The 180922-nt window shown below is 72.1% G+C and carries 142 protein-coding genes, 8 pseudogenes and 2 riboswitches (1 of these 152 only partly in view); of the genes and pseudogenes, 69 read left to right on the forward strand and 81 right to left on the reverse strand.

Annotated elements, in window-relative coordinates; genetic code table 11:
* Positions 1 to 402: the 5' portion of a class I SAM-dependent methyltransferase gene (locus FQY79_RS10485; protein WP_146312873.1), read on the reverse strand. It extends 465 nt beyond the left edge of the window; only the first 402 of its 867 coding nucleotides appear in the window; it begins with the start codon at positions 400 to 402; its stop codon lies off the left edge, out of view.
* Between the two features lie 74 nt (positions 403 to 476).
* Positions 477 to 2699 carry an NADP-dependent isocitrate dehydrogenase gene (locus FQY79_RS10490; RefSeq protein WP_146312874.1) on the reverse strand — a complete coding sequence of 741 codons (2223 nt, stop codon included), beginning with the start codon at positions 2697 to 2699 and terminating at the stop codon, positions 477 to 479.
* A 227-nt stretch (positions 2700 to 2926) separates the two neighbouring features.
* Here FQY79_RS10490 and FQY79_RS10495 point away from each other — a divergent pair, with 227 nt between their 5' ends.
* Positions 2927 to 3367, forward strand: a complete 441-nt coding sequence (locus FQY79_RS10495; RefSeq protein ID WP_222434277.1) for a type II restriction endonuclease — start codon at positions 2927 to 2929, stop codon at positions 3365 to 3367.
* A gap of 320 nt (positions 3368 to 3687) precedes the next feature.
* Here FQY79_RS10495 and FQY79_RS10500 read toward each other — a convergent pair whose 3' ends face one another.
* Complete coding sequence (locus FQY79_RS10500) at positions 3688 to 4140, reverse strand: helix-turn-helix domain-containing protein (RefSeq protein WP_146312876.1); 453 nt, start codon at positions 4138 to 4140, stop codon at positions 3688 to 3690.
* A 668-nt stretch (positions 4141 to 4808) separates the two neighbouring features.
* Here FQY79_RS10500 and FQY79_RS10505 point away from each other — a divergent pair.
* The 4 genes and pseudogenes from FQY79_RS10505 to FQY79_RS10520 form a co-directional block, all read left to right on the forward strand.
* Positions 4809 to 9101, forward strand: a complete 4293-nt coding sequence (locus tag FQY79_RS10505) for an RHS repeat-associated core domain-containing protein (RefSeq protein WP_186759949.1) — start codon at positions 4809 to 4811, stop codon at positions 9099 to 9101.
* Positions 9102 to 9111: 10 nt separating this feature from the next.
* Complete coding sequence (locus tag FQY79_RS10510) at positions 9112 to 9516, forward strand: hypothetical protein (protein ID WP_146312878.1); 405 nt, start codon at positions 9112 to 9114, stop codon at positions 9514 to 9516.
* Positions 9513 to 9845, forward strand: a complete 333-nt coding sequence (locus FQY79_RS10515; protein ID WP_146312879.1) for a hypothetical protein — start codon at positions 9513 to 9515, stop codon at positions 9843 to 9845. Before FQY79_RS10510 ends, FQY79_RS10515 begins: the two co-directional genes overlap by 4 nt.
* A gap of 58 nt (positions 9846 to 9903) precedes the next feature.
* Positions 9904 to 10147: pseudogene (locus tag FQY79_RS10520) on the forward strand (IS5/IS1182 family transposase); the annotation flags it as partial.
* A gap of 103 nt (positions 10148 to 10250) precedes the next feature.
* Here the strand turns inward: FQY79_RS10520 and FQY79_RS15895 are convergent.
* From FQY79_RS15895 to FQY79_RS10540, 5 genes are all read right to left on the reverse strand, one after another.
* Positions 10251 to 10421: a FitA-like ribbon-helix-helix domain-containing protein gene (locus FQY79_RS15895; RefSeq protein ID WP_425463205.1), complete on the reverse strand. Its 171-nt coding sequence runs from the start codon at positions 10419 to 10421 to the stop codon at positions 10251 to 10253.
* A gap of 211 nt (positions 10422 to 10632) precedes the next feature.
* On the reverse strand, positions 10633 to 11106 hold the full coding sequence (locus FQY79_RS10525; RefSeq protein WP_146312880.1) for a hypothetical protein: 474 nt from the start codon (positions 11104 to 11106) through the stop codon (positions 10633 to 10635).
* A 31-nt stretch (positions 11107 to 11137) separates the two neighbouring features.
* The gene (locus tag FQY79_RS10530) at positions 11138 to 11512 is read right to left on the reverse strand and encodes a LysM peptidoglycan-binding domain-containing protein (RefSeq protein WP_146312881.1); all 375 of its coding nucleotides are present in this window, start codon (positions 11510 to 11512) and stop codon (positions 11138 to 11140) included.
* Positions 11513 to 11596: 84 nt separating this feature from the next.
* Positions 11597 to 12409 (reverse strand): NADPH-dependent 7-cyano-7-deazaguanine reductase QueF, encoded by an 813-nt coding sequence (queF, locus tag FQY79_RS10535; RefSeq protein WP_146312882.1) that lies wholly within the window; start codon positions 12407 to 12409, stop codon positions 11597 to 11599.
* A gap of 33 nt (positions 12410 to 12442) precedes the next feature.
* Complete coding sequence (locus FQY79_RS10540) at positions 12443 to 13762, reverse strand: amidohydrolase (protein ID WP_146312883.1); 1320 nt, start codon at positions 13760 to 13762, stop codon at positions 12443 to 12445.
* A 100-nt stretch (positions 13763 to 13862) separates the two neighbouring features.
* Here FQY79_RS10540 and FQY79_RS10545 point away from each other — a divergent pair, with 100 nt between their 5' ends.
* Positions 13863 to 14648, forward strand: a complete 786-nt coding sequence (locus FQY79_RS10545) for a TSUP family transporter (protein WP_146312884.1) — start codon at positions 13863 to 13865, stop codon at positions 14646 to 14648.
* A gap of 3 nt (positions 14649 to 14651) precedes the next feature.
* Here the strand turns inward: FQY79_RS10545 and FQY79_RS10550 are convergent, their stop codons facing one another.
* The gene (locus FQY79_RS10550; protein WP_146312885.1) at positions 14652 to 15947 is read right to left on the reverse strand and encodes an amidohydrolase; all 1296 of its coding nucleotides are present in this window, start codon (positions 15945 to 15947) and stop codon (positions 14652 to 14654) included.
* Positions 15948 to 16152: 205 nt separating this feature from the next.
* Positions 16153 to 16698: pseudogene (locus tag FQY79_RS10555) on the reverse strand (mechanosensitive ion channel domain-containing protein); the annotation flags it as partial.
* 216 nt (positions 16699 to 16914) lie between these two features.
* Between FQY79_RS10555 and FQY79_RS10560 the strand changes: the two are divergent.
* The 3 genes from FQY79_RS10560 to FQY79_RS10570 all read left to right on the forward strand — a co-directional run bounded on the left by FQY79_RS10560 (position 16915) and on the right by FQY79_RS10570 (position 21158).
* The gene (locus FQY79_RS10560; protein ID WP_246123090.1) at positions 16915 to 17790 is read left to right on the forward strand and encodes an HpcH/HpaI aldolase/citrate lyase family protein; all 876 of its coding nucleotides are present in this window, start codon (positions 16915 to 16917) and stop codon (positions 17788 to 17790) included.
* A 41-nt stretch (positions 17791 to 17831) separates the two neighbouring features.
* A complete protein-coding gene (locus FQY79_RS10565; protein ID WP_246123091.1) occupies positions 17832 to 20186 on the forward strand; it encodes a sodium:solute symporter family protein in 2355 nt (784 codons plus the stop codon).
* A gap of 96 nt (positions 20187 to 20282) precedes the next feature.
* Positions 20283 to 21158, forward strand: a complete 876-nt coding sequence (locus FQY79_RS10570) for a LysR family transcriptional regulator (RefSeq protein ID WP_146312887.1) — start codon at positions 20283 to 20285, stop codon at positions 21156 to 21158.
* Between the two features lie 13 nt (positions 21159 to 21171).
* Here the strand turns inward: FQY79_RS10570 and FQY79_RS10575 are convergent, their stop codons facing one another.
* Complete coding sequence (locus tag FQY79_RS10575; protein WP_146312888.1) at positions 21172 to 22857, reverse strand: alkaline phosphatase; 1686 nt, start codon at positions 22855 to 22857, stop codon at positions 21172 to 21174.
* Between the two features lie 222 nt (positions 22858 to 23079).
* On the opposite strand from FQY79_RS10575, the gene FQY79_RS10580 reads away from it, so the two are divergent.
* From FQY79_RS10580 to pncA, 8 genes are all read left to right on the forward strand, one after another.
* A complete protein-coding gene (locus tag FQY79_RS10580; RefSeq protein ID WP_146312889.1) occupies positions 23080 to 25236 on the forward strand; it encodes a TonB-dependent receptor in 2157 nt (718 codons plus the stop codon).
* 141 nt (positions 25237 to 25377) lie between these two features.
* Positions 25378 to 26592 carry a serine hydrolase domain-containing protein gene (locus FQY79_RS10585; RefSeq protein WP_146312890.1) on the forward strand — a complete coding sequence of 405 codons (1215 nt, stop codon included), beginning with the start codon at positions 25378 to 25380 and terminating at the stop codon, positions 26590 to 26592.
* Positions 26589 to 27512: a ribokinase gene (locus tag FQY79_RS10590; RefSeq protein WP_146312891.1), complete on the forward strand. Its 924-nt coding sequence runs from the start codon at positions 26589 to 26591 to the stop codon at positions 27510 to 27512. Before FQY79_RS10585 ends, FQY79_RS10590 begins: the two co-directional genes overlap by 4 nt.
* A gap of 177 nt (positions 27513 to 27689) precedes the next feature.
* A complete protein-coding gene (locus FQY79_RS10595; RefSeq protein ID WP_146312892.1) occupies positions 27690 to 29891 on the forward strand; it encodes a formylglycine-generating enzyme family protein in 2202 nt (733 codons plus the stop codon).
* A complete protein-coding gene (locus FQY79_RS10600) occupies positions 29884 to 31779 on the forward strand; it encodes a beta-L-arabinofuranosidase domain-containing protein (protein ID WP_246123092.1) in 1896 nt (631 codons plus the stop codon). The genes FQY79_RS10595 and FQY79_RS10600 overlap by 8 nt, the downstream gene beginning before the upstream one ends.
* Before the next feature lie 130 nt (positions 31780 to 31909).
* Positions 31910 to 33082 carry a CaiB/BaiF CoA transferase family protein gene (locus tag FQY79_RS10605; RefSeq protein ID WP_246123098.1) on the forward strand — a complete coding sequence of 391 codons (1173 nt, stop codon included), beginning with the start codon at positions 31910 to 31912 and terminating at the stop codon, positions 33080 to 33082.
* Positions 33083 to 33210: 128 nt separating this feature from the next.
* On the forward strand, positions 33211 to 34101 hold the full coding sequence (locus FQY79_RS10610; RefSeq protein ID WP_146312894.1) for a fructose bisphosphate aldolase: 891 nt from the start codon (positions 33211 to 33213) through the stop codon (positions 34099 to 34101).
* A 202-nt stretch (positions 34102 to 34303) separates the two neighbouring features.
* Positions 34304 to 34948: a bifunctional nicotinamidase/pyrazinamidase gene (gene pncA / locus FQY79_RS10615; RefSeq protein ID WP_146312895.1), complete on the forward strand. Its 645-nt coding sequence runs from the start codon at positions 34304 to 34306 to the stop codon at positions 34946 to 34948.
* A gap of 12 nt (positions 34949 to 34960) precedes the next feature.
* Here pncA and metE read toward each other — a convergent pair whose 3' ends face one another.
* The 13 genes and pseudogenes from metE to FQY79_RS10680 all read right to left on the reverse strand — a co-directional run bounded on the left by metE (position 34961) and on the right by FQY79_RS10680 (position 54133).
* Complete coding sequence (metE, locus tag FQY79_RS10620) at positions 34961 to 37249, reverse strand: 5-methyltetrahydropteroyltriglutamate--homocysteine S-methyltransferase (RefSeq protein ID WP_146312896.1); 2289 nt, start codon at positions 37247 to 37249, stop codon at positions 34961 to 34963.
* Positions 37250 to 37379: 130 nt separating this feature from the next.
* Positions 37380 to 37608: riboswitch (cobalamin riboswitch) on the reverse strand.
* Between the two features lie 210 nt (positions 37609 to 37818).
* Positions 37819 to 38670, reverse strand: coding sequence for a formyltetrahydrofolate deformylase (purU, locus tag FQY79_RS10625; protein WP_146312897.1), 852 nt, complete (start codon positions 38668 to 38670; stop codon positions 37819 to 37821).
* A 53-nt stretch (positions 38671 to 38723) separates the two neighbouring features.
* On the reverse strand, positions 38724 to 39833 hold the full coding sequence (locus FQY79_RS10630) for an NADH:flavin oxidoreductase/NADH oxidase (RefSeq protein ID WP_146312898.1): 1110 nt from the start codon (positions 39831 to 39833) through the stop codon (positions 38724 to 38726).
* Positions 39834 to 40020: 187 nt separating this feature from the next.
* A pseudogene (locus FQY79_RS15795) lies at positions 40021 to 42276 on the reverse strand (methyl-accepting chemotaxis protein).
* Between the two features lie 241 nt (positions 42277 to 42517).
* A complete protein-coding gene (locus FQY79_RS10640; RefSeq protein ID WP_146312899.1) occupies positions 42518 to 42898 on the reverse strand; it encodes a thioredoxin family protein in 381 nt (126 codons plus the stop codon).
* A complete protein-coding gene (locus FQY79_RS10645; protein ID WP_146312900.1) occupies positions 42870 to 43349 on the reverse strand; it encodes a flavodoxin in 480 nt (159 codons plus the stop codon). Before FQY79_RS10645 ends, FQY79_RS10640 begins: the two co-directional genes overlap by 29 nt.
* Before the next feature lie 196 nt (positions 43350 to 43545).
* Entirely contained in the window at positions 43546 to 44622 is a 1077-nt protein-coding gene (locus FQY79_RS10650) for a ribonucleotide-diphosphate reductase subunit beta (RefSeq protein WP_146312901.1), read from the reverse strand.
* 153 nt (positions 44623 to 44775) lie between these two features.
* A complete protein-coding gene (locus FQY79_RS10655; protein ID WP_146312902.1) occupies positions 44776 to 47292 on the reverse strand; it encodes a ribonucleoside-diphosphate reductase subunit alpha in 2517 nt (838 codons plus the stop codon).
* A gap of 166 nt (positions 47293 to 47458) precedes the next feature.
* Positions 47459 to 47682, reverse strand: a riboswitch (cobalamin riboswitch).
* Positions 47683 to 47785: 103 nt separating this feature from the next.
* Positions 47786 to 48931 carry a cell division protein ZapE gene (zapE, locus tag FQY79_RS10660; RefSeq protein WP_146312903.1) on the reverse strand — a complete coding sequence of 382 codons (1146 nt, stop codon included), beginning with the start codon at positions 48929 to 48931 and terminating at the stop codon, positions 47786 to 47788.
* Positions 48924 to 49595 (reverse strand): alpha/beta hydrolase, encoded by a 672-nt coding sequence (locus tag FQY79_RS10665; RefSeq protein WP_146312904.1) that lies wholly within the window; start codon positions 49593 to 49595, stop codon positions 48924 to 48926. The genes zapE and FQY79_RS10665 overlap by 8 nt, the downstream gene beginning before the upstream one ends.
* 55 nt (positions 49596 to 49650) lie before the next feature.
* A pseudogene (locus FQY79_RS10670) lies at positions 49651 to 51361 on the reverse strand (ExeM/NucH family extracellular endonuclease).
* Between the two features lie 129 nt (positions 51362 to 51490).
* A complete protein-coding gene (locus FQY79_RS10675; RefSeq protein ID WP_146312906.1) occupies positions 51491 to 52006 on the reverse strand; it encodes a c-type cytochrome in 516 nt (171 codons plus the stop codon).
* A 1011-nt stretch (positions 52007 to 53017) separates the two neighbouring features.
* A complete protein-coding gene (locus FQY79_RS10680; RefSeq protein ID WP_146312907.1) occupies positions 53018 to 54133 on the reverse strand; it encodes an HhH-GDP family DNA glycosylase in 1116 nt (371 codons plus the stop codon).
* A 245-nt stretch (positions 54134 to 54378) separates the two neighbouring features.
* Here FQY79_RS10680 and FQY79_RS10685 point away from each other — a divergent pair, with 245 nt between their 5' ends.
* The gene (locus FQY79_RS10685) at positions 54379 to 54966 is read left to right on the forward strand and encodes a hypothetical protein (RefSeq protein WP_146312908.1); all 588 of its coding nucleotides are present in this window, start codon (positions 54379 to 54381) and stop codon (positions 54964 to 54966) included.
* Entirely contained in the window at positions 54963 to 55265 is a 303-nt protein-coding gene (locus FQY79_RS10690) for a hypothetical protein (protein WP_146312909.1), read from the forward strand. Before FQY79_RS10685 ends, FQY79_RS10690 begins: the two co-directional genes overlap by 4 nt.
* A gap of 308 nt (positions 55266 to 55573) precedes the next feature.
* On the opposite strand, the gene FQY79_RS10695 is transcribed toward FQY79_RS10690, so the two are convergent.
* Positions 55574 to 56017, reverse strand: coding sequence for a hypothetical protein (locus FQY79_RS10695; RefSeq protein WP_186759952.1), 444 nt, complete (start codon positions 56015 to 56017; stop codon positions 55574 to 55576).
* A 347-nt stretch (positions 56018 to 56364) separates the two neighbouring features.
* Here FQY79_RS10695 and recC point away from each other — a divergent pair, with 347 nt between their 5' ends.
* Genes recC through recD form a run of 3 tightly spaced genes read left to right on the forward strand, consistent with a single transcriptional unit; the run spans position 56365 to position 65518 of the window.
* A complete protein-coding gene (recC, locus tag FQY79_RS10705; RefSeq protein ID WP_146312911.1) occupies positions 56365 to 59751 on the forward strand; it encodes an exodeoxyribonuclease V subunit gamma in 3387 nt (1128 codons plus the stop codon).
* Positions 59748 to 63551, forward strand: coding sequence for a UvrD-helicase domain-containing protein (locus FQY79_RS10710; protein WP_146312912.1), 3804 nt, complete (start codon positions 59748 to 59750; stop codon positions 63549 to 63551). Before recC ends, FQY79_RS10710 begins: the two co-directional genes overlap by 4 nt.
* Positions 63548 to 65518, forward strand: a complete 1971-nt coding sequence (gene recD / locus FQY79_RS10715) for an exodeoxyribonuclease V subunit alpha (RefSeq protein WP_146312913.1) — start codon at positions 63548 to 63550, stop codon at positions 65516 to 65518. Before FQY79_RS10710 ends, recD begins: the two co-directional genes overlap by 4 nt.
* A 260-nt stretch (positions 65519 to 65778) precedes the next feature.
* Here recD and FQY79_RS10720 read toward each other — a convergent pair whose 3' ends face one another.
* From FQY79_RS10720 to FQY79_RS10730, 3 genes are all read right to left on the reverse strand, one after another.
* A complete protein-coding gene (locus FQY79_RS10720) occupies positions 65779 to 67653 on the reverse strand; it encodes a DEAD/DEAH box helicase (protein WP_246123093.1) in 1875 nt (624 codons plus the stop codon).
* Positions 67598 to 68161 (reverse strand): hypothetical protein, encoded by a 564-nt coding sequence (locus tag FQY79_RS10725; protein ID WP_146312915.1) that lies wholly within the window; start codon positions 68159 to 68161, stop codon positions 67598 to 67600. The genes FQY79_RS10720 and FQY79_RS10725 overlap by 56 nt, the downstream gene beginning before the upstream one ends.
* Positions 68162 to 68909: 748 nt before the next feature.
* Complete coding sequence (locus tag FQY79_RS10730; protein WP_146312916.1) at positions 68910 to 69887, reverse strand: GlxA family transcriptional regulator; 978 nt, start codon at positions 69885 to 69887, stop codon at positions 68910 to 68912.
* Positions 69888 to 69994: 107 nt separating this feature from the next.
* On the opposite strand from FQY79_RS10730, the gene FQY79_RS10735 reads away from it, so the two are divergent.
* Entirely contained in the window at positions 69995 to 70879 is an 885-nt protein-coding gene (locus FQY79_RS10735; RefSeq protein ID WP_146312917.1) for an MBL fold metallo-hydrolase, read from the forward strand.
* A 137-nt stretch (positions 70880 to 71016) separates the two neighbouring features.
* Positions 71017 to 71934, forward strand: a complete 918-nt coding sequence (locus FQY79_RS10740; protein ID WP_146312918.1) for an AEC family transporter — start codon at positions 71017 to 71019, stop codon at positions 71932 to 71934.
* A 181-nt stretch (positions 71935 to 72115) separates the two neighbouring features.
* Here FQY79_RS10740 and FQY79_RS10745 read toward each other — a convergent pair whose 3' ends face one another.
* Complete coding sequence (locus tag FQY79_RS10745) at positions 72116 to 73453, reverse strand: OmpP1/FadL family transporter (protein ID WP_146312919.1); 1338 nt, start codon at positions 73451 to 73453, stop codon at positions 72116 to 72118.
* Positions 73454 to 73663: 210 nt separating this feature from the next.
* Between FQY79_RS10745 and FQY79_RS10750 the strand changes: the two genes are divergently transcribed.
* The 3 genes and pseudogenes from FQY79_RS10750 to FQY79_RS10760 form a co-directional block, all read left to right on the forward strand.
* Entirely contained in the window at positions 73664 to 74356 is a 693-nt protein-coding gene (locus FQY79_RS10750; RefSeq protein WP_146312920.1) for a rhomboid family intramembrane serine protease, read from the forward strand.
* A 77-nt stretch (positions 74357 to 74433) separates the two neighbouring features.
* The gene (locus FQY79_RS10755; protein WP_146312921.1) at positions 74434 to 74754 is read left to right on the forward strand and encodes a DUF1820 family protein; all 321 of its coding nucleotides are present in this window, start codon (positions 74434 to 74436) and stop codon (positions 74752 to 74754) included.
* 7 nt (positions 74755 to 74761) lie between these two features.
* A pseudogene (locus tag FQY79_RS10760) lies at positions 74762 to 75073 on the forward strand (fluoride efflux transporter FluC); the annotation flags it as partial.
* Here FQY79_RS10760 and FQY79_RS10765 read toward each other — a convergent pair.
* The 3 genes and pseudogenes from FQY79_RS10765 to gpmI form a co-directional block, all read right to left on the reverse strand.
* A pseudogene (locus FQY79_RS10765) lies at positions 75003 to 76538 on the reverse strand (S41 family peptidase). The pseudogenes FQY79_RS10760 and FQY79_RS10765 overlap by 71 nt on opposite strands.
* Positions 76539 to 76928: 390 nt before the next feature.
* Positions 76929 to 78137 (reverse strand): murein hydrolase activator EnvC family protein, encoded by a 1209-nt coding sequence (locus FQY79_RS10770; RefSeq protein ID WP_146312923.1) that lies wholly within the window; start codon positions 78135 to 78137, stop codon positions 76929 to 76931.
* The gene (gene gpmI, locus FQY79_RS10775) at positions 78134 to 79648 is read right to left on the reverse strand and encodes a 2,3-bisphosphoglycerate-independent phosphoglycerate mutase (RefSeq protein ID WP_281289317.1); all 1515 of its coding nucleotides are present in this window, start codon (positions 79646 to 79648) and stop codon (positions 78134 to 78136) included. The genes FQY79_RS10770 and gpmI overlap by 4 nt, the downstream gene beginning before the upstream one ends.
* Before the next feature lie 155 nt (positions 79649 to 79803).
* Between gpmI and FQY79_RS10780 the strand changes: the two genes are divergently transcribed.
* The 3 genes from FQY79_RS10780 (at position 79804) to FQY79_RS10790 (ending at position 82911) form a co-directional block, all read left to right on the forward strand.
* A complete protein-coding gene (locus FQY79_RS10780; RefSeq protein ID WP_146312925.1) occupies positions 79804 to 80475 on the forward strand; it encodes a DUF4097 family beta strand repeat-containing protein in 672 nt (223 codons plus the stop codon).
* 86 nt (positions 80476 to 80561) lie between these two features.
* Positions 80562 to 82244: a M28 family metallopeptidase gene (locus FQY79_RS10785; protein WP_146312926.1), complete on the forward strand. Its 1683-nt coding sequence runs from the start codon at positions 80562 to 80564 to the stop codon at positions 82242 to 82244.
* 268 nt (positions 82245 to 82512) lie between these two features.
* Positions 82513 to 82911, forward strand: a complete 399-nt coding sequence (locus FQY79_RS10790) for an MAPEG family protein (protein WP_146312927.1) — start codon at positions 82513 to 82515, stop codon at positions 82909 to 82911.
* Between the two features lie 7 nt (positions 82912 to 82918).
* Here FQY79_RS10790 and FQY79_RS10795 read toward each other — a convergent pair whose 3' ends face one another.
* Together FQY79_RS10795 and tyrS are read right to left on the reverse strand one after the other, a co-directional pair.
* Positions 82919 to 83410, reverse strand: coding sequence for an MgtC/SapB family protein (locus FQY79_RS10795; protein WP_246123094.1), 492 nt, complete (start codon positions 83408 to 83410; stop codon positions 82919 to 82921).
* Between the two features lie 27 nt (positions 83411 to 83437).
* Positions 83438 to 84655 (reverse strand): tyrosine--tRNA ligase, encoded by a 1218-nt coding sequence (tyrS, locus tag FQY79_RS10800; protein WP_146312928.1) that lies wholly within the window; start codon positions 84653 to 84655, stop codon positions 83438 to 83440.
* A 195-nt stretch (positions 84656 to 84850) separates the two neighbouring features.
* On the opposite strand from tyrS, the gene FQY79_RS10805 reads away from it, so the two are divergent.
* A complete protein-coding gene (locus FQY79_RS10805) occupies positions 84851 to 86311 on the forward strand; it encodes a peptidoglycan DD-metalloendopeptidase family protein (protein ID WP_146313004.1) in 1461 nt (486 codons plus the stop codon).
* A 94-nt stretch (positions 86312 to 86405) separates the two neighbouring features.
* Complete coding sequence (locus tag FQY79_RS10810; RefSeq protein WP_146312929.1) at positions 86406 to 87506, forward strand: anhydro-N-acetylmuramic acid kinase; 1101 nt, start codon at positions 86406 to 86408, stop codon at positions 87504 to 87506.
* Positions 87507 to 87509: 3 nt separating this feature from the next.
* Here the strand turns inward: FQY79_RS10810 and FQY79_RS10815 are convergent, their stop codons facing one another.
* From FQY79_RS10815 to FQY79_RS10840, 6 genes are all read right to left on the reverse strand, one after another.
* Entirely contained in the window at positions 87510 to 88607 is a 1098-nt protein-coding gene (locus FQY79_RS10815; protein WP_146312930.1) for an alpha/beta fold hydrolase, read from the reverse strand.
* Between the two features lie 283 nt (positions 88608 to 88890).
* On the reverse strand, positions 88891 to 89154 hold the full coding sequence (locus tag FQY79_RS10820) for a hypothetical protein (protein WP_146312931.1): 264 nt from the start codon (positions 89152 to 89154) through the stop codon (positions 88891 to 88893).
* Positions 89151 to 90461, reverse strand: coding sequence for an AmpG family muropeptide MFS transporter (locus FQY79_RS10825; protein WP_146312932.1), 1311 nt, complete (start codon positions 90459 to 90461; stop codon positions 89151 to 89153). Before FQY79_RS10825 ends, FQY79_RS10820 begins: the two co-directional genes overlap by 4 nt.
* Positions 90458 to 91258, reverse strand: a complete 801-nt coding sequence (locus FQY79_RS10830; RefSeq protein WP_146312933.1) for an exodeoxyribonuclease III — start codon at positions 91256 to 91258, stop codon at positions 90458 to 90460. The genes FQY79_RS10825 and FQY79_RS10830 overlap by 4 nt, the downstream gene beginning before the upstream one ends.
* Before the next feature lie 318 nt (positions 91259 to 91576).
* On the reverse strand, positions 91577 to 91927 hold the full coding sequence (locus tag FQY79_RS10835; protein WP_027070817.1) for a zinc ribbon domain-containing protein YjdM: 351 nt from the start codon (positions 91925 to 91927) through the stop codon (positions 91577 to 91579).
* Positions 91928 to 91993: 66 nt separating this feature from the next.
* Positions 91994 to 93169 (reverse strand): cytochrome-c peroxidase, encoded by a 1176-nt coding sequence (locus FQY79_RS10840; protein ID WP_084524507.1) that lies wholly within the window; start codon positions 93167 to 93169, stop codon positions 91994 to 91996.
* Positions 93170 to 93291: 122 nt separating this feature from the next.
* Between FQY79_RS10840 and pyrE the strand changes: the two genes are divergently transcribed.
* Together pyrE and FQY79_RS10850 are read left to right on the forward strand one after the other, a co-directional pair.
* The gene (gene pyrE, locus FQY79_RS10845) at positions 93292 to 93942 is read left to right on the forward strand and encodes an orotate phosphoribosyltransferase (protein WP_146312934.1); all 651 of its coding nucleotides are present in this window, start codon (positions 93292 to 93294) and stop codon (positions 93940 to 93942) included.
* 34 nt (positions 93943 to 93976) lie between these two features.
* Entirely contained in the window at positions 93977 to 94627 is a 651-nt protein-coding gene (locus FQY79_RS10850; RefSeq protein ID WP_146312935.1) for a hypothetical protein, read from the forward strand.
* A 72-nt stretch (positions 94628 to 94699) separates the two neighbouring features.
* Here FQY79_RS10850 and FQY79_RS10855 read toward each other — a convergent pair whose 3' ends face one another.
* Positions 94700 to 95947: a TIGR03862 family flavoprotein gene (locus tag FQY79_RS10855; protein ID WP_146312936.1), complete on the reverse strand. Its 1248-nt coding sequence runs from the start codon at positions 95945 to 95947 to the stop codon at positions 94700 to 94702.
* A gap of 182 nt (positions 95948 to 96129) precedes the next feature.
* Between FQY79_RS10855 and FQY79_RS10860 the strand changes: the two genes are divergently transcribed.
* The gene (locus FQY79_RS10860; protein ID WP_146312937.1) at positions 96130 to 97257 is read left to right on the forward strand and encodes a Gfo/Idh/MocA family protein; all 1128 of its coding nucleotides are present in this window, start codon (positions 96130 to 96132) and stop codon (positions 97255 to 97257) included.
* A 444-nt stretch (positions 97258 to 97701) separates the two neighbouring features.
* On the opposite strand, the gene FQY79_RS10865 is transcribed toward FQY79_RS10860, so the two are convergent.
* The 3 genes and pseudogenes from FQY79_RS10865 to coaBC form a co-directional block, all read right to left on the reverse strand.
* Positions 97702 to 100038: a phosphomannomutase/phosphoglucomutase gene (locus tag FQY79_RS10865; protein ID WP_146312938.1), complete on the reverse strand. Its 2337-nt coding sequence runs from the start codon at positions 100036 to 100038 to the stop codon at positions 97702 to 97704.
* Positions 100039 to 100057: 19 nt separating this feature from the next.
* Positions 100058 to 100513, reverse strand: coding sequence for a dUTP diphosphatase (gene dut, locus FQY79_RS10870; RefSeq protein WP_146313005.1), 456 nt, complete (start codon positions 100511 to 100513; stop codon positions 100058 to 100060).
* Positions 100514 to 100527: 14 nt separating this feature from the next.
* Positions 100528 to 101735: pseudogene (coaBC, locus tag FQY79_RS10875) on the reverse strand (bifunctional phosphopantothenoylcysteine decarboxylase/phosphopantothenate--cysteine ligase CoaBC).
* Between the two features lie 196 nt (positions 101736 to 101931).
* On the opposite strand from coaBC, the gene radC reads away from it, so the two are divergent.
* The 6 genes from radC to FQY79_RS10905 all read left to right on the forward strand — a co-directional run bounded on the left by radC (position 101932) and on the right by FQY79_RS10905 (position 106999).
* Entirely contained in the window at positions 101932 to 102606 is a 675-nt protein-coding gene (radC, locus tag FQY79_RS10880; protein WP_146312939.1) for a RadC family protein, read from the forward strand.
* A 108-nt stretch (positions 102607 to 102714) separates the two neighbouring features.
* On the forward strand, positions 102715 to 104403 hold the full coding sequence (gene argS, locus FQY79_RS10885; protein ID WP_146312940.1) for an arginine--tRNA ligase: 1689 nt from the start codon (positions 102715 to 102717) through the stop codon (positions 104401 to 104403).
* A 12-nt stretch (positions 104404 to 104415) separates the two neighbouring features.
* Positions 104416 to 105153, forward strand: coding sequence for an SPOR domain-containing protein (locus FQY79_RS10890; protein ID WP_146312941.1), 738 nt, complete (start codon positions 104416 to 104418; stop codon positions 105151 to 105153).
* Positions 105154 to 105302: 149 nt separating this feature from the next.
* A complete protein-coding gene (locus FQY79_RS10895; RefSeq protein WP_146312942.1) occupies positions 105303 to 105656 on the forward strand; it encodes a hypothetical protein in 354 nt (117 codons plus the stop codon).
* Between the two features lie 235 nt (positions 105657 to 105891).
* A complete protein-coding gene (locus FQY79_RS10900) occupies positions 105892 to 106647 on the forward strand; it encodes an SDR family NAD(P)-dependent oxidoreductase (RefSeq protein WP_146312943.1) in 756 nt (251 codons plus the stop codon).
* 79 nt (positions 106648 to 106726) lie between these two features.
* The gene (locus FQY79_RS10905) at positions 106727 to 106999 is read left to right on the forward strand and encodes a DUF4242 domain-containing protein (protein WP_146312944.1); all 273 of its coding nucleotides are present in this window, start codon (positions 106727 to 106729) and stop codon (positions 106997 to 106999) included.
* A gap of 120 nt (positions 107000 to 107119) precedes the next feature.
* Here the strand turns inward: FQY79_RS10905 and FQY79_RS10910 are convergent, their stop codons facing one another.
* The 3 genes from FQY79_RS10910 to FQY79_RS10920 form a co-directional block, all read right to left on the reverse strand.
* Entirely contained in the window at positions 107120 to 108073 is a 954-nt protein-coding gene (locus tag FQY79_RS10910) for an MBL fold metallo-hydrolase (protein ID WP_222434278.1), read from the reverse strand.
* Between the two features lie 165 nt (positions 108074 to 108238).
* Complete coding sequence (gene speA, locus FQY79_RS10915) at positions 108239 to 110128, reverse strand: arginine decarboxylase (RefSeq protein WP_146313007.1); 1890 nt, start codon at positions 110126 to 110128, stop codon at positions 108239 to 108241.
* A 68-nt stretch (positions 110129 to 110196) separates the two neighbouring features.
* The gene (locus FQY79_RS10920) at positions 110197 to 112029 is read right to left on the reverse strand and encodes a M48 family metalloprotease (protein ID WP_146312945.1); all 1833 of its coding nucleotides are present in this window, start codon (positions 112027 to 112029) and stop codon (positions 110197 to 110199) included.
* A gap of 147 nt (positions 112030 to 112176) precedes the next feature.
* Here FQY79_RS10920 and speE point away from each other — a divergent pair, with 147 nt between their 5' ends.
* Positions 112177 to 113028, forward strand: coding sequence for a polyamine aminopropyltransferase (speE, locus tag FQY79_RS10925; protein WP_146312946.1), 852 nt, complete (start codon positions 112177 to 112179; stop codon positions 113026 to 113028).
* A gap of 16 nt (positions 113029 to 113044) precedes the next feature.
* Here the strand turns inward: speE and FQY79_RS10930 are convergent, their stop codons facing one another.
* On the reverse strand, positions 113045 to 113272 hold the full coding sequence (locus tag FQY79_RS10930) for a KR domain-containing protein (RefSeq protein WP_146312947.1): 228 nt from the start codon (positions 113270 to 113272) through the stop codon (positions 113045 to 113047).
* 9 nt (positions 113273 to 113281) lie between these two features.
* Complete coding sequence (locus tag FQY79_RS10935; protein ID WP_146312948.1) at positions 113282 to 113620, reverse strand: P-II family nitrogen regulator; 339 nt, start codon at positions 113618 to 113620, stop codon at positions 113282 to 113284.
* Positions 113621 to 113785: 165 nt separating this feature from the next.
* Here FQY79_RS10935 and ubiK point away from each other — a divergent pair, with 165 nt between their 5' ends.
* The 3 genes from ubiK to FQY79_RS10950 all read left to right on the forward strand — a co-directional run bounded on the left by ubiK (position 113786) and on the right by FQY79_RS10950 (position 117736).
* Complete coding sequence (gene ubiK / locus FQY79_RS10940) at positions 113786 to 114064, forward strand: ubiquinone biosynthesis accessory factor UbiK (protein WP_146312949.1); 279 nt, start codon at positions 113786 to 113788, stop codon at positions 114062 to 114064.
* Positions 114065 to 114074: 10 nt separating this feature from the next.
* Positions 114075 to 115586: a YifB family Mg chelatase-like AAA ATPase gene (locus FQY79_RS10945; protein ID WP_146312950.1), complete on the forward strand. Its 1512-nt coding sequence runs from the start codon at positions 114075 to 114077 to the stop codon at positions 115584 to 115586.
* Between the two features lie 92 nt (positions 115587 to 115678).
* Positions 115679 to 117736, forward strand: a complete 2058-nt coding sequence (locus FQY79_RS10950) for a S9 family peptidase (RefSeq protein ID WP_146312951.1) — start codon at positions 115679 to 115681, stop codon at positions 117734 to 117736.
* Positions 117737 to 117921: 185 nt separating this feature from the next.
* Here FQY79_RS10950 and FQY79_RS10955 read toward each other — a convergent pair whose 3' ends face one another.
* Entirely contained in the window at positions 117922 to 119775 is a 1854-nt protein-coding gene (locus FQY79_RS10955) for a putative bifunctional diguanylate cyclase/phosphodiesterase (protein ID WP_146312952.1), read from the reverse strand.
* A 167-nt stretch (positions 119776 to 119942) separates the two neighbouring features.
* On the opposite strand from FQY79_RS10955, the gene FQY79_RS10960 reads away from it, so the two are divergent.
* Together FQY79_RS10960 and FQY79_RS10965 are read left to right on the forward strand one after the other, a co-directional pair.
* A complete protein-coding gene (locus FQY79_RS10960) occupies positions 119943 to 123650 on the forward strand; it encodes an indolepyruvate ferredoxin oxidoreductase family protein (protein ID WP_146312953.1) in 3708 nt (1235 codons plus the stop codon).
* A gap of 133 nt (positions 123651 to 123783) precedes the next feature.
* Positions 123784 to 124323, forward strand: a complete 540-nt coding sequence (locus tag FQY79_RS10965; RefSeq protein WP_146312954.1) for a hypothetical protein — start codon at positions 123784 to 123786, stop codon at positions 124321 to 124323.
* Positions 124324 to 124335: 12 nt separating this feature from the next.
* On the opposite strand, the gene FQY79_RS10970 is transcribed toward FQY79_RS10965, so the two are convergent.
* The gene (locus tag FQY79_RS10970) at positions 124336 to 126003 is read right to left on the reverse strand and encodes a serine hydrolase (RefSeq protein WP_146312955.1); all 1668 of its coding nucleotides are present in this window, start codon (positions 126001 to 126003) and stop codon (positions 124336 to 124338) included.
* 109 nt (positions 126004 to 126112) lie between these two features.
* Positions 126113 to 129958 carry a patatin-like phospholipase family protein gene (locus tag FQY79_RS15495; RefSeq protein ID WP_146312956.1) on the reverse strand — a complete coding sequence of 1282 codons (3846 nt, stop codon included), beginning with the start codon at positions 129956 to 129958 and terminating at the stop codon, positions 126113 to 126115.
* A 144-nt stretch (positions 129959 to 130102) separates the two neighbouring features.
* On the opposite strand from FQY79_RS15495, the gene FQY79_RS10980 reads away from it, so the two are divergent.
* Both FQY79_RS10980 and FQY79_RS10985 read left to right on the forward strand, forming a co-directional pair.
* Positions 130103 to 130993 carry a hypothetical protein gene (locus tag FQY79_RS10980; RefSeq protein ID WP_146312957.1) on the forward strand — a complete coding sequence of 297 codons (891 nt, stop codon included), beginning with the start codon at positions 130103 to 130105 and terminating at the stop codon, positions 130991 to 130993.
* An 88-nt stretch (positions 130994 to 131081) separates the two neighbouring features.
* Positions 131082 to 131576 (forward strand): I78 family peptidase inhibitor, encoded by a 495-nt coding sequence (locus tag FQY79_RS10985; protein WP_084524511.1) that lies wholly within the window; start codon positions 131082 to 131084, stop codon positions 131574 to 131576.
* A 56-nt stretch (positions 131577 to 131632) separates the two neighbouring features.
* On the opposite strand, the gene FQY79_RS10990 is transcribed toward FQY79_RS10985, so the two are convergent.
* The 11 genes from FQY79_RS10990 to FQY79_RS15405 form a co-directional block, all read right to left on the reverse strand.
* Positions 131633 to 131869: a hypothetical protein gene (locus tag FQY79_RS10990; RefSeq protein ID WP_027070841.1), complete on the reverse strand. Its 237-nt coding sequence runs from the start codon at positions 131867 to 131869 to the stop codon at positions 131633 to 131635.
* 82 nt (positions 131870 to 131951) lie between these two features.
* On the reverse strand, positions 131952 to 133196 hold the full coding sequence (locus FQY79_RS10995; protein WP_146312958.1) for a TCR/Tet family MFS transporter: 1245 nt from the start codon (positions 133194 to 133196) through the stop codon (positions 131952 to 131954).
* A gap of 245 nt (positions 133197 to 133441) precedes the next feature.
* The gene (locus tag FQY79_RS11000; RefSeq protein ID WP_425463206.1) at positions 133442 to 134704 is read right to left on the reverse strand and encodes a lytic murein transglycosylase; all 1263 of its coding nucleotides are present in this window, start codon (positions 134702 to 134704) and stop codon (positions 133442 to 133444) included.
* Between the two features lie 295 nt (positions 134705 to 134999).
* Positions 135000 to 135398 (reverse strand): YchJ family protein, encoded by a 399-nt coding sequence (locus tag FQY79_RS11005; RefSeq protein WP_146313009.1) that lies wholly within the window; start codon positions 135396 to 135398, stop codon positions 135000 to 135002.
* The gene (gene folE / locus FQY79_RS11010) at positions 135395 to 135982 is read right to left on the reverse strand and encodes a GTP cyclohydrolase I FolE (protein ID WP_146313010.1); all 588 of its coding nucleotides are present in this window, start codon (positions 135980 to 135982) and stop codon (positions 135395 to 135397) included. The genes FQY79_RS11005 and folE overlap by 4 nt, the downstream gene beginning before the upstream one ends.
* A 67-nt stretch (positions 135983 to 136049) precedes the next feature.
* Complete coding sequence (locus FQY79_RS11015; RefSeq protein WP_146312959.1) at positions 136050 to 137546, reverse strand: efflux transporter outer membrane subunit; 1497 nt, start codon at positions 137544 to 137546, stop codon at positions 136050 to 136052.
* Positions 137540 to 138271 (reverse strand): SDR family oxidoreductase, encoded by a 732-nt coding sequence (locus FQY79_RS11020; RefSeq protein WP_146312960.1) that lies wholly within the window; start codon positions 138269 to 138271, stop codon positions 137540 to 137542. The genes FQY79_RS11015 and FQY79_RS11020 overlap by 7 nt, the downstream gene beginning before the upstream one ends.
* A gap of 100 nt (positions 138272 to 138371) precedes the next feature.
* The gene (locus FQY79_RS11025; RefSeq protein ID WP_146312961.1) at positions 138372 to 141554 is read right to left on the reverse strand and encodes an efflux RND transporter permease subunit; all 3183 of its coding nucleotides are present in this window, start codon (positions 141552 to 141554) and stop codon (positions 138372 to 138374) included.
* A 259-nt stretch (positions 141555 to 141813) separates the two neighbouring features.
* Positions 141814 to 143016 (reverse strand): efflux RND transporter periplasmic adaptor subunit, encoded by a 1203-nt coding sequence (locus tag FQY79_RS11030; protein WP_146312962.1) that lies wholly within the window; start codon positions 143014 to 143016, stop codon positions 141814 to 141816.
* Positions 143006 to 143836, reverse strand: coding sequence for an SDR family oxidoreductase (locus tag FQY79_RS11035; RefSeq protein ID WP_186759958.1), 831 nt, complete (start codon positions 143834 to 143836; stop codon positions 143006 to 143008). Before FQY79_RS11035 ends, FQY79_RS11030 begins: the two co-directional genes overlap by 11 nt.
* A 23-nt stretch (positions 143837 to 143859) precedes the next feature.
* Positions 143860 to 144105 (reverse strand): hypothetical protein, encoded by a 246-nt coding sequence (locus tag FQY79_RS15405; protein WP_027070850.1) that lies wholly within the window; start codon positions 144103 to 144105, stop codon positions 143860 to 143862.
* Positions 144106 to 144230: 125 nt separating this feature from the next.
* Here FQY79_RS15405 and FQY79_RS11040 point away from each other — a divergent pair, with 125 nt between their 5' ends.
* Positions 144231 to 145271: a LysR family transcriptional regulator gene (locus FQY79_RS11040; protein WP_146312964.1), complete on the forward strand. Its 1041-nt coding sequence runs from the start codon at positions 144231 to 144233 to the stop codon at positions 145269 to 145271.
* Between the two features lie 22 nt (positions 145272 to 145293).
* Here FQY79_RS11040 and FQY79_RS11045 read toward each other — a convergent pair whose 3' ends face one another.
* Entirely contained in the window at positions 145294 to 146271 is a 978-nt protein-coding gene (locus FQY79_RS11045; RefSeq protein ID WP_146312965.1) for a zinc-binding dehydrogenase, read from the reverse strand.
* Positions 146272 to 146404: 133 nt separating this feature from the next.
* On the opposite strand from FQY79_RS11045, the gene FQY79_RS11050 reads away from it, so the two are divergent.
* Together FQY79_RS11050 and FQY79_RS11055 are read left to right on the forward strand one after the other, a co-directional pair.
* Positions 146405 to 147565: a mechanosensitive ion channel family protein gene (locus FQY79_RS11050; RefSeq protein WP_146312966.1), complete on the forward strand. Its 1161-nt coding sequence runs from the start codon at positions 146405 to 146407 to the stop codon at positions 147563 to 147565.
* Positions 147566 to 147661: 96 nt separating this feature from the next.
* Complete coding sequence (locus FQY79_RS11055) at positions 147662 to 148156, forward strand: lipocalin family protein (RefSeq protein WP_146312967.1); 495 nt, start codon at positions 147662 to 147664, stop codon at positions 148154 to 148156.
* 181 nt (positions 148157 to 148337) lie between these two features.
* Here FQY79_RS11055 and FQY79_RS11060 read toward each other — a convergent pair whose 3' ends face one another.
* The 3 genes from FQY79_RS11060 to FQY79_RS11070 are packed head-to-tail and all read right to left on the reverse strand — an operon-like array spanning position 148338 to position 151076.
* A complete protein-coding gene (locus FQY79_RS11060) occupies positions 148338 to 149750 on the reverse strand; it encodes an MFS transporter (protein WP_342779022.1) in 1413 nt (470 codons plus the stop codon).
* The gene (gene sigJ / locus FQY79_RS11065) at positions 149747 to 150634 is read right to left on the reverse strand and encodes an RNA polymerase sigma factor SigJ (RefSeq protein WP_027070856.1); all 888 of its coding nucleotides are present in this window, start codon (positions 150632 to 150634) and stop codon (positions 149747 to 149749) included. The genes FQY79_RS11060 and sigJ overlap by 4 nt, the downstream gene beginning before the upstream one ends.
* A 10-nt stretch (positions 150635 to 150644) precedes the next feature.
* Positions 150645 to 151076, reverse strand: coding sequence for a carboxymuconolactone decarboxylase family protein (locus tag FQY79_RS11070; protein ID WP_027070857.1), 432 nt, complete (start codon positions 151074 to 151076; stop codon positions 150645 to 150647).
* A gap of 369 nt (positions 151077 to 151445) precedes the next feature.
* On the opposite strand from FQY79_RS11070, the gene FQY79_RS11075 reads away from it, so the two are divergent.
* The 3 genes from FQY79_RS11075 (at position 151446) to FQY79_RS11085 (ending at position 156199) form a co-directional block, all read left to right on the forward strand.
* Positions 151446 to 152840: a hypothetical protein gene (locus tag FQY79_RS11075; RefSeq protein WP_146312969.1), complete on the forward strand. Its 1395-nt coding sequence runs from the start codon at positions 151446 to 151448 to the stop codon at positions 152838 to 152840.
* Positions 152841 to 152915: 75 nt separating this feature from the next.
* Entirely contained in the window at positions 152916 to 154811 is a 1896-nt protein-coding gene (gene htpG, locus FQY79_RS11080; protein WP_146312970.1) for a molecular chaperone HtpG, read from the forward strand.
* Positions 154812 to 155359: 548 nt separating this feature from the next.
* Entirely contained in the window at positions 155360 to 156199 is an 840-nt protein-coding gene (locus FQY79_RS11085; protein ID WP_146312971.1) for a type II toxin-antitoxin system RelE/ParE family toxin, read from the forward strand.
* Positions 156200 to 156202: 3 nt separating this feature from the next.
* Here the strand turns inward: FQY79_RS11085 and FQY79_RS11090 are convergent, their stop codons facing one another.
* Positions 156203 to 156466 (reverse strand): hypothetical protein, encoded by a 264-nt coding sequence (locus FQY79_RS11090; RefSeq protein WP_146312972.1) that lies wholly within the window; start codon positions 156464 to 156466, stop codon positions 156203 to 156205.
* Between the two features lie 80 nt (positions 156467 to 156546).
* Entirely contained in the window at positions 156547 to 159786 is a 3240-nt protein-coding gene (gene putA / locus FQY79_RS11095; RefSeq protein ID WP_146312973.1) for a bifunctional proline dehydrogenase/L-glutamate gamma-semialdehyde dehydrogenase PutA, read from the reverse strand.
* A 388-nt stretch (positions 159787 to 160174) separates the two neighbouring features.
* Here putA and coxB point away from each other — a divergent pair, with 388 nt between their 5' ends.
* Genes coxB through FQY79_RS11115 form a run of 5 tightly spaced genes read left to right on the forward strand, consistent with a single transcriptional unit; the run spans position 160175 to position 164424 of the window.
* The gene (gene coxB, locus FQY79_RS11100) at positions 160175 to 161152 is read left to right on the forward strand and encodes a cytochrome c oxidase subunit II (RefSeq protein ID WP_146312974.1); all 978 of its coding nucleotides are present in this window, start codon (positions 160175 to 160177) and stop codon (positions 161150 to 161152) included.
* Positions 161153 to 161175: 23 nt separating this feature from the next.
* A complete protein-coding gene (gene ctaD / locus FQY79_RS11105) occupies positions 161176 to 162792 on the forward strand; it encodes a cytochrome c oxidase subunit I (RefSeq protein ID WP_146312975.1) in 1617 nt (538 codons plus the stop codon).
* A gap of 6 nt (positions 162793 to 162798) precedes the next feature.
* Positions 162799 to 162942 carry a hypothetical protein gene (locus FQY79_RS15410; protein WP_186759970.1) on the forward strand — a complete coding sequence of 48 codons (144 nt, stop codon included), beginning with the start codon at positions 162799 to 162801 and terminating at the stop codon, positions 162940 to 162942.
* Positions 162939 to 163514, forward strand: coding sequence for a cytochrome c oxidase assembly protein (locus FQY79_RS11110; RefSeq protein ID WP_146312976.1), 576 nt, complete (start codon positions 162939 to 162941; stop codon positions 163512 to 163514). Before FQY79_RS15410 ends, FQY79_RS11110 begins: the two co-directional genes overlap by 4 nt.
* Before the next feature lie 25 nt (positions 163515 to 163539).
* Positions 163540 to 164424, forward strand: coding sequence for a cytochrome c oxidase subunit 3 (locus tag FQY79_RS11115; protein WP_146312977.1), 885 nt, complete (start codon positions 163540 to 163542; stop codon positions 164422 to 164424).
* Positions 164425 to 164574: 150 nt separating this feature from the next.
* Here FQY79_RS11115 and FQY79_RS11120 read toward each other — a convergent pair whose 3' ends face one another.
* On the reverse strand, positions 164575 to 164802 hold the full coding sequence (locus FQY79_RS11120; protein ID WP_146312978.1) for a twin transmembrane helix small protein: 228 nt from the start codon (positions 164800 to 164802) through the stop codon (positions 164575 to 164577).
* Positions 164803 to 164867: 65 nt separating this feature from the next.
* On the opposite strand from FQY79_RS11120, the gene FQY79_RS11125 reads away from it, so the two are divergent.
* From FQY79_RS11125 to cyoE, 4 genes are all read left to right on the forward strand, one after another.
* Complete coding sequence (locus FQY79_RS11125) at positions 164868 to 165587, forward strand: SURF1 family protein (RefSeq protein WP_146312979.1); 720 nt, start codon at positions 164868 to 164870, stop codon at positions 165585 to 165587.
* Complete coding sequence (locus FQY79_RS11130; protein WP_146312980.1) at positions 165584 to 166153, forward strand: hypothetical protein; 570 nt, start codon at positions 165584 to 165586, stop codon at positions 166151 to 166153. Before FQY79_RS11125 ends, FQY79_RS11130 begins: the two co-directional genes overlap by 4 nt.
* Positions 166153 to 167364 carry a COX15/CtaA family protein gene (locus tag FQY79_RS11135; protein ID WP_146313011.1) on the forward strand — a complete coding sequence of 404 codons (1212 nt, stop codon included), beginning with the start codon at positions 166153 to 166155 and terminating at the stop codon, positions 167362 to 167364. The genes FQY79_RS11130 and FQY79_RS11135 overlap by 1 nt, the downstream gene beginning before the upstream one ends.
* A 79-nt stretch (positions 167365 to 167443) precedes the next feature.
* Entirely contained in the window at positions 167444 to 168382 is a 939-nt protein-coding gene (cyoE, locus tag FQY79_RS11140; RefSeq protein WP_146312981.1) for a heme o synthase, read from the forward strand.
* A 4-nt stretch (positions 168383 to 168386) separates the two neighbouring features.
* Here cyoE and FQY79_RS11145 read toward each other — a convergent pair whose 3' ends face one another.
* From FQY79_RS11145 to rpsU, 10 genes are all read right to left on the reverse strand, one after another.
* Positions 168387 to 168815, reverse strand: a complete 429-nt coding sequence (locus FQY79_RS11145; RefSeq protein ID WP_146312982.1) for a hypothetical protein — start codon at positions 168813 to 168815, stop codon at positions 168387 to 168389.
* A gap of 40 nt (positions 168816 to 168855) precedes the next feature.
* Positions 168856 to 169461, reverse strand: a complete 606-nt coding sequence (locus tag FQY79_RS11150; RefSeq protein WP_146312983.1) for a GyrI-like domain-containing protein — start codon at positions 169459 to 169461, stop codon at positions 168856 to 168858.
* Positions 169458 to 169700, reverse strand: coding sequence for a DUF2200 family protein (locus FQY79_RS15900; protein ID WP_146313012.1), 243 nt, complete (start codon positions 169698 to 169700; stop codon positions 169458 to 169460). The genes FQY79_RS11150 and FQY79_RS15900 overlap by 4 nt, the downstream gene beginning before the upstream one ends.
* The gene (locus FQY79_RS15915) at positions 169697 to 170023 is read right to left on the reverse strand and encodes a GFA family protein (protein ID WP_484177363.1); all 327 of its coding nucleotides are present in this window, start codon (positions 170021 to 170023) and stop codon (positions 169697 to 169699) included. The genes FQY79_RS15900 and FQY79_RS15915 overlap by 4 nt, the downstream gene beginning before the upstream one ends.
* A 19-nt stretch (positions 170024 to 170042) precedes the next feature.
* Entirely contained in the window at positions 170043 to 171326 is a 1284-nt protein-coding gene (locus tag FQY79_RS11165) for a glycosyltransferase (RefSeq protein ID WP_146312984.1), read from the reverse strand.
* A 352-nt stretch (positions 171327 to 171678) separates the two neighbouring features.
* Complete coding sequence (dnaG, locus tag FQY79_RS11170) at positions 171679 to 173397, reverse strand: DNA primase (protein WP_146312985.1); 1719 nt, start codon at positions 173395 to 173397, stop codon at positions 171679 to 171681.
* A gap of 180 nt (positions 173398 to 173577) precedes the next feature.
* Entirely contained in the window at positions 173578 to 174468 is an 891-nt protein-coding gene (locus FQY79_RS11175; RefSeq protein ID WP_146312986.1) for a YihY/virulence factor BrkB family protein, read from the reverse strand.
* Positions 174469 to 174504: 36 nt separating this feature from the next.
* Complete coding sequence (locus tag FQY79_RS11180; RefSeq protein ID WP_146312987.1) at positions 174505 to 175023, reverse strand: GNAT family N-acetyltransferase; 519 nt, start codon at positions 175021 to 175023, stop codon at positions 174505 to 174507.
* Positions 175024 to 175425: 402 nt separating this feature from the next.
* A complete protein-coding gene (locus FQY79_RS11185; RefSeq protein WP_146312988.1) occupies positions 175426 to 175872 on the reverse strand; it encodes a GatB/YqeY domain-containing protein in 447 nt (148 codons plus the stop codon).
* Between the two features lie 105 nt (positions 175873 to 175977).
* Positions 175978 to 176193, reverse strand: coding sequence for a 30S ribosomal protein S21 (gene rpsU, locus FQY79_RS11190; protein ID WP_027070884.1), 216 nt, complete (start codon positions 176191 to 176193; stop codon positions 175978 to 175980).
* A 143-nt stretch (positions 176194 to 176336) separates the two neighbouring features.
* On the opposite strand from rpsU, the gene tsaD reads away from it, so the two are divergent.
* The 5 genes from tsaD (at position 176337) to FQY79_RS11215 (ending at position 180633) form a co-directional block, all read left to right on the forward strand.
* Positions 176337 to 177374, forward strand: a complete 1038-nt coding sequence (tsaD, locus tag FQY79_RS11195) for a tRNA (adenosine(37)-N6)-threonylcarbamoyltransferase complex transferase subunit TsaD (RefSeq protein ID WP_146312989.1) — start codon at positions 176337 to 176339, stop codon at positions 177372 to 177374.
* 77 nt (positions 177375 to 177451) lie between these two features.
* Positions 177452 to 177820, forward strand: a complete 369-nt coding sequence (folB, locus tag FQY79_RS11200; RefSeq protein WP_146312990.1) for a dihydroneopterin aldolase — start codon at positions 177452 to 177454, stop codon at positions 177818 to 177820.
* Entirely contained in the window at positions 177821 to 179101 is a 1281-nt protein-coding gene (locus FQY79_RS11205) for a mechanosensitive ion channel family protein (RefSeq protein ID WP_246123096.1), read from the forward strand.
* A 63-nt stretch (positions 179102 to 179164) separates the two neighbouring features.
* Entirely contained in the window at positions 179165 to 179677 is a 513-nt protein-coding gene (folK, locus tag FQY79_RS11210; RefSeq protein WP_146312991.1) for a 2-amino-4-hydroxy-6-hydroxymethyldihydropteridine diphosphokinase, read from the forward strand.
* A gap of 125 nt (positions 179678 to 179802) precedes the next feature.
* Positions 179803 to 180633, forward strand: coding sequence for a DUF6159 family protein (locus FQY79_RS11215; protein WP_146312992.1), 831 nt, complete (start codon positions 179803 to 179805; stop codon positions 180631 to 180633).
* A 65-nt stretch (positions 180634 to 180698) separates the two neighbouring features.
* Here FQY79_RS11215 and FQY79_RS15415 read toward each other — a convergent pair.
* Positions 180699 to 180922 (reverse strand): annotated as a pseudogene (locus tag FQY79_RS15415) (IS110 family transposase); the annotation flags it as partial.

Consider the following 180922-nt stretch of genomic DNA (forward strand, 5'->3'; position numbering starts at 1 on the left):
GGCGAACAGGGCCTCCAGTTCGGCCCTGGCCCGCTGCGGGTAGTCGCGGCGGTCCTCGGGCAGCGCCTGCGGGTCGACCACCGCGGCGACGTAGCGGCCGTGTTCGCGCAGGTACGGCGCGAGGATCTCGGCGTACCAGCCGCCGCCGGGGGTGATCTCGACCACGGTCTGGTCGGGCTTGAGGCCGAAGAACGCGAGCGTCTGGGCCGGATGGCGGTACCGGTCGCGGGCGCGGTTGGCCTCGCTGCGCCAGTCGCCGGCAAGCACCGCTTCGAGCGCCGGATCGACGGCGGACGCGGTGGCCTGCGCGGCGGCGGCCGGCTCGGCCGCCAGCGCAGTGGACAGGGCGGGCGCCAGGGCCAGGGCGAGCAGGCCGGCGCGGAAGAGCGGGTGTCGGATCATGGTCTCGGGCCGCATCATGAAGGTGCGGCCGAGCCTAGCACGCCGCTGCGCCGGCGCGCGCATGCCCAGGGCGGCTACAGCGCCGCCAGCGCCTCGTTGAACAGCCGGCTCGGGCGCATCGCCGCCGACACCTTTTCCATGTCCGGGCGGTAGTAGCCGCCGATGTCCACCGGCCGGCCCTGCACGCCGTTGAGCTCGGCCACGATCCGCTCCTCGTTCTCCGACAGCACCTTGGCCAGCGGCGCGAACTTCGCCTTCAGGCCCGCATGCTCGTCCTGGGCGGCCAGCGCCTGGGCCCAGTACAGGGCGAGGTAGAAATGGCTGCCGCGGTTGTCGAGCCCGCCGATCCGGCGCGCCGGCGAGCGGTTCTCGTCGAGGATCCGGCCGTTGGCCTGGTCCAGCGCCTGGGCCAGCACCGGCGCGGCCGAGTTCAGCCAGCGCTGGCTGATGTGCTCGAGCGAGGCGCCCAGGGCCAGGAACTCGCCCAGCGAATCCCAGCGCAGGTAGTTCTCCTCGAGGAACTGCTGCACGTGCTTGGGCGCGCTGCCGCCGGCGCCGGTCTCGAACAGGCCGCCGCCGGCCATCAGCGGCACGATCGACAGCATCTTGGCGCTGGTGCCCAGCTCCATGATCGGGAACAGGTCGGTGAGGTAGTCGCGCAGCACGTTGCCGGTGACCGAGATGGTGTCCAGGCCCTTGCGGATGCGCTCGAGCGAGAACTTCATCGCCTCCACCGGCGGCAGGATGCGGATGTCGAGCGCGTCGAGGGTGTGCTCCTTGAGGTAGGTCTCGACCTTGGCGATCACCTGCGCGTCGTGCGCGCGCGCCGGATCGAGCCAGAACACCGCTGGCGTCTTGCTGATGTGGGCGCGGTCGACCGCGAGCTTGACCCAGTCGCGGATCGGCGCGTCCTTGGTCTGGCAGGCGCGCCAGATGTCGCCGGCCTCGACCGCATGCTCGAACACGGTCTCGCCCCTGGAATTGGTCACCCGGATCACGCCGTCGCCCGGCGCCTGGAAGGTCTTGTCGTGGCTGCCGTATTCCTCGGCCTTCTGCGCCATCAGGCCGACGTTGGGCACGCTGCCCATGGTGGCCGGGTCGAACGCGCCATTGGTCTTGCAGTCCTCGATCACCGCCTGGTAGATGCCGGCGTAGCAGCGATCGGGGATCACCGCCTTGGCGTCCTGCAGCTTGCCTTGCGCGTTCCACATGCCGCCCGAGTCGCGGATCATCGCCGGCATCGAGGCGTCGACGATCACGTCGCTGGGCACGTGCAGGTTGGTGATGCCCTTGTCGGAGTTGACCATCGCCAGCGCCGGGCGCTGCGCGTACAGCGCGGCGATGTCGGCCTCGATCGCCTCGCGGGTGGCCGCGGGCAGCGACTGGATCCGCGCGTACAGGTCGCCGATGCCGTTGTTCGGATTGAAGCCGGCCTCGGCCAGCGCCGCGGCGTGCTTCTCCAGCACCGGGCGGTAGAACTCCTCAACCACCACGCCGAACATGATCGGGTCGGAGACCTTCATCATGGTTGCCTTCAGGTGCAGCGAGAACAGCACGCCCTGCGCCTTCGCGTCCTCGATCTGGCGCGCCACGAACGCCGCCAGCGCCTTGCGCGACATGCGCGCGCCGTCGACGATCTCGCCGGCCTGCACCTTCAGCGAGTCCTTCAGCACCTTCGTGCTGCCGTCGTTGCCGTGGAAGGTGATCGACAGGACGTCGCCGGCCGGCATCGTCGCCGACCGCTCGCTGCCGTAGAAGTCGCCCTCGTCCATGTGCGCGACGTGCGACTTCGAATCGGGCGACCACTTGCCCATCCGGTGCGGGTGCTTGCGCGCGTAGTTCTTCACCGCCGCCGGCGCGCGGCGGTCGGAGTTGCCCTCGCGCAGCACCGGGTTCACCGCACTGCCCAGCGCCTTGCCGTAGCGCGCCCTGATGTCACGCTCGGCCTCGTCCTTCGGCTCGTCGGGATACTCGGGCAGCGGGTAGCCCTGCGCCTGCAGCTCGCGGATCGCGGCCTTGAGCTGCGGCACCGAGGCGCTGATGTTGGGCAGCTTGATGATGTTGGCTTCCGGGGTCTTGGCCAGTTCGCCCAGTTCGGCCAGGTCGTCGCCCACCGCGCGCTCGCCCAGCAGGTCCGGGAACTGGGCCAGGATCCGCCCCGACAGCGAAATGTCGCGCGTCTCCACCGCGATCCCCGCGGCGCCCGCGAACGCCTGCACGATCGGCAGCAGCGAGGCCGTGGCCAGGAACGGCGCCTCGTCGGTGAGGGTGTAGATGATCTTGGGGGTGTCGGACATGAAGGCGGGTTCCTGCGTGTCGAAAGGGCGGGGGCGCTGCAGCGCGGTCCGGGGGAAGCGACCGGCGGGGGACAGATCCCGCGCATTGTCGCGCGTCAGGGCGGGGCGGGCAAAGCAGCGCCCGTATGAGATCCATCGGGATGCGGGACGGCGCCGATGGCGACGAGCAATCGATCCGGAATGCGGCAGGCTCCCGCCGTGCTCGGCCAACAGGCGGGGTCCGGCGCGTGAAGCTTGACGTGCATCCCGGCGTCCGCGTTGGCCTTGCATTGGAGAACCATTTGGCGCCCCTGTTCGGCGCCCTCGGCATCCGCTGCAGCCGCGCGGCGGTCACGGAGCGACGCTCGAAGCCCGACTTCTTGTTTCCGGGTGCCACCCAGTACCGCGATCCTGCATTCGACCCACTCCGGCTGACGATGCTAGGCGTAAAGAGCACGTGCAAGGACCGCTGGCGCCAGATCCTTCCGGAGGCAGACCGGATCGGCACCAAGCATCTTCTGACGCTCGAAACCGGGATCAGCGAACACCAGACCGGTGAAATGCAGAGCCAGAGCGTGCAGCTCGTGCTGCCCCGGGTGTTGCACGAAACCTACAGCGTCGCCCAGCGTGGATGGCTGTGGGATGTGCGCGGCTTCACGAACCTTGTCCTGTCGCGTCAACAACCCTGACCCCCACGATTCCGGCAAGGCAACCAGGTTGGTCTGCGCAGACGTGAGGCGGACTGGTGCCCCTGCTCTGAATACATGCCGAGTTGGCATCCGATTCCAAACGATCGGGCGTGAGCAGGCGCCTTCCCGAAGCGCGGATCATTTGCTTCCTGCGTAAGGCCGAGGCCAGGCTGCACCGTCGGGGCGCCGTGCCAAAAACGCGGCACCAGCGACGCGTCGTACTAGCTGCAGGTGAAAGTTCAACGACAAACTTGCCAAGAGCGGAAGTTAATACGCTGCAGGCGCGCCGAAAACTAACGCCGGACAGACCAGTTGACTGTTCAACCGGCGACCTCATCCTCTTCTGTGGCGGTGGGATGCGCAACCCTCAACGGCACCCCCAGCCCTCTTGCGGCGCCCGCCGCCATGTAGACGTGCGCGCTTCTCTTCCTCGTCACCGCTGCAAGCAGCTTTACAACTGCGCGCTTATCCGCCGCGCTGCACGCCCGGAATCTTTGCAGCAACAGCATCTCCTCGGGGTCATCCACCATCATTCCTTCGGCCGCCGGCGTCCACTGATCGCCCAATTCGGCTGATCCCCGGCCGGTGGCGAGCCATTCGAACGATACATCTGTCACCATCGCAATATGTTGCAAACGCAAGCTGCTTGGGATCTTGGCCCCACACTCCCAGTTGGCCACCGCGCTGCGACCGACATTGAGCAGCGACGCCAGCTCCAGCTGGGAGTACTGCTTGCGCGTTCTAGCCCTGCGAATCCGTATCGCCAGCTCCATAAGCCCCCATCCTTATGTCACCGCCCTAGGCTGCCACCAATAGTGGCACAAGTTGTCTACTTTCGGTGGCGTGCGTTCCCAACTGCCTGAGCGCAACTGGGGTTCTTCCTGCTAAGCGCCACGGGAGGGCTCGTCCAAACGCCCCGACGGCTTGTCACCGCCGAACATCGGCAGTACATAGCCGATGGGGAACGACTGACCTCGACTCACGGCTGTTGCATCGCTCTGGGGCGGAGCGAGCGCAGCACGCAAGCCCCGACTTTCAACTTGCGACTCATTGAATGGACGGCCAGCCGGCGGGCTGACCACAGCGGAAGGACGAGATGAAGATCAGGCTGCTTTTCTTCGTGGTGACATGGTCCGTGGCTATGCTACTTCCACTTCCTGCTGACGCTGGCTATTTCGTGTGCCGAGCAGGCTCGTATGGCGCGGGGACGGTCGACGTGGGGGACCCGGAGCCAATCAGGGCAGGAGACACGGGTACATCGCGAGAAGGCGGCTCTTCACGACGAGCACCACCGCCTCTAACCTGTGAATTCGTTCGATACAGAGACGATCCCGGTTTGTCTGATCCTCGGATCATTCAGAACCATGGCGTTGCGATCGGAAACACAAATGCCGGATCAGCGAGCTGCGATGGATCTGGCCCGCTGGGTGCACCCAAAACCATGGGGAACCCGGTTGTACTGGCGACGGGCAACAAGGTCGAATCCGAGCTCGACTTTGCAACAAGCGGCCAAGCGTCGCTTCGCCTTGAGCGCACATACAACCACCTTTGGAAAGGCGCAGGACTCTTCGGCAAGCACTGGATCAGCAACTTCGACTACAAGTTGACGTTCGGCACCACGAATCTCGATGCATGTTATCCACGGCCCGGAAGCGGCACCTGTGCGATTGGCACAAGCCAGATCATCTACGCGTGGCGTCCGGACGGCAGGACAATCAAGTTTGTCCGCAACAGTACCGACGGAATCTTCTATGAGGACAAGCCGGCTCCGATTGCCACGATACAGAGGAGGGCCGACGGGACATTCATGCACGTGGCCGAGGACAGTACCGTCGAGATCTACACGGCGTCGGGCCATATCACCAGCGTCAAGAAGTACAACGTGGGCTGGGAGTACACCTACAGCGGAACCTGGCCCCAGCGCGTGACGCATACGTCCGGCCGGTACGTCCAGTTCACGTGGACGAATGGGCAGCTGACTGCCGTGCGCGATCCGGCCGGGAATCAGTACGGCTTCTCGTACCACGCAAACCAGTTCGGCACAGGGTTGCATCGGCTGGCGGCCAGTTCGCAGCCCGGATCACCGGCAACCACGATCACTTACCATTACGAGGATGCGCGACACCCAGGCGCCCTCACCGGCAAGTCATTCAACGGTGTCCGTTACTCCAAGTTCACCTACAGTGCGAATGGCTTGGCCACCAGTTCCGAGCACATGGGAGCTGAGAAGCACACTTTCGCATACACGCCTGGCCCGAACGGCCTGTCGCACACCCATGTTATTAATCCGCTCGGAAAGGCGACTACGTACACCTTCCGGCATGGGAAGCTGGAAGCCGTCACCGGAAACCCGACCACCTACTGCCCTGGAACCATGAGAAGCCTGGTCGAGTACGATGCCAACGGCTATCCGGCAATGGAGTCGGACTTCAACGGGAACCGGACATACTTCCGCTACAACGCCAAAGGCCAACTGCTTGAAAGGATCGACGGTGAAGGCACGGCGGATGCGCGGACGGTCAGGTACGAGTGGTGGGGCTTCGGCAAGATCATGACCGAGGAAGTGGTCGGAGTCTCCAAGACCACCTACCACTACGACGCCCTGCGACGCCCCTCACGTACAACCGTCCAGAACCTGTCAGGCAATGGCACCGTCAACCAGGTGCTTGAAACCTGGCATCACGTCACGGGCTACGACGTGGTACAGCCGAACGGCTCCCGCCTCGCGGGCCCACTGAGATCAGTGTCGAGCTACGGTCCCAGTACCACTTCCGCGCACGCGCGGACCGTCAACTACGATCAGCTCGGGAACCTGACGTCCATCCAGGAGTCGTCCGGAGCCGTCACAACCTACAGCAACCACAACGGCTTGGGCCAACCAGGGAAGATCACGGGGCCAAACGGCGAAGTTACGGAGTACACATATGACGCGCGCGGCCGGGTGATACGTGTGCGAACGCGCTTCAACGGCGTCGCCGCTGACACTCACTATGCGTACAACGGGCTTGGCCTGCCGAGTCGGGTGACTGCTCCCGACGGGCAGTCGGTTGCTTACCAGTACGACAGCGCGCACAGGGTAGTCGTTCAGTCAGAACGCGTCGGCACGCGACGGTATGCAATCAAGAGCTACGATTACGATGCGGCATCGAATGTGACTGCGGCATACACCGCAGAGAACGCTTACGTCCCGGGAACCGCGATTCGCGGCTACATCGATGGCGTGGTGGACGACGGTTCCGGAGGAAAATCTCTTCGTGGCTGGGCTTGCTCTTCATACATGGATGAATCGGTCAGCGTGCACCTGTATGCGGGTAACAGGGCAGGTAGTGGAGGAACCTACGTCGGAGCGTACACTGCGAATGTCGCCAGCGAGAGTGCGGTGGGCACGGCCTGTGATTCCAGAGGCAGTGCACACCGCTTCATGATTCCTTTGACCAATGCAGTTCAACAGCAGCATGGTGGAAAGGCAATCTATGTGCACGGGATCTCTCCCGTCGGCACCGGGAGCATGAACCTTCTGCTGACCAGGTCTGGAGTGTTCACCATCCCTGGCGGGTCGTCCGCCAACTCGGCCGCCGTGTCCTGCTTTGGACAGGCGTGCGCCGACGACGTAGACCTCGGGTTCGAAACGATGCACGACGTCGGAATCATGGCGGCGCCGCCGGGGACAATGACGCACCGGGCATTTGCCGATTACGATGAGTTGAATCGTGTCCGCGCACGTCGGGGCAACAACGGCCAGCTCGAAACCTACGTCTATGACCACAACAGCAACCTGACCAGCTTCAGTCGGGGCAGCTCAGGCGGGGTGCGGACGACGACATTCAGTTACGACGCATTGGACAGACTGGTCAGGAGCACCGCACCGGGGAATCGCGTCACCAGTTTCGTCTACGACAAAGCGGATCGAATCGTTCGCGTCACCGATCCAAGGGGCAGACAAACCAACTACACCTACGACGGATTCGGCCAGCTGTGGCGCCTTGTCAGTCCAGACACCGGCACCACCAACTTCCAGTATGACGCGCGTGGCCTGCGCACCCGAATGACTCGCCAGAATGGTGTCGCCACGAGCTACAGCTATGATGGCCTGGGGCGCATGACCAGTGCGACTGCCGGGGGACAAACACAGACCTTTGTCTATGACAGCTGCAGCAATGGGATAGGCCGCCTTTGTCGTGTGAATGATCCGACCGGCAGCGTAAGCTACACCTATACGCCACACGGGCAGCTCGCCAGCCAGGCCAGCACCTTGCCGGCGGGTGGTTCGGCCAGCTATGCGTACACGTACGATAACCTGGGCCGCCTGTCCGGCATTGGCTATCCGGGAGGCGTGGGAGTCGGCTACGGCTACGCCAGCGGCAGGCTCTCTGCAATGACGGTAACGATCGGCGGGGTTGCCCGTAACGTGGCCACCGGCATGCAGTACGAGCCATTCGGTTCGGTGAAGAGTTGGACGTGGGGTAATGGCTTGAGCCACGGGGCGATCTACGATCTGGACGGGCGGCTGACCGAACTCCACACGAAGAACGGCAGCGCCTTCCTGCAGAAGCTCAACTACACCTATACGCCGCACGACGAGATTGCCGCAATCAGCAACCACGCTAATCCGGCGTTGAACCAGACCTATAGTTACGATCCACAGTCGCGGTTGGTGTCGGTAATCGCGAGCGGAGCAAACCAGAGCTTCGCCTGGGATCCTAACGGCAACCGGACCAGTCACACCTGGGACGGTGCGATCGACAGCTACGTCACGCCGTCGGCCAGTAACCGGTTGAGCGCCATCACCGGTTCACGGGCAACCAGCTACACCTACGACGCAAACGGCAACACCCTGACGGGTGAAGGCTCGAGTTACACCTACAACTCGTTCAACCGGATGGCCACCGCGACCAAAGGGGGCGCCACCACGACCTACGCGATCAACGCACTCGGCCAGCGGGTGCACAAACGCACCGGAACCGGGCCCGATCACTGGTTCACCTACGGCCCAAGTGCCCAGATGCTGGGCGAGTATCGTGGTAGCTGGACGCACTACGTGTGGATGGGCGGGGTCCCCGTGGCGCGCGTGAAGGGCAACGAGCTTCTGATGATCCATAGCGATCATTTGGGGAGGCCCGAGATCGTGACCAACAGCGCGAAGGCCGTCGTCTGGCGCGCGAGCAACTATGCATTCGACCGGAAGGTGACTCTGGACGGCGTTGGGGGATTGAACCTCGGCTTTCCTGGACAATACTGGGATCAAGAGACTGGCCTCTGGTATAACCTCAACCGGACCTATAACCCGCGAACTGGACGGTACTTGGAAAGCGATCCGATCGGTTTGGCTGGCGGCCTGAATACATATGCCTATGTTGGAGGAAACCCAGTTAACTTCATCGATCCGCTGGGCCTGCTAGGGGGGCGCCCTGGTAGGCCTAGAAGTCAATGGAATAGATTCCAACAGCAGAATGGCGGAACCGGTTTGACCCAAGCTCAGATGCGGTGGATCTACAGGCAGCTGCAGCTTCAAGAAATCGGGAGAAATCGTGATCTCCTTGAAGCAGGTGAGAACGCACCGGAGCCGTGGGGCGGGGTGACAGTGCAAAGTTGTGACGCATATTTTTGTAACGTGGAGGTTATGCAGTGCGCCTGCCCTGAGTCGAATTATTGTCCAAATCCGTCAAATCCGCCGCGGCAGGAGAGCTGTCCCTGCAGCCCAGTACAAGTTCGAGTGATTTCACCTCCCAGCTAAGGTGATCTGCGTGAAACTAGATATCGCTTACCGAGCATGCGTTGTCGCTCTCCTGATCGGCCAGTTGCTCTGGTTTCTCTTTCCGTGGGCGAGCCTGTACGGTGAACAGTCTGTAGCTGCATTGCTCTTCTATGGAGCGGATTCCATACTGGGGGAGCAGGCATTGAATGTAGCCAGCCATTTCATCTTTGCGCTGTACTTAGTGACTTATGCTGGCATGTACTTTTTCATGCGGTGGGCGCGTAACTTCCTTCTAGTTTTGTTGCTGTTGGGAGGGCTCTGGATTCCCGTGAATGGGATTGCCGTTCAATCCGGATATGAGGCAATGCTCGGCTATTTTCTGACTCTCGGGGACGGCTTTCTTATTGGCATTTCCTTTTTCTCAAGGGTAAGCCAGGGATTCTCTAGATCATGAACCAGGTGATGCTCATATTGCTTGCTCTTGGTTGGGTGGTCAGTCTGATCCTTATGGTCAGGCTTTTACGAAGCGGCAAGGGGGTTGCCGAAAAAATTGGAGGATGTGCGCTGCTTCTTGTGCCATTTTTTGGCCCCCTTCTGTATCAGTTCGTAGTTGATCCCCCGCCCGCGAAACATCCGTTGCTGCAAGCTCGTGGTCCCAGAGGGGAATACGCGCACAAGTGGATCGCCGTTCGGCCTGTTCTGGAAGACGGCCTGAAGCAAAAAGGCGAGCCTGAGGAAGCGGCCAAAGGCGAGCTTGATGGCGGCGGCTCACGGGGATCGTAGGTCCTGGGTATATGCCTATGTTTGCGGAAATCCGATTAGCTTGATTGATCTGTAATCCCAGACGTGTCTGCCGTGACGCCCCAAGCTCTCACGCGTTGGCGCCAGCGGCTGGGTGAGGCGGGGAAGAGCTGCTGACGCAAACCATTGCGGCGGCGCGGGTGATGAAGGCAGTCGATGCGCGGGAGCTGTCGAGGGTGGCCGTGGACACGACGGTGCAGGAGAAGGCGGTTTCCCACCAGACCGACAGCCGGCTGCTGGAAGTGGCACGCAGGAAGCTGGTACTGCTGAGCCGTCGTAAGGGATGATGAGCCGACTGCTTGAAGACTGCACCATGGCGGCGCGTCGTATGCCGTGCATGCGGGGATGAGCCGGACTGACCATGACCGGAATGAGCCGCCTTGCCGCCTAGGATGCGCAGGCTAGGGATGTGTTCCGCGCGCATGCGAGGAAGAGCTGGCACCGGTCGGTTCTTGCAGCGTCGATTGAAGTGTGTGCGGCAGCCCGCGCGCGCAGCCGTGCCATCACTTCGTCGTCAAGATGCTGGATGGTCAACGTGGACATGGAGCCCTCCGGCATGGCACCTCGAACGATCGTATTCCAATCCCTGTGCAGCGTCCGGGGCCGCCGACGCGATGCCTATTGCGGTTTGCCGGGGGAAAGGCCACGTGCAACGACGGAACCAAGGTCGAAGCTGGTCCGCAGCATGAGTGCGAAGGAATGGCCGGCGCGCGCAGTAGGAAAAAGCGCGGCTTTCGCCGCGCCTTCCGGATGCGCGATGCGATCCGCGTCACCGCACCTCGAACTCGCTGCTGCTGATCACGTTGCCATCCTGGCTGATCTCGACCTGGTAGCGGCCGGTCGGCCAGCCGTCGGGGTTGCTGACGTGGAAGTGGGTGACCTGGGCGCCGGCGGCGACGTCCTTGTGTTCTTCGGTCACCACCTGGTCGCTGTCCAGGTGGGTCCAGCGCGCGGTCAGGCGGCGGGCCTCGCCGTCGGTTTCCACCGAGGCATGGATGGTGTCGCCGCTGGAGAAGGCGTTGACCGGGGTGGCGATGCGGTTGTCGGCGCCGATCGCGTTGCCCAGGGTGAGGGGCGCGGTGCTGGAGGCCGGCGCCAGCACCGGTGCCGGCACGGTGGTGGCGGGCTGGGTGGCGGTGGGCGGCGGCACGACGGGGTCGGGCTCTTCCCTGCGGCAGCCGGCAAGCGCGGCGACGGCGACGACGGTAACCAGCAGGGCCTGGACGGAACGGTTCTGGCGCATGGGATGTCCTCTTCGATGGGCGTGGGCGCGGTCAGGCCGCGGAGGGCGGCGGACCCTGGCCTTCGCCGTCTTCCTCGATCTCCGGCAGGGTGATCACCTGGCCGGGAAAGATGCGGTCGGGGTTGTCGAGCGTGGCGCGGTTGGCTTTGAAGATCTGCTGCCAGTAGCTGGCCTTGCCGTAGACGCGCCTGGCGATCGCCGAGAGCGTGTCGCCCTTTTCGATGGTGTAGCTGCGCGCGCCGATGCTGCCGGCGCCGCCCTGGCCGGCGGGCACGCTGTCGGCGCCGCTGACCACGTTGGAAAAATCCGGGCGCCCGCCCTGCAGCGGTGCCTTGCCGTCATCCGCGGGCTGGCTGCTGGCGCCGCTCTGGACCCGCGAGAAATCGGGTTTTCGTTCGTTGTTCATCGCGCTGCGCTCCCGTGGCAGGTGCGGCACGACGTTGGCATGGGCGACGTTAAGGGCGCATCGCGATGGCGGCGGCCGGTCCGGCTATTGCCGGTGTTCGCGTCGCGGCGCCGGCGGGGTGGAGCCCGGCGTGGCGCGCCAGGGGTTGATGTCCAGCCCGCCGCGCCGGGTGTAGCGCGCTTCCACCGACAGCCATCGCGGCGCGCACCGCGCCATCAGGTCGATGAACACCTGTTCCACGCACTGTTCGTGGAAGCCGGCGTGTTCGCGGTAGGACACCAGGTAGCGCAGCAGCGCGGCGCGGTCGATGCGCGGGCCGCGGTAGGCGATGTCGATCGTGGCCCAGTCGGGCTGGCCGGTGACCGGGCAGTTGGACTTGAGCAGGTGGCTGCGCAGCACCTCGTCGGCCTGGTCGCCGGGATCGGCGCGGAGCAGGCCGGGGTCGGGCGGGCCGTAGCGGTCGATGTCCACCTCCAGCGCGTCGATGCAGGCCGCGCCGTCGTCGCCGCCCATCGGCGGCAGGCCGAAGTCCACCGCCACCGGGCCGCCGGTCGCGCGCGACAGGTCGTCGGCGATGCGCCGGCGCACGGCTTCCGGCGCCTCGAACCGCTCGGCGTTGAGCGAGTTCAGGTAGAGCTTGAGCGACTTCGACTCCACCAGGTGCGGGGTAGAGGCGGGGACGCGCAGGGTGGCGGTGGCGACCTGCGGCTTGCCGCGCGCGTCCAGCCACGACAGCTCGTAGGCATGCCAGCGGTCGTGGCCGGCGAACGGCAGCGCGTCGCCGAGGCCCAGCGCCGCGCGCGCCGGGGCGCGCGCGATCGGGAACAGCAGCGCCGGATCGTAACGGCGCGGATAGGCGACCTCGCGGCCGAGCAGCGAATCTTCCGGCGTGGACATCGCGCCATTCTAGGCGCGCGCGGCCGCGCCTGCTCAGCCGCCGGTCGCCCCATGCAGGTAGTCCAGCGACACCTGCAGCATCGCCCGCAGGCCCACGTCCAGCGCTTCCTCGTCGAGGAAGAACTCCGGCGAATGGTTGCTCGGCGCGGTGGCCGGGTCGACGCCGCGCGGGGTGGCACCGACGAAGAAGAACAGACCGGGCACCTCGCGGGCGAAGAACGAGAAGTCCTCCGCGCCGGTGATCAGGCCCGGGTCGAGGACGTTGCCCTCGCCGACCGCCTGCGCGAGGCTGGGTCGCATCCGCGCCGCCAGCGCCGGGTCGTTCACGGTCACCGGGTAGTTGTGGTCGATCGGGATCCGCGCTTCCACCGTCGCCCCGTGCGCGGCGGCCACGTGTTCGGCGACGTTGCGCAGGTCGGCGAAGACCGCCTCGCGCATGCCGTCGTCGAAGGTGCGGATGGTGCCGATCAGCTCCACCTGGTCGGGGATGATGTTGTGGCGGATGCCGCCCTTGACCGCGCCGAAGGTCACCACTGCCGGCAGCCGGGTGATGTCGGTGCGGCGGCTGACGATGGTCTGCGCGGTCGACACCAGGTCGGCGGCGGCGACGACCGGATCGACGCCGTTCCACGGCCGCGAGCCGTGCGTCTGCCGGCCCTTGACCGTGATCTCGAACGCGTCGGACGCGGCCATCAGCGGGCCCGGGCGCACCGCGATGCGGCCGACGTTGTAGCCGGAGCTCACGTGCAGCCCGAACACGGCGTCGGGCCGGAAGCCGTCGAATACGCCCTGGGCCAGCATCTCCTGCGCGCCGCCCACTTCGCCTTCCGGCGCGCCTTCCTCCGCCGGCTGGAAGATGAAGAGCACCTCGCCCGGAAGCTCGTCCCGCATCGCCGCCAGCGCCTCGGCCACCCCCATCAGGATCGCCACGTGCGCGTCGTGGCCGCAGGCGTGCATCACGCCCACGGTCTGGCCGCGGAAGGTGGCGGTGGCCTTGGAGGCGAACGGCAGGTCCACGCGCTCGGTGACCGGCAGCGCGTCCATGTCGGCGCGCAGCGCGATCCGGGGGCCGGGCCGCCCGCCCTTGAGCACCGCGGTGACGCCGGTGGTGGCGATGCCGGTCCTGGGCTCGAGCCCGAGCGATCGCAGGTGCGCGGCGACCAGCGCGGCGGTGCGCGTCTCGCGGTTGCCCAGCTCCGGGTGCTGGTGGATGTCGCGGCGCCATTCCACCACCCTGGCCTGCAGCGCCTGCGCCGCCTGCGCCACTTCCGGGCGCTGCTGCGCGGCGGCGGCCGACGGCAGGCAGGCGGCGATCAGGCAGGCGAGGGCGGTCGGCAGCAGGCGCGGATGCATCGGCGGTCTCCGGACAAGGACGTCCCGGGATGCTAACCGACCGCACGATGCGTAGACTCCGCGACTCCCGCGCGCCTTGCGCCCCCCACACCCTCTCCCGATGCACGAACTTGCCCTGCAGCTGCTGGCGTGGCTGTTCCTGGCCGCGCTGCTGGCCGGCTTCATCGACGCGATCGCCGGCGGCGGCGGCATGGTCACGATCCCGGCGATGCTGCTGGCCGGGATCCCGCCGCTGCAGGTGCTGGGCACCAACAAGCTGCAGGCGGTGTTCGGTTCGGGCGCGGCCAGCTGGAGCTACGCCCGCGCCGGCCACGTCGACCTGCGCGGGCAATGGCCGATGGCGCTGGGCGCGGCGCTCGGGGCGGTGGGCGGCGCGCTGCTGGCCACCGCGATGCCCACCGACTGGCTGCGCGCGGTGCTGCCACTGCTGCTGGTGGCGATCGCGCTGTACTTCGGCGTCAAGCGCGACGTGGGCGAACTCGAACGCCACCGCCGGATCAGCCCGCTGCTGTTCGGGCTGCTGTTCGTGCCGGCGATCGGCTTCTACGACGGCGTGTTCGGCCCCGGCACCGGCTCGTTCCTGATGCTGGGCTTCGTCAGCCTGGCCGGCTTCGGCATCCTCAAGGCCACCGCCCACACCAAGTTCCTCAACTTCGGCTCCAACGTCGGCGCGCTGCTGGTGTTCGTGGCCGCCGGCGCGGTGTTGTGGAAGGTCGGCCTGGTGATGGGCGCGGGCCAGTGGATCGGCGCGCGGCTGGGGGCGCGCTTCGCGATGCGCCGCGGCGCGCGGGTGATCCGGCCGCTGCTGGTGGTGGTGTCGATCGCGCTGGCGCTGCGCCTGCTCGCCGACCCGGCGCATCCGCTGCGCCAGTGGGCGGGCGGGTAGGCCTCAGCCGCCCTCGAGGAAATCCACGGTCGCCTGCAGCAGCGCGCGCACGCCGAGCGCGAGCGCCGATTCGTCCGGCGCGTACAGCGGCGAGTGGTTCATCGGGGCCTCCTCCAGCGGCGTGCCGCGCGGCGTGGTGCCGACGAAGAAGTAGAAGCCCGGCACCTCGTTGGCGAACACCGAGAAGTCCTCGGCGATGGTGTAGCGCGGCACCTCGACCACGTTGCCGGCGCCGGCGGCCTTCGCCAGCGAGGGGCGCAGGCGCTCGAACAGGGCCGGATCGTTGCGGGTCGACGGTGCGTTGCCGGCGACCTCGAGCTGCGCGGTCGCGCCGCTGGCCGCGGCGAAGTGGGTGGCGGTGGCGCGGAAACGTTCGATCACGTCCTCGCGCACCTGCGGGTCGAAGGTGCGCAGGGTGCCGACCATCGTGGCCTGGTCGGGGATGATGTTGAAGCGCGTGCCGCCCTGGATCTGGCCGGCGGTGAGCACCACCGGATGCGCGGTGATGTCGACCTGGCGGGCGATGATCGCCTGCGTGCCCAGCAGCACCTGCGCCGCCACCGTGAGCGGATCGACCCCCGCCCAGGGCTGCGAGCCGTGGGTCTGGCGGCCGCTGATGGTCAGGGTCCACTCGTCGGCGCTGGCCATGAACGGGCCGCTGCGCACGCCCAGCTGGCCGGCGTGCAGCCGCGACCACACGTGCAGGCCCAGCACCGCGTCGGGCCGGAAGTCGTCCCAGATCCCTTCGTCCAGCATGCGCTGCGCGCCGGCCACCTCGCCGGCCACCGGCGGCCCTTCCTCGGCGGGCTGGAAGATGAACATCACCTCGCCCGGCAGTTCCTCGCGCATGCCGGCCAGGGCCTGCGCCACGCCCATCAGGATCGCCACGTGCATGTCGTGGCCGCAGGCGTGCATCACCCCGACCGGCTGCCCGCGGTATTCGCCGCGCACGGTCGAGGCATACGGCAGGCCGGTGGCCTCGGTGACCGGCAGCGCGTCCATGTCGGCGCGCAGGGCGATGCGCGGTCCCGGCCGGCCGCCCTTGAGCACCGCCACCACCCCGGTCGGGCCGATCCTGGTGCGTGGCTCCAGCCCCAGCGCGCGCAGGTGGTCGGCGACGACCTGCGCGGTGCGCGTCTCCCGGTTGCCCAGTTCCGGATGCCGGTGCAGGTCGCGACGCCACTCCACGACTTGCGCCTGCACCCCGCGCGCGGCCGCATCGAGATCCGGCAAGCCGTCGGCCAGGCCGGGAACCGGCAGCAGGGCGAGCGCGAGCAGGGCGATGGCGGGACGACGCATGGCGGACTCCTCCGGACGGATCCCGCATCGTATGCGACCCGGGAGGCCGGGGCGCCGCGTCCGAGGCCACGCCCCCGCGGCGGCAGCGCGCCCGCTAGGGAAAGTTGCTCGCCGCCGAACCGCCGCCGCCTCCGATGGGCAGCCGCGCCCCGCCGCCGTCGCCATCGCCCGACGGCTCCGGGAGCGGCGTGGGTGGCGGCTCGCCGCGCCAGCGCCGGGTGGCGCGCTGGAAGAACAGGCTGTTGGGCACCCGCAGCAGGCTCTCCCCGCCCCCCGCGTGGGTCTCGGCCAGGGTCACGTAGACCAGGTTCATGTCCACCACCCGCCCGCGCAGGCCCGGCTTGTCGCCACTGTCCACCAGCTCGATGTGGTCGAGCAGCCGGAACGGCCGCGTCACCAGGATCAGCAGCGCGCAGAACACGTTGGTCAGCACGCTCCACAGCGCGAAGAACGCGACCGCCGCCACCGTCGCGAACCCGGTGAACGCCCCCCACAGCACCCCGCCCGAGACCCCCAGCGCGCGCAGCACCAGCAGCAGCGCCGCGAAACTCACCACGAAGCTCAGCGTGCGCCGGGCGACGATCACGATCTGCGCCGGCAGGTCGTAGCGCCCGGCCAGGCGCCGGACCAGATGCAGCAGCAGCCAGCGCAGCAGCAAGGCCCCGAGCGCCACCACGACCACCTGCAACAGCACGGTGATCCCGCCCAGCCACTCCTGCAGCGACGGCGGCAGCAGCCGGCTCAGCGCCATGCCACCCACCTCGGGCCGCGGCGGTGCTCGCCTCGCTGGGAATGCGCGCTCATGGAGGTCCACGCCCGGGCGGAGGGCCGGGTCGAAGCGGCGCCAGCTTGCACCAGCCCGGCGCGGGCGGGCAAGCGCAAACACAAGCAAAATTATCTTCTGAACATCGCCACGCCGCCTTTGATCGCGGGGGGGATCACGCACACTGGCCCGATTGCGGGAGGCATGATGCGCAGCAAGCTGTTCGTACCCGGCGCCCGTCCGGACCTGTTCGCCAAGGCCTGGTCCAGCGGCGCCGACGCGGTGTCCTTCGACCTGGAGGATTCGGTGGCCCAGGAGCGCAAGGCGCGCGCCCGCGCCGACGTGGCCGCGTTCCTCGCCTCGCGCCCGGACGCCGGCCCGCTGGCGATCGTGCGCATCAACGCCCCCGGCAGCGCGCACTTCGCCGCCGACCTGGCTGCGATCGTGCCCGCCCGCCCCGGCCTGCTCAACGTGCCCAAGCTCGAATCGGCCGCGCAGGTGCGCGAGGTGGTCGCGCACGTCGAAAGCGCGGTCGCACGCGCACCCGGCGCCGCCATGCCGCGCCTGCTGGTCAACATCGAAACCCCGCGCGGGCTGCGCCACGCCGCCGAGATCGCCGCCGCGCACCCGTGCGTGGCCGGCCTCCAGCTCGGCCTGGGCGACCTGTTCGAACCGCAGGGCATCCGCCGCGACGACCCGGCCAACCTGCACGCGGTGATGTTCCGCCTGGCGCTGGCCGCCGCCGAGGCCGGCGTGTTCGCCTGCGATGGCGCCCATCCCGACTTCCGCGACCCGGCCGGGTTCGAGCGCGAGGCGCGGATCGCCCAGGGCCTGGGCTTCATCGGCAAGAGCTGCATCCACCCGCGGCAGGTGGAATGGGCGCACGCGGTGTTCACCCCCGACCCCGAGGCCCTGGACTGGGCGCGGCGGGTGGTGGCCGCGGCCGCCGAGGCCCGCGCGCAGTCGCTGGCCGCGTTCGCGGTGGACGGCCGCATGGTCGATCCCCCCTACCTGCGCCGCGCCGAACGCCTGCTCGCGCAGGCCGGCGCGCCGGGCGCGGCGGATACCCCGGCATCGTGAGCAGGACGCGACCGGCGTCCCGGCCGCGCCGCCGGGGGATCGTGGCCTGGCTGCTCCTGCTCAGCCTGGCCCTGGCCCTGGCCCTGGCGCCGGCCGCCCACGCCGAACAGGCCGAGGGCGTGGTGCTGACCAGCGACACCGGGCGCGCCCCGTTGCCGCCGGGCAGCGATCCGGCCTCGCTGCGCCTGGTCGCGGAGCGGGCAGTGGTCGAGGCCGGCGATGCCCTCTGGGCGCTGGACCCCGACGGCGACCGGTGGCGCCCGGCGCAGGACCCGGCGGCCGCCGGCCTGCAGGTGCTGGACACCGCCCGCCTGGGTGCGCGCGACTACCGCCTGCTGGGCCAGGGCCGGCGCCTGGAGCGGATCGAACAGGTGTCCTGGTCGGGCGACCGGCTGCAGGCGCAGGCGCTGCCGGCGCTGCCCGAGGCGCTGCAGGCGCCGCGGGCGGCCGTGCTCGGCGGGCGGCTGTACGTCGCCGGCCTGGCGGCCGACGGCCGGGCCCGGCTGTGGTCGCTGGACCCGGCTGGCACCGCGCCCTGGCGCGCGCACGACGGCTGGCCCGGCGACGCCGCGCCGGCGGCGCTCGCCGCGCAGCGCCTGGCGCTGTACCTGGCGACCGGGGACGGCGCGCTGTGGCGCTGGACCGCCGACGATGGCTGGGCCGCCCGCGCCGCGCTCCCGGCACCGGTGGTCCGTGGCCAGGTCGTGGCGGTGGGCCAGGCGCACCTGCTGTGGCTGCTGGACGCCGGCGACGGCGAACGGCCGCGCCTGTACCACGTCATCACCGACGCCTGGTCGGACTGGCCCGGCGCCACGCCGGCCGGCGCGACCGGCCTGGCGCGCGGCAACGGCGTGCTCTGGGCCGCGCCCGGTGGCGGCCTGCGCGAGGTGCGGCTGGAAACCGGCAAGCACCTGCTGGGCGTGGCCGACTGGCTGGTGATCGCGCTGTACATGGCCGCGGTGCTGGGCATGGGCTTCTGGTTCTACCTGCGCGACCAGACCGCGAGCGCCTCCGACTACTTCGTCGGCGGCCGCAGCATCCCGTTCTGGGCGGCGGGCATCAGCCTGTACGCCACCAACACCAGTTCGATCAGCTTCATCGCCATCCCGGCCAAGGCGTTCGACACCAACTGGCAGTACATGACCAACAACCTGATGGCGGTCATCGGGCTGGTGTTCGTGGCGGTGTGGATCGTGCCGCTGCTGCGGCGGCTGGACCTGATGAGCGTGTTCTCCTACCTGGAGACGCGTTTCCACCCGGCCATCCGCATGCTCTCGAGCGCGCTGTGCATCGTGATGCAGATCGGCGCGCGGATGAGCGTGATCCTGTTCCTGCCGGCGCTGGCGATCTCCACCATCACCGGCCTGGACGTGGTCTGGTCGATCCTGATGATGGGCGTGTTCACCATCATCTACGCCACCGTGGGCGGCTCGCGCGCGGTGATCTGGACCGACGTGGTCCAGGTGCTGGTGATGTTCGGCGGCGCGCTGTTCGCGGTCGGCTTCGTGTTCTGGCAGTCCGGCGCCGAGCTGCCGCAGCTGATGGCCGCGGCCGCGGCCGAGGACAAGACCCGGCTGCTGGACTTCAGCTTCGACCTGACCAAGGCCACCGTCTGGGGCTTCGTGTTCCTGGTCGTGTTCGACGTGGTGCTGACCTTCCCCAAGGACCAGGTGCTGATGCAGCGCGCGCTGTCGACCACCGACGACAAGGCCGCGGGCCGCTCGATCTGGGCCTTCGCCGCGATCATGATCCCGGGCGGGTTCGTGTTCTACGGCATCGGCACCGCGCTGTGGATGTACTACCGGGACAACCCCGAGCGGCTCAACCCGCTGCTGCCGGTGGACGCCACCTTCCCGCTGTTCATCGCTGCCGAGCTGCCGGTGGGCGTCACCGGGCTGATCATCGCCGGCATCTTCGCCGCGGCCATGTCCACGCTGTCGAGCATCATCAACTCGGTCGGCACCCTGGTTTCGGTGGATTTCTACCAGAAGCTGGCCAGGTCGCCGGACGAGAAGACCGCGGTGCGCATCGCCGAATGGTCCGGGGTGATGGTGGGCGTGGTCGGGATCGCGATCGCGCTGCTGATGAGCCGCTACGACATCCAGTCGCTGTTCGACGTCTCGATCGAGCTGGCCGGCCTGCTCGGCGGCGGGTTCGCCGGCGCCTACACCCTGGGCATGTTCACCCGCCGCGCCAACTCGCCCGGGGTGGCGATCGGGGTGGCCGGTTCGATCGTCATCACCCTGGCCTGCTGGTGGATGGACCTGGTGCATCCGTACTTCTACCTGGCGATCTCGATCGCGCTGTGCATCGTGATCGGCTACGTGGCCAGCCTGTTCTTCCCGCCGCCCTCGCGTTCGCTGGCGGGGCTGACGATCCACACCCCCGCGCGCTGACCGGCCCGCCCGGCCGGCTGCGGCCCGGCCCCCGCGATGTCATCATGGCGGGGCACGACCGGCACGTGCGCAGGTTGCCGGAACGGGTCGTACCAGTTGGACACGCAGTTTCTCTACACCTTCGTCAACGTGGTCGACCGCGGCTCGATGGCCGCGGCGGCGCGTTTCCTCAACATCACCCCGGCCGCGGTGGCGCAGCAGATCCGTACCCTGGAGCGCGAACTGGGGGTGCCGCTGGTCACCCGCGCCGGGCGCACGGTGACGGTCACCGAGGAGGGCGCGCGGATCCTCGACCGGGTGCGCGCGGTGCTGCGCGACGTCTCCGACCTGCGCAGCATCGCCAACGACTGCTCGGTGGCCGGCGAGCTGCGGCTGGGCGCCTGCCCCACGGTGCTGGTGGGCATGCTCCCGGACGTGCTGGCGCGGATGGTCGCGCGGCTGCCGCAGATCAACGTGTTCATCAAGCCCGGGCACTCGGCCGAGCTGTACGCCGACGTCGAGCGCGGCGAGCTCGACGCCGCGCTGGTGCTGCAGGCCCCGTTCGAGCTGCCCAAGGTGTGCCGCTGGGAGCTGCTGCGTGAGGAGCCGCTGGTGGTGCTGGTGCCGGAGAAGTTCGCCCACCGCGACCCGCACGAGGTGCTGGCCAGCGAGCCGCTGATCCGCTACGACCGCCACCAGTGGGGCGGGCGCCTGGCCGACGAATATCTGCGCCGGGTGGGGATCGTGCCGCGCGAGCGCTTCGAGCTCAATGCGCTCAACTCGATCGCGGTGATGGTCGACCGCGGCCTGGGGGTGTCGCTGGTGCCGGACTGGCTGCCGCCCTGGCCCGAGGGCCTGCGCCTGGCCTGGCTGCGCCTGCCCGAGGCCAGCGAGACGCGCAGGATCGGCCTGGTGTGGTCGAACAGCAGCGTACGCGCGCGCGCGGTGGCTGCGCTGCGCGAGGAGTGCCTGCAGGTGTGCGCCGCGCGCTGAGGCGGCGCGGCGTTCAGTCGCGGAAGTCGGCCGGGTCGGGCAGGTGCACCGGCACTCCGTCGGCGTCGCAGGTGCCGGCGGCGCACAGGCGTTCGCGCAGCCGCGGGGTGGCTTGCACGATCAGGTGGTAGAGCACGTTCTGCTCCAGGGTGCCGCGGAACGCGGCGCTGCCCGGGCCCCGCGCCCAGACGCCCACGTCCTCGCCGCCGTGGGTCTCGTCGTGCAGCGGCACCAGCGCCTCCTGCAGGTAGTCGGGGTGGGTGGTGTCCACGCCGCGCAGGTCCGGCCGCCCGGTGGCCGGCGCATAGCGGCCGGGCGTGTGCGGCAGGCGCTTGGGGCCGGCCGGCTGGGTGGCGCTCTCGCCCACGTAGCCGGCGCCGTTGGCGTAGCTCAGGGTGGTGTAGGGCAGGCCGAGCTTGTCGAGCATCTGGGCATCCTCGTGGCCGGCCGCCGAGAGCCGTCCGCGCACCGTGCCCAGGATCGGGTTCCCGCGCGCGGGGTAGCCGGCGAAGCTGAGCGTGTGCGAGTGGTCGGCGGTGACCACGATCAGCGTGTCCCGGGCCGAGGTCGCCTCCAGCGCCGCCTCCACCGCGCGCGACAGGGCGATGGTCTCGTCCAGCGCGCGGTAGGCGTTGCCGGCGTGGTGGGCGTGGTCGATGCGCGCGCTTTCGACCAGCAGCACGTAGCCGCCGGGCTCGCGCGCGAGCCGCTCGATCGCCAGCCGCGTCATCTCGGCCAGGTCCGGGGTGCCCTGGTCGCCGCGGTCGCGGTCGTGGTGGTAGGGCAGGTGCCCGCTCGCGAACAGGCCCAGGATCGCTTCGGCGCCGGCGGCCGCGCGCAGCTGCGCGGTGTTGCGCACCACCACCCCGCCCGGGTTGCGCGCGAGCCACTCGCGGGTCAGGTCGCGGCCGTCGCGCCGCTGTCCCGGCGTCGCGCCGGCCCCGTCGCCGGCGGGCAGGAAGCGGCCCAGGCCGCCCCCCAGGGCCACGCGCGGCCCGCGCCCGGGGGCGAAATCGAGCAATTGCTGGGCGATGTCGCGGCAGCCGGCCGCGATCGCCTCGGCCGGCATGTCGCCGTCGCCCTCCCACTCGCGGTTGGGCGAATGCGCGTACGTGGCCGCGGGCGTGGCGTGGCTCAGGCGGGAGGTGGTCACGATGCCGGTGGCCATGCCGGCGCTCGCCGCCAGCCGCAGCCACGACAGCAGCCGGCGCGACTGGCTGCCGGCGCAGTCGTCCACCCGTCCGGCGGCCACGCCGATCGCCCCCATGTGGGTCTTCACCCCGGTGGCGATCGCGGTCATGGTGCCGGCCGAGTCGGGGGTCTGGTGGTCGGTGTTGTAGGTCTTGCTGAACGCGGTGTAGGGGAAGTCCTCCCAGGCCAGCAGGTGCTCCTCGCCCTTGAGGCCGCGACGCTGCCCGTCGAGGATCCGCGCGGCGGCGACCGTGGTCGGGCCCATGCCGTCGCCGAGGAACACGATCACGTTGCGCGCGGTGCCCGCGCCCGCGCCAAGCCGGTGCGCGTGCAACGCACCGTTGCGATACCACCACGCCGCACTCTCGGGTTCGGGTGCCGGAACCGCGCCGCCGGCGACCGGCGGCGGCGCTGCCGCCGGCGCCGCCGCGGGGACCGGGCGGGCGGCGCAGGCCGCGAGCGTGGCGGCCAGGAACGCGACGCAGGCCGCGCGCAGGCGAAGGTTCATCGGGCACTCCTGGGGACGGGTCGGCCGGCGGCGGCAGCGCGCGCGCCGCCGTCCAGTGTTGCTGCATCGCCGCAAAGATTGCCTGACATCAAAGACAACAAAAACTGTCGATTGAACGTAGTGTTTCGCGCCCCGTGGCGCGCCCGCGCCCACCTAACATCCTTTTCACACGTTCCTCACGGGGCCCGCGGCCCCGCAATCCCGAACCCACCGGAGCACCTCATGGTCAAACCGCTTTCCCTCGCTGTCGCGGCGGCTCTTGCCCTCGGCACGTACCAGTCCGCACACGCGGCGGCCGCCACCGCCGAGAACGACGAGGCGACCAACGACGCGTCCACGCAGGCCGCCGAGGACGCGACGACCCTGGACCACGTGATCGTCACCGGTTCGCGCCTGCCACGCGCGGCCGACCGCATCCCCGGCGCGGTGAGCGTGATCACCAAGCAGGAGATCACCAACTCGCTCACCCTGACCGAGGACGCCACCGCGGTGCTGTCGCGGATGCTCCCGGGTTACTCCGAATCGACCCAGGCCCTGACCAACTCGGGCGAGACGCTGCGCGGCCGCATCGCGCTGCGCCTGTTCGACGGCGTACCGCAGACCTCGCCGCTGCGCGAGACCAACCGCGCCGGCAGCTTCACCGACCTGGGCATCGTCGACCGCATCGAGGTCATCAACGGCCCGTCGGCCGCCGAGGGCATCGGCGCCGCGGGCGGCATCATCAACTACATCTCCAAGCGCCCGGTGCGCGGCACCGAAGCCACGCTGACCACGCGCTGGACCACCCAGGGCTACGACGACAGCGACGGCTGGAAGGTCGGCATGACCTTCGGCCACGGCGAGGACGACTACGACGTGCTGGTGTCGGCCTCGTTCGTCGACCGCGGCATGGCCTACGACGGCAACGGGCGCGCGATCGGCATGCGCGGCTCGGGCACGATCAACGACTCCGAGGCCAACAACCTGTTCCTGAAGCTCGGCCTGAACTTCGGCGAGGACAACCTGCAGCGGCTGCAGGCCACCGTCGCCCGCTTCCACCTCGAGGGCAAGGGCAACTACACCGGCGTGGACGGCGACCGCGCCAACAACATCACCAACACCGTGGTGCGCGGCACCCCGCTCGGCGCCCGCCCGGAGTTCAACGACTTCGACCAGATCCACCTGCAGTACCGCCACGACGACCTGTTCGGCGGCAGCCTGCTGCTCGACGCCTACCGCGCCGACCAGGCCATGCGTTACCCGGCCGAGAACGGCAGCGACCGCCAGGATCCGGAGATCGCCCCGATCGGCGAGCTCTGGGACCAGTCCGAGGTCAACTCGGCCAAGCGCGGCGTGCGCGCGTCCTACGCCCGGCCCGATGCGTTCGGCATCGAGGGCCTGGAGGTGCGCGGCGGCGTCGACCGCGTCGAGGACACCACCGACCAGCGCCTGGCGCTGACCCGGCGCGTGTGGGTGCCGCCGATGGAGTACAACAGCACCGCGCCCTACGTGCAGATGTCCTACGACCGCGACAAGCTGACCCTGAGCGCGGGCGTGCGCCGCGAGCGCGGCGAGCTGTCGGTCGACGGCTACACCACCACCTACTACAACAACCGCGTGTACGTGGACGGCGGCACCCTCGACTACCGCGCCACCCTGCCGAACTTCGGCCTGGTGTGGCGGTTCACCGACCAGCTGTCGGCCTACGCCTCGTACAGCGAGGGCTTCAGCCTGCCGAACGTCGGCATCCCGCTGCGCAACATCAACACCCCGGGGCAGAGCGTCGACGGCATCCTCGACCTGCAGGCGATCATCGTCGAGAACAAGGAGATCGGCTTCAACTACCGCGGCGACCGCCTGGTCGCGGGGATGTCGCTCTACCGCAGCTTCTCCGAGTTCGGCGTGTCGCTGAGCACCGATCCGGTCACCGGCGACTTCGTGATGAACCGCGGCCCGGTCGAGATCGACGGCATCGAGCTGCTCGGCAGCTACGCTTTCAGCAACGCGCTGAAGGTCAACGCGATGTATTCGCGCATCCTCGGCCGCACCTGGTGGACCGCGGGCGGCCCGCTGACCAAGCACATGGGCGCCGGCGACATCAGCCCCGACAAGTTCGGCCTGAACGTGCAGTGGGGCTTCGCGCCCAGGGCCGAAGCGGTGCTCTCGTCCACCACCTACCGCGGGCGCACTCTCAACACCGGCGAGCACACCTCCGGGCGCATGCTGCTGGACCTGACCGTGGGCTACGACACCGGCCGCTACGGGCGCCTGGCGCTCGGCATCGAGAACCTGCTTGACAGGCAGTACATCCTGTTCGGTTCCGAGTCGAGCACCAGCAACCGCGACTGGATGGCCGGCCGCGGGCGCATGTACTCGCTGACGCACACGATCACGTTCTGATCGTCCCCGGCGCGGCGGTCCTCTCCCCGCCGCGCACCCGCCGGGCCCCGTGCCCGGCGGCCCTCTCCCCGGCGGGGCCGCACCGCATCGCTTCGCCCTCCCCTCGAGCAGCGGTGCGGCTCCTGCCTTTTGCATGCGATCGTGCTGACACTGCTTCGTCTCCTGCTGTTGCTCGTGGCGTGGCCGGCCGCCATGTCCGTCGCGGCCGCGACCCCGCCCGCGCCGGACGCCTGGGTGCAGGCGGCCGTGCTCGACGCCGGCTACCCCGGCGCGCGGCTGCTGGTGGCGACCGCCGACGAAGTGTTGGTGGACGTGGCCGCGGGGCACGCCGACGTGGCCCGCACCCGGCCGCTGCGCGCGGACGCGATCTACCGCATCCGCTCGATGACCAAGCCGATCGTCTCGGCCGCGGTGCTGCGACTGGTCGGCGAAGGCCACGGCGCGCTCGACGATCCGGTCGCCAGGCACCTGCCCGAACTGGACGGGCTGCAGGTGCTGGAGGACGGGCGGCTGCGGCCGCCGGCGCGGCCGGTCACCGTGCGCCACCTGCTCACCCACACCGCCGGGTTCGCGGTGCTTGAACCCGGGCCCCTGCGCCTGCGCGAGGCGCAGCGCCTGGAGGACAGCGCCGACCTGGCCGACCTGGTGGCGCGCGCCGCGCGCGTGCCGCTCGAGCGCGACCCCGGGACGCGCTTCGTCTACGACGGCCTGGCCACCGACGTGCTGGGCCGGCTGGTGGAGGTCTGGAGCGGACGTCCGCTCGAGGCCTACCTGCAGCAGGCCTTCTTCGAACCGCTGGGCATGCGCGACACCGGCTTCTCGGTGCCGCCGGACCAGCGCCACCGCCTGGTGGAGCCGAGCGAGGTCGATGCCCAGGGCCGGCTGGTGCCGGCCGCGCTGCCGGCCGGCCACGTGCCGGGCATGCCGCTGCGGCCGTATGCCAGTGCCGCGGGCGGGCTGTACTCCACCGCCCGCGACTACCTCGCCTTCGCGCGCATGCTGCTGGCGCGCGGCCGCCACGGCGAACGGCAGCTGGTGCCGGCCGGGCTGGTGGACGCGATGTTCCGCGACCAGCTGGCGCCGATGGGCCTGGCCCATCCCTGGATCGAGGCCGGGCGCGGCCGTGGCTTCGGGCTCGGACTCTCGGTCCTGCTCGACCCGGCGGCGATCGGCCGAGACGGCGCGCCGGGACAGGTGGGCTGGACCGGCGCCTCGTCCACCTACTTCGTCATCGACCCCGCCGCCGGCGGCATCGGCCTGCTGCTGCTGCAGCACCGGCCCCGCGACGGCGGCCACGATCTGCCGCGGGTCGCGCTGCCTTTCTACAACCACGTGCAGCAGGTGCTGGCGCGATGAGCACGAACGCGTCCCCCCGGGTGTTGGTGGCCGGGTCGGCCAACCTCGATTTCGTGGTGCGCGCGCCGCGCGTGCCGGCACCGGGCGAAACCGTGCTCGGCGGTGGCCTGCAGACCTTCCCCGGCGGCAAGGGCGCCAACCAGGCGGTGGCCTGCGCGCGCGCCGGCGGCGCGCCGACCACGATGCTGGTGGCACTGGGCGCCGATGCCCAGGGCGAACGCCTGCGCCGGTCGCTGCGCGAGGCCGGGGTCGAGCTGGTGGAGAAGCCGGTGGAGGACGCCAGCGGGGTGGCCTTCATCTGCATCGCCGATTCCGGCGAAAACGCGATCGTGGTCGCGCCCGGGGCCAACGAACGGCTGCGCCCGGACGACCTGCCGCCGCTCGATGGCGTCAGCCACCTGCTGCTGCAGCTGGAAACGTCGCTCGACAGCGTGACCGCCTGGGCCGCGCGCGCGCGCGCGGCCGGGGTGGCCGTGGTGCTCAACGCGGCGCCCGCGCAGGCGCTGCCGCCGGCGCTGCTGGAGGCGGTGGACCTGCTGGTGGTCAACGAGGGCGAGCTGGCGATGCTCGCCGGCGATGCCGGCGACCTGGAGGCGGCGCTGCGCCGGCTGCCGGTGCCGCGCGCGATCGTGACCCTCGGCGGCGAGGGCTGCGTGGCGCGCGACGGCGACGCGATCCTGCGCCAGCCCGCGTTCGCGGTCGAGGTGGTCGATACCACCGCCGCCGGCGACACGTTCTGCGGCGCCCTGGTGGCCGCGCTCGCACGCGGCGACGCGCTGGCGCAGGCGATGCGCGAGGCCAGCGCCGCTTCGGCCCTGGCCTGCACGGTCGCCGGCGCGCAGGCGAGCATTCCCGACCGCGCGTCGGTGCTCGCATTGCTCGACGGCGCGCCCGCGCCCGGCCGTGGGGGCGCGCGGTGAGCGCCCTCGCCATGGCCCCAGGCCGGCGCGACCGCGGCCCGCTGCCGCGGGCCGGCCTGGTTCCCGGCTGAGCGCCGGGCGGCGCGCGCGCGTGGCGTGCGCCGCGACACGACGAGCGCGCCGCGAGCGGCGCGATGCCTGCGGCCCGGTCCGCATTCCCCTACGATGCCCAAGTCCATGACTTCACGCTACGACATCCCCGACCACGACCCCGCGACCGCCGACTACGGTCCGGCCCCGGTGCGCACCGAGTACAAGTTCTCCCACGTCACCACCGGCCGCTACCTGCCCACTCCGGGCAAGGCGCCGCAGTGGCCGTTCGCCGACATCGGCCACTGGATGATCGACGCCAACGAGAGCTCGGCCGACTGGCTGGCCGAGCTGCGCGACTGGCGCCGCGAGCACCTGGTGCGCATCGGCTACGACGACGCCAACTACCGCCGCCCCGAGCTGCAGTGGGCGCAGCGCAACTTCGTCCACGCCCAGATGCTGGTCGAGGACCGCTATTTCTACGACGTCGAGACCGGCCAGTACACCGTCGACCGCTACCTCGACGACCTCGAGGAGCGCTTCGGCGGCCTGGACTCGGTGCTGATCTGGTACATCTACCCGAACATCGGCATCGACGACCGCAACCAGTTCGACCTCGCCCACGACCTGCCCGGCGGCCTGGAAGGCCTGAAGCAGGCCGTCGAGGCGTTCCACCGCCGCGGCGTGCGGGTGTTCCTGCCGGCCAAGCCCTGGGACCACGGCACCCGCGACCCCGGCTGCACCCACTGGGAAGGGCTGGCCGAGATCGTCAAGGCGGTCGGCGCCGACGGCATCAACGGCGACACCTTCAACGGCGTGCCGCGCGCGTTCTTCGACGCCTGCGACCGGATCGGCCACCCGGTGGTGGTGCAGCCCGAGTCCACGATCAGCGCCGAGGAACAGCTGATCTGGAACGTGCAGAGCTGGGGCAAGAAGGCGCCCGACGGCCCGGTGCCGCCGGTGTCCAAGTGGAAGTGGCTCGAGCCGCGCCACATGGTCAACTACGAGAACCGCTGGGGCCGCGACCGCACCCACGACCTGCAGTACTGCTTCCTCAACGGCATCGGCTACAACGCCTGGGAGAACATCTGGGGCATCTGGAACCAGTTCACCCCGCGCAACGCCGAGGCGCTGCGCCGCATCGCCACCATCTACCGGCAGTTCCCGTCGCTGGTGGTGAGCATGGACTGGGAGCCCTACCAGATCAGCGCCCAGCGCAACGTGTTCATCAGCCGCTTCCCCGGCGAGGGCCGGGTGCTGTGGACGATGGCCAACCGCAACGAGTACGACATCGACGGCGAGCAGTTCTCGGTCGAGCACGTGGACGGCACGCGCTACTACGACGTGTGGCACGGGCGCGAGCTGCAGCCGCGGGTGGTCGAGGGCCGCGCGCTGATCGAACTGCCGATGGAGGCGCGCGGCTTCGGCGCGGTGCTGGCGCTGGCCCCGGGCGTGGAGGAGCCGGGCCTGGATGCGTTCCTGGCCCGGATCGCGGCGATGGCCGCCACCCCGCTGAACGCGCACTCCGCGGCCTGGCGGCCGCTGCCGCAGACGATCGTCGACGTCGCCCCCACCCGGCCGTGCGCCGAGGCGCCCGAGGGCATGGTCACCATCCCGGCCGGCGAGTTCCTGTTCAAGGTCGGCGGGATCGAGATCGAGGGCTTCAACTGGGCCGGGGTGGACGTACAGTACCCGTGGGAGAACAGCCCGCGGCGCCACCACTTGCGGCGCATGACGCTGCCGGCGTTCCACATCGACAGGCACCCGGTCACCAACGCGCAGTTCCAGCGCTTCCTCCAGGACAGCGGCTACCGGCCGCGCGACGCGGCCAACTTCCTGCGCCACTGGGTGGACGGCGCGCCGCGCCCGGGCTGGGAGAACCGGCCCGTCACCTGGGTGTCGCTGGAGGACGCGCGCGCCTACGCGGCCTGGGCCGGCAAGCGCCTGCCGCGCGAATGGGAATGGCAGTACGCCGCGCAGGGCACCGACGGGCGCCTGTACCCGTGGGGCAACGAGTGGGACGAGAGCCGCGTGCCGAAGGTCAACCGCGGCCGCCGCCTGCTGCCGCCCGACGAGGTCGGCCGGCATCCGCAGGGCGCTTCGCCGTTCGGCGTCGAGGACCTGGTGGGCCACGTCTGGCAGTGGACCGACGAGTTCGTCGACGAACACACCCGCGCCGCGATCCTGCGCGGCGGCAGCAACTACCGGCCGCAGACTTCGCACTGGTACTTCCCCCAGGCCTACCGCCTGGACCAGCACGGAAAGTACCTGCTGATGGCCCCGTGCAAGGACCGCTCGGGCACGGTGGGCTTCCGCTGCGTGGTGGACGCGGAGCCGCCCCGTGGCTGAGCGGACCGGTTGCGCGCAGGCCCTGGCCCGGCCGGGCCAGGTGCGCCTGGACGGACTGCTCGGCGAGGCGCTGGAGGCCAACCGGCGCGGCCGGCTGTCCACGTTCATCACCGGGCCGGACAGCCCGGCGATCGCGATATTCGACCCCGCCCACCGCGAGCACAACGAGGAAGGCGACTGGTACGGCGAGCACGCCGGCAAGTGGCTGGCGGCCGCGGCCAAGGCCGCCGCGCGCAGCGACGACGCGGACCTGCGCGGGCGCGTGCTGGCGGTGGCCGACCACCTGCTGCAGGTGCAGGCGGCCGACGGCTACCTGGGCACCTATGCGCCGGCGCGCCGGTTCATGGTGCCGCAGCCGCCCAGGCCCGAGAGCTGGAACGGCGAGCCGGCGCTGCGCACCTGGGACATCTGGACCCATGCCTACCTGCTGCTGGGGCTGATGGAGGTGCACCGCTGCTTCGGGCAGATCCGCCACCTCGACGGCGCGCGCCGCATCGCCGACCTGTGCTGGCGGGTGTTCTGCGAACAGGGCCTGGACATCACCAGCGTCGGCAACCACCACGGCATGTCGGCCACGGTGCTGCTCGACCCCGCCGCCGCGCTGTACCTGGAGACCGGCGAACCACGCTACCTGGAACTGGCCGAACGCATCCTCGAGCAGGCCAACGCGCAGCCGCGCCTGGCCCTGCTCGACCGCGCGCTGGCCGGCGCCGACCCGTCGGAGATCGCCACCGGCAAGGCCTACCAGCTGTGCTGGAACCTGGTCGGGCTGGCGCGGCTGTACCGCGCCACCGGCCGCGAGGACCTGCGCCGGGCGCTCGACCTGCAGTGGCAGGCGATCCGCGACCACCACCTGAGCCTGGGCGGCGGTCCGTTCGGCGGCATCGGCCACCGTTCGCGCGAGGTGTTCAACCCGGCCGGCGTGTTCGATCCCGAGGCCTACATCGAGACCTGCTCGGTGCTGGCGTGGATCCAGCTCAACCGCGAGCTGCTGGCGATCACCGGCGACGTGCGCCACGCCGAGGAGATCGAGCGCAGCGCCTACAACGACCTGCTCGGCGCGCAGGCGCCGAACGGGGAGGACTGGGTCTACTACTCGTTCGCCAACGGCCGCCGCATCCACACCAACTACTGGCGCTGCTGCAAGTCCAGCGGCGCGATGGCGCTCGAGGAGCTGCCGGCGGTGGCCTGGGCGCACGACGAGCGCGGCGTGGTCGCCAACCTGCTCGGCCCCGGCCAGGCGCGGTTGCCGCTGCCCGGCGGCGGCCAGGCGCTGCTGCGCCAGCGCACCGGCTACCCGTTCGCCGGCAGCGTGCGCATCGAGGTCGAACCCGACGCGCCGGCGCGCTTCCGCCTGCGGGTGCGGGTGCCGGCCTGGGCCGACGGCGCGACCCTGGCGGTCGCCGGCGGCGCCCCGGCGCCGGTGGCGGCCGGCGCCTACGCCGACATCGAGCGCGAGTGGGCGCCGGGCGACGCGGTGGTGCTCGAGCTGCCGATGCGTCCCCGCGTGCACCGCCGGGTGCACCGCAACGTGCAGGAATCGCGCGCGCCCGACGGCTCGCCGGTGCGCCAGCAGGTGCTGCACAACGCCTGGCTCGCGCTCAGCCGCGGCCCGCTGGCCTACGCCACCGGACTGATCGACGGCTTCAAGCCGCGCGAGACCGTGCGCCTGCCCGGCGACGACGCGACGCTGCGGATCGAGGAACTGCCGCCTGCGGGCGAGGGCGCGGCCCCGGTGCTGCGCCTGCACTGCGAGGGCCGTGCGCCGCTCGACTTCGAGCCCTGGTACGCCGCCGGCGGCCGCCGCGACCGCTGCTGGCGGCTGACCTGGCTGCACCTGGCGCCGTCGCCCGACGGCCGCGCGCACGACGATTGCGGGGCGATGTGAACACGCGCCCTGCAAGCAAGTTTCCCTGTGCGTTGAAGATAGGCGCCGGCGCTGTCCCGGCGCCGGGCCGTGGGCGAGACTTGCCAGACCCCCGACCATGGACGAACCGCCGGAGGCCCCATTGAGCCCTGTGTTCCCCCAAGACCGCCGCGGCGACGCGGGCCCGCTCAGCGGCGTCCGCGTGCTCGACCTCAGTGCCTACATCGCCGGCCCCTACGGCTGCACGCTGCTGGCCGACCAGGGCGCGGACGTGATCAAGGTCGAACCCCCCGGCGGCGACAACCTGCGCAACTACCCGTCCACCCTGGAGGCCGAGAGCCGTGCCTTCCTCGGCGTGAACCGCAGCAAGCGGGGCGTGGTGCTGGACCTCAAGCGCGAGGACGAACGCGCGGTGCTCTACCGCATGCTGCGCGAGGCCGACGTGCTGGTGCACAACTTCCGCCCGGGCGTGCCCGAGCGGCTGGGCATCGGCTACGAGACCCTCTCGGCCCTGCATCCGCGGCTGGTCTACTGCGCCGTCACCGGCTACGGCGAGACCGGGCCGATGAAGGACAAGGCCGGCTACGACCAGGTGCTGCAGACCATGACCGGCATGTGCGCCATGCAGGGCAAGCGCGGCGGGCCGCCGGAGCTGATCTACGGATCGGTGGTCGACTACTACGCGGCGGCCCTGCTTGCCGCCGGCGTGGCCTCGGCGCTGTACGAGCGCGAGCGCAGCGGCCAGGGCCAGTACGTGGGCGTGTCGCTGCTGCGCGCGGCGTTGACCATGCAGTCGGCGCGCATGATCTGGGCCCGGGGCGAGGGCCACGACATCAGCCGCGACATGCGCTCGGGCGGGGTGACCGGGATCCATCCCACCCGCGAGGGCTACCTGTACCTGTCGGCCAACACGCCGCGCTTCTGGCGCGCGCTGTGCGAGAAGACCGGGCTGGCCGAGCTCGCCGACGATCCGCGCCTGGACACGGTGCGCAAGCGCGCCAGCCACGCCGACGAGATCGTGCCGCGGCTGCGCCAGGCGCTGCAGGCGCACACCGCGCTGGAGTGGGAGCAGATCTTCGGCGACGAGGTGCCGTGCGCGGCCGCGCGCCAGGTCGAGGACATGTTCGACCACCCGCAGGTCCTGGCCGAGGGCCTGATCGCCGAGCTGCCGCACCCGGTGCTCGGCAGCTACCGCGGCGTGGCCTGGCCGATCCGCTTCGGCCGCACCCCGGGCCCCGAGCCCTTCGCCGCGCCGACCCTGGGCCAGCACACCGGCGAGGTGCTGGCGGCGACCGCCGGCGACGATCCCGACCCCGCGGCCTGAGCCTGCACGCCGCGGCGCGGGCCGCCCGCGTCCCTCGTGCGCGGCGGCGCCGGCGCGGCCGGCGTTCGCCGGCGGCTGGCGCTATCATCCCGGTTCCCGTCCCGCCACCGCACAGGAGAACCGACACCGTGGCCATCCACCCGCAGCAACGCGAACGCATCGCTTCCGGCAAGGGCTTCATCGCCGCGCTCGACCAGAGTGGTGGCAGCACGCCCCGGGCGCTCAAGCTCTACGGCGTCGACGAGTCGGCGTACTCGAACGAGGAAGAGATGTTCGCGCAGGTGCACGCGATGCGCGCGCGGATCGTCGGCAGTCCCGCGTTCGACCAGCGCATCCTCGGCGCGATCCTGTTCGAGCGCACCATGGACGGCGAGTTCGCGGGCAAGAACGCGGTCGCCTACCTGTGGGAAGACAAGGGCGTGGTGCCGTTCCTCAAGATCGACAAGGGCCTGGCCGACGAGGCCGACGGCGTGCAGGTGATGAAGCCGATGCCCGGCCTGGCCGACCTGCTGGAGCGGGCCAGGGCGCGCGGCGTGTTCGGCACCAAGGAACGCTCGGTGATCAAGGCCAACAACGCCAGGGGCATCGCCGCGGTGCTGGACCAGCAGTTCGAGGTCGCCCGCCAGGTGGTCGCCGCCGGACTGGTGCCGATCATCGAGCCGGAGGTGGACATCAAGGCCGCCGACAAGGCGCAGATCGAGGTCGCGCTCAAGCAGGGCCTGCTCGAGCGCCTGGACGCGCTCGATCCGTCCGGCCCGGTGATGCTCAAGCTCACCCTTCCCGAGGTGGACGGCTTCTTCAAGGAGCTGGTGGAGCACCCGGTGGTGCTGCGCGTGGTCGCGCTCTCGGGTGGCTACAGCCGCGACGAGGCGAACGCCCGGCTCGCCCGCAACCCCGGCGTGATCGCCAGCTTCAGCCGCGCGCTGACCGAAGGCCTGACCGCGCAGCAGAGCGACGACGAGTTCAACAAGGCGCTCGACGCCTCGATCGAGTCGATCTACCAGGCCTCGATCACCTGAGTCCGCGCGCCGGCCCGCCCCGCCGCGCGCTGTCACCCTCCCGCGGCGGGCCCCGCCATCCCCCTCCCCCCGCGGAGCAGGGCCTGATTCATCCTCCCCCGCCTGCGGGGCAGGGCCGGATCCCCCTCCCCCGTCTGCGGGGGAGGGCCGGGGTGGGGGCCAGCCGCCCCCCGCCCCTCCCCCTCCCCGTCACGCCCCCACGATGCCCACGCCCCACCCCCCCACCACCGCCCTGCTGGTGATCGACCTCCAGCCCGACTTCATGCCCGGCGGCGCGCTCCCTTGCCACGAGGGCGACGCGATCGTGCCCGGCATCGCCGACCTGCTCGCCTCGCGCGCCTACCGCACCGTGGTCGCCACCCAGGACTGGCATCCGCGCGGCCACGCCTCCTTCGCCTCCAGCCACGCCGGGCGCCAGCCGTTCGAGACCATCGAACTGCACGGCCATCCGCAGGTGCTGTGGCCCGACCATTGCGTGCAGGGCACCCCGGGCGCGGCGCTCGACCCGCGCGTGGACTGGAGCCCGGTGGACCTGGTGCTGCGCAAGGGCACCCGCCCGCAGGTGGATTCCTACAGCGCCTTCCGCGAGAACGTCGGTCCGGACGGCCGCCGCCCGCCCACCGGCCTGGCCGGCTGGCTGCGCGAGCGCGGCATCGAGGAAGTGCACCTGTGCGGGCTGGCGCGCGACTACTGCGTGCTGTGGTCGGCGCAGGATGCGATCGAGGCGGGCTTGCGCGCGAGCGTCCTGTGGGAGCTCACGCGGCCGGTGACGCCGGAAGGCGATGCACCCACGCGCGCCGCACTCGGCGCGGCGGGTGCATCGGTGGAACAGGTCTCGCCCCCATGAGGGGCATGGACGCTAGGCGGCCGCCTGGTCCAGGCGCAACTCCTTGGCCGCCGCAACCATCGCCTCCAGGGCGGCCGTTGTCTCGGCCCAGCCGCGGGTCTTGAGTCCGCAGTCCGGGTTGACCCAGATCTGGTCGACCGCGAGCACCGACGTGGCCTTGCGGAGCAGGTCGCCCATCTCATCGCGATCGGGAATGCGCGGGGAATGGATGTCGTAGATGCCCGGGCCGATGGCGTTGGGATAGCGGAACTGCGCGAACGCATCCAGCAGCTCCATCCGCGACCGCGAGGTTTCGATCGAGATCACGTCCGCGTCCATCGCGGCGACCGCTTCGATGATGTCGTTGAACTCCGAGTAGCACATGTGGGTGTGGATTTGCGTCTCATCGTCCACCGGCGAAGTCGTGATGCGGAAGCACTCCACGGCCCATTCCAGATACGCGTCCCAGTCCTTGCGCAGCAGCGGCAGGCCCTCGCGCAGCGCGGGTTCGTCGACCTGGATGATGCCGATGCCGGCCGCCTCCAGGTCCGCCACCTCGTCGCGCAGCGCAATCGCGATCTGCCGGCATGTGTCCGCACGCGGCTGGTCGTCGCGCACGAACGACCACTGCAGCAAGGTCACCGGGCCGGTCAGCATGCCCTTCATCGGTCGTTGGGTCAGCGACTGGGCGTAGGTCGACCAGCGCACCGTCATCGGCGCGGGGCGCGACACGTCGCCATAGATGATCGGCGGCTTCACGCAGCGCGAGCCGTAGCTCTGGACCCAGCCGTTCCGGGTGAAGGCGAATCCTTCCAGCTGCTCGCCGAAATACTCGACCATGTCGTTGCGTTCGAACTCGCCATGCACCAGCACGTCGATGCCGATCTGCTCCTGTACCTGCACGCAGTGCGCGGTCTGCTGTTCGAGGAACTGGACGTACTGTGACTCGTCCAGCCGGCCGGCCCTGAACGCGGCGCGCGCCTTGCGCACCTCCGGGGTCTGCGGAAATGACCCGATCGTGGTGGTCGGGAACGCCGGCAAGCCATAGCGGCGCTGCTGGAGCGCGCTGCGCTGCGCATATGGGCTCTTGCGGCGCGCATCGTCCGGGGTGAGGGCCTCGACCCTCGCAGCGACCTCGGCCCGGTGGACGCGCCTGGACCGGCGGCGTTGCTGGAGACGCTCGCGTGCGAGCTCGAGGGTCGCGTTTGCCGATGCCAGGCCATTGAGCGCATCGGCCACCACCCGAAGCTCGCTGAGCTTCTCCTTGGCGAAGGCAAGCCAGCCGCGAAGCTCCGTCGCCAGTCCGGTTTCGAGGCTCGCGTCGATGGGCACGTGCAGCATCGAACACGAGGGCGCCACCTGCAGGCGCTCCTTGCCGAGGCGGTCGGCGGCGCTGCGCGCGAGCAGCACGGCCCGGTCGAGATCGGCGCGCCAGATGTTGCGACCGTCCACCAGCCCGAGCGAGAGCACGCAGTCCTCGCGCAGCGCACCGAGCACCGCATCCAGCTGTCCGGGCGCACGCACCAGGTCCACGTGCAGGCCCTGGGCCGGCAGGGATGCGGCCCACGGCAGGTTGTGCTCCAGCGTGCCGAAGTAGGTCGCCAGCAGCAGCTTCGGGCCGGCCGCATCGGCAAGCGTGTGATAGGCCTCCTCGTATGCGCGCCGCTCCGCATCGCCGAGATCCAGCACCAGGCAGGGCTCGTCCAGCTGGACCCACTGCGCGCCGGCATCCCGGAGCTGGGCAAGCAGTTGCGCGTACGCCGTAAGCAGCGCCGGCAACAGGTCCAGGGCCTGGCTGCCGTCCACGCACTTGGACAACAGCAGGAAGCTCACCGGGCCCAGCAGCACCGGGCGTGCCCTGGCGCCGGCGTCGCGCGCTTCGATGAACTCCGCAAGCGGCTTGTCGCCACGCAGGCGGAACGACTGCCCGCGCTCCAGCTCCGGCACCAGGTAGTGGTAGTTCGTGTCGAACCACTTGGTCATCTCCAGCGCAGGCAGGTCGAGGCCGTCGTCCTGCCAGCCACGCGCCATCGAGAAGTAGCCGCGCAAGGGGTCCGCATCGAACAGGGGCCTGTAGCGTGCGGGAATCGCGTCGAACAGCACGGCCGTGTCCAGCACGTGGTCGTACAGGGAAAAATCGTTGCAGGGCACGACATCGGCGCCTGCGGCGTGCTGCAGCTGCCAGTGCCGCAGCCGGAGCGCCCTGGCCTGGTCGTGCAGCTGTCCGGCGGTGGAGTCGCCGCGCCAGTAGGCCTCGACGGCCTTCTTCAGTTCGCGTCGCAGGCCGATGCGGGGAAAGCCCAGATTGCATACGGTGGTCATGTACGTGTACTCCTCGGTTCGTGGTCGCCCCCTCGGGCGATGCGGAGCCGTGCGGACACACGCGAAGGCACGCGCCTTGGTTCGAAAGGCGCGACCTTCCCGCGCCTCCCACGGGCGCCAGGTCGACGGAGATCGCTCTCCGGCCGAGGCAGGTCTTCGGGCTCGTGGACGCAGGACGGGGCGCGTCCTCCCTACTGTTCGCCGCTTCCCGGGCAATGCCCAGTGCTTATGGCGAAGGTCGTTTCCACATACCGCTGCGGGGCAGCGCCGGCTTCGACCCGTGGGTCCTACCGGCTTCCCTTTCAAACATATCGCTCTATCAAGATAAAGCGATACGTACCTTGGCGGGCGGGACATTACGCCGGTCCAGGGGCGGGGTCAAGCGTCGGCGAGGCGGCTTCGGGCATCCTCCCGACGTCGGCCTCGCGGCTGGCGGAAGGGCCGCGGGAGATGTCGCGCTACGGCGGGCGTACCGGGCCAGGTGCCGGGATGCCGAGGCGATCGGATCGATCCGGCTGCAGGCGGCGGGCGCGCACCTGCATCGCCCCAGGGCATCCGGGAATGGCGGCTCAGCGGAACACGACCGTGCGGTGGCCGTTGAGCAGGATCCGGTGTTCGACGTGCAGGCGCACCGCGCGCGCCAGCACCCGCGACTCGATGTCGCTGCCGATCCGCGCCAGTGCCGCCGGCGTCATCGAATGGTCCACGTGGACCACGTCCTGCTCGATGATCGGGCCCTCGTCGAGGTCCGGCGTCACGTAGTGCGCGGTCGCGCCGATGATCTTGACTCCGCGCGCATGCGCCTGGTGGTAGGGCTGGGCACCCTTGAAGCTGGGCAGGAAGCTGTGGTGGATGTTGATCACCCGCCCGGCCAGCGCCTCGCACAGCCCGGGCGAGAGGATCTGCATGTAGCGCGCCAGCACCACCAGGTCGACCTGCTCGCGCTCCACCAGGTCGAGGATCGCGCGCTCCTGCTCGGCGCGGTTCGCGGCATCGACCGGCAGGTGGTGGAACGGCACGTCGTAGGAGCCGGCGAGCTGGGCGTAGTCGGGATGGTTGGACACCACCGCGGCGATGTCGGCGCGCAGCTGGCGGCTGCGGGTGCGGTAGAGCAGGTCGTTGAGGCAGTGGCCCTGGCGGCTGACCAGCACCAGCAGCCGCGCGCGCCGCTGCACGTCGTGCATCGCCCACTCCATCCCGCAGGCCTCGGCCAGCGGCGCGAACGCCTCGCGCACCGCGTTGAAATCGCCGTCGGCCGGCACGTCGAAATGCACGCGCAGGAAGAACCGCCCCGATTCGCCGTCGCCGAACTGCTGCGCGTCGAGGATGTTGCAGCCGTGTTCGAACAGCAGCCCGGAGACGCGGTAGACGATGCCGGGGCGGTCCGGGCAGGAGAGGGCGAGGATGTAGTCGTGGCGCATAGGCGCGCCATGGTATGCGAGCGCGGGCCCCGCGCGGACGGCGGTTGCAGCTGTTACCGACCCCGGGGCGCGGCGAACACGCCCCGCGCCTGCGCCGGCTCGCAGCGCAGGTACTGCGGTGGCGCCTGCACCGAGGCGCCCAGCTCGGCAGCGGCATGCCAGGGCCAGCGCGGGTCGTAGAGGATGCCGCGGGCCAGGGCCACCGCATCGGCATGGCCCTCGGCGACCACCGCCTCGGCCTGGCGCGGCCGGGTGATCATCCCCACCGCGACCACTGGCATCCGCACTTGCGCGCGGATCGCCGCGGCGAACGGCACCTGGTAGCCGGGGCCGGGCTCGATCCGCTGGCGTGGATCCAGGCCGCCGCTGGAGACGTGGATGAAGTGGCAGCCGCGCGCGTCGAGCGCGCGCGCCAGGGCGATGCTCTGCTCCAGGTCCCAGCCGCCCTCGACCCAGTCGGTGGCCGAGATGCGCACGCCCAGCGCCATGCGCCCGGGCAGCGCTGCGCGCACCGCGTCGAACACCCGCAGCACCAGGCGCATGCGGTTCTCCAGGCTGCCGCCGTGGTCGTCGTCGCGCCGGTTGGACAGCGGCGACAGGAACTGGTGCAGCAGGTAGCCGTGCGCGGCGTGGAGTTCGACCAGGTCCAGGCCGATGCGCGCGGCGCGGCGGGCGGAGTCGACGAACGCATCCACCAGCGCATCGATGCCGGCCGCGTCCAGCGCCTGCGGCGCGGGATGCCGTTCGTCGTACGCCAGCGCGGAGGCGGACACGGTGGTCCAGCCGCCGGGCTCGCCGGCGGCGATCGGGCCGCCGCCCTCCCACGGCCGCGCGGTGGACGCCTTGCGCCCGGCATGCGCCAGCTGGATGCCCAGCGGCATCGGCGACCAGCGCCGCAGCGAGGCCAGCAGCGCGGCCAGCGCCGCCTCCTGGTCGTCGTTCCACAGGCCCAGGTCGGCATGGCTGATGCGGCCGTCGGCCTGCACCGCGGTCGCCTCCAGGATCAGGAGCCCGGCCCCGGACAGCGCCAGGTGGCCCAGGTGGATGTGGTGCCAGTCCGACGCCACGCCGTCGTGCGCCGAGTACTGGCACATGGGGGCGATGACGATGCGGTTGGGCAGTTCCAGGGGGCCGATGCGGAGCGGCGAGAACAGCTGGCTCATGGGCGGTCGCACGGGGGAAAGGCCCTGGCATTGCAACGCCGCCACCGTGTGGCTTCAACCCCGGTGGTGGATCGCAGCATCGCGCCGGCCTCCGGACCGCGACCACCGGCGACGAAGAACGGCGCCGGCCCCACGAGGGGCCGGCGCAGGTCGATCGCGTCGTGGCAGGCCCGGCCTGCGCGGCGTCCTAGAACTCGCGCCAGTCCTCGTCGCCGGCGATCGCCGCGTCCAGCACCGGCGCCGGGCGCGGGGCCGGGGCGGGTGCCCTGGGAGCCCGAGGGCGCGGGGGCGTGTCCGCCTGCGGGCGGACGGGGGCGGCCGGAACCGGGGCCGCGGGGGCCGGCGTCTGGCCGGCCAGGCGGAACACCGACACCAGTTCGACCAGCTCGCTGGCCTGCTCCTCCATGGAACGGGCCGCGGCGCTGGCTTCCTCCACCAGCGCGGCGTTCTGCTGGGTGGCCTCGTCCATCTGCACCACCGTCTGGCTCACCTGCTCGATGCCGGCGGACTGTTCCTGCGAGGCGGCCGAGATCTCGGCCATGATGCTGGTCACCCGCTCCACGCTGCCCACGATCTGGTGCATCGTGTCCCCGGCCTGGCGCACCAGCTCCGAGCCGTTGGCCACCTTCTCCACCGAGTCGTCGATCAGCTGCTTGATCTCCTTGGCGGCGCTGGCCGAACGCTGCGCCAGCGAGCGCACCTCCGAGGCCACCACCGCGAAGCCGCGGCCCTGCTCGCCGGCGCGCGCGGCTTCCACCGCCGCGTTCAGCGCCAGGATGTTGGTCTGGAAGGCGATGCCGTCGATCAGCGAGATGATCTCGGCGATCTTGCGCGAGGATTCCTCGATCCCGGCCATGGTCTCGACCACCCGCACGGCCAGCTGGCCGCCTTCGGAGGCCACGCCGGTCGCGCCGATCGCCAGCTGGTTGGCCTAGCGCGCGTGCTCGGCGTTCTGGCGCACGGTGGAGGTCAGCTCCTCCATCGTGGCGGCTGTCTCCTCCAGGTTGGCGGCCTGCTGCTCGGTGCGGCGCGCCAGGTCGGCGTTGCCCGCCGAGATCTCGGCGGCGGAACTGTCGATGCTGCGCGAGGCCTGCTGGATGCGGCTGACCATGGTGGTCAGGTGGCCCACGGTGGCGTTGGCGTCATCGCGCATCTCGGCGAACACGCCCTCGTACTCACCCTCCATACGCGCGCCCAGGTCGCCCCGGGCGATCGCCTTGAGCAGCTGCGAGATCGACTGCAGGCTGCCGTCGGTGGTGGCCATCAGGCGGTTGAGGTCCGCCACCATGTCGCGGAAGCCGAACTCGAAGCGGGCCTCGTCGCCGCGCAGGCTGAAGTCGCCGCGCGTCGCGGCCTGGCTGATCGTGCCGATCTCCTGGCTGAGCGCCAGCAGGCTCGCCTTCACGCTGTCCATGGCCTCCATCAGCACCGCCTTGCCGCCCGGCACGCGCGGGAAGTCCTCGCGCAGGTCGCCACGGGCATAGGCGGCGGCCAGGTGGCCGGCGTGCAGCGCGGCCTGGATGTGTTCGTGCATCACCGCGTTGATGACCGCGGTCAGGTGGCGGAACTCGCCCTGCACCGCCGTTTCGTCCAGGCGCACGGAGATGTTGCCCAGGTCGTGCTGGCGGCCGAGTTCGATCGCATCCGACACCAGGGTCTGCAGCGTCTCGCGGGTGGCCTGCACCGCGCGCAGCACTTCGCCGGCCTCGTCGGTGCCGCCCTCCAGCCGGGCGCCGTCGATGCGGCCGGCGGCCAGTTCGCGCGCGGCGGCCGCGGCCCGTGCCAGCGGGCCGGTCAGGCTGCGGGTGAACACCACGCCCAGGAACACGCCCAGGACCACGGCGAACCCGAGCACGATGAACAGCGTGGTGCGCGCGGCGGCCGCGGCGGCCACCGCCGCCGTCCGCGCCTCGTCCATCATCGATGCTTCGCGCTGGAGGTAGGCGTCCACGCTCGCGCGCCACCGGTCGAGGCCGGCGGCGGCCTGGTCCTGGAGGTAGGCCACGGCCTCGTCGCGGCGGCCGGCGGTGGCCAGGCCGATCACCTCGTCGTTGAGCGGCGCCGCGGCGTCGTGGGCCGCGCCCACCGCCGCCAGCGCCTTGCGGCCGCCTTCGCGGGCCGGCATCGCCTGCAGCTGCTCGTAGGCCTGGCCGAACGCTTCGCGGGCCGCGGCGATGCCGGCCAGGGCCTGCCGCAGCCGATCCTCGTCGCCGGCCAGCAGCATGGCATGCAGGTGCAGGTTGAGATCGCCGGCCGAGCGGTACAGCGCGTCGGCCAGCCGGGTCTTGGTCACCCGTTCGACGGTGATCTTCTCGAGGTGCCCCTCGAGGGTGGACAGCGACCAGGCCGACACCACGGCGATGGAGGCCATCAGCGCGAGCATCAGGCCGAAGCCGGCAAACATGCGCTTGCCGACCGTGAAGCGTTGCAGAAAGTTGTTCATGACTCACCTGGGGGGGAGGGTGCGCGCTTCACGAGGGGGCGCCGGGCCGTCCGTGGACACGCGAGGGGGGAGGGGGTGGCCCGGGCGCTGCCGGACGCGCCACCCGTGCCGAACTGCGCGTTCGGCAGTCCGGTTATCGGCCGGGCCGCCGCTTAAATGAGGATCCGGCCATTCGCGTTGCATATCGGATCGATTGACGCTGTGAATCGCATGCCCTTTCCCCACCCCTCCCCAAGCGGCTTCAGCCTTGCGGACGCCCGGTGCCGGTTCCGCGCACCACCGACGCAGGCCCAGGGGGCAGCCACCTGAGCACCGCCGCCGCGATCCGGGCCGGCGGCTGGAACCCGGGCAGGCGGCACCGCTCGACGCCGTCGCCGACCAGCGACAGGGTGGGCGTCTGGCGCAGGCCGAGGCCGCGGAAGAAGTCCTCGCCCAGCGTTTCCAGCCGGGCCTTGAGCACGACCAGGCCGGCGGCCGCCGGTTCGCCGGCGAAGCGCTGCAGCGACAGGTCCAGCATCCGGCAGGCCGGGCAATCGTCCTTGTGGTAGTCCACCAGCAGGCGCGGATGGGCGGAGATGGCCGCCCGCCAGTCGTCAGGCGATGCGGCGTGCAGGGTGTGCATGGGCAGGGCTCCCGAGGGTGTCGAGGACGTGGTCGGTCCATTGCGCGATCCGTTCGCTGTCGCGGCGACCGTGCGGCATCTGTTCGATCTCCAGGCGCGGATGCGGGGAATCGAAGAAGGCGGCGATGCGACGCACGGCGCCGCAGTAGTACTCCTGGCCCCACTGGGTCTCGCCGGTGCCGAACACCGCGACCTGCCGGGGCTTGCCTACCGCCTGCACCAGCTGCGCGATGAAGCGTTTCATCTCCGCCGGCGTGCGTCCGCCGTTGTCCGACCAGGCGCCGAACAGGTACAGGTCGTGGCGCGGATCGGGGCCGGCGGCGGACAGCTCGTCGATGCCGGTCTCTATCCAGCTGACCGCATGTCCGCGCGCCCGGCAGCGCTCGCGCACCAGCCGCGCCACGTCGCGGGTGTTGCCGCTGAGGGAGGTGAAGGCGATCAGGATGCGCATGCGCTGGGGGCGCAGGCCGGTGCGGTTCCGCGACGACCCGGAACGGAGCCGGGCCGCAGGAGCGCGCCTGCGCGCGAGGTGCTTCGCGACCAGGGTCGCGCCGAGGCGGAGAATGTGCCGCCCGGCGCGGCCTGCGCGCCAGGGCTGCCCGCTGCGCGGCGAACGGCAAGAGGCCAGCCGGGGCAACGGCGCCGGCTCACAGGTCGTCGAAGCCGTTGTCGAGGTTGGTCTTCTTGTACGACGCGTTGCGCATCTCGAAGAAGTCGGTCTTGGTCTCGGTGAAGTTGTCGGCGTAGGCCCGGATCCACGGCATCACGTTGTCGGCGGTGTCCGGGTACAGGCTTTCGATGCCGAGCATCCCGGCCATCTTGTTGGCCCGGTACTTCACGTAGCGGATCATCTCGTCGATGTTGATGCCGTCGATGCCGTCGAGCACCTCGCCGGTCCACTGCACCTCCAGCTCCACCGCGTGCTCGAAGGCGCGGTGCACGTACTCGGTCAGCTCGTCGGTCTGCAGCTCCGCGTTCTCGCCGACGATGGCGCGGATCACCTCGCTGATGAACTTGGTGTGGGCCAGCTCGTCGCGGTTGATGAAGCTGATGATCTTGCCGGTGCCGGCCATCCGGTTCTGGCGCACCAGGTTGTAGAAATAGGCGAAGCCGGAATAGAAATTGATGCCCTCCAGGATCGAGGACTGGATCAGCGCGCGCAGCAGGGTCTCGGCGGTCTTCTCGCGCATGAAGTCGTCGTAGGAGCCCATGATCGGCGCGTTGCGCCTGAGGATCGTGGGGTGGGTGCGGGCGATCTCGAAGATCCGCTTCTGGTTGGCCAGGTCGGTGATCGAGGCCAGCACGTAGCTGTAGCTCTCGTTGTGGATCACCTCCTGCTGGCCGATGATCGCCGCGTTGGCGTGCGCGGCCGGGTCGGTGATGTACTCGGCCACGTTGTAGATGAAGCGCGTCTGCGGCGAGTCCAGAGTGGCCAGCAGGCCGATGATCGAATCGAAGGCGTGCTTCTCGCGCGCCGACAACTCGCCGTACTGGCGCGCGTCGCCCTTCATGTCGACCTCGTCCGGGATCCAGAAGTTGGTCGAGAGTTCCTTGTAGGCGCGGTAGAAGGACGGGTAGGGGATATCGTTCCAGTTGAGGATGCCGGAGGTGCGGCCGTTGATGATCCCGGTGGATCGGTTGGGATGGCGCGGCTCCAGGATGCGGATGCGTTCGAGCGGCGTGGCGGTGCGGGGCGTGGCGGTCAGCGGTGCGGTGGCAGACATGGTGTCCGGGTCCTCGATGTGGGTTCATGCTCCCTCCCCCGCGTGCGGGGGAGGGCTGGGGTGGGGGCGCGCACCGCAGGCGGGCGAAAAGCGGGCCCCATCCGGCCCTTCGGGCCGGCTTCCCCCGCAGGGCGGGGGAAGCGGGTCAGCGCGTCAACTCGAACACCATTCGCACTCCGCGATATCGATATCGTTCGAGCGCACGTAGTAGGTGGTCTTCAGCCCTTCCCGCCACGCCGTCATGTGCAGATCCAGCAGGGTCGAGGCACGGATGGTGGAAGGTACGTAGAAGTTGAAGCTGATCGACTGGTCGATGTGGCGCTGGCGGCGCGCGTTCTGCCGCACCGAGGCGAACTGGTCCAGCTTCCACGCGCCCTTCTCGTAGTACGGCCAGGTCTCCAGCGACAGCCCGGGCGCGGCCACCGGACGCCGGTAGTCCTTCTTCTCCTCGTAGTAGAACGCCGAGTAGATCGGGTCGATCGACGCGGTACTGCCCGCGATCTGCGCGGTCGACATGTTGGGCGCCACCGCGAGCAGCCAGCCGTTGCGCAGGCCGTTGACCGCCACCTGGGCCGCCAGGTCCAGCCACGCCGGGCTGTTGTAGCCGCGCTCGCGGAAATAGGCGCCGGTATGCCAGTCGCTGCCGGCGAAAACCGGATAGGTGCCCTTTTCCTTCGCCAGCTCCATGCTCGCCTGCACCGCGAGGTAGTTGATGCGTTCGTACAGCGCATCGCTGAACTCCTCGGCCTCCGCCGAGTTCCAGTCGACGCCCTTGAGCGCCAGCAGGTGGTGCCAGCCGAAGGTGCCCAGGCCGATCGCGCGATACTTGCGATTGGTGATCGTGGCCTGCGGCACCGGCAGCTCGTTGAGGTCGATCACGTTGTCGAGCATGCGCACCTGGATCGGCACCAGGCGCTCGAGCACGTCGCTGATCAGGTCGCCCTGCCCCTCGGCCGCGACCACCGCGCGCCCCAGGTTGATCGAGGACAGGTTGCAGACCACGAAATCGCCGGCTTGCCTGGTGGTGACGATCTGGTCGCCGGAGATGACCTCCCGGATCATCCGGGTCGGGCCCTGGTTCTGCAGGATCTCGGTGCACAGGTTGGACGAGTAGACCATGCCGCAGTGCTTGTTCGGGTTCTTCCGGTTGACCTCGTCGCGGTAGAACATGAACGGGCTGCCGGTCTCCAGCTGCGACACCATGATTCGCTTGAAGATGTCGATCGCCTTGACCGTCTTGCGCGCGATGCGCTCGTCGTCCACGACTTCCTGGTACTTGCGGCGGAAAGTGCCGTCGCCGCGCGCCTCGTCGTAGAAGTCCTGCAGGTACCAGCCCTTGATCCGCTTCACTTCGTACGGGTCGAACAGGTACCAGTCGCCGCGACGCTCGACGGCCTCCATGAACAGGTCGGGAATGCAGACCGCGGTGAACACGTCGTGCGCGCGCAGGCGCTGATCGCCGTTGTTGAGGCGCAGGTCGAGGAAGGCCTCGATGTCGCGGTGCCAGATGTCCAGGTACACCGCCACCGCGCCCTTGCGCTGGCCCAGCTGGTCCACCGAGACGGCGGTGTTGTTGAGCTGCTTGATCCACGGCACCACGCCGCCGGAGGCGTTGGGCACCCCGCGGATCGGCGCACCGGCCGCGCGCACGTAGCCCAGGTACGCACCCACGCCGCCGCCGCCCTTGGACACGCGGGCGATGTCGGTGTTGGAGTCGTAGATGCCCTGCAGCGAATCGTCCACCGTATCGATGAAGCACGACGACAGCTGGCCGCCGACCTTGCCCGCGTTCTGCAGGGTCGGCGTGGCCACGGTCATGTACAGGTTCGACAGCGCCCAGTAGGCCTCGCCGACCAGCTGCATGCGCCGCTCGCGCCCGCCCTGTCCGGTGCCGCCCTCGTTCTGCATCAGGTACAGCGCGATGGTCAGCCAGCGCTCCTGCGGCAGCTCGTAGACGTTGCGCGCGTTGTCGGTGGCCAGGTAGCGCGTGGCCAGCAGGTACAGCCCGTTGTATGTGAACAGCCGGTCGCGCCCGGGATCGATCATGCGCCCGGCCTGCTCCAGCTCTTCCTTGGAGTAGGCGTGCAGGATGTCGTTGGAGTAGATGTTGCGGTCGGCCAGGCTCTCCTGCAGGCCGACATACGAGCCGTACTTCTGCGCCGCGTCGTAGAAGCGGTTGCGGCTGGCGCGCTTGTACAGCCGGTGCAGGTAGATGCGCGCGGCGAAGTGCTCCCACTCCGGCGCGGTCAGGTCCACGCGTGCCTCGGCCTCGCGGATCAGGTGGTCGACCAGGTCGTCGGCATTCACCGCCGCCTTGCGCTCGACGAAGCCGAACACGCTGCGCTTGTAGTCGGCCACGTCCAGATGCGGGAACTCGGCGTGGATGGCGTCGATGCTGCGCTCGAGCCGGGCGCGGTCGAAGGGCAGGCGGCGGTTGCCGGCCTCCTTGGTGATCCAGGTATCCGCCGGTGCGGCCGGCTGCGCGGACCCCGTGGGGCGTTCGACCGGCGGTGGGGGGATCGCGTCGCAGGGGTTCGCGATGGATTGCAGGGGCGAGTGGCCGGTGGCGGGGCCGGCCGGCCCGGCGCCCGGCGCCGGCGGCGGAACAGGCGGCGACGGGCTTGCACTCGCGGCCGCGGGGGCGGCGCAGGTCGGGTCTGGGTGGGTCATGCATCCTCCACGGGTGGCGCACGGCCGGCCTGTCCCTCGCAGGCGGGCGTGGCGGCGGAGGCGGGGCGGGGAGCGGCGTCGCGGGACGGTGGACGCATGCGCGTCCACGGACCTGCTCCACCGGCCATCTCCCCCCGGAGATTCCGCGGCCGGCACCGCGCGGCGTGCATGCGCGCGGCTGTCGGCAGGTCTTCGGACTGACGGGTCCGGAAGGCCGTGGCCTTCCACCTCCCCCGCCGCTTCCCGGAGCGTTGGCTCCAGTGCTGGTGGCGGGTTCGTTCCCGATTACCGCTGCGGGGCAGTGCCGGACTGGCGCCAGGGGCGCGTCACCGGCTTCCCTTTTAATCCGGCCAGCTGCGGCTGGCCCGAACCGACGACCACAAGGTAGTGGGGTGGGTCGGCTTCCGTCAACCCATATCTTGTGTACGGCCCGACGGCGGGCGCCTGTTTGGCCGGCCTGCCTGCCGGCCGGTCCGGCGCAGGGCGGGCGCCCTCAGCCGCGGTGCTCGCGCGCCAGGTACTCGGCGCCCTGCATCTCGACCAGGCGCGAGGACGTGCGCTCGAACGCGGCGGCCAGGCGCTCGCCGGCATAGAGCGCGTGCGGGGGCGCGTCGGCGGTGCAGACCAGGTTGACCTGGCCGTCGTAGAGTTCGTCCACCAGGTGCACGAACCGGCGCGCGGCATCGTTGCGGCGTTCGTCGAACACCGGGATCCCGCCCAGCAGCACGGTGTGGAATTCGCGCGCGATCTCGATGTAGTCGGCGGTGCCGCGCGGGCCCTCGCACAGCGCGGCGAAGTCGAACCAGGCCATGCCCTCGCCGCGCGCGCGCACCGGGATCCGGCGGCCCTCGATCTCGATGCCGGCGTCGCGATGGCCGTCGTCGCCGCCCAGTTCGTGCCAGCGCGATTCCAGCCACGCCTCCGAACCCGCGTCGAGCGGCGCGCGGTACACCGGCGAGCGGGTCAGTGCGCGCAGCCGGTAGTCGGTGTCGCTGTCCAGGTGCACCACTTCGCAGTGGGCCTGGATGAGGTCGATCGCGGGCAGGAAGCGCTGGCGCTGCAGGCCATCGCGGTACAGGCCCGGCGGATCGATGTTGGACGTGGTGACCAGCACGATCCCCTCGGCGAACATGCGCTCGAGCAGGCGGCCGAGGATCATCGCGTCGCCGATGTCGCTGACGAAGAACTCGTCGAGCACCAGCACCCGCAGCCGGCGCCGCCAGCCGCGTACGATCGTGGCCAGCGGATCGCGCTCGCCCGGGTGCGCGCGCAGCTGCTCGTGCACCGAGCGCATGAAGCGGTGGAAGTGGGTGCGGCGCTTGCCCGGCGCGCCGCCGTCGCCGCGGACAAGGGTGTCGCCGCGCAGTTCGGGCAGCGGCAGGGCGCGGTGGAACAGGTCGACCAGGAAGGTCTTGCCGCGGCCGACGCCGCCCCACAGGTACAGGCCGCGCGGCGCCGGCGCCGCCTGCCCGCGCAGCCGCGCCAGCAGACCGGTGCGCGGCGGCTGCAGCAGCTCGCCGTGCAGCCGGTCGAGCGCCTGCAGCGCCGCGCGCTGGCGCGGGTCGTCGTCCCATTCGCCGCGTTCGACGCCGGCGCGGTACAGCGACGACGGGGGCGGCGCTGCGGCCGGCTCAGCCATCCGCGCCGGGGAGGTAGGGGCGCACACCGTGCTTGATCGCGCCGCGCAGGTCGATCAGCTTGCGGTGGAAGAAGTGGCTGGTGTCGGGCATGCGCACCAGCTCGGCCCGGGCGCCGCTGCGCTCGAGCCAGTCGTACACGTCCTGCGGATCGACCACCTCGTCGGCCTCGCCCTGGATCACCAGCCAGGGCATGGTCGGCAGCTCGATCGCGTCGAAGTCCCAGCGCCCGGCCGGGGGCGCGATCGACAGCAGCAGCCCGGGCTGCAGTCCGGCCGCCGCGCGCAGCGAGACGTAGGCGCCGAAGCTGAAGCCCGCCAGCCACAGCGCGTGGCCGGGGCGCTGCGCCCGGACCCAGGCCGCGACCGCGCGCAGGTCGTCGGTTTCGCCTTCGCCGTGGTCGAATTCGCCTTCGGAATCGCCGGTGCCGCGGAAGTTGAAGCGCACCGTGGTCGCGCCCAGTTCGCGCAGGCTGCGCGCGGCCATGGTCACGACCTTGTTGTGCATGGTCCCGCCCTCGGTCGGCAGCGGGTGGCAGACGATGGCCACCAGCGGCAGGGGCGCCGCGTCGCCCTCGGGCGGGTCGACCGCCACCTCCAGCCGTCCGGCCGGTCCGGGCAGCGACAGGGTGGTGGCCTGGTCGGGAAACGGAGGCAACCTGGACATCGGCCCATGATACCGGGGCGCATGGCGGGCCCGGCGTGCAGGCCGGCCGATGGCGCTACAGGGCCAGCCCCACCAGCAGCGGGTCGTGATCGGAACTGCGCCAGGGCGTTGCCTGTCGATCGCCGACGTTCGCGCCGCGATCGCGGACGTTCGCCGGCTCGTCGGCGTTGGCATGCCAGACCGCCGCGCCAGCCAGGTGGCGCGCCAGGGCGGGGCTGAGCAGGGCGTGGTCGAGGCGGCCGGCCAGGCCGTCGAACACGAAGCTGTGGGGGCCGCCGCGGTCGGCCGGCAGCGCGTCCACCCAGCCTTCGGCGCGCAGCAGGCGCAGCGGGTCTTCCTGGCTGTACGCGTTGAAGTCGCCGACGATCGCGGCCAGATCGGTGCCGGTTCCGGTCGGGTCGCTGGCCATCCACGCCGCCAGCCGGCGCGCCGAGTCGACCCGCGTCGCGTTCCAGCAGGCCTGGCCGTCGCCCTGGTCGGCGTCGGCGCCGGTGGCCTCGCCGCAGCCCTTGGACTTGAAGTGGTTGGCCACCAGCACGAAGGCCGGCCCGGCATCGCGGCCGCCGGCCTGCGGGACGAAGGCCTGGGCCAGCGGCACCCGGCTGCGGCGGCCGAACGGCCCGTCCTCGAGCGTGGCCGGCGCGCCCAGCGGACGCAGCCGCGAGCGGCGGTAGACCAGGGCCACCCGGATCGCGTCGCCGCCCGGCCCGTGCCCGGCATCGACGAAGGCCCAGTCCCCGCCGCCGGCGTTGAGCGCGGCGACCAGCTGGGCCAGGCTCGAGTCGGGGCCGTAGCCGTCGTTCTCCAGTTCCATCAGCGCCGCCACGTGCGGGTCGAGCCCGTGCAAGGTGGCGACCAGGGCATCGAGCTGGGCGCGCAGCTGGGCCGGGGTGCGGGCGCCGCGCGCGGTCGGGAAGCCGCCGCCGCGGCCGTCGCCATTGAACAGGTTGTGCAGGTTGAGCACCGCCAGGCGCAGGTTGCCCGGCACGGTGGGCGGCGGCGGCCGGTTGGCGGGCTCGATCCGCAGCGGCGCGGTGAGCTGCAGCCGCATCTCGCCCCAGCGCTGGTCGACGATGCCCTCGACGCCGCGGGCCACGCTGCCCAGCCGCGGCGGCGGCTGGCCGTCCAGGTACCAGGCCGGGCCCGGGTTCGTATCGGCCCGGGCGTCGTCGAGCGGCACCAGGCGGCGGGCGTTGTCGGCCGCCACCCGCGCGGCGCCTTCGCCGGGCGGCGCCAGCTCGGTCGGGGTGGACAGGCGTCCGCCGAAGCTCGCGTGCAGCACGCCGTGGCGCGACAGCTGGTGCTGGCCGCCAAGGGTGAGCGGCGCCTCGATCCGGACCCGCATGCCCTCGTAGCGCTCCCAGTCCGCCGGCGGCGCCTCGAGCACCACCGGCGCCACCGCGCCGCGGCCGACCACCTCGATCCGCCCGGCCTGCAGCGTGGTCAGCGTGCCGCGGGCGCGGTCGCCGTGCTCCACCACCCGGCCGTGCAGCCGGACCCGGTCGCCGGCGCGCAGTTCGGGGGCGTGGTCGGCGACCACGAACAGGCCGTCGGAGGTGGCCGGATCGCCGTCGCCCCCGTCCTGCACGAACCAGCCGCCGAGGTAGCGGGCGAAGTTGCCCGTGACCACGCCCTCGACGGTGACGTGCTGGTCGAGCAGGGGGCTGGCCTCGCCCGTGCCCTGGACGGCGCCGATCGCGAGCACGTCGCCCGGCGCCCGCGGCGCGGCGGGATCGGGCGGGAGCTCGCAGCCGGCGACCAGGCAGGCGGCCAGCAGCAGGGCGGGGAAACGGACGCGCGGGACGGCGTGCATGCGGGCGGCGGGGGCGTGCAGGGCCCGGATGCGACGACGCCGCCCGGAGGCGGCGTCGCGTGGGCCGGGATGGGCGGCCAGCTTACTTCAGGTTGTCGAGCATCCAGTCGACCGTGGCCATCACCTGTTCGTCGGTCAGCGCCGGGTTGCCGCCCTTGGCCGGCATCACCCCGGAACTGCCGGTGAAGCCTTCGATCGAATGGCGGTAGAGGGTCTCGGTGCCCTGGGCGATGCGCGCGGCCCACTGGCCCGCGACCAGGGTCGGCGCGCCGCCGGCGCCCGAGCCGTGGCAGCCCGAGCACAGGTTCTGGTAGATGACCGAGCCGTCCAGGGTGCCGCCGTAGGCCACCTGCGACGCGGCGGCCGCGGCCGCCGCGGCGGCGGCCGCGGCCTTGGCGGCGGCACCGGTGCTGCCGGCGTAGACCGCGCCGACCGGCGCGATGCGGTTCTCCGTGCGCTTGGCGGCGGCCGGGTCGACCTCCGGCGGCAGGGTGCGGTGGATGGCGATCGAAGCGACGATCAGGCCCAGCGTGATCGCGGCCAGGAAGGCGATCACCAGCGAGAAGCGCTTGAGGAACTCAAGGTCGTAGTTGCGCACGGAAGCACCTTTGCCCGCGGCAGACGGAGCCGCAGCTAGCCCCGCAGTATAAACACCAAAGCGCGCCGGACCCACCCCGGCTCATCCCGCGCATGACGGATGCAGCCGCCTAGGGGCCAGTCGGCCCCCCTGTCCGGCTACGGCGACAAACCCGGTGCAGCCCCAGCGGGCCGCGCCAACGCCTCGCATATCCAGAGGTGGCTGTGAACGGGGGCCGGACAAGTGCCTTCCCTCCGCCCTACCTGACGCGCCGGGGAGGGCGGGCTCCCTGCGGCGCACTCGCGCATTGCCCGCGCGGCAATGCCGGGATGTGCGCAGCCGGGGCCCTGCCACGCCGACAGGCGTTTGGCTGGCGGCGACACCGGTGTCCGAAACAATACCCCGCTCCATGCCAGCCGACCGATGAACCGTTTTCCGTCAGACGCGGTGGCGGCTGTTCGCCAGAGAGCTGCGTACGATTGTGCCGAGGCCGAACCGATGGAGGCGAGGGTCGTACTCAACCGACGCAGCGCTGCGCCGCCGGCTGCACGCCACCTGGGGCAGGCATCGGGTCTGGCGGCAACCTCCAGTGCCTGCCGCCAACTTGATGCGGCGCGTGCCGGAAGCGAGCGTGCCCATCCGAGTGGGAGGATGTCGCCGCGCGGCGCCGCGCTACTGCACTTGCGCCGTAGATCGAGGTGGGCAGAAAAGCTTTCGGTAAGGTCTGGAAACGAAGGGGTTCCGCAGCGTCGGGCCCCCCCAGCGGCGACCGCCTCATGCGCTAACAGAATCAGTGTCCCGGTGGCCTGGTAACCCGGGCAACGTCGCCTCATCGGAACTGAGGATTTGCGCAGGACCTGAGAGCATGTCCGAATGGAGCATGCGCGCATGCCGTGCAGGCCGACCCAGAAGAGCACCGCCGGCGAAAGTTCGCGCGGCGCTCTACTGAGGTGAATGGGTCTGCCAGGGCGACGTCGGGGGTGGGCCGGATCACGCTGTGCGATCCCGCCCGGTGATGCGGCGGGCGGTTTCCTATGCCGTAGGCACCGTTGCGGCCCTAGCCGCGACCGAGCTAAAGATCTCCCGTTCAAAATCATCCTTGAAGTGGTACATCAGGCGATCAAGCTCCCAACCACTGAGACCGGCCAGCCTTGCGGCCTCCAGAAAAAATGCCTCGTGCTCCTGGTAACTTTTGAACGAAACGCCTAAAGCCTCCGAGATCGATTTGATCCGTGCATCTACGGCGATGCTGTCGCGGAAATCCTCATGATAGACATCCATCATGATGTTCCTCGCATACTTTGGCCCTATCCCGGGGAACTGCAGGAGAAACTTGATCTTTCCATCCCGCCCTTCCTGAGCAAGCAGCCGGCTCCTGGCCTCGTTCAGTCCGCCCATGTCGCGGATAAGCCGGAAGCAGCCCAGAATGAAATCCGCTTTCTTGTCCGGCATCCTGATCTTGGCCTTTCGGCAGACGGCCCGCACGGTCCTCTCCCTGTCCGCATCGTCCAGCCTGCTGAGCGCCTCGAATGTGACCTGGTCGTAGTTGCTCCTTTCTCCTATAAGACCTCGCCATCCAGACGACCTGCCCATGGTAGCGAAACTCTGCAACAGGAAATGCCACAAGAAGTCTTCGCGCTGCAGGCTCCGGTGTTCCAGCTTCAATCTTTCAAGCTCCTGCACGCGCTGCGCACCGATACGCTTCGCGATACAAGAAAGATTCTCCGCAATCTCGTTTATTGACATATCAAATAGCCTTCCATGTTGATCACTGTGGAGAAACGCGGATCCCCGGAAAGAAGCCATCGCAACTGAAGTATCGATGCTGAGCCAAGTGCACGCAGGCACCGGGGAAGCCGGGGAAGCCGGGGAAGGATACACGCAGAAATCTGCGACGACGCTCCTGCCACGTCTGCATCTGATGGCCTTGAAGCCAATCGCTTCCCATTTTGCCTTCAACATAGCCATGTCGAACGGACTCATCGCCCCGTCGCGAAACAGGAGGCCATCGTGCCAACAAGCGCCGAACGAGGAGGGCTGCTCTTCCAGGCCATGGTCCGTGCGGCACTGCTTCCAACCGCCTGGATACTTGCGGTCGATGACATGGACAGGAACGATCAGATTCAGGAACTCGAGACGGATGGCCACGGCAGCACTGGATCTTCCCGGGGCGTCAGTATGCGCGGACTGAATCGCATTCTGTGAGACACGATGTTTCTATCTTATCGCTCAGGTGATCAAGGTCGGCGGGGGGCTAGTTCCGCCGTCGCTCCAGCCGGTCCGAGAGGCGTCGCCTGGGGGGACGGTCCCGCCGACCGCGGGTGACTCGTCTTGTCGCGCACACGCATCGCGTCGGAAAGGCTGCGACGTGGAAGGAATCAGGGGAGGCGTCGATGTTGTCCCATGTAGAAGAAGGGGGCTTCTATCGCACATGCGATGGCGGCGTTTCATATGTCCTCCTTGACGAGGATGAGGAGGGCGACGCCTGGCTGATCGTACTTTCCGGCCGGTCCGAAGAGTTCGCGCCGGGCGACACCTACTTCTTGCGTCCAGACGGGTCCGTTCTCGGTCGGGAAGACAACGAGGCCGACCCGATGCGGCTGCGTGAAAGGCTCGACCTGCAGCTACCCGCCGGCGCGAAATGGCAGGCGTTTTACAAGAGTCAGGGCGCTGTCTACACGGCTTCGCGGTGGGAGTGGATCGATTTGATGTCGGACATGCAGCAGCTTCTTGAGCTGTACGCAGAGCACTCGCCCCCTGTGCCGGAAGCAGGCGCCTTTTACCTCACCTTGAATGGGAGCATTGCCTATGTGCTGGAGGTCGAAGATGAGGATGTCCATGTCGCCCTCCTCAAGGGGGGCGCGGCTGGACTGTCGGCGGGAGATGTGTACCGGCTTGCTGAAGATGGTTCGCCCGGCGGATTCAATCCGTTGGAGTTCGGCCTGGTGTTTCATGAGAAGCTGGAACTGGGATGGGAATGAACGACCTGCAGGTACACGAAGCGCCGCAGGACGGCCTGCTTGCCGAGATCGCCGAATTGCTTTTCCGGCTTGATCCAGTCGGGTTGGCGGCCTGTGGCGCCCCAGCCGACGAGTATGTGCCCGAAGCCGGGACTATTGCACCCAAGCTGGTGCAGACTTCCTCGGTGGAGGATGTGCATGCTGTGGTCTTCGCAGAGTTCTTGTCCTGGTTCGGTTCGGACGCCGGAACTTTCGAGCAGTACCGGGGCGTCGCCGAAGCCATCTGGGAGAGACTGCCCCGGAGGTCAGATCAATGCTGATTCGGCTTGCGGCAGACCAGGAGCACAAATTGCTTCAGTGGGCAGGATCTTTCACGGAAGCCGAGGTCGACTCGGACGTGGAGCCCTCCGGCTACGAGCTCAGGATCAGCATCGTGCCAGGTCAAGGATGCTTCGCCGAGGCTATCAAGGGCGCTAGCGTGCTCGAACTTGGAGAGGTGGAACTGGTCCTCCAGATCAGCCGGTTACTGGAGAGGCCAGCGCAACCAAAGAACCGTCAGGAGCTATAAATGAATCATGCGCAAGTGAGGTATCGGTACCGAAAGTCCGGCGGGCCATGGGCAGGCTCTTCATGGAGCGGAAACGTCCAAAGCCGAAGTGAGCAGCTGGTCATGCAGGTTTTGCGGAAGCGGCACCCAGGTTGTGATGTCGAGCTGGTCGACATCAAATGGAAATAGATGGCGCGACGTATTTTGGAGGCTTGAGCCATATTTGGGAGCTTGCTGCACTATGAGCTTGTCGAGACGGCCCTGGGTGGAGCGCCCCGATGATGAGTCCCTGCCCGACATTGGTGTTGGGTGCGTTGAGCAATGAGCGAAGCTGCGCTGGTTCGGATCGTACGGGCGCAGTTTCGCCTTGATCAACGCGGCATCCATGGTGTCGCGCACTGGGCGCGTGTACGCTTCCACGGCGTGTTCCTTGCCCGCCAACTGGACCTTGATGCGCGGGTACCCAGGTTGTTCGCGGTCCTGCACGACTCCCAACGGCGCTACGAGGGCGATGATCCGGAGCATGGGCTGCGTGCTGCAGATTACGCGGATTGGCTATGGAGGAAAGGAAAAATTGAGATCGATGCCCCCGGGATGCGTCTGTTACGTGAGGCATGCGACGGGCACAGCGAAGGGCATCTCGATGCCGATCCGGTCGTGCAGGTGTGCTGGGATGCGGACCGGTTGGATCTGGGCCGCGTAGGCATTCGCCCTGATCCACAGTTACTTTGCACCTCGCCCGCAAGGCAGTTCGAACATATCGAGCGCGCTTGGCACTGGTCCCGGCGGAATGCGCCGTCGACTGGCGACCGTGCCTCCCTTGTGCAGCCGTCTCGCAAAGTGCGACGGACTGAATACAGTATCCCGGGTAGATGACTGTGTCCGCCGACTTCCGGCTCTACCATTCCAACGCGCTGGAGGTGCTGGCCGGCATCCTGGCCGACATCCTGCGCGCGCCCGCCGATCCGGGCCGTCCGCTGGCCGCGGACATCGTGCTGATCCCGCAGGTGGCGATGCGGCGCTGGCTGCAGGCGACCCTGGCCCAACGCCACGGGGTCGCGGCCAACATCGAGTTCCTCACCCCGGGCGAGTTCGTCGGCCGTGCGCTGGAGGCCAACCTGGGGCCGACCGCCGACGAGCTCGATCCCGAGGTCCTGCGCTGGCACCTGTACGCCGCGCTTACCGATCCGGCCCTGCTGGCCCGTCCGGCGCTGGCGGCGATCGCCGGCTACGTGGACGACGGCGATCCGCTGCGCGCCTGGTCGCTGGCCGGCGAACTGGCCACGGTGTTCGGCAAGTACCAGGCCTGGCGCCGCGACTGGCTGCTGCGCTGGGAGGCCGGCGCCGACCCGGACGATCCGCAGGCCGAGCTGTGGCGGCGGGTGGCCCGTGGCCGCGCCCACCGCGCGCGCCGGATCCAGGACTACCTCGACCGCCACGAGCGGCGCGACGGCCCGCTGCCCGCCGGCCTGCCGCCGCGCCTGTGCGCGTTCGCCACCCTCAACGTCTCGCCCGACGTGCTGCGGGTGATCGCCACCCAGGCCCGCGTCGGCACCCTGCACTGCTTCGTGCCCTCGCCGGTGAAGGACTACTGGGGCGACCTGCAGCGGGCGCGCGCGCTGCCCGAGGCGGCCTGGGCGGAAGCCGGCGCCGCCGCCCTGCTCGAGGACGAGACCCCGCTGCTGCGCGCCTGGGGCGCGGCGGGGGTGGACTTCATGCGCCTGGTGGGCACCTATGAAGTGGTGCACGCCTCGGCCGAGGTCCACGCCCACGCCGATCCGGGCGAGGGCGGGGGCCGGCTGCACGGCAGCCTGCTGCGGCGCCTGCAGTCCGACCTCTACCACCGCCGCGGCGCGCCCGGCTGGCCGCTGCGCACGGCCGTGGACCGGCGCGACCCCAGCCTGCAGCTGCACGCCTGCCACACCCGCCTGCGCGAGCTGCAGGTGCTGCGCGACCAGCTGCGCGCGCTGTTCGACGACGACCGCTTCGATCCGCCGCTGCAGCCACGCGAGGTGGCGGTGCTGGCGCCGGACATCGACCCCTACCTGCCCTACCTGGACGCGGTGTTCGGGGGGCACGGCCAGGATGACGCCATCCCCTACGCGCTGGCCGACGCCAGCCCGCTGGCCAACGAACCGCTGGCCGAGGTGTTCCTGCGCCTGCTGGCGCTGCCGGTCTCGCGCTTCGGCCTGCACGAGGTGCTCGACCTGCTCGCCAGCCCCGCGCTGGCCGCGGCCAACGGCCTGGATGCGCCGGCGATCGAGCGCCTGCAGGCCTGGCTCGGCGCCGCTGGCGCGCGCTGGGGCATCGATGCCGCGCACCGCGCCCGCTTCGACGCGCCCGCGGACGAGGCCTACACCTGGGCCTTCGCCCTGGACCGCCTGCTGCTCGGCCACGCCAGCGGCAGCGACGCGCCGATCGGCGCCGCCGACGGCCGCCTCGTCGCCCCGCTGCCGGACCTGGAAGGCAGCGCCCTGGACGCGCTCGACACCCTGGTCCGGCTGCTGCGGGTGCTGGCCCGGCATGCGTGGCTGCTGGGCGAGGCGATGCCGCCGGCGCAGTGGCGCGAGCGGCTGCTGGAACTGCTCGAGGCGGTGCTGCCGCGGCCGCCGGCCACCCCCGCCGGCCAGCGCGCGCTCGACCGGCTGCGCAGCCTGGTGGACGCGTTCGCCGGCAGCGCGCGCGAGGCCGGGTTCACAGCGCCCGTGCCGGCCGAGGCGGTGCGCGCGCATTTCGCCGCCGTGCTCGGCGAGGCCGACGTGCGCGCGCCGCTGCTCACCGGCGGCGTGAGCATCGCGCGCATGGTGCCGATGCGGCTGCTGCCGTTCCGGGTGATCTGCGTGCTCGGCATGAACGACGGCGAGTTCCCGCGCCGCGACCCCGCGCCCGGCCTCAACCGCCTCGCCGCCGAACTGGGCACCGGACGCCGCCGGGCCGGCGACCGCTCCACCCGCGACGACGACCGCTTCCTGTTCCTGCAGCTGTTCACCGCGGCCCAGGACGTGTTCTACGTGAGCTGGCAGGGCGCCGACCCGCGCGACGGCAGCCGGCGCGAGCCGTCGGTGCTGGTGTCGGAGCTGCTCGAGGCCGCGGTGGCGCAGCATGCGCCCGGCGCCACGGAGGACGTGGCCGAGGCGCTGGTCGTGCGCCATCCGCTGCAGCCGTTCTCCGCCGAGGCGTTCGGCGCCGGCGGCGACCCGCGCCGCTTCTCCTACGCCGCGCACTGGCGCGAGGCCGCCGCCGGGGCCGGGCGCCGGCGCGTGCCGTTGCCGCCGTGGTTCGAGGGCGAACCGCTGCCGGCGCCCGACGCGGAACCGGACCTGCCGCTGTCGGCGCTGCGCCGCTTCCTGATGCGGCCGGCCGAGGAACTGCTGCGGCGCATGGACGTGCGCCTGGTCGGCATCGAGGAGCGCGGCGAGGACCTCGAACCGCTCGACGCGCCGGCGGGCGGGCTCGAGCGCAGCCGCCTGCAGCACGCGCTGTTCGAGGCCCTGCTGCAGGGGCACGACGACGCGCGCATCCACGCCCACCTGCGCGCACGCGGCCTGCTGCCGTCGGCCGCGCCGGGGCGGCGCGTGCTGGCCGAGGCGCGCCGGACGCTGGCGCCGTGGGTGGACGCGTTCTCGCAGTGGCGCGGCGATGCGCAGCCGCGGTCCGTGGCCGCCGAGGTGCAGATCGACGGGGTGCGCGTGCATGGCCGCATCGAAGGCGTGTATCCCGACGGCATCGCGCGCCTGCGCTTCGGCAAGCTCAACGGGCCGGCCGCGATCCGCCATGGCCTGGACTGGCTGCTGGCGCGCGCGGCGGGCCTGGACCTGCGCCTGGTCGAGTTCCACGACGCCGGCAGCGACGGCCACGGCCCGCACGAATCGCCCGACCTGTCGCCGCAGGCCGCGCGCGCCGCCCTGCGCCGGCTGCTGGAGCTGCGCGCCATCGGCCTGCGCGAACCGCTGCCGTACGCACCCTACAGCGCCTGGGCCTACTTCAGCTGCGACAAGGATGAGGCCAGCGCGGTCGCCGCCGCGCGGGCGCAGTGGCATGGCGGCGGCAACGGCGGCTATGCCGAAGGCGAGGAGGAGGCGATCGGCCAGGTGCTGCGCGGCCGCGATCCGTTCGCGGACGACGCACTGCTGCTGCGCTTCGCCGACCTGGCGATGACGGTGTTCCTGGCGCTGCGCAGGGGCGAGGCCTACGAAGGCGTCGATGCCGCCGCGCTCGCGGGGCTGGCCGCGCGCTTCGAGCCGGAGGAGGGCCAATGAGCGCGTCCGACCCGTACCTGGCCCAGCCGCTCGAAGGCGTGTTCGCCATCGAGGCCTCGGCCGGCACCGGCAAGACCTTCACCCTCGCCACCCTGCTCGCGCGCCTGGTCATCGAGCGTGGCCTGGGCGTGGACGGGATCCTCGCGGTCACCTTCACCGAGGCCGCCACCCAGGAGCTGCGCGCCCGCGTGCGCCGGCGGCTGCTGCTGGCGGCCGAACTCGCCGCCGGCAACGAGTGTCCGGGCGCCGATGACGCGCCGCTGATGCGCCGGCTGATCGACGCGCACCTCGCCCGCGGCACCGAAACGCCGGCCGCGCTGCGCCGGCGCCTGCGCCAGGCCGCCGACGGCATCGACCTCGCGGCGATCTCCACCATCCACGGCTTCTGCCTGCGGGTGCTGCGCGAGCATCCGCTCGAAAGCGGGCAGGGCTTCGACCCGCCCGAACTGCTCGCCAGCGACTCGGAACTGCGCGCGGCCATCGCCGCCGACCTGTGGCGTGCCCATGCGCGCGACGTGGCCGCGGTCGAGGACCTGCACGCGCTGTGGCCGCAGGGCCCCGATGCGCTGGCCGCGGATCTTGCCCTGCTCACCGGCGAGCCGGTGCTGCGGCCGCCGCCGCCCGCGGACCTGCCCGATCCCGGCCCGATGCTGCAGGCCGCGCAGCAGGCCTTCGCCGAAGCCGCGCGCACGCATGGCGACGCGTTCCGCGACGAGCTGCTGCGCGCGGTCGAGGGCAAGGTGCTGCACGGCGGCAGCTACCGGGCGGACTGGATCCAGGACCTGTTCGACCAGCTGCGCCGCTGGTGCAGCGGCGTGCCGGACGCTCCGTTCGAGCATGGCAAGCTCGGCCAGCTGCACCGCGACACGCTGCGCCTGCGCACCAGCAAGGCCGGCGCCGGGCGCACGCCCGACTCGCCGCTGTGCGATGCGGTCGAGGCCTACGCCCATGCGCTGGCCGAGGCGGGGCGCATGACCGGCGCGCGCCGCGTCGCGCTGCTGCACCGCGTCCGCGAAGACGCCCGCCGCCGGCTGGAGGCCCACAAGCGGCAGGCGCGGGTGCTCACCTACGACGACCTGATCGCGCGCGTCGCCGACGCGCTCGACGGCCCGCACGCCGACGCGCTGGTCGCGCGGCTGCGCGCGCAGTACCGCGTCGCCCTGGTCGACGAGTTCCAGGACACCGATCCGCGCCAGTGGCGGATCTTCCACCGCACCTTCGGCGCCGCCAGCCCGGAGCCGGCGCTGTTCCTGGTGGGCGATCCGAAGCAGGCGATCTACCGCTTCCGCGGCGGCGACGTCGAGACCTACCTCGACGCCGTCGCCACCGCGCAGGAGGCGCCGCCGCTGGCGCACAACTTCCGCTCGCGGCCCTGCGTGCTGCAGGGCATCGAGGCGCTGTACGCGCAGGCGCAGGCGGTGCACGAGGCGGACGCCGACAAGGTGCCGCCGCCCTTCATCGACGGCCGCATCCGCTTCCATCCGGTGCAGCCGGGCGGCAAGCGCGACGATGCCGCGTATCTGCGCAATGGCGCGCCGGCGCCGGCGGTGACGTTGTGGCGGGCACCGTTGCCGACCGAGGTGGACCGCAGCGGCAAACTCAAGCCGCACAGCGCGCCGGCGTCGCGCGAACTCGCCACCCGGGCCTGCGTCGCCGCGATCCATTCGGTCCTGCGCGACGCGCGCGAGGGCCGCGCGACGATCGGCGACCGTCCGGTCCAGCCCGGCGACATCGCGGTGCTGGTCCGCACCCACCGCGAAGCCACGCGCATGCGCGACGCGCTGGCCGCGGCCGGCATCCCGGCCGTCGCCGCCGGCCGCCAGAGCCTGTTCGCCACGCCCGAGGCGCACGAGCTGCACACCCTGCTGCAGGCGCTGGTGCACGGCGCCGACGACCAGCGCCTGCGCGCGGCGCTCGCCACGGTGCTGCTGGGCCACGACGCGCACGCGATCGCCGCGCTCGCCCGGGGCGAGGCCCTGCAGCGCTGGCAGCTCGAGGCGCTGGGCTGGCGCGAACGCCTGCAGCGCGGCGGTCCGCTGGCGCTGGTCGGCGAACTGTGCGCGCAGGCCGCGCGGCGCCTGCTCGGCCTGGCCGACGGCGAACGCCGCCTCACCAACTACCTGCAGCTGGCCGAACACCTGCAGGAGGCGCAGCGCACCACGCTCGGCCTGCACGGGCTGCTCGACTGGCTGGCGCGCGCGATCGCCGGCGCCAGCGCCGACGACGAGGCGCAGCAGCTGCGCCTGGAGTCGGACGCGCGCCGGGTGCAGATCGTCACCCTGCACAAGAGCAAGGGCCTGGAGTACCCGCTGGTGTTCCTGCCGTACGCAGGCATCGGCGCACGCGCGCCGAGCCCGGGCCGCCGGGTCGTCGTCCACGACGGGCACGGCCGCACCCTGCACTGGAAGCTGCAGGAGGAAGCGAGCGGATGGGAACGGGCCTGCGAGGCCTGGCTGCAGGGCGAGCGCGCCGAGAACGCGCGCCTGCTCTACGTCGGCCTCACCCGCGCCCGCGACGCGCTATGGCTGGCGACGGGCCTGTTCTACAACCATGCGCAGTCGCCGCTGTGGACCATGGTGTCCGACCTCGACGCGCTTGTTGCGCGCGCGCCAGACGCCATCGCCATCGATGCCGCGCCGCCGCCTGCGCAGCTGCCCTGGCTGGGCGCCGACGAAATGGACGACGTCCCCCCCGCGCGCGCGCCAAAGCGCCCGCTCGCCAGCGACTGGTGGGTCTACAGCTTCACCCAGCTGGCCAACGCCGACGCCGGCCACGACCTGTCCAGCGCCGCCACCCAGCCCGCCCCGGGCGGCCGCGACGAGCCCGATCCGGACCCCGACGCCGCGCCCACCGACGCTACCGACACCGACACCGATATCGACGTCGACCCGCGCTTCGGCGGCACGCGCTTCGGTGTGGTGCTGCACGAAGTCTTCGAACATGCCGACTTCGCCGCCTGGCAGGGCTGGCACGCCGGCGACGACGCACCCGCAGGCGAACGCCGCAAGATCACCGAGGCCCTGGGCAAGGGCGGCTATGCGGCCGCAGACATCGATGACGGCGTGGCCCTGATCGTGCCCATGGTCGGCCACACCCTCAATACCCGCCTGCCCGAAGGCACCACCCTCGCGGCCGTGCCCGACGCGCACCGCCGCCCGGAGATCGAATTCCAGTTCGCCCTCGCCCCCACCCGCGTCGACGCGCTGCTGTCCCTGTTGCACCGCCACGGCCTGCTCACCGGCCGTCAGGGCTTCGGCCTGCGCCGCCGGCTGGAAGGCCTGATGACCGGCCTGATCGACCTCACCTACCTGCACGACGGCCGCTGGTACGTCCTCGACTGGAAATCCAACCGCCTGCCCGGCTACGCCCCCGCGCAGCTGCAAGACGCCATGGCCCACAACGAATACCACCTGCAGGCGTTGCTCTACACCCTCGCCCTGCACCGCTGGCTCCGCTTCCGGCTGGGCGAGGCCTACGACTACGCCCGTGACTTCGGCGGTGTCCGCTACCTCTTCTGCCGCGGCATCGACGCCACCCGCAACGATGGCCAGGGCATCCACGCCTGGCGCTTCGACCCGGACCTCGTCCACGCCTTGGACGCCCTGTTCGCCGGCGACTCCACGCGCTCCCACGCGGGTGGCCAAGGATCCGGACACGCGCCACCGGAGCCTGCCGGATGCGCTCCTTCCTCCGACCCCGGTGAAGGGCCGGGGCCGCAGACGCCGAATCCCGCCGGATCCGCTCCCTCCCCCGCCAGCGGGGGAGGGCCGGGGTGGGGGCCGCCGGAGCCGACCAAATGACCCTCCTCAGTACCCTCCACCGAAGCGGCCACCTCCGCACCCTCGACCACGCTCTGGCCGAAAGCCTGCGCCGCCTCGACCCGGACACCCCCGACGCCGTCCTCGCCGCCGCCGCCCTGGCCTCGCTGGCCGTTGCCGCAGGCCACGCCGGCTTCGATCCCGCGCAGCCGCAACAGCTGGTCGACGCCCCGATCGACTGGCCCTCGCACGAGACCTGGCACCAGGCGCTGGCCTCCTCGCGCTGGGTCGCCCGCCCCGACGCCGGCGACACCGAATCCCCCGCCGACGCGCCCCTCGTCCTCGAACACGGCCTGCTCTACCTGCGCCGCTACCGCGAGTACGAGCGCCGCCTGGCCTCCGGCCTGCGCCGCATCGGCGACAGCGCCCCCGCCGCACCTCTTCCCCCGCCTGCGGGGGAAGATGCCCGAAGGGCAGATGGGGGCCCGCCCGCGCCTCCTGCCGGCGACGAAGCCGCCCAGGTCCCCACCCCCCTGGCCAACCTCTTCGCCCAGCTCTTCCCCCAGGCCGCGACCGGCGGCGACCTCCAGGCCCAGGCCGCCGCCGCCGCGCTCCACCACCACCTGCTGCTGGTCACCGGCGGCCCCGGCACCGGCAAGACCACCACCATCACCCGCATGCTGGTGCTGCTGGTCGCGCAGGCGCTGCAGGCCGGCGGCGCGCCCCCGCGCATCGCCCTGGCCGCGCCCACCGGCCGCGCCGCCGAACGCATGGCCGAGAGCGTGCGAAACGCCGTGCAGACCCTGTCCGCGCTCGGCATCGACCCCGCGCTCGCATCCCACCTGCCCACCACCGGCACCACCCTGCACCGCCTGCTCGGCACCATCCCCGACCGCCCGGACTTCCGCCACCACGCCGACAACCCGCTGCCCTTCGACGTGGTGGTGGTCGACGAAGCCTCGATGATCGACCTGCCGCTGATGGCCAAGCTGGTCGAAGCCGTCCCCGACGGCGCCCGCCTGGTCCTCCTCGGCGACCCGGACCAGCTGCCTTCTGTGGAAGCAGGCGACGTCCTGGCCGGCATCCTCGCCGCTGCATCCAATCCGCGCGCCACATCCGACACCTCCCCCGCTCGCGGGGGAGGTCGCGCCGAAGGCGCGGGTGGGGGTGCTCTCCGACCAGCTGCCCATGCCCCCACCTTCCCCGTCCGCCACATCCACCTCGCCCGCGGCTACCGCCAGAGCGCCGCCCTCGACGTGGCTCCCCTCGCCACCGCCGTCCGCAGCGGCGACGCCGACCGCGCACTGGCACTCCTGCGCAGCGGCCAGCTCTCCGGCGTCCATTTCCACGAAGGCGACACCGACCCCCTGCAGTCCCACCGCGACCACCTGCTCGCCCACTGGACCGCGCTTGCCGACACGACCGACCCGGCCGAAGCGCTCGCCCGCGCCAACCGTCTGCGCATCCTCACCGCCGTACGCGAAGGCCCCCAAGGCGCCCGCAGCCTCAATGCCCGTATCGAAGAACTGCTCGCCGGTACCCGACGCGGCGCCGGCCCGGCCTCGGCCGCCGGCCGCTACTTCCACGGCCGCCTGTTGCTGATCACCGAAAACAGCTACCGCCACCGTCTGTTCAACGGCGACATCGGCATCTGCCTGCGAAGCGAAGCGGGCACCGCGGCGCATGACGACAGCGGCAGCCTGATGGCTTGGTTCCCCGGCGACGACCCGCACAACCCGCGCCCCTTCCACCCCGCCGCGCTCCCCGCCCACGACAGCGCCTTCGCCATGACCGTGCATAAGGCGCAGGGCTCGGAGTTCGGGGAGGTGTGGCTGGTGCTGCCGGAGCGTCCCAACCGCGTCCTGTCGCGGGAGCTGGTGTACACCGGCCTCACCCGCGCCCGCGATGCGCTCCACCTGCATGCGTCTGCGGCGATCCTCAAGGACGCCCTGGCCCGTCACGCGACACGCTGGTCCGGGCTGAGGCAGCGGTTGTCCCTGGGCGCTTGAGAAAAATCTAATTTGTGATTTAGATTTCGGGAGGTGTCGACCGCTCGGGGCGAAATCTAAAATCCAATTTGGAAATCGCTTGATTCAGTCATTCCGCCCAAATAATCTAATTAGAACTTTAGATTGTTGGGGTGTTTGAACGCCAACAGCCTGAAGTTCCGGGACGCCGATTTCGATTGAGCCGCGAATGGGCATGACCACGCGCCGCCACCAGGACAGTGGCGCGCATTTCGGCAAGATCGTGCGCCTTCTTGCGTGTTTCAGGCAGCCAGCCGTCGCGACACGCCTTCCACCACGCGCCGGATCTGCTCCACCACTGCACCCTCCCCATGGTGCGACATCTCCAGCTGCCGCAGCGCTCGCGTCATGGCGACATAGAGCGCCCGCACCTGCTGCTGCTTCCGCCCGGCATCCTCGTCGTGGCTTGCAAGCTCGCAGACGCCGGGAATGAACACCGTGTCGAACTCCAGCCCCTTGCTTGAGTGCATGGTCATCACCTTGACCGAGGGTGGGCCGTTGAACATGGCGCGGCGCTGGCTGTCCGACGCCAGCAGCACGGCCAGGCCGCGCTTCTGCAGCTGCTTGGCGATCAGTCCGGCCAGCTGGTTGGAGTGGCACAGCACGGCGAAGTCGTTGGGACTGGCGCCGTTGGCGGTCGCGTCCTGGATGCGTTCGGCGATGATGTCCGCCTCGGCCCAGATGTTGCGCGCACGCCACAGTTCCGGCATCGGGCCGCGCCGGCCGGCGCTCTCGGGGGCGACCACGGGCACGTGGTCGTCGTCGGCGTCCTGGCCGGTCAGCACTTCCTCGGCGAAGGCCTTGGCGACGGCCAGAACTTCCAGGGTGTTGCGGTAGTTCAGGCGCAGGATGGTGGTGCGGCCCTGGGCCTGGATGCCGACGCTGGCGAAGGAGAATCTGCGGCGGCCGGGGCCGCCGTACAGGCTCTGGGCGTCGTCGTAGAGCAGCAGCAGCGAATTCGTCTCAGGGTCCACCATCTGGGCCACGAGGCGCAGCCACTCGGGGGCGAAGTCGTGGCCTTCGTCGATCAGCACCGCACCGTACTGACCGCGCGGGATGGCGCTGGACTCCACGCCGTCGATCATCGACTGCACCAGCAGCTGGGCATACGCGTCCGCGCTGTCCTGCCGCGGCGGCATGCGCAGGCCGTAGCTCTTGAGCTGTTCGCGACACCATTCGTGGAAGTTGCGCACGGCCACGCGGTCCTGCACGCCGTGCCCCTGCATGAGGTGCTCGAGCCGGCTGGCCAGCGTCTTGTTGTAGCAAAGCACCAGCACCGGCTTGTGCTGGCGGCGGGCCAGTTCCACGCAGCGGTAGCCGAGGATCATGGTCTTGCCGGAGCCGGCGACGCCGTGGATCACGCGGTGGCCGTCGCCCAGCGAACGGGCGAGCTGCTCCTGTTGCAGGTCCATCACCCGGATGATGTCGGGAATCCCGACCGGCGCCGCTTCGTCCCTGGCCGGCGCCGCCAGCAGGTCGCCCTGCACCTGGATGCGCAGCTGCGGAAACAGATGCCAGCGCACGCGCTCGATCTGCGGCAGGCTGAGCAGGCAGGGGAAGGGCATCAGGAACATGTCCCACAGCCGCTTCTGGAACTCCTCGGTGTCCACGCCCTCGGTCATCTCGTCGCGGCAGATCACACTGCCAGGGGGCAGGAAGTGCTCCAGCTCCATCAGCTCGAACTGGCTGCGGGTGATGCCAGTCAGCACCACGCCGAAACCCCACGGCATCAACAACTTGCCGGCGCGCTTGTCTCCCGGGGGATGGCACAGCGCCGGGTCCTGCTGCAGCAGGCGGACAATCTCCATCGCGTACTCGCGCGCCTGCCGCAGCGGGTTGGGCGCGGTGACGCGCCCGCGGTCGGTGTCGATGACGGCGCGGTCGCGATCGAGTTCGGCCAGGGTCTCCGCCTTCCAGTCCTTGACCTCGAGCACCAGGAAGCCGCGCGACGGATGCAGCACCACGAAGTCGGGGTGCCGGTAGCGCGGGCCGATCGGCACGTCGTACCAGCACAGATACTCGTCGTCGAGCTTGTCGTCCAGGCGCGCGGAGAAGCGTCGTTCACCCGGCGTCATGCGCGACAGACAACTGCCGCGGTTCGGAATCAGCGTGGCCATCGGACTCCCCGAGCCATGGGACACCGGTGCCGAAGTTACCCCAAACCGATGGGGAAGCGACGTTCCGCGGCAATCTGGCTGGAGGCAGCGGCAGCGGCAGCGAGCGACCGAGCTGCTGGCAGGGTCTGCCGTACGGTGCCCACCGCGTCCCGAATGTCTTGCCGGCAGCATCAAGCGCCTCGCATTCCTGAGCGCACGCGGCTGACGTTTCGTACTCGTCCGGTGCAAACTCCAATGCACGGTCGGGTTGCGTCGCCGCCCAGGCCTGGTAGTGGTCGAGCAGGTCGCGGGCCACCGCGGGATGCTGTCCGAGATCGACCTGCATCGTGCCGAACGAATAGCCACTGTTGGCCACCGGCCGCATACGGCCGTCCGGACCCACGTTACCGGCGAAGCTCAAGCGATAGGCAAGGTCGCGGCCGGCGATGCTCCCTTCCGAGGCCACACCCACGGCGAAGTAGGCCGCCGCTTGCAGCTCGTTCTCGGTCAGGGGATTTGCGTTGGTCATGATCCATTTCCTTATGGGTCAGATCCGTCATGGCGCGTCGGACAGGCACTCCCGTACCCATGGCTCTGCCCGCAGCGCTTCCCACTCGCTTCGTAACGTGGGCGCCTGCTCGAAATCGGCGATACATGCGCCGTTTGCGCCTGCAAGATCGCCAAGCTTGCCGTTGCACAACAGCAGTGGCTTGTCGACGTGTTGCCATCCGCTGCCGCATTCGGTGTCGGTCTCCGAACCCGGACGGCCGCACACGTGGGTGCGTCGCGCTTCAGTCGAAGACGTGGCCCGCGCAACGACCCTGCCCTCGTACGATTCTCCGGAGGCGACGTAGGACCAGGTACCGCAGATCCGATCGCCTTGTTGTACCAGCACGTAGCGACTGCATTCCCCGGGCGAGGGCGCGTCCTCGCATGACTGCCAGACGCCGGTAAAGGTTCCGGCAGGTGAGGTTGCCCAGGTTTGCTCTCGGACCGAAATCGCCCACGGACTTCCGTCCCTATCCGCGGGCGACGCGCGTCCGCCATCAGGCAATGCACCCGACCCGGCGCATGCTGCCAGCCCCAACCACGCCACCATCCCTAGTGTTCGCATCCGGAATCCCTCCTGACGAGGGGTCTACCCTACGCCATGGGAAGGGGCGGCATTGATCGAAGTGGCCGGATTCCGTGGCCATAGAGAGCGAGATCGATTTGGTCTCCGAGGGGGCCGCGCTCGGCGCATAGCGGTGCAGGCGGGGAGGGGTCCGCGCCGGAAATCATGCGCCCGCGTGCATCCCCTCCCGCGTCCCAAACGTTCGCCGCCACTCCCTCGGACTCACCCGGTGCCGCTTCCTGAAGTGCTCGCGCAGCGACACCGGGGTCTGGAATCCGGCCAGGTCGGAGATCTTCTCCACCGGGAGTGAAGTGGTCTCCAGCAGCTCGCACGCGCGGCGCAGGCGTTCGTTGACCAGCCACTCGACCAGGGTCATGCCGGTGGCCTTGCGGAAGTGGCGGGTGAACGTGCGGCGGCTCATCGCGGTGCGCGCGGCCAGGTCATCGACCGTGTGGGGGGTGGCGAGGTGGGCGCGCAGGTGGTCGAGCAGGGCGTTGATCTTCGCGTCGTGGGTGGACGCGGCCACCGGCTGTTCGATGAACTGGGCCTGGCCTCCCTCGCGGTGCGGGGCGATCACCAGTCCGCGCGCGAGCCGGTTGGCGACGCGGGCGCCATGCACCTGGCGCACGATGTACAGGCAGCAGTCGAGTCCGGCGCCGACGCCGGCCGAGGTGACCAGCCGGTCGTCCTCGACGTACAGGGCGTTCGCGTCCAGCGCTACCCGCGGAAACCGGCGCGAGAAGTCGTCTTCGGCCATCCAGTGGGTGGCGGCGCGGCGTCCGTCCAGCAGGCCGGCGTAGGCCAGCGCGTAGGTGCCGTAGCACAGGCCGACCACGCGCGCGCCGCGGGCGTGGGCCCGGCGCAGCGCGTCCTGCAACGCGGCCGAGGGCGCCTCGTCCAGGGCGTGCCAGCCGGGCACCACCAGGATGTCCGCGGTGTCGGCCAGTTCCAGGCCGCCGTCGGGCTCCAGCGCCAGTGCCCGCTCGGCCCTCAGGGCTTGCCCGTCCGGCGCCACGATGCGCAGCTCGAACAGCGGCTGGCCCGGCGCGTGGGTGCCGAACACCATGTACGGCATGGCGAAGTGGAACGGGCTGAAGCGGGGATAGGCGATCAGCGCGACCACCGGGACGGGGGCGGACATGGGTGCTCCGGTGGCCCGAAGGCATCGGTAATGGTCTCGTGGGCCAGTTATATGCGCCGCGGGGCGTTCCGACAATGGCCACCTGCCTTCCCTGACGGAGTCCCACGATGAAGCCCACCGCCCTGCTGTCCACCCTTGCCCTGTCCCTTGCCCTGGCTCTGGGCGGGGCGCCCGCTGCCGCCGCCGAGCCCGCTGCGTCCGCTCCCACGGTGCAGATCCAGCAGATCCGCAACGCGACCCTGAAGCTCCAGTACGCCGGGCGTACCTTCCTGGTCGACCCGATGCTGGGCGCCAGGGGCGCCTACCCGGGCTTCAAGGGCACCTACAACCAGCACCTGCGCAACCCGCTGGTCGAGCTGCCGATGCCGGCCGCCGAGGTCATGCGCGGGGTCGATGCGGTCGTCATCACCCACACCCACCTGGACCACTGGGACGGCGGCGAGCACGCCTTCGTGCCCAAGGATCTCCCGATCTTCGTCCAGCACCAGGCCGACGCGGAGCAGGTCCGCGGCCAGGGCTATCGCGACGTGCGCGTGATCGAGGGCAGCGCGGAGTTCGAGGGCGTGCGCCTGACCCGCACCGGCGGCCAGCACGGCACCGACGCGATGTTCGCGGTCGAGCCTGTCGCCGGGCTGCTGGGCCAGGCCATGGGCGTGGTCTTCCAGGCCCCGGGCGCGGCCACCGTCTACGTGGTGGGCGACACCACCTGGCATGGCGAGGTGGAGCAGGCGCTGGCCGCGTTCAAGCCGGACGTCGTCGTGCTCAACACCGGCGACGCCCGCGTGCTCGGCTTCACCGGCTCGATCATCATGGGCCGCGACGACGTGCTGCGCGCTGCCCGCGCCGCGCCGGGGGCCGCCATCGTCGCCACCCACATGGACGCGATCAACCACATGACCCTGTCGCGCGAGGTGCTGCGCGACCACGTCCGGCAGAACGGCCTCGAGGACCGCGTGCGGGTGCCGGCGGATGGGGAAACGATGGCCTTCTGATCCTTCCACGGCTCCCCCCGGGACCATCGATTCGGGGGACGGGGCCGGATGATCCCCCGCTGCCCCACCAATGAACGATGGTGCGCCCGCCACGGGCCCCTATCATTGCTCCCCCTCCCCACGGACTTCGGCCCTCCATGGCCTTCGATGCCTTTGCCCTCGCGCTGGTCATGCTCGCGCTGGGCATGCTGTTCGCCCGGTTCCGGATGTTTCCCGACAGTGCCGCGGACACGCTGAACCTGGTGGTGCTCTACGTCTGCCTGCCGGCGGCGATCCTGGTCTACGTGCCGCGCCTGCGCTTCGATCCGGCGCTGGTGGGCCTGGTGGCCGTGCCGTGGCTGCTGGCGCTGGCCGCTTGGGTGGCGCTGCGCCTGCTGGCGCCGCGCATGCGGCTGCGGCGCGACGAGCTGGGCGCGCTGCTGATGTGCACGATGCTGGGCAATACCAGCTTCATCGGCTATCCGATGATCCAGGCCCTGCTCGGCGACGAAGCGCTGCCGTATGCGGTGGTCTACGACCAGTTCGGCACTTTCGTGATGCTTTCGACCGTGGGCCTGGTGGTGCTGGCGCGCTACGGCGGCGAACACCCGCCCGGCGTGCGCGAGATCGCGCTGCGGATCGTGCGCTTCCCGCCGGTGTGGGCGCTGGTGTTCGGCCTGACCCTGATGCCGGAACAGCCGCCGGCCTGGATCGCGACCGCGCTCGGCCAGCTGGCGTCGGTGATGCTGATGCTGGTGATGCTGGCGGTGGGCATGACCATCCAGTTGCGCCTGCCGCGCGACGAGGTCGGGCCGCTGGCGCTCGGCCTGTCGCTCAAGCTGGTGCTGCTGCCGGCGCTGGCCCTTGGGTTGGCGCTGGGCTTTGGGCTGCAGGGCGACATGCGCCAGGTGGCGGTGCTGGAGTCGGCGATGCCGACCATGGTCACCGCCGCGGCGCTGGCGATCTCGCACGGGCTGGCGCCGCGGCTGGCGGCGGCCCTGGTGGGCTACGGGATCGTGCTGGCGATGGCCACGCTGCCGGCCTGGCGGTTCGTGCTGGACCGGCTCGGGAGCTGAGGCGATCCGGACTGAAGGAGCGGCTTGAGCCGCGACCGGGCGGGGCCGCACGTCGACGGAGGTGGATTGCCGGGTCGCGGCTGAAGCCGCTCCTGCACGGGGGCCGGGCTTGTCGGGGCCGGAAAAACGGAACAGGCCCCGCCGCAGCGGGGCCTGTGTCGAGACGCGGCGATGGCGCCGGTCAGAAGCGGTACTGGGCCGACACGCCGTACAGGTTGGCGCTGCCGTCGAACGGGCCGACGATGCGGCTGCCGCTGGAGGTGATGTCCACGCGCGGGTCGTCCGGCTTCAGGTGGCTGAAGGCGAAGTTGACGTCGAGCTGGTCGCTGACCGCCCAGGTGGCGCCGATCGAGTACCAGCGACGGTCGTCGTCGGGCAGGCGCGGGGTCCGGTGCACCAGGCTGGTCGGGGTCTGGTCGTCGGCGATGCCGCCGCGCAGGGTCCAGCGGTCGTTGAGCTTGTACTCGGCGCCCAGCGACACGAAGGTCGAGTCGCTCCACTCGAACGGCTCGACCGCGTCCGGATCCGGGTTGTCGAACTCGATGCGCACCTCGCGCAGCGACGACCAGCCGGTCTCGGCGAAGGTCGCGGCCAGGGCGAAGCGGTCGTTGACCTGCCAGTGGGCGCCGATCGACAGCACCGACGGGGTGGTCAGGTTGGCGCCGCCAGGGCCGTCCTGGAAGAGCGGGGCGGTCATCGGGCTGGCGCCGAACACGGCCGCGACGTTGCCCGGCACGGTCCAATCGGCGCTGCCGCGCAGTTCGTAGTCGATCTCCGAGCGGTAGCTCACGCCGATCGAGACGTTGTCGGTCGGGCGGAAGTGCGCGCCCACCAGCCAGCCAAAGCCGGTGTCGTCGCCCTGGATCTCGACGAAGCCGTCGGCCGCCTGCGGCTGCGCGAACGGCAGCGGGCGGGTCTGCGGGTTGGAGTAGAGCAGGGTGCCGAAGTCGACCGAGCGCGACAGGGTCACGTCGGCGCGCGAGACGATCACGCCCAGGCCGACCGAGAAGCGGTCGCTCAGGTCGAGGGCGCCCGACAGCGCCAGGTCCACGATCTGCACGTCGGAGGTGTGGGCGAAGTAGCGGCCCACCCAGTTGTCGTCGTACTCGGTCTTGAGGCCGAACGGCGCGCTGATCATCGCGCCCAGGGCCACGCCGTTGTCGAGCTTGCGCACGTAGGAGATCGCCGGGACCGGGGTCACGTCGCCGGCGTTGCCGCCGTTGCCGCCGCTCATCGGGCGGCCGAAGGCGTCGGTGGCGGTGCCTTCGAACTCGTAGTTGAGGTCGATCGCGGTAACGTCGGCCTGGAAGGTGCTGCCTTCGAACTGGGTCATCACCGCCGGGTTGTTGGTGACCACGGAGGCGTCGCCGGCCTTGGCAGCGGTGCCGGCGAAGGACATGCCCTGCGACTTGACGCTGTTTTCCTTGAGCTGGAAGCCCGCGGCATGGGCGCCCGGGGCGAAGGCGAGCGCGCCGGCGATGCCGAGCGCCAGGAGCGTGACATGGGGGGTGATTCGCATTGCGGACTCTCTCTAGCGGAGTTGAGGGGTGTCAGCCGCGCCGCAGCGTCGCCGGGCCGCAGCGGCCCGCCGCGCCGCCGATCCTCCCGGTCGCGGCCCACGGCTCGCCCGACTATACCGTACTGTGCCGTGTGGTGAATGTGTCTTCCGGCACGCGACGGAACATTGGCGGCTGTCCGATCCGGGCGCCGAGCGGGTAAGGTGGCGCCCATGTTCGTGTCGGTTCCCGTCCGCTCCGGCGCCCCGCCGCGCTGGGCCACGCCGCTGCTGTCGGTGCTGCTGTGGGCGGCCTTCGTCTGGGCGCTGTCGCGGCCCGACGCCTGGCAGCGCGCGCTGATGCTCGAATGGGGGGCCCTGGCCGGCGGCATCCCCGGGGCCGGTCCGTGGGAGACCTGGACCGATCCGCAGCAGTGGGCGCGCCTGGTCACCGCGCTGTTCCTGCACGCCGACTGGGCCCACCTGCTGGGCAACCTGGTGTTCCTGCTGATCTTCGGCCTGCCCGCCGAGCGGGTGATGGGGCCTTGGCGGTTCCTGGCCCTGTTCTTCTTCGGCGGGGCGCTGGCCAACCTGTTCGCAGTGCTGGTGATCGGCGCGCCCGACCGGTTGATCATCGGCGCCAGCGGCGCGGTCTCGGCGGTGATCGGGGCCTACCTGGCGCTGTTCCCGCGCGCCCGGCTGGGGGTGGTGGTGCCGCTGGGGCTGTTCCTGGAGTTCGTGCGCGCGCCGGCCTCGCTGCTGATCGGGGTCTGGGCCGCGCTGCAGATCGTGTTCGCCTACATCGGCCCGGCCTTCGGCGCGGTGGCCTGGGCCGCGCACGCGGCCGGCTTCCTGTTCGGGATCGTGTTCGCGATCGGCTCGCGCGGCGCGATCGCCAGGCGGCTGCGGCGGATGCAGGGCTACTGACGGGCCGGGCCGCCGCGCCCTTGAATCGCCGCCGCCCCGCCACCAATCAGGCCGGTGCGGTTCCTATAATCGTTGCCATGTCCAAGACGCTCTACAAGGTCTCCTTCCTCAACCACGGCAAGGTCTACGAGCTCTACGCCACGCGCGTGGAGAGCGGGCGGCTGTGGGGGTTCGTGGAAGTCTCCGACCTGGTGTTCGACGTCCACGACGGGATCGTGGTCGACCCCACCGAGGAGCGGCTGCGCGACGAGTTCGGCAATACCCGCACCCTGCACCTGCCGATGCAGGCGGTGCTGCGGGTGGAGGAAGTGGAGAAGAAGGGCCAGTCGGCGATCCGCGACGCGGCCTCCGGCGAGAAGGTGGTCACGCCCTTCCCGCTGCCGGCCAAGCCGCGCTGAGGCCCCGGTGGCGCCGGCCGGTCTGCTGCTGGCGGCGCTGGGGGGTGCGGCCGGCGCGGTCGCCCGCATCCTGCTCGGGCACTGGCTGTCGGCGCCGGCGGCGTCGCCGGCGTTCCCGCGCGGCACCTTCCTGGTGAACCTCGCCGGTTGCCTGGCGGCCGGCCTGCTGGCCGGCCTGGTCGAACGCCACCCCGGCTGGCTGTCGCCGGAGCTGCGGCTGGCGCTGTTCGCCGGCGTGCTCGGCGGCTTCACCACCTTCTCCGCCTTCGGCCTGGAGACCGTGCAGCTGCTGCGACGCGGCGACTGGCTGCTGGCGGCCGGCTACGCCGGCGGCAGTGTGCTGCTGGGGCTGGCCGCGGTCTGGCTCGGGCTGCGGGTCGCCGGGCCGGCCTGAGGCAGCCGGCCCGGGCCGGTTACCGCTGCGGCGCCGGCGCCGGTGCCGCCGGTTTCTTCAGTTCCGCCAGCGCGGCCTGGATCGGGCCGTCGCCGTCGAGCACGTCGCCCGCGCCGGCGCCTTCCTCCTCCTCGTCGCCGCGCAGGTGGCCGGGCAGCATCGCCTCGGTGTAGCGCGAGCGGGCGGTCGGCCGCGCCGGCGGGTCGGGCTGGAGCACGACGTCCGGATCGATGCCGCGGGCCTGGATCGAGCGCCCGCTGGGGGTGAAGTAGCGCGCGGTGGTGAGCTTGACCGCGTCGCCGTTGCCCAGCGGCATCACCGTCTGCACCGAGCCCTTGCCGAAGCTGCGGCTGCCGACGATGCGCGCGCGGCCGTTGTCGCGCAGCGCGCCGGCCAGCACCTCCGAGGCGCTGGCCGAGCCGGCGTCGATGATCACCACCACCGGCGCGCCGTCGAGGATGTCGCCCGGCGTGGCGCTGAATTCGGTGTCGTTGACCGGGTTGCGGCCGCGGGTGCTGACGATCCGCCCGGCCTCGAGCAGGTCGTCGGCGACCCGCACCGCGGAGGTCAGCAGGCCGCCGGGATTGCTGCGCAGGTCGATCACCAGGCCCTTGAGCGGTCCGCCGGCCTGCAGTTCGCGCACGGTGCGGGTGAAGTCCTCGCCGGTCTCGACCTGGAACTGGCTGATGCGCACGTAGCCGTAGCCCGGCTCGAGCAGGCGGCCGCGCACGCTGGCCACGCGGATGGTGTCGCGCTGCACGGTGATCTCCAGCGGCTCGGGCTCGCCCTCGCGCAGCACGGTCAGCACCACGCGGGTGCCGGGCGGGCCGCGCAGCGGACCGTGGCCTTCCGCGTCGGCCGGGGCCAGCGGACGGCCGTCGACCGCGACGATGGTGTCGCCGGCGCGGATCCCGGCCTTGGCCGCGGGGGTGTCGTCGATCGGCGCGATCACCTTCACCTTGCCGTCGGGCAGCTGCAGCACCTCCACGCCGATCCCGTCGTAGGCGCCGGTGGTGCCCTCGTCGAAGGCCTCGGCGTCGCTCTTCTCCAGATAGGCGCTGTGCGGGTCGAGGTCGAGCAGCAGGCCGCGGATCGCCGAGGTCATCAGCTTGCGCTCGTCGACCGGGTCGACGTAGCCCTGGCGGATGGCGTTGAACACGCCGACGTAGCGGCGGATCTCGTCGAGCGGAACCCCGGTGGCGGCGCTCTCGCTGGCGTCGGGGTCGTCGCTGGCGGGGACCGGTTCGGCCGGGGCGGGTTCGTCGGGAGCGGGATCGGCCGCGGAAGGATCGGCTTCGTCGGTGGCGCCGGCCGCATCGGCCGGCGGTTCCGTCGCACCGGCATCGGGCTGCGTCGGGCCGCTGCGGGCGCCCGGAGACGGTGGCGGCACGGCGGCGGGCGGCTCGGCCGGTGCGGGATCCGGCGCGGCCGCCTCCGACGCCGCCGGCTCCTCGGTGGCCGGGTCGGACGCGCGCTGCCCGGACGGGGCGGGGCTGGACGGAGCCGGCTCAGCCGCGCGGTCCGCTGCCGCCGGGTCCGTCGCCGGCTCTTGCGGGGAAGAGGCTTCGGCCGGCGGCGCGGGCGGTGCCTGCCGGGCCGGCGCGGGCAGGGGGGCCAGCACCAGCAGGGCGGCAAGCAGCGACAGGGTGCGGAAGGTCATGCGCAACTCCGGGAAGCGTCTGGCATCGGACCACGCGCAGGGCGCGGGGTGGCCCGATTATGGGGGGCCACCCGCGTGCCGTTAAGGCAGCGAGCCCTCCCGGGGCGCAAGCGCGGCCGCTCAGCGGCGCTGCAGGAAGCCCGCGGGATTGACCGGCTTGCCGTCGCGGCGCAACTCGAAATACAGGGCCGGCTGGCCTTGGCCGCCGGAATTGCCGACCGTGGCCACCGTGTCTCCGCGTGAGACCCGGGCGCCGGGCTCGCGCAGCAGGCTGTCGCAGTGCGCGTACAGGCTCATGGTGCCGTCGCCGTGGTCGATGATCAGGATCATGCCGTAGCCGGTCATCCACTCTGCGAACACCACGGTGCCATCGGCCACGGCCCGCACCGGGGTGCCGGCGGCCGCGCCGATCAGTACGCCCTGGCTGTTGCGGCCATCGGGCATGCGCGCGCCGTAGCCGGCCAGCAGCGCGCCCGAGAGCGGCCAGCCCAGCCCCCCCACCTGCGGCGGCGTGGTGCGCGCGGCCTGTGCCGGGGCGCGCGGAGCGGTCCCGGCGGGCGCCTGCCGGCGCGCGGCCTCGGCCCGCGCCGCCTCCGCCCGCGCCGCGGCCTCGCGCAGTCGCGCCAGCAGCCGTTCGAGCGCACGCGCGTCGCGGCCCAGCGCCTGCTCGCGCTGGTTGCGGTCGCGGTAGCGCGCCTCCAGGCCGGCCAGCGCCTCGGCGCGCGCCTTGCGGTCGCGTTCGAGCGCGGCCATCTGGCTGCGCTGGGCCTCGCGCGTGCGTTCGAGCTCGGCCTGGCGTTCGCGCACCTCGCGCTCGAGCGCCTCCAGCGCGGACAGCTCCTCGCCCAGCGCGGCGATGCGTGCGGCGCGCTGGCGTTGCAGGTAGCGCTGGTAGGTAAGCGCGCGGCCGGCGTCGGCGAGCTGGTCCTGCGCCAGCAGCAGTTTCAGCGGCGCGGCTTCGCCGGCGGTGTAGCTGGCGCGCAGCAGGGCGCGCAGCTCGTCGCGCTGTGCGGACATGCGCGTGCGCAACGCGTCGCGCTGCTGCGACAGGTCCTCCAGCGCGGCCTGCTGGCGGTCGAGTTCGGCGGTGGTCGCCTCCAGCGCGCGCGCGCTGCGCGCGACCTGCTCGTCGGCCTCGCGCAGCCGCCGCGCCGCGGCGCCGCGCTCGCTTTCGAGCTTGCGCCGCTCGCCGGCGACCTCACGCAGCTCCTTGCGCACCGCCTCGAGCCGGCGCTCGGCCTCGCGCGACTGCTGGGCCCACGCGGGCGCCGCGACGCAGGCCGCGAGCAGCAGCGCCGCCCAGGCCCGCGCGCGGACGCGTCCGGTCATCCCCTCGGGACCAGCAGGCTCGCGCCGGTCATTTCCGCCGGCTTCTCCAGGCCGAGCATGTCGAGCAGGGTGGGCGCCAGGTCACGCAGGGCGCCGCCGCTGCGCAGGGTCGCGTCGCGGCTGCCGACGTAGACCAGGTCCACCGGGCCGACGGTGTGCGAGGTATGCGGCTCGCCGGTCTCGGGGTCGCGCATCATCTCGCAGTTGCCGTGGTCGGCGGTGACCAGCAGTTCGCCGCCCTTCGCGCGGACCGCGGCGATGATCTTGCCGACCGCCTGGTCCACCGTCTCCACCGCCTTGATTGCCGCCTCCAGCACGCCGGTGTGGCCGACCATGTCGGGGTTGGCGAAATTGCAGATGATCGCGTCGAAGCGTTCGGCCTCGATCGCCTCCAGCAGCTTGCCGCACACCTCCGGCGCGCTCATCTCGGGCTGCAGGTCGTAGGTCGCGACCTTGGGGCTGGGCACCAGGATCCGTTCCTCGCCCGGGAACGGCTGCTCGCGGCCGCCGCTCATGAAGAAGGTGACGTGGGCGTACTTCTCGGTCTCGGCGATGCGCAGCTGGGTCATGCCGTGCGCGGCCAGCACCTCGCCCAGGGTGTTGACCAGGTTGTCGGGCGCGAACGCGACCGGCGCCGGCAGGGTGGCGTCGTACTCGGTCAGGCACACGTACCGCGACAGGGCCGGGCGGCGCACGCCGGGGCCGAAGCCGTCGAAGCCTGGCGACACGAACGCGGCGCTGAGCTGGCGCGCGCGGTCGGCGCGGAAGTTCATGAACACGATCGCGTCGCCGTCGGCCATCGGCGTCGCCCCGGCGATCGCGGTCGGCTTCACGAACTCGTCGTTCTCGTCGCGCGCATACGCCGCCTGCAGCGCGGCCAGCGCATCCGGCGCATCGCCCCGGGCCTCGACGATCGCGTCCCAGGCCAGGCGCACCCGCTCCCAGCGCTTGTCGCGGTCCATCGCGTAGTAGCGGCCGGACACGCTGGCCACGTGCGCGTTGCCCGCCGCGGCGCAGCGCTCGCGCAGCGCGCGCAGGCTCGGCTCGGCCGAGCGCGGCGGCATGTCGCGGCCGTCCAGGAAGGCGTGCACCGCCACCCGCGGCACGCCGCGGCGCGCGGCCAGGTCGAGCATCGCGAACAGGTGCGACTCGTGGCTGTGCACGCCGCCGGGCGAGAGCAGGCCCATCAGGTGCAGGGTGCCGCCGCTGGCCAGCACCGCGTCGCAGGCGGCGTTGAGCTCGGCGTTGTCGAAGAAGCTGCCGTCCTTGATCGCGGCGTCGATCCGGGTCAGGTCCTGGTAGACGATGCGGCCGGCGCCGATGTTCATGTGCCCGACCTCGGAATTGCCCATCTGCCCGTCGGGCAGGCCGACGAAGCGGCCCTCGGTGTGGATCAGCGTGGTCGGGTGCTCGGCCAGCAGCCGGCGCCAGGTGGGCGCGTCGGCCAGGGCGACGGCGTTGTCGCGCGGATCGTCGCGATGGCCCCAGCCGTCCAGGATCAGCAGGACCACGGGGCGGGGGCGGTTGGGGGCGGATGCAGGCACGACGGGAGTCCCGGTGACTTTCGACCGGTGCGATTGTAGCCAAGCGGGTGCAAGCTGTAGGCCAACGTCACGGTGGCGACCGTTGCAGCGGCAACCGCGCCGCCCCTCCGGGAGATCCGAACATGAAGCGCGTACCCTCCTTCCTGGTGCTGGCCTGCGGCGCGCTGCTGGCGGCCGCGCCGGCGCTGGCGCAGCAGGACATCAGCAAGGTCAACGGCAGCATCGTGGCCCAGGCCGGGCGCGCCTACGGCGACGTGGAAACCGTCAACGGCAGCATCTCCATCGAGACCGGCGCCCAGGTCGAGGACGCCGAGACCGTCAACGGCAGCATCAACGCCGGCGACGACGTGGTCGCCGACAGCCTGACCACGGTCAACGGCCAGATCCGCGTCGGCGCGCGCGCGCGCATCCGTGGCGACGTGGAGACGGTGAACGGCGGCATCTTCATCGACCGCGGCAGCAGCGTCGGCGGCGACGTGGGCACCGTGAACGGCGCGATCGGCCTGGTCGCCGTCGACCTGGCCGGCGATATCAGCACCGTCGGCGGCGACATCACCGTGGGCGTGGGCTCGCACGTGCGCGGCGGCGTCACCGTCAGCCGGCCGAGTTCGAACTGGTTCCCGGTGCAGATCAAGCGCCGGCCGAAAGTGATCATCGGACCCGATGCCGTGGTCGAAGGTCCGCTGCGCTTCGAGCGCGAGGTCAACCTGTACGTGCACGAGACCGCGCGCACCGGCCCGGTCACCGGCGCCACCCCGGTGTCCTACAGCGGCGCGCGCGCGCCGCGCGACTGACCGGCCCGGCCCCCGCCCCCGGCAGGGGGGCCGACCGCGCGCGGGACGCGTAGAATCCGGGCACTGCCATTCTTCGGAGTCCCCGGATGCGTTCCACCCTGATCCTCCTGTGCGCCGGCAGCCTGCTGCTGGCCGCGTGCAGCCGCGAACCCGCACCCGACGCCGGCGCCGCCGCACCCACCGCGTCCACGGACGGGCACGCCTTCAAGCCGGACATCGACGCCGATGACCTGCGCGAGCTGGTCGCCACCCTGGCCTCGGACGAGTTCGAGGGCCGCGCCCCCGGCTCGGCCGGCGAGGAGAAGACGGTGGCCTACATCCAGGCCCAGTACGAACGCATCGGGCTCGAGCCCGGCGGCGACAACGGCACCTGGTTCCAGACCGTGCCGATGATCGAGACCACCGCCGACACCTCGACCGTGCTGCGCCTGGACAGCAACGGCAACCAGCGTGAACTGAAGTTCGGCACCGACATGGTGCTCGGCACCCGCACCGGCCAGGAGCAGGTGAGCGTGGCCGACAGCGAGCTGGTGTTCGTCGGCTACGGCGTCAACGCCCCCGAGCAGGGCTGGAACGACTACGAGGGCCTCGACGTCAAGGGCAAGACCGTGGTGGTCCTGGTCAACGACCCGGGCTTCCACGCCGGCGACGAGTCGCTGTTCGAAGGCAAGCGCATGACCTACTACGGGCGCTGGACCTACAAGTTCGAGGAGGCCGCGCGCCAGGGCGCCGCCGCCGCGCTCATCATCCACGACACCGAAGGCGCGTCCTACGGCTGGGAGGTGGTGCGCAACTCCTGGTCCGGCCCGCAGTTCGACCTGCGCGCCGAGGACGATCCGGAACCGCGCCTGCCGGCGCAGGGCTGGATCACCGGCGAGGTCGCGCGGCAGCTGTTCGCCGAGTCCGGGCTGGACCTGGACGAGCAGTACGCGGCCGCCAACCGCCGCGGCTTCAAGGCCGTGCCGCTCAAGGCCAGGGTCTCGTTCGACCTGCGCAGCACGGTGAGCGAGAAGTCCTCCCGCAACGTGGTCGGCTACCTGCGCGGCACCGAGGCGCCCGAGGAGACCGTGGTCTACCTGGCCCACTGGGACCACCTGGGCAGGCACGAGGGCGAGGGCGACACGATCTACAACGGCGCGGTCGACAACGCCACCGGCGTGGCCGGCATCATCGAGATCGCGGAGAAGTTCGCCGCCGCGCCACCGCGCCGTTCGGTGGTGTTCCTGGCGGTGACGCTGGAGGAGTCGGGCCTGCTCGGCTCCAAGTACTACGTCGCCCAGCCCGCGTTCCCGCTGGAGAAAACCGTGGCCGTGGTCAACCTCGACGCGATGAGCGTGGCCGGGCGGTCGCGCGACGTGGTGGTCACCGGCAAGGGCAACTCCGAGCTCGAGGACATCCTCGCGCCGCTGGCCAGCGCCCAGGGCCGGGTGCTGGTGGAGGAGAGCAACCCGGCGGGCGGCTACTACTTCCGCTCCGACCACTTCAACTTCGTCAAGGCCGGCGTGCCGGCGCTGTATGCCAAGGGCGGTGGCGACCTGCTCGAGGGCGGCGCCGCGGCCGGCAAGGCGGCCGCGGACGAGTATGCCCGCCGCTACCACCAGCCCAGCGACGAGATCCACGACGGCTGGCGCTGGGACGGCATGGTCGAGGACCTGGAGCTGCTGCACGAGGTCGGCCGGACCCTGGCCGACGGCGACCAGTGGCCGAACTGGTACGAAGGCAATCCCTTCAAGGCCGCGCGCGACGCGGCGCGGGCGGGCGCGCAGTAGGCCCGGCGCATCGAGGGTCGTGCCGGGAACGGCGCCTGCGGGCGCCGTTCCTTTTCTTCCGGGGGTGCTGCGGGGTGCCCCCACCCCAACCCTTCCCCGCGAGCGGGGGAGGGAGCGCTGCAGCCGCAGCGGCGATACCCGTGGTCTCCCTCCCCCGCCCGCGGGGGAGGGCCGGCCGCCGCGCCGCCCACCCGCTTTGCAGCCGCTTCGTCCCGCGGCCGCCACGCGCGCGCTGGTCTACTGGGCCTCCCCCGACCGGAGGCCGTCCATGACCCTCGCCACCGCCTACTGGTGCGTGCTGATCGCCGCCCTGCTGCCCTACGTCTGGATCTCGCTGGCGAAAGCCGCCGGCCCGAAGTACGACAACCGCAACCCGCGCGCCTGGCTGGCCGCGCAGTCCGGCAACGACCGCGTCCAGCGCGCGAATGCCGCCCACCTCAACGCGTTCGAGGCCTTCGCGCCGTTCGCCGCCGGGGTGGCGATGGCGCAGCTGGCCGGCGTGGCGCCCGCCACCATCGCGCTGCTCGCGGTCGCGTTCGTGGCGTTGCGCGTGCTCCACGGCGTGCTGTTCCTGGCCGGCGCGGCGACCGCGCGCAGCCTGGTCTGGTTCGCCGGTTACCTGTGCGTGCTCGCCCTGCTGGTGCTGGCGGCGCTGCGCATCGCCTGAGCCCGGCTCAGCCGCCTTCGCGCGGGACCGGCCCCGACGGCCGGCGGCGCTCCCACCAGGACAGCGCCACCAGCACGAACAGCGCCAGCGCCGTGGCCGCGACGGCGACGATGTAGTAGTCCAGCCCCGCGGCCACGCCGATGACCGCCACCGTCAGCAGCGAGGCGGCGGTGGTGATGCCGGCGATGGTCTCGCCGCTGCGGCGGCTCTCGCCGAAGATCGTGCCGGCGCCGATGAACGCGACCCCGCCAATCACCGCTTCCACCAGGCGCAGCGGATCGACCCGGAGCACGCCCGCCGACTGCCCGGACAGGTGCATGTCCACGGTCAGCGCGCCGATCGCGACCAGCAGCGCCGAGGCGCCGGCGACCAGCATGTGGGTGCGGAACCCGGCGGGCCGGCGCTTGAGTTCGCGCTCGTAGCCGACCAGCCCGCCGAGCACCATGGCGACCGCCATGCTGCCCACGACATCGAGCTGGGCCATCAGTCCGGGAGTCATGGGGCAAGCCTTGCCTGCCGCCTGTCGTCAGCCGGTGACGAGGCGCACCCGCGCGAAGTTGCGCTTGCCGACCTGCAGCACGCCCTCGAAGCCGGGCGTGAACACCCGCCCGGCGTCCTCGACCACCGCGCCGTCCACCTTCACCGCGCGTTCCTTCAGCTTGCGGTTGGCCTCCGAGTTCGACGGGGTGATCCCGGCGGCGGTGAGCAGCGCGGCGATGCGCAGCCCCTCGGCCGGCACCGCGACCTCCTGCAGCGGCAGCAGCGAGGTGTCGCCCCGGCCGGTGACCGCGGCGTGCCAGCCGGCGATCGCGGTCTCGGCCGCGGCGGCGTCGTGGAAGCGGGTCGCGAGTTCGCGCGCCAGGCGCAGCTTCACGTCGCGCGGGTTCAGGCCGGCGGCGACCTCGGCCTTGAGCTTCTGCGCCTGCGCGATCGAGATCTCGAAGCTCAGCAGCTCGATCCACTTCCACATCAGTTCGTCGCCGATCTTCATCGTCTTGTTGACGATGTCGATCGCCGGCTCGGTGATGCCGATGTAGTTGCCGAGCGACTTGCTCATCTTGTGGACGCCGTCCAGGCCCTCGAGCAGGGGCATGGTCAGCACGATCTGCGGCGGCTGGCCGTGCGCTTCCTGCAGGCCGCGGCCCATGAGCAGGTTGAACTTCTGGTCGGTGCCGCCGAGCTCGACGTCGGCCTTCAGCGCCACCGAGTCGTAGCCCTGCACCAGCGGGTAGAGGAACTCGTGGATCGCGATCGGCTGCTGGGCGGCGTAGCGCTTGGCGAAGTCGTCGCGCTCGAGCATGCGCGCCACCGTGTGCTGGCCGGCGAGGCGGATCATGTCGGCAGCCGACATCTTGCCGAACCACTCGCTGTTGAACCGGACCTCGGTGCGCTCGCGGTCGAGCACCTTGAACACCTGCGCCTCGTAGGTGCGGGCGTTCTGGAGCACGTCCTCGCGGCTGAGCGGCTTGCGGGTGGCGCTCTTGCCGCTCGGGTCGCCGATCATCCCGGTGAAGTCGCCGATCAGGAACACCACCTGGTGGCCCAGGTCCTGGAACTGGCGCATCTTGTTCAGCAGCACCGTGTGGCCCAGGTGCAGGTCGGGGGCGGTCGGGTCGAACCCGGCCTTGACTCGCAGCGGGCGCCCCAGCTTGAGCCGGGCCTCCAGCTCCTCGCGCTTGAGGATCTCGTCGGCGCCGCGGGCGAGCAGGTCCAGGGTGGCGGGGTCGAAGACGGGCTGGGTCATGGGATCGGGGCGCGGGGAGGCGGCATCCGGGGTGTGATGCCGGTCAAAGGAAGCCGTAAAGGATGCGTTAACAAGTGTGCGCTCGCGAAACCCTTTGGACAACAAGGGTTTGACGCACCCAGTTCATGTCCTTATGTTACCGCGCTGACGTGCCCGTCACGCCCCGGACCACCCGTCATGTCGCAGCCGCCCTCGATGTCACCGGATGACGCCCGTCGCCAGGCCATCCGGGAACACAACCTGCGTGCCGCTGCCCAGAACACCGCCAACGAACGGCTCCACGTCGATCCGCGCGACCTCGCGGCGCGATTGCCGTTCAATGGCCGCTGGACCCGCCGGGACTGGGCCCACGCCAGCCTGTTCGCCACCCTCGGCGCCCTGGTGATCGGCCTGGTGCCGGGGTTCTCCAACGCCATGCGGGTGGTCGAGCACGCCCCCGAGATCACCACCCTGGCGCTGCCGCTGCCACCGCTGCCCAAGGCGGCGCAGCGCGCCGAACCCCAGCGCAACTGGGAGGTGGTGCGGGTCGAGCCGGGACAGACCCTGGGCGCGATCTTCCAGGAGCGCGGGATCCCCGCCGCCACCCTGCACCGCCTGCTCGACGCCAGCCCCGACCGCCAGGCCCTGGCCCGGCTGCGCCCGGGCGCGGAACTGGCCTTCGAACAGGCGCCCGACGGCCGCCTGCTCGCCTTCCGCTACGACCGCAGCGACACCGAGCGGGTCGAGCTGTCGGTCTCTGGCGACCAGGTGGCCAAGAAGGTGATCGAGCGCCCGGTCGAGATCCGCACCGCGGTGATCAGCGGCAAGGTCGGCCGCTCGCTGTTCCATTCCGCGCGCAGGCTGGGCCTGAGCCCGGCGGTGATCAACACGCTCACCGACGAGGTGTTCAAGTACGACATCGACTTCGACCGCGACGTCGCCGCCAGCGACCGCTTCTCGGTGGTGGTCGAGCAGACCTGGCGCGAGGGCGAGCTGATCCGCTCCGGCCCGGTGACCGCGGCGGTGTTCACCGCCAAGGGCAAGCCGTTCACCGCGGTGCGTTTCGAGCGCGAGGACGGCAAGGCCGAGTACTTCACCGCCGACGGCCGCCCGCTGAAGAAGAGCTTCATCCGCAGCCCGATCCAGTACGCGCGGCTGAGTTCGCGCTTCGGCACCCGCCGGCACCCGGTCCTGGGCACCCAGCGCATGCACAAGGGCGTGGACTACGCCGCGCGCACCGGCACGCCGATCATGGCCGCCGGCGACGGCCGGGTGGTGTCGGTCGGCTGGCAGGGCGGCTACGGCAACACCGTGGTGCTCGACCACGGCAAGGGCCACACCACGCTGTACGCGCACATGTCGCGCACGGCCAAGCTCAGGCGCGGCGACCGCGTTTCCCAGGGCCAGGTGATCGGCTACGTGGGCTCGACCGGCCTGTCCACCGGCCCGCACCTGCACTACGAGTTCCGCGTCAACGGGGTGCACCGCAACCCGCTGCAGCACACCATGCCGCCGCCCGAGCCGCTCACCGGGGCCGCGCTGGCCCGCTTCAAGGCCGAGACCGCGCCCGCGCTCGCGCGCATCCGCGAGGTGGAGCAGGTGCTCTACGCCAGCGTGTCGACGGACCAGGACCAGCGCGTCGCCGCCGCGGGCACCGGCAAGGGCGGCAAGGGCTGACGCTCGGTCCGCGGCGGCCGGGCTGCCCGTCGCCGCCGCTCGCCCCGGCACCGCGCGGGCGTGGCGTCCGCGGCCGTGCCCGTAGAATCGCGCCATGTCCGACCTCTTCCTCGGCCTGATCTCGGGCACCAGCGCCGACGGCATCGACGCCGCCCTGGTCGAATTCGACGGCGGCCGCGCGCGGCTGCGCTTCGGCCGCACCTATCCCTGGGATCCGGACCTGCGCGCGCGGCTGGTGGCGCTGGGCCAGCAGGAGGCCACCCTGACCCTGGATGCGGTGGCGGAACTGGACGTGAGCATCGGCCGCGCCTTCGCCGCGGCGGCGAACGCGGCGCTGGCCGACAGCGGCACCCGGGCCGCCGACGTGCGCGCGATCGGCTCGCATGGCCAGACCCTGCGCCACCGGCCCTGGGGCGAGGTCCCGTACACGCTGCAGCTGGGCGATCCCTCGACCATCGCCGAACGCACCGGGATCACCGTGGTCGCCGACCTGCGCCGCCGCGACGTGGCCGCCGGCGGCCACGGCGCACCGCTGCTGCCCGGCCTGCACGCGGCCCTGCTGCATGTGGCCGGCGAGGACCGCGCCGTGCTCAACCTCGGCGGCATCGCCAACCTCACCCTGCTGCCCGCGACCGGTCCGGTGCGCGGCTTCGACACCGGGCCGGCCAATGCGCTGATGGACGCCTGGTGCCTGCGCCACCTCGGCCATGCGTACGACCGCGACGGCGCCTTCGCCGCGAGCGGCCGGGTGGACGAGGCGCTGCTGGCGCGGCTGCTGGCCGACGACTGGTTCGCGCTGCCGCCGCCCAAGTCCACCGGGCGCGACCACTTCCACCTCGGCTGGGTCGAGGCCCGGCTGCGCGGCGGCGAGGCACCGGCCGACGTCCAGGCCACGCTCACCGCGCTCAGCGCGCGCACCGTGGCCGATGCGCTGCGGGCCACCCAGCCGGGCACCGCGCGGGTGCTGGCCTGCGGGGGCGGCGTGCACAACCCGGTGCTGATGGCGGCGCTGGCCGCCGCCCTGCCCGGCGTGGAGGTGGAATCGACGGCCGCGCACGGCGTCGATCCCGACCATGTCGAGGCGATGGGATTCGCCTGGCTGGCGCGCCAGACCCTGCTCGGCCTGGCCGGCAACCTGCCGGAGGTGACGGGCGCCGCCGGCCCGCGCGTGCTCGGCGGCGTCTATCCGGCCTGAGCGCTACTCGCGCACCAGCGGCCGCACCACCTCGAGCAGGCTGACCAGGGTCTTGCCGGGCTCCTCCCACGGCACCATGTGCGCCGAGCGCTCGAACCAGACCCCGCGCTTGAACGGCGCGTCGACCTGCTCCAGCCAGTCGGCAGTGATCTGCGAGGGCGTGGTGTAGTCGTGGCGGCCCATGAACATCACCACCGGGATCGGGAATTCGCGCACGCCGGTGAAATCGACCTGCACGAACTCGTCCAGCAGCCGTTCCAGGCTGAACAGGCTGCCGGCCGACAGCGCGGCGCGGTCCTGCGCGTCATAGTCGGGCGACAGGCGCGCCGCGCCGTAGTACCAGAGGTTGGTCTCGTCGCGGTGCGCGGCCATGCCGCCGTAGTGCTGCGGCCACTTGCGGGCGGCGACGATGCGATCGCGGGTCAGCGGCGCGTCGCCCGGGTAGGGCAGCAGCGCCTCCATCTCGCGCACCGCCTCGGCGTTGCCGCGGCGACGCGCCTCCTCGAGCCCGTAGGCGAGGCTGAGGCGCTCGTTCTCGCGCACGTTGACCACCTGGCCGATGCCGACGTAGGCGTGGAACAGGTCGGGCCGGGCGAGCGCCGCGTGCATCGCCGGGATCGTGCCCCAGCTGTGCGCCACCAGCACCAGGCGCTGCTTGCCCAGCTTCGCGCGCACGTGTTCGGCGATGGCGACGAGGTCGTCGACGTAGGTCTGGATGCGCAGGGTCTCGCCCAGCGCTTCGGAATGGTCCTCGCGCCAGGTCTTGCCGGCGCCGCGCTGGTCGTAGTGGACCATCGTGAAGTATTCCTCCAGCGGGCGCTGGAACTGCCACAGGCTGGGGATCGTCGGCGACGCCGGGCCGCCGTGCACGAACAGCACGACCGGGTTGGCCCGGTCCTGGCCGCGGATGCTGATCCAGTGGTCGAGGCCGTTGACGGGGTGGCGATAGGTCTCCTGCACGCCGTCCGGGCCGGGGATCCGCATCAGGTCCGCGACCACGGCGCGCGCGCGCGCCGCGTCGTCGTCCGCGGGTGTCTGGGCGCGCCCCGGTGCGATGGCTAGGCCGCACAGCAGCAGGGCGAGGGCGATGCGTCGGACCATGGGGGGCTCCTCGATGCAAGGCGCCATGATGACGCCGCGGGCGGCTCCGGGGAAACCGTGGCTGGCTCCACGCCGCGGCCGATCCGTCCTCCCCGTGCTGCTGCGCCCGCGCCTGCATGCCGCGGCACGAACGGCCCGCGCTGGCGCGACCTTCCCCGTGTAGGAGCGGCTTCAGCCGCGACCGGTGCTCCGGCTGTCCGCGCACGCATGGCTCCTGGTCGCGGCTGAAGCCGCTCCTACAGGAGGCAGCGGGCCCGGGCGCCGCCGTGCCGGGCCGGCCGCGTCAGTCGGGAGACGGCGGCCGGATCCGGCCGATGGCGGCGAAGCCCGGGTCGTTGGGCACCTGCTCCAGCGCCGCGATCGCGGCCTGCAGGGCGTCGGCCTCGGCATTGTCCAGGTGCACCGAGCCGTCGCCCTCGTACACGTGCAGGCCCTGCTCGAGCAGGTAGAGCAGGGCCTGCGGCAGTTCCCAGCCGCGGGACTGGGCCACGCGCCTGATCCGGTCGACCAGGACCGGGTCTGCATCCCGCAGCACGATGTCGGTCATGTCGCCTCCACGGGGGCTTCCTTCACCGGCTCACGGATCCTGCGCCACAGCCAGGCCAGCAACAACAGCGTCGGGACCACGGTGAGCGCGCTGAGCACGAAGAAGGTGCTGTACGACGTCCGCTCGACCAGGTAGCCCGACAGCCCGCCGGCGAACTTGCCCGGCAGGTTCGCCAGCGACACCAGCAGCGCGAACTGGGTGGCGGTGAAGGCGCGGTCGGTGAGCGAGGACATGAACGCGATCAGGACCACGCCGGCGAAGCCCTGGCACAGGTTGTCGGCGGTGATCGCCGCGTAGAACGCCCAGATCTGCGAGGGGTACTGGGCCATCAGCAGGAACGCCAGGTTCGACAGCGCCACGCCCAGCGTGGCCACGAACAGCATCCGCCGGAACCCGTAGGCGGCCACGGCCATGCCGCCGAGGAAGGCGCCCGCGATCCCGGTCCAGATGCCGTAGAGCTTGGACACCGTGGCGATGTCGGCCTTGCTGTAGCCCGAGTCGAGGTAGAACGGCCCGGCCATCACCCCGATCACCTGGTCGGGGAACTTGAACAGGCCCACGAACAGCAGCAGCACGAGGCCGAGCGCCACGCCGTTGTTGCGGAAGTAGCTGGAGAACGGCTGCCAGAACGCGCCGAGGAAGTCGATCCGGCGCTCGACCGTGGTCTCGGGCTGGTCGGGCTCGCGGCTGAGCAGGGTGGCCGCCACCGGCAGCAGCATCAGCGCCGCCATCGCGGTGTAGGCCCAGCGCCAGCCCTGGTACTCGGCCAGGTACAGTGCGCCGGCGCCGCCGAGGATCAGGCCGAAGCGGTAGCCCAGCGTGTAGGTCGCGGCGAGCGCGGCCTGGGCGCTCGCCGGCGCGATCTCGATGCGGTAGGCGTCGACCACCGAGTCCTGGGTGGCGCCGGCGAACGAGCCCACCAGCACCCAGGCCACCAGCGGGCCGACGCCGAGGTCGGGCCGGGCCAGCGCCAGCGCGAACAGGCTCGCGGCCACCAGCAGCTGCGCGAACAGCAGCCACGAACGGCGGCGGCCGAGGAACGCGGTGAGCGGGAACGCGTAGCGGTCGATCAGCGGCGCCCACAGGAACTTGAGCAGGTAGAAGAAGCTGGCGAGGCTGATCAGGCCGATGCTGCCCAGGTCGAGCCCGACGTCGCGCAGGCGCGTGGACAGGGTCATCGAGGCGATCAGCAGGAACGGCAGGCCCGAGCCGAAGCCGAGCACCAGCATGGTCAGCGCCGAGGGCGTGGCGAACGCGCGCCGGATCCCGGCCCAGCCGCGGTAGGAAGGCGCGGCCGCTTCGCTCACGTGGCGTAGTCCACGACGTAGGGGGCGTGGTCGGACAGGCGCGGCTCGCGCTGCACGAAGCAACCCGTGATGGTCTCGGCCAGCGCCGGCGTCACCAGCTGGTAGTCGATCCGCCAGCCCACGTCATTGGCGCGCGCCGCGCCGCGGTTGCTCCACCAGGTGTATTCCTCGGCGTCGGGCTTGGCCACCCGGAAGCTGTCCTTCCAGCCCAGCGCCGGCGGCTCGACCAGGCCGTCGCCGTGGTCGTCGGCGATCATCGCGTTCAGCCATGCGCGCTCGGGCGGCAGGCAGCCGGAGTTCTTCTGGTTCGAGCTCCAGTTCCGGATGTCGCGGCGCGAGCGCACGATGTTCCAGTCGCCGCACAGCACGTAGTCGCGGCCGCTGGCCAGCCACTGGTCGAGGATCGGCCGCAGCCAGTCCATCACCTCGAACTTGAAGCCTTGGCGCTCCTCGCCCGAGGAGCCGGACGGGATGTAGAACGAGACCACGCTCAGGCTGCCGAAGCGCGCCTCGATGTAGCGGCCTTCGTCGTCGAACGGCGCCCAGCCCAGCGACGTGCGCACCTCGTCGGGTTCGCGGCGGCTGTAGATCGCGACCCCGCTGTAGCCCTTCTTCGTCACCGCGTCGCGGTAGACGCAGTGCTTCATCGGGCGGAAGCAGGCGTCGCCCAGCTGGTGTTCCTGGGCCTTGGTTTCCTGCAGGCAGACGATGTCGGCGTCCTGCTGCGCGAGCCAGTCGAAAAACCCCTTGTTCGCGGCGGAGCGGATGCCGTTGGCGTTGAAGCTGACGATGCGCATGCGGTGGACCATGGACGACGTCGCGCAAGCCTAGCGAAATCCGCCGCCGCCCGCAGCGCGGCGCCCGCGCTCGTGTGCGTCCCGGCCGCTGCGCCGATCCGCTCCCGGCCTGCGCCGATCCACGTCCCGGCTCGCTGCAGGAGCGGCTTCAGCCGCGACCGGGAACCGTGCGTGCGCGGATGGCCGGGGCAACGGTCTGAAGCGCTCCTCCAGGCGATCGGGCCCAGGAGGCCGGATGCCGCAGATCGGATGCCCGAGATCGAGGGCCGGGAATCGGCTCGCGAGCGCGGATCCGGAGGGTCAGCGACTCCTGGCCGCTCAGGCCTTGCGCACGAACTCCGACTTCAGGCCCATCTGGCCGATGCCGTCGATCCGGCAGTCGATGTCGTGGTCGCCCTCGACCAGGCGGATGTTGCGCACCCGGGTGCCGACCTTCACCACCTGCGACGATCCCTTGATCTTCAGGTCCTTGACCACGACCACGGTGTCGCCGTCGGCCAGCGGGGTGCCGTTGGCATCGCGCACCTGCGCCGCCGCCGCGGCCGCGGCGGCCTGCTCGGCCTGCTCGGCCGGGGACCACTCGTGCGCGCATTCGGGGCACACCAGCAGCACGCCGTCCTCGTAGGTGTAGCTCGACCCGCATTGCGGGCACGGGGGCAGGGCGGACATGCAGGCTCCTCGCGCAACTGGGGGCCGGGGATTGTCGCATCCCCTGCGTCGCGGTGCGCCCGGAGGCTATTCCGGGCGCGGCGTGTCGGCGGTGCTCGGCGGCAGCACCGGGTACTCCACCCGGGGCTGGCGGCCGGTGAGCGTGCGCAGGAACGCGGCGATCGCCCTGGCCTCGTCGTCGTCGATCTCGCGGCCCAGCTGCGCGCTGCCCATGATCGCGACCGCCTGCTCCAGGTCCCAGACCTGGCCGCTGTGGAAGTAGGGCGCGGTCAGTTCGACGTTGCGCAGCGGCGCGGCGCGGAACACGTACTCGTCGCTGGCGGTGGCGGTGACCTCGAACCGGCCCTTGTCGCCGGGCGGCAGGATCTCGGCGCCGGGGCGCTCGATCACCCCGAACGGGAAGTAGGCCTGGCCGCCGAAGTTGCGGCCGTTGTGGCAGGACGCGCAGCCGCTGGAGACGAACAGTTCCAGGCCACGGCGCTCGGTGGCGTCGAGCGCGTCGTCCTCGCCCAGCACCCAGCGGTCGAAGCGCGAGCCGGGGGTGACCAGGGTGGCCTCGAAGGCCTCCAGGGCCAGCGCCATGTTGTCGAAGTTGACCGGCTCGGCCTCGCCCGGGAAGGCGCGGCCGAAGCGTTCGACGTACTCGGGGATGCTGCGCAGCGTGCGTTCCACCAGTTCGGGCGTGCTGTTCATCTCCACGCTGGCCTGCACCGGGCCCTTGGCCTGTTCGGCCAGGTCGGCGGCGCGCCCGTCCCAGAACTGGGCGCCGTTGAACACCGCGTTGAGCACGGTCGGCGAGTTGCGCGGTCCGCGCTGCCAGCCGTGGCCGATCGAGGTGGGGACGTTGTCGGCGCCGCCGGTGCCGACGCTGTGGCAGGTGTTGCAGGTGATCAGGTGGCTGCGCGACAGGCGCGGGTCGAAGAAGAGCATGTGCCCGAGCTCGACCTGCTCGGCCGAGAGCGGCTTGCCGCGCAGTTCCTCGACGCGTTCGGGAATGGTGCCGAACAGGGCCGCCGCGGTGGCGCGCAGGGTGTCGCCGTCGGCGGCGGCCGTGGCCGGGTCGGATGCGGTAGCCGCGGGCGCGGCGCCGGCCACGCCGTCGGCCGCCGGGCCCGCCGCCTCCGCCTGCGGCGCGGTGGCCGCGGCCGCGGCCGCGTCGCGGTCGCCCTCGGCCTGCCGGCAGCCCACCGCGACCAGCAGCGTCGCGGCGATCGCCAATGCCAGCCTGGTGCGCTTGCCCATGGTCGATCCTCCGTCGTGTCCTGTCGCCGCCACCATAGGCCCGGCCGGCGCCGGGCGCCTTGATCGCGGTCAATGGCCGGCGGTTGCTACCATGGCCGTTCCGCGGCTTCCTGCTCCACGCCATGCCCGACCATCGCACCCGGTTCCTGCGCCTGGCGCTGCAGGCCAATGCCCTGGGTTTCGGCGAGTTCACCCTCAAGTCCGGCCGCATCAGCCCGTATTTCTTCAACGCCGGCCGCTTCGATTCGGGCGCGGCGCTGGCCGCCCTGGCCGGCTGCTACGCCGACGCGCTGGAGGCCGCCGGGGTCGGCTTCGACGTGGTGTTCGGCCCGGCCTACAAGGGGATCCCGCTGGCGACCGCGCTGGCCTGCGAGTACGCGCGCCGCGGCCGCGACCTGCCGCTGGCCTTCAACCGCAAGGAAGCCAAGGACCACGGCGAGGGCGGCCGCCTGGTGGGCGCGCCGCTGGCCGGGCGCCGGGTGCTGGTGGTGGACGACGTGGTCACCGCCGGCACCGCCATCCGCGAGGCGCTGGCGATCATCCGCGGCGCCGGCGGCACTCCGGCGGGGATCGCGGTGGCGCTCGACCGCCAGGAGGTCGCCGGCGACGGCGGCGGCCAGTCGGCAACCCAGGCGATCGCGACCGAGGCCGGGATCCCGGTGGTCGCGGTGGCCACCCTGGACGACCTGCTGGCCTTCGCCGACCAAAGCGCCGGGCTTGCGGACGAACGCGCGCGCCTGGAGGCGTATCGGGCGCAATATGGTGTGCGATGACATCCACTGATTCGAACCGCGGGGGGCGGAATCGATGAAGAGCAGGATCGTGTTGGCGGTCGCGCTGGGCGCGTTGGCGACGGGGACCGGGGCGCAGGCGCAGCAAGGCCGCGCGCAGGCGACCGAGAAGCGGCTTTACTGCTGGGACGAGGGCGGCCGGCGCGTCTGCGGCGACGCCCTGCCCGCGCACGCGGTGGATGCGGCCCGGACCGAACTGAGCATCCGCAGCGGCCGGCCGCTGGCGCAGGTGGACGAAGCGATGTCGCCCGAGGAGCGCGCCGCGGCCGCGGAGGCCGCGCGCCAGGCGGAAGTCGCCGCCGCGGCGGAAGCCGCGCGCCTGCGCCGCGAGCGGGCGATGGCCGAGTCGTACGAGACCGAGGAGGACCTGCGCAAGGCCTTCGACGACCGGATCGTGCTGGTCGACGAGGCCCTGAAGACCTCCGACATGGGCGTGGCCAACCTGCGCCAGAGCCTGGTGTCGCTGCTGCGCCAGGCCAACGACCTGGAATTGCAGGGGCAGCCGGTGGGCAAGCGGCTGGTCGAGAGCATCCGCTCCCAGCACCACGACCTGCTGCGGCAGCAGGCGATCCGGCGCCAGCAGCTCAAGGAGCGCGCCTCGCTCGACGCCGAACTCGAGCATGCCGTCGAGCGCTATCACGCGCTGCGGGGGCCGGCCAGGCGCTGAATCCGCGGTGGCGCGCGGCCGCGGGGCGGGTGTTGCGCCTGCCGCGAACGCGCCCGGCTGCGGGTGGCGGGCTCAGCCGCGGCCCGTGCCGCCCAGCCAGGCGATCGCCCCCTCGGCCGCGACCAGCCCGCTGGCGAAGCAGGCGGTGAGCAGGTAGCCCCCGGTCGGGGCTTCCCAGTCGAGCATTTCCCCGGCGGCGAACACGCCCGGCCGGGCGTGCAGCATCAGGCGCTCGTCGAGCGCTTCCAGGCGGATGCCGCCGGCGGTGCTGATCGCCTCGGCCACGGGCCGTGGCTGCCGCAGGCGCAGCGGCAGGCGCTTGAGCGCGGCGGCCAGCCGGTGGGGATCCTGCAGCGCATCGCGCTCCAGCACTTCGCGCAGCAGGCCCGCCTTGGCCTCGTGCACGCCGGCCGCCCGGCGCAGGTGTTCGGACAGGCTGCGGCCACCGCGCGGCCGGGCCAGGGCCGCGGCGAGGGCGTCGGGCGACAGGCCGGGGACGAGGTCCAGGGCGATCTCGGCGCAGCCGTCGCGATCGACAAGCTCCCGCAATATCGCCGAAACGGCATAGATCAGGCTGCCTTCCAGCCCGTATCCGCTGGCCACGCACTCGCCCTGCAAGGACCACGCGCGCCCCGCTGCGTCGGTCCAGTGCAGCACCACCGGCTTGAGCGGGGCGCCGGCGTGGCGCTGGGCGAAGTGGGGCGTCCAGTCGACGTCGAAGCCGCAATTGGCCGGACGCAGTGCAGCCACGTCCACTCCCTGCGCGGCCAGCAGCGGCGCCCACGCCCCGTCGCTGCCCAGCTGTGGCCAGCTGGCGCCGCCCAGGGCCAGCACCGTGGCCGCGGCGTGGCGCCGGCGCGGACCGTCCGGGGTGTCGAAGCACAGCGCGCCGTCCCCGTCCCAGCCGGTCCAGCGATGGTGCACGTGGATCGCCACGCCCTGCGCGCGCAGGCGCCGGACCCAGCCCCGCAGCAGCGGCGCGGCCTTGCGGTCGAGCGGGAACACCCGTCCCGAACTGCCGACGAAGGTGTCCACGCCCAGCCCGCGTGCCCAGGCGCGCAACGCGTCGGCATCGAACCGCTCCAGCCAGCGGCCGACCTCGGTCGCGCGCTCGCGGTAGCGGCTGGCGAACAGCGGGCGCGGATCGGAGTGGGTGAGGTTGAGCCCGCCCTTGCCGGCGATCAGGAACTTGCGGCCTACCGAGCCCTTGCACTCGTACAGGTCCACGCCCAGGCCGGCCTGGCGCAGGCGCTCGGCCGCGAACAGGCCGGCGGGCCCGCCGCCGACCACCGCGACGCGGGGGATGTCGGCGTCGTGCATCCCCGCATTATCGCCGCCCCGCGCCCCGCCCCCGCCCGGCAGGAGCGGCTTCAGCCGCGACCGGACATGCCTTCCCACGCCCGGCCCGCCCCGTGGCAGCGGCTTGGGCGGCGACCCCCGCCGCCCACCCGCCCGATGGGAGCGCTACCATGCCCGCGACCATACGCAGAGGGAGGACGCCGATGGCAGGAGAGAGGAACCCGCCGGGCTGGACCCGGCGCGAAGCGCTGCAGTCGATGGCGCTGGCCGGGGCCGCCGCAGCCTGGAGCCCGCGCGCGCTGGGACGCGGGCAGCGCAGGATCGGGGTGGCACTGGCGGGCCTGGGCCACTACAGCCGCGACCTGCTCGCGCCGGCGCTGCAGCTCACCCGGCACTGCCGGCTGGCGGGCCTGGTCACCGGTTCGCCGGACAAGCTGCCCGAGTGGCAGGGCCGGTACGGCATCCCCGACCGCAACGTCTATTCCTACGACGACCTCCACCGCATCGCCGACGACCCCGACATCGACGTGGTCTACATCGTCACCCCCAACCACCTGCACAAGCCGCTGGCGCTGGTGGCGGCCGCCGCGGGCAAGCACGTGTGGTGCGAGAAGCCCATGGCGATGGACGCGGCCGAAGGCGCGGAGATGCTCAAGGCCTGTCGCGACAACCGGGTGCAGCTCGCCATCGGCTACCGGATGCAGCACGAGCCGAACACGCGCCGGTTCATGGCGATGGCGAAGGAGCGTCCCTACGGGCGCATCGTCAAGCTGCGCGCCGACGCCGGCTGGTTCGGCTGGCGCGACGGCGCCGACGGCGCCTGGCGCCTGGACCCGGCGCGCGGCGGCGGGGCGATGTACGACATGGGCGTGTACTGCATCAACGCGGCGCGCTACTGCACCGGGATGGAGCCGCTGGCGGTGCAGGCCTGGGACGAGACCGCGCGCCGCGACCTGTTCAAGGGCGTCGACGAGACGATCCGCTTCCGGCTCGAGTTCCCCGAGGACATCGTGGCCGAGTGCGTGACCAGCTTCGGCCGCAACCTCAACACGCTGCAGGTCGACTGCGAGCGCGGCTGGTACATGCTCAGTCCGTTCCAGGGCTACGAGGGCAACCAGGGCCGCGCCAGCGACGGCACGGTGTTCGCGCCGCAGCTCGGCCCCCGTCCGCGGATGCAGGCCGAGCAGATGGACCAGGACGCGCTCGCCATCCTCGAGAACCGGACGCCGCGCGCGCCGGGCGAGGAGGGGCTGGCCGACATGCGGGTGATCGACGCCGCGTTCGCGTCCGCCAGGGCCGGCGGCGAGCGGGTGGACATCGCGCGGGGTTGAGTCCGGCCAATCGCGCAGACGCAGGCCGGTTGGATCGAACGCGCGACGCGGCCGGGGGCCCGTCGGGGCGGTGGGGAGGTGCGCCTCTTGGGCTCGTCACGGAAGGCGCGGTGGGCCCGTTGGTGCGTGGCGGCGGTGGGGCCGCGCCCTGGCCGGGCAGTTCCTTCCGCGAATGTCCTCCGGCCTCCGCCTGCAGGCGGAGGCCTCCTCCTCGGAACTCCCCGGCCAGGACGCGGCTCCGTTCCGGGCGGTGGCCCGGTGGGTGAGCCAGGCGAAGCGCCATGCGCCGAGGCCCCCGCCGTGTCGCGCATGCAGCAGCGCGCTTGGGAAAGCGCCGCGGTGCCGGCCCCGCGAGCCCCTGTCCGCCCTCCCCGGCGCACGAAAAAGAAGACCCGGCTGCATGTGCCGCAGCCGGGTCGGATGCAGGACGCCAGGGCGGGATCGCTAGAACGGCAGCTTCAGCTCCGGATCCACCGCCAGGATCTGCTCGCGGAAGTCGCGCAGGATGCGCCCCAGCGCTTCCTCGGAGTCGGCGTCGAAGCGCAGCACCAGCACCGGCGTGGTGTTGGACGCGCGCACCAGGCCCCAGCCATCGTTCCAGTCCACGCGCAGGCCGTCGATGGTCGACAGCCGCGCACCCTCGAACTTCGCCGCCTCCTGGAACCGCGCCACGAACCCGTGCGGGTTGCCGTCGGCCACCTCGACCTTGATCTCCGGGGTCGACACCCCGCCGGGCAGCGCCTTGAGCGTGGCGCTCGGATCGTCCGGCTCCAGCGCGAGGATCTCCAGCAGGCGCGCGGCGGCGTAGATGCCGTCGTCGAAGCCGTACCAGCGCTCGGCGAAGAAGAAGTGGCCGCTCATCTCGCCGGCCAGCTCGGCCTCGGTCTCGCGCATCTTGGCCTTGATCAGCGAATGCCCGGTCTTCCACATCAACGGGCTGCCGCCGTGGCGCAGGATGTGTCCGGGCAGGCGCCCGGTGCACTTGACGTCGTACACGATCACCGCGCCCGGGTTGCGGTCGAGCACGTCGGCCGCGAACAGCATCAGCAGCCGGTCGGGGTAGATGTTCTCGCCATCCCTGGTCACCACGCCCAAGCGGTCGCCGTCGCCGTCGAAGGCGATGCCGAGGTCGGCGTCGAAGCGCTGGACGGTGCTGACCAGGTCCTCGAGGTTGTGCGGTTCGCTCGGGTCGGGATGGTGGTTGGGGAAGGTGCCGTCGATCTCGCAGTACAGCGGGATCACCTCGGCGCCGATCGCCTCGAGCACCCGCGGGCCGATTTCGCCGGCCACGCCGTTGCCTGCGTCCACCACCACCTTGAGCGGGCGCGCCAGCTGGATGTCGCCGGCGATGCGCTCGACGTAGGCGTCGCCGATGTCGCGCTGGACCGCGTCGCCCGGTTCGGGCGCCGTGTGCAGGCGTCCGTCGGCGATGCGCGCGTACAGGTCGGTGATCGCGTCGCCCGACAGCGTCTGGCCGCCGACCACGATCTTGAAGCCGTTGTAGTCGGGCGGGTTGTGGCTGCCGGTCACCGAGATGCAGCAGCCGGTGCGCAGGTGGAAGGCGCCGAAGTAGGTCACCGGCGTGGGCGCCAGGCCGATGTCGATCACGTCGCGGCCGGCCAGCCGCAGGCCGCGGACCAGGCCGGCGACCAGGTCCGGGCCCGACAGCCGCCCGTCGCGGCCGATCACGATCTCGCGCAGGTCCTGCTCGGCCATCAGCGAGCCGACCGAATGGCCGATCAGCTCGGCGATGCCGGCGTCCAGCGACTGGCCGACGATGCCGCGGATGTCGTAGGCGCGGAAGATGCCGCGATCGATGTCGACAGGGGGCGGCGGCGGGGGCGTGTCTTCGGTTACTACCACCCGCGGCGCGGCCGCTTCGCCGGCGTCTTCGGGTGCGTCGGCCAGCGCTTCGACCAGGGTGCGCTCCGGCGGTTGCTCGGCCGGCTCCGGGCCCTGCAGCGCCCGGCTGATGCGCGCCGGTACGCGCCACAGCAGGTAGGCCAGCACCAGCAGCAGCGCGACCGCCACGAACAGCGGGATGCCTTCGAGCCCGAGCAGCGGCCGGCCGGTGCGCGGCAGCGACGCGGCCACGCGCAGGTCGGTGCCCGGCACCGGCGCCGCCATCCGCTCGGCGGCCTCGGCTTGGGCCGGGTCGCCCTTCTCCTGCAGGGTGAAGCCGCCCTGGCGCACCGCCAGGTAGGTGGCCGGGTCGACCGTAATCTCGTCGAGCGCCGCGGTCACCCGCGTTACCGGCAACCGCACGAACGCCACCGCCACGGTCTTGCCGTCGCGCTGCACCGGCGCGGCCAGGCCCAGCTGCGGCGTGCCGCCGGCGCGGATGATCGCCACCACCGGCTCCCCGCGCACCAGCGCCGACTCCATCACCGAGACCCGGCCGAAGCCGCCGTCGGGCAGGGCCGCGTAGAGGCGGTCGAGTTCCGGCGGATGGATCTCCACCGACTGGGCGTCGGGCCAGTCGGCCGCGACCGCCGCCGAGGCGGCCGCGAAGTCGCCCGCCGCCACGGCGGCCTGCACCGCCTCGCGGTCGAGCCGCTCGCGCAGCTTCGCCTCCTCGCCGCGCAGGGTGCCGGCGATCATCCCGACCACCGTGTCGCGGGCCACGCTGACGCTGCTGCGGCGCGAGTCCTCCTGCAGCGCGCGCCAGCCGCTCCACGCCAGCCAGGCCGCAAGCAGGGCCAGGGCCGCCGCCAACACGGGCAGCCAGGGTCGCAATTGCGCATAGACGCGCGCCTTGGTGGGTTCGCTGTTGGTCGTCATGCTGGTTCCGTTGCCCTGGTCAACGCACGCCGGTGTGGCCGAAGCCGCCCTCGCCGCGCGCACTCTCGTCGAAAGTATCCACGACCTGCAGCTGGGCGCGCACCACCGGCAGCAGCACCAGCTGCGCGATGCGGTCGCCCGGCTCGATGGTGAAGGGCTCGCAGCCGCGGTTCCACACGCTGATCATCAGCGGGCCCTGGTAGTCGGCGTCGATCAGGCCGGTGCCGTTGCCCAGCACGATGCCGTGCTTGTGGCCAAGGCCCGAGCGCGGCAGGATCACCGCGCACAGCCCCGGGTCGCCGATGTGGATCGCCATGCCCGAGGGCACCAGCGCGGCGTCGCCCGGCGCCAGGGTGAGTGGCGCGTCGAGCGCGGCGCGCAGGTCGAGGCCGGCGCTGCCCTCGGTGGCGTGCGCGGGCAGCGGCCATTCGCGCCCGAGCCTGGGGTCGAGCAGGCGCACCTGCAGGTCGACCATGGCGGTCGCGGACCTCATGCGGGCAGCCGCCTGGCGACCAGGTCCACCAGCGCCGCGGCGACCGCGTGCTTGGACGCCGGCCCGAGCCGGCACTCGCCGCTGTCCCAGTACACGTGCAGGGTGTTGTCGTCGCGTTCGAAGCCGCCTTCGGCCGCGCCGACCAGGTTGGCGGCGATCAGGTCCAGGCGCTTGGACGCGAGCTTGCCGCGCGCGTAGCGTTCCAGGTCGTGGGTCTCGGCGGCGAAGCCCACCACCAGCGCCGGCCGCGCCGGATGCGCCGCCACCTCGGCCAGCACGTCGGCGGTGCGCACCAGCTCCAGCACCAGGGTGTCGCTGCCCGCGGTCTTCTTGATCTTGTGCTCGGACACCTGGCGCGGGGTGAAGTCGGCCACCGCGGCCGCGCCGACGTAGACGTCGGCCGGCAGCGCGGCGAGCACCGCCTCGCGCATCTGCGCCGCCGAGCGCACGTCGATCCGCTGCACGCCCGGCGGCGTATCCAGGTGCACCGGGCCGGCCACCAGCACCACCTCGGCGCCGCGCGCGCGGGCGGCCGCGGCCACCGCGAAGCCCATCTTGCCGCTGCTGCGGTTGCCCAGGAAGCGGACCGGATCGATGTCCTCGTAGGTAGGCCCGGCGCTCACCAGCACCCGCCGGCCGGCCAGCGGGGCGCTCACATGGCCTCCAGCGCGGCGACGATCGCCGCCGGCTCGGCGAGGCGCCCCGGGCCGGATTCGCCCTCGGCCAGCGGGCCGTCGTCGGGGCCGATGACGCTCGCGCCGCGCTCGCGCAGCAGGGCGACGTTGGCCTGGGTGGCCGGGTGCAGCCACATGCGGTGGTTCATTGCCGGGCACAGGGTGATCGGCGCGGTGGTGGCCAGGCACAGGGTGCTGACCAGGTCGTCGGCCAGGCCGTGGGCGAGCCTGGCGATGGTGTTGGCGGTGGCCGGGGCGATGACCACGCGGTCGGCCCAGCGCGCCAGTTCGATGTGGCCCATCGCCGCTTCGGCGGCCGCGTCCCACAGGCTGGTGCGCACCGGATGCCCGGACAGCGCCTGGAACGTCTGCGCGCCAACGAAGCGCTGCGCGCTGTCGGTCATGGCCACCTGCACCTGTGCGCCGGCCTCGCCGAGCCGGCGCAGCAGTTCGGCCGCCTTGTACGCGGCGATGCCGCCGCATACGCACAGCAGCAGGCGTTGTCCGCGCAGGCCGCGTCGGGCTGGCATCGTCAGGAAAGTCCTACTCCGGATCCGGCCGACAGCTTACCCGATGGCGGCCGGCCCGCCGGCTGCGCGGGCCGCTCCGGATCGGTTGCAATCGTCCCATGCTGGCGGCCCGGCCGGCCGCGCGCCGACGGACTTTCCCCTGTCCGGTGGAGCGCCGCGGCCGGCCGCCAGCGCCTCAGGGACGAGGAACCGATCGATGCGCATCCGCGACTGGCCGGGCCACGAACGCCCGCGCGAAAAACTGCTTGCCCGGGGCGCCGGCGTCCTCTCCGACGCCGAGCTGCTGGCGATCTTCCTGGGCTCGGGCCTGCGCGGCCAGGACGCGGTGGCCACCGCCCGCCAGCTGCTCGAACGCCACGGACCCCTGCGGCGCCTGCTCGAACTCGAACCGGCGGCGATGGCGCGCCTGCCCGGGCTCGGCCCGGCGCGCGCCTGCTGCCTGGCGGCGGCGCTGGAGCTGGGCAACCGCTGGCTGGCCGCGGGGCTCGAACGCGGCCAGGCGCTGACCGACCCGGGCTCGGCCGGACGCTATTTCGCCCGGCGCCTGCGCCCGCAGCCGGTCGAGGTGTTCGCGGCCCTGTTCCTGGACACGCGCCACCGCGCGCTCGCGTTCGAGGAACTGTTCCGCGGCACCATCGACGGCGCCGAGGTGCACCCGCGCGAGGTGGTGCGGCGCGCGCTGGCCCACAACGCCGCGGCGGTGATCGTCGGCCACAACCATCCGAGCGGGAATCCCGAGCCCAGCGCCGCCGACCGCGCGGTCACCGCCCAGCTCAAGCAGTCGCTGGCGCTGGTGGACGTGCGCCTGCTCGACCATTTCGTGATCGGCGATGGCGCGCCGGTGTCGCTGGCGGCGCGCGGCTGGGTGTGAGGGCCCTTGCGCAGCGCTCGCGGCCTGCGTGAACGCCACGCGCGGCCGGCGGACGCGGCGGCGCGCCAAGCGGGTAAAATGGGCGGCCTGACCTGAGCGCAGACCCCCGTGAAATCCCAGCTCCGCGGCCTGATCGAACAGGCCATCGCCGCCCTGCGCGACGCAGGCACCCTGCCCGCCGACCTCGCCACGCCCGACTTCGTCGTCGAGCGTCCGAAGGACCGCGCGCATGGCGACTTCTCCACCAATGCCGCGATGCTGCTGGCCCGGCCGGCGAAGTCGAACCCGCGCGCGCTGGCCCAGGCGCTGGTCGACGCGCTGCCGCGGGGCGACGACATCGCCGCGGTGGAGATCGCCGGCCCCGGCTTCCTGAACTTCCGCCTCTCGCCCGGCGCATGGGGCCGGCAACTGGCGCAGGTGCACGCCCAGGGCGCGGCCTACGGCCGCAACGACAGCGGCGGCGGGCGCACGGCGGGCGTGGAGTACGTCTCGGCCAACCCTACCGGCCCGCTGCACGTGGGCCACGGCCGTGCCGGCGCGATCGGCGACTGCATCGTGCGCGTGCTCGAGGCCAACGGCTGGAACGCCAAGCGCGAGTTCTACTACAACGACGCCGGCGTGCAGATCAACAACCTGGCGCTGTCCACCCAGGCGCGCGCCAGGGGCCTCAAGCCCGGCGACGCGCAGTGGCCGGCCGACGCCTACAACGGCGACTACATCGCCGATGTCGCCGCCGCCTACCTGCGCGGCGAGAGCGTGGAGGTCGACGGCCAGGTGGTCACCGGCAAGGACGATCCGGACGACCTGGAGGCGATCCGCCGGTTCGCCGTGGCCTGGCTGCGCCGCGAGCAGAACGCCGACCTGGCCGCGTTCGGCGTGACCTTCGACGTCTACTTCCTCGAGTCATCGCTGTATACCGACGGCAAGGTCGAGGAAACGGTCCGCACCCTGGTCGCCAACGGCCACACCTACGAGGACGGCGGCGCGCTGTGGCTGCGCACCACGGCGTTCGGCGACGACAAGGACCGCGTGATGCGCAAGTCCGACGGCACCTACACGTACTTCGTGCCGGACGTGGCCTACCACCTGTCGAAGTGGGAGCGCGGCTACGAGCGCGCGATCACCGAACTCGGCGCCGACCACCACGGGTCGCTGGCGCGGGTGAAGGCGGGCCTGCAGGCGCTGGGCAGGGGCATCCCGGAGAACTACCCCGAATACGTGCTGCACCAGATGGTCACGGTGATGCGCGGCGGCGAGGAAGTGAAGCTGTCCAAGCGCGCCGGCAGCTACCTGACCCTGCGCGAGCTGATCGACGAGGTCGGCGCGGACGCGGTGCGCTGGTTCCTGGTCGCGCGCCGGCCCGACTCGCAGCTGGTGTTCGACATCGACCTGGCGCGCAGCCAGTCGCTGGACAACCCGGTCTACTACGTCCAGCTCTCGCACGCGCGCATCTGCGGCCTGATGCGGCAGCTGGACGAGCGCGGCCTGGGCTTCGACCTGGAGGACGGCCTGGCGCAGCCGCTGGACCTGTCCGACGACTCGCTGCGCGCGCTGCTGATCGACCTCTCGCGCTGGCCGGAGGTGGTCGCCACCGCGGGCGCGCAGCTCGAGCCGCACCTGGTGGCGGCCTACCTGCTGGAGCTGGCGCAGGGGTTCCAGAGTTACTACAACGACCACCAGTTCCTGGTCGACGAGGCGCCGGTGCGCAATGCCCGCCTCGCGCTGGCGCTGGCGGTACGACAGGTGCTCGCCAACGGCCTGGGGCTGCTTGGCGTGAGCGCCCCCGAACGGATGTGAGACAGTAGGACCATGGCGGCAAGACGCGGCAGATCCCAGGCAAGGCGTAACGACGGCGGCGGGCTCCCGGGCTGGGCGTGGATGATCCTCGGCATCGTGATCGCGCTGGCCGCGGTCATGTTCGCGCCGCGGCTGCTCAAGTCCGACCGCGCCGACGGTTTCTTCCGGCCGCAGCCCAACCCGTCGGCGCAGCCGGCGGTGAGCGCGGTCGACGAGGTCGAGCCGCCGCCGGTCGTCCGGCCGGCCGACACTGGCACCGTGCGCCCCGGCGCGGAGCCCGCGCCCGCGGGCCCTGAATACGACTTCTACACCGTCCTGCCCGAGCAGGAAGTGGCGATGACCGACGCCGAACTCGCCGCCAGCGCGCGCGAGGAGGCCGAGCGCCAGCGCCGCACCCTGGCCGCGCAGCGCCAGCGCGAACGCGACGCCGCCGCGTTGGCCGAACCGGCCGCGCCCGCCGCCGCCGCCCCGGCCGCCGCCACCCCCGCCACCGCCGCGGCGGCGCCGGCCGCCGATGGCGCGCGCTACCTGCTGCAGGCCGGCTCGTTCAGCGCCCATGGCGATGCCGAGGCGCTCAAGGCGCGCATCGCCCTGCTGGGCCTGAGCGCCCGGGTCGAGGAAGGCACCGCGAACGGCAAGACCGTCTACCGCGTGCGCATGGGCCCCTACGCCACCGCGACCGAGCTGGCCGAGGCCAAGCAGAAGCTGGGCAACGGCGGCCTGCCGGCGCTGGCGATCCGCGCCAACTGAGGGCACCGGCCCTGGTCCGTCGCCGCTGGTGCGACGGGCGCATGGCAGGCGCGCGGCACGAGCGCATCGGCCGGGACCGCCGCGTCGTCGCGCGTCGCAGTCCGCGCGATGCCCGGGCGGGAGACTGGCGGGACTGGAGGAGACCCGCCATGGCCATCGAAGCCGCCCTGATCAAGCCCGTCGTCGACGCCCTGCTGGCGCTGTTCCGCGAAAGCAGCGACCTCAAGCTCAAGCGCAGCGCCGAGCGCGCGCTGCGCGAAGCGATCCGCGAACTGCTGCAGGCCAACCCCGACGAGAACCGCGCCCAGGCGCGGATCGCCATCGCCAAGGCCGCCGGGCTCCTGTCCGAGGATGTGGTGCTGGCCGAGGGCATGCTGGAGAAGCATCGCGCGACCAGGGCCGCCACCCGCGGCAAGTCGGCAACCGGGCGGCGCCGGGCGCGGCAGGAGAAGTTGGCGAAGCCGGCCGGCAAGGAGGCAGGGGACGGGCAGGCGCGGGGCTGAGGCGGCGGTGGCTGGCCTGGCGTTGATCGCGGGCGTGCCCCCACCCCGGCCCTCCCCCGCAAGCGGGGGAGGGGGCTTGCAGGTCCAGTCCCGGCGTGTCCAGCGACCCACGCTCCCCCCGCAGGCGGGGATGGGCTTGCAGAAGCGTCCTCCCTCCCCCGCTTGCGGGGGAGGGCCGGGGTGGGGGTGAGCGCCCGCAATACACTTGTCGTCCCCGCCGCGTCGGAGTCCATCCATGGCCCGCACCATCCTCATCACCGGCGCCACCGCCGGGTTCGGCGCCGCCGCCGTCCGGCGCTTCCTCGCCGACGGCTGGCGGGTGGTCGCCACCGGCCGCCGCGCCGGCCGCCTGCAGGCGCTGCGCGACGAACCCGGCGGCGACCGCCTGCACGTGGCCGTGTTCGACATCCGCGACGCCGACGCGATGCAGGCCGCGCTCGACGCGATCCCGGCGCCGTTCCGCGGCATCGACGTGCTGGTCAACAACGCCGGCCTCGCGCTCGGCACCGCGCCCGCCCAGCGCGCCAGCCTCGAGCAGTGGCGGCAGATGATCGACACCAACATCACCGCCCTGGCCACGCTCACCCATCGCCTGCTGCCGGTGCTGGTCGAGCGCCGCGGCGCGATCATCAACATCAGTTCGATCGCCGGCAGCTACCCGTATCCGGGCGGCAACGTGTACGGCGGCACCAAGGCCTTCGTCACCCAGTTCTCGCTCGGGCTGCGCTCGGACCTGCACGGCACCGGCGTGCGGGTGACCTCGATCGAGCCGGGCATGGCCGAGACCGAGTTCACCCTGGTGCGCACCGGCGGCGACCAGGCCGCCTCCGATGCGCTCTACCACGGCGCCAATCCGATGACCGCCGAGGACATCGCCGGCGTCATCCACTACGTCGCCACCCTGCCGCCGCACCTCAACATCAACCGGCTGGAGATCATGCCGGTGAGCCAGTCGTTCGCCGGCTTCCAGGTGCACCGCGAAGGCGACTGACCGGGACGGTGTCCGCTGCCGGTCGGTCGAGGCGTTGCACGGAATGGGCCGGCCGCGTCGCCGGCCGGAGGAGGCCTCCATGCCCCAGTACGTGATCGAACGCGATATCCCCGGCGCGGCTCGCCTCTTGCCCGACCAGCTGCGCGGCGTCTCGCGCAAGTCCTGCGCGGTGCTCGACGAGCTCGGCCCGGACATCCAGTGGCACCACAGCTACGTCACCGGGGACCGGGTGTACTGTGTGTACTCGGCGCCGTCCGAGGCCCTGATCCTGGAACATGCGCGCCGCGGCGGATTCCCGGCCAGCCGGATCTCGGAAGTGGCCGCGGTCATCGGCCCGGCGACGGCGGACTGACGGCACCGGAGGCCGGCCGGGAGCTGGCGCTCCGTCGACGGGGCCGGTCGGACGGGGCCACCCCGGACCTGGCCCGGGGCGGGCGGCCGGCGCCGGCGCCAGGAAAGCGGATGGCCGGCGCTACTGCGCCGGCACCCAGGCGAAGCTGTCGCCGCGGCGCTCGATCCGGCCCACGCCCGGGAACGGGAAGTGGGGCGAAGACACCATCAGCGATTCGTCGGCGAGGCGCGCCAGCAGCGCCTCGCGGCTGTCCTCGGCCAGGACCGGATCGCGGTCGAACTGGATCGTCCAGCGCGGGCGCTGCACCGAGATCACGTGGTGGTGGGCGCTATCGCCGATATACAGCAGGCGCGCGTCCCCGTCCGCGACCAGGTAGCCGCTGTGTCCGGGCGTGTGCCCGTCCACCGCCACCGCGCTGACCCCGGGCACGATGTCCTGCGCGCCGGGCGCGAACGTCTCCACCTGCGGTGCGATCGCCTGCGCCAGCGCCGCCTGGCCCTCGTCGGCCTGCAGCGCCGCCCATTCCGGTTCGGACATGCGCACCCTGGCGTTGGCGAAGGCGGGCCGGCCGTCGCCGTCGACTAGGCCGCCGACATGGTCGCCGTGCAGGTGGCTGATGAACACGTCGGTCACCTGCGCCGGTTCCACGCCGGCCGCCTGCAGCGAGCGCGGCAGCCGTCCGCCGTCGGCCCACTCCGCCTGCCCGGCGCCGGTGTCGAACAGGATCACGCGTTCGCCCGCCTCCACCAGCAGTCCCTGGATCGACAGCTGCAGCGGGTCGGTGGCCTCGCCCGCGGCCTCGAGCAGCGCGTCGACCTCGGCCCTGGGTTCGCCCATGGCCACGATCGAGCCGTCGTTGGGCAGGGTGATCGTGCCGTCGCGCAGCATCGCCGCCGGCAGCGAGCCGATGCTGAAACGGTGGACGTCGGGCGAAGCCTCGGGCGCCGCTTCGGCGGCGGGCGCCTGCGCCTGCGCCTGCGCGTCCGGCTGCGCGGGCGGCTGTCCGCATGCGGCGCAGGCGAGTGCGATGGCGCCGGCCAGGGCCAGCAGGCGGTGGCGGGATGCGATGGTCATGCGGTGTTCCCCAGCGTCCAGGACGTCGGGGGCGAGGATAGCAAGGCGCCACGGCGTGGTTCGACGCCTGCGTGGCAGCGCACCAACAGGCGGCATGGCCGCGGGCGGGAAGCCGGGCGCTGGCGGCCGATGCCCCCGTGAGGGGCGTTGCCGCGTCGCCGCCGCCTACTCGAGCGGCGATTCCTCGAGGTAGGTGTAGCCGGTCAGCCCGCGCTCGAGCGCCTCGTTCAGGCGCGATGCCTCGCTCTTGCCCAGGTCCACTGCGCCGACCCGCGCGCGGTAGATGCGGCGCAGGTCGTCGAGCTTGTAGCCGACGTAGTCGAGCATCACGTCGGTGGTGTCGCCCTTGCGCTGCTGGGTGATCGCGTAGCCGTCGCCGTCCAGGCGCACCTCGACCGCGTCGGTGTCGCCGAACAGGTTGTGGATGTCGCCCAGGATCTCCTGGTAGGCGCCGACCAGGAAGAACGCCAGCCGGTAGCTCTCGCCCTTGCGCAGCGGGTGCAGCGGCAGCGAGGAGTCCAGGCCCTCGTTCTCGACGTAGATGTCGATCTTGCCGTCGGAGTCGCAGGTCAGGTCGGCGATCACGCCGCGCCGATCCGGGCGTTCGTCCAGGCGGCTGATCGGCACGATCGGGAACACCTGGTCGATCGCCCACACGTCGGGCAGCGATTCGAACACGCTGAAGTTGACGAAGTACTTGTCCACCAGCCGCTCGTCGAGCTCGTCGATCACCGCGCGGTGGCTCTTCTCGTCCCAGCTCAGGCGCGCGCGCACGCCGTGGGCGATGGCGTAGAACAGGTCGTCGATGCGGGCGCGGTGGACGAGGTCGATCTGGCCCAGGGCGTAGGCGGCCAGGCCCTCGGCGTGGAAGTGCAGCGCTTCCTGGTAGAGCTCCACCGGCGGACGCTTGCCGAGATCGGCGTGGATCTCGCGCAGGTAGCGGATCGCGCTCGGCTCGTCGTCGTGCTGGTCGGGCACCCGGCCTTCGGGCGCCGGCTCGACCTCGACCACGTTGGTCACCAGCAGCGCGTGGTGCGCGGTCATCGCGCGGCCGCATTCGGTGACGATCCGCGGCGGCGCCAGGCCGTGTTCGGCGCAGGCGTCGGCCAGCGGCTGGACGATGGTCGAGGCGTACTGCTGCAGGCCGTAGTTGATCGAGCAGAAGCTGCGCGAGCGGGTGCCCTCGTAGTCCACGCCGAGCCCGCCGCCGACGTCGACGTGGGTGATGGTCGCGCCCAGGCGCGAGAGCTCGACGAAGTAGCGCGTGGCTTCGCGCATGCCGTTGGCGATGTCGCGCACGTTGGAGATCTGCGAGCCCATGTGGAAGTGCAGCAGGCCCAGCCAGTGCGCGTTGCCGCCGTCGCGCAGGGTCTTCCACAGGTCCAGCACCTGGCGCGGCGAGAGCCCGAACTTGGCCTTGTCGCCGCCGCTGTTCTGCCACTTGCCCGCGCCGAGCGAGGCCAGGCGCATGCGCACGCCGATGCGCGGCTCGACCCCGAGCGCGGCCGCCTCCTCCAGGATCAGCGGCAGCTCGGAGGGCTTCTCCACCACCAGGAACACGTCGAGGCCGAGCTTGCGCCCGATCAGCGCCAGGCGGATGTACTCGCGGTCCTTGTAGCCGTTGCACACGATCAGGCCACCCGGGCGCGAGAGCGCGAGCACCGCCATCAGCTCGGGCTTGCTGCCGGCCTCCAGGCCGAAGCTCTCGCCGTGGTGCGAGGCCAGGGTGCCGGCCACGGCGGCGTGCTGGTTGACCTTGATCGGATAGACCGCGGTGTAGCCGCCGCGGTAGTCCCAGTCGGCCTGGGCCTGGGCGAAGGCGGCCTGCAGCCGGCGCAGGCGGTCGCCCAGGATGTCGGGGAAGCGCACCAGCAGCGGCAGCTTGGCGCCGCGCGCCAGCGCCTTGTCCACGATCTCCGGCAGCGGGATCGCCACGCCCGCCTCGCCCAGCGGCCGCACCACCATCCGGCCGTCGTCGCCGGCGTCGTAGTAGCCCTCCGACCAGTGCGGAATGGAGTAGGTCTTGCGGGCGTGGTCGATCGACCAGGCGGTCATCGCGGTCACCGGGCGGGGGGGGGCCTGCATTCTAGGCCCTGCCCGGCGGCGGCAGGGCGAAGCGGCGCTCAGCCGGCCCGCTTGCGGTAGACCGGCTCGCCGCAGGCCTGGCGCACCTGGCGGGCGAGCGGGCGCTGGTTGGTGCCGGTGAACAGGGCGAAACGGATCCCCGGCAGCGCCAGCGACCGGTCCAGCCGGGCCAGCCCGGCGGTCTCGCCGGCGACCGGGCCGCGCCAGTCCAGCAGCACCAGGTATTCGGCCGGGGCGCCCGCCAGCGGCGCCGCCCGCCGCGCGATCCAGGCCCGCGCGACCCGCGGCTCGCAGGCCAGCCGGGACGCCAGCCCGCGCAGTGTGTCGGGGTCCAGGTCGTGCGGCTGCAGCCCGTGCGTCCGGTCCTCGTGCGCCGGCGCCGGGTCGGCCAGCGCCGCGAAGGCGTCCCGCAGGGCGCTGGCCCGGGCGGCGGCCTCCGCGGCGAGGTCGGGGTCCAGCGCGAGCGCGTCCAGTTCCTCCAGCGCCGCCCGTGCAGCCCGCCGGTCGAGCGCCACCGCCCGCTGCAGGCGGGCCGCGCCGGCGTCCGCCTGCCCGTCGCGCAGCTGCAGCAGCCCGGCGCGCAGCAGCAACGGCACGTGGTCGGGGCTGGCGGCGAGGGCGCGCTCGTACAGCGGCAGGGGGTCGACGTCGCGCCGCACCCGTTCGGCGAGCCGGGCATGCTCGGCGAGTTCGGCCGCGGTGGGCGCGGCCAGCGCTTCGAGCTCCGCCAGCCGCCCGCGATCGGCGGCCGCTGCGTCGTACCGCGCCCGCCACTGCGCGCGCACGGCGTCGCGCCAGGCCGCGTCGAGGCGGCGTTCCAGCCGCTCCTCCAGGTCGCCGAGCATGGCCGCGGCCGGCGCGCCGGCCGCCCCGGCCCGCGGCCGGGCCCGCAGCGCCTGCAGCCGCTGGGCCAGGGTGGGATGGGTATCGGCCGGGTCCGGCCTGCGCCCGGGCGCGTCCGGCGCGGCCAGCCGCGCCGGATCCAGGCCGCCGGCCGTCGCGGCCTGCAGCAGCGGCGCCTGCAGCTGCGCCGGCGGGTGCGACTGGACCTGCGCGCGTGCCCACAGTCGCGGCCAGAAGCGCGCCTGGAGCCGGCGCGAGGCCAGTTCGATCGCGGCCAGCGCGTCGGCGACGGCCTGGGCGCCGACCACCTGCGCGGCCACCGCGTCGGCCGCGTACTCATGGGCCCGGGCGAGCGCGCGGCTGGCGAGGTCGAAGCGTGGCGCCAGCCAGCCGTAGAACCGCGACAGCAGCCAGGCGAATCCCAGCCCGTGCGCGCCCAGGCCGTCGCGCAGCCGGTACCAGGTGCCGCGCGAGAGGTAGACCCAGGCCGCGAAGCGGCCGTCGTCGGCGGTGAAATGCCCGAACTCGTGCGCGATCACCGCCGCCAGCCGCTCGCGATCGAGCAGCCGCAGCAGCGGCAAGCCCAGCACCAGCACGTGGCGGTGGCCGAGCAGGCCGAGCGCGCGCGGGATGCTCGCGGCCCTGGCGTTGAAGTCGCCGTCGATGACGATGCCCTCGAGCGGCGGCGCGCCCGTGGCCAGGCGCAGGCGTTCGACCTCGGCCTGCAGTTCCGGCGCCTCGCCCGGCGCCAGCCGGTGGCCCTGCGGCGGTTCGAACCGCACCCACAGCGTGCGCACCACCACCGCCGCAACCGCGGCGGGTAGCAGCAGCACGTAGGCGTGCTCCGGCGCCAGCGGACCGCCGCGCAGCAGGTGCGCGGCCACCAGCACGAACGGCGCGAGCAGGAGCAGCAGCAGCGCGGCGACCACGCCGTGGCCAAGCAGGGCCAGCGCCAGCAGCCGCAGGCGCACGCCAGGCGCCGGCCACGCCGGTTCGCGCGTGTCGTCGTGCTGCCTGCCTTCGCCCATGGCGCCTCCGTTCCGTCCGGGGCCATCGTAGTGGATCGGCTCCGGCCCGTGCCCGGACGCTGGCTACAATGGCGCCCCGCGGCGCGCCTGCCGCGGGGCCATGCGCAGGGCGCACGGCGCGCACCACTCCATCCCCAGGACGTCCCCATGACCGCCAGCGACTGGCTCCACGAGCAGTTCGAGCCCACCGGCTCGTCGATCGGCTTCCGCGTGACCCGCAAGCTCGACGAGGTGCAATCGCCGTTCCAGAAGATCGAGGTCTGGGAGTCGACCGACTGGGGCAACGTGATGCTCATCGACGGCGCGATGATGGTCACCACGCGCGACAACTTCCTCTACCACGAGATGATGGCGCACCCGGCGCTGTTCACCCATCCCGACCCGAAGCGGGTGGTGATCATCGGCGGCGGCGACTGCGGCACGCTGCGCGAGGTGCTGCGCCACCCGGGCGTGGAGAAGGCGGTGCAGTGCGACATCGACGAGCAGGTCACGCGGATGGCCGAGAAGTACTTCCCGGAACTGTGCGAGTCGAACGCCGACCCGCGCGCGCAGATCCTGTTCGACGACGGCATCGCGCACATGCGCAACGCCGAGCCGGCGAGCCTGGACGTGGTGATCGTCGATTCCACCGACCCGGTCGGGCCGGCCGAGGGCCTGTTCAACCAGGCCTTCTTCGAAAGCTGCCACCGCGCGCTGAGGGACGACGGGATCCTGGTCCAGCAGTCCGAGTCGCCGCTGGCGCTGCTGGACCTGATGCGCGAGATGCGCGCGGAGATGGCCAGGGCCGGCTTCGACAGCTTCCAGACCCTGCCGTTCCCGCAGCCGTGCTACCCCACCGGCTGGTGGAGCTGCACCATGGCGCGCAAGGGCGGGCGCGGCTTCGGTTTCCGCGAGGCCGACGCGCGGGCCAAGGCGTTCGCGACGAAGTACTACAGCGCCGAAGTGCACCTGGGCGCGCAGGCGCTGCCGCCGTTCGTGGCCCAGGCGCTGGGCGGCTGAGCCGCGTCGCGCGGCCTCAGGCCAGGGCGCGGCGCAGCACGTCCTCGAACGATTCCTCGCCGGCGACCTCCAGGTCGGCCGGTGCGAATGCCGCGGCGCCGGCCTCGAATGCCGCGGCGCCGGCGGGCGCGTCTGCCGACGGGGTCCGGCCGATCAGCCGCATGCGCGCCGCGTGCCCGTCCGCGGCCAGGCTGGCGACGACCGCCCGCCCGACCTGTCCGGTGGCGCCGAGGATCGCGTACATGACGCGCCCTCAGAGGGCGTCGGCGTCCAGTTCGCCGGTACGGATCCGGACCGCGCGCAGCAGGTCGTAGACGAACACCTTGCCGTCGCCGATCTTGCCGGTGCCCGCGGCCTTGACGATCGCCTCGGTCACCGGCTCGACCTGGTCGTCGGTGACCGCGATCTCGAGCTTGACCTTGGGCAGGAAGTCGACCACGTACTCGGCCCCGCGGTAGAGCTCGGTGTGGCCCTTCTGCCGGCCGAAACCCTTGACCTCGGTGACGGTGATGCCGGTGACCCCGACCTCGCCCAGCGCCTCGCGCACGTCGTCGAGTTTGAACGGCTTGATGATCGCCATCACCATCTTCATCTGCAGGCTCCAAAGGTGGGGTCGTGACGCGCGGTCGCGGCGCGGCGTTAGCATACCGCCGCCGGGCGGCCGGGGTTTTCCTACGGCCGCCCGCGCCCGGCCCCGACTGCGCCCTCACGCGGTGCGGGCCACGCTGGGCGCATCCACGAACACCGGAGCCGCGGCATGATCGACCTCAACCACATCGACGACCTCGCCCGCCGCCTCAGCGGCCTGGTCCCGCCCGGCCTGCGCGAGAGCCGCGAAGAGCTGCAGGAGAACTTCAAGGCCGTGCTGCAATCCGGGCTGGCCAAGCTCGACCTGGTCACCCGCGAGGAGTTCGAGGTGCAGCGCGCGGTGCTGCTGCGCACGCGCGAGAAGCTCGAACAGCTGCAGGCCACGGTCGCCGAACTGGAGGCGCGCCTGGCCAGCGGCGGGGACGCGCCCGGCCCCGACGCCGGCTGAGCCCGCCGCCATGGGGCTTGCGCTCGTGCATGGACGCGCGCGCGCCGGCGTGCACGCGCCCGCGGTGACGGTCGAGGTGCACCTGGGCGGCGGCCTGCCCTCGATGTCGATCGTCGGCCTGCCCGAGGCCGCGGTGCGCGAGGCCAAGGACCGGGTGCGCGCCGCGATCCAGTGCGCGCAGTTCGAATTCCCGGCGCGCCGGATCACGGTCAACCTCGCCCCGGCCGACCTGCCCAAGGGTGGCGGCCGCTTCGACCTGCCGATCGCGCTGGGGATCCTCGCCGCCAGCGGCCAGGTCCCGCGTGAGCCGCTGGCCGGCTGCGAATTCCTCGGCGAACTCGGGCTGGCCGGCGAACTGCGCCCGGTCGACGGCGTGCTGCCGGCGGCGCTGGCCGCCGCCCGCGCCGGGCGGCGCCTGGTGGTCGCCGAGGCCAACGGGCCCGAGGCCGCACTGGCCGCCGGGCTCGAGGCCTGCACCGCGCGCACCCTGCTCGAGGTCTGTGCCCTGCTCGCCGGCCGCAAGCAGCTGCCCCCGGCGGTGGCGCCGCCGCAGCGCGCGGTCGAGCGCCCGGACATGCGCGAGGTGCGCGGCCAGGCGCAGGCGCGGCGCGCGCTGGAAATCGCCGCCGCCGGTGGCCACCACCTGCTGCTGTCCGGTCCGCCGGGCTGCGGCAAGACCCTGCTCGCCACCCGCCTGCCCGGCCTGCTGCCCGAGGCCAGCGAGGCCGAGGCGCTGGAAACCGCCGCGGTGGCCTCGGTCGGCGGGCGCGGGCTGGATCCGGCCTGCTGGCGCGAACGCCCGTTCCGCGCTCCGCACCACACCGCCAGCGCGATCGCCCTGGCCGGCGGGGGCAGCGACCCGCGTCCGGGCGAGATCTCGCTCGCCCACAACGGCGTGCTGTTCCTGGACGAGCTGCCCGAATGGGGCCGCGCGGCCCTGGAGGTGCTGCGCGAACCGCTCGAATCGGGTGTGGTCACGATCTCGCGCGCCGCACGCCAGGTCGAGTTCCCGGCGCGGTTCCAGCTGGTGGCGGCCATGAACCCGTGTCCCTGCGGCTGGGCCGGCGACCTGTCCGGACGCTGCCGCTGCACCGCCGACCAGATCGAGCGCTACCGCGCGCGGATCTCCGGCCCGCTGCTCGACCGCATCGACCTGCACGTCGAGGTGCCGCGGCTGCCGCCCTCGGAGCTGCGCCCCGACGCGCCGCCCGGCGAATGCAGCGCGTCGATCCGCGCCCGGGTCGAGGCCGCGCGCGAAATCCAGCGCCGCCGTGGCGGCCGCCCCAACGCGCGACTCTCGCAGGCCGCCACCGCCGAGGCCTGTCGCCTGCGTCCGGCCGACCAGGCCCTGCTCGAACGCGCGGTCGAGTCGCTGTCCCTGTCGGCGCGCTCCGTGCACCGGATCCTGCGCGTGGCCCGCACCATCGCCGACCTGGCCGGCTGCGACGCCATCGCCACCGCGCACCTCACCGAGGCCCTGGGCTACCGCCAGCCCTGCGGCCACGACCGCAGGGCCGCCTGACCCCGTCGCCGGATCCCGGCCCGGCGGGCCCCTGCGGCAGGCGGGCGGCTTCCGCCGTATGCTCGGTGCCCCGAACCTGCCCGGAGCCGTCCATGCATCGCCTGCTGCTTGCCTCCGCCGTTGCTCTCGCCCTCGCCGCCGCCGGCGGCACCGCCACGGCCGCGCCGGCCTCGCTCGACGAGGTGGAACTGATCCCGCGCGATGCGCTGTTCGGCAACCCCGAGCGCGCCAACGTGCAGATGAGCCCGGACGGCCGCTACCTGAGCTGGATCGCGCCGCTGGACGGCACGCTCAACGTGTGGGTGGCGCCCGCCGACGATCCGTCCGCGGCGCGCGCGGTGACCCGCGACACCGCGCGCGGTATCCGCAGTTATTTCTGGTCGTATCTGCCCGACACCCTGCTGTACCTGCGCGACACCGGCGGCGACGAGGACTTCCACCTGTACGCGGTCGACCTGCGCAGCGGCGCCGCCCGCGACCTGACCTCGTACGGGAAGACCACCGCCCGGGTCGTGGGCGTGAGCAGGCGCCATCCGGGCACCGTGCTGGTGGGCATGAACGACCGCGACCCGCAGTGGCACGACCTGTACCGGGTCGACCTGGCCAGCGGCGAGCGCACCCTGGTCGAGGAGAACACCGGCCAGATCGGCGAGTACGTGGCCGACGCCGACTACCGGCTGCGCTTCGCCACCCGCTCGCGCCCCGACGGCGGCATCGACCTGCTGCGCCGCGCCGGCGACGACTGGGAGAAGTACGACGAGATCCCGTTCGAGGACGGCCTGAGCACCGGCTACGCCGGCCTCACCGACGACGGCTCCACGCTCTACCTGCGCGAATCGCGCGGGCGCAACACCAGCGCCCTGTTCGCGATCGACACCGCCACCGGCGAGCGCCGCCTGGTCCACGAGGATGCGCGCGCGGATGTCGGCGGCGGGCTTGCCGATCCGGCCACGGGCGAAGTGCAGGCGGTGTCGGTCAACTACCTGCGCGAGGAGTGGACGGTGCTCGACGATGCGATCCGCGCCGACCTCGAGCGCATCGCCGCGATCGGGCCGGGCGAAGCGTCGATCAACACCCGCACCTTGGACGACCGCACCTGGATCGTGGCGTATTCGGCCGCCGAGTCGCCGGTCGAGTACTACCGCTACGACCGCGACGGCCACGGCAACGGCGAGCTGACCCACCTGTTCTCCGGCCGCCCGGCGCTGGCCGGCAAGCCGCTGGTGCCGATGTGGCCGCTGGAACTGGAGTCGCGCGACGGCAAGACCCTGGTGAGCTACCTCACCCTCCCGGCGCATGCCGACGCCGATGGCGACGGCAAGGCCGACAGCCCGGTGCCGCTGGTGCTGCTGGTGCACGGCGGCCCCTGGGCGCGCGATGCCTACGGCTACAGCGGCTGGCAGCAGTGGCTGGCCAACCGCGGCTATGCGGTGCTGAGCGTGAACTACCGCGGCTCGACCGGCTTCGGCAAGGACTTCACCAACGCCGGCGACGGGGAGTGGGCGGCCGGCATGCACGACGACCTCATCGACGCGGTGCAGTGGGCGGTCGAGTCGGGCACCACCACCGCCGACAAGGTCGCGATCATGGGCGGCAGCTACGGCGGCTACGCCACCCTGGTCGGCCTCACCTTCACCCCGGACACCTTCGCCTGCGGCGTCGACATCGTCGGCCCGGCCAACCTCAATACCCTGCTCTCCACGGTGCCCCCGTACTGGGCCAGCTTCTACAAGCAGCTCGTGCGGCGCATGGGCGACCCGGAGACCGAGGAAGGCCGCGCCTGGCTCACCGAACGCTCCCCGCTCACCCGCGTCGACGCGATCCGCAGGCCGCTGCTGATCGGCCAGGGCGCCAACGACCCGCGCGTGAAGCAGGACGAGAGCGACCAGATCGTCAACGCGATGACCGCCAAGGGGATCCCGGTCACCTACGTGCTGTTCCCCGACGAAGGCCACGGCTTCGCCCGCGCCGAGAACAGCAAGGCGTTCAACGCCGTGGCCGAGGGCTTCCTCGCCCAGTGCCTGGGCGGCCGCGCACAGCCGATCGGCGACGACTTCAACGGCTCGAGCATCACCGTCCCCACCGGCGCCGACGGCGTCCCCGGCCTGGCCGAGGCGCTGCGGTCGCATACCCGGGACGTGCGCCAGTAACCGCGCGTGGCGCGCTCCCCGCGGCGCGGGGAGCGGCCGGCCCGGACGGTGGGCGGACCTCCGGCGTGCGCGTCGCAGGAGCGCATGCGCGAGGGCTTCGTGGCCGGCGCGCAACGGCCGCCGGGTGAAGGGCCGGTCATACGGCGCTGCCGATTGCGGCCCGCTCCCGGGTCGGCGCGGGCCCTTCAGCCTGGCGTCGCGCTGGCCCCGAATCCCTGCACCAGCTCCGCGTTCTCCACCGCTTTCGAGAACAGGAACCCCTGTGCCCGTTCCACGCCGCAATCGCGCAGGGCGCGCACCTGGGCCTCGGTCTCGACGCCTTCGGCGACCACGTCCAGGCCGGTGCTGCGGGCCAGGCCGGCGATGGCCTGGACGATGGCCAGGTCGTGCGGGTCGTCGGGCAGGCCGGCGATGAAGCTGCGGTCGAGCTTGAGCACGTCGATCGGCAGGCGCTTGAGGTGGGACAGCGAGGAATAGCCGGTGCCGAAGTCGTCGAGGGCGATCGAGATCCCGAGCTCGCGCAGGCGCTTGAGGGTGTCCACGGCGGTGTCGATGTCCGGCAGCAGCGCGCTCTCGGTCAGCTCCACGCACAGCCGCGACGGCGGCAGGCCGCTGTCGGCCAGGGCCTGGCGCACGTCGTCCACCAGCGAGGCCTGGGCGAACTGGCGCGCCGACAGGTTCACCCGCAGCCTGGGCGCCGGGCCGTCCGCGGGCGCGGGCCAGGCCAGGGCCTGGCGGCAGGCTTCGCCCAGCATCCAGCGCCCGATCGGCAGGATCAGGCCGCAGCCTTCGATGATGTCGATGAACTCGCACGCCGGGCGGCAGTTGCCGTCGCTGTCGTGCCAGCGCAGCAGGGCCTCGGCCGCGATCCAGCGGCCGCTCGACAGGTCGACCTCGGGCTGGAAATGCACCTTGAGCTGGCCCGACTCGAATGCGTCGCGCAGCGCGCGCTCGGTGCGGATGCGCGCGACCAGTTCGCGGTGGCGCCCGGCGTCGAACACCTCGCAGCGGTGCAGGCGCGAGCTGCGCGCCGTGAGCGCGGCGGTCTCGGCGTTGCGCAGCAGGTTGTCGGCCGATGGCGCCGACAGGTCGCGCGCGAAGGCGATGCCGGCGGTGACGATGGCGGCGGTGCCGCTGGCGTCGAGCTGGGCCTGGGCCAGGTCGGTGCAGCGCTCGGCGAGTTCCAGGGCCTCGGTCTCGTGCATCGCCCGGTGCGGCAGCACCGCGAACGCGTTGCCGCGCACGCGCGCGAGCGTGGCGTGTCCGTCGAGCTCTTCGAGCAGGCGCGTCGCGGCCTCGACCAGGACCTCGTGGCGGGCGTCGCCCTCGTGCGGCGAAGCGTCCAGGTGCAGGTGGATCACCACCGGCCCGGCCTCGCCACCGGGGATCGGCCGCAGCGCCGCGTGCACCAGCTGCACCAGGTGGTCGCGGTTGGGCAGGCTGGTGTGCGGGTCGAACAGTTCGAGGTGGCGCACCTGCCCTTCGAGCCGGCGCCGCCGGTCGATCTCGTAGGCCATGGCCACGTAGTCGCCGATGCTGCCGGCGAAGGCCTGGTCCTCGGGCGTCCACACCCGGGACGGGCCGACGTGTTCGTGGCAGATCACCCCGAGCAGCTCGCCGGCCGAGCGCACCGGCGCGTCGAGCAGCGAGCCGATGCCATGCCGCCGCAGGTACTCGCCCAGGCCGTTGCCACCCCCGTCGCGCTCGACCGAGGCCATGTTGATCACCCGCACCTCGTCCAGGGCCTGCGAGTAGTCGGCGTCGACGTGCAGGACCATGTCCCGCGGCCGGGAGTGGCGGCCGGTGCTGCGCTGGTAATGGTGCAGGCAGCTCAGCCGCCGGGCCTCGGGATCGTGCCGCCAGATGTTGACCCGTTCGACGTCAAGGGTCTCGGCCGCGGTCTCGCAGATCACCGCGAAGGCATCCTCGAGCGAGCAGGCGTCCTGCCAGACCCGGCGCGCCAGCGACACCAGCGCCTGGTTGTGGCGCCGGGCCCAGGCTCCGCGTTCGCGCACACTCGCCTGTACTTCGGGTGACATCGGCCTCCCCTTGGCCCCGGCTGGCGCCGGTCCAGCCCCCGTGGGTGTTTGTTGTATACCCCTCACGGGGTCCGCGGCAAACCTGGGTCCCGGGATGCCACTGTTACAATTGAGACTATCTATCAGGACCGGCGGCGATCCCCGCGCCGCCCGCCAAGCGAGCTTCCATGACCAGCACCGCCGAACTCTCGTCCCCCGCCTCGGCCCATACCGGACTGACCCGGGGTGTGACCGACCCCGACTACACCCTCGACCACAAGTACACCCGCACCCGGGGGCGGATCTACCTGTCGGGCGTGCAGGCGCTGGTGCGGCTGCCACTGATGCAGCGGCTGCGCGACCAGGCCGCGGGGCTGGACACCGGCGGCTTCATCTCCGGCTACCGCGGTTCGCCGCTGGGCGGCTTCGACCTGGAGCTGTGGCGCGCGCGCAAGTACCTCGAGCAGGCGAACGTGAAGTTCCAGCCCGGCCTCAACGAGGACCTGGGCGCGACCATGGTCTGGGGCACCCAGCAGACCAACCTGTTCCCCGGCGCCAAGGTCGATGGCGTCTACGCCATGTGGTACGGCAAGGGCCCGGGCGTGGACCGCTGCGGCGACGTGTTCAAGCACGGCAACGCCGCCGGCACCTCGAAGCACGGCGGCGTGCTGGCGCTGGCCGCCGACGACCACGCCTGCCGTTCGTCCACCCTGCCGCACGGCAGCGAGGGCGAGTTCACCAGCGCGATGATGCCGATCCTCAACCCGGCCGGCGTCCAGGACATCCTCGACATGGGCCTGGTCGGCTGGGCGATGAGCCGCTACACCGGGCGCTGGGTGGGCTTCAAGACCATCGCCGAGACCGTGGAGTCGTCCGCGTCGGTGGACGTGGACCCGCTGGCGCTGCAGATCGTCACGCCGGAGGACTTCGAACTGCCACCGGGCGGGCTCAACATCCGCTGGCCGGATCCGCCGCTCGACCAGGAGATGCGCCTGCACCGCTACGCGGTCAAGGCGGCGCAGGCCTTCGCCCGCGCCAACCGCATCGACAGGATGGTGATCGACACGCCCGACGCCTGCCTGGGCATCGTCACCACCGGCAAGAGCTACCTGGACGTGCTGCAGGCGCTGGAGTACCTCGGCCTCGACGCCGACCGCTGCCGCGAGCTGGGCATCCGCGTCTACAAGATCGGCATGACCTGGCCGCTCGAGCCGCTGGGCATCCGCGCCTTCGCCCGCGGCCTGCGCGACATCCTCGTGGTCGAGGAGAAGCACGCCTTCATCGAGAGCCAGATGAAGGAGCTGTTCTACAACTTCGAGGGCGACCGCCCCTCGATCGTCGGCAAGTACGACGAGGAGGGCAACTGGATCCTGCCCTCCACCGGCGAGCTGACCCCGGCCACCATCGCCGGCGTGATCGCGCGGCGGCTGATGAAGTTCGTGCCCCAGGGCAGCCGCGACACCGCGCACATCCGCGAGGTGCTGCGCTGGATGGAGCTCAAGGAGGGCGAGCTGGCCCTGCCGCGCGCGCAGTTCCCGCGGGTACCGCACTACTGCTCGGGCTGCCCGCACAACACCTCGACCGTGGTCCCGGAGGGCTCGCGCGCGCTGGGCGGCATCGGCTGCCACTACATGGTCACGTGGATGGACCGCAGCACCGACACCTTCACCCAGATGGGCGGCGAGGGCGTCACCTGGTGCGGGCAGGCCGCGTTCACCGACACCCCGCACGTGTTCCAGAACCTGGGCGACGGCACCTATTTCCACTCCGGCTCGCTGGCGATCCGCCAGGCGATCGCGGCCGGGGTCAACATCACCTACAAGATCCTCTACAACGACGCGGTGGCGATGACCGGCGGGCAGCCGGTCGACGGCGTGCTGAGCGTGCCGCAGATCGCCCACCAGGTGCGCAGCGAGGGCGTGCATACGATCGTCGTGGTCAGCGACGACATCGGCAAGTGGCGCGACCGCTCGATCTTCCCCGCCGGCACCGAGTTCGAGGACCGCAGCCAGCTCGACGCGGTGCAGCGCCGGCTGCGCGAGGTCAAGGGCGTGAGCGTGCTGATCTACGACCAGGTCTGCGCCACCGAGAAGCGCCGCCGGCGCAAGCGCGGCCGGATGCCCGACCCGCCCAGGCGCGTATTCATCAACACCCTGGTGTGCGAAGGTTGCGGCGACTGCGGGAAGAAGAGCTTCTGCGTCTCGGTGCTGCCGAAGGACACCGAGTACGGGCGCAAGCGCGAGATCGACCAGAGCAACTGCAACAAGGACTACCGCTGCGTCGAGGGCTTCTGCCCGAGCTTCGTCACGGTGCACGGCGGCAGGCCGCGCAAGGGCGACAAGGCGGCGACCGCGGCGCGCCTGGCCAGCCTGCCGCCGCCGGTGTTCGCCAGCGACCTGTCGCAGCCCTGGAACATCCTGATCACCGGCGTCGGCGGCACCGGCGTGGTCACCATCGGCGCGCTGCTGGGCATGGCCGGCCATCTCGAGGGCCTGGGCTCGACCGTGCTCGACCAGACCGGCCTGGCGCAGAAGGGCGGCGCGGTGACCACCCACATCCGCATCGCGCGCACGCCGCGGGACATCCACGCGGTGCGCATCGCCGCCGGCGAGGCCGACCTGGTGCTCGGCTGCGACATGGTGGTGGTCAACGACTACTGGGCGCTGTCCAAGATCCGCGCCGGCCGCTCCCACGTGGTGCTCAACACCTGGGAGGCCATGCCGGGCACCTTCACCACGCGCCCGGACATGGAGTTCCCGGCCGCCGACATCATCCAGGCGGTGCGCCAGGCGCTGGGCGGCGAGTCGCCGCTGCAGATCGACGCCACCGAGCTCGCCACCGCGCTGATGGGCGACGCGATCGCCACCAACCTGTTCATGCTCGGCTATGCCTGGCAGCGCGGGCTGGTGCCGCTGTCGCTGGACTCGCTGATGCGCGCGGTGGAACTCAACGGCGCGGCGGTGGAGATGAACAAGACCGCGTTTGCCTGGGGCCGGCTGGCGGCGATCGATCCGGAGGCGGTGTACGAGGCCGCGGGCGTCGTGCGCAACGCGCCCACCGCGGCCGAGGACACGCCGTCGCAGCTGCAGTCGCTGCCGCCGGGCGAGTGGGAGAGCACCGAGTGGGGCGCGACCAGCGCGCCGCGCGCGCTGCGCGCCGGCGACGAACTGCGCCACGTGCCGCCGCACGCCGGCACCGACGCGGTCGCGTTCCTGCCCCTCGACGACCTGCGCCTGTCGCGCTCGCTCGACGAACTGATCGCGCGCCGGGTCGAGTTCCTCACCGAGTACCAGGACGCCAGGTACGCGAAGCGGTATTCGGACTTCGTCGCCCGCGTGCGCGAGGCCGAGCGCACCCGCGCGCCGGGCTCGACCGACCTGTCCGAGGCGGTGGCGCGCTACTTCTTCAAGCTCATGGCCTACAAGGACGAGTACGAGGTGGCGCGGCTGTACACCAGCGGCGAGTTCATGCGCCGGCTCGAGCAGCAGTTCGACGGCGACTACCGGCTGCACTTCCACCTCGCCCCGCCGCTGCTGGCCAGGCGCAACGAGAAGGGCGAACTGGTCAAGCGCGAGTACGGCCCGTGGATGCTGAAGGCCTTCGGCCTGCTGGCGAAGCTGCGGTTCCTGCGCGGTGGCCCGTTCGACGTGTTCGGCCGCACCGCCGAGCGGCGCATGGAGCGCCAGCTGATCGACGACTACGAGCGCACCATCGGCGGGCTGCTGGACCGGCTCGACGGCGGCAACGTCGGCCTCGCGGCCGAGATCGCCAGCATCCCCGAGCAGATCCGCGGCTACGGCCACGTCAAGGAAGCGCACCTGCACCAGGCCAAGGCCCGCGAAGCCGAACTGCTGCGCGAATGGAACAATCCGCTCAGGATCGTGCAGGCGGCTTGAACCAGAGGAGGCGTGCAGCGATGACCACGGAACCGGACGTACCGCCGCCTCCCGCCCCACCGCCCCACCGCCCCAGGCACCGCCGCCTCCGGCCGCCGCGCCCTCCGCGCGCGGCGGCCGCTTCGAGCTGGTGGTGGGCGCCAGCGCCATCCTGCTCTCGGTGGTCTCGCTGTTCGTGGCGATCAGCGCCAACCGCACCCAGGAGCGGATGCTGGCCGCCAGCATCTGGCCCTCGCTGCTGTTCAGCACCAGCAATACCGCGCCCGACGGCGCGCCCCAGCTCGGCATCGACCTGCTCAACCGCGGTACCGGGCCGGCGCGCGTGCGCTGGCTGGAGATGTACTACCGCGATGCCCCGCTGGCCGACTGGCGCGAGCTGCTGCGGCGGTGCTGCGCATCCTCGCCCGCCCAGGTCGAGGAGGTGTACGGGATCAGCAGCGGCGTGCAGAACCGCGTGCTGGGCGCGGACGAGTGGGTGCGGATGCTGCAGATCCAGCCCGAGGACGCGCCCGACGCGATCTGGAAGGCACTCGACCGGGAGCGCCACAACGTGCGCATGCGCGCCTGCTACTGCTCGGTGCTCGACGACTGCTGGCTGTTCGACAGCGGGCGCGAGGATCCGGAGCCGGTCAAGCGCTGCCCGGCCCCCGGTCCGGTGCTCTGGCGCGGCTGAGGCCGCGCCGGGTCACTCCCTGCGCACGAACACCATCGTGCGCCCGCCCTGGGTCAGCACCACCCGCCGGGGCGCCGCGTCGTCGGGCTCGAACCGCAGCGTCGCATCCACCGCCTTGAGGAAGAAGCGCGAGCCGGACTCGGCGAAGATCTCGAGCGCCGGCTGGCCCTCGAGCTGCACCTTCGGCGTGTCGCCATCGAGGAACACGCGCAGGAGCGCGCCGTCGAGCACGTACTCGCCCGCGACCCGCTCCAGCGCCGCGCGCGGCAGGGTGGTCTCCACGCGCCCCTGCGGCGGCGGCTCGTCCGAGCGTTCGACCCGCTCGCCCTCGCCCTCGTCCTCGGGGAAGTAGCGCATCGCCACCACCCGGCCCTCGGCGTCGCGCTCGAACACCACCCGCGAGTGTCCTTGGGGGAACACGAACTCGTCCTTCGCCACCGGGATCAGGCGGTAGGGGCGGCCGCCGGTGCGCTGCGACGTCAGGTGGCCGTCGCTGACCCGCACCACGCGCGTGCTGTCGGCGTCGATGCGGTACACCCCGGCGTACTCCTTGAGCGCGGCCGCATCGACCTCGATGGGCGTCTTGTCCGGATACGGCCGCCCGATCGCATGCGCGGCCAGCGCGCGGGCGAGCTGCTCGGGGCTCTGCCTGCCCGGGGCCAGCCCGTCGCTGTTGCGCAGCACCGCCACGGTCACCTGTTCCCCGGGCACGTAGCCCAGCGCGCTGACGAAGCCGAAGATGCCGCCGCCGTGTTCGAGGTAGCGCTGGCCGCGCAGGGTCCGGGCGAAGATGCCGAAGCCGTACTCGCCGTCGGCGGCCTTGCCCGCCGGCGTGGTCATCGCACGGTAGGCCGCGTCGTCGAGCACCCGCCCGCCGTGCAGGGCGCGGTTCCAGCGCAGCAGGTCGTCGACGGTGGACACCAGCGCGCCCGCGGCATGCGGCTGGGTCATGCTCAGCGGCAGCGCCGGGGCCCAGCGGTCGCCCTGGCGGGTATAGCCGTTGACATGGCCCGGGATCACCGCGTCGGCCGGATGGCCGTAGCGGGTCGACGCCATCCCCAGTGGACGGAAGAACGCCTCGTCCAGGTAACCGTGCCACGACTTGCCCGTGACCGCCTCGATCACGGCCCCGGCCAGCACGTAGCCGGAGTTGTTGTAGCGCCAGCCCTGGCCCGGGGCGAAGTCGGGCTTCTCGTCCTTGAACACGTCCACCAGCTGCGCGGTGGTGAGGTCGCGGCGGATCGTGCCGTCGGGCATCACGTCCGGCATCGAGGTGTAGCTGCGCACGCCCGAGGTGTGGTCGAGCAGCATGCGCACGGTGATCGCCTCGCCGCCGGGGTAGCCGGGCAGGAACCGGTCGAGCGGATCGTCCAGCGACAGGCGGCCTTCGCCGGCCAGCTTCAGTACCGCCGCCGCGGTGAACTGCTTGGTCACCGATCCGATCCGGAACACGTGGTCCGGCGACAGGTCCACGCCGAGTTCGAGGCTGGCCTTGCCGCAGGCGCCGCGGTACAGCACCTGGTCGCCGCGCGCCACCAGCACCGCCATGCCGGGGGCGTCGTCGTCGCATTCGGCCGCCAGCGTGCGCGCGGCATGAGCGGCCACTTCGTCGGGGGTCGGCAGGGCGGCATGCGCCGCGACGGGCAGGAGCAGCAGCAGGGCGAAGGCGGTCAGGCGCATGGGACCAGTCCGGTGGCGGCATCGGGAAGCACGCTAGAGGGCGCGCGTGGGGGTGCGAACGTGTGGAACGTCATGGCAACGCCCGTGCGGGGGCGCGGCAGGCCCCGCCTCATTGGCCATCCCCGGCCCGCGGCGCCGCGGCCTCGGGACCGCGCCCGCGGCGCAGCCTGGCCCGGGCGGCGTCCGAACGCGCCTGGTGGCGGTGCCGCGCGAGCGCGAGCGTCCGCTGCAGCCAGGCCTGCAGCCGGCGCGCGTGGCGGTCCAGGCAGATGCCGCCGATGCCGTAGTGGCCGCCGCGGATGTCGACCGCCGTCACCACGTGGCGGTTGATCAGCAGGCGCATGAATTCGGTGGCCAGGCCCAGCCGGCGCACGTGGTCCTGCACCCGCAGCAGGCGCAGCGTGCGTCCCGACACGACCGCGACCCCGAACGTGGTGTCGGGGATGCGGTGGCTGGTGCGGGCCAGCACCGAGGACCAGCGCAGCCGCAGCAGGAACAGGTGGGTGGGTGCGGGCGAGGCCAGCGGGCCGGAGGTGAGGATCGAGTGCTCGACGTGGTTGATCCTGCCTTCGGCCATGAGCCTGCGGCACAGGCCCGCCCAGTCCCCGTCGGCCGCGACCTCGTGCCGATCCAGGCGCAGCATCCGCTTCGGGCCGTCGTTGTCCAGGCGCGGCAGGCCAAGGCGCTGCTGGCAGAACGACACGAAGCGCGCGCCGAAGGTGGGCGCGCCCACCACCCAGGCGATGCGGAACATCGGCGCCCAGCTCCAGTGGCGGAAGGCGTTGATCCAGCCGCGGTTGTCCGGATGGTCCCAGGCGTGCTCCAGGCCGAGGTCGTGGTACACCGCCTCCATCAGCCGGATCAGTTCCTGGCAGAAGTAGAAGCAGGCGCGGAAGTCGGCCGGGTCCGGCATCCGGGTGCGCCGCTCCAGCGGCGAGGCCGGCGGCTCGCCGGCCTGGCGCGGCGCTTCGACCAGATCGGTCCAGGCGGGATGGAACTGCGCGTCGAGCACCGCCAGCGCCGGCGTGTCGCGCAGCCGGTCGAGCAGTCGCGCGAGCGCCTCGCCGTGGCGCGCGAAGCGTTCGTCGAGCCGCGGCAACGGCGCCACCCAGCGCTGGCGCAGCGCGATCAGCAGCTTGCCCTTGTCCGGCGAGTCGGTCAGCCCCAGCCGCGGCGGCCCGTGGCCGGCGGCCGCCGTGCGCAGGCGTTCGAGCGCAGGCTCCAGCGCGCGTCGCGCCACGTCCTCGCCCAGCCGCCGGTAGCTCTCGAACTGGGCCTCGTCGAAGTACTGGTCGGAGGTCGGTTCGTGCGGGAACGCCGGGTGGCTGCGCGCGTAGTGCAGCACGTCGGCCGGCTCCTCGCCGGTCAGGGTCGGCTTGAGGTAGAGCAGGGTCCCGGTGGCGCCGTCGGCGTAGGTGATGCGGCCGACCGCGCAGCTGCGCTCGGCGGTGCCGTCGTCGCGCGGGACCAGCCCCGACACGTCGAGGTCGATGTCGGCGCCGAAATCGACCCGGCACTTGTGCACGGCGTTGCCGAGGTCGGCGAACGCGCGCGCCGGGTCGGCCGCGGCGTCCACGCACAGGATGAAGCGGCAGCGCCGGCGCACCAGTTCGTAGATGCCGAGGTTCTCGAAGTGGCCGCCGTCGGACAGGTGCACGAACTTGCCGCCGGCATGGGTGCGGCCGAGCAGTTCGGCCAGCAGCCAGCGGCCGAAGAACGGCACCGCGTCGCCGCTGGGATGGCCCGGGTGCAGCGGGTTGGGCAGCCACCAGCCCAGGCGCGCGTCGAACAGGGTGAGCAGGAAGGTCACCGCGGGCGAGCTGTGGTAACCCATGTTGGGATTGACCGCGGCGCCCGAGATCGCGATCGCACCGCCGAGGGTGAGCGAGGACGCGAGCGCGTCGCGCCCGGGCCGGCGGCCGGGGCCGGCGGTGGCGGCGATCGCCGCCTCGGTGTCGCCGATCGGCCGTTCGCCTGCGCGCGAATCGGGCGGCAGCCAGCCGCACCAGCCCGGGCTCAGGCAGAACGAGGCCGCCTTGCGGTCCTGCCAGTCGAGCTGCCTGGCGGCGACGAGGTTGAGCGCGGTGCCGATCAGCGGATACAGCGGCCGGGTGCCGTCGTCCATGCGCTCGCGTTCGACCACGTCGGCCAGAGGCAGGTCGTCGTCGGGGTCGAAGTTGGTGGTCGGTTCGGGATTGCGCGGCACGTTGCTGGCGCCGAGGTAACAGCGCACCAGGCGATTGCGGTAGAAGGCGTTGAGGCTGAATTCGTTGACGTCCACCGCCCAGGCGAACAGCAACCACGTGCCCAGCGCGGCGAGCACCAGCAGCGCCAGCGCACGCGGGTAGGCCTCGACCGTCGCCCGCAGCCCGTCGAGGTAGGCCGGCAGGCCGTTTCCGGTCGGCGGCGCCGGTGCCGCGGCGGTGCCGCCGGCCAGGTGTTCGAGCGCCGGGCCTGCCAGCTGCAGCAGCACGTGTCCGGCCAGGCTCAGCGCCACCAGCAGGCCGAACACGAAGATCCACGGCGCCACCCGCACCAGCAGGTCGATCCAGCGCGAGCGGCGGGTGCCGGCCTTGGCCAGGCGCGCCCCGTGCGCGGCCAGCAGGCCCAGCCCGGTGGTCGCCAGCCAGGTCGCCACGCCCGCCCAGCCGGCGGCCGAGAGCGCCTGCCGGCCCTGCTCCGCCCCGGCGCGCAGCAGCCACGGGCCGTAGATGGTCAGCCCCAGCGACAACGTCATCCCCAGCGCCACCAGGGCGCAGGTCTTGCCGCCCACGCGCGCCCAGATCTCGCGCTGCAGGTCGCTCATCGCCGGGCCGGCGAGGCCCAGGTGCACGATCGCGGTCAGGGCCACGGCCAGCGCCATCAGCAGCGGGCCGGCCACCAGGACGTGCCACAGGCCGTCGCTGCCGGCCCATGTCGCCAGCCAGCCGCGCAGCAGCGCGACCAGCAGCCCCGCGAATACGGCCGCGCCGGCCGTTCCCAGTACGAACCGCCACGGATGCCGCAGCAGCGGGGGCGGTGGCGCCTGGCGCCTGCCGGCCAGCCCGCTCCAGGCCAGCCAGCCGTGCCAGATCAGCAGGTACAGCGCGGCGGTGGCCACGCCCAGGTCGGCGCCGGCGGCGCTCCACTCCGGCGGCAGCCAGCCGACCGCGCCGGCGAGCGGCGCCGGCAGGTGCTGGTACCGCGCGAGCCCCAGCGCGCCCAGCATGGAGCCGAGCGCCAGCGACAGGATCGTGCCGAGCGCGGCGAGCACCACCGGGCGCGGCGGCGGCTCGGTCTCCGCATCGCCCTGCGGCCGGCGGTCGGCCCAGGTACTGACATAGGCCAGCATCAGCATCGCCGCCATGCCGGCGATGCCCGAGGCCACCAGCGGCACCACCGGCCAGCGGCGGGTGAGCACGTCGGCGCCCGCGTACACCAGCAGCGGCAGCAGGCACAGCGCCAGGATCAGCGCGCACAGCTGCACCTGGACCAGCAGCACGTTGCGCACGTAGGTGCCGACCATGCCGAGGGTGTCGCCGGAGAACGGCGACTTGCGCGGCGCCAGGTAGTTGCTGTACTCGCGCAGGTGGCGTAGCGGCCGGGTGTCGGCGGGCGCGTCTTGAGCGCGCGCCGGGCCGGCGTCGTCCGGCGCGCCCAGGGTCGCGAACGCCCGGCGGAAGCCATGCCGCCGCACCAGCGCCTGGAGGAAGGCGCCGACGTAGCCGCCACCGGACACCGTGGACAGGTAGTGGAAGCACTCCAGCAGGCCGTTGCGCGCCAGCGCCTGCAGCACGCCCAGGCCGAAGGTGGCGCTGCGGATGCCGCCGCCCGACAGCGCCAGTCCCCAGGCCTCGACCGACTGCGGGTCGCGGCGCAGCGCCGGCCCGAGGATGGTGCGCAGTTCGGCGTCCCTGACCGCGTGGATGTCGGGGAGCCGGCTGTCCTTGCGCCGGCGGCTCCGGGGCCGGGGCATGACGTCCTTCAGGCGCACCGCGTCCTCCATGTGCGTTGGCCGATCCCCCCGTCCGCCACTGTAGTGCAAACGCGGCGCGCGGCCGATTCCCGCCACGGGACTGGTGGCCGGCGGCGGCACGGCGCAGACTCGCCGCGGGAGGGCATGGCCATGCCGCTGCGCCGCATCTACGACAACTGGGGCCAGCTCAACGCCGCCAGCGGCGCCCCGCGTTCGCGCGCGCGCCGCGAATGGGAGGCGTGGCTGGAGCGGCGGCCGCTCGTCGCCTACTGGGGCGATTCGTGGTTCACCACCCCGCTGTACCGCAATCTGGCCTGGCACAGCTTCTCGCGCATCGACGGCATGTCGATCCGCCTCGGCAAGCCCGGGCTGACCGCGGCGCGCATGCTCACGCCGGCCGCGTGCGCCAACAATGCCGAACGCTTCGCCTCGCGCGGCTTCGACCTGCTGTGCGTGAGCGCCGGCGGCAACGACTGCCTCGGCGAGCGCCTGGCCGCGATCTTCGCCGGCCGCGGGCGCATGGACGCCGACGCCGCGTTCGACGCGGTGGTCGCGCACGGCACCTTCGAACGCCTGCGCGCGCGCTACGCGACGCTGATGGCGCAGATGGCCGGCGTCGGCGACCACTTCCGGGTGCTCGGCCACGGCTACGCGCCGCCATCGCGGCACGCGATCGGCAAGCCCGGCGCACTGACCGTGCGCGACCTGGGCCTGGCGGCGCTGGTGATGGGCACGGTCGGGCCCTGGCTGTGGCCGGTGATGCAGCCGGTGCTCGGCAGCAAGGCCGAAGCGGAGCGCTTCGCGCAGCGCTTGCTGGCCGAGGGCTTCCGCGACCAGGTGCTGGCGCCCACGCGCGCGGCCTGGCCCGGGCAGTTCGCCTACGCCGACTTCTCCGCGGTCGGCTCGCGCGACGATGCCGGTTTCTGGTACGACGAGATCCACCCCACCGAGGCCGGCTTCGGCCTGCTGGCGACGGGATTCAACGCCCTGCTGCGGCGCGCGCTGCCGCCGGCCAAGCGCGGCGCCGTGGCCTGAACCGGTCCCAACCCCGGCCCCGCGCCACGGTTCGCGCGCGCGGGGGGCGGGCGGTAAGGTGGACGGCCCGTTCCGCCGGAGTCCGCCCATGCGACACCCGAACCCCGTGCTTCCGCGCGCCGGCCTGCTCGCGCTGGTCCTGGCGCTGCCGCTGGCCGCCTGCCAGCAGCCCGCGCCCGAACCGCCGGCCGAACCGCCCGCGCCGGAGCAGCCCGCGCAGCCCGGGCAGCCGGCCATGGAACCGGTCGAAGCGCCGCCGGCCGAGGCGATGGGCGCCACCGGCGGGACCGACCCCGCCGCGGGGCCGGACGCCGAGGCCCTCGGCGGCCCGGTGCCGACGGCGCCCGACGAGAGCGGGGCCGCGTTCGAGGACACGCGCCCCGGCTGCGACGCCGCGGCGGTGCAGTCGCTGATCGGCGAGGAGGCGACCGAGGCACTGGTCGAACGCGCCCGGTCGCAGAGCGGCGCCAACAGCGTGCGCGTGCTCAAGCCCGGCGACGCGGCGACCATGGACTACCGTGGCGACCGCCTGAACATCCTCACCGACGACGGCGGCACGGTGCAGTCGTTCAACTGCGGCTGAAGCCGAGTCGCGAAGGCGCCTGCGCCCGGGCCGCCCCGGCGCGGGCGCCGCATCGTTCAGTCGTCGCCGCGCCTGCGGCGGAAATCCACCGGCGCGCTGTCGCGGCGCTCGCTGCTCCAGGTCGCGCTGGCCTCGCGCTCGCAGTCGCGCGACACCGGCTCGCCGGGGCGGTCGGGTCGGCTCGCGCAGGCCGGATTGCGGTCGACGGCGGCGTTGCTGTCGCGCACCTCGTAGCTGCCGCAGCCGGCCGCCAGCAGGGCCAGCAGCGTCGCCGCGGTGGTCTTCGTCCGCATGGTGGCACCTCCGTTGCGTCGATGGCGGGATGCTCCCACCTCCGTCCGCCCCCGGGATGTGCCGGGGGTCACGCCGCCGGGTTCAGTCCGGCTGGAGGGATGCCGCGGCATGGCGTGGTGCGTGCCGCCAGGCGATGAGGGCGCCCAGCGCCAGCAGCAGCCCGGCCAGCGCCCACGCCGCGCCCGGGAACTCCACCGGCGCTCGCTCGCCGATGAACAGCCCGAACACGCTGGCGAACGCGATCGGCGCGATGATCCCGGCCACCGACACCAGGCTCATCAGCGCGCCCTGGATCCGGCCCTGCATGTCCACGTCCACCTCGCGCGTGATCAGCGCCTGGCTGGCCGGCGCGGCGATCGCCCACAGCGCGCTCACCGGCAGGCCGAGCAGGAAGATCCAGCCTTGCGGCGCGAACGCGTACACCGCGAACCCGACCGTGCCGCAGCACAGCCCGAAGATCAGCGCGCGCCGCTCGCCCATCGCCCGCACCAGGCGCCCGACCACGGCCGCGTTGACGATGACGCTGCACACGCCGACCAGGAACAGCACCCAGCCCACTTGCCACGGACCCCAGCCGAAGCGCACGTCGGCGAACAGCACGAACACGCTCGGGTACACGTAGTGGGCGAGGTTGGCAATGAACACCACCGCCGCCAGGCCGACGATCCGGGGATAGCGCCCGATCAGCAGGATCGCCGCGTACGGCCGGATCGCGCGCCAGTCGAAGCGCGTGGCGCGCGAGGACGGCGGCAGCGACTCGGGCAGCACGAACAGGCCGTAGCAGAAGTTCACCAGAGCCAGGCCCGCGGCGAACCAGAACGGCAGCCGCAGGTCGACCTCGCCCAGCCAGCCGCCGATCACCGGGCCGATGGTGAAGCCGAGCCCGAACGCCGCGCCGATCATGCCGTAGCTCTTCGCCCGCGCCTCGGGCGGCACCACGTCGGCGACGTAGGCGTTGGCGGTGCTGAAACTGGCCGAGAACACGCCCGAGAACACCCGCGCCAGCAGCAGCCACCACAGCGACGGCGCCAGCGCCATGATCGCGAAGTCCAACGCCAGCCCCAGGCACGAGAGCAGGATCACCGGCCGCCGCCCGTAGCGGTCCGACAGTGCGCCCTGGATCGGCGAGGACACGAACTGGATCGCGGCGAACACGGTGCCGAACACGCCGATCCACAGCGCCGCGGTCGCGGTGCTGCCGGTGAACTCCTCGACCAGGTGCGGCAGCACGGGGATGATCAGCCCGAACGCCAGCACGTCGATCAGCACGACCAGGAAAATGAACGCCAGCGCGGCCTTGCGCGGCGAGGGTGCGGGGGTGGTCATGGCGCGTCCGGCGCGTCGGCACGAAGTGGCGGATTATGCGCGAACGTGCAAGCGCGGGGGGAACGTTCCGGTGCGCGCCGACGACGGTGCATGCGTGGGCCGGCGGCAGCGCCGGGGCCAGCGGACACGCCGCGATCGTTCGCGTCCGTGGTCGCGGTGCACGTCGTCCACGCGTGGGAGCCCGCGCACGCAGGATCAGCGCCCGACGCCCGGCGGCCGGACCCGCGGCGTGCGCCGGATGCACCTCAGGGCGTCGTCGCTGCGGCGCGCAGGGCCTCGAGGATGCGCGTGCCGGCGCGGCCGTCGGCGGGCGACAGGCCCAGTCGCCGCTGCTCGGCCTGGATCGCGCGCCGGGTGTTGGTGCCGATCATGCCGTCCACCTCGCCGATGGCGTGGCCGCGCGCGAGCAGCAGGGTCTGCAGTTCGCGGCGCTGCGCGCGCGACAGGCCCGGGTCGTCGGTCGGCCAGGCCGTCGTGAGCCCCTGCCCGCCGCGCAGGCGATCGGACAGCAGCGCGATCGCGAGCGCGTAGCTCTCGGCCGCGTTGTACGAATAGATCGCGTCGTAGTTGCGGAACACCAGGAACGCGGGACCGTTGCGCCCGGCCGGCAGCACGATCGCGCTGCGCGCGTCCGACGGCGCGATCGCGCTTCCGTCCACGCGGGTCACGCCGCGCGCGACCCAGTCCGAGAGCGGACGCCGGTTCGTGCGCCCGGCCAGCGACGCGTCGAAGCCGGTCGGCAGTTTCACTTCATGGCCCCAGGGCCGGCCCGGCTGCCAGCCGCTGCGCTTGAGGTAGTTCGCGGTCGAGGCCAGTGCGTCGGGGATGCTGCCGACCAGGTCCCGGCGGCCGTCGCCGTCGCCGTCCACGGCGATCCGGGCATAGGTGGTGGGCATGAACTGGGTATGGCCGAAGGCGCCGGCCCAGGAGCCGGTGATGCCCGGATCGCGCAGGTCGCCGCGGTGGAGCAGGTCGAGCACGGCCAGGAACTCGCCGCGGAAGAACTCCTGGCGGCGGCCGAAGCACGACAGCATCGACAGCGACTGCAGCAGCGGCCGCTTGCCGGAGACGCGGCCGTAGTCGCTTTCCACGCCCCACACCGCGACGATGGTTTCCGGATCCACGCCGTACTGCGCCGAGACCCTCGCCAGCAGCTCGCGGTGCGTGTCCAGCCTGGCGCGGCCGTCGGCCACGCGTTCGTCGTCCACCAGGCCGGCCAGGTAGTCCCAGATCGGGGTGGTGAACTCGGGCTGCGCGTCGAGCAGGGCGAGCACGCTGCGGTCGGGCGCGATCCCCGCCATGTAGCGGTCGAAGGCCTCACCGGGGATGCCGCGCGCCACGGCCTGCGGACGCAGGCGGCCGGTGACGCAGCGGCGGTACTCCGGATCGTCGGTGGCCTGCGCGGGCGCGGACGTGACGGCGGGTGGCTGCTGTGCCATCGCGGCCAGCGGCAGCGCGCAGGCCAGCACGGCGAGGGAAACGGCGACAAGCGTGGGGGCGCGGGACATCGCGGGGCACCGTGGGGGAACGGGGCCAGCAGCATAGCGTGGCGGGGCGTCGCGGCCTGCCTGCGTGGCCGGGCGTTGGGCGACGTTCACGGGCGCGGCGAATGCGCGGGCGTTGCGTGGCCGCCGGGGCCGCGGACGGACGCGCACGTGTCGACCCGCTCCCTCGTGACGGCATGCGGACGATGCGACCGGGACGTCCTTCGGCGGGGAAGACCGGAAAGCCTGTTCGTGTGCCAGGGCGCGCGCTGGAGTGTCGTTCGGGGCGGGCACTGCGTGGTCGCGGCTGAAGCCGCTGCTACGGCGGGGGTACGGCGTCGAGGTAGGACCAGTGGCCGTGCTCGCGCACGAAGCGGCTGTGCTCGCGCATGCGCACCACGCTGCCGCCGCCGATCCGGTACTTCGCGACGAACACGACCTCGGCGGTGTCGGCGCCGGTCGGCACATGCGACTTGACCTGCAGGCCCAGCCACACCGGCCGCTTGCGGGCATCGGGATCGAAGCCGAGGGTGGCCGGGCGCGTGGACGGGTGCCAGCTGCGCAGCAGGTAGCCGGCGTCGCCACGCACGTAGGCGCTGTAGCGCGAGCGCATCAGCGCCTCGGCGTCGGGCGCGGGCGCGCCGGCGTGCAGCGGGCCGCAGCAGCGGCCATAGGGCCGGCCGCTGCCGCAGTCGCAGGCTCCGGCCACGGGTTTCAGCGGCGCCCCTGCCCGGTTTCGATGAAGCGCAGGAACTCCGCCCGGGTGCGCGCGTCCTCGCGGAAGCTGCCGAGCATGGTCGAGGTGACCATGCTCACGCCGCGCTTGTGCACGCCGCGGGTGGTCATGCACTCGTGGCTGGCGTCCACCACCACGCCCACGCCGTGCGGCGCCAGCGCGCGCTGGATGCAGCCGGCGATCTGCGCGGTCAGCTTCTCTTGCACCTGGAAGCGGCGGGCGTAGGCATCGACCACCCGGGCGAGCTTGCTGATCCCCACCACCTTGCCGTCGGGCAGGTAGCCCACGTGCACCCGGCCGATGATCGGCGCCATGTGGTGCTCGCAGTGGCTTTCGAACTCGATGTCGCGCAGCACGATCATCTCGTCGTAGCCGGCTACCTCCTTGAAGGTGCGGGCCATGTACTCGTCCGGGTCCAGCCCGTAGCCGCTGAACCATTCGGTGTACGCGTCGACCACGCGCCGCGGGGTGTCGAGCAGGCCTTCGCGCGCCGGATCCTCGCCGGCCCAGCGCAGCAGGGTGCGCACCGCTTCCTCGGCCTGCGCGCGGGGCACGCCGTTGCGCATGTCGTTGTCGTGGCTCACGGCGACTCCTGCCTGTGGGATCCGGGCGGACTATGGTAGCGTCCGCCGCTCAGGGACGGGACGCCACCCGGCGCTCGGGCGCCTGCGCGTCGGGCAGCTCGCGCCGCCCGGCGATGCGCTCGCGTTCGGGCACGTGCCGCGGCCAGCCGCCGGCCAGCGCCTTGTACAGCGCCACGGCGCTGGCGACGCTGCGGGTGCGCCCTTCGGCGAACGCGTCCTCGGCCTGCAGCTGCACGCGTTCGGCGTCGAGCACCTCCAGCAGACCCGAGGCACCGGCCTCGTACCGGGCGCGCGCCAGCCGGGCGGCCACGGCCGCATCGCGCGCCGCGCGCTCCAGGTGCGCGTCGGCCACGCGCGTGCGCGAGTGCCGTACCAGCGCGTTCTCCGTGTCCTCGAGCGCCAGCAGCACCGCCTGCTGCCAGCGCGCCAGCTCGCCCTCGGCCTCGGCGTTGGCCGCGGCGATGCGCGCGCGCACCCGGCCCACGTCGAGGAACGACCAGTCGATGCCCAGCGCCACGATCCGGGTCTCGCTGTCGCGTTCGAACAGGGCGCCGGCGTCGATCGCCTGGGTGCCGACCAGGCCGCCCAGGGTGAGGCGCGGGAACAGGTCGGCGGTGGCGACGCCGATGCGCGCGGTCGCCGCGTGCAGGCGCGCCTCGGCGGCGGCCACGTCCGGGCGCGCGCGCAGCAGGTCGCCGGGAGTCCCCGGATCGATCCGCGGCGGCAGCGCCGGCAGCGGCGCCGGCGGCGACAGTTCCGCGACCAGCGCGCCCGGGTCGCGGCCGGTGAGCACCGCCAGCCGGTGCATCGCCACCTGGACCTGCGCCTCCAGCGCGGGGATGGTCGCGGCGGTGCCCTCGAGCTGGGCCCGGGCGCGGGCGGTGTCGAACTCGGTCCCGGCGCCGGCGTCCAGGCGCGCGGTCACCAGTTCGAGCGTGCGCTGCTGGTTGTCGCGGTTGGCGCGGGCCACGCGCAGGCGTTCCTGGGTGCCGCGCAGCTCCACGTAGGCGCGCGCGACCTCGCCGGCCACCGCCACCTGCAGCGCGCGCAGGTCCGCGGCGCTCGCTTCGGCCCCGGCGCGGCCGGCCTCGATCGCGCGCCGCACCCGGCCGAACAGGTCCAGCTCCCAGCTGGCGGCGATGCCGGCGCTCCACGACTCGTCGTCGCGCGCCTCGCGCGGCGTGCCCGGCGCCTGGTCGGCGCTGCTGCGCACGTCGGCGGCCTCGCCGTGGGCGGTGATCGTGGGCAGGGCGTCGAAGCGCGCGCCGCGCAGCAGCGCGTTGGCGCGGTCGAACCGGGCCAGCGCGACGCGCAGGTCGTGGTTGGACTGCAGTGCCTCGTCGACCAGGCGCGCCAGCAGCGGATCATCCAGGCCCTGCAGGAAGGCATCGTCGAAGGCGGCTGGCGCGGCGGCGCCCGGGGTGGCGGCCGCGTCCGCTTCGAAGCGTCCGGGTACCGCCATGTGCGGGCGGACGTGGTCCGGGCCGGCCATGCAGGCCGTGAGCAGCGCGGCGGCGAGCGCAGTGATGGCCAGTGGCTTCACCATGGCAGCGTCTCCCCCTGGTGGAAGAAGCCGCCGTTCGGCCCGTCGGGGCCGACCAGCGCCAGCTGCACGCTGGTGCGGGCGCCCTCGGCGACGTCGAGTTCGGCGCCGGGGTTCATGTCGGTCCTCACGTTGCCCGGATGGATCGCGTTGACCTTGATCGCGGTCTCGCGCAGTTCGTAGGCGAGCTGCACCGTCCACGCGTTCACCGCGGTCTTGGACACGTTGTAGGCCGGGACCTTGACCGCGTAGTAGGTCGAGGCCGGGTCGGCCTGCAGCGTGGTCGAGCCGAGCACGCTCGAGACGTTGACCACGCGCCCGGCGGCCGAGCCGCGCAGCAGCGGCAGGAACGCGCGCGTCACCTCGACCAGGCCGAACAGGTTGGTCTCGAAGGTCCGTCGCCAGACCTCGAGCGGTTGCTGCGAGGGCGACTTGTCCCAGTCGTCGAGTGCGATGCCGGCGTTGTTGACCAGGATGTCGAGCCGGCCGTGGCGGCGTTCGACCTGGCGCGCGGCGGCGGCGATGCTGTCGGCGTCGGTGACGTCGAGCACCGCCGCCTCGACCGGCAGTCCCTGCGACTGGAGGCCGAGCGCGGCCTCGACCGCGCGCCCGCGGTCGCGCCCGGCAAGCAGGGTGTGCACGCCGGCGCTGGCCAGCTGGCGCACGGTTTCCAGGCCGATGCCGCGGGTGGCGCCGGTGACCAGGGCGATTGGGGTGGAAGCTGTCATGGGAAGGGATCCTTTGCGGTGGGGGAGGGGCGTGGCCGCGGGCGGCCGCGCGGGTGGCGTGGATCCGGCCGGCGGCGCCGGCGCGGATCCGCGCCGGGGTTCAGGCGTCGACCCGGGCCGACGCGTGCGCGGCGGCGTGCTGCGGTGCGTGCGAAACCAGCGGCCGGTTGGCGAGCTTGCGCAGGGCGACGTAGAACACCGGGGTGAGGAACAGGCCGAACGCGGTCACGCCCAGCATCCCGGCGAACACGGTGACGCCGGTGACCGAGCGCACCTCCGCGCCCGCGCCCGACGACAGCACCAGCGGCACGGTGCCGGCGATGAACGCCACCGAGGTCATGATGATCGGACGCAGGCGCAGCCGGCAGGCCTCGAGCGCGGCCTCGACGATACCCTTGCCCTGCAACTCGAGTTCGCGCGCGAACTCGACGATCAGGATCGCGTTCTTGCAGGCCAGGCCCATCAGCACCACCAGCCCGACCTGGACGAACACGTTGTTGTCGCCGCCGGTCAGCCAGACGCCGGCCAGCGCCGAGAGCATGGTCATCGGCACGATCAGGATCACCGCAAGCGGCAGGGTCCAGCTTTCGTACAGCGCCGCCAGCACCAGGAAGGCCAGCAGCACCGCGAGCGGGAACACCACCAGCGACGCATCGCCCTGGGTCGCCTGCTGGTAGCTCAGGTCGCTCCATTCGATCGCCATGCCCGGCGGCAGCACCTGCCCGGCGAGCGCGGTGACCTGCGCCATCGCCTGGCCCGAGGACAGCACCCGCGGATCGGCCTCGCCCATCAGGTCGGCGGCCGGATAGCCGTTGAAGCGGATCACCGGGTCGGGGCCGTAGGCCTGGCGGATGTCGACCACCGAGCCGATCGGCACCATGTCCCCGGCGGCGTTGCGGGTGCGCAGGTTGGCGATGTCCTCGACCTGGTCGCGGAACGGGCCGTCGGCCTGGGCGATCACCTGCCAGGTCCGGCCGAACATGTTGAAGTCGTTGACGTAGGCCGAACCCAGGTAGGTCTGCAGGGTCTCGAACAGCCCGGTCAGCGGCACACCCTGGGCCTTGGCCTTGGCCCGGTCGACGTTGGCCTCGAGCTGCGGCACGTTGGCCTGGTAGCTGGTGATCGGGAAGCCCAGCCCGGGGGTTTGCGCGGCCGCGCCCTGGAAGGCCTGCACCGCGTCCTGCAGCGCACCGTAGCCCAGCCGGGTGCGGTCCTCGACGAACAGCGACCAGCCCGAACCATTGCCCAGGCCCTGGATCGGCGGCGGCATGAAGGCGAAGGTGAAGCCGTCCTGGATCGCGCCCAGCTTCTGGTTGAGCTCGGCGGTGATCTCCTCGGCGCTGCGCGAGCGCTCCGAGAACGGATCGAGGGTGAAGAACACCACGCCATGGTTGGGCGTGTTGGTGAACTGCAACGGGTTCAGCCCCGGGAACGCGACCTCGTTGCGGATGCCGTCGATCTCCATGGCGATCGCGGCCATGCGCTTCATCACCGCGTCGGTGCGTTCGATCGAGGCGCCCTCGGGCATCTTCACCCCGGCGATCAGGTACAGCTTGTCCTGCACCGGGATGAAGCCGGCCGGCACCGCCTTGAACATCAGCGCCGCCCCCGCCAGCAGCACCAGGTAGACCACGAACACCGCGCCGCGGCGGCCCAGCGCACGCGCCACCGCGCCCTCGTAGCGGCCTGCGCTGCGGCCGAAGAAGCGGTTGAAGGGACGGAAGATCCAGCCGAACAGGCGGTCGATCAGGCGCGTTGGCGCGTCCGGCGCCGCGTCGCGCGGCCGCAGCAGCTTGGCCGCCAGCGCCGGCGACAGGGTCAGCGAGTTGATCGCCGAGATCACGGTCGAGATCGCGATCGTGACCGCGAACTGCTTGTAGAACTGGCCGGTCACGCCGTCCAGGAACGCCATCGGCACGAACACCGCGCACAGCACCAGGGCGATGGCGATGATCGGCCCGGACACCTCGCGCATGGCCAGGTGCGCGGCCTCGAGCGGGCTCGCGCCTTCCTCGATGTGGCGCTCGACGTTCTCCACCACCACGATCGCGTCGTCGACGACGATTCCGATCGCCAGCACCAGGCCGAACAGGGTCAGGGTGTTGATCGAGTAGCCCAGCAGGTACAGCACCGCGAACGTGCCGACCACCGACACCGGCACCGCCAGCAGCGGGATGATCGAAGCGCGCCAGGTCTGCAGGAACAGGATCACCACCAGCACCACCAGCAGGGTGGCCTCGAGCAGGGTGGTGATCACCGACCTGATCGAGTCGCGCACGAACACCGTGGTGTCGTAGATCGACTGGATCTCCACGCCCGGCGGCAGCCGCGGGCGCAGCTCGTCCATCTTGGCGATCACCGCGTCGCGGATCTGCAGCGCGTTGGCGCCCGGCGCCTGGAAGATGCCGATCGCGGCGGCGTTCTTGCCGTCCAGGCGCGCGCGCAGGGTGTAGTCGCCCGCGGCCAGTTCGATTCGGGCCACGTCGCGCAGGCGCACGATCTCGCCCCCGGCGCCGGCCTTGAGCACGATGTCGCCGAACTCCTCGACGCTCTCCAGCCGTCCGCGCGCGTTGATCGGCAGCAGGAAGTCGCTGCCGTTGGCCATCGGCTCGGCGCCGAGCTGGCCGGCCGACACCTGCACGTTCTGCTCGCGCACCGCGCGCAGCACGTCGCCGGCGGTGAGCCCGCGCGCGGCCACCCGGTCGGGGTCGAGCCAGATCCGCATCGCGTAGTCGCCGCCGCCGAACAGCTGCGCGTCGCCGACGCCGTCGATCCGGGCCAGTTCGTCGCGCACGTGCAGGCGCATGTAGTTGCGCAGGTACAGCGAGTCGTAGCGGCCGTCCTCGGAGGTCAGGTGGACGACCATCAGGAACACCGGCGACTGCTTCTGGGTGGTCACGCCCTGGCGGCGCACGTCCTCTGGCAGGCGCGCCAGCGCCTGCGAGACGCGGTTCTGAACCTTCACCGTGGCATCGTCTGGGTCGGTACCCGGGCGGAAGGTCACGGTGAGCTGCAGCACGCCGTCGGAGCCGGCGACGGACTTGACGTACATCATGTCCTCCACGCCGGTGATCGCCTCCTCGAGCGGGGTCGCCACCGTCTCGGAGATTTCCTTCGGGTTTGCGCCCGGGTACACGGTGCGCACCACCACCGAGGGCGGCACCACCTCCGGGTATTCGCCGATCGGAAGCAGCGGGATCGAGATCAGGCCGGCGGCGAAGATCACGATCGACAGCACCGCGGCGAAGATGGGTCGGTCGATGAAGAACCTGGAGAAGTCCATGGGGGCATGTCCTTGCGGCCGTGGCCGCGGTCGCCGCGCGTGCGCGGCAGGAGGGGAAGATCCCGGCCCGGCGGCCCGCCCGCCGAGGGAGGGAGCGGGAAGGCCGCCAGCCGGGCGGGCCGCGGGGGGAACGGCCCGGGGGGAACCGGTCCGCCGCGGGTCGCCCCGCTGGCGGTCGTGCACCTCGCGTCGCCGGCGGCGGCGGAGGCTGGTCTGTGCGGTGGTGCGTTGCGCAGGCCGGTGGCCGGACCGGGCGGCGTCAGCGGCCGCCCGGCCCCGCCTGGGCGACGACGTCGGCGTCGCCGGCCGGCGCCATCGCCACTTCGGTGGGCGCGACCGGCATGCCGGGCATGAACACCCGCTGCACGCCGCTCACGATCACGCGGTCCTCCGGCGACAGGCCCGCGCGCACCACGCGCAGCCCGTCCTCGATCACGCGGCCAAGTTCCACGTCGCGGCGCTGCGCGGTGTCGTCCTCGCCCAGCACCCAGACGTACTTGCGGTCCTGGTCGGTGAGCACCGCCTTGTCGTCGACCAGCAGCGCCCGCGTCTGCTGTGCGCCCGCCAGCTGGACCCGGGCGAACAGGCCCGGGGTGAACAGCCCGTCGGGGTTGCGCAGCACCGCGCGCGCACGGATCGTGCCGGTGGCCGGATCGACCTGGTTGTCGATGAAGTCGAGCGTGCCCGCGTGCGGCAGCCCGTCCTCGCCGGCCAGGCCCACGCGCACCACGCGGCCGTCTCCGTCGCGGCCGGAGCCGGCGTCGCGGCTGTAGCGCAGCCAGGTCTGTTCGTCGGCTTCGAAGTACACGTGCACCGGATCCTGCGAGACCACGGTGGTGAGCACGGTGGCGTCGGCCTGGGCGAGGTTGCCCACCGTGACCAGCGCGCGCCCGGCGCGGCCGTCGATCGGCGCCCGCACCTGGGTGAACTGCAGGTCCAGGCGGGCGGCCGCCACCGCGGCCTCCGCCGCGCGCACCGCCGCATGGCCCTGGGCGTTGGCCGCGTTGCGGGTCTCGAATTCCTCGCGCGAGATCGCGCGCGCCTCGACCAGGGCCTGCGCCCGCTCGTGCTGGGCCGCCGCCAGCCGTGCCTCGCTGCGCGCGCGCGCCAGCTCCGCTTCGGCGCGGGCCAGCGCGGCGCGGTACGGGCGCGGGTCGATCTCGAACAGCAAGTCGCCCTTGCGCACCAGCTGGCCTTCCTCGAAGGCCACCCGCTGCACGTAGCCGCTGACCCGGGGGCGCAGCTCGACGGTCTCGACCGCGGCCACGCGGCCGGTGAAGTCGTCCCACTGGCGCACTTCGCGCTCGAGGACGCGGGCGACGCTCACTTCCGGCGCGGGCATCGCGTCGGCGCCGTCGGAGGCGTTGGAGCTGCAGGCGGTGGCGAGCGCCGCGGCCAGCAGCGGCGGCAGCAGGCGCGCGACGCGCCGTCCGGGGGAGGGGAATCGTCGATCAATGTTCATCGTGGACACTTCCTGGTGGCGTGGGGGAGGCGATGGCGTCGAGCAGCGTCCGCGCCGCGCGCATGTGGCGTGCGGGCAGCACGTCGCCGGCGGTGGTGCGGTGCGCGCGGATGCCGTGGAACGATGCGGCGGCGGCGGGCGTGCCGGCAATGACTGCGGAAGTCATTTCGCCGGCGTAGTCGTGGATCGGCGCCGGACACTGGTGGCGCGCTTCGTCGAGCATCGCCAGCGCGCGACGCCCAAGTGCCAGCGCCGCGGGCGAATCGGCCGCGACCGGCGCGTCCATCGACAGCAGCTGCACGCGCTGGCCCTCGCGCCCTGCTTCCTCGTGCAGCACGCGCGCCATCATCCGCAGTGCCGCGGCCGCGATCGAGCAGTGGCCGTAGCCGGCCCACGGATAGCGTCCGCCGGGCCCGCCGATCAGCACGTAGCCCGCGCTGCCTTCGGCCAGCAGCGGCAACAGGTGGCGCGCGGCGAACAGGTGCGGCAGCAGGTCCTGGTCGAGCGTGCGCTGCAGGACCTCGGCCGGTTCGTCGATCAGGCGCCCGCACGGATGCGAGCCGGCCAGGCTGGCGACGACGCCGTCGACGACGAGGCCCGGCGTCCGCAGCCGTCGCGCCAGCGCGGCCGCGTCGGCGTCGCTGGCGACGGGGGCGAGCAGCGCGCGCAGGCGGCCCTGTGGATGGCGGCCGGACAGCGCTTGGCGGGTGGCGTCGTCCATGCCCACGGCCAGCACCGCGCGGCCGGCGGCCAGCGCCGCCTCGACCACGCCGCGGCCGGCGGCGCTGCCGGCGCCGAGCACGACCAGGGCGCGACCCATTGTCCCGGAATCAATTATCCCGCTCATGGGAATGTTTCTCCCGTCAGAGGGATGTCTTCGACCCTGCAGGCCGCCGCGAACACCCGATCGACCAGCCACAGCACGCCCGGCAACAGGGCCAGGGTGAGGGCTGCGCCAAGCAGCCAGCTCCAGCCGGCGCCAACAGCAAACCATTGATCGATAAGGAGTGCGCTCAGGGCCAACAGGTCCACGGCCAGCAGCATGGCGAGGCTGGCGCGGGAGAGCTGGCGGTGCGGGACGGCGGGCATGGCAGCGGTCCGTCGGTGGGGATGGCGCACATCCTGCACCTCGAATCAGGACTTGATTAGTCCCCAATCAAGGGAATAATTGTCCAGCAGGCGGGCCAATCCAACCGACGCAGCCGGAGGCCGCGATGACCCACGATCTCAACGAGACCCTGATCTTCGTCAAGGTGGTCGAGCACGGCAGCTTCATCGGCGCCGCCCGCTCGCTGCGCCTGCCCAAGACCACGGTCAGCCGCAAGGTGCAGGAACTGGAGTCGCGCCTGGGCGCGCAGCTGCTCCATCGCACCACGCGCAAGCTCGGCCTCACCGAGGCCGGCAGCGTCTACTACGAACATTCGCAGCGCATCGCGCGCGACCTGATCGAGGCCGAGAGCGCGGTCAGCCAGCTGCAGGCCGGCCCGCGCGGCTGGCTGCGCTTCACCGCGCCCTACTCGATCGGCATCGACAAGATCGCGCCGCTGCTGGGCGAGTTCCACATGCGCCACCCGGAAGTGCGGGTGGACATGACCCTGTCCAACGAGCCGGTCGACCTGATCGCCACCGAGATCGACCTCGCGCTGCGGCTCGGCCCGCTGCCGGATTCTAGCCTGGTCGCGCGCCGGCTCGGCACCATCCGCACCCAGGTGTTCGCCTCCAGCTGCTATGTCGAACGCCACGGCGAGCCGCTGCATCCGGACGAGCTGCAGTACCACCGCACGCTCGCCATGCACAAGCATCGCCACGGCAACGGCTACGCCTGGACGCTGGACGACGGCAACGGCCCGCGCCAGTTCCCGATCAACCCGGTGCTGGTCGCCAACGACCCGGCCGCGCTGAAGGGCGCGCTGCTGTGCGGGGAAGGTCTGCTCGTCGGCGCCGACGTGATGGTCAAGCAGGCGGTGGAGCTGGGCAAGGTCAAGCGCGTGCTCGCCGGCTGGGTCGGCCCCGAGTACGAGTTCAACGCGGTGTTCCCGCGCGGGCACGGCCAGTCGCCCAAGGTGCGCGCGTTCATCGACTTCCTGCTCGAGCGGCTCAACCTCGAGATCGATTACATGACCGAGCACTGCCCGATGATGGTCGGGCGTTGCGGCAACGGCGCGGCGCAGGCGGACGGCGCGGTGGCGGCCGACGGCAAGGCCGAGGACATCGCCGCCGGCAAGCGGATCCTCGAGACCGTCACCGCCGACTGACGGCGCGCAGGCGGCGCCGCGGTCAGCCGCGCAGCAGCACCTTGCCGCCGCGGCCCGGGCGCTGGCTCGCCGCGGCGGCCTCGGCCACCTGCTCCAGGTCGTAGATCGCGTCGACGGGCAGGCGCAGCTGCCCGTCGAGCGCGCGCTGGATCAGCTCGGCGAACAGCGCGCGCTTGCGCTCGGCCGGCATCTCGCGGCTGGCCCTGCTGCCCCAGAACCCGCGCACCTGCACGTCGCGGAAGATCACGTCGCCGGGCGGCACGTGCATGGGTTCGCCGCCCATCGCGCCGAACGACACCAGCACGCCGCCATGGCCGAGCAGGCTGCACAGGTCCGCGCTGGCGCGCCCGCCGACCGAATCCACCGCGGCGCGCGCGCCGTCCGCGCCAAGGCGCTCGCGCGCCGCGTCGCGCCAGCCGTCGGCCTGCGTGCACAACACGTCCTCCACCCCCAGCGCCGCCAGTTCGGCCACGCCTTCCTCGCGCCGCACCAGGCCGAGCACGCGCACGCCGCGCGCGGCGGCCAGCATCGCCAGGGTCTTGCCGACCGCGCCGTTGGCCGCGTTCTGCACGATCCACTGGCCCGGTTTGACCGCCAGCGATTCGAGCAGCATCAGCGCGCTCAGCGGCATTGCCACCAGCTGCGCGGCCACCTCGTCGGGCATCGCGTCGGGCACCGGCACCAGGGCGCGCGCGTCAGCGAGGAAGTACTCGGCCCAGGTGCCGCGCGCCGACGCGGTGGTCACCCGCTGCCCCGGCGCGAAACCTTCCACGTCCTCGCCGATCGCATCCACCACGCCGCAGCCTTCGCTGCCGCCGATCGCCGGCAGCGAAGGTTTCCAGCCGTACTGGCCGCGGATGGTGAACAGGTCGTGGTTGTGGATCGGCGCCAGCCGCATGCGCACGCGCACCTCGCCCTTGCCGGGTTCCGGCACCGGTCTGTCGCCGGGCGCCAGGACCTCGGCCGGATCGCCGAAACGTGCGTGGATCGCGCTGCGCATTTGCGGTGACTCCTGGTTCGACCGGAGCGCCACGCTATCGCAGCACGCGCCGCGATGCGAGTTCCACGAATCGACGCCGCGTGCACGCCGCCCGTGCGACGATTTACCGTTTCCCGTCCACGGATACACCGGCATGCCCGACTGGCAACAGGCCATCGACGCCGCGTGGCCGCTGCTGGCGGCGCTGCTGCTGGGGCTGGTGGTGCGCCAGCTGCTGTTGTCCGTTGCCCGCCGCGCCGACCGCCACGCCGCCTCCCGCACGTCCGCGCGGGTGGTGCGGGTGATCGTGGTGCCGGCGGCGCTGGCGCTGCCGCTGCTGTTCCTGATGCAGGCGGTGAGCGCCACGCCGCTGCCGCCGTCCGCGGTGGCGCAGGCGCAGCACTGGCTCGGGATCGGGGTCCTGCTGTGCGTGGTCTGGCTGGCGGTGCGCGTGGTGGCGGCGCTGGAGGCGCGGATCCTGCGCGAGCACCCGGTCGACGTGGAGGACAACCTCGCCGCGCGCCGGATCCAGACCCAGGCCCGGGTGATCGCGCGCGTGGCCCAGGGCGCGATCGTCCTGGTCGGCGTGTCGCTGGCGTTGATGACCTTCCCCGCGATCCGCCAGCTCGGCGCCACCCTGCTGGCCTCGGCAGGCATCCTCGGACTGGTCGCGGGCATCGCCGCCAGGCCGGTGTTCGGCAACCTCATCGCCGGCCTGCAGATTGCGCTGGCACAGCCGATCCGGCTCGACGACGTGGTGATCGTCGAGGGCGAGTGGGGCCGGATCGAGGAGATCACCAGCACCTACGTGGTGGTGCGCGTCTGGGACGAGCGGCGGCTGGTGGTGCCTCTGCAGTGGTTCATCGAGAACCCGTTCCAGAACTGGACCCGCACCAGCGCCCAGCTGCTCGGCACCGCCTTCCTGTGGCTCGACTACCGCACGCCGATGGACGAGGTGCGCGCGCAGCTGCAGCGCATCTGCGAAGAGGATCCGCGCTGGGACGGGCGGGTGTGCATCGCCCAGGTCACCGACACCCGCGAACACACCATGGAAGTGCGCCTGCTGGTGAGCGCGCGCAACTCCGGCGACCTGTTCGACCTGCGCTGCGTGGTGCGCGAGCGCATGATCGACTTCCTCGAGCGCTGCCATCCGCAGGCCCTGCCGCGGCTGCGTGCGGACATCGCGCGCGAGGAACGCAGCCCGCGCCGCTCGCCGCGGCCCGGCCCGGCGACCGCCGACACCACCTCGCCCGGCGCCGAAGACGGACAGGGCGACCTCGCCCGTGCCGTGGCGGAGCCACCGCCTCCGGGCTGAACCGTGCGTGCCGCCGGCCGTCGCGGCGCGACGGTCGCTTCACCCGCGCCGTCCTACCGTGTCCCGGCCTTGTTCCCTTCTTCCATCGGATCCCGCATGAGCGACCTGCCCGAACTCAAGACCGTCCCCGCCGTCGACCTCACCCGCTACATGGGGACCTGGTACGAGATCGCGCGCCTGCCGATGCGGCACGAACCGCGCGAGGCCACCGACATCTCGGCCACCTACGCGCTGCAGGAGGACGGTTCGGTCGAGGTGCGCAACCGGATGCGCCTGGACGGCGAGGTCGACGAAGCGGTCGGCCGCGCGACCGCCAACGACGCGCGCGGCAGCCGGCTGGAGGTCACGTTCCTGCCCGAGGGCCTGCGCTGGATCCCGTTCACCAGGGGCGACTACTGGATCATCGCACTCGACCCCGGCTACACCGTCGCCCTGGTCGGCAGTCCCGACCGCAAGTACCTGTGGCTGCTCGCGCGCGAGCCGGCGCTGGACGAACTCGTCCGCGAGCACTACCTCGGGATCGCGCGCCAGCAGGGCTTCGACCTCGCCCCGCTGATCCTCACGTCGCACACCGGGCAGCCGACGGCCTGAGCACGGCACCGCGCCGCTTCCGGCGCGCAATGGGTTGTCGTCACCACGACGGTGGCGGTGACGGCGCGCGCCACCCGTCGCCTTGCAGCATGGCGGCGAAAGCCTGCCCCGCCGCCTTCCCCCGCGCGGCAGGCAGTCTTGCGCTAGCACGCGGTGCACAGGCGCCATCCGCGCGCGCCGATCACAGCCTGAGACGGCCATGGAGCGGCAGGCTCGCCAGCGGTGCGATCGCCGCCAGCGCGAAGATCCAGCGCGCGGCCGGCGCCAGGTCCGGCGCGTCGCCCGCCGTCCCGGCGGCAAGATTCATCACCAGTCCCGCTGCCGCTACCCCGAACGCAGTGGCGCACAGCTGCACCGTCATGAGCGAGGATGCGGCCAGGTCCTGTTCCCCGGCCGGCGCCTCGCGCAGCACCGCGGCACCCAGCCACGGGTAGACCAGCCCCACGGCCGCGCCGCCTGCCGCCAGGGCGACGCACACCAGGGCCAGGACGCCACCTCCGGTCGGCCACGCCATCAGCATGGCCAACGCCCCCATGGACAACGCCGAAAGCAAGGGCGCGATGCACAGGAATCGGTGGCGCCGCGCGGGGGACGCGCCCGAGCCGGACATCGCCGCCGCGGTCCAGCCCGCGGACAGCAGGGCGGCGCCGAAGCCGGCCGCCAGCGGCGACTGGCCGTGCAGCGCCTGCAGGAACAGCGGCACGAAGGCCTCGGTGCAGGTCACCGTGACCGCGAACAGAGCCGACACGGCATACAGTGCCCCCAGCGGCCCCGACAGCTGGAATGCCCCGATCGGCAACAACCGCCGCGACGCCGACGACTCCGTCCGGACCAACGCCCAGGCCAGCATCGCCGCCAGTCCGAGGCAGGGCACGCTCCACGGAAACGGCAGCACGCCGGCGACCGATGCCACCAGCACAGCGCACAGCAGCAGCACCAGCTGGCGCCACGGCAGCGACGGGATGGCCATGGGCGCTCGCGTCGCCCGGGGCAACGCAAGCCCCGCGCCTGCCGCGAACGCCGCGGCTCCCAGCACCACCATCCAGAACGCGAGGCGCCAGAGCCCGGCTCTCGCATGCAGGCCGCCGAGCAGCGGCCCCAGCACGGTGGCCACCCCCCACATCCCCGAGAACAGCGCCATCACCCGCGGCCACAGGGGCGGCGGGAACACGCTGCGCACCAGGGCATAGGGCAGGGCCAGCAGCAGGCCACCCCCCAGGCCCTGCAGCACGCGCCCGCACAGCATGACCGCCATCGACGGGGCGAGCGCGCACAGGGCCGAGCCGGCCGCGAACACCGCCGCCGCCCGGAGGCATGACGCGCGCGGCCCATGCCTGGCCAGCAGGCGGACGGCCACGACCGCGCCCAGCACCGAAGCCACCACGAACAGGCTCGTGTTCCATGCGTAGTAGGGCATTCCGCCGACGTCGGCCACCACCGCCGGGAGCAGCGTGGCGGAGAGGTATAGGCTCACTGCATGCAGGGCCACGCCTGCGGCCAGGACCGACGCGCGCGGCAGGTGGACCCCGCGGAGGATGCCCCGCCAGCCCGGTTCCGAAGCGGCGTGCACCGCGGCATCCCCCGCGCGGCTCACGCGACGCCCCCGAGCGCGAGGGCGGCGAGCTTGTCGGGATTGCGCACGATATAGACGCCGGTGGCGCGGCCCTCCCCGTCGTACGAGAAGCTCACCGCGGCCTCGAGCCGCCCGTCCGAGGTCAGCAGCGCGCCGCGGGCGCCGTTGATCGTCGCGTCTTCCCAGGCATACGCCCGCCACCAGGCCGACAGGCGCGCGGCGATGAACTCCAGGACCATGGCGCGTCCGCACACGGGGGTGGCGATCGCGGCCACCTTGCCGCCGCCATCCGCCGCCAGGACGACGTCCTCCGCCAACATGCCCGCCAGCAACGCCGTCTGCCCCGTCGCCACCGCATGGCGGAACGCTTCGAGCAGGCTCGCCTGCCGGCGCGGGGGGACGTGCTGCCGCGCCACCGGCCGGCCGATGTTCGCCCGCGCCCGCGACACCAGCTTCCTGCAGGCCTCCTCCCGCACGCCGATGATGCCGGCGACCTCGGCGTGTCGCAGCCGGAAGATGTCGTGGAGCAGGTACGCCGCCCGTTCCTTGGGCGCCAGCCGCTCGAGCAGCAGCAGGAACGCCGTGGACAGGCTGGACGCCAGCTCGGCCTCCTGCTCCGGGGACGCCGTGCCGGCGCCCTGGACCGGCTCGGGCAGCCAGAACCCGACGTAGTCGGTCCGCGCCCGCTGGGCCGATTCGAGCATGTTCAGGCAGCGCCGCACGCACACGGTCGTCAGCCAGGCATCGGGATTGTCGATCGCGGCCCGGTCCGCGCCGAGCCACTTCACGAACACGTCCTGCACCACGTCCTCGGCGTCCGCCCTGGAGCCGAGCGTGCGGTAGGCCAGCCCGGTCAGGAACGGGCGCCGACGCTCGAACAGGTCCACCCACGCTGCATCGTCCATGCCGGCTGCCTCAATGCGACCCGATCTGGACGCGGTTCCACAGGTTGATCATCGCCGCCGTGACGGTGAGCACCGCGACCTGCTCCTCGTTGAAGTGGCGGCGCAGCCCGGCGCGCAGCTCGCCGTACCCGGTGCACGCGTCGAGCGAGGTCAGGGCCTCGGTCCAGGCCAGCGCGGCCCGTTCGGCGGGGCTGAAGTCGCCCACCTGCCGCCACACCACGAGCCGGTCCAGGCGATCGTTCGTCTCGCCGTCGGCGCGCGCTTCCCGCGCATGCATCTTGACGCAATGGCCGCAACCGTTGATCTGCGACGCCCGCAACTGGACGAGATGGTGGATGCCGCGGTCGAGCCCGGCGGCATCCATCGCCTCGTGCACGCGTTCGAGCGCTTCCATCACGACAGGAATGGTCCGGGCATAGTGGATGGGCTTGTTGTCCGCCATGGGCAGTTCCTCCTGTTGTACCTGCCCTTGTGACAGTCGACGGCAGTGGATCGTGACGTGCCCGGGTGGCAACCGCGACCGAGGCGACGTCTCCGACCCGGGTCGCGGACCGCGGACCTCCCCGCGGCGCGCTCCCGGCCGCCGTGGCCACGCGAGGCCCACCGCAGCATCGCCAGGGTGGCGGACCGCGGGGCGTCGCCGAAGCCCGCGCGTTCGTGCCGCCGCCAATCGGGGCGGATCGGCCGGACGCAGCGGGCGGGCCTTGCGGCGGACGGGCGCGCACTTGGCCATGGAACCAGCCTGGCAGGCCCGCCGGCTGCACGACGGGCGCGCGGCGGCTAGACTTCGGGCCTCTCGCGGGGAGGGCGGATGGAACACCAGGACACGCCGGCGCAGGCCGGCCAGGACGCCGGCGCGACCCCGCATGCCGGCCGCATCGCCTTCGAACGCCTGCGCGAGCGCACCGACGAGCTCGAACTGCTGGTCTCGGGCCTGTTCGCGTTCGCACTGCTGGCGTTGCCACCACGGATCCTCGACGCCTACCAGCGCGCCAGCGTCCACGTCGACGGCGTCCTCGACCAGATCCTGCGCTACGGCTACCTGGTGGGCGCAGGGCTGTGCTACGCCCTGGCCGTGGCCTTCATCGTGCACCTGTCCATCCGCGCCTACTGGGTGGGCGTGATCGGCCTGAAGTCGACCTTCCCCGACGGCATCCGCTGGGACCGCCTGCCGCTCGTCGGCCCGGTGACCCGCGGCTTCTACCAGCGATCGATCGGAGGCCTGGACGACATGATCGACGGCGCCGACCGCGCCGCCTCGATCGTCTTCGCCATGACCACGCTGATGGCGCTGGTGATCGCCTGGACGGGCCTGTACATGGTCCTCGGGCTGCTCGCGGGCTGGCTGGCCGGCGGCCTGTTCGCCGATCGCGAACGCGCCGCCATCGCCGTGTTCCTCGGCCTGGCCGCGCTGCTGATGCTGGTCGGCCTCGGCGCGCCGTTCGCCGACCGCGTGGCCGCGCGGCGCGAGGCCGCGGGCCGCGACGCCGGTTGGGCGCGCCGACTGGGCGAGCGGGTCCTGCGCATCTACGGCTGGCTGATCCCGCAGCGCCTGGTGTACACGGTGCAGTACACCCTGCAGAGCAACCTGCCCAACCGCCGCTTCATGTTCGCGTACACCGGTGGCATCGTCTTCGCGTTCTTCATCAGCAGCTGGGTGCTGCTCAACCACGAACGCCTGGCCTACGTCGACAGCTACCGGGTGCTGGGCGAGGAAGCGGCGTGGGAGGGGATGCATTCCGCGCACTACGAAGCCATGCGCGAAGGCCCGCACCGGTCCACCGTGGTGCCGATGATCCCGTCCGACCGGGTGGCCGACACCCACTTGCGACTGTTCATCCCGCACCGTCCGCAACGCGACAACGACCTGGCCCGCGAGCGCTGCGAGGGCCTGGTGGACGGCCGCAACGAAGCCACCGGGCCGGCCGCGGCCGACCTTGCCCGGCGCTGCCTGGCCTCGCTGTGGACGGTCGCGCTGGACGGCGCGCCGGTGCCGCTGGACGACTTCGTGGCCAGCGAGCGGCAGGACCTGGGCATGCGCGGACTGACCGGCTACATCGAGGTCGGCGGGCTGCGCCCGGGCCTGCACCGGCTGGAACTGGCGTGGAACCCCGAGGGCGGCGACTCGGGCCGCGACCGGCGGCGCACGTACCGCATCCCGTTCTGGTTCACGCCCGGCATCGACCAGCCGCACGCCGCCCCCTGAGCCGGCGCGGCGCTTGAAAACCGCGCCTGCGCACGCATATCCCGCGCCTGCCGTGGCCTTGAGAAGGAGCATTCCGTGACCGCAGCCGCCGAGACCCGCAAGTTCGAAGCCGAAGTCGACCAGGTCCTCCACCTGGTGACCCATTCGCTCTACTCGCACAAGGAGATCTTCCTGCGCGAGCTGGTATCCAACGCCTCGGACGCCTGCGACAAGCTGCGCTTCGAGTCGATCGGCAACCCCGACCTGCTGGCCGGCGACCCCGAGCTGCGGATCGAGGTGAGCTGGGACAGGGACGCGCGCACGATCACCGTGCGCGACACCGGCATCGGCATGGACCGCGACGAGGTCGTGGCCAACATCGGCAGCATCGCCAGTTCCGGCACCCGCCGGTTCCTGGAGGCGCTGGGCCAGGACCGGAAGGCGGATGCGCGCCTGATCGGCCAGTTCGGCGTCGGCTTCTACTCGGCCTTCGTGGTCGCCGACCGCGTCACCGTGCTCACCCGCCGCGCCGGCACCCCGGCCGAGGCCGGGGTGAAGTGGGAAAGCGACGGCCGCGGCGAGTACACGCTCGGGCCGGCCACGCTCGAGGCGCGTGGCACCACCGTCGTCCTGCACCTGAAGGAGGGCGAGGACGAGTTCCTCGACGGCTGGAAGCTGCGTTCGCTGGTGCGCAAGTACTCCGACCACGTCGCGTTCCCGATCCGGATGCCGAAGGAGGCGCCGGCCGCCGGCGACGACAAGGACAAGGACAAGCAGGAGCCGGGCACGCAGTGGGAGACCGCCAACGACGCATCGGCGCTGTGGACGCGGCCGAAGCCGGAGATCACGGACGAGGAGTACCGCAACTTCTACAAGTCGCTCGGCCACGACTTCAACGACCCTGCCGCCTGGTCGCACAACCGGGTGGAGGGCAGCCAGAGTTTCACCACCCTGCTCTACCTCCCCTCGCAGCCGCCGTTCGACCTGTTGATGGGGGCGCGCGACGAGCGCAAGGGGCTCAAGCTCTACATCAAGCGCGTCTTCATCATGGACGCCGCGCAGGAGCTGCTGCCGGCCTACCTGCGCTTCGTGCGCGGCGTGGTCGACGCCGACGACCTGCCGCTCAACGTCAGCCGCGAGATCCTGCAGCAGAACCGCCAGCTGGAGAAGATCCGCGGTGCCTGCATCCGGCGCGTGCTCGACCTGATCGAGAAGCTCTCGCGCGACGAGCCGGAAAAGTTCGCCGCCTTCATCAAGGCGTTCGGCAACACGCTCAAGGAGGGCATCGTCGAGGATCCGGGCAACCGCGAGCGGATCGCGAAACTGCTGCGCTTCGCCTCGACGAAGAGCGAAGGCGAGGAGCGGACCGTGTCGCTGGACGACTACATCGCGCGCATGGCCGAGGGCCAGGACGCGATCTGGTACATCACCGCCGACGGCCACCGCGCTGCGGCCGGCAGCCCGCAGCTCGAGCGCTTCCGCGCCAAGGGCATCGAAGTGCTGCTGATGTCCGACCGCATCGACGAGTGGATGCTCGGCCACCTGCACGAGTACGCCGGCAAGCCGCTCAGGCACGTGGCCAAGGGCGAGCTGCCGCTGGACGAGGCGGAGAAGAAGCGGCAGGAGGAGGCCGCGCAGGCGGCGGCGCCGCTGCTGGAGCGGATCCGTTCGCTGCTCGGCGAGGCGGTCGGCGAGGTCCGGGTGTCCGCGCGGCTGACCGATTCGCCTTCCTGCCTGGCGCTGTCGGAGTGGGAGATGGCGCCGCACCTGGCGCACCTGCTGCGCGAGGCCGGCCAGGACGTGCCGCAGCGCAAGCCGACGCTGGAGGTGAATCCGCGCCACGCCCTGCTGCAGCGCCTGCTGGGCGAGCACGACGACGCGCGCGCCGCCGACCTCGCCCACCTGCTGCTGGAGCAGGCCCAGCTCGCCGCCGGCGCGCCGCTGGCCGACCCGGCGGCGTTCGTGCAGCGGGTGAACCGGCTGCTGGGGTGACGGCGGGGGCGAGGCGCTCCGGGCCTGCCCCCCTCCCGGCCTCCCCCCGCTGGCGCGGGGGGAGGGGCCCGGAAGGCGCCGGCCGGTGACGGACGCCGCGTCCCCGTACGCGTGCCTCAGGACTCTCCACCCGCCGTCGCCGCACACGCCACCCGCCCGCACCGCGCCTCCCGGCCCCGCGCACCGCGCCCCCGCCCCCGCTCGCGGGGAGGGCTGGGGTGGGGGGTACCGGACGTCGCACCAGTGATCCTGGCACCAGCCGACCTGGCACCGGCCAGCCTGCAGCCCCCCGCGCATCTCGCCCCCTCCCCCGCTCGCGGGGGAGGGCTGGGGTGGGGGTACCGGACGTCGCACCAGTGATCGTTGCACCGTGCCAACCCCGTGGTGCAGCCCGCAGGGACGCGGGCGTCGCGGCCGGCGCAGTGCTCTCGTGACCGCCGCGCCCGGCGGCGAGGCATGCCCTCGCCAGGGCGGCCGCGTTACGATGCGGCGCCCCGCATCGCGCTGTTGCCCATGACGGCCCGCACCCCCGACGCACCGACCGCGGCATGAGCGCCGCGCCCGGCGCGCCGGCCCATCCCGGCGATCGCTTCGACCGCTGGCAGCCCTGGATCGCCGGCCTGCTCACGGCCGTCGTGCACCTGTGCCTGCTGCTCGCGGTCCTGCTGGTGCCGCCGCTCGAACTCGACCGGCCGCGCGGCGAGGACGCCGCCGGCGGCAGCGTGATCCAGGTCGAATTCATCGGCGAGGGGCCCGAGACCCCGGCGCCGGAGCCGGAGGATGCCCCGTCACCCGCCAGCGATCCGGCACCGCCCCCGGCGGCCGCTTCGCGCCTGCAGGCCACCCCGGCGCCGACCCGCCAGCCGCGGCCGCTCGATGCCCACGTGGCCACCGCCCCGGCGGTCGTGCCGCCGCGGCCCGGTCGCGGCGAAGGCACGCCGTCCGCGGCCGCGCGTCCGTCCAGCCGCCGTCCCGGCCACACCTGGGGCCAGCCGCCCGGCATGGCGCCCCGGGACCACGCCCCGGTGAACGCGGGCCCCGCGCCGGTCCCGACCGTGGGCCGCGGCCAGCGGCTGGCCGCGCCGTCCGACGAGCCCGGCCTGGAAGCCGGCGGCTACCAGGTGGTGTATGAGCCCTCGGCCGAGGCCCGCCTGCGCGAGTGGCGCGAGCAGGGCATGACCGAGCTCTTCATTCCCCTGCCCGGGACCCGGCGGCTGATGGTCTGCCCGCTGGAGACCGTGCTCCGGCGCGAATCCGGGCCCTGCCGCCAGCTCGACCCGGACGATCCGGAACTGGCCGCCATCGGCGACGCGCGCGAGGTGATTGCGGTGCGCCAGGTGTATCGGGAAGGCCGCCTGGTCTGGCGCGGCCCCGGCGCCTACCGCTGAGGGTCAGGCGTCGCGGTCGCCGGTGGCGCGCAGCCACGCCAGCGCGCCCGGGCGCACGCCCTTGAACTTGGGATCCCCGTCCAGCGGCGCCACCAGCAGGCGACGCGGCGCGAAGCGCCGCTTGAGCGCGTGATAGACCTGCGACCGGCTGCGCGCCGTGCGCACCAGGTACAGGCCGGGGGCGAGTTCGGCCAGTTCCGGCGCCGGGCGGGGCGTGGCGTCGGCATCGAGGTACACCAGGTAGAGGCGGGGCGTGCCGTCGGCCATCCGTGCACGTTCCCACCGCCGCGCGCATCGCGGCGTGAACCGCGGCAGCCGGCAGTCGCGGGACGGCCGGCGGACCGCGCTCAGTCCCCCAGCGTCAGCAGGCTGGCATTGCCGCCGGCGGCGGTGGTGTTGATGGTCACCGTCTTCTCGGTGGCAAAGCGCGGCAGGTAGTGCGGGCCACCGGCCTTGGGGCCGGTGCCGGACAGGCCCTGGCCGCCGAACGGCTGCACGCCCACCACCGCGCCGATCTGGTTGCGGTTGACGTAGATGTTGCCGACCCGCGCCCGCTGCACGATGCGCTCGACGGTCTCGTCGATGCGCGAGTGGATGCCCAGGGTGAGGCCGTAACCGGTGGCGTTGACCGCGTCGACCACTGCGTCGAGCTGGTCGGCATGCCAGCGGATCACGTGCAGCGCCGGGCCGAAGTTCTCGCGGGTGAGTTCGGACAGCGCGCCGATCTCCCAGGCGCGCGGGGCGAAGAAGGTGCCGTGCTCCGTGCCCGCGCCGAGCGGCGCCTGCGCGATCAGGCGCGCGCGCTCGTCCATGCGCGCGGCGTGCTCCTCGAGCAGCCGCCTGGCGTCCTCGTCGATCACCGGGCCGACGTCGGTCGAGAGCAGCGCCGGGTCGCCCACCTGCAGTTCGGCCATGGCGCCGGCGAGCATGTCGATCACCTTGTCGGCGATGTCGGACTGCACGTACAGCACGCGCGCGGCCGAGCAGCGCTGGCCGGCCGAGGTGAAGGCCGAGGCCAGCGCGTCCTTGACCAGCTGCTCGGGCAGGGCCGACGAGTCGGCGATGAGCGCGTTCTGGCCGCCGGTCTCGGCGATCAGCACGCCGATCGCGGCATCGCGCGCGGCCAGCGCGCGGTTGATCGCGCGCGCGGTCTCGGTCGAACCGGTGAAGGCGACGCCGGCCACGCGCGGGTCGGCGGTGAGCGCGGCGCCCACGGTGGCGCCGTCGCCGGGCACGTACTGGAGCACGTCCTCGGGGATGCCGGCCTCGTGCAGCAGCTTCACCGCGTGCCAGCCGACCAGGGTGGTCTGCTCGGCCGGCTTGGCGATCACGCTGTTGCCGGCGGCCAGCGCCGCGGCGACCTGGCCGGTGAAGATCGCCAGCGGGAAGTTCCACGGGCTGATGCACACGAACACGCCGCGCCCGGCCAGCTGCAAGGTGTTGGACTCGCCGGTCGGACCGGGCAGGGCCTCGGGCGCGAACAGCGTGCGCGCCTGGCCGGCGTAGTAGCGCAGGAAGTCCACCGCCTCGCGCACCTCGGCCACGCCGTCGGGGATGGTCTTGCCGGCTTCCTTCGTGCACAGCGCGATGAACTGCGGCATGCGCTGTTCGAGCAGGTCGGCGGCGTGCTCCAGGATCGCCGCGCGCGAGGCCGCGGGGGTCGCGTCCCAGCCCGGCTGCGCCTGCACCGCGTTGGCCAGGGCGCGCTCGACCGTGTCCGGGTCCGCGGCCTGCCACGTGCCCACGCGCTGCCGGCGGTCGGCGGGGTTGGTGACCGCGACCTGCGGGCCGGAGGGCTGCGCCCCGGGCACCAGCGGCGCGGCGCTCCAGCCGTCCGGGCCGGCGCCGGCCAGCGTCTCGTCGATGCGGCCGGCCAGCGCGCGCAACGCGTCGTCGTTGGCGAGGTTCACGCCCATGGAGTTGCTCCTGTCGATGCCGTGGCTGCGGTACAGGTCGACCGGCAGCGGGATGCGCGGGTGCGGGACCGGGTCGAAGCCAGCCACCACCTCGACCGGATCGCGCACCAGGTCGTCGATCGACACGTCCTCGTCGCTGATCCGGTTCACGAAGCTGGAATTGGCGCCGTTCTCCAGCAGCCGCCGCACCAGGTAGGGCAGCAGGTCCTCGTGCGAACCCACCGGCGCGTACACGCGGCAGGGCACGCCGAGCCGGTCGGCGGGGATGACTTCGGCATAGAGGTCGTCGCCCATGCCGTGCAGTTTCTGGAACTCGAAGCCCGGCGCGCCGCCGTCGCCCGGGCGCTGGCCCGGCGGCAGCATCGCCTGCGCCATGCGGTGGACCGCGGCGATGGTCTGCGCGTTGTGGGTGGCGAACATCGGGTAGATCGCATCGCTGTTGGCCAGCAGCCGCACGGCGTTGGCCAGGTAGCTGACGTCGGTGCTGGGCTTGCGGGTGAACACCGGATAGCCGTCGAGGCCGTCGACCTGGGCGCGCTTGACCTCGCTGTCCCAGTACGCGCCCTTGACCAGGCGCACCGGGATCCGGCGGCCGTGGCGTCGGGCGAGGTCGGCGATCCAGTCGATCACGAACGGCGCCCGCTTCTGGTAGGCCTGGACCACGATGCCGAAGCCTTCCCAGCCGGCCAGCGAGGGGTCGCGCCAGGCCGCCTCGATCACGTCCAGCGACAGCTCCAGCCGGTCGGCCTCCTCGGCGTCCACGGTCAGGCCGATGTTGTAGCCCTTGGCCTGGCGGGCCAGCCGCAGCAGGTCCGGGGCCAGTTCGGCCAGCACCCGGGCGCGCTTGGCGTGCTCGTAGCGCGGGTGCAGGGCCGAGAGCTTGACCGAGATCGAGGGCGCGGTGATGGGGTCGGCGAACGGGCCGGTGCGGCCGATCGCGGCGATCGCCTCGCCGTAGGCGTCGAGGTAGCGGGCGGCGTCGCGCCGGGTCAGCGCGGCCTCGCCGAGCATGTCGAACGAGTAGCGGTAGATCGCGTTGCCGCCCTTGCGGCTGCGGGCCAGGGCCTCGTCGATGGTGCGGCCCATGACGAACTGATGGCCCATGATCCGCATCGCCTGGCGCACGGCCAGCCGCACCACCGGCTCGCCCACGCGCCCGGCCAGGCGCCGGAGCGCGCCGCGCACGTCGCGCCGGGTCTCCTCGGCCAGGTCCACCAGGTGACCGGTGAGCATCAGGCCCCAGGTCGAGGCGTTCACCAGCACCGAGTCCGAGCGACCCACGTGGCGGCGCCAGTCGGCCTCGCCGAGCTTGTCGCGGATCAGCAGGTCGGCCGTGTCCTGGTCGGGGATCCGCAGCAGGGCCTCGGCTACGCACATCAGCAGCACGCCCTCCTCGCTGCCCAGGTCGTACTGGCGCATGAAGGCCTCGATCGCGCCCTGGTCGGCGGCGCGGGCGCGCACCCGGCGCACCAGGTCGGTGGCGGTGGCGCGGATCGCGGCGCGGTCGGCCTCGCTCCAGCCGGGCACCGGCTGGCGGGCCACGGCCAGCAGTTCGCGCACGTGGCGGGTCTCGTCCTGGGTCCAGGCGGCGGTGATCGCCGCGCGCAGTGGCGATGGCGCGGCCTTGCCGGGTCCGGGGAAGGGCGGGGGGGCGGGTTCGGAAGCGGTCATGGCGGGAGGTACGGCAGGACCGGCGCCGCGGCGGCACCGGCACCCCGGCATTGTGCTCGCGGCCGCGTCGGCCCGGCTTGAACGAAACCGCCGCCCACGGCGCGGGCGCCGGCACAAACCCGCGCCGCGCGGCGGCGTCGCGGCGCTCCCGCGCCCCGCGGCGTGGCGCGGTTTCCGGCCCCGCGCGCCGCCCGGCGGCGGCTTTGGCTTGCCCCTCAACCGGAGCGGCCGCTACCATTCGGAAGTTTTCGCGTGTCCGTGACGAAGGCTCGCGGGGTTCCGATGCGGCTCGCGCGACGGCCGGTTCCGGGCGCGCGGGGGTCGTTTTGACAGTTCGCAACGGTTGAGTGGCGGCCGCGGCCGTGACCGACCACATTGGGGTCGAGCAATGATGCAGGTGCGTTTCTCGCGGTGGATGGTGGCGGCACTGGCGTCCCTGCCCTTGGCGGCGCTGGCCGCCGATCCGGTCCGTTGGCAGCTGAACATGGGGCGGGGGGTGACCGCCTCGGCGCAGAACGCCTACGAGGCCCACATGCTGGCCATGTGGATCTGCATCGGCATCGGCGCGGTGGTGTTCCTGGCGATGGGCTACGCCATGTACAGGTTCCGCCACTCCAAGGGGGCGGTGCCCGACACCAGCTTCACCCACAGCACCAGGCTCGAGATCCTCTGGACCGTGATCCCGGTGGTGCTGCTGGTCATCATGGCCGTGCCCGCGACCGCCAAGCTGGTGGCGATGTACGACACCCGCGAGTCGGAGATGACCGTCAAGGTCACCGGCCTGCAGTGGATGTGGAAGTACGAATACCTGGGCGAGGGCGTGGAGATCGTCAGCCGCCTCGACCGCGAGAGCGACCGCCTGCGCCAGACCCGCGGCGTCACCCGCGCCGAGCTCGAGGCGCACCCGGCCTACCTGCTCGAGGTCGACAACGAGCTGGTCCTGCCCACCAACACCAAGGTCCGCTTCGTGATCACCGCCGACGACGTGATCCACTCCTGGTGGGTGCCGGCGCTGGGCTGGAAGCAGGACGCCATCCCCGGGATCATCAACGAGGCCTGGACCGACATCCGCGAGCCGGGCGTCTACCGCGGCCAGTGCGCCGAACTGTGCGGCAAGGACCACGGCTTCATGCCGATCGTGGTGCGCGCGGTGCCGCGCGAGGAGTTCGACGCGTGGCTGGCCTCGAAGAAGGCCGCCGGCCAGGCGCCGGCCGAGCCCTCGCAGGTGCCCGAGGGCGGCGACGGCAACGCGCCGCGCTCGGTCGATCCCGACATGGTCGAAGACGTGCGGCAGGGCGAGGGGCCCGCCGCCCCGCAGGCGCCCGAACAGGCCGCTGACCCCGCCGACGCCGCCGGCGCCGCCTGACCGATTCCGAAAGGCCGAACGCAATGTCCACGCATACCGCCACCGCCGACCACCACGACGCGCACGACCACAAGCCCGGCTTCGTCGAGCGCTGGTTCTTCTCCACGAACCACAAGGACATCGGCACCCTCTACCTGCTCTTCAGCTTCCTGATGGTCATCGTCGGCGCGGCGATGAGCGTGGTGATCCGCGCCGAGCTGGCCGTGCCCGGGCTGCAGTTCGTCAGCCCGCACTTCTTCAACCAGATGACCACCATGCATGCGCTGGTGATGATCTTCGGCGCGGTGATGCCGGCCTTCGTCGGCCTGGCCAACTGGATGATCCCGCTGCAGATCGGCGCGCCGGACATGGCGCTGCCGCGCATGAACAACTGGTCGTTCTGGATCCTGCCGTTCGCCTTCACCATGCTGCTGCTGACGCTGTTCCTGCCCGGCGGCGCGCCGGCCGGCGGCTGGACCATGTACCCGCCGCTGTCGCTGCAGGGCGGCGCGAACGTGTCGTTCTCGATCTTCGCCATCCACATGATGGGCATCAGCTCGATCATGGGCGCGATCAACATCATCGCCACGGTGCTGAACATGCGCGCCCCGGGCGTTGACCTGCTGAAGATGCCGATCTTCTGCTGGACCTGGCTGATCACCGCGTTCCTGCTGCTGGCGGTGATGCCGGTGCTGGCCGGCGCGGTCACCATGCTGCTGACCGACAAGTTCTTCGCGACCTCGTTCTTCAACGCCGCCGGCGGCGGCGACCCGGTGATGTACCAGCACATCTTCTGGTTCTTCGGACATCCCGAGGTCTACATCATGATCCTGCCGGCGTTCGGCATCGTGTCGGAGATCATCCCGACCTTCAGCCGCAAGCCGCTGTTCGGCTACCAGGCCATGGTGTACGCCACCGCCGCGATCGCGTTCCTGTCGTTCATCGTGTGGGCCCACCACATGTTCACGGTGGGCATGCCGCTGGGCGGCGAGATCTACTTCATGTTCGCCACCATGCTGATCTCGATCCCCACCGGGGTGAAGGTGTTCAACTGGGCGTCGACCATGTGGCGCGGATCGATCAGCTTCGAGACGCCGATGCTGTGGGCGGTGGCGTTCGTGATGCTGTTCACGATCGGCGGCTTCTCCGGCCTGATGCTGGCGATCGTGCCGGCCGACTTCCAGTACCACGACACCTACTTCGTGGTCGCCCACTTCCACTACGTGCTGGTGACCGGCGCGATCTTCGCGATCATCGCCGCCATCTACTACTGGTGGCCGAAGTGGACCGGCCGCATGTACAACGAGAAGTGGGGCAAGTTCCACTTCTGGTGGACGCTGGTGTTCTCCAACCTGCTGTTCTTCCCGCAGCACTTCCTGGGCCTGGCCGGCATGCCGCGCCGCATCCCGGACTACAACGTGGTGTTCGCGGACTGGAACCTGGTCAGCTCGATCGGCGCGTTCGGCATGTTCCTCACGCCGTTCATGATGATCTTCATCTTCGCCCACTCGCTGAAGTACGGCGCCAAGGCCCCGGCGCGCGCCTGGGAAGGCGCCCGCGGCCTGGAGTGGACCGTGCCGTCGCCGGCGCCGTTCCACACCTTCAGCACGCCGCCGGTCATCAAGCCCGGCGACCTGGCCCACGACGACGTCACCCACTAGCAGGCGATGACCGCGATGACCGCGCCCCGGCACGACGACGACAGGCTCGCGCAGCAGCGCAGGCGCGCCGTGCGCACGGCCATCGTCGCCGGCGCGATCGCCTTCGCGGTGTACGTGGCGTTCATCCTTTCCGGGGTGATCGGGCGATGAGCGGCGGCGGCAAGTTCGGCATCGCCAAGCTGCTGGGCGTGTCGCTGGCGGCGTTCGCGTTCACCTTCTCGCTGGTGCCGCTGTACCGCATCGCCTGCGAGAAGGTGTTTGGCATCCGCATGGACAACAGCGCCGCCGACGCCTCGGCCTACGCCGCGGCCACGCCGGCCGAGCGCTGGGTCACCGTGGAGTTCGACAGCACCGTGAACTCGAAGCTGCCGTGGGCGTTCGAGCCCAACGACACCCGCATGCGCGTGCGCGTGGGCGAGCAGTACGAGGCCACGTTCGCCGCGCGCAACCGCAGCGACCGCCCGGTGGTCGGCAGCGCCACGCCCTCGGTGGCGCCGGCGCGGGCCTCGGCCTACTTCCAGAAGACCGAGTGCTTCTGCTTCACCGCGCAGACCCTGCAGGCGGGCGAGGCGCGCGACATGCCGGTGCGCTTCATCATCGACCCGGCGCTGCCGCGCGACGTCCACACGATCACCCTGTCGTACGCGATCTTCAAGAACGACGTGCTCACCGAACGCCTCGCGGCGGCGCCGTCGTCCACCGTGCCGCATTCGGCACCCTGACCCACGATTTCCACGGACCCACGCCATGTCCCAGGCCCACACCGCAGAACACGACCCCAACGTCTACTTCGTGCCCCACGGCAGCCGCTGGCCGGTGTTCGCTTCGATGGCGCTGTTCACCGCGATGTTCGGCCTGGCCACCTGGTTCAACGACGTCGACTGGGGCCGGACGGTGTTCTTCGTCGGCGTGGCCGGCCTGGTCGCGATCCTGTTCAAGTGGTTCGCCGACGTGATCCTCGAGTCGATCTCGGGCTACTACAACAAGCAGGTCGACGTCTCGTTCCGGATGGGGATGGTCTGGTTCATCTTCTCCGAGGTGATGTTCTTCGCCGCGTTCTTCGGCGCCCTGTTCTACACCCGCCAGTTCGCGCTGCCGTGGCTGGGCGGCGCCGGCGACGGCGTGGCCACCAACTACCTGCTGTGGGAAGGCTTCAGCGCGGCCTGGCCGACCGCCGGTCCGGGCGAGGTGGGCGGCGCGTTCCAGACCATCCCGGCCTGGGGCCTGCCGCTGGTCAACACCCTGATCCTGCTGACCTCGGGCGTGACCATCACCATCGCCCACCACGCGCTCAAGGCCGGCAACCGCCCGCAGCTGCTGCTGTGGCTGGGCGCGACCGTGGCCCTGGGCTGCCTGTTCCTGGTGTTCCAGGTCGAGGAGTACATCCACGCCTACCGCGACCTGAACCTGACCCTGGGCTCGGGCATCTACGGCTCGACCTTCTTCATGCTCACCGGCTTCCACGGCGCCCACGTGACCCTGGGCACGATCATGCTGATCGTGATCTGGATGCGCTGCGCCAGGGGCCACTTCACCAAGGAAAACCACTTCGCCTTCGAGGCGGTGGCCTGGTACTGGCACTTCGTGGACGTGGTCTGGCTGGGCCTGTTCCTGTTCGTCTACGTCCTCTGAGGGACGTCGGCCCCGTGATCCGTGGCTGGTGACCGCCAGCTCGCGCCGTTCCCGCCAGGAGCGCCCGATGCGGCGCTCCTGCGCGTTTACCGGTCCGCTCCCGGACAGCCGCGCGCGCGGCCGTCGGCGCCCGGCGCGCCCGTGCCCGGCTCAGTCGGGGTTGCGGCCCACGCCGTGGAACTCGATCCAGCCCATGTAGTGGGCCAGCACCACCAGCAGGATCAGCACGATCGACAGCGCGATGCGCTTGGTCAGGGCGTTGACCGTGCGCTTGGTCTGGCCCTTGTCGACCAGCATGTAGTACAGCCCCGCGCCCAGGTTCCACAGGATCAGCGCCAGGAAACCGACGATCACCAGGGTCTTGATCGAATCGTTCATCAGCCGGTCCCGTGGCGCGGCATGCGCGGGTCGCGGGCATTATCGCAGCCCGCGGGCAAGGCCGCATGAGGTTGCGCCATGGCCGCCTGCTGGGGTGGACGCTGGCGCTGCTGGCGATGGTGCTGTTCGGCGCGCTCGGCCGCTGGCAGCTCGGGCGCATGCACGAGAAGCAGGCCGTGCTCGACGCGGTCAGCCGCGTCCTGGAGGCGCGCGCGCCGCTGTCGCTGGCGGCGGCCGGGGAGGCCGGGCGTGCCAGCGGCTTCGACTGGGCGGCCGGCCGCGGTGCGTTCGCCGATGCGCCGGCGGTGCTGCTGGACAACCAGCAGCGCGACGGCCGTCCCGGGGTGCGCGCCTACCGCCTGTTCGAGCCCGACGCCGGCCCGCCGCTGCTGGTGGAACTGGGCTGGCTGCCGCTGCCGGGCGACCGCGCGATGCCCGCGGTGGACCGCCCGCAGGGCCCCCTGGACGTGCAGGGCCTGCTCGCGCCGCCGCCATCGGCCGGCATCGGCCGCGCGCGCCTGGCCGCCGAGCCGGGTCGCGGCGTGGTCGTGGTGACCGCGCTCGACGCCGGGGGCCTGGCCGCCGCCCTGGGGGTGCCGGCGCTGCCGCCGCGCGTGCTCAAGCTCGATCCCGGGCTGCCGCTGGGGTTTGCGCGCGACCTCGATGTCCTGCCCAATACCCTGTCCCCGCAGCAGCACCTGGGCTACGCCGTGCAGTGGTTCGGGCTGGCCCTGGCCGTGCTTGCCACCGCACTCGTCCTCACCTTCCGCCGTCCCCGCCGATGAACGCCCCCATCCCGCCCGAACAGCGCGCGCGCAACCGCGCCATGCTGGTCCTGATCGTCGTGCTGTTCCTCGGCAGCGCCCTGCTCGCGGGCGCGCTGCGCCTGTCGGGATGGCGGCCGGAGGGCACGCGCAACCACGGCGAACTGCTCGAGCCCCCGGTCGACCTGCGCGAACGCGCACTGCTCCTGGGCGACGGCGGCCGCTATGAATGGCGGCCGGCCGAGCGCACCTGGCGCATTCTGGTCGCGCCGCGGCCCGGCTGCGGCGAGTCGTGCGTGGAGCTCTCGCGGAACATTGACCTGGTGTGGCAGCTGTTCGGCCATCGTGCCGACCACGTGCATATCCTCTGGGTCGGCGAGGCGCCCGCCGACGCGGTGCGCAACGCCGCCTGGCGCGGGATCGCGCGCGACCCCGCGCTCGTCGCCACGCTGCCGCGCCACGACGATCCGGCCGGCACCCCGGTGTACGTGGTGGATCCGAACGGATTCGTGATCCTGCGTTACCCTCCCGGATTCGACCCGGGCCACCTGCGCGAGGACATGGCCCGACTGCTCAGGCTCAGATGATGGCAAGCCCCGCACCCGTCCCGTCGCGCCCGCACGTGTACCGCCACTTCCACCGCATCGCCTGGCTGGCGGTGGCGCTGACGTTCGGCGTGATCGTGTTCGGCGCGTTCGTGCGCCTGTCCGATGCCGGCCTGAGCTGCCCGGACTGGCCGACCTGCTACGGCCGCGCGACCTGGCCGCAGGCCGCGCACGAGGCGAGCGACCACGCGGCCAGCGCGATCCGTCCGTTCGAGGACCACAAGGCCTGGCGCGAACAGGTGCACCGCCACCTCGCCGCCTCCCTCGGCGTGCTGGTGCTGGTACTGGCGCTGCTGGCGGCGCGCCGCCGGCGCTTCGGCATCGCCCTGGTACTGGGCGCCTCGGCGCTGGTGGCCGCGGCGATCCCGATGTACATGCGCGGGCTGGTGCTGCCGGCGCTGCTGGTGGCGGGCGCCGGCGAGGCGCTGCTGCTGGGGGCCGCGGCCGCCTGGTTGCGCGCCAACGGCGCCAGCGCCGGGCGCGACCTGGCGCCGGTGGCCGTGCTGACGCTGGCGGTGGTGGTGTTCCAGGCCCTGCTCGGCAAGTGGACCGTCACCATGCTGCTCAAGCCGGTGATCGTGATGGGCCACCTGCTCGGCGGCATGCTCACCTTCTCCCTGCTGGCCTGGATGGCGTGGCGCGCCACCCACCTGCCGGTGGTGCTGGCCGACGCGGCGGCGCTGCGGCGCTGGCTGGTCGCCGCGATCGCGGTGCTGGGCGTGCAGATCGCGCTGGGTGGCTGGGTCAGCGCGAACTACGCGGCGCTGTCCTGCGGCGCCGGCGGCTGGACCACTCCCCAACCGCATTACCTCGACTTCCCCAGGTGCGTCGGCCAGTGGTGGCCGCCGGCCGACTTCCGCGAAGGCTTCGTGCTCTGGCGCGGCGTGGGCGTGGACTACGAAGGCGGCGTGCTCGACGGCGCCTCGCGCATCGCGATCCAGCTGGCGCACCGGCTGTTCGCCGTGGTCGCGGCGGGCGTGCTGCTGGCGCTGTCCTGGCGCATGCTGCGCACGCCGGGCATGCGCGGCTGGTCGCTGCTGCTGGCCCTGCTCACGCTCGGCCAGGTGCTGCTGGGCGTGCTCAACGTCAAGCTGTCGCTGCCGCTGCAGGTGGCGGTGATGCACAACGGCGGCGCCGCGCTGCTGCTGTTCGTGCTGGTGTCGCTGCTGGCGCGGCTGCGGCGGGCGACGTGATGGCGGTGGCACGGGGCATTCAGCCGGCGTCGCGCGTCGTGGCCCGCCCGCGGCCCGGCACCCCTGCCGGGGAGGCGTGATGGGCAGCGGTCGCGCGTTCCTCCTCGGCCAGTACTGGGCGTTGACCAAGCCACGCGTGGTCTCGCTGATCGTGTTCACCGCGCTGGTGGGCATGTTCCTGGCCGTGCCCGGGCTGCCGCCGCTGCGCCAGACCGTGTTCGGCCTGCTCGGGATCTGGCTCGCCGCCGCCTCGGCCGCCGCGATCAACCACCTGATCGACCAGCGCATCGACAAGGTGATGGCGCGCACCGCCGACCGCCCGCTGGCCACCGGCGCGTTGCGTCCGGCCCAGGTGCTGGCGTTCGCGGTGCTCCTCGGCGCGGCCTCGATGGCGATCCTGGTCGCGCTGGTGAACCCGCTGACCGCGGCGCTCACCTTCGCCTCGCTGATCGGCTACGCCATCGTCTACACCGGCTTCCTCAAGCGCGCCACGCCGCAGAACATCGTGATCGGCGGCATCGCCGGCGCCGCGCCCCCGCTGCTGGGCTGGGCCGCGGTGACCAACATGGAAGGACAGTGGGACTGGGCCCACGCCCTGCTGCTGGTGCTGATCATCTTCGTCTGGACCCCGCCGCACTTCTGGGCGCTGGCGATCTTCCGCCGCGCCGACTACGCGCGCGCGCTGGTGCCGATGCTGCCGGTGACCCACGGGGTGGAGTACACGCGCTGGCAGATCCTGTTCTACACCGTGCTGCTGTGCGTGATCACGCTGCTGCCGGTCGCGATCGGCATGAGCGGCCTGTTCTACCTCGGTGGCGCGGTGGTGCTGGGGCTGGCCTTCCTCTGGTACGCCTGGCGCCTGCTCGAACCGCCGGACGAGCTGTTCGCGATGAAGGTGTTCAACTACTCGGTGGTGTACCTGATGGCGCTGTTCGCCTTCCTGCTGCTCGACCACTGGCTGCTGTCGTGGCTCGAACCGGCGGCCGCGCCGGCGCTGCGGTTCGAACGCGTCGGCTGAGCCGCTAGAAGCGGCGGCGCAGGAACCGCGCGGTCGCGTCCGACAGGCCGGCGATCTTGTGCGTGGCCTGGCGGTAGAACTTGAAGTTCAGTTCCGTCTCCGGCCTTCCGTCCTCCCAGTCGCAGAAGCGGCGCAGCGTCTCGCGCCCCAGCGGCCGGCGGACCAGCGCGTCGCGGCGGACCCGGACGCTGACCCGCGGCGTCTGCCGGGCCACCCCGGGCGTGCGCGGCAGCGGCCCGGCCCAGGTGACCGTGCCCATCGCGACCAGGCCCGGGCCACCGCCGGGGCCGTCGGCGAACACGAAGAGCCTGTCGCCCGCGGCGATCGCCTTGCCGCCGTACATGGTCTTGCAGGCGGTGAACTCGAACTGCGCCGCATGGACGTCGTCGAGAAGGGCCTTGATCGCGAATGCGCGTTGCCTGCCTGCGTCCATCGCTTTCCTCCAGCGGCCAGGGGCCTGCGTCGCCGTCCGCTCACGCCATCGGCTGGCGGATGATCGTGCGCCACTTCGCCGGATCGGCGCGGCGCACGTCGCTCAGGTAGATCTCGTGGTGCCTGCCGGCGAGGCGGCCGCGTCCGGCGATGAAGTCGTGCACGCGCGCGATGGTCGGGCCTTCCGCGCTGAACGGTCCGACGTGCAGGACCTGGGCGCAGCGACCCTCGGTGAACGCTTCGAGCCGCAGCCGGTCGAGGCCCGGCAGGGCCTTCTTCGCCCGCACCTGCGCGATCGCGGCCTCGAGCAGCGCGTCGCCGACGAAGTCCGGCTGCAGGACCATCATCCTCCAGCGCCAGCGCGCGCGGTCGTCCGCGGCGAACACGGCGTGGTCGTCCACCCACCACAGCCCTTCCAGCGGCATCACCGCGTAGTCCGGGCCGCCGGCCTTCTTCAGCATGAACTTCGCGGCGTACGAAACCGAGAACAGCGCCTCCACCGCTTCGGCATAGGCCGGCTCGGTGTTCGGGTCGCCGCGACCGTCCACCATCAGGAAGCGCAGCGCGGGCACGCGCACTTCCACCACCTCTTTCGTCGACGCGGCATAGAGGTGCCGGAGCTCGCGCCTGAGGTCGATCTTCGTCATCGGCGCGGCGGCACGCGCGGCTCAGGCCGGCAGGATCCTGTCCATCGGCTTGCCCTTCGCCCCCCCGTCGACCCGTGTCCCTGTTCGCTCGGCCGCTGCAGACCCGCCCGGTCGCGGCCGGTGGGCCAGCGGATCACCTGGCCCACATCGTCCTCGCGGCGCCCTTCGCCCGTGGTCTTCCGCACGTGGAGCGGATAGACGTTCGAGCACTTCATCGTGAAGACGCGATGCGTGTTCATGCCAGCTTCCCTCGTGGCGACGCGCCGGCCCGTCGCCGGTCCCGCGGCCGGGTGGGCATGGTAACGGCTGCGCGCTCGGTCGATGCGTTCGATGCCCTCGGGCAGCCCCACCCAGGGGTGGCGGCGTTCCTCGTACACCGATACCGTCGGCGGCGGGAACCGCGGATCGGCAAAGGTGCCGACCGGGATCGCGCCTGCACCGCGAACGCGCTGCCGCTGCGCCGCTGGCAGGCGAGGCCGTGGCAGACCGACACGCACACCGGTTCGGCGCGCACGGTGGCGGTGAGTTGGCCGCAGGCGCGCGATGCGTGGCGGATGGTCATGGCCTCGACGCGCAGGCGTTCAACAGGATACGTCCGCACCGGCGAAGCGCCGTTCGATCAGCCGCACCGCGGTGGCCACGCCGTCCTCGCGCGCGACCCGTTCGCCAAGCGTGCGCGCCCGGCGCGCCATCGCGTCCGAAGCGGCCACCTGCGCGATCGCATCGGCGAGGCGGCGTGCGGTGAGACCGCGGCGCGACAGCGGACGCCCGCCCACGCCGGCGCGCCGCAGCGCGTCCGCCCACATCGCCTGTTCCGGAATGTGCGCCGCCACCACCGAGGGGACGCCCGCGCGCAGGGCGGCGTGCGAGGTGCCGGCGCCGCCGTGGTGCACCACCAGCGCGCAGCGCGGAAAGACCTCGCCGTGCGCCGCGGATTCGACCAGCAGGACATCTTCGTCCGCGCGCAGCCCCGCGGCTTCCCACCCGGCCGCCTGCACCACCGCGCGCAGCCCGGCGCGACGCGCCGCCTCCACCAGCAGGCCGACCGTCTCGCGCAGGTCGCTGCCCGCCATCAGGCTGCCGAAGGTCAGGTACGCCGGGGGCGGGCCGTCGGCGAGGAAGCGTTCGAGCGCCGGCGGCACGCCGCCTTCGACCGGCTCGGCCAGGTCCAGCGCGCCGCTGACGTGCACGTGCGCCGGCCAGTCCGGCGCAGGCGGGCAGAGCGTCGGGCTGCAGGCGAGCAGGGTGAGCCGCGGCGAGTTCCAGACCCGGTCGAGCAAGTCGCCGGCGGTCGGCAGGCCGTGCCGCGCGCGCATCCGGTCCACGTCGCGCTTCATGCCCTGGTCGAGGACGAACCGCGCCATCCGCCAGGCCAGGCGGTTGCCGGCGCGGCCGAGGTCGGGCAGGCCCATCGGCGGGCGATACGCGGACGGCAGGGCGACCGGCGCCAGCGCCACCGCCGCCCAGTCGCGACCGTGGCGCTCGGCCGCGGCCTGGAGCGGATGCAGGACGTGGTGCCCCACCACCAGGTCGTGGCCGGCGCACAGGCGTTCCGCGGCTTCGAACATGGCCTCCTCGGCCGGCAGCAGGATGCGCTCGAACATCCGCCGCGCCTGCCGCGCCGGATTGCGGATGCGCTCGAGCTCGCGGCCGATGCGCTCGAGCGCCGCGCGGTCGCCCACCACCGGCGAGGCCACGTCTTCGAGCCGGAACGGCAGCCGCGGGGCCAGCGCCGCGTAGCGCGCGCTGTCCACGCAGGTCACCGCCAGCGTCACCGCGTGCCCGGCCGCGTGCAGTCCGTGCGCCAGCGCCAGGAACGGACGCACGTCGCCATGGCTGCCCCAGGTCTGGAGACCGATGCGCATCGTCCCGGCCGTCGCCTCGAGTGTCCGCGCCTACTTCCGCCGCCGGTCCTGCCGCCGGCCTGGCGCATCGTCCCGGCCGGAGTCGCGGCCGGTCTTCCGGCGGGGTGGGGCGGCCTGCGCCCCGCATGGGCCGGCCGACGGCGAGCGGGCGAAGGCGGGCCGGAACGGGCCGAAGGCCAGACCGGCGGGCGGCGGAGACAGGTGCATCGCAGGCTCCCTGCACGAGGACGGGTTCAGGCTAACGCAGGCGGGCGTGCGCGGCTGTCGTGGCGGCGTGGGGGCTTGCGGGCGCGCAAGGGCCGGGGTGGGGACAACACGGCGCGGCCGCCACCAGCCGCCCCGCCGGCGCCCCCTACCTCCGCGCCTGCAGCAGCTCCCGCAACTCGGCCTTGTCCGCCTCGTCCAGCCCCTCGCCGCGCTGCTTGTCCTGCAGTTCGTCGATGCGCTGGTCGATCGTCTGCCGGTCGAGCTGGGCGATGGCGTCGAGGAACTCCGCGCGCCAGGCCTCGGGGTCGCCGGGCAGGTCCTGGCTGGCCAGCTTCTGCAGCGCCGCGCCTTCCTTGCGGTCGGCGAAATGCCCGATCAGGGTCCCGGTGGTGATCTCCGGGCGCGCGCTGACCAGGGCGATCAGCTCGGTCAGCAGGTCGATGCCCGGCTGGCGCAGGGCCACGAAGCGGTACGGCGGCGCCAGCTCCAGCGCCAACGAGGGCTGCTGCAGCAGCAGCGCGATCGCGCTGCGCACCACGCTGCGGCGTGGCGGCGCCAGTGGCCGGCTGCCATGGCTGCGCACCGGCGCCGACGGCGCGGCCGCGGGCTTCGCCTGCAGGCCGGTGATCTCCGCCAGCCGCTGCTGCATCAGGTCGCCGAAGGCGCCATCGGGGATCTGCGCCAGCAGCGGCCGCGCGCGTTCGGCCAGCCGCGCCCGGCCGTCGAGCGTGGACAGGGCCACGCCCTCGGACAGGGTGTCGAAGAAGAACTGCGACAGCGGCGTGGCCTGCTGCAGCCGCGCGTCGAATCCCTCCGCACCCTCGCTGCGCACGATGCTGTCGGGGTCCTCGCCCTCGGGCAGGAACAGGAAGAAGGCCTGGCGCCCGTCGCGCATGCGCGGCAGCACCGATTCCACCGCCTTCCACGCCGCCGCGCGCCCGGCGCGGTCGCCGTCGAAGCAGAAGTACACGTCCGGCGCGTTGCGGAACAGCAGCTCGGCGTGGTCGGGCGTGGTCGCGGTGCCGAGCGTGGCCACGGCCTGGGTCACGCCGTGCTCGAACAGCGCGATCACGTCCATGTAGCCCTCCACGACCACCAGCCGCGCGAGCGTGCGGTTGGCCTGGCGCACCTGCCACAGGCCGTACAGTTCGCGGCCCTTGTGGAACAGCGGGGTCTCGGGCGAGTTGAGGTATTTGGGGCCCGCGTCCTTGCCCAGCACGCGGCCGCCGAAGGCGATCACCCGGCCGCGGCGGTCGTGGATCGGGAACATCACCCGGTCGCGGAACTTGTCGTAGACGTGGCCGCGGTCGTTCTTCGACAGCAGCCCGGCACGGTCGAGCAGCTGCAGCTGGCGCGGGTCGGTGCCGAGCGCGTCCTTGAGCGCGGAAAAGCCCTCCGGCGCGTAACCCACCGAGAACTGCGCGCGCACCGCCTCGCCCACGCCGCGGTCGTCGAGGTAGCCGCGCGCGCGATCGCTGCCGGCCAGCTGGCGCTGGAAGTAGCGGCAGGCCTCGTCCAGGACTTCGTACAGGCCCTGGCTTTCTGGATTGGCCGCGCGCTGGCGCGCCTCGCGCGGCACCTCCATCCCGGCCTGGCGTGCGAGCTCGTCGACCGCATCGAGGAACTCGAGCCGGTCGTAGTTCATCAGGAACGAGATCGCCGTGCCGTGCGCGCCGCAGCCGAAGCAGTGGTAGAACTGCTTGGTCGGCGAGACCGTGAACGAGGGCGAGCGCTCGTCGTGGAACGGGCAGCGCGCCGAATACTCCCGGCCCTGGCGCTTGAGCGGCACGCGCGCCTGGATCACCTCGACGATGTCGGTGCGCGCCAGCAGTTCGTCGATGAAGGCGTCGGGGATGCGCGCCATCAGCCGGGCCTTCGCGGCACGCGCGCCCGCGCGCCCGCCGCGCCGGCCATGGCGGCGCCGCTTGCACGCGGGGAGGCGTCTGCAGTCCGGGACACGCGGCCATGATCGCATCCCGGCGCGTCCCCGGGCAGCGTCTGCGGCCGTCGCCCTTACCGGGCGCGTGCGCCCACGCCTCCGCCGCTAGCGGACGCCGCGCGCCTGCGCCCGGACCCTTGCCCGCGCCAGCCGCCCGTCGCGCGAGACCCGCTCGTCGATCAGGGCGGTGACCAGCGCGCCGGTGAAGAACACCATGGCCGCGTAGTACATCCACACCAGCAGGATCACCAGGGTGCCCATCGAACCGTAGGCGCTGCCCGGCGCGGCGCGGGCGATGTACAGGCCGATGGCCCAGCGCCCGAGCACGAACAGCAGCGAGGTGATCACCCCGCCCAGCAGCGCCTGGCGCCAGCGCACCCGGCGGTCGGGCAGGTAGTGGTACATCAGCGCGAACGCCAGCGAATACAGCGCCAGCGCGGCCAGGTTGCCCAGCACCGGCAGGGTCGGCGAGCCGGCAAACAGCACCTCCAGTGCGGTGGTCAGCGCCGCCGAGACCACCAGCAGGAAGCCCAGCGCCAGTACCACACCGAACGAGAACACCCGCTTGCGCAGCCAGGCCAGCAGGCCGCCGAGCCGGCGCGCATCGGTGTGGAACACCAGGTTCAGGGTGTTCTGCAGGCGGGCGAACACCGCGGTGGCGCCGACGAACAGCAGCAGGGTGCTCCACATCCCCGCCAGCGAACCCACGTCGGGTCGCGCCTCGGCGTTGCGCAGCACGGTGGCGGCGACCTCCTGCGCACCGCGGCCGGCCAGCGCGCCCAGCTGCTCCATCAGCTCGGCCTGCGCGGACGGGTAGAGCGAGGCCGACAGCCACAGCAGCAGCACCAGCAGCGGCGCCAGCGAGAGCAGGGCGAAGAACGACAGCGAGGCGGCGTGGGTGAGGAGGTCGATCTCGACGAAGCGCCGTACCAGCTGCGCCGGCAGCGTGCGCTGCAGGCGGTCGAGGCGGGCTTGCCACGCGGGAGGCACTCGCATGCGGCGCATGATGGCGGCCGCAGCGTGGCGGCCGCGTCAGCGCGTGCCGTCCGCCGCCGCGTCGGCGTCGGCGGCGGCCAGCCGCGCCAGCGCCTCGCCGGTCACGCGCTGGGTGGTCCAGCCGTCCATGCCGACCGCGCCGAGGCTGCGGTAGAAGGCGATCGCCGGGGCGTTCCAGTCCAGCACCGCCCACTCGAAGCGACCGCAACCGCGTTCCACCGCCAGCCGCGCGAGGTGGACCATCAACCGCCGGCCGATGCCGAGGCCGCGGAAGCGCGGCTCCACGAACAGGTCTTCCAGGTACAGGCCGGGCCTGGCCAGGAAGGTGGAGTAGGTGTGGAAGAACAGGGCGAAGCCGGCGACCGCGCCGTCGGCCTCGGCCATCACCACCTCGGCGCAGGGCGCGGGGCCGAACAGGGTGTCGGCGAGTCTGTCCTCGTCGGCTTCGACCTCATGGGCGAGCCGCTCGTACTCGGCCAGCGCACGGATCAGTTCAAGGATCCTGGGCACGTCCCCGCGGTGCGCGGGGCGCAGGACGATGTGGGGAGTCTGCATGGCGTGATTGTGCGGCAAACACCGCCGCGGGTGCGGCGGTGTGACGAGTGCTCGACTCCTTCCCCCGCGCGGCGGGGGAAGGCCGGGATGGGGCATGGGCGAGCCGCGACAGTGGGGGGCGGTCCAGGGGTGCCCCCCTCCCAACCTCCCCCCGCCATGCGGGGGGAGGGGCCGGATGCGGCGGCGCGGTGGGTGATTCGACCCCCCGCGCGGCGGGGAAGGTCGGGAGGGGGATGGGCGAGCCGCGACAGGGGGGGCGGTCCTCGGGTGCCCCCCTCCCAACCTCCCCCCGCCATGCGGGGGGAGGGGCCGGATGCGGCGGTGATTCGACGCCTCCCCCGCGCGGCGGGGGAAGGCCGGGAGGGGGCAGGCGCGCGCCGCGCGCGGGTTGGCGCGGCGGGCTCAGCCCGCCAGGGCCTTCTTGACCAGGGCCGAGACCTGGCCCATGTCGGCGCGGCCGGCCAGTTTGGGCTTGAGCGCGCCCATCAGCTTGCCCATGTCGGCCGGGCCGCTGGCGCCGGTGGCGGCGATGGCCGCGTCGATCTCGGCCTGGATCTCGGCCTCGCCCAGCTTCTCCGGCAGGTAGGCCTCGATCACCGCGATCTCGGCGCGCTCCACCGCGGCCAGGTCCTCGCGCCCGGCGGCTTCGTACTGGGCCACCGAGTCGCGGCGCTGCTTGACCATCTTCTCCAGCACCGCCAGCACCGCCGCGTCGTCGAGCTCGATCCGCTCGTCCACCTCGCGCTGCTTGATCGCGGCGTTCATCAGGCGGATCACGCCCAGGCGGTCCTTCTCGCCGGCCTTCATCGCGGCCTTCATGTCATCGGTCAGTCGCTGCTTGAGGGACATGGTGCGCTCCGGTGCGGATGGCGGGGGTGGTGGAAATGCGGGGGACAGAAACGCAAAAAGCCGGCCACGCTCGCGCGTGCCGGCTTTCGGCGGCGTCGCAGCGGCTCAGTACAGGCGCTGGCGCTTGGTGACGTCGCGCGCCACGCGGCGTGCCTGGCGCTTCACCGCGGCCGCCGCCTTGCGCTTGCGCTCCTGGGTCGGCTTCTCGTAGTACTCGCGCTTGCGGGTCTCGGCGAGCACGCCGGCCTTCTCGCAGGTGCGCTTGAAGCGACGCAGGGCAAACTCGAACGGCTCGTTTTCGCGGACTTTGACGCTTGGCATAGGAATCTCGGTTCTTGGGTCACCGGCCGGCCGACCGGGCTGGGGCGAACGCTGGCGTTCGCGTGCGCCTGGTCCCCGGACCCGGCGAGCCGCGTATGATAACTGCCTGACTCGCAACGGCGCAAGCCGCCCCCCGCCCTCCCGTGAAGGTCCTCGGCATCGAATCGAGCTGCGACGAGACCGGCGTGGCCGTGTACGACACGGCCCTGCCCGGCGCGGCCGGCCTGCGCGCCCATGCGGTCTACAGCCAGGTGGCCCTGCACGCCGAATACGGCGGGGTGGTGCCCGAGCTGGCCAGCCGCGACCACGTCCGCAAGCTGCTGCCGCTGGTCCGCCAGACCCTGGCCGAGGCCGGGCTGGGCGTGGGCGACCTGGACGGAGTGGCCTACACCGCCGGCCCGGGCCTGGTCGGGGCCCTGCTGGTGGGCGCGGCGGTGGCCCGGTCGCTGGCCTGGGCGCTGGAGGTGCCGGCGATCGGGGTCCACCACATGGAGGGCCACCTGCTGGCCCCGCTGATGGAGGACGACCCCCCGTCGCCGCCGTTCGTGGCCCTGCTGGTGTCCGGCGGCCACACCCAGCTGGTGGCCGTGGACGGGATCGGCTGCTACCGGCTGCTGGGCGAGACCCTGGACGATGCCGCCGGCGAGGCCTTCGACAAGACCGCCAAGCTCATGGGCCTGCCCTACCCGGGCGGCCCCCAGCTGGCGGCCCTGGCCGAACAGGGCCGGCCGGGCGTGTTCCGGTTCTCGCGGCCGATGACCGACCGCCCGGGCCTGGACTTCAGCTTCAGCGGGCTCAAGACCCAGGTACTGCTGGCCTGGCAGCAGTCCGACCGGTCGGCGCAGACCCGGGCCGACATCGCGCGCGGCTTCGAGGATGCGGTGGTCGAGACCCTGGCGATCAAGTGCCAGCGCGCGCTGGATGCGGCCGGCAGCGACGTGATCGTGGTCTCCGGCGGCGTCGGCGCCAACCGCCGCCTGCGCGCGCGGCTGCAGGAGATGGCCGCGGCCCGCGGCGGCCGCGCCTGCTTCCCGCGCCCGGCGCTGTGCACCGACAACGGCGCCATGATCGCCTTCGCCGGCGCCCTGCGCCTGGTCGCGGGCCAGCACGACGGCCTGGAGATCAACGCCGTTCCGCGCTGGGACATGGCCACGCTGCCGCCGGTGGCCGCGGCGGCGTGAGCGGCGTCCGGTGACTGCCGGGCGCCGGCACCGCGGCGTCCCACCCCCACACGAAGAGGTCGGCGACAATCCCCGTCATGGACAAAGTCTTCATCGAAGGCCTCGAGATCGAGGCACTGATCGGGATCTACGACTGGGAACGGCGGATCCGCCAGACCCTGGTGTTCGACCTGGAGATGGGTTTCGACAACCGCGCGCCCGCGGCCAGCGACGACATCGCCCACACGCTCAACTACAAGGCGGTGAGCAAGCGCCTGATCGAGTACGTCTCGCAGTCGGACTTCGGCCTGGTCGAGACCCTGGCCGAGCGCTGCGCCCGGATCGTGATGGAGGAGTTCAACGTGCCCTGGTTACGATTGAAGCTCAGCAAGCCGGGTGCGGTGCGCGGCGCGCGCGCGGTCGGCGTCATCATCGAACGCGGCAACGCGCCACACGGGAACGGATAGTTGCAACAACAGCTCGAGCACCTGCGCACGGCCCTGGCGCCGTACCCCTGGGCCTACACCCTGGCCGTGGTCGCGGCCCTGCTGCTGGCGGCATGGCTGGCCAACTGGGTGACCAAGCGGATCCTGCTGGGCGGCATCCAGCGCCTGCTGGCCGCCACCGCGGCGCGCGGCGAGGCCGAGGGCCGCGAGGTGCGGATGCGGGTGATCCCGCGCCTGGCCAACGTGGTGCCGGCGATCGTGATCGCGGTCGGCGTGGGCATGGTGCCCGACCTGCCGCCGCAGCTGACCACGGTGCTGCGCGCGCTGTGCCAGGCCTTCATCGTGCTGACCATCGCGCTGGCGGTCTCGCGCGCGCTGGACGTGGCCAACGAGGTCTACGAGCGCCGTCCCGACGCGCGCAACCGGCCGATCAAGGGCTACCTGCAGGTGGCCAAGATCATCATGTTCGCGCTGGTCGCGATCTCGATCGTGGCCACCCTGGCCGGGGTCCAGTTCCTGCACGTGCTCACCGGCCTGGGCGCCGCGACCGCGGTGCTGATGCTGATCTTCCAGGACACCATCCTGTCGCTGGTGGCCAGCGTGCAGATCAGCAACGACGGCCGGGTGCGCATCGGCGACTGGATCGAGATGCCGTCGCAGAACGCCGACGGCGACGTGATCGACATCGCCCTGCACACGGTGACGGTGCAGAACTGGGACAAGACCATTACCACGGTCCCGACCAAGAAGCTGATCAGCGAGTCGTTCAAGAACTGGCGCGGGATGAGCGAGTCGGGCGGGCGCCGGATCAAGCGCGCGCTGTACCTGGACCAGCGCTCGGTGCGCTTCCTGGACGACGGCGAGGTGGCGCGGATGCGCCGCTTCGTCCTGATCGACGACTACCTCGACCGCAAGGCGGCCGAGCTGCGCGACTGGAACGCGCGCCTGGCCGAGCGCGGTGCCGAGCCGGTCAACCGGCGCCGGGTCACCAACCTGGGCACCTTCCGTGCCTACGTCGAGCAGTACCTGCGCCACCACCCGGGCATCAACCAGGGCATGACCCTGCTGGTGCGACAGCTGCAGCCCACCGCCGAGGGTCTTCCGCTGGAGATCTACTGCTTCACCAGCGACGTGCGCTGGGCGTTCTACGAGGGCATCCAGTCGGACATCTTCGACCACCTGCTGGCGATCCTGCCCGAGTTCGGCCTGCGCGTGTTCCAGCGCATGGGCGACGGCCCGCTGCAGGTCGACCTGCGCGGCGGGCCGCCGGCCGCGCAGCCCGTCCCGCCCGCCGCCGGCTGAGCGGCGGGGACTCGCCGCGCCGCGCCCGGATCGGCGATCATGTGCGCCCTCCCGGAGCGCGCCATGCACACCGCCTACCTCAGTCTCGGCAGCAACCTCGAGCCCGGGCGGCATCTGCGCGCGGCGGTGCGCGCGCTGCGCGAGCGCTTCCCCGGGGTGGTGGTCTCGCCGTTCTACCGCTTCCCCGCGGTCGGCTACGCGGGCCCCGACTTCCTCAACGCCGCCGCGGCGCTGGAGACCGACCTGGACGCGCACGCGCTCAACACCTGGCTGCACGCGCTCGAGGACGCCCACGGCCGCGACCGCAGCGGCCCGCGCTACAGCGATCGCACCCTCGACATCGACATCGTGCTGTTCGACGACCTGGTCGCCGAAGGCCCGGGCCCGGCCACGCCGGCCGGCACCACCCCGATCCTCCGGGTGCCGCGTGACGAGCTGCGCCACGCCTTCGTGCTCAAGCCGCTGGCCGACATCGCCCCGGACGCGCGCCACCCCGTGTCGGGCCAGCGCATCGGCGCGCTGTGGGCGGCGCACCCCGACCACGGGGTGGACTTCGAGCGGGTCGATCTGGCCTGAGGCCGACGAGGGACGCCGCCGGCCGGTCACATCCGCGCCGCTGGCTCCGTCGTGTCATGGCAATCCCGCCTTGCCGCCGCCGGCACGCGGCGGCAGGATTCGACCGGCAAAGGGGAGGACACGCCATGTTCGACAAGGTTTCGCGCAGCTGGGAACTGGTCAAGGCCAGCGCTTCGGTGCTGCGATCGGACAAGGAGCTGATGCTGTTCCCGGTGATCTCCGGGCTCGTCACCCTCGTGGTCGCGGCCACCTTCCTGGTGCCGGCGATCGCGCTGAAGCTCTTCGCCAACGGCGTCGGCGTGGGCGGCGTGCTGCTGGGCTTCCTGTTCTACTTCGTCCAGTACAGCATCATCATCTTCTTCAACTGCGCCCTGGTGGGCGCGGCGATGATCCGGCTCGACGGCGGCGATCCCACGCTGGCCGACGGCCTGCGCGCCGCGCGTGCGCGGATCCCGTCGATCCTGGGCTACGCGGCGATCGCCGCCACCGTCGGCGTGCTGCTGCAGGGCCTGAAGAACAAGGACAATTTCCTCGTGCGGGTCATGGCCAGCGCGCTCGGCGCGGCCTGGACCCTGGCCACCTTCCTGGTGGTGCCGGTGCTGGTCTCGCGCGACGTCGGCCCGATCGACGCGCTCAAGCAGAGCGTGGCCCTGCTCAAGCGCACCTGGGGCGAGAACGCGGTCGGACAGATGGGCATCGGCGCGGCCTTCGGCCTGATCACCTTCGGCGTGGTGGTCGTGGGCGTGGCGACGACCGTATTCGCGGCCCAGCTCTCGGGGGCACTGGCGGTGCTGGTGGGCGCACTGTTCCTGCTGGCGGTGCTGCTGGTGGGCGTCTACCAGGCGGCGTTGAGCGGCATCTACTCCGCGGCGCTGTACCGCTATGCCGTCTCCCACGAAACGCCGGACGCTTTCCGCGGCGCGGACCTGGAGCACGCGTTCCTGCCGAAGGATTGAGGCTCTGGTCGCGGCTGAAGCCGCTCCTACAGAATGCGTGCGCCTTGTAGACACTCTGTTCCCAGTCAACCCTGCACAACCGCGAACAGCTTGCTGCCGTCGTAGCGTGCGGGGTTGCGCACCAAGGCCCACACGGCTGTGAGCAGCTTGCGCATCACCGCTGCCACGGCTTGCATCTTCTTCTTGCCCCGGGCCAGCAGCCGATCGCGGAAGGCCTTGGCATGCGGGTCGTGGACGATGGCGGTCAGGGCCGGCATGTAAAGCGCCCGGCGCAGGTACTTGTTGCCGT

The sequence above is a fragment of the Luteimonas wenzhouensis genome (genome assembly GCF_007859305.1).
In the GTDB taxonomy this organism is placed as follows: Bacteria; Pseudomonadota; Gammaproteobacteria; order Xanthomonadales; family Xanthomonadaceae; genus Luteimonas; species Luteimonas wenzhouensis.

Bases quoted from the DNA above. Each gene is read 5' to 3' on its own strand.
- FQY79_RS10490 (WP_146312874.1), bottom strand. From the start codon at position 2,699: ATGTCCGACACCCCCAAGATCATCTACACCCTCACCGACGAGGCGCCG.
- FQY79_RS10500 (WP_146312876.1), bottom strand. From the start codon at position 4,140: ATGGAGCTGGCGATACGGATTCGCAGGGCTAGAACGCGCAAGCAGTAC.
- FQY79_RS10505 (WP_186759949.1), top strand. From the start codon at position 4,809: ATGGGGAACCCGGTTGTACTGGCGACGGGCAACAAGGTCGAATCCGAG.
- FQY79_RS10515 (WP_146312879.1), top strand. From the start codon at position 9,513: ATGAACCAGGTGATGCTCATATTGCTTGCTCTTGGTTGGGTGGTCAGT.
- FQY79_RS15895 (WP_425463205.1), bottom strand. From the start codon at position 10,421: ATGCCGGAGGGCTCCATGTCCACGTTGACCATCCAGCATCTTGACGAC.
- FQY79_RS10525 (WP_146312880.1), bottom strand. From the start codon at position 11,106: ATGCGCCAGAACCGTTCCGTCCAGGCCCTGCTGGTTACCGTCGTCGCC.
- FQY79_RS10530 (WP_146312881.1), bottom strand. From the start codon at position 11,512: ATGAACAACGAACGAAAACCCGATTTCTCGCGGGTCCAGAGCGGCGCC.
- queF (WP_146312882.1), bottom strand. From the start codon at position 12,409: ATGTCCACGCCGGAAGATTCGCTGCTCGGCCGCGAGGTCGCCTATCCG.
- FQY79_RS10540 (WP_146312883.1), bottom strand. From the start codon at position 13,762: ATGCATCCGCGCCTGCTGCCGACCGCCCTCGCCTGCCTGATCGCCGCC.
- FQY79_RS10545 (WP_146312884.1), top strand. From the start codon at position 13,863: ATGCACGAACTTGCCCTGCAGCTGCTGGCGTGGCTGTTCCTGGCCGCG.
- FQY79_RS10550 (WP_146312885.1), bottom strand. From the start codon at position 15,947: ATGCGTCGTCCCGCCATCGCCCTGCTCGCGCTCGCCCTGCTGCCGGTT.
- FQY79_RS10560 (WP_246123090.1), top strand. From the start codon at position 16,915: ATGATGCGCAGCAAGCTGTTCGTACCCGGCGCCCGTCCGGACCTGTTC.
- FQY79_RS10575 (WP_146312888.1), bottom strand. From the start codon at position 22,857: ATGAACCTTCGCCTGCGCGCGGCCTGCGTCGCGTTCCTGGCCGCCACG.
- FQY79_RS10580 (WP_146312889.1), top strand. From the start codon at position 23,080: ATGGTCAAACCGCTTTCCCTCGCTGTCGCGGCGGCTCTTGCCCTCGGC.
- FQY79_RS10590 (WP_146312891.1), top strand. From the start codon at position 26,589: ATGAGCACGAACGCGTCCCCCCGGGTGTTGGTGGCCGGGTCGGCCAAC.
- FQY79_RS10595 (WP_146312892.1), top strand. From the start codon at position 27,690: ATGACTTCACGCTACGACATCCCCGACCACGACCCCGCGACCGCCGAC.
- pncA (WP_146312895.1), top strand. From the start codon at position 34,304: ATGCCCACGCCCCACCCCCCCACCACCGCCCTGCTGGTGATCGACCTC.
- metE (WP_146312896.1), bottom strand. From the start codon at position 37,249: ATGACCACCGTATGCAATCTGGGCTTTCCCCGCATCGGCCTGCGACGC.
- purU (WP_146312897.1), bottom strand. From the start codon at position 38,670: ATGCGCCACGACTACATCCTCGCCCTCTCCTGCCCGGACCGCCCCGGC.
- FQY79_RS10630 (WP_146312898.1), bottom strand. From the start codon at position 39,833: ATGAGCCAGCTGTTCTCGCCGCTCCGCATCGGCCCCCTGGAACTGCCC.
- FQY79_RS10640 (WP_146312899.1), bottom strand. From the start codon at position 42,898: ATGCACACCCTGCACGCCGCATCGCCTGACGACTGGCGGGCGGCCATC.
- FQY79_RS10645 (WP_146312900.1), bottom strand. From the start codon at position 43,349: ATGCGCATCCTGATCGCCTTCACCTCCCTCAGCGGCAACACCCGCGAC.
- FQY79_RS10650 (WP_146312901.1), bottom strand. From the start codon at position 44,622: ATGTCTGCCACCGCACCGCTGACCGCCACGCCCCGCACCGCCACGCCG.
- FQY79_RS10655 (WP_146312902.1), bottom strand. From the start codon at position 47,292: ATGACCCACCCAGACCCGACCTGCGCCGCCCCCGCGGCCGCGAGTGCA.
- zapE (WP_146312903.1), bottom strand. From the start codon at position 48,931: ATGGCTGAGCCGGCCGCAGCGCCGCCCCCGTCGTCGCTGTACCGCGCC.
- FQY79_RS10665 (WP_146312904.1), bottom strand. From the start codon at position 49,595: ATGTCCAGGTTGCCTCCGTTTCCCGACCAGGCCACCACCCTGTCGCTG.
- FQY79_RS10685 (WP_146312908.1), top strand. From the start codon at position 54,379: ATGTTGTCCCATGTAGAAGAAGGGGGCTTCTATCGCACATGCGATGGC.
- FQY79_RS10690 (WP_146312909.1), top strand. From the start codon at position 54,963: ATGAACGACCTGCAGGTACACGAAGCGCCGCAGGACGGCCTGCTTGCC.
- FQY79_RS10695 (WP_186759952.1), bottom strand. From the start codon at position 56,017: ATGCTCCGGATCATCGCCCTCGTAGCGCCGTTGGGAGTCGTGCAGGAC.
- recC (WP_146312911.1), top strand. From the start codon at position 56,365: ATGACTGTGTCCGCCGACTTCCGGCTCTACCATTCCAACGCGCTGGAG.
- FQY79_RS10710 (WP_146312912.1), top strand. From the start codon at position 59,748: ATGAGCGCGTCCGACCCGTACCTGGCCCAGCCGCTCGAAGGCGTGTTC.
- recD (WP_146312913.1), top strand. From the start codon at position 63,548: ATGACCCTCCTCAGTACCCTCCACCGAAGCGGCCACCTCCGCACCCTC.
- FQY79_RS10720 (WP_246123093.1), bottom strand. From the start codon at position 67,653: ATGGCCACGCTGATTCCGAACCGCGGCAGTTGTCTGTCGCGCATGACG.
- FQY79_RS10725 (WP_146312915.1), bottom strand. From the start codon at position 68,161: ATGACCAACGCAAATCCCCTGACCGAGAACGAGCTGCAAGCGGCGGCC.
- FQY79_RS10730 (WP_146312916.1), bottom strand. From the start codon at position 69,887: ATGTCCGCCCCCGTCCCGGTGGTCGCGCTGATCGCCTATCCCCGCTTC.
- FQY79_RS10735 (WP_146312917.1), top strand. From the start codon at position 69,995: ATGAAGCCCACCGCCCTGCTGTCCACCCTTGCCCTGTCCCTTGCCCTG.
- FQY79_RS10740 (WP_146312918.1), top strand. From the start codon at position 71,017: ATGGCCTTCGATGCCTTTGCCCTCGCGCTGGTCATGCTCGCGCTGGGC.
- FQY79_RS10745 (WP_146312919.1), bottom strand. From the start codon at position 73,453: ATGCGAATCACCCCCCATGTCACGCTCCTGGCGCTCGGCATCGCCGGC.
- FQY79_RS10750 (WP_146312920.1), top strand. From the start codon at position 73,664: ATGTTCGTGTCGGTTCCCGTCCGCTCCGGCGCCCCGCCGCGCTGGGCC.
- FQY79_RS10755 (WP_146312921.1), top strand. From the start codon at position 74,434: ATGTCCAAGACGCTCTACAAGGTCTCCTTCCTCAACCACGGCAAGGTC.
- FQY79_RS10770 (WP_146312923.1), bottom strand. From the start codon at position 78,137: ATGACCGGACGCGTCCGCGCGCGGGCCTGGGCGGCGCTGCTGCTCGCG.
- FQY79_RS10780 (WP_146312925.1), top strand. From the start codon at position 79,804: ATGAAGCGCGTACCCTCCTTCCTGGTGCTGGCCTGCGGCGCGCTGCTG.
- FQY79_RS10785 (WP_146312926.1), top strand. From the start codon at position 80,562: ATGCGTTCCACCCTGATCCTCCTGTGCGCCGGCAGCCTGCTGCTGGCC.
- FQY79_RS10790 (WP_146312927.1), top strand. From the start codon at position 82,513: ATGACCCTCGCCACCGCCTACTGGTGCGTGCTGATCGCCGCCCTGCTG.
- FQY79_RS10795 (WP_246123094.1), bottom strand. From the start codon at position 83,410: ATGACTCCCGGACTGATGGCCCAGCTCGATGTCGTGGGCAGCATGGCG.
- tyrS (WP_146312928.1), bottom strand. From the start codon at position 84,655: ATGACCCAGCCCGTCTTCGACCCCGCCACCCTGGACCTGCTCGCCCGC.
- FQY79_RS10805 (WP_146313004.1), top strand. From the start codon at position 84,851: ATGTCACCGGATGACGCCCGTCGCCAGGCCATCCGGGAACACAACCTG.
- FQY79_RS10810 (WP_146312929.1), top strand. From the start codon at position 86,406: ATGTCCGACCTCTTCCTCGGCCTGATCTCGGGCACCAGCGCCGACGGC.
- FQY79_RS10815 (WP_146312930.1), bottom strand. From the start codon at position 88,607: ATGGTCCGACGCATCGCCCTCGCCCTGCTGCTGTGCGGCCTAGCCATC.
- FQY79_RS10820 (WP_146312931.1), bottom strand. From the start codon at position 89,154: ATGACCGACATCGTGCTGCGGGATGCAGACCCGGTCCTGGTCGACCGG.
- FQY79_RS10830 (WP_146312933.1), bottom strand. From the start codon at position 91,258: ATGCGCATCGTCAGCTTCAACGCCAACGGCATCCGCTCCGCCGCGAAC.
- FQY79_RS10835 (WP_027070817.1), bottom strand. From the start codon at position 91,927: ATGTCCGCCCTGCCCCCGTGCCCGCAATGCGGGTCGAGCTACACCTAC.
- FQY79_RS10840 (WP_084524507.1), bottom strand. From the start codon at position 93,169: ATGGGCAAGCGCACCAGGCTGGCATTGGCGATCGCCGCGACGCTGCTG.
- pyrE (WP_146312934.1), top strand. From the start codon at position 93,292: ATGCCCGACCATCGCACCCGGTTCCTGCGCCTGGCGCTGCAGGCCAAT.
- FQY79_RS10850 (WP_146312935.1), top strand. From the start codon at position 93,977: ATGAAGAGCAGGATCGTGTTGGCGGTCGCGCTGGGCGCGTTGGCGACG.
- FQY79_RS10855 (WP_146312936.1), bottom strand. From the start codon at position 95,947: ATGCACGACGCCGACATCCCCCGCGTCGCGGTGGTCGGCGGCGGGCCC.
- FQY79_RS10860 (WP_146312937.1), top strand. From the start codon at position 96,130: ATGGCAGGAGAGAGGAACCCGCCGGGCTGGACCCGGCGCGAAGCGCTG.
- FQY79_RS10865 (WP_146312938.1), bottom strand. From the start codon at position 100,038: ATGACGACCAACAGCGAACCCACCAAGGCGCGCGTCTATGCGCAATTG.
- dut (WP_146313005.1), bottom strand. From the start codon at position 100,513: ATGGTCGACCTGCAGGTGCGCCTGCTCGACCCCAGGCTCGGGCGCGAA.
- radC (WP_146312939.1), top strand. From the start codon at position 101,932: ATGCGCATCCGCGACTGGCCGGGCCACGAACGCCCGCGCGAAAAACTG.
- FQY79_RS10890 (WP_146312941.1), top strand. From the start codon at position 104,416: ATGGCGGCAAGACGCGGCAGATCCCAGGCAAGGCGTAACGACGGCGGC.
- FQY79_RS10895 (WP_146312942.1), top strand. From the start codon at position 105,303: ATGGCCATCGAAGCCGCCCTGATCAAGCCCGTCGTCGACGCCCTGCTG.
- FQY79_RS10900 (WP_146312943.1), top strand. From the start codon at position 105,892: ATGGCCCGCACCATCCTCATCACCGGCGCCACCGCCGGGTTCGGCGCC.
- FQY79_RS10905 (WP_146312944.1), top strand. From the start codon at position 106,727: ATGCCCCAGTACGTGATCGAACGCGATATCCCCGGCGCGGCTCGCCTC.
- FQY79_RS10910 (WP_222434278.1), bottom strand. From the start codon at position 108,073: ATGACCATCGCATCCCGCCACCGCCTGCTGGCCCTGGCCGGCGCCATC.
- speA (WP_146313007.1), bottom strand. From the start codon at position 110,128: ATGACCGCCTGGTCGATCGACCACGCCCGCAAGACCTACTCCATTCCG.
- FQY79_RS10920 (WP_146312945.1), bottom strand. From the start codon at position 112,029: ATGGGCGAAGGCAGGCAGCACGACGACACGCGCGAACCGGCGTGGCCG.
- speE (WP_146312946.1), top strand. From the start codon at position 112,177: ATGACCGCCAGCGACTGGCTCCACGAGCAGTTCGAGCCCACCGGCTCG.
- FQY79_RS10930 (WP_146312947.1), bottom strand. From the start codon at position 113,272: ATGTACGCGATCCTCGGCGCCACCGGACAGGTCGGGCGGGCGGTCGTC.
- FQY79_RS10935 (WP_146312948.1), bottom strand. From the start codon at position 113,620: ATGAAGATGGTGATGGCGATCATCAAGCCGTTCAAACTCGACGACGTG.
- ubiK (WP_146312949.1), top strand. From the start codon at position 113,786: ATGATCGACCTCAACCACATCGACGACCTCGCCCGCCGCCTCAGCGGC.
- FQY79_RS10945 (WP_146312950.1), top strand. From the start codon at position 114,075: ATGGGGCTTGCGCTCGTGCATGGACGCGCGCGCGCCGGCGTGCACGCG.
- FQY79_RS10950 (WP_146312951.1), top strand. From the start codon at position 115,679: ATGCATCGCCTGCTGCTTGCCTCCGCCGTTGCTCTCGCCCTCGCCGCC.
- FQY79_RS10955 (WP_146312952.1), bottom strand. From the start codon at position 119,775: ATGTCACCCGAAGTACAGGCGAGTGTGCGCGAACGCGGAGCCTGGGCC.
- FQY79_RS10960 (WP_146312953.1), top strand. From the start codon at position 119,943: ATGACCAGCACCGCCGAACTCTCGTCCCCCGCCTCGGCCCATACCGGA.
- FQY79_RS10970 (WP_146312955.1), bottom strand. From the start codon at position 126,003: ATGCGCCTGACCGCCTTCGCCCTGCTGCTGCTCCTGCCCGTCGCGGCG.
- FQY79_RS15495 (WP_146312956.1), bottom strand. From the start codon at position 129,958: ATGCCCCGGCCCCGGAGCCGCCGGCGCAAGGACAGCCGGCTCCCCGAC.
- FQY79_RS10980 (WP_146312957.1), top strand. From the start codon at position 130,103: ATGGCCATGCCGCTGCGCCGCATCTACGACAACTGGGGCCAGCTCAAC.
- FQY79_RS10985 (WP_084524511.1), top strand. From the start codon at position 131,082: ATGCGACACCCGAACCCCGTGCTTCCGCGCGCCGGCCTGCTCGCGCTG.
- FQY79_RS10990 (WP_027070841.1), bottom strand. From the start codon at position 131,869: ATGCGGACGAAGACCACCGCGGCGACGCTGCTGGCCCTGCTGGCGGCC.
- FQY79_RS10995 (WP_146312958.1), bottom strand. From the start codon at position 133,196: ATGACCACCCCCGCACCCTCGCCGCGCAAGGCCGCGCTGGCGTTCATT.
- FQY79_RS11000 (WP_425463206.1), bottom strand. From the start codon at position 134,704: ATGTCCCGCGCCCCCACGCTTGTCGCCGTTTCCCTCGCCGTGCTGGCC.
- folE (WP_146313010.1), bottom strand. From the start codon at position 135,982: ATGCGCAACGGCGTGCCCCGCGCGCAGGCCGAGGAAGCGGTGCGCACC.
- FQY79_RS11015 (WP_146312959.1), bottom strand. From the start codon at position 137,546: ATGGTGAAGCCACTGGCCATCACTGCGCTCGCCGCCGCGCTGCTCACG.
- FQY79_RS11020 (WP_146312960.1), bottom strand. From the start codon at position 138,271: ATGACAGCTTCCACCCCAATCGCCCTGGTCACCGGCGCCACCCGCGGC.
- FQY79_RS11025 (WP_146312961.1), bottom strand. From the start codon at position 141,554: ATGGACTTCTCCAGGTTCTTCATCGACCGACCCATCTTCGCCGCGGTG.
- FQY79_RS11030 (WP_146312962.1), bottom strand. From the start codon at position 143,016: ATGAACATTGATCGACGATTCCCCTCCCCCGGACGGCGCGTCGCGCGC.
- FQY79_RS11035 (WP_186759958.1), bottom strand. From the start codon at position 143,836: ATGGGTCGCGCCCTGGTCGTGCTCGGCGCCGGCAGCGCCGCCGGCCGC.
- FQY79_RS15405 (WP_027070850.1), bottom strand. From the start codon at position 144,105: ATGCCCGCCGTCCCGCACCGCCAGCTCTCCCGCGCCAGCCTCGCCATG.
- FQY79_RS11040 (WP_146312964.1), top strand. From the start codon at position 144,231: ATGACCCACGATCTCAACGAGACCCTGATCTTCGTCAAGGTGGTCGAG.
- FQY79_RS11045 (WP_146312965.1), bottom strand. From the start codon at position 146,271: ATGCGCAGCGCGATCCACGCACGTTTCGGCGATCCGGCCGAGGTCCTG.
- FQY79_RS11050 (WP_146312966.1), top strand. From the start codon at position 146,405: ATGCCCGACTGGCAACAGGCCATCGACGCCGCGTGGCCGCTGCTGGCG.
- FQY79_RS11055 (WP_146312967.1), top strand. From the start codon at position 147,662: ATGAGCGACCTGCCCGAACTCAAGACCGTCCCCGCCGTCGACCTCACC.
- sigJ (WP_027070856.1), bottom strand. From the start codon at position 150,634: ATGGACGATGCAGCGTGGGTGGACCTGTTCGAGCGTCGGCGCCCGTTC.
- FQY79_RS11070 (WP_027070857.1), bottom strand. From the start codon at position 151,076: ATGGCGGACAACAAGCCCATCCACTATGCCCGGACCATTCCTGTCGTG.
- FQY79_RS11075 (WP_146312969.1), top strand. From the start codon at position 151,446: ATGGAACACCAGGACACGCCGGCGCAGGCCGGCCAGGACGCCGGCGCG.
- FQY79_RS11085 (WP_146312971.1), top strand. From the start codon at position 155,360: ATGAGCGCCGCGCCCGGCGCGCCGGCCCATCCCGGCGATCGCTTCGAC.
- FQY79_RS11090 (WP_146312972.1), bottom strand. From the start codon at position 156,466: ATGGCCGACGGCACGCCCCGCCTCTACCTGGTGTACCTCGATGCCGAC.
- putA (WP_146312973.1), bottom strand. From the start codon at position 159,786: ATGACCGCTTCCGAACCCGCCCCCCCGCCCTTCCCCGGACCCGGCAAG.
- coxB (WP_146312974.1), top strand. From the start codon at position 160,175: ATGATGCAGGTGCGTTTCTCGCGGTGGATGGTGGCGGCACTGGCGTCC.
- ctaD (WP_146312975.1), top strand. From the start codon at position 161,176: ATGTCCACGCATACCGCCACCGCCGACCACCACGACGCGCACGACCAC.
- FQY79_RS15410 (WP_186759970.1), top strand. From the start codon at position 162,799: ATGACCGCGATGACCGCGCCCCGGCACGACGACGACAGGCTCGCGCAG.
- FQY79_RS11110 (WP_146312976.1), top strand. From the start codon at position 162,939: ATGAGCGGCGGCGGCAAGTTCGGCATCGCCAAGCTGCTGGGCGTGTCG.
- FQY79_RS11115 (WP_146312977.1), top strand. From the start codon at position 163,540: ATGTCCCAGGCCCACACCGCAGAACACGACCCCAACGTCTACTTCGTG.
- FQY79_RS11120 (WP_146312978.1), bottom strand. From the start codon at position 164,802: ATGAACGATTCGATCAAGACCCTGGTGATCGTCGGTTTCCTGGCGCTG.
- FQY79_RS11125 (WP_146312979.1), top strand. From the start codon at position 164,868: ATGAGGTTGCGCCATGGCCGCCTGCTGGGGTGGACGCTGGCGCTGCTG.
- FQY79_RS11130 (WP_146312980.1), top strand. From the start codon at position 165,584: ATGAACGCCCCCATCCCGCCCGAACAGCGCGCGCGCAACCGCGCCATG.
- FQY79_RS11135 (WP_146313011.1), top strand. From the start codon at position 166,153: ATGGCAAGCCCCGCACCCGTCCCGTCGCGCCCGCACGTGTACCGCCAC.
- cyoE (WP_146312981.1), top strand. From the start codon at position 167,444: ATGGGCAGCGGTCGCGCGTTCCTCCTCGGCCAGTACTGGGCGTTGACC.
- FQY79_RS11145 (WP_146312982.1), bottom strand. From the start codon at position 168,815: ATGGACGCAGGCAGGCAACGCGCATTCGCGATCAAGGCCCTTCTCGAC.
- FQY79_RS11150 (WP_146312983.1), bottom strand. From the start codon at position 169,461: ATGACGAAGATCGACCTCAGGCGCGAGCTCCGGCACCTCTATGCCGCG.
- FQY79_RS15900 (WP_146313012.1), bottom strand. From the start codon at position 169,700: ATGAACACGCATCGCGTCTTCACGATGAAGTGCTCGAACGTCTATCCG.
- FQY79_RS15915 (WP_484177363.1), bottom strand. From the start codon at position 170,023: ATGACCATCCGCCACGCATCGCGCGCCTGCGGCCAACTCACCGCCACC.
- FQY79_RS11165 (WP_146312984.1), bottom strand. From the start codon at position 171,326: ATGCGCATCGGTCTCCAGACCTGGGGCAGCCATGGCGACGTGCGTCCG.
- dnaG (WP_146312985.1), bottom strand. From the start codon at position 173,397: ATGGCGCGCATCCCCGACGCCTTCATCGACGAACTGCTGGCGCGCACC.
- FQY79_RS11175 (WP_146312986.1), bottom strand. From the start codon at position 174,468: ATGCGAGTGCCTCCCGCGTGGCAAGCCCGCCTCGACCGCCTGCAGCGC.
- FQY79_RS11180 (WP_146312987.1), bottom strand. From the start codon at position 175,023: ATGCAGACTCCCCACATCGTCCTGCGCCCCGCGCACCGCGGGGACGTG.
- FQY79_RS11185 (WP_146312988.1), bottom strand. From the start codon at position 175,872: ATGTCCCTCAAGCAGCGACTGACCGATGACATGAAGGCCGCGATGAAG.
- rpsU (WP_027070884.1), bottom strand. From the start codon at position 176,193: ATGCCAAGCGTCAAAGTCCGCGAAAACGAGCCGTTCGAGTTTGCCCTG.
- folB (WP_146312990.1), top strand. From the start codon at position 177,452: ATGGACAAAGTCTTCATCGAAGGCCTCGAGATCGAGGCACTGATCGGG.
- folK (WP_146312991.1), top strand. From the start codon at position 179,165: ATGCACACCGCCTACCTCAGTCTCGGCAGCAACCTCGAGCCCGGGCGG.
- FQY79_RS11215 (WP_146312992.1), top strand. From the start codon at position 179,803: ATGTTCGACAAGGTTTCGCGCAGCTGGGAACTGGTCAAGGCCAGCGCT.